The following is a 227,376-nucleotide window of genomic DNA, read 5'->3' on the forward strand; positions in this document are numbered from 1 at the left end:
GGTGAAGCGCAAGACCCAGTGGGCCATGGCGAACGCCGGCGGGATGATGAACTGGGAGCTGTCGCAGGACACCACCGGTTCGACCTCACTGGTCAGCGCGATCTACGACACCCTCACCGGCGGCGGCAACCCGCCGCCGTCCGGGCGTACCGGGCCGATCACCGGCATCGGCGGCGCCTGCGTGGACGTCGCGGCCGCGAGCACCGCGAACGGCACCGCGATCCAGCTGTACGGCTGCAACGGCACCGCCGCGCAGAGCTGGACCGTCGCCGGTGACGGCACGCTGCGCGCTCTGGGCAAGTGCCTGGACGTGACGAGCGCCGGCACCGCGAACGGCACCACGATCCAGCTCTGGGACTGCAACGGCACCGGGGCCCAGGTCTGGGCGGCCCAGAGCAACGGCACGCTGCGCAACCCGGCGTCGGGCCGCTGCCTGGACGCCACCGGCAACAGCTCCGCCAACGGCACCCGGCTGCAGATCTGGGACTGCTTCGGCGGCGCGAACCAGGTCTGGCGGCTGCCGGCCTGAGCGGGCGTCCCCGCCGGGCGGCCCGGCCCGGCGGGGACCGGCCTCACCAGCGGTTGCGGGCCTCCTCGGCCCAGCCGACCAGGCCGTCCAGATCCACGCGCTCGCCGTCGTCGGTCGCCGCCCAGCCGGTGAAGTGCCCGAAGCACTGGTGCGTCTCGCCGGCCAGCACGAGCAGGTTGGTACGCGCCACCCGCTCGTGGAACGGGTGGAACGTCACGTCCACCCGGTCGCCGGTGATCCGCCACGGCCGCAGCCAGTCGGCGGTGTCGTACTCCCAGGTCAGATCGGCGCCGATCTTGTGCAGCCGCCCGTCGACGAAGACCGCGTTCTCGGTCGAGCCGGTGCCGTCGGTCCACTTGCCGCCGAGCTGGATCGACCGGCCCGGCCCGCTGCCGGCCGCCCAGTTCCACCGCACCGCGTACCGCCACTTGCCCCGGCCGTGGTCGAGCGCCGCGTACGACCCCTCCCCCACCGGGTACGCCGTGCCGTCCACGGTGATCGTGCCGTGCACCGGCCGGCCGATGTCCTTGACCGTGTACTGGAACCGTCGGGTACTCCACGGCACCACCACGCCGAGCGACTCGTGCCCCGCCGGCAGCGGCACGGTCAGGTCCACCTCGACGCCCGGCGCGGTCGCCCGCACGGTGCTGCCGTCCGGGCCCTGGTCCACCGCGACGGTCAGCTTCCCGCCCCGGGCCCGGACCGGACCGGCGCCGCTGACCGGCGGCAGCACGGTACCCCGGGCGAGCGGCACCACCGCCTCCGCAGTCGTCTCCCGGCCGGTGCTCCGGTCGAGCAGGTAGAGGCTCTGCACCCCGGCGTAGTCGAGCGACGACACGACCAGGCCGAGGATGTGCGTCGGTGTGACCACACCCCAGTGCTCCCACCGCTTGGCCCGGCCCCAGCCGCGCAGGTTCGCCCGGTGCAGCGGCCGGCGGCTCCAGCCGACCGCGTCCGGGTTCAGCCGCCCGTCCGGCCGGCACAGGTCGACCGGCTCGGTGATCTCCCGCTCATGCGTCATCGCCGCAGGCTACCGGCGGCGACGCGGGCCCGGCGGGCGGCCTCGGCAGCCGTCCCGCCGGGCCGTTACGTCAGCGGCCCTGCTTGGCGCGGCAGATCTCCACCGGCACCGCCGGGGCGCCGTCGACCGGCGCCGGATCCTCCGGGGTGGGCGCGATGCCGCCGGCCGAGATCCGGTCCAGCGTGGCCAGCCCGGCCGCGTCGACCTGGCCGAACACCGTGTAGTTGGGGCGCAGCGCCGAGTCGGCCTGGACCAGGAAGAACTGGCTGCCGTTGGTGTCCGGGCCGGCGTTGGCCATGGCCAGGGTGCCGCGCGCGTACAGGCGGCGTACACCGGTCGGGTCGGTCGGCGCGGGCGGCAGGTCGGTGGGCAGCTCGTCGCGGTACCGGTAACCAGGACCGCCCGAGCCGGTGCCGGACGGGTCGCCGCACTGCAGCACGGTCAGCGTCGGGTACGCGGTGAGCCGGTGGCAGGGCGTCCGGTCGTAGAAGCGCTTGCGGACCAGGTGCAGGAAGCTCTGCACGGTGCACGGCGCCTGCTCGCGGTCCAGCGTCAGCCCGATCGGCCCCTGGTTGGTGCGCAGCGTGACCCGCACGGTGCCCCGGTCCGGCGTACGGCGCGGGTCCGGCGGCAGCGACACCGGCCGGGCGGCCGGCTCGTCCGGCGTCGGCGTGTACGCGCACGGCCCCTTGGTGGGCGCGGGGTCGGCGGGCGGCGCCGCGGTCGCGGCGACACCGGCGGCGGCGACGATCGTCGCGGCGGCCACGCTCACCCCGGCGAGGCGGGCCAGCAGGGGTAAGGCGGCGTGCGTTCGGGTTTCGCTCGACACGGTGGTCCTCCCTGGACTCGTGGTACCAGAACGACCGGAGTCTATGGATCAGGTCATCCGATGTCGACGCGGGCGCTCGGCGGGTCGAAAGTCGGTTGCCGGCCCGCGCCGCTTCCGAGAAGGTGATCGGCATGACGTTCTGACGGATCGCACCCAGCCCGCAGGCCCCTCCTCGCCGCCTGCCGTTCCCGCTTCTCTTTCCGCAGAATCGAGCGTCTGTGTCCGCGTACCCCTCCGGGCGGGCCGTCGTGCCCGCCACCGTCTCCGTCTTCTCCTCCCCCGGCAGCTGGATCGAGTCCGCCGCGCTCGACCAGTGCCGTCAGGTCGCCGCCCTCGACGGCATGGCGCACGTCGCCGCCATGCCCGACCTGCACCCCGGCAAGGGCGCGCCGATCGGCGCCGCCATGTCCTCGACGGTGCTCTACCCGTTCCTCGTCGGCTCCGACATCGGATGCGGCATCGCGGTCTTCCCGATCGCGCTGCGCCGGGTCGTACCGGAACGGCTCGCCGCCCGGTTCCCCGACCTGGACCGGGCGCTCGACCCGGACGACGACGACCCGGCCTGGTCGGTGCTGGACGGCGAGATCCCGGCCGGTCACCTCGACGGGCTCGGCACCGTGGGGCGCGGCAACCACTTCGTCGAGCTGGCCCGCGTCGGGCCGATCCTCGCGGCGGAGCACGCCGCTCGGCTCGGGCTGGACGCCGGTGACCTGGTCCTCGTGGTGCACTCCGGCTCGCGTGGGCTGGGCGAGCGGATCCTGCGCGAGCACACCGAGGCGCATGGCGCCGGTCCCGCGCCCGACCCGGACGCCTACCTGGCCCGGCACGACGCGGCGGTGCGCTGGGGTTCGCTCAACCGTCGGCTGCTGGCCGCGCGGGTCGCGTACGCGCTCGGCGCCGAACCCACCGAACCGGTCGTCGACCAGTGCCACAACCTGGTCGAGATCCGCGACGGGCACTACCTGCACCGCAAGGGCGCGGCGCCGGGCGACGGACGGGACGTGCTGATCGCCGGCACCCGTGGCACGCCCTCCTACCTGGTGGCCGCGCACGCCGGGCCGGACGCCGGCTACTCGGTGGCGCACGGCGCCGGGCGCAAGATGTCCCGCGCCGACGCGCTGCGCCGGGGCCGGGCCAAGCACACGGTCGAGGAACTGCGGCGTACGCCGGTCGGCTCGATCGTGGTGTGCGGCGACCGGCAGCTGCTGTTCGAGGAGGCGCCCACCGCGTACAAGCGCATCGAGCAGGTGATCGGCGACCTGGTGGCGCACGACCTCGCCACGCCGGTCACCACCACGGTTCCGCTTGTCACCTACAAGACGCCGGACGCGGGTCGCCGCGACGAGCGCCGGAAGGGCCGCCGGTGACCGAGCTGCTGCTGTCCGCCGGGCGCGGACCCGCCGAGTGCGCGTGGGCGCTGGCCCGGCTGCTGTCCCGTCTGGAGGGCGAGGCGGCCCGGCGAGGTCTGCGTACCGAGCGGGTCGAGACGGTGACCGGCGACCGGGCCGGCACGTACCGGTCGGTGCTGGTCCGGATCAACGGCGCCGGGGCGGAGGCGTTCGCGGCCGGGTGGACCGGCACGCTCTGCTGGCAGGCGCCCAGCCCGTACCGGACGGGTCACGGCCGGAAGAACTGGTACGTCACCGCGCGGACCTGCCGGACCGAGGTGGTGGTCACGCCGTTCCACGAGGCGGACGTGGAGTTCGTGCCCTGCCGCACGGGTGGGCCCGGCGGCCAACACCGCAACAAGGCGAGCACCGCCGTCCGGGCCACGCACCGCCCGTCCGGCCGGACCGTGGTGGTCGACACCGAACGGCACCTGCATCTCAACCGCCGTATCGCGGTCGAGCTGCTGCGGCAGCGGATCGCGCCGACGACGAGGCGGCCCGGCGCGCGGGCGTCGACGCCCGCTGGCGGATCCACGACGACCTCGTGCGCGGCGACCCGGTACGGGTGGAGCGGCCGTAGGGCAGGCCGGGCCGGGACCCGTGCCCGCCCTGCCTCAGGCGACGAAGACGCAGAACGGGTGACCGGCGGGGTCGGCGTACACCCGTAACGGCTCGTCCGGGTCGTCGGACCGGTCCCGCACCAGCCGCCCGCCGAGCGCGAGCACCCGCTCGTGCTGCCGTTCCAGCTCGGCCACCGACGGCACGGTCAGGTCGAGGTGCAGCTGCTGCGGCACCTCCCCTTCCGGCCAGGTCGCCTCCGGCAGCCGGTCGACCTGCTGGAAGGCCAGTTGCGGCACGCCTTCCGCGGTCCTCAGCACCAGCCAGTCCCGGCCATGCTCGTCCGGTTCTCCGGCCGCCGGGGGCTCGTCACCGGACCGGTAGACCAGGCCGAGCAGCACGCGGTAGAACTCGGCCAGGGCGCGCGCGTCGGTGCAGTCCAGCACCACCTGGCACAGCCGCAGACCCGGTCCGTCGGTCATCGTCACCACCTCCGGCCTCCTCTTGCCCCGCCGGTCGCGGCCCAATCCGCGGTCCGTGACCGTCCCGGCTACCGTGGGCGCGGCGGACGGGCGGCCCGGCCCGCCGACGTACTGCGCGAGGAGGACGGATGCGACGGAGAAGGACCGGTCCGGTGACGGCGCTGGCGACACTGACGCTCGCCCTCACCGCCTGCGGCGGGGACGCCGGGACCGATCCCGAGACCTACCTCCGCGACGCCATGAGCGAGGCCGTGTCCGTCAAGCAGGAGACCGGGCAGTTCCCCCGGGGCGTGAGCGACCTGTCGGTCGGGGACTACGACGGCATCGGCGTCGTCACGTTCGTCACCAACAACGACGCGTCGGCGCTCTGCGTGCAGCTGTCTGTGCCGGACGCCAAGCGCAGCGTGTACTCCGCCGACCCCGGGCAGGTCACCGAGGGCGCCTGTGACATGGACCGCGTCCGGTGAGCCCGCTCGTGCAGCGCTTCCGCGCCGTGGTCGCCATGTGGATCTTCGTCGGCGGCGGTGGGTTCCTGCTGGCCGGGTTCCTCGGCCTCGCGTTGCTGACCCAGACGGGTCCGTTCGCGGCCGCGTCGACCTTCTCCGCCGCCGCCGAGTTCGCACCCGGCGCCGAGATCAAGGTGCGGGACACCGGCGTACGCCCCGGCAACATCCTCATCCTCGCGTCGCCGGCCGACGTGGACCCCGCCACCGTCCGGTGCACCGCGAAGAGCCGCGTCTACACCAGCGGCGAGCAGCGCAGCAGGGAGCTGACCGGGGCCCGGCCCGAGGGGACAGCGTCGGTGATGACCGACCGCGGTGACCCGCGGTTGTTCACTCCGGTGCTGGCCACCGAGGGCATCACCTGGATGGAAACCGACTTCGTGAGCTGCACCGGTGACGGCGTGGAGGCGTTCACCCTGACGTCGGCGAAGGGCCTGCAGAGCGACCGTTTCCGGCTCGGCGCCGGCCTGCTGCTCATGCTGCTCGCGCCGGTGTTCGCCGGGTTCGGCTGCCTCGCGCTGTACTTCACCCGGAAGTGGAACCGGGAGGCGGCGCTGCGCGGCGGCTCGACGAGCTGGCCCTACCGGTGACCGGGATGCGCCTGCACGTGGGCTGTGCCATGTGGACGCACAAGTCCTGGTCCGGCCGCTTCCTGCCGCATCCGCTGCCCGCGCACGAGCGGCTGCGCGCGTACGCCGCGTGGTGCGACGCTGTGGAGGGCAACACCACGTTCTACGCCACCCCGGCCCGCCGGACGGTGGCGTCCTGGGCCGAGCAGACCGATCCGGGCTTCCGCTTCCTGCCGAAGCTGCCGAAGGTGGTCACGCACGAGCGCCGGCTCACCGGCGGCGAGGCGGAGCTGCGGGCGTTCCTGCACGCCATGGAGCCGCTCGGCCCCCGGGCGGACGCGCTCTGGATCCAGTTGCCCGGCTCGTTCGGCCCCGACGACGTGCCCGACCTCGACCGGTTCCTGCGCACGCTGCCCGCCACCCACAGGTACGCCGTCGAGGTCCGCCACCCGGCCTTCTTCACCGAGGCCGGTGCGGTACGCGCGCTGGAGGCGACGCTGCACCGGGCCGGCGCCGAATGGATCCCGTTCGACACCACAGCGTTCTTCCGGACGCCGCCGACCAGCGACGCGGAGCGGGAGGCGTGGACGCGCAAACCGCGCCTGCCGCTGCGTACCCGGGCGCTGACCGACCGGCCCGTCGTGCGCTACCTCGGCCGGGACGACCCGGCCCGCACCGTCGAGGGCTGGCAGCCGTGGCTCGACGTGGTCACCGGCTGGCTGCGGGAGGGCCGCTCGCCGACCGTGTTCGTGCACACGCCGGACAACGCGGACGCGCCCGAGCTGGCCCGCCGCTTCCACGACCAGGTCCGCGAGCGGGTGCCCGGGCTCGCGCCGCTGCCGGAACCGGAGCCGGTCGGCCCGGCCACGCTGTTCTGAGCGCCGGATGGGATCGCCGACGCGGCCGGGCACACGCGCGCCCGGACGGACGGCCCGCGCAGCCCGGCCCCGCGGACCCGCGCCGGACCTCAGCCCGGCCGGCCGCCCTCGGGCGGGGGCAGGCGGTCGTCGTACACGCCGGAGGGGCCCGTGTACCGCTCGCCGCGCAGGAACGGCAGCGGGTTCGGGGTGCAGCCGTGCAGGCCGAGCGTCTGCTGCTGCATCACCGGCGCCGGACGCCCCCGCCCCGGGCAGCGCTCGTGCCCGTGACCCAGGCGATGGCCGACCTCGTGGTTGACCACGTAACGGCGGTACGCGGCGAGGTCGCTGCCGTACGCGGGCGCGCCGAGCACCCAGCGGGCCACGTTCACCACCACCCGGCCCCCGTTACGGCAGGACGTGTACCGGTCCAGGCCGTCCCCGCACAGGTCGTCGCGCGTACCGGGGGTCGCGAGATAGACGGTGAAGTCGGCGGGCTCACGGGCTCCGACGCGACGCAGGGCGATCCGCCCGTCGGTCGTCCAGCCACCCGGGCCGGCGAGGATGCCGGTGACCTGCGCCCCAAAGTCGGCCGCCGGCAGACCCGTGATGTCGCGCTCCACCGCCACGCGGTAGCGCAGCAGCCGGCCCGTACCCCCTGTGATGGCCGGCTCGGCGGCGGCGAACCGCCACCGGTTGCCACCCTCGGCGGGATAGCCGATCCGCGCCGGCCGGGGCCGGACGGGCGCCGCCGCCGACGCGGCCGGCGCGGCAGCGGACGGCCCGGCCGGCTCGGACAGCGCGACAGCGGGCTGGTCGGCCACCGCCGGTGTGCAGCCGGCCAGCGCCACCGCCAGCGCGATCACCGCCGCGCCGCCGCGTGTCCGGTCCACGGTCCTGGTCATCTCGTCTCCCCTCGGTGCCCGGTCGGGGGCACGGGGATGAGGACGGGTGATCCGTCGCGAAAGTTGGTCCGGCGGGGACTCAACCTTTTCCGCGTCCCGCACGTCCCTACCGGGGTGAGAGGTGCAGAGGACGGCCATGGCCCGGGGTGACGCGGAGTTCGTCGAGTTCGCGCGGGCGTCCTCCGCGCGGCTGACGCACGCCGCGTTCCTCATGACCGGCAACCACCACCACGCCGAGGACGCCGCCCAGACCGCGCTCGTGCGCACGTACGCGTCCTGGTCCCGGATCCGCAACGGCGACCCGTACGGCTACGCCCGCTCGGTGCTGGTGAACCACCTCGTCGACACCTGGCGGCGGCCGATCCGCGAGTACCCGAGCGACGACCTGCCGGAGCGCCACGGCGGCGACATGGCCGAGGAGGTGGCGACGCGGCGGTGGCTGGTCACCGCGCTCGGCACGCTCACCGCGCGCGAACGCGCCGTCGTCGTGCTACGGCACTACTTCGACCTACCGGAGGCTCAGGTGGCCCACGAACTCGACGTGTCGGTCGGCACCGTCAAGAGCACCTCGTCGCGGGCGCTGGAGAAGCTGCGTACCGCCGGTCTGTCCGCACCGCGACCGCAGGAGACGTGCCGGTGACCGAGATGGACGAGCTGCGCCGCGTGATGCGGGTGACCGAGCGGGCCGACGGCCTGGACATCGCGGACATCATGCGCCGGGGACGCCGGCTGCGCCGCCGCCGGCGGATCGGCACCGGGGTCGCGGCGGCGGTGGCGACCGTCGCGGTGGCGGTCGGGGTCACCGCCGTGGCGTCGCGGCCCGGCCCGCCGGACCTCCCGGCCGGGGAGCCGGTCGCCACCGCGTCCGCCGCCACTCCCCCGCCCTCGCCGACCGCCTCGCCGGCCCCGACCGAGGCGCCGCCGCAACCGCTCGGGACCGTCGTGGGAAGCGGCATCCGGTACGGCGCCGACGAGCGCGTGTTCTTCGTGGTCCCGGTGGACGTGCCGGAACTGCCGCGCGTGACGATCGGCCTGGTCGCCGGGCGGCGCGCGCCGGACGGCCGCCTGACCTCCGACTTCCTGGTCAACGACGTGTCCGGCAGCGACCGCCGGGCGGGGTTCCACGAGATCGGGTACGACCAGCAGCGAGTGCCCACCGACACGTCCGTCCCCACGTTCGGCTACTTCGTCGGCCCGGCCGCCCGCATCGTCGGGACAGTCGACGGCCGGCAGGTCGACGCGAAGCTGGCCCGCTGGAGCGAGGACCCCCAAGTGGTGATCTTCTGGTTCGACCCGGAAACCCTCACCCCGGGAACCCCGCTGGACGGCATCACCGCCCAGGACTCCAAGGGCCGCCGCCTGTAGCCCACCCTCTCCCTCCCCTCCCCCGCCCCCGGTGATCAAGGAATTTGCGGACTGACACCGCCCCGGTGAGGACACAAATTCCTTGATCACCGGGGTCAGGAGGGCGTGGCGTGAGAGCCGAGCCCGCCCCAGACTCCGTGATTCGCCGCCCGAGCCGCCCCGCGCACCCTCCCCCGTCCCGACGGCCCGAGCCGCCAGCAGATCTTGCTACGAAACGGCCCCAATGAGGGCACTTTCGTACCAAGATCTACGCTGCTCCCGGGATACGGACCACGGCTCTCAAGGCATGGGAGACCTGGACGCGCCCGGCACGGGCAGGCGAGGCGGGCACTGGCCCTCGTCGGTGATCTTGCACTTTCTGCCCGGTCAGATGGGGCATTCAGGACATCGACAGGGCCGCAAGTGCAAGATCGCGGGAGCGGGGAGCGGGGAGCGGGGAGCGGGGAGCGGGCGGGTGGGGGGTGGAAGGAGACGCGGGGTGGGGGTGTGAGGATCGGGGGCATGCGTGCTGTGGTGTTTGAGCGGTTCGGGGTGCGGCCGGAGATTCGCGACGTGGACGATCCGACGCCGGCGCCCGACGGGGTGGTCGTCCGGGTCGGTGCGACCGGCCTGTGCCGCAGCGACTGGCACGGCTGGCAGGGGCACGACCCGGACATCCGCCTGCCCCACGTACCGGGGCACGAGTTCGCCGGTGTCGTCGTGGCGGCCGGCGCGGACGTCCGCGGCTGGCGGCCCGGCGACCGGGTGACCGCGCCGTTCGTCTGCGCGTGCGGGCGGTGCCCGTCCTGCCTGGCCGGCGACCAGCAGGTCTGCGAGCGGCAGACCCAGCCGGGCTTCACCGGATGGGGCTCGTTCGCCGAGCTGGTCGCGGTACGGCACGCCGACGTGAACCTGGTCCGGCTGCCGGACGAGCTGGACGAGGCGGCCGCCGCCGCGCTCGGCTGCCGGTTCGCCACCGCGTTCCGGGCTGTCGTCGCGCAGGGCCGGGTGGCGGCGGGCGAGTGGGTCGCAGTGCACGGCTGCGGCGGTGTCGGCCTGTCCGCGGTCATGGTCGCGGCGGCGAGCGGCGCGCGGGTGGTGGCCGTGGACGTCTCCCCCGCCGCGCTGGAGCTGGCCCGCCGCAGCGGCGCCACCGTCTGCCTGGACGCGAGCGCGCTCGGCGGTCCCGGCGAGGTGGCAGCCACGATCCGGGAGGCCACCGGCGGAGGTGCCCACCTCTCCCTCGACGCGCTGGGCAGTCACGCCACCTGCGTGGCGTCGATCGAGGGCCTGCGCCGGCGCGGCCGGCACGTGCAGGTCGGGCTGCTGCCCGCCGCGCAGGGCCGCCCGGTGCTGCCGATGGACCTGGTGATCGCGTACGAGCTGGAGCTGCGCGGCAGCCACGGCATGGCGGCGCACGCGTACCCGGAGATGCTGCGGCTGGTCACCGCCGGGGTGCTGCGCCCGGGCGAACTGGTCACCCGCACCGTCGACCTGGCCGCCGCGCCCGATGCGCTGGCCACCATGGACCGGCCGGCAGTCGCCGGGATGTGCCTGATCGAGCCCTGAGAACGGGCACGGGCCGGCCCGGCGCCGGGAGACCCGGCGCGGACCGGCCCGCGAGGCCGCGTGATCGTCAGTCGGTGACGGTCACCGTGACGGTACGGGGCGGCTGCTGGTACTGCCCCCGGTTGTCCATGCCGCGGATCGTCACCGTGTACGTGCCGGCCGGGATCACCGGCGACGTGTACGCGAAGTTCGATCCCGGCGAGCCCGGGCTGGTGAGGAACGTGGCGATCCACGGCCAGTTGCTCGGCGCGCCCGCCCGGCCGAACGTGCCGGCGGAGTTCATGCCCTGCCCGGCGCTGTTGCCGATCTGCACCTCGACCTTCTGCATGCCGCCGTCGTCCACGGCCCGGCCGGTGATCACGATCCGGCCGCCGGTGTACGCCTGGCCCTCGACCGGAGTGATGCTCGGCTCCAGCGTCGGGTCGGTGTCACCCGGGTAGACCAGGTAACGGGCGGTCGCGCCGCTGGTCGAGTTGTCCTGCTGACCCGAGGTGTCCACGGCCCACGCCTCGACGCTGTAGGTGCCCCGGGTGGGCAGGTCGATCGAGAGCGTGAACCCGGTGCTGGTCGCGCCGGGCGAGGCGAGCGTCGCGTCGACGGTGGCGAACGCGGCGGCCATGGTGCCGTTGGGCTGCACGTACCGGCCGGTGTCCAGGTCGCGCAGCGCGATCCGGACCTCCCGGACGCCCTTGTCGTCGGTCGCGGTGCCGGCCAGGTCCAGGTGCAGCTGGTCGATGTCCTGGTTGGTGCCGGTGAAGCTGAGCAGCCCGTTGGGGAAGGCGTCGCCCGGCACCTGGGCGGTGACGGTGAGCCGGCCCATGTTGGTGCTGGACGTGGTCAGGCCGAGCTTGTCGGTCGCCCGTACCCGGAAGTCGTAGACGCCCGGGGTGAGCGGCACCGTGGTGAACGACCAGTCGAACGTCGCGGCGTCGAGGTTGGTCGGCGAAATCCGGTGGTAGCCGGCGACCGAGTCGGCGCCCCACGTACCGTCGCTGGCGAGCGCCTCGCGGGTGGTGTTGTTGCGCAGATAGATCTCGACCGACTTCAGGGCGTCGTCGTCGCGCGCCGTACCGGCGAACGTGATCGTGCCGCCGGGCGCGACGGTGAGCGGCGCCGGGTTGCCCGGCGGGGTCATCGCCACCGGCGAGGTGATCGCCACGGTCGGCGGTACGCCGTTGGCGGAGACGGTCCAGTCGCGGGTGTCGCCGCGCAGGTCGCTCTGCCCGGTCGTGTCGACGGCGGTGGCGGTCATCTTCCACTGCCCCTCGATCGGCAGCGTGACCTCGTACTGCCAGGTGGCGGACGTCGCGCCGATCACGTCCGGCTCGCCGCGGAAGGTGTTGTAGACCGCGGCGACGGTGCCGTCGTCCTGCAGGTACCTGTTGTCCGGCGTGCGGAACGAGTAGATCAGCGAGTTGACGCCCTTGTCGTCGGTGGCGGTGCCGGAGGCCACGAACGTCTGCGTGGCGACCAGGCCGGCCGCCGGCGAGCTGATCCGGGTCGTCGGCGGCAGGTCGTCGAAGCGGAACGCTTCGATCTTCTTGACCGCCTTGGTGGTGTCGCCGGCGCCGTTGCGGTCGAACGTCTTGGCCTGCAACTGGTAGACCCCGGCCGGCAGCGTCACCGGCAGGCTCCACGTGGTGGAGGTGGCGTTCGGCGCGGCGACCGTCGTGTTGATCGCCTTGAACGCGCCCCAGGTGGTCAAGTCGGCCTGGAGGTACTTGCCGCTGTTGCGGTCCTGGATCTCCAGCTGGACCCGGGCCACTCCGGCCGGGGCGAGCGCCTGACCGCTGATGGTGAACGACTCGCCCGCCGGCTTCACCGCGCCCTCGATCGGCGTGGTGATCGTGGTGTCCAGCGCCGCCGGTGCGGGCTCCTTGGAGAGGTCGAAGAAGGCCACCCGGCCGGTCGTCTTGCCGCCCTTGACGTTGCCGTCACCGCCGACGAGCAGGCCGCGCGAGGTGGCGAGCATCGCCTTCTCGCCCTCGTACGAGTTGGAGCCGGGGTTCCACTCCAGGGCGGTGCCGGTGAGCGGGTCCAGCGCGCCGAGGTGGTCGCGGCGGACCACCTGGTCGCCGAGGCCGTAGCCGCTGAGTCCCTGGCCGGTGCCGTAGCCGACGTTGTCCAGGCCGGGCCACGGCACGTTCGACGTGGGCGACTCCTGCCAGCTGAAGTGACCGCCGACGTAGACGGCGGTGTCGGTGATCGCCACCGAGTAGATGCTGTCGAAGTGCCGGGAGATCCAGAGCGGCTCGACGTGGTCGTTTCCGGTCAGCGAGTACGCGATGGCGGTGTCGTTGATCGGCGGACGGTCACCGCCGGAGCCGCTGGTGACCACGAAGTACGAGTCGTCCGGGGCGATGTCACCGGCGAAGACCCGCTGGATGCCGCCGACGAAGGAGAGGTTGTCCTCCCACAGCCGGGTACGCCAGGGCAGCAGCGCCTTGCTGGCCGTACCGATGAGCGCCACGCCGTAGCGGTCCTGGCCGGCGATCTGGCGGCCGGTGTGCACGACCAGCAGCTTGCTGCGGTCGTGGGTGAGCTTGAGCTGCTGCACGGTGAGCATGCCGCCGACGCCGATGCCGCCGGTCAGCGGCAGGTTGAAGCCGGTGTCGACGGCGCCGGTGGTGGGGTTGAGCGCGGCCAGGCCGCTGCGGCTGACCCCGTTGACGGTGGCGAACTGGCCGCCGACGTAGACGGCGTTGCCGCTGACCGCGAGCGCGGTGGCCCGCGCGTTGGCGGTGGCGGTGAACGCGGCGATCGGCGCGCCGGTGGTCGGGTTCAGCCGGGCGATCTTGCGCTTGGTGACCCCGTTGATCGTGTTGAACGCGCCGGCGATGTAGAGCGACGAGCCGTCCGGCGACGCCTCCACCGCGGCGACCGCGCCGTCGATGACCGGCTTGAACCCGGTGTCCACCTTGCCGGTGTCCAGGTTGTACGACGCCAGGGACCGCTGCGTGATCGCGGACCCGCCGACGTTCGCGATCGACGTGAACGTGCCGGCGATGAAGACGCGGTTGCCGATCACCTCGATGTCGGTGATCTCGCCGTTGGTGATCCGCGGCGTGTCGGTGCGGGGCGTGGTCGGCATCAGCCGGGTGTCCCCGGGGGTGACCAGCGCACGGGTCGCGGTGGTACGCGCGGCGCCGAGCGCGGCGTTGCTCCCCGTCGCCTGGGCGCCGGTACGGCCGGCCACGCCGGCGTCCCGCACGGTGACGGTGGCGGCGAGCGCCGGCACTCCCGCCACCACGACCGCGCCGGCGGCGACGACCGCCACCGCGCGAAGCCAAACTCGCATCGAGACAACTCTCCCTGTCCGCCGGGACGGCCCCCTCGGGTGATTCCCGATTCCCCTCCGTCCGCGTGCCGGACGCCACCGTAGGAGGCAAAGACCTCTCGCGATACGTGCCGCACCGGTAATCGACCGGTCGCCATCAATTCCGGCCACACCGGTAGGACGCCTCCACCGATCGGGTCACCCGCTGTCACCGTCCGGCCGTGCGCGGCGTCGGCACGCGACGCCGATCGTCCACAGCGGACCCGGGGTCAGTCGCCCCGCACCCGGGGGTGGCGGTGGTCGGTCAGCCGCAGGCCGACGCCGCGTACCGCCGCGATGGTGACGCCGGTGCCCAGCTCGTCGAGCTTTCGGCGCAGCCGCTTCACCAGGGACTGCACGTCGGCCCGGCCGTGCGTCGGCGCGTCGTGCCAGACCGCGTGGTGCAGGTCGGCGTAGCTCCACACCCGTACCGGCTCGGCGGTGAGGCAGGTCAGCAGGTCGCGCTCCAGCCGGGTCAGGGCGGTCTCGCGGTTGCCCCACCGGGCGGTGGACCGGGCCGCGTCGATCACCAGCGCGCCGTCCGGCGCGGGCTTGTCCCGGGGTACGGGCCGGACCGGCGCGACGGCCGGCGCCAGCGCGGGGGCCGGGGCGGGCGCGCCGGTCATGATCAACTCGCGCAGCTCGTCGAGATCGGCGACCATCAGAAGGGGCGCGACGCCGTCCAGCAACTCGGTCAGCCGCAGCCGCTCGGCCGGCGACGACGTCACCCCGATGACGAGCGAGAAGGGGCGCTCCGACGGGTCGGTGCCGGAGTCCGCCGCGTTCGTGCCGTCAGTCGTCACCGCGCCCCACCGTGACTAAAACTGTCAACAGGCCGTCCGATCCGGGGGCCTGTTGGTGACATGTTGCTCACGTACGGTCATTGATCGTTCCTTACTGTCGATCATAGTGTCCACTCAGGCGTCCGGCGCAGACCCGCACGGCGCCTAGGGGGCCTGGGGGGTTCTTTTCACACCGGTGTCGCAGTCGGGAGTTCGTCTCCTGGCCCTTCTGCCATGGCTCGATCATCAGCGGGTCATCGGAACAGGAGGCAGCACCGATGCTGAGACGTCCACACAGATGGGGCCCGGCCCGGCGGCTGGTGAGCGCGGGCGCGGCCCTGGTGCTCGCCGCCACCACGCTGGCCGTGACCGGCACGGCGGCACAGGCCGAGACCGGCGCGGGCGCGTCGGCCGACGACAAGATCCGTCCCGAACTCACCCGCCAGCTCCAGGGCAAGAGCGAGGGTGACTTCTGGATCCACTTCGGCGCCAAGGCGGACCTGAGCAAGGCCGCCGCGATCAAGGACTGGAACGAGCGCGGTGCCGCCGTCGCGGCGGCGCTGAAGAAGACCGCCGCCGACAGCCAGTCGAAGATCCGCGCCGAACTGGACCGCTCGGGTACGAAGTACCAGACCTTCTGGGCGACGAACGCCATCAAGGTCACCGACGGCTCGCTGACCATGGCGCAGAACTTCGCCGCCCACTCCGAGGTGGACGGCCTGTACGCGCCGGTGGAGTACAAGCTGCCGGAGACCACCCCCGGCACCGACGAGAAGTCGGCGAACGCCCTGGAGTGGGGCATCGCCAACATCAACGCCGACGACGTGTGGTCCCAGTACGGCGTCAAGGGCGCCGGGATCACCGTGGCGAGCATCGACAGCGGCGTCCAGTTCGACCACCCGGCGCTGGTGAACTCGTACCGGGGCAACAACGGTGACGGCACCTTCGACCACGACTACAACTGGTACGACGCCGCCGGCGAGTGCGCCACCGCGCCGTGCGACTCCGACGGCCACGGCACGCACACCATGGGCACCATGGCCGGTGCCGACGGGGCCAACCAGATCGGTGTCGCCCCCGAGGTCAAGTGGATCGCCGCGAACGGGTGCTGCCCGTCCGACGACGCGCTGGTCTCCTCCGGGCAGTGGATGCTGGAGCCCACCGACCTCAACGGGCAGAACCCGGACGTCAGCAAGCGGCCGAACATCATCAACAACTCGTGGGGCACCAGGACGCCGTCGAACGAGCCGTTCATGGAGGACATCACCGACGCCTGGACCGCGTCCGGCATCTTCGGCGTCTGGTCCAACGGCAACAACGGCCCGTCCTGCCAGACCAGCGGCTCGCCGGGCAGCCTGGCCAGCAACTACTCGGCCGGCGCGTACGACGTCAACAACAACATCGCCAGCTTCTCGTCCCGGGGCACCGGGCAGAACGGTGAGATCAAGCCGAACATCTCGGCGCCGGGTGTGAACGTGCGCTCCAGCGTGCCGACCGACTCGTACGCCAGCATCAGCGGCACCTCGATGGCGGCGCCGCACCTGGCCGGCGCGATCGCGCTGCTCTGGTCGGCGGCGCCCACCCTGGTCGGGGACGTCACGGCGACCCGCGCGCTGCTCGACGACGCGGCCATCGACAAGGGTGACACCCAGTGCGGCGGCACCACCGACGACAACAACGTCTACGGCGAGGGCCGCCTGGACGCGCTCGCGCTGCTCGCCGCCGCCCCGATCGGCGACAACGGCACGCTGGCCGGCAAGGTCAGCGACGCCGCCACCGGCGCGGGCATCGCCGGGGCCACCGTCACCGTGTCCGGCGCGGCGGACCGCACGCTGACCACCGGCGCGGACGGGACGTACTCGTCGCTCCTGCCGGCCGGCGACTACCAGGTGGTCGTCTCGGCGTTCGGGTACGCGACCCGCACGCTGTCGGCGACGATCACCGCGAACACGACGACCACGCTCGACGTGGCGCTCACCGCGGTGGCGAGCGTGACGGTCAGCGGGCAGGTCACCGACGGGCCCGGGCACGGCTGGCCGCTGTACGCGAAGGTGAGCGTCGAGGGCACGCCGATCTCCGACTACACCACGCCGGCGACCGGCCGCTACAGCCTGTCGCTGCCGTCCGGGGCCACCTACCGGCTCACTGTCGAACCGCAGTACGCCGGCTACCTGACCACCACCAAGGAGATCACCGTCGGCACGGGCAACGCCGTCGCCAACATCGCGGTGCAGGCGAACCCGGAGGCGTGCACCACCGCCCCCGGCTACACGACCAGCTCCGACGGCGAGTACGAGACGTTCGACGGCACGGGCGTGCCGGACGGCTGGACCGTGGTGGACAACGCCGGCACCGGCCAGGTCTGGGAGTTCACCGACGCCGGTGAGCGCGGCAACCTGACCGGCGGCAGCGGTAACTTCGCCATCATCGACAGCGACAACTACGGCAGCGGCGGGCGGCAGGACACGTCGCTGGTCAGCCCGGTGGTCGACCTGACCGGCGTCACCGCGCCGGTGATCCGGTTCAACCAGGACTACAACTGGCTCAACAGCGACCGGGCGGACGTCGACCTGAGCCTGGACGGCGGCACCACGTGGAGCAACGTGCTGCGGCAGGCGGCCGACGTACGCGGCCCGCGGGTGACCGAGGTGCCGATCCCGCAGGCGGCCGGCCAGTCGCAGGTGCGGGTGCGCTTCCACTACTACGAGGCGAGCTGGGAATGGTGGTGGCAGGTCGACAACGTGCTCATCGGCAGCAAGCTCGTCTGCAAGCCGGTGAACGGCGGCCTGGTGCTCGGCCACGTCCGCGACAAGAACGACAACGGCTACGTCAACGGCGCCACGGTGACCAGCAAGGACCGCCCGGCGGAGAAGGCCACCACAGTGGCCACGCCGGACGACACCGAGCTGCCCGACGGCTTCTACTGGATGTTCTCGTCGCTGACCGGGACGCACCCGTTCACCGCCAGCGCCGGCAACTACGTGAGCCAGACCAAGCAGGTGACGGTCGAGGAGGACTGGGCCACCGCGGCCAACTTCCAGCTCGCCGCCGGCCGGCTGTCGGTGAAGCCGACCTCGATCACCGGCACGGTCCGGATGCCCAGCGGGAAGGTCAGCAAGACCTTCACCGTCACCAACACCGGCGGGGCCCCGGTCACCGCCGAGTTCAGTGAGCGCGACGGCGGGTTCGTGCTGCAGCGGGCCGACGGTTCCCAGTTGTCCCAGCAGCAGGTGCTCGGCTCCACCGGCGCGCCGCTGCAGCGGCTGACCGCCGCCACCTCGTTCGCGGCCCGCTCGTCGGGCAAGTCGTCGAACGCGATCGCTGCCGCCGCACCCCAGGCGGACCCGTGGACCACCATCCCGGGCTACCCGGCGAACGTGATGGACAACCGGGTCGTCACCGTCGACGGCTCCGTCTACTCCATCGCCGGTGGCGACGGCACCGCGTCGAGCGCCAAGAACTACCGGTACGACCCGATCGCCCAGACGTGGACCGGGATCGCCGACCTGCCCGGCGCGCGCAACGCCATGACCGTCGGGGTGGTCGACGGCAAGATCATCGCCACCGGCGGCTGGGGCGCCGCCGGTCCGGACGCCGCCACCTTCTCGTACGACCCGGCGGCGAACACCTGGACCCGCAAGGCCGACAACCCGGCGCCGCGCTCGGCAGCCGGCCAGGCGGTCGCGGGCGGCAAGCTGTACGCGATCGGCGGCTGCACCACCGCGAGCTGCACGCCGATGGCCAACTCGGTGGTCCGGTACGACCCGGGCGCCGACGCCTGGGAGACGTTGCCGGCGTACCCGAAGTCGGTGGCGTTCCTGTCCTGCGGCGGGATCGACGGCATCGTCTACTGCACCGGCGGCAACGACGGAACCACGTCGCAGAAGGTCGGGTATGCCTTCGACCCGGGCGCGAACGCCTGGACCGCCATCCCGGACGCGCCGGCCGACAGCTGGGCCTCCTCGTACGCGGTGGCCAATGGCAAGCTCCTGGTCGTCGGCGGGTCGCAGGGCGGCGCCATCACCAACGCCGGCTTCGCGTTCGACCCGGCGACCAACTCGTGGGCCAACCTGCCCAACGCCAACACCGCCCGCTACCGGGGTGGCGCGGCCTGCGGGTTCTACAAGATCGGCGGTTCGTCGGGCAGCTTCACGGCCACCAAGGACAGTGAGGTCCTGCCCGGCTTCGGCGAGTGCTCGGAGGCCGCGGCCGACGTGAGCTGGCTGACCGTCGACAAGTCGAAGGTCACGCTGGCGCCGGGTGAGAAGGTCACCGTCACCGTCACGATGACGGCGAACGTCGACCAGCCGGGCACGTACTCCGCGTCGGTGGCGATCAAGGAGGACACTCCGTACACCGTCGAGCCGGTGGCGGTGACCATGATCGCGCAGCCGCCGACCACCTGGGGCAAGCTGTCCGGCACGGTCTCCGGCACGAGCTGCCAGGGCACCACCGCGCCGCTGGCGGGCGTGACAGTGCAGGTCGACTCCTGGGCGAACTCGTACACCTTCACCACCGACGCCCAGGGCCGGTACGCCTACTGGATGGACCGGCGCAACAACCCGCTGACCCTGATCGTCGCGAAGGACGGCTGGAAGCCCCAGACGCGCCAGACGAAGATCAACAGCAGTACGCCCACGGTGGAGGACTTCACCCTCTCCCCCACCCGCTGCTGACCTCAGCACCGACGAGGACGGCCCGCCCGGCACACACCGAGCGGGCCGTCCCACTTCTGTTGATCTGCGAGCCCGGCGAGATCTTGGTACCAAACGGCCCCATAGGGGCACTTTCCTACCAAGATCTCCGCCAATCCCACCACGCGGAACGCGCGTCTCGCCTGACGGGAGGCTCGTCGCGGCAACCAGCCGCACGAGGATCTCCGGCACACACCCGCGCCCCCACCGGCGGCGGATCTTGCACATGCGGCCCTGGCAAAGTGCGCCAAAGGGACACCCCCGGGGCCAAAAGTTCAAGATCGCCGGACCGGACCGGACCGGACCGGACCGGGGTGGGGCGGGGCGGGCGGGGGCGCGGTCAGGGAGTGAGGCGGAAGCCTACGCCTCGGACGGCGTGGATCGTGGCGGAAGCGTCGAGGCGGCCCAGCTTGCGGCGGAGGCGGCGGACCACCGAGTGCATGTCCGAGCGCCGTCCGAGATGGTCGTTGCCCCACACGGTGCGGTGCAGCCGGGCGTACGTCCACACCTGGCCGGGCGTGCCGGCGAGGCAGACCAGCAGGTCGTGCTCCAGCGGCGTCAACCCGATCTCCCGCTCCCGCCAGCGCAGCACCCGCCGGTCGGAGTCGACGGCCAGATCACGCCCGGGCGGCTCGGCCGGTGTCTCGACGTCCACGACCGCGGGCGGCGGGGTGAGCGCGGGCCGACGTACCAGGTCGAGGAAGCGACGGGCCTGGTGGGCGCTGGAGACGATCAGGAACGACTCGGTGCCGCCGAGCAGTTGGGCGAGCTGCCGGCGCTCGGCCGACGAGGACGCGATGCCGATGACCAAGGACGGGAGCCCTGTCATCCGTTCCCACCTTTCCGGCAGGCCGAACCACAACGCCGGGCGGCCGCCAGGCACGACGTTGCGGAGGCACCTGGCTTGCGGAGTTCGACCCGAGGGGTGCGGGAGCTGCGGTTTCGTGAGGCTTCGGGGTGAACTACCGGGATCATATAGCCGGGCACCGATGATTGGTATAGCAGTTAACGTCGATGTAACTGCCTGCAACAAGGTGTTCGAGGCAACCTGCGCCGGGCCGGTTTCGCCACGCGCGTACCGATGAGAGCCGGGAGGTACGGCGGTCCAATGCGTGTGATCACCCACCTGCTCTGTCTGGCCGACGGGACGCCCACCCGCGCGGACATCGCGGCGCGCTGCGCCGAACTGGCCGAGGCGCTGCGTGGCCGCGACGGGGGCGTGGTGGTGTGCGACGTGTCCGCCGTGACCGCACCCGACCTGGTCACCGTCGAGGTGCTGGCGCGGATGCGCCTGACCGCGCGGCGGTTCGGCTGGCGGCTGGAGGTACGCGGCGCGGGCGACGACCTACGCGAGCTCGCGGGCCTGCTCGGGCTGGCCGGCGCCCTCCTCCAGCCGGGCGGGCAGCCCGAACAGCGGGAACAGGCGGTCGACGTCGAGGAAGTTGTTGAGCGACGTGATCCGGTCGCCGGAGACGCCGAGCACGATCAACGCCCAGGGCACGTGGCCTGAGCCGTCGGGGTCACGCCGGTAGTGCCCGAACGCGGGCATCCCGTTGGCGGCGGTCGGTACGAGGCGGGAGCCGCGGCAGCCGCTGCCGGTGCCCGCCATCCACGCCGCGATGTGCTCGGGGCCGTGCAGCCACAGCGGCAGCGGCGGCATCGACAGCGTCGCGTCCTCGTGCAGCAGGGCGGTGAGCGCCGTCAGGTCGTACGCCTCGAAGGCGCGCACGTAGCGCGCGAGCAGCGCCTGCTGCTCGGCGTCGAGCGGCCGGCGCACGTCGGCCTCGGTGTCGGCGGAGGCGAGCGTGGCCCGCGCCCGCTGCAGGGCGCTGTTGACGCTCGCCACCGACGTGTCGAGCAGTTCGGCGACCTCCTGCGCCGACCAGGCCAGCACCTCGCGCAGGATGAGCACTGCGCGCTGCTTCGGCGGCAGGTGCTGCAGCGCCGCGACGAACGCCAGCCGGACCGACTCCCGGCCGGCGACCACCTCGGCCGGGTCGGCGACCTCCGGCAGCACCCGGTCGTCGGGCGCCGGACCGAGCCAGATCTGCTCCGGGCGCGGCTCGCCGGGGTGGGTGGCGGTGCCGACGCCGGCCGGGCCGAGGTCCATCGGCCGGACCCGGCGCTGCGCGCTGGTGGACATGGTGAGGCAGACGTTCGTCGCGATCCGGTAGAGCCAGGTCCGCAGCGCGGACCGCCCCTCGAACTTGTCGAAGTTGCGCCAGGCCCGGACGAACGTGTCCTGCACCGCGTCCTCGGCCTCGAAGGCCGAACCCAGCATCCGGTAGCAGTAGCCGGTCAGCTCCGACCGGTACGCCTCGAGTTGCGCCTCGACGGGGACGCTCGCCACCTCGCTCACCTGGCTGAAACTAGCCCACATGCTGCGTGATCGCGAGCACGTTCGAGCCCGTGCCGATGAGTACGCCCGGCCCGCGCGGTCCAACTGTCGTCAGGTCACCACGTCCGAGGAGCACCGATGACCACAGCGCAGCGCGACGAGACCCACGCCCCGGGGCGGTACGCCGACGTCAACGGCGTCCACCTGTACTACGAGACGCACGGTGCCGGGCGGCCGATGATCCTGCTGCACGGCGGCCTTACCTCGGGTGAGATGTTCGCGCCGATCCTGCCCACGCTGGCCGCGAAGCACCAGGTCGTCGTGGTGGACCTCCAGGGCCACGGCCGCACCGCCGACGTGGACCGGCCGCTCGACATGGCGCTGATGGCCGACGACGTCGCCGCGCTCATCGACCACCTCGGGCTGGACCGCCCGGACGTGGTCGGCTTCTCCCTCGGCGGCGGCGTCGCCCTGCACACCGGTTTCCGGCACCCGGAGAAGGTGGGCCGGCTGGTCGCCGCGTCCGCGCACATCCGCCGTGACGCCGTGTACCCGGAACTGCTGGCGCAGCAGGGGCAGGTGAACGCCGCGGCGGCCGAGTACATGAAGGACACGCCGATGTACGAGCTGTACCAGCGGGTCGCGCCGCGTCCGGAGGACTTCCCCCGGCTGCTCGACAAGATCGGCGAGGCGATGCGGAAGGACTTCGACTTCACCGAGCAGGTACGCGCCCTGCGGGTGCCGACACTCGTGGTCGCCGCCGACGCCGACATGGCCCCGCCGAGCCACTTCGTCGAGGTGTTCGGGCTGCTCGACGGCGGCCTCCGCGACGGCGGCTGGACGGGCGAGGGCCGCCCGGCGGGCGGGCACGCGCTGGCGATCCTGCCCGGCCTGACCCACTACGACATCGACCAGTCGCCGCTGTTCGCCGCGGTCACCCTGGACTTCCTCGACCGGGACCGCTGAGTCCACGCGTGTGCCGCGTCCCGTCCCGGGGTACCGCTTTCCGCAGGAGCACTGGTGAGGAGGACGAGATGACCGACCCCAGGTACGCACCGATCGGGCTGGCCACTGCCGGGCAGTTGGTCCCGGACGACGGGGAGACCGGCGGCGGTGAGGTCGTCGGCGCCGACGACGCGGCGGCGGACGCCGCCCGGGCCGGCGCGGACGTGGACCTGTCCCGGGCCGACCGGGACAGCGACGGCACCCCGGTGGGCGCCGCCGATGCCGAGGCCGACCGCAGGCGCGCCGCCGGCGAGTGAACGACCGGTTCCGTCCCGCCATCCGTACGACGGTGGCGGGGCGGAGCCGTCCTCAGCCGTCGACCGGCAGCTCCACGTCGGGCAGGTGGCCCAGCGCCCGGATCGCGGTCACGGCGGCGTACCCGTCGGCCAGCCAGGCGATGTCGGTGCCGGGGACCGCGCGGACCGCGTTCTCCTCGACCGCCGTCCGCACGAAGCCCTCGCCCCGCTCGGCGATCGAAACCTGCACCTGGCCGAACGGCGCCAGGGTCGCCCGGCGCAGCCCGGCCACCTGGTCGGCCGGCAGGTCGGGCACGTTGAGGTTGAGCACGGTGCCCGGGTCCGCCTCGGCCAGCCACGGCAGCAGCGTCGCGGCCAGCTCGGCGGCGCTCGACCAGTGGCGGGACTCGTCGTCCACGCTGTCCAGCACCGCGATCGCCGCGCCGCCACTGCCGGCGCTCGCCGCCGCCGGGGTGAGCACGTCGAGCGACACGGCGAGCGCGCGGATGCCGTTGTTCCCGGCGGTCAGCGCCGCGCCGACGGTGCCGGAGTGCAGGACCGCGTGGCCCGCGTTCGCGCCCCGGTTGATGCCGGACAGCAGCAGATCCGGGACCGGCCCGAACACCCCGAGCCCGGCCAGCACCGCGATGTAGGCCGGGGAGGCGGCCACCGCGTACGCCGGCACGTCGGGCAGGCCGTCCAGCTCGGTCTCGCGGAACACCAGACGCCCGTCCTCGGTCACCGCGGACAGCGCCGCGCTCATCCCGCTCGCCTCGGCCTCCGGCGCCGCGACCACCACGTCCAGCCCGCGCTCGTACGCGGCCCGGGCCAGCGCGCGGATGCCGGGGGCGTGCACGCCGTCGTCGTTCGTCACCAGCACCCGGGGCGGCCGGTCAGCCGTCATCGTCGCCACCGTCCAGCGGGGTCAGCCGCACCCGGCCGGCCAGTTCGCGTACCGCCTCGGCCCGGCCGGTGCCCAGCCCGTGCCGGGTCACGTTGAGCGCTCCGGCGGCGGCGCCGACGTGCAGCGCCTCCCGCATGTCGCCGCCCCGGGCCAGCACCGCCGCCACCCCGGCGGTCATCGAGTCGCCGGCGCCCCGGTGGTCGGCCAGTTCCAGCGGCGGGGCGTGCACCAGCAGCGGCTCGCCGTCCTCCGGCAGCGCCAGCGCCGGCTCCCCGGCGCGGCTGATCAGCACCGTCCGTGCGCCGCGCTCCTGGCAGCGGCGGCCGGCGTCGCGCAGCGCCTCGACGCTGTCGTCCTTGGCGAGGCCGTCGTCGAGCAGTTCCTCGTGGCTGACCTTCAGCACGCTCACCCCGCCGTCGAGCACGGCCTCCAGGTACGGCCCGGACAGGTCCGCCACCACCGTGCCGCCGTTGGCGCCCAGGTCGGCGGCGAGCCGGCGGTAGATGTCCGGGTCCACCACCTGCGGGTCGGCCGGCCCGCTGAGCACGCTGACCGGGGCGCGCAGCCCTTCGGTGAGTGTCACCGTGTACAGCTCGTCGATGTCGTGCCGCACCATCGGCGCGCCCGGGTGCTCGGCGATCTCGGCCCGCTCGCCGTCGCGCCTGTCGTGCACGTACCAGCCGGTGCCGGATTCCCGCCGGACCACCCGTACCGTGACGTCCTCGTCGTCGAGCAGCTTGCGGACCGCGTCGCCGACCTCGCCGCCGAGGCCCACGCACAGGGTCACCGGTACGCCGAGCGCGGCGATCATCCGGGTCTGCCACACCCCCTGCCCGCCGGGGTGCAGGTGCAGCTCGGGTACGTCGCCCTGCTGCTCGATCGTCACAGTCAACAGCGGGGCCGGGGCGAACACCATCACCTTCTGGTCCATCCACCAGTGGTGCCCGCTGACCGGCCCCGGTAATCCCCCAGGTCAGTGCGGGTGTGCGGGTGCGGCGGTCAGCTGCCCAGGGCGAGATCCGCCACCTCGGCGGCGCAGCCCCAGGACAGCGTCACCCCCGCCCCGCCGTGCCCGTACGCGTGCACCAGCCGTCCGTCCGCCGGGTCCACCTCGACGCGGGGGCCGCCGTGCCGGGCCGGGCGCAGCCCGATCCGCTCCCCGACCAGCGGCGCGTCCGCGAGCTGCGGCACCAGCGCCACGCACCGGCGCCGGATCGCGGCCGCCTCCTGCGGGTCGGGGCGGGTGTGCCACACCCGCCCCTCGTAGGTGCCGCCGAGCACCACGTCGTGGTGGCGCGGGTGCACGTACGTGATGCCGGCCGGGTCGTCCTCGTCGCGTACTGAGACGGTCAGGCCCGGATTCGCCACCAGCAGGACGTGCCCGCGCGCCGGGTACACGGCCGGGTCGGCGGCGAGGCGGCCGGCGGCCAGACCGGTCGCGTTCACCACGACCGGCGCGACCTCGTACGCCTCGGCGAGCGCGCCCAGGGGACGGCGGACGATTCGGCCGCCGCCCGCCTCCAGGCGCTGCCGCAGCCAGGTGAGGTACGGGGTCATCTCCACCGACGGGGCGGTGAACCGCAGCAGCGCGGTGTACGGCGGCTCCGCCGGCTCGGCCACCAGGTCGCCGCAGGCGTCGGCCCACCAGGGCGGCCCGGCGTAGCGGTGGCGCAGCCACATCCGGGTGGGCCGGTCGACCACCCCCGGCACGCCGTCGGCCGCCTGGCGGCGCAGCTCGGCGTGGGTGTCCCGCGCCCAGCGCAGCACCCGGGGATCCTCCTCGGTGTGGCTGGGGTACCAGACCGCGGCGGCCACCGTGGACACGGTGTCGGCCGGGTCGTGGGCGGTCAGCACGGTGACGTGTGCGCCGCGCCGCTGGAGCGTGAGCGCTGTCGTCATCCCGATCACCCCGCCGCCGACCACCACCACGTCCGCCTTCGTCATGATCCGCTCCCGTCACCAGTACCCGCGTGTTCCCGCCGATGGTGGCCGCCCGGACGGCTGGTGTTCAAGACGGATCGGGCGGCGTACGGGACCAAATCGCTTTGTCCGTCTCGGTTACGCTCGTGGCGTTTGGCCTTGGGGAGGTCTCATGAGTGCGGATCCTTCGATGAGCGGCGACTTCACCCGCATGCTCGACGCCACGATGGCGGCACTTCGGACGGTGGGTCCGCCACCGGAGGGCGAGGCGGACACGCCGGCGGTCGGCGAGGCGGCCGACGGGCAGGTACGCGCCGAGATGGGACGCGACGGCAAGCTCCACTCGCTGCACGTCGAGCCGCGGCTGATGCGGCTCGGCTCCGAGGAGCTGACCGCGCACATCGTCACCGCCGTCAACGCGGCGATCGACGGGCTGCGCGCCGGCCCGGCCCCGCAGGTGGCGGACATGTCGCAGCTGCGGGAGCAGTTGCAGGAGGTACGGGACACCGCCGTACCCCGGCTCGGGTCGTTCCTCGACGCGCTGACCGAGGCGCAGGAGCGACTGGCACGCGGCGGGCAGCGATGAGCGGCGACGGCTTCGAGGTGCACCCGCCGCTGATCCGGGCCGCCGGGTGCGGCGTCACCGACCTCGCCAAGCGGTTCGCCGGCGAGCTGGAGGCGTTCGAGGCGCGGATGCAGGGCTTCGGCGAGCCGTGGGGCGCCGACGACATCGGGTCGCTGATCGGCATCGCCTACACCGAGGTGGCGAACTACATCTTCGACTGCGTCGGCATGGCGGCCGACGAGTTCACCTCGGCGGGCGCCGACATCACCGGGATGGCCGACGCGTACGAGCGGGTCGACGAGGACGGCGCGGGCACGATGCGCTCGCTCGCCGGCGGGCTGGGGTGAGCCATGGGACTGCAACTACCCGGTGAGCTGGTCACCGCGCTCGGCTGGATCGGCTACACCTGGCCGCAGGCCGACGAGGAGAAGCTCTTCGAGATGGGCCAGGCGTGGCTCGAGTTCGGCGGCCGGATCGGGGCGGCGGCCGGCGAGGTGGACGCGGCGGCCGCACAGGTGTGGACGCAGAACGTCGGCCCGGCGATCGCGGCGTTCCAGAAGTGGTGGGGCGGCGAGCAGAACGGGCCGCTCGTGCTGCACGACAGCATGCCGGCGGCCATGCTGCTCGGCACCGGGCTGATCATCTGCGCGGCTATCGTCCTGGCGCTGAAGATCGCGGTGATCGTGCAGCTCGCCATCCTCGCGTTCCAGGTCGCCCAGGCGATCGCCACCGCCGTGGTCACGTTCGGCGCCTCGCTGGCCGAGATCCCGATCTTCCAGATCATCACCCGGGAGATCGTCGGCGCGCTCATCGACCAGGTGATCGGAAGACTGCTCGATGCCTAGCCCGAGGCGCGGCCGGGGCGCCGCCGCGAAACCGGCGGCCGGCAAGATCGTCCGCAAGGCGGTCGAGAAGCTGGAGAAGCCGATCGTCCGGGTCACCGGGCCCAACCGGAGCCTGCCCACCAAGGTCGTGCGGGTGCAGCGCCGGGACTTCCACGCCACCGCCCAGTTCCGGCGCAAGATGGCCGCGCTGAAGAAGCTCAGCGACTCCGGCAAGCTCTACAAGGCCACCAACCCGGTGGCCCGCGACAAGAGCATCACCGACGGCTACAAGGACCGGATCCGGCAGAAGATCTGGGACAAGTACTGGCCGCACGACAAGGACCTCGCCAACCGGCTCAGTCAAAGGCTCAGCGACTACCACCCCGACCACGTGTGGGAACTGCAGCTCGGCGGGCCGGACACCGTCGACAACCTCAAGCTGCTGCATGGTAGAACCAACACGGACATCGGCTCCCAGATCTGGGGGCAGATCCAGAATCTGCCGGACGGAACCCCGATCCGAATAGAGGTAGTGGATTGACTTCCGATCTCGCGCAGCTTCTCGGCGAACTCCGCGCGGACCTCGCCGCGGACGAGCCGGCCAGTCTCGCGTACGCGCAGATCGGCGAGCCCGCCGACGCCGGTGACGTGCCGGCGGACCTGCCGGCCGGCCTGCGTGATCTGCTGCTCGCCGCCGACGGCCTGCGGGCCGGCGCGTTCGAGCTGGCCTCGGCCGGCCGGCTCGCCGGGGTGCAGTACTTCCTCGACTACGCGCCCGACTTCTCCCCCGTCCCGCAGGACAAGGGCGGCTGGCTCGTCGTCGGCACGCGCAGCGACGAGCCGATCTTCCTGGAGCGGACGACCGGCGCGGTGTGGTACTTCCCGCCGACCGGCACCGAGTGGTTCATGGGAGACGCGTTCGAGGAGCTGGCGCCCGACCTCGACTCGTTCGTGCACTACTACGTGCTCGGCCCCGGCTACGCCGAGCTGGTCACCGACGACGACGGGTGGTACGCGTTCCTCGACCGGCAGGGCCTGCTCGACGAGGCGGACGAGGTCGACGAGGACGAGGCGCAGCCGTGACCGTCACCCGGGAGCAGCTCACCGCGCTGTGGGGTGAGCGGGGTGTCATCTACTTCCCCGACCAGCGCTTCGACGCGATCCTCGGGCCGCTCGGACCGGAGGTGTTCCCGCCCGACGGCGCGCTGCCGGTCGAGGTGCCCATCTTGTTCACAGTGGACGTCTCGGTGCCCGACGTCGAGCTGTTCTCCACGCTGTCGATCGAGCTGGGCGACCAGGGCCCCCGCCCGTACGTCGTGCTCGGCGCCTCGCCGGAGGACCCGGCACTGCTGTTCTGCCTGGACGCGGGCACCGGCGCGGTGATCCTGCTCGACCTGGAGACACCGAACCTGGAGACGGTGAACAGCACGTTCGCCGCGTTCGTGGAGTTCCTCTACCGGCTCGGGCAGCTCATCGCCACCGATCCGGGCGGGCGGGAGCGGGCCGCACGGGCGGCGGCCATTCGCGACGACCTGCGCCCGGTCGACCCGGCCGCGTTCGCGGAGCCGGAGTCGTGGTGGAACATGGCCTTCGACGAGCTGGAGTCGACCGCCTGACGTCAACGGGCGACCGGCGCGGGCACCGCCGGTGCGGCGCGCCGCGGGCCGGTCAGCCCGGCGACGAGCAGCAGGTACGCGGCCAGCTCCACCACCGCCGTGAGCGCCGCCATCGGTTGCGGCATCGCGGTCGTGGGTGTGATGGCGTACCAGGCGAACAGGGCGGTGTCGGCCGAGTCCGGCAGGAGCAGGGCCTCGATGCCCGCGTCGAGCAGCGGCAACGCGAGCACCGCCAGCAGTGCCGCGCCGGTCGCGGCGAGCCGCCGGCCCCGCCCGGCCAGCAGCACGGCGAGCACCAGCGCGGCGAGCGCGAGCGCCAGCGGCGGCAGCAGCGCGAGGACGAGCGCGGGCACGACGTCGGCCTGGTCGTACCCCGGGCCGCCGACCCGGGTGAGCGTGGTCTCGGTGCGGACCTCCACGAGCCGGGTGCTCGCGGCCACGGCGGCGCCGACGTCGGCGACCCGGACGGCCGCGTACCCGAGGACGGGCGCGGCGGCGACCGCCGCGGCGATCAGGTGCCGGCGCCGCCCACGACCCCGGAACGCGACCAGCAGCACCGCCACCGCGACCAGCGCCGCCCAGCTCCCCGCGAACGCCGCGTCGAAGCCGGCCGTGACGTCGAAACCGCTGTCGCCACTGCCGTACACCAGCCAGCCGACGTCCCCGGCGCCCGGCTCGGCCGGCATCGTGCGGACCGCGTCCACGATCAACGGTACGAGCGCCGCCGGCACCGCCCAGCGCGGCGCCGGCAGTCCCGCGGCGACGGCGTAGCCGAGCAGCAGCGCCAGGCTCAGCACCTCCGCGCCGCGCCAGAGCGGTGCGGCCACCAGGACGCCGACGACGTGGGCGACGGCGGACACGGCCGCGAGGATCAACAGCAGCGGAGCGCGACGCACCGGCGGATCCTTTCACGACACACCGGCCCGCCGCGGCCCCGTGATCGTCAGTTCCCGGCCGGCACCTGGTCCTTGACGTCGTCGTAGCCGACCGCGCCCGGCGCCGGCGCCGGGGTGTAGATCACCCGGATCACGCCCGTCGGGTACGCCTCGGTCGCGGCCACCCGCAGGTGGTACGGCGCGTCGCCCTCGTCGAACAGCCGGCGGCCCTTGCGGGCGGCGACCGGGTGCACCAGCAGCCGCAGCTCGTCCACCAGGCCCGCGGCGAGCAGTTGCTGCACCACCGAGATCGAGCCGGGGATGAGGATGCCCTTGATGCCGGCGTCGGCCTTGAGCGCGCGTACGGCGTCGGTCAGGTCACCCTGGATCAGCTCGGAGTTGCGCCAGGAGAACTCCAGCGGCTGGCGCGAGACGACGACCTTGCGCATGTCGCCGAGCTGCTTGGCGAACGGCGCGTCCTCACCGCCGGCGGCCTCCCGGTCCGGCCAGGCGCCGGCGAAGCTGTCGTACGTCTCCCGGCCGATCAGCAGCACGTCGGAGGTGTCGTAGTCCTCGGTGACGGCGCGGCCCATGTTGTCGTCGAAGTACGGGAAGTGCCAGTCGGGGTCGATCTCGGCGACACCGTCGGCCGAGATGAACAGCGTGGAGATGACAGTGGCCATCGCGGTGCTCCCTACCTGTCTGTCTGTCTGGGATGTCGACGGGTGGACCGCCGAGGCTTCGCGAACTCATCGCATCCGCTGTCGATTCTGCGGCCGAAAGCCGATGGCCGGTCGCGGCGCGCCGCCGGTACGGTGCCACAACCGTCGCCGAAGGGGGTACGCGATGACGGAGACGACGACACTGTGGCGCCCGACCGGTCCACGAGAGCTCGACCTCGTCCGCGCCTCCGGCTGGCGGGCCTGGCCGCCGCGGCTGCCGGACCAGCCAATCTTCTACCCGGTGCTCAACGAGCAGTACGCCGTCATGATCGCCCGGGACTGGAACGTGCCGGCGTCCGGTGCCGGCTACGTGACGCGCTTCCACGTCGAGCGCGCGTTCGCCGCCCGCTATCCGGTCCGGCAGGTCGGTGGCCGGGAGATCCTGGAGCTGTGGGTGCCGGCCGAGGAGCTCGACGAGTTCAACCGGCACATCGTCGGACCGATCGAGGTGGTCCACGAGTTCCGGGTGCCGGAGCGGGCGGGCTGACCGGCGCCGGGCGGGTGGTCGCGCCCGCCCGGTCCGCGGGTCAGCCCGGGGTGAGCAGGCAGAACTCGTTGCCCTCCGGGTCGACGAGCACCCGCCAGTGGATGTGGGCCCCACCGACGCCGGCGGCGGTGGCGCCGAGCGCCAGCAGCCGGGCCTCCTCGGCGTCCAGTTCGTCGCCCGGGTAGGGGCGGATGTCGAGGTGGACGCGGTTCCAGCCGGTCTTCGCGTCGGCCGAGCGAGCGAACCGCAGGTACGGCCCGACGCCCTGGGCGGAGCGCAGCACGGCCTGCTCGTCGGTCGCCTCGTGCACGGTCCAGTCGGTGGCCCGGCTCCAGAAGTCGGCCATGGCGCGCGGGTCGGCGCAGTCGACCACCACCTCGGCGATCGGCCCGGTGTCCGCGTGCCGCGGGTTCGGCTCCCGTACGCAGAACTCGTTGCCCTCCGGGTCGGCCAGGACCGTCCACGGCACGTCGCCCTGGCCCACGTCGGCGGGGGTGGCGCCGAGAGCCCTCAGGCGCGCGACCAGCTCCGCGTGGTGCTCGGCCGAGGTGGTCGCGAGGTCGACGTGGACGCGGTTCTTCGCCGTCTTCGGCTCGGCGGAGACGACGAGATCGACGTAGAGGAAGCGGGGGTCCGGGTAGGTGAAGCCCTCGGGTTCGAGGTTCGTCACTCCGGGAGCCTCGCTGGAGATCCCCCAGCCGAGCGCCTTCGCCCAGAAACCGCCGAGCGTCACCTCGTCGTGGGCCTTCATGTTGATCTGCACGAACCGCGTTGCCATGGCCGCGATGCTAGAGCCCACGCCGCGCCGGCGTGGTCCCGGCAGACGATCAGGAATCGAGAAGCGCCCTGTCACCGGCACGCCATAGCGTTGCCGTCAGCGGTCGGCACCACGCGGACCGCAAGCCACGAGGGGGAATCGAGATGTCCGACGGGTTCAGTGCCGAGGAGCGCGCCGCGATGAAGGAGCGCGCGGCCGAGTTGCGCGCCGAGGGGAAGAAGGGCGCCAAGAAGGCCGACGACCTCCAGGCGGTGCTCGACCGGATCGCGCAGATGGCGCCGGAGGACCGCGAGCTGGCCGAGCGCGTGCACGTGACGATCATGTCCGCCGCGCCGGAGCTGTCGCCGAAGACCTGGTACGGCATGCCCGCGTACGCAAACGCCGACGGCAAGCTCGTCGTGTTCTTCCAGGACGCGGGGAAGTTCAAGTACCGCTATTCGACGGTGGGGTTCCAGGAGGCGGCGAATCTCGACGACGGCGACATGTGGCCGGCGTCGTTCGCGCTGATGCGGTGGAGCCCGGAGGTGGAGAAGAGGCTCACCGAACTGGTGCGGGCCGCCGTGTCCTGATCACGCGGTCAGGCGGACGGCGCGGCGCCGAGGGCGAGCGCCGCCGCCGCGGCCGCGCAGCCCCAGGACAGCATCACCCCGTTGCCCGCGTGGCCGTAGTTGTGCACGACGAGCGCGTCACCACGCCGTTCGGCCTCCACGCGCGGCGCCGCCCGGCCGGGGCGCAGGCCGACTGTGTGTTCGAGGACGTCGGCGGCGGCCAGGGCGGGTTCGATGGCGGCGCACCGGGCGATCACCTCGGCCTCCTCGGCCGGGTCGGGCGTGATGTCGTCGCTGCGCCGCTGCCCGCCGCCGAGCACCACGTGGTCACCGTGCGGGAAGATCGACGCCCAGGCCGGCGCCATCGGCGCCTCCATGAAGAACCGGTCCAGGCCGGGGTTGCGCACCACGATCCGGGGCCCGCGCACCGGGTGCAGGCCGGTGTCGCCGGTCAGGGCCCGCGCCGCCAGCCCGGCGCAGTTGACCACGACCGGGGCCAGCGCCGCCGCCTCGTCGAGCGAGCCCACCGGCTCCTCCCGTACCTCGCCGCCGCCGTCGCGGAGGCGGGCCAGGAGGTACGCGAGGTAGACCGGCATGTCGACGAGGGGCAGCCGGACGGTGAACGCGGTGCCGAAGCCGGCGGGCCGCTCGTCGTCGCCCAGGTGCCGGAAGCCCGGCGTCTGCTCGGCGTACGGCGGCGTCGCCCCTTCCGGCCGGGCGGCGAGGATGCCGTCGCGCCACGCCACGCCGGGCATCGGCTCGGCACCGAGCACCCGCAGCGTCTCGTCGGTCCAGGCGCGCTGCGGGTCGCCGGGTGGGGACAGGTTGGGGCCGACCATCGCCCCGGCCAGCGCCGACGTGGTCCGCGCGGGCGGCGCCGCGGTGCGCACGAGCACCCGGGCGCCGTTCTCGACCAGGCGGATGCCGGTGCTGAGGCCGCTGACCCCGGCACCGACGACGAGGACGTCCGGACGTGTGGTCATCGCGGGCTCCATCCGCTCGACGGTCGCGGGCCCGGCCCATTCTCCACCGGACGGTCCCGTCTGTTTGTCCCCGCAGCGACGTCCGCCGGTAGGTGGTCAGCGCTGCCAGGAGTCGAGGCCGCGGACCGCGGCCCCGGCGATGTCGTCGGCCAGCCCGGGGTCGTTGCTGGTGCCCTCCCAGCCCTGGTCGTGGACGACTGTGACCGCGTCGGCGACCCGGATCACGATGATCTGGCTGGTGGCCTGCCCGTCGGCCGGGCTGCCGTCGAGGGCGGTGGCCGGCCGGGTGACAGTCACCAGCAGCGCCTCGTCGCCGGTGCGGGCCATCGGCTGGGACCGGACGGTGACGGTGCCGCCGGCTTCCTTGAACGACCGGCAGGACTCCATCGCCCCGCGGACCCGGCGCAGGTAGTCGGCGGCGCCGGTGCCCTCGAAGGCGAAGACGGTCTGGTGCAGCGTGCCGTAGGGGACGTTCTCCGGCGGGTCCTTCGGCTGCTTGTAGGTGCTCATCATCGCGGCGCTCGCGGTGACCGACCGTCCACCGCTGCGGAACTCCTCGGCGCACAGTTCGGGCAGCGCGTCGGTGACCTCCATCGGCTGCGCGTCGTTCTTGCGCAGCGCCGGCGGCAGGTCGGCGAAGGCGGACTTCGGGATGGTCACGGGCCCGCCGGACGACGGCGACGCCTCCGGCGTCGCGGGGGTGGTCGCCGAGGTCGCGCTCGAGTCCGCGGTGCCGCCGCCGTCGCCGCAGGCGCCGGCCAGCAGCGTGGCGACGAGCAGGGGTACGCCCAGCATCTGCCTACGGCGACCCGGTGTCCTCATGTCGACCTCCGTCCCGTGCCCGTCCCGACGACGTTCCCGATGCCACGCCGCCCGAAACAGCACCGCCACTCCCCCCAACGTCCGGCCCCTCTGCCGGGTTCCGGCCTGTCCGACGAGCCTTCGCCTCATCCGGGCCAGCCGCCGTTCCGCCTTGGAGGCGACGCCACTCAACGGCTACGGCTCGGGCTCGTTGCTGGCAGTTCCTGGCCCCGTCGTCGCTGAACGCGGACGCTTGATTCCAATAAGCACGTCCTTGCCCAGGTGCTCTTTGATCAAGTATGCGAGGCGGCTGCCGTCGATGAGCTCGATCCGTCCATGCTCACGGGCCTTCTGCCAGGAACGCGGCGTGAACCACGAGGTAGTGACGAGGATGCCGTGCCCAGCCTTCTTCTCTTCGATGGCACCGGCAAGTTCACGGATATGGCTGACGCCCACTGCATTCTTGTAGCGCTTGGCCTGCACAATACTGAGGCGCCCGAGGAGTGCGGACCGATTGACGACGACCGCGTCGACGCCATCGTCGTAGTTCTGCTCGGTGGTCCAGCTCTCCACGCCCATAGCCTCGAAGATCTGCCGGACCAGGTGTTCGAACTCAGTCGGGCTCATCTTCATCAGGTCCGGACGCGAATCAAGGGCGGATACCGCGTCCATACCCTCCACGAAGGAGAACTTCGTGAGGTCGAAATCCAGGATCGGAGTGATCGGCTCAAGCTCATACGGGTGTGGCGAGACCAAGGCGTTCAGATGACGCAGGCACACCTCAGGGCGGACCTTGTCGAGAACCAACTGGGTGAAAGCTTCGCGCTCGACATCAAGGCTGATCAGACAGGGATACTCGCGCTTCCCAGTCCCGGGGTTGACGGCGTCAACGTGACCGTTGAACCCAATGCTCGCCAGCTGCGAATCCGCCCCGAACAGATCCCGAAGAGCCAACAGTGCGATCTGGGCAACGAGTAAGCCGTACAACTCACTGGCCTCCTGTGCCGGTCGCGGAACCGGCTGAATCTCGTCCCGCGTCTGGATGTACTTGTACCCACGGACGGTGGGCACGGCTTCGTTGCTCGGGAGTTGCATACGGACGACAGCTTTTTCCTGCTGGAGGCTGTAAGTGATCTCGGCGCGACGAGGGAAGTCGGCCGGTAGCGGTAGCTGGCTGAGAACCAACCCGAGAAAAGACTCAACGGCCCGCTGATCGCGGACGCGGTAGGCGTCGGCCAGTTGCTCCACGTGCCGGTTGTGCTCGGCGATCTCCGCCATATGTTGCCCAACGCGCGCCTCATGATCGCTGCGCAACTCGTCGATTCGCCGTCGACGCTCGACCTCTGCAGCCTCCCACGCCCGCATGGCCTGCTGGTGAGCAGCGCGGGCATTCACGAGCTGTTGCTCGTAACGGCTCTGCCCGCCGAACCAGCGACTGATGCCACCTGGCTTCGGCGGTTCGAACTGCCTCCATGACGGCTGACCGGGGACTACGGCGAGCCCACCTGGGTCGAACGACGGCGGCGTGGGCTGACGTTTGAGTGAAGCCAGATCCACTCTGACGATGCGGCGCAGGCCCGAAATAAGGATCGTCCGAAGCTGCTCTATCCGGGTCTCAACTTCGGCAGTACGCCGCTCGGCGTCGCGCCTCCGATCCGCGATGTGTTGATCTCGCCTTGCCCGGTCAGCTGCTCTGGCAGCCGCTTCCGCTGCCCGCCGTTGGCGATCGAGTTCTCGTGCCTGTTGACGCTGCCGTCGTTCCCATTCGCTGGATGATGGAGGCCTACGCGCCATCCGGCTCCTCCGATTCACTTCGGTCCAATGCCGACAACTCGACGCAACAGACTATCGACTTCGTGGAGCCCTGAGTATCTAGTTAGTGACAGTAGGTCACGGAGCCCTTGCCCGGCATTGACAGCCGACCGCGAGCATCCGTTCATCGGCGACGCGGTTGCCAGCCTGACATCCCATCAGCACTCATCAACGCCTGATCTGCGGCCAGCACACCTGGTCGGTGGAACGTCATGGGTGCCACCAGCCCGGTTTGACACCCATGACGTTCCACTCGTGAGAGGAGACAAGCAGGGCAGCTTTTGCAAACTTCAGTTTGCGCAAACCAATGTTTGCGATAGCGTGAGGGCATGCAGTCCGATCCGGACCTCGACCTCGCCTTCGCCGCGCTCGGCGACCCGGTCCGCCGCGCCCTGGTCACCCGCCTGGCCCGGGGTGAGGCCACAGTCGGCGAGCTGGGTGAGCCGTTCGACCTGACGCCGCAGGCGATCTCCCACCACGTCGGCGTCCTGCGCCGGTGCGGCCTGGTCGAGCAGCGACGGGAGGGCACGCGGCGGCCGTGCCGGCTGCGCGTCGACCGGCTCGCCCGGATGAGCACGTGGATCGACGAGCAGCGTCGCGCCTGGGACGACCGCCTCGACGCGCTCGAGGAGCACCTCTCCGGTCCGGAGGCGACCCGGTGAGGGCCCGTACCGAACGCCACGGCGACGAACTGATCGCGCTGCGCCACCTGCCCGCCACGCCGGACCGGGTGTGGGCGGCCTTCACCTCACCGTCCGGCATCGCAGCGTTCTGGGGCGGCTCGCACGCCACGGTGCCGCCAGGCTCGGTGACTGTCGACCTGCGACCGGGCGGCGAGTTCGCGCTGGACACGCGCGCCCCGGACGGCCGGACCGGGCGGCTGCGGTTCGTCTACGTGCGCGTCGACGAGCCGCGTGAGCTGGTGTTCGACGAGCCGGTCACCGGCCTGCGCACCACAGTCACGCTGCGGCCCGCCGGAGACGACACCGACCTCACCGTGCACCAGCGCAAGCTCCCGCCCGAGTTGCGCACCGACCAGGCGGCCGACGGGCTCGCCTCGATCCTCGACGCCCTCGCCGCGCACCTCCGACACCACGACGATGGAGACAGCAGTGACCCGAGCAACCCAGCGTGACCTGGTCGCCGAGTACTTCGCCGGCTTCCGGGCGAGTGACCACGAGCGCATCCTCGCCACGCTCACCGACGACGTCGAGTGGGTCATCCACGGCCACCGCACCACCCGGGGCCGGACGGAGTTCGACGGTGAGATCGAGAACCCGGCGTTCACCGGCAGCCCGCAGCTCGACGTCGAGCGCGTACACGAGGACGGACCCGTCGTCGTGGTCACCGGCGAGGGCCGGGGCGTCAGCGTCGAGCACGGGCCGTTCCGGTTCGCCTTCAACGACCTGTTCACGTTCCGGGACGGCCTCATCGCCCGCGTCGACTCCTACGTCGTACCGCTGGGGTCCGCCGGGTCGTGAGCGCGGCGGCCGCCGGGCCGGGTGAAGGCCCGCCGGTACGCCGACGGCGAGGTCCGCATCGCGGCGGTGAAGTGGTGCCGGAACGTCACGGCCGTCTCGAACCCGACGGTCGTGGCGACCTCCTCGATCAGCGCGGTGGTCGTCTCCAGCAGCGGCAGGCTGGCCTGGACGCGCCGGTCGATCAGCCACCGGATCGGGCTGGTGCCGGTGGCCCGCGCGAAGTGCCGCAGGTAGGTACGCGCCGACATGTGCGCCCGCCGGGCCAGCCGGTCGACGGTGATCGGGGTGTTCAGGTTCGCCAGCGCCCAGGACATGCTCGCCGCGAGCCGGTCGTCCTCCGGGTCGCCGGGCACCGGCGCCTCGATAAACTGCGCCTGGCCGCCCTCGCGGTGCGGCGGTACGACCAGCCGGCGGGCGACCGCGTTGGCGATCGTCGGGCCGTGGTCGCGGCGTACCAAGTGGACGCAGAGGTCGAGGCCGGCCGCGCTGCCGGCGCTGGTGAGGATGTTCCCGTCGTCGACGTAGAGCACGTCCGGGTCGACGCGTACCGCCGGGTGGCGGCGGGCGAGCAGGTCGGCGTACCGCCAGTGGGTGGTGGCGCGGCGACCGTCGAGCAGTCCCGCGCCGGCCAGGGCGAACGCGCCCGAGCAGATCGACACGATGCGGGCGCCGCGCCGGTGTGCAGCGCGGAGCGCGTCGGTGAGCGCGGGCGACGGGTCGGCGTGCACGTCGGCGACGCCCGGCACGATCAGCGTGTCGGCGGCGGCGAACGCGTCGAGTCCGTGGCCGGTGTGCAGCGTGGCGCCGCCGACCAGCCGCACCGCGCCGGGGGTCTCCGCGCACACGGTCAGCTCGTACCAGGGGACGTCGAACTCCGGCCGGGGCAGGCCGAAGACCTCGGTGACGATGCCGGTCTCGAACACCGACATGCCCTCGTACGCCAGCACCGACACGGCGGAGCGGTTCATGGCGGGATCTTAGCGACAGGCGTCGCTCGCGCCACTGGAGCGGCCGGACGGCGGCCACCACGATGGGGCCATGTCGAACGTCCTGCGCATCCCCGCCGCCCGCCCCGCCGACGCCCTCGCCCACTTCTCGGCCCGGCTCTCGTTCGAGGCCGACGTCAGCGACGTGCACGCCGACCTGGAGGCGGGCGTACCGGGCCTGGTCGTGGTCGACTCGCGCTCCCTACCGGCGTGGCGGCAGGGGCACATTCCCGGCGCCGTGCACCTGCCCACCGCGGAGATCGCCGCCCGGGCGGGCGAGCTGGTCCCGCCGGGCGCCACTGTGGTCACCTACTGCTGGGGGCCGGGCTGCAACGGGGCCACCCGAGCGGCGCTGGAGTTCGCGCGGCTCGGCCGCCCGGTCAAGGAGATGATCGGCGGGTACGAGTACTGGGTGCGGGAGGGTTTCCCGGTACGCACCGAGGCGGGGCTGGTCCGGCGGCCCGCCGACGACCTCACCGCCCCGGCCGGCGTCTCGTGCGGCTGCTGAGCCGTGTCGGTTCCGTACAAGACGGCAGGTGGTGGCCGTTCCTAGCATGGCCGCATGCGTGATCTTGTCTACACCGGATTCATGTCGCTGGACGGCGTGGTGGACTCCCCCGGCGGCGGCCCGGGCGAGGAGCACCGCAGCGGCGGCTGGGTCGTCAAGGACGTCGAGTTCCTGCCCGAGGCGTTCTCGCTCAAGGGCGAGGAACTGGCACAGACCACGGCGCTGATGTTCGGCCGGCGCAGCTATGAGGCGTTCGCGCCGACCTGGCGCGACTCCGAGGACCACGCCGCTTACCGGGATCTGCCGAAGTACGTGGTGTCGTCCACGCTGCCCGAGGACGCGCTGGTCGACGGCTGGGGGCCGACGACGGTCCTCCGGAGCACCGCCGACGTCGCCGCGCTCAAGCAGGGCGACGGCGGCGACATCTTCATCCACGGCAGCGCCGAACTCGCCCGTCGTCTCGCCGAGGCGGACCTGATCGAGCGGTACCACCTGCTCGTGTTCCCGGTGCTGCTCGGCGCCGGCAAAAGCCTGTTCACCCGGGCGGACCGGGACCGGCAGAAGCTGCGTCTGCGCGACAGCGCCGCCTACCCCAATGGCGTCGTCAAACTCATCTACGACGTGACCCGCTGAGCCGGGTCCAGCGCGATCGCCCCACCGGCGCCCGCGCGCAGCTCACCGGCCGTCCGTCCGACGTACCGGCGCAGCGCGCGGGCCAGGTGCGGTTCGTCCACGTACCCGAAGGTGGTGACCGCGTCGGCGGGCGGGCCGCCGGCGGCCAGCAGCACGGCGGCCCGGCGCGCGCGGTCGATCTGCCGCACCGCTCCCCGGGTCAGCCCGGTCGCCGCCCGGAACCGACGTTCGAGGGTACGCGGTGACGCCGGTGGACGGCCGCCGCGCAACGTCTCGGTGACGAGCGGGTCGCGGACCACCACCCCGGCGCGGACCAGCCGTTCCACCAGGGCCTCGGCGTCGTCCGGGCCGGGTGTGGGCCACCGGCCGCCGTCGAGCCGGAACGTCCGGCGGCCCACGTCGGGCAGCTCGGCGCCGCCGTCCACAAGCGCGGGCGTGGGTACGAGCCGCAGCGAGGTGCCCACCGCGAATTCGATGCCGACGAAGCTCGCGCCTTCGGGCACCGGCGCGGTGCCGGTAGCGGTCTCGGGGCCGGAGAGGGCCGCGTACGAGCGCCCGTCGCGCTGCCAGAACACGAGTCCCCAGCACGGCGTCGCCACCGAGGTCATCTCGTCGACCCGGTCACTGACACAGGTCCACACGGTGTCGATCCAGGCCGAGTCGGACGCCCGCGTGGTGAACCGCAGCTCCACGGCAGGAGCATACGGCGATCGTCAGCGGGCGGGAGTCTCGTCCCGGGCGGGGTAGCCGAGGATCTCCGCGAGGTCACCGGCCGCCTTCGTGTACGCGGCGTAGATGTCGTCGTCGAAGTGGTTGCGCCAGTCGCCGGACGCGCCCTTGCGGTAGTGGGAGATCCGCCCCGGGGTCTCCTTCGACTTCTTCATCTTGGTGAAGCTGTAGCGAGCCAGCAGGGCCTCCAGCTCGGCCGGCGGCAGCGTGATCCCGCAGTGCCGCATGAGCTGGTCGACCTCCTCGGTCTGCCGCTCGCCGGTCAGGTCCTCGTAGCGGAACAGCCGGAACGTCTCGTCGGCCGGCGCGACCGCCCAGGAGCGCATCTGCCCGAACTGCTTCTTGTCGCGCAGCCGGTCGATGACGTAGAGCATGCCCTCCTTCTTCGGCAGTTCCTGGAGGGCCTTTCGTGCCTGCGGGATGTCTCCCATCGGGGCGTGCGAGTTGCGCAGCGAGAAGTAGCTCGACACGACCACGTCGCGCGGGTCGCGGATCACGAAGAACGCGCGGTAGCTGCCGGCCTTGGGCACTGCCTCGAATCGCTTGTGGGAGAGGAAGATCGCCAGGCCCACGCGGCCGGCGGGCACCGGCGCGGTCGCCCCGCCGGCGTAGAAGCGCGGGTCATACGGCAGCAGGCCGCAGTGGCGGTAGACGGCCGGGTCGCTGAACAACGCCTTGATCCACTGGCTGCCGGTCTTGCGGACGGTGCAGTGGAAGATGTTGGCGAACTCGCTGCGGGCCACCACCGGGACGGTGAGTCGCATGCGGGCGTTGCGCGCTTCCATCTGCGCCCGCCGGGCCTTGACGCGCAGAGAATTCGGCGAATTGTGCTTGGCGAATTCGACGGCCCGATTAATCATTGTCCAACTCCATCAGGACCCCGCGGAGCAGGGGCAGCACGAACACCTTTCCGCACGTCACGCAGGTGAAGTCCGCAGACTTCGCCTGCTCCGCCCCGCGCCCCGACGCGCCGCTAGGAATATCCCCGACGGTCCGATTAATGTCAATCCCGATCAGCTGGGAGAACGCTGAAAATCTACAATTTCCATAGGAATTGCGGAATAGTGCGACGGGGCAGCAGCGCACGCTCGTGCACCGGCACAATGAGCGCCGTGCTCACCCCCACCCGCGATCTGCTGACCGCCCTCGACCCGCTGTCCCACCGTGACCGGGCGCGGCGCCTCGTGGCGTGGGCACGCACCGCACCCGACCGTGCGCAGGTCTGCGCCGACCTGCGCCGGCACGGCAGCTACGAGCGGCGACTCGCGCTGCTCGCCGCGCTGGCCACCCGGGACACCGCGGCCGTCCTGGCCGCGACGTTCGATCCGGAGCCGTCGATCGCCGCCACCGCGCTGACCGCCGCCGTGCGGGCCGGCGTGACGCCCGCCGACCTGACCGACCGGCCGGCGGAGGCGCGGCGGCGCGTCTACCGGGTGCTGCGCCGTCGGCCGGTCCCGGCCGTCGCCGACGCACTGATCATCGGGGTACGCGAGCGGTTCGGTGACCACGAGGCCGCCGCGTTGCTGCCCGCCTGCGGCCCCGAGACGGTACGGACCTGGCTGCCCGACCTGGAACACGCGCTGAACCCGGAACGGCTGATGCGGACGCACTCCGACATCGTGCTGACGCGCACCGGTGAACGGCTCGCCTCGGCCCCGCCCGAGACGCGCGGGCGGATCTGGGCGGAGGTCGCCGGCGCGGTGCTGCACGGCGATCCGGCGCGGGCACTGGATCTGCTCGACGCGTACGCGCCCGAGGAGTCGCTGCCCGGCCCGCTCGTCGCTTACGGGCGGCTCGCCGCACACGACGCGCGCCGGGTCGTACGCCTGCTCGTCTCCCCGGCCCGCGCGGCCTGGCTGGCCCGGACCGCGCTGCCCCGGGCGCTGCTGCGCCGCCTCGCCGCGCTGCCCACTGACGAGCTGATCCCGCTCGCCGCCCGGCTGCGGGAGCACGACCGGGCGCTCGCCGGTTTGCTGCGCGCCGTCGCGCCGAGCCGCCGCGCGGAGCTGTACGACGGCGCGCTGGCCGACACCGACACCACCGCGCTGCTGCCCGGCACCGCGGTGATGGAGGTGCTGCCGGCCCCGGTGCGGGCGCGCGAGGCGGCCCGGGTGCTGACCCTGCCTGCGGTCCGCGAGCGGGAGGAGCAGGTGCGGTTCTGGAGCGCGTACCTGCCGTGGCCGCAGGCGTCCGCGTCGGCGAGCGCGGCGCTGCGCTCGGGCGACGCGGAGGAGCGCGCGGACGGCTGGCGACTGCTGGTGGCCGCGGCGCGCCGCTCCCGCGACCCGCGGACGGTGGCCCAGGTGGTGGTCCGGCTCGGCCGGCTGCGCAACGAGCAGGACCCGGTACGCGCCGCAGCGCTCACCGCGCTGGCCACCGTGGCGCCACTGCTCACCGCCACGAGCGCGACCGGGCTGACCGGGCTCACCACCGACGCGGTGGACGCGCGGGACACCTCGGCGACCACCACCGGCGCGTTGAGCCGGCTCGCCGTCGACGTCCTCACGCACCACGTGGACGCGCCGGAGCTGGCCGAGTGGGCGCTGCGCACGATCGACGCGGTGAGCAGCGACGCGAACGCACCGGTGCTGCGCCGGCTCGACACGGTGCTGCGGCACGGCCAGGAGGCTGTGGTGTTCGACCGGCTGCGCGGCCGGATCGAGGCCGGTATGGCACGCGCCCGGTACGGGCTGCTGTTCGCGCTCACCCACGCGCTCGGCCGGCGGGCCTGGCGCCTGCCGGAACTGCAGGACCTGCTGCGCCGGGCGATCGGGCCGGACACGCTGCCGGCGGTGGCCCGCACGGCGGTCGGGCTGTGGCTCGCCGATCCGCGTACCCGCTCGCAGCGCGTCGCCGAGGTGCTCGACGTCGACGCCTCGGCGGTGGCGCTCCACGAGGTGTGGACGATCGTCTGCACCTCCCGCACCGACCTGCTCGACCGGGTGCTGGACCGCGCCCCGCGCGGCCGGTTCGTGGAGAGCGGGAAGCGATGGGTGCCCGGCCCGGCCCCGCAGGCGCAGCGCTGGCTCCCCCGCCACCAGGACCGTTTCGTCGCGCTTCAGACACGCGTCATCGCCGACTCCGGTCACCGGGTGTGGCAGCGGGCAGCGGCGATCCGGGCCGCCGCCGGGGCCGGCCCGGCCGGGCGCGAACTGGTGCTGCGCCACGTCGACGCGTCCGAGGTGCCGGTCGCCGAGGCGGCGCTGGGTGCGCTGGTCTGGACCGACCGGCCGGACGAGGCGTTCCCGGTGCTGCTGCGGTACGCCGACGGCGACCGGGCACGCGTCGCGCTGTACGCCGCCGGACGGGCCGCCCGGTACGTTCCGCCGGCCCGCCTGACCGACCTGCTGGGCGGGGTGCTGACCGGCGCCGCGAAGGTCACCAGCCGCAAGGAGGCCGCACGGCTGCTGGCCCGCTACGCGCGGGTGGACGCGATGGCGGCGCTCGGTGAGGCGTACGCCGATCCGGGCACGCACCGCGACGTGCGCGCGGCGATCGTCTCCGCCGCCCGGCAGCGGCTGGGACCCGAGGCGACCTGGGCCGTGCTGCGCGCGGCGGTGCACGCCAGCCGCGAGGAGCGGCGCGCGGTGCTCGGCGCGTACCCGTCGGGGATCTCGGAGCGGCACCGCCGCGCCTACGCCGGCCTGGTCGTGGCGGCGTGCCGTGCCGACGACCGGGAGGTCCGCCGCGCCGCGTTCGACGCGCTCGGCGAGTGGTCGCAGTGGCTGACCGGCGTCACCGACCTGGTCGTGGACCGGCTCACCGACCCGGACGAGACGACGCCGAGCATCGGGGTGGCGAACCTGCTGCGAGCCGGTGGGGACGAGGCCTTCCGGGCCGCGCTGGAGCGGCTGGTCCAGCGGGACGCGGCCGACGACGACCCGGGCGGTCCGGTGACCGACCGGCCCGCCCGGCGGCGCGTCGAGTCGCTCGCCGAGGGCGCGGCCCTGTGGTCCGACAGCCGCCCCGCGGGCGCCGACCGTGCCGGGCTGGTCGAGGCCGCGCGGTGGCTCGCCGGCCGGGACGGCTTCCTGGGTACGGCCACCGGCCTGCTCGTCGACCTCGGTCGGCTCGCCGACCTGGACGAGGTCGCCGCGCTCTGCGCGGACCGGCCCGTGGTCGCTGTCCGTACCGCGCAACGCGTCGGCGATCGTCTGCTCACGATGCGGCGGCGGCCCGACCCGGCGGCCCTGGCCGGCACCGTCGCCCACCTCGCCGGGCGCGGAGACCTGGCCGGTGGGCTGTTCGCGGTGGCGCTCGTCGCGCACGGGGCGGAGTTCGGCTGGAAGACGCCGTGGCGGGACCTGCTGACCGCGCTGCGCCGTCACCCCGACGCGGACGTGCGGGAGGCCGCGTACACGCTCGACATGAGCTGACCAGGCCGGACGCCGTCCTATGCTCGAGGCGTGACGCTTCAGCGGATGGACCACGTCAGCGTCGTGGTGGACGACCTGCCGGCCGCGATCGCCTTCTTCACCGAACTCGGGATGGAGGTGGAGGGCGAGATGCCGGTCGAGGGGCAGTGGGTGGACCGGGTCAACGGCATCGACGGCGTCCGGGTCGACATCGCGATGATGCGGACGCCCGACGGCCACGGCAAGCTCGAACTGACGCGGTTCCGGGCACCGGCGCTCGTCGCCGCCGAACCGGCGGACGCGCCGCCGAACACGCTGGGCCTGCGGTCGGTCATGTTCGCCGTGGACGACGTCGACGACACGGTGGCTCGCCTGCGGGCCCACGGCGGCGAGCTGATCGGTGAGGTGGCGGACTACGGGGACGTCTACCGGCTCTGCTACCTGCGCGGCCCGGCGGGCGTCATCGTGGCGCTGGCCCAGCAGCTGAGCTGACGGCTACCCGGCGTCCACGGCCGCCAGCACCGTCATCGCCTCGCGTTCGCGCACAGCCAGGTCGGCCAGGACCGCCGACGCGCGGGTCAGGTGGGCCGCGTCGCCGGTCCGCCCGGCGTCGGCGATGTGGTCGGCGACGGCGGTCCACAGTGGCGCGATGTCGGCGTACATCAGCTCTGCCCGGCGCAGGTGGGCATCGCCGGTGACGGTGGCGGCCTCGGCGAGGAAGTCCCGGAACAGGGCGCGGAACAGCGCGCCGCCGGTGCCGCCGCGTTCCATCAGCGTCGCGGCGAGCGGAAGGCCACGGGCCGGGTCGGCGGCGCGGTCCAGCCAGCGGGTGACCCGGGCGGCGGCGGTGGCGATCCCCCGGTGGCCGAGGTTGGCGATCGGCGGGTCGAGGAACGCCCCGGCGTTGGCGCGTACCGCCGCGCGGACGGCGGCGGCCAGGTCCGGCGGGGCGCCGGGCGCGGTGAGCGTGTACGACAGGTGGCGCGCGGTCATCGGTCCACGCGCGGCGCGGGCCCGGGCGAGGCTGTCCAACGTGGTGGTCACCGCGCCGCCCTGCTGGGCGGTGTCGACCAGGTAAGCGTGGGTGTCGTCGTAGCCGTACATCGCGACGGTGTGCCCGCCGAAGTGGACCTTGGTGGTGAAGTAGTCCAGGTGGTACGAGTCCAGTTGCAGGCCGACCGGCTGTCCGGCGTCCAGCGCCTCGGTGACGTTCCGCCACGCCCTGGCCGCCGACGTCGTCTCCCGGACGCGCAGGTCCAGGCCCAGGTGGCCGGCGGCGGCCCGGGTCACGCACAGCGGCTTGGTGCGCCCGCCGAGGAACGGCACGTCCATGCCCTTGGCGTCCCAGTAGACGAAGCCGAGCCCCTCGCCGAGGCCGAACAGCATCGGCTCGGACAGGCTCAGGCCGGCGTGCCGCGTCAGCACGCCGAGCGTGGTGGTCTCGCAGTGCACCCCGCCGGTCGGCGTCACGTCGTCGAGGATCACGACGGCTCCTGTACGCCGGGCATCCGGCGGGCCACCCCGGCGAGCAGGTCGGCGGCCTGGACGCGGGGGTCGTCGCGCGAATCGGTCATCACCAGCCCGGCCAGCGGTGACGGGCCGGGCGGATCACCGGCGGCCAGTGCCGTCTGGAGGCGGCGCAGCCGGTCCTCGGTGAGCGCGCTCTGCTCGTCGTGGATCACCAGCACCCGCCGCCGGCCGCCGCTCCAGTGCAGGACGGTCTCGGCCAGCGCCGGCAGCAGCGGCTCCAGCGGCGGCGGGATCGTCCGGTCGCCCGCGTACAACCGGGCCTGCACGGCTGCCACCCGGGCCGGGTCGAGAGCGTCGAGGACCGCGCCGGCCCGCGCGTCGCCGACGTGGCGCCGCAACGCGTCCCGCGCGGCGAAGAACCGGTCGACGCTCCGGTCGTCCGCCCGGTCCCGCCGCTTGGTGCGCAGCATCTCGACCACGGCGGCGAGGAAGCCCGCCCAGTCCGGCCCGGCCGCCCGCCCGGCCCGGTGCAGCGCCGCCGCGGCCGGACGCCGGTCACCGGCGAGGCGGGTGCCCGCCGCGTACGACGGCTCGGCCAGCAGCAGGTCGACGACCCGGGTGGCGAGGAAGAACTCCTTGTCGACCAGGTGCACGTGCGCCCGGCCGCGCAGCGCCGACAGGAACCAGCCCACCGCCTCGGCGGCTTCCCGGCGGCGCAGGAACTGCCGGGACTTGACCTCGTCGGGCGAGAACCGGAACCCGGACCGCAGCGTACGGATCAGATCGGCGGCCTCGTCGCGGCTCAGGTCGACGCTGGCGTGGACGATCACCGGGGTTGCCGGGTCGAGCAGGTTGGTGCCGGAGAAGCCGGACTCGTCGCAGGCGATCTCCCGCACCGCGCCGGTCAGCGCCGCGCCGGGTGGCAGCCCGCCCTGCAGCGGCAGCCTCGCACCCGTCGATCCGGCCATGCCGACCATGCTCGCCCACCCGGGCCGCGACGGACCAGCGGTTAAGCCGGATCGGGTCGGGCGGCGGGTCGTGGACCTCATTCCACCGGCCGGGAGATCGCGGTCAGGCGCGGCAGCCGGGCGCGCATCTGCTCGTCGTCGTCGAAGTCGAAGTCCTCACCGGCCGGGTCGGCCGGCTGGGCGGGAGCGGCGCGGTCGGCGGCGTCGAGCGCCTCCCAGAACGCGTCGGTGCCGGCGCCGGTCGCCTCGGCGTACGCGTCGCCCGCCGCGCTCAGCACCGCCTCGCACTCGACCGCGTCGTCGTCCGGGTCGACACCGGCGTCGGCGAGGGAGTCGGGATTGGCGACGGCCGGCTCCCAGACCGCCCGCCCCTGCGCCACCAGCCAGCCGCGGAAGTAGTCGAACCCGTCGTCCGAGCAGCCGCCGCGCATCAGGTAGGCGGCCGCCCACAGGTCCCAGCGCCACCCCTCGGACGTCACGTCGTCGTACGCCTGCTCGAAGCCCACTATCGTCGCCGGACTACGCACCGACAGCTCCGCGACCAGGTGCCGGGCCACGACGTCGGCCCCCTCGGCGGTGACCGTCTCGCGTCCCGCGGCGCGACGCGCCCGCTCCACGATGTCCCAGAACGTCTCCCGATCCACGGCGGGACCGTACGCCGCCCCACCGACAAGCTGTCAGCGGCCGTGTCAGCGCCGTGTCAGGGCGGTGGCGGTACGGCCGCCCATGGTGGTCGCATGACGAGTTCAGCGATAGCGGTCTCCGGGCTGCGTAAGGCGTACAAGGACCGGGTGGTGCTCGACGGCATCGACCTGGACGTCCCCGCCGGGACGATCTTCTCCCTGCTCGGGCCGAACGGGGCCGGCAAGACGACAGCCATCAACATCCTCACCACGCTGATCCGCGCGGACGCCGGGTCGGTGCGGGTCGCCGGGCACGACGTGGTCACCGAGGCCAAGGCGGTCCGCGCGGCGATCGGCGTGACCGGGCAGTTCGCGGCGGTGGACGAACTGCTGACCGGGCGGGAGAACCTGCAACTGATGGTCGACCTCGGCCCGCGCGACCGCGTGCCCGGCAAGCGGGTCGTCGCCGAGCTGCTGGAGCGATTCGACCTGGTCGAGGCCGCCGACAAGCTGGTGTCGACGTACTCCGGGGGCATGCGCCGCAAGCTGGACCTGGCGATGACGCTGGTCGGCGAGCCGCGGATCATCTTCCTGGACGAGCCGACGACCGGGCTGGACCCGCGCAGCCGCCGCACCATGTGGTCGATCATCAGGGAGCTGGTGGCCGGCGGCGTGACGGTCTTCCTCACCACCCAGTACCTCGACGAGGCCGACCGCCTCGCCGACCGGATCGCGGTGCTCGACCAGGGCCGGCTGGTCGCCCAGGGCACACCGGAGGAGCTGAAGCGCCGGATCCCCGGCACGCACGTGCGGTTGCGGTTCGGCACCGTCGCCGAACTCGACGCGGCGGCGGAGGTGCTGCCCGGCGCGGTACGCGACGAGGAGACGCTGGCGCTGCGTGTGCCCACCGACGGCGGGACCACGGCGCTGCGCGCCCTGCTCGACCGGCTCGACGCGCACGCGATCACCGCCGGCGACCTGTCCGTACAGACCCCCGACCTCGACGACGTCTTCCTGGCCCTGACGGGCCGCGCCCCGGAGGTGGCCGCGAAATGAGCAGGAACCACTCGGTCGTCATGCTGCGCCGCAACCTGACGCACCTGCGCCGCAACCCCACCTCGGTGTTCAACGCGGTGCTGATGCCGATCATCGTCATGCTGATGTTCGTCTACATGCTCGGCGACGCGTTCTCCGTCGGTGTCGACTACGTCGACTACGCGACGCCGGGCCTGATGCTGCTGGCGGTCTGCTACGGCCTCGGCGGCACCGCGACGTCGGTCAGCTCCGACATGACCAAGGGCATCATCAACCGGTTCAAGGTCATGCACGTCTCCCGGGGCGCGGTGCTGACAGGTCACGTCGTCGCCACCGTACTGACGAACGTCCTCGCCGTCGCGGCCCTGGTCGGGGTGGCGTTCCTGCTCGGCTTCCGCCCGGCCGCCGACCCCCTGCACTGGCTCGGTGCGGCCGGCATGGTGGTGCTGCTCAGCATCGCCGTCAGCTGGTTCACCGTCGCGCTGGGCCTGTTCGCGAAGTCGCCGGAGTCGGCGGGCATGGCCGCCGTACCGCTGGTCCTGCTGCCGTTCTTCAGCAGCGCGATCGTGCCGGCGGACAAGATGGGGCCGGGACTGCGGCAGTTCGCCGAGTACCAGCCGTTCACGCCGATCATCGAGTCCCTGCGCGGCCTGTTGGGCGGCGCGCCGTCGGCCGGCGACGTGATCCCCGCGATCGCCTGGTGCGCGGGCATCGCGCTGGTCGGCTACCTGTGGGCGCGGTCCACGTTCACGAAGCGAGCGTGATCTCGACCAGCCGCTCCCAGCCGGTCTCCCGGCCCGCTGCGACCGCCTCGGCGAACCCCGCGTCGCCGAGGCGGTCGCGCGCCGCCGCCTCGATCCGGGGCACGTCGGGGTGGGTGCGGTCGGGCAGCCCGCGTACCGCGGTGGCGGCGCCCAGCAGCCGCGCCACCTGGTCCGGCCGGTCCAGCCGCAGGGCCAGGTCCGCGACGCCGACGAGCACCTGCGCGGTCAGCGGCGCGTAGCCACCCTCGCGCGCCGCCCGGCACGCCGCCGCCCGATGGGTACGGGCCTGCTCGACGTCCTCGGCCAGGTAGCCCAGCAGATCCTGGGTGCCCGCCCGGACGCCGGCCAGGTCCGCCTCGTCGCCGAGCAGCGCCGACACCGCCCGCAGTTGCGCGTACGCCTCGTCCGCGTCGCCGTCGTGGCGGGCCATGTACGCCCGGACCAGCGCCAGTTCGGCCAGCGCCCCCGGCCAGGCGACCCGGGCGGCGAGCCGTTGCGCCTCGGCCACCGCGGCGGCGCTCGCCGCCTCGTCGCCGTCGAGCCGGTACAGCCACGCCAGCCGTGCCCGCATCCGGATCACGTCCTCGACCGTGCCCACCTCGGTGACCGCCGCGACGGCCTGCTCGTAGTACGCGCACGCGGCGGCCACGTCACCGCGGACGGCGATCAGCTCGGCCAGCTCGCTCAGCGCGAACGAGATGCCGAAGCGTTCGCCCACCGCCCGGAACTCGGCGAGCGCCTGCCGCAGGCACGCCTCCGCCTCCGCCGCCTCGATGCCGAGGATGACGCGCAGCTTGCCCAGGTGCAGCCGGGCCAGCGCGCGTACCCACGGGTCGGTGTGGTCGAGCAGCGACTCCCAGGCGGGCAGCAGCGCGTCCGGCTCCCGCAGCATCCGTTCCATCGGCACGACCAGGGCCAGCTCCGGGTGCCCGCCGCGACCCTCCCCGCTCAACCGGTACGCCCGGTGGATCCACTCGGCCGCGTGCTGTGCGTCGCCCGGCCCGGAGGTGAGGAAGACCACCACCAGCCCGTACACCACGGCGCGGATGTGGTCGGGCACGTCGCCGGGCGTCTCGGTGGCCGCGACGATCAGTTCCATGCCCTCGGTCCGGTGGCCGCCGAGCCACCAGTACCAGCCGGCGCCGGCTGCGAGCCGCATCGCCTCGCGTCCCTCGCCCGCGGCGAGCGCGCCGCGCATCGCGGCGGTGATGTTGTCGTGCTCGGCTTCGAGCCGGGCGAGCCAGGTGAGCTGGTCGGCGCGGCGCAGCCGCGGCTCGGCGGCCTCGGCCAGCGCGGTGAAGTACGCCAGGTGCGCGTGGCGCGCGGTGTGCGTCTCCCCCGCCTCGGCGAGCCGCTGCGCGGCGTACTCCTTGATGGTGCCGAGCATGCGGTAGCGCGGCGCGACGTCGCCGGCGGCGACCAGCAGCGACTTCTCGGTGAGTGTGGTGAGCAGGTCGAGCACGTCGCCCGGCTCGACGGCGCCGCCGGCGCAGACCCGCTCGGCCGCGTCCAGGCCCGCCCCGCCAGAGAACACCGACAGCCGGCGCAGCACCGCGCGTTCGGCGTCGGTGAGCAGTTCCCAGCTCCAGTCGACCATGGCGCGCAGCGTCCGGTGCCGGGGCAGGGCGGTCCGGCTGCCGCCGGTGAGCAGCCGGAACCGGTCGTCGAGCCGGGTGGCGAGCTGGTCGACGGACATGGTGCGCAGCCGCGCCGCGGCCAGCTCGATGGCCAGCGGCATGCCGTCGAGCGCGCGGCAGATCCGCGCCATGGTCGCCGACGTGTGTTCGTCGAACGCCAGGTCGCGGCGGACGGCCGCGGCCCGGTCCCGCAGCAGGCGAACGGCGGGCGACGACTCGACCTCGGCGACCGGGGCGTCGCCGCCGGGTAGGCCCAGCGGCGCGACCGGCCACAACGCCTCCCCGGTGATGCCCAGTGGCTCCCGGCTGGTGGCCAGGATCCGCAGCCGCCGGCACTCGCCGAGCAGCCGGTGCGCCAGCGTCGCCGCCGCCTCGACGACGTGTTCGCAGTTGTCCAGGATCAGCAGCATCGCCCGGTCCCGGATCGCCGCGACCAGCCGGTCGACCGGTTCCGCGCTGCCCGCGTCGCCGAGCAGCGCGTCGCGCAGGCCGAGCCCGGAGATCGTCGTCTGCACCACGTCCCCGTCGGCGCTGATCGCGGCGAACTCCACCAGCCACACCCCGTCCCGCAGGTCTCCGGTCATCCGGCGGCCGGTCTCGGTGGCCAGCCGGGTCTTGCCGGAGCCACCCGGACCGGTGAGCGTGGTGAGCCGGTGTTCGGCCACCAGCGCGCCGACGGCGGCGAGGTCGGCGTCCCGGCCGACGAAGCTGGTCAGCTCGGCGCGCAGGTTGGTCCGGCGGGTGTCGTCGCGGCGTGCCGTCTCGCCGCGCAGCAGGGCGACGTGCAGCGCCGACAGCTCCGGCGACGGATCAGCGCCAAGGGCGTCGGCGAGCGCGTCGGCGGTGCGCTGGTAGACCATCAGCGCCTCGGTGTCCCGGCCGGCCGCGACCAGCGCGCGCATCAGCGCCATGGCGAGCCGCTCACGCACCGGATGGGCGGCCACCAGGTCGGTCAGCTCCGGGACGAGGTCGGCCTCCCGGCCGAGCCCGATCTCCGCGTCGTACCGGTCCTCGGTCGCGGTCAGGCGCAGCCGTTCCAGCCGGGTGGCCGCCGCGTCGAGCGCCGGGCTGTCGGGCAGGCCGATGTCGCGCAGCGCGTCGCCGCGCCACAGGCCCAGCGCCTCGCGCAGCAGCCGTACCCGCTGCGGCCCGTCGCCGTCGCGGGCCCGGCCGACAAGACGTTCGAACCGTACGGCGTCGACGGTGTCGGGCTCGACGGCGAGGCGGTAGCCGTCGGGCAGCCCGTCGACGGCGCCCGCCGGCAGCGCCTTGCGCAGCCGGGAGACGAGGCGTTGCAGCGCGTTCGAGGCGTCGGCGGGCGGCTGCTCGCCCCAGATCCAGTCGACGAGCGTCGCCTTCGGGACCACCCGGCCGGGCTGGAGTGCGAGGGCGGCCAGCAGCCCACGCAGCCGCGCGCCCGGCACGTCGGCCGGGACGCCGCCGTCGACGGTGACCTGGAACGGCCCGAGCAACCCGATCTGCACGCGCCGATCCTGCCACGCCCGGCGGCCCGGTCCGGTCCACCGCCCCCACCGGTCAGGTGGCCGGGCGCGACAGGTCCATCTCCCAGAAGGTGAGCGCCAGACCATGCGCGCGCTTGAACTCGATGCCCGCCCTGACGAGCGCCAGGGCGGGCGCCGGCGGCTTGTACTTCACCTCTCCGGTCAGCAGTTCCCAGACGAGCCGTGCCGCCCCGAAGGTCGCGTAGCCGCCGGCGTCGTCAGCGACCACGGCCTGCAGATCGGAGAAGAAGTCGTGCGGGTCGTTGTTCGCCTGCTCCACGTAGGGAACGAACAGTCGTCGAACGAACTCGTCGTAGTCGGCTTCGCTTCCTTGGGGACCGGATTCGAATCGGCCGAAGCGCTCGAGTACGCCAAGCAGGTCTCCCGGAAACCGTTCCGCGGGTTCCCTGGGGCGTCGCGCGAAAAAACTCATGACCTGTTTCTTCCTACTGGCATCGGCGCGGCCGAGGAAGCCAGTTGTCGAGTTCCCGTCAGTTCTTTAGCAATCGGCCCACGGCCCCGGCACACGCCGTGACCATGGACCGATTCCTACCTCGGCTCAGGCTTTGGTAGCCGAGATCTCCGGGTCCAGTTCGGCGAGCTTCCGTGCGACATCGTTCATGTAACTGCGATAGAAGCCCGCGTCCGGGGTGAAGACCACCATCTGCTTCCCCGCCAGGCTCAACCACATCGCGCACGCCGTCAGGCCCGCATCCGCGTCGAAACGCTTGATCTCGAAGGTGATCTGGGAGCCCTTGGCCGCAGCCTCCGTCTCCGCCGCCCTTCTCCCGTACAAAGCCGTGGCCAGGCTGGCTGCCCCGCCCCGGCCCTCGTAGGTGGCCACCATCGCCGGCAATCCGTGCTCGCTCCGCGCAGGCGTCAGATGCCATTCCGCCTTACGAAGACTGAAACCGCTCTTCCCCTTCATCGCATCCCTGAAGGCTGCGATGCAGTCGCCCGGCGCGGCTCGCAACTCGAAAAGCCACGTCCGGTTGTGATCCATGAGTCCCATGTCGCTCCCGAGGTTCTGGGGTCCCTACTGATCCAGTCACCACATCGCCGGATCCCGTCCGGTCGCCCGTCGTCCGCTTTGACGTCCGCTTGCACCCGGCCCTCGACTCAGGAACACCGGCCCCACTGGCAGTTGTGACCGGAGGCGGGCCGGCCCATCTTTTCGGCCTCCTTGCACCAGGCGCACTTGGACCGACCGGCTTTGACACATGCGCACGACATGGTTACCTCCGATGAAGGCTGGCAGGAACATGACGATCAGCTCGAATAAATTGCGGAGCTGCAATGGAATAGAGGCTGCCACGCCCTCATCGACAGGGGCCAGACTTCGGGATCGCTTCCGACTGAAGCGGTGCCCGCCCTTGCTGGTTCGGCACACGAGGGTGACATGAAAGCCAGCGAGTGATGAATCGAAATTCAGCAGATCGAAGCCGATCCGCAGTCCCTTTTGGATGATCGGTTGGACCGCCCACTCCGATGGGGTGGGCGGTCTGCTTGGTTCTCCGCCGGTGAAGCCACGTGCCCGGCCCGGATCGGCTGATCACGGGCCGGGCACGTGGTCCTCGGCGAGGTGGACGGTCAGCGGAAGGCCGCGTGACCGGTGAGCGTCTGCCCGATGATGAGCTGGTGCACCTCGGAGGTGCCCTCGTAGGTGAGCACCGACTCCAGGTTGTTCGCGTGCCGCATCACCGGGTAGTCGAGGGTGATGCCGGCCGCGCCGAGGATCGTCCGGCACTCGCGGGCGATGGCGATGGCCTCCCGCACGCTGTTGAGCTTGCCCAGGCTGATCTGCCGGTGGTCCAGCGTGCCGGCGTCCTTGAGGGTGCCGATCTGCATCGCCAGCAGCATCCCCTTGCCCAGTTCCAGGGCCATGTCGGCGAGCTTGAGCTGGGTGGCCTGGTACGCGGCGAGCGGCTTGTCGAAGATCTGCCGGCTGCGGGCGTACGCGACTGTGGTCTGCAGGCAGTCGTGCGCGGCGCCGAGGGCGCCGAAGACGATGCCGTAGCGGGCCTCGTTGAGGCACGACAGCGGCCCGGACAGGCCGGTCGCCTCCGGCAGCATCGCGTCGGCCGGCAGCCGCACGCCGTCGAGGACGAGTTCGGAGGTCACCGAGGCGCGCAGGGAGAGCTTGCGGGTGATCTCCGGTGCGGTGAACCCGGGCGTGCCGGCCGGGACGACGAAGCCCCGGATGCCCTCGTCGGTACGCGCCCACACGACGGCGACGTCGGCCACCGAGCCGTTGGTGATCCACATCTTGGTGCCGTCGAGTACCCAGTCGGCGCCGTCGCGGCGGGCCCGGGTACGCATGCCGGCCGGGTCCGAGCCGAAGTCCGGCTCGGTCAGCCCGAAGCAGCCGATCGCCTCACCGGCGGCCATCCGGGGCAGCCACTCGCGCTTCTGCTCCTCGGAGCCGAAGCGCCAGATCGCGTACATGGCCAGCGACCCCTGCACCGAGACCAGGGACCGCAGGCCCGAGTCGCCCGCCTCCAGCTCGAAGCAGGCCAGGCCGTACGCGACGGCCGAGGTGCCGGCGCAGCCGTAGCCCTCCAGGTGCATCCCGAGCACGCCGAGCTCACCGAGTTCCCGGGCCAGTTCCCGCACCGGCAGCCGGCCCGCCTCGTACCAGGCGGCGACCTCCGGCCGGATCCGCCGGTCCACGAAGCCACGCACGGCGGCCTGGAGTTCCCGGGTGTCGTCGTCGACGAGCGTGTCCACACCGAAGTAGTCGAGGGCGAACGCGGGGACGGTCAGTGTCACGTACGGGTTCCTTCCAGGTGGGCGAGGACGCCGCGCGCCACGGCGACGGCCATCGCGTCGAGCGCGTCGGTGGTCATCGCCGCCATGTGCGGGGTGGCGAGGACGCGGGGGTGGTGCAGCATCGGGTCGTCGGCGGCGGGCGGTTCGGGCGCGAACACGTCGACCGCGTAGCCGCGCAGCCGGCCAGCGTCGAGCGCGGCGAGCACCGCCGCGCCGTCGACCACGCCGGCCCGCGCGGTGTTGACGAGCAGCGCGTGCGGCCGCATCCGGGCCAGCGCGCCGGCGCCGATCAGGCCGGTGGTCTGCGGCGTCTGGGGCACGTGCAGGCTGACCACGTCCGATTCGGCGAGCAGAGTGTCCAGGTCCACCAGACGTACGCCGTCCGGCGGCTCGGTGACTGCCACGTCGTACCCGAGGATCGTCATGCCCATCCCGCGGGCGCGGGCGGCGACGCCCCGGCCGATCGCGCCGAGGCCGACGAGTCCCAGCGTGCGGCCGGCGAGCATGGTGCCGGTCAGTCCGGCGGCGACGACCGAGCCGGGCAGCGACCGGCCGGGCGGGAAGCCACCGGCCGCCAGCGTGGTCACGGCGGGGGTGAGCTGCCGGGCGAGCGCGAGCGCGGCCAGGACGACGAACTCGGCCACCGAGTCGGCGTTGGCGCCGGGCGTGCCGACCACGGGGACGCCGAGCCGCTGCGCGGCGGCCAGGTCGATGCCGTCGAGCCCGGCGCCGTGCCGTCCGACGACCCGGAGCCGGGGTGCGGCCTCCAGCATCGCGGCGGTCACCGGGGAGGAGCGCACCACGAGCGCGTCGGCGGTGGCGAGCGGGCCGGCCGCGAGCGCGGCGGGGTCGGTGAGGTGGGCGACGGTCACCTCACCGGCGGCGTGCAGCAGCCGCATCCCGGCCTCGGCGATGGGCTCGGTGAGCAGGATCTGAGCGGGCATCGGGGTCCTCACCAGCCGGTGTAGCAGGTCACCGGCACGCTGTAGAAGTCGCGGGCGTAGCCGCCCTGCTCACGCGGGCCGTGGTTGGAGGCGCCGGTGCCGCCGAACGGCAGGTGCAGTTCGGTGCCGGCGGTGGGCAGGTTGACGGTGACGATGCCGGCGCGGGCGTCGCGCTTGAACCGTTCCGCCGTCGCCAGGGAGGTGGTGACGATCCCGGCGGACAACCCGTAGTCGGTGTCGTTGGCGAGGTCGACCGCCTCGTCGAGGTCGGCGGCGCGGATCACGCAGGACACCGGGCCGAAGATCTCCTCCCGGGCCACCCGCATGTCGTTGCGCGCACCGACGAGCAGGGTGGGTCGCATGAACTGCCCGTCGTGCGTCCCGCCGGCCGCGACCGTCGCGCCCTCGTCGCGTCCGATCCGGACGTAGTCGAGGTTCTGGTCGAGCTGACCGGCGCTGACCACCGGGCCGAGCTGGCTGTCCGGGTCGAGCGGGTCACCGACGCGCAGCGCCCGCGTCGCCTCGGCCAGCGCCGCGACGAACCGGTCGTGGATGCCGGTCGTCACGATCAGCCGGCTGGAGGCGGTGCAGCGCTGGCCGGTGCTGAAGAAGCTGCCGTCCAGCGCGCAGCGCACCGCCACCTCCAGGTCGGCGTCGTCGCACACCACGAGCGGGTTCTTGCCGCCCATCTCCAGCTGGAACCGCTTGTTGCCGTGGGCGATGCAGCGCTGGGCGACGTGCGCGCCGGTGTGGGTGCCGCCGGTGAACGAGATGCCGTCGAGTCCGTCGCTGGTGAGCAGTTCCTCGCCGACCACCGAGCCGGCGCCCATGACCAGGTTGAACACGCCGGCCGGGACACCGGCGCCGGCGATGATCCGGGCGAGTTCGCCGGCGCTGGCGGGGACCATCTCGGCGGGTTTCAGCACGACCGTGTTGCCGTACGCGAGCGCCGGCGCGACCTTCCACGCCGGGATCGCCAGCGGGTAGTTCCAGGGCGTGATGATCCCGACCGCGCCCAGTGGACGGCGGCGGACCTCGGCGTGCACGTTCGGGCGGGTGGAGGCGTAGACCTCACCGGTGGGCTGGAGCAGCTGGTGGGCGTAGTAGCGGAAGGTCTGCCCGGCGCGGACGACCTCGCCATGGGCCTCGGCGAGCAGCTTGCCCTCCTCCCGGGCGAGCAGCGTGGCGAGTTCGTCGGCTCGGTCCAGGATGGTGGCGCCGATCCGGTCCAGCATCCGCATCCGGTCGCCGACGGGCAGCGTCGCCCAGCCGGGCCGGGCGCGGCCTGCCGCCGCGATCGCCGCGCGGGTCGTCTCCCGGTCGGCGGCGGCGTACTCGCTGACGACCTCGCCGGGGCGGGCCGGGTTGAGGTTGGGGCGGCGTTCCCCGTCTACCCACTCGCCGTCGACGAGGTTGCGGTGGTACGGCACGGACACGTCTACCGCCCCGCGCCGACGGCGGCGACCGGTTCGCCCTGCGGGCCGGCGTTCTCCGGGAAGTGGCAGGCGACCTGGTGCCCGTCGCCGGTGAGCTTCGGGGTCTCGGTCGCGCAGACGTCCTGCGCCTTCCAGCAGCGGGTCCGGAACCGGCAGCCGGACGGCGGGTTCAGCGGGCTGGGCACGTCACCGCTGAGGATCACCCGCCGGCGCTCGGTCTCGATCAGCGGGTCGGGGATCGGCACCGCCGACAGCAGGGCCTGGGTGTACGGGTGGCGCGGCCGGTCGTACATGTCCTCGCAGTCCCCGACCTCGACGACGGTGCCGAGGTACATCACCGCGATGCGGTCGCAGAGGTGCCGCACGACGGCGAGGTCGTGGGCGATGAACATCATGGTCAGGCCCAGCTCCTCCTGGAGTTCCTCCAGCAGGTTGACGATCTGCGCCTGCACCGAGACGTCGAGCGCGGAGACCGGCTCGTCGGCGACGATGAACTGCGGGTTGCTGACCAGGGCGCGCGCGATGCCGACGCGCTGGCGCTGACCGCCGGAGAACTCGTGCGGGTAGCGGTCGTGCCACTTCTCGCTGAGCCCGACCATCTGCATGGTCTCCCGCGCCTTCGCGCGCCGGCCCGCCGCGGGCAGGTCGGAGTGCACGAGCAGCGGTTCCTCGATCAGCTCGCCGATCGTCATGCGGGGGTTCAGCGAGGCGAACGGGTCCTGGAAGATCATCTGCATCTGCCGGCGCATGCCCCGCATCCGCCGGCGGTCCAGCGTGGTCAGTTCGGTGCCGTCGAAGGTGACGGTGCCCTGGCTGGGCTTGAGCAGCTGGAGGATGCCCCGCCCGGTGGTGGACTTGCCACAGCCGGATTCGCCGACCACGCCGATGATCTCGCCGCGCCGCACGTCCAGGTCCACACCGGAGACCGCGCGCAGCCGGGCGGGCAGCAGCGAGCCGCGTACCGGCACCTTGAAGTCGACGGCCAGGTCACGCACCCGCAGCAGCGGGTCCGGGGCGGTGTCGGGGGCCGTGGTCGTCATGAGCGCACCTCCGCGGTCTGGTCGGCGAAGCGGTCCGTCGTGGTCAGCCAGCCGCCCTGCTCGGGCGGGCGCATGCCCCAGCAGCGGGTGAGCTGGTCGCGGTCCGGGACGGTGGTCAGGCCGGGCGACTCGCCCTGGCAGATGTCGCGGGCGTGCACGCAGCGCGGGGCGAAGCGGCAGCCGGGAGGCAACTCGGACAGCTCCGGCGGGCGGCCGGCGATGGGACGCAGCTTGCCGCCGCGAGCCTGGTCGAGGCGCGGCACCGAGCCGAGCAGACCCCAGGTGTACGGCATCTGCGGCTGGTGGAACAGGTCGACAGTGCCGGCGCGTTCGACGATCTGCCCGGCGTACATGACGTTCACCCGCTCGGCCATGCCGGCGACCACGCCGAGGTCATGGGTGATGAGCAGGACCGCGGTGCGGGTCTCCAGCGCCAGTTCCCGCAGCAGGTCCAGCACCTGCGCCTGGATGGTGACGTCGAGCGCGGTGGTGATCTCGTCGGCGAGGATGAGCCGCGGCCGGCAGGAGAGCGCCATGGCGATCATGACGCGCTGGCGCATGCCGCCGGAGAGCTGGTGCGGGTAGGAGCTGAGCCGGGTCTCGGCGGCCGAGATGCGCACCATCTCCAGCAGCTCGACGGCCCGCCTGCGGGCCGCCCGGCGGCTCATCCCGAGGTGCAGTTCCAGCGCCTCGGTCATCTGCCGGCCCACTGTCAGCACCGGGTTCAGCGAGGTCATCGGGTCCTGGAAGATCATCGAGATGCCCTTGCCGCGTACGCCCCGCAGCTCCCGTGCGGACAGTCGCAGCAGGTCACGACCCTCGAAAAGCACCTGACCGCCGGTCACCTGACCGGCCGGCGGCACGATCAACCCCATGATGGACTGAGCGGTCGCCGACTTCCCGCAGCCGGACTCTCCGACGAGGGCGACCATCTCCCCTGCGTCGACAGTGAACGACACCCCGTCCACCGCCGTCACCGAGCCCCGCGCGCCGCGGAATTCGGTGCGCAGATCCCGGACCTCCAACAAGGCCATCGATCCCCCTGAGTTAGACTCCCGAACGCCACCATTCGTCACTGGGGAGTGTTGCACAGACGATGTTCGTCGTCTAGGCTCCCAGCAGCGACGAATTCCGTCACTAAGAGTTGGAGCGAGATGGCATCCAAGAGCTCGATCGAGAAAGATCGCAGCATCATCCGGGAGCTCGTTCAGGACCCGAGGCAGACGAACGTCGCGCTGGCGGCGAAGGTCGGCCTCTCCGAGGGATCCGTACGACGCCGGGTGGAACGGCTTGTCACCGAGGGTCAGCTGCAGTTCGCCGCCATTCCCAGTGCCGCCTTCATGGGGCGGCCGGTGCACACCCTGTTCGAGATCCAGAGCGCTCCCGGTGCCACAGAAAGGCTCATCGACAAGCTCGCCGGGATGCCGGAGATCGCGTACGTCTACCACGTGACCGGCCAGTTCGACGTCATCGCCGTCGGCTACTTCGCCTCCAGCAACGCCATGCGGCGGTTCTGGACGGAGCGGCTCGGCAACCTCGACGGGGTGATGGAGAGCAGGTCGGTGATGGTGCTACGGGTCGCCAAGCGCGCGCACGAGTGGGCGCGCGACATCGCCGTCACGGGGGACGAGGAAGCCGGCTGGGACGCGGAGGCGGACCCCGGCACACCCGGCGCTGACACCTGACCGACCGGAGAAACCCGCAATGCTGCGCATCACGTTGACCCGTCTCTTATCGGTTATTCCAGTCCTGTTCGGGATCTCGGTGATCTCGTTCCTCGTGATCCGAATGATCCCCGGCGACGTGATCAGTTCGATCATGGGCCAGGACTTCGGCGACCCCGCGATCGAGGCGGAGATGCGCCGCTACTTCGGGCTCGACATGCCCGTGTACGAGCAGTTCCTGAGGTGGCTCGGCGCCCTCGTCCAGGGCGACTTCGGCACCTCGATGCGCACCGGCCAGCCGGTGCTGGAAGAGATCATGCAGCGCCTTCCGTCCACGCTGCTGCTGGCCGTGTCGGCGCTGCTGGTCTCGATCCTCATCTCCATCCCGCTCGGTGTCCTCAGTGCCACCAAGCGCAACGGGCTGCTGGACGCCACCACCCGGGTCGGCTCGCTCGTCGGGCTGTCGCTGCCGAACTTCTGGCTCGGCATCCTGCTGGTGTACGTCTTCTCGGTGTCGCTGGGCTGGCTGCCGTCCCAGGGCGCGGGTGAGGGTGAGGGCTTCTGGGGCACCCTGAAGCACCTCGTCCTCCCCGCCGTGACGCTCGGCTCCAGCCTCGCCGCGATCAGCATGCGGATGACCCGCTCCAGCATGCTGGAGGTGCTCAACCAGGACTACGTGCGCACCGCCCGGTCCAAGGGCCTCGCCGAGCGCGTGGTCATGAGCCGGCACGCGCTGCGCAACTCGCTGATCCCGGTCGTGACGGTGCTGGGCATCCAGGCCGGCGCGCTGCTGGGCGGCACGGTGATCGTCGAGCAGGTGTTCGCCTGGCCGGGCCTGGGGACGATGGTCATCCGCGGCATCTCCCAGCGCGACTACCCGGTCGTCCAGGGCACCCTGCTCTTCCTGGCCTTCTTCTACGTCGTCGTCAACTTCCTCGTAGACCTCATCTACACCTACCTGGATCCGAGGTTGCGCAGTGGTCACTGACATCGCCCCCGGCCGCCGCCCCGCCGAGGCGGCGTCCACTCGCAAGACCCCCCGCAGCCTCGAGTTGCTGCGCCTGATCTGGCGCGACCGGGTGGGCGCCATCGGCCTGGTGATCGTGGTGCTGATGGTCTCCGCGGCGGCACTGGCCCCGCTCATCGCCCCGTACGACCCGACCGCCATGTCCAACCAGCGGCTCGCCGCGCCCGGCGGCGACTTCCCGCTCGGCGCCGACGAGGCCGGCCGTGACCTGCTCAGCCGGGCCCTGTACGGCGCACGCACCTCGCTGGCCGTCAGCCTGATCGTGGTGACCTGCGCGGGCGCGATCGGCGTCCTGCTCGGACTGCTCGCCGGCTTCTACCGGGGCTTCCTCGACGCGGTCATCACCCCGGCCACCGACATCATGTTCGCCTTCCCCACGCTGCTGCTCGCGCTGGCGGTGGTGGCCGCCCGGGGGCCCGGCACGGAGAACCTGATCCTGGCCCTGATCCTCGTGTTCATCCCGAGCTTCGCCCGCGTCGTGCGCGGCACGGCCATGTCGGTGCGCCGCGAGCCGTACGTGGAGTCCGGCCAGGCGGTCGGCCTCAGCAACGCCCGGCTGATCTTCAAGTACATCCTGCCCAACTCGGTCGCCCCGATCGCGGTGCAGTTCACCACGAGCCTCGCCACCGCCATCCTGGTCGAGGCGTCACTGGGCTACCTCGGGCTCGGCGTGCAGCCGCCCCAGCCGTCCTGGGGGTCGATGCTCTCCAGCGGCAAGGCGTTCATGGAGATGTCGATCTGGCCGTCCGTCGTCCCCGGCGTCTGCATCATGATCGCGGTGCTGGGCTTCAACCTGCTAGGCGACACCCTTCGCGACGTGCTCGACCCGCGACTGCGCGGCCGTTCCAGCCGCTGACCCCTCGCACCCCCGGCAAGGAGCAACGTGGAAACCATCGACGAACACCTGGTTCGTCAACTGTCGGAATGGTCGGCGGGCGCCCCGGCGCCCGCCGACCCGTCGCCGGACGTCGAGGTCGACGCCGGTCTGCTGCTGGACTACTTCGACGCCCAGATCCAGAGCCGCCACCTCGACCTCGCGCTGCGGTGGCTGCAGTCGAAACGGGAGGGCTTCTACACGATCGGGTCCAGCGGCCACGAGAGCAACGCCGCCGTCGCGCTGGCGCTGCGCCCGACCGACCCGGCGCTGCTGCACTACCGGTCCGGCGGTTTCTACGCCGCCCGGGCCGGGCAGGTTCCCGGCTCCACCCCGGTCACCGACGTGCTGCACTCCGCCGCCGCGTCGCGCCGGGATCCGATCTCCGGTGGCCGGCACAAGGTGTTCGGGCACCGGGAGCTGAACATCATCCCGCAGACCTCGACCATCGCCTCGCACCTGCCCCGCGCGATGGGCATGGCGTTCGCCCTGGACCGCGGCGTCGGCGACACCGGCTACCCGGCCGACGCGGTGGTGGTGTGCAGCTTCGGCGACGCCTCGGCCAACCACTCCACCGCCGCCGGGGCGCTGAACGCCGTCGGCTGGGCCGCCCACCAGGGGCTCGGGATGCCGGTGCTGTTCGTCTGCGAGGACAACGGCATCGGCATCAGCACCCGGTCCCCGCACGGCTGGGTGGACCGGATGCTGTCCGCGCTGCCCGGCCTCGACTACACCGCCGCCGACGGCACCGACCCCGTGCGGTTGCTCGCCGTCGCGGCCGAGACGGCCCATCGGGTACGCGCCGGACGCCGGCCCGCCGTGCTGCACCTGCGGACGGTCCGGTTCATGGGCCACGCCGGCTCCGACGCGGAGCTGGCGTACCGGTCCCGGTCGGAGATCCTCGCCGACTACGCCCGCGACCCGCTGCTGGCCACGGCGGCGGTGCTGGCCCGGCGCGGGATTCTCGCCCCGGCCGAGAGCCTGGCCCGCTACGAGCAGGCCCGCAAACTGGTCATGGACCAGGCGGAGGCGATGCTCGGGCGGGTCGAGCGGCTGCCCGACGCGGCGGCGGTGACCGGGCCGCTCACCGAACGCCGGACCGACCGGGTCGGCGCGGCTGCCGCACGGGCCGGCGCCGGCCGGGAGAAGGTGTTCGGCGGCCGGCTCCCCGAGGCGCGCGGGCCGCTCACGCTCGCCCAGTCGGTCAACGCCGCCCTGCACGACGCGCTGCTCACCTGGCCGCAGGCGCAGGTGTTCGGCGAGGACGTGGCGCGCAAGGGCGGCGTCTACGGCGCCACCCGCGGGCTGCGCAAGGCGTTCGGCGCGAACCGCGTGTTCGACACGCTGCTGGACGAGCAGACCATCCTCGGGGTGGCGCTCGGCGGCGCGCTGGCCGGCACGCTGCCGATCCCGGAGATCCAGTACCTCGCCTACCTGCACAACGCCGAGGACCAGCTGCGCGGCGAGGCCGCCTCGCTACGGTTCTTCTCCGACGGGCAGTACGGCAACGGGATGGTCGTCCGGATCGCCGGCCTGGCGTACCAGAAGGGGTTCGGCGGGCACTTCCACAACGACAACTCGGTGGCGGTGCTGCGCGACATCCCCGGCCTGGCGCTGGCTGTCGCCTCCCACCCGGCCACCGCGCCGGCGCTGCTGCGGCAGTGCCTCGCGCTGGCCGAGCAGGAGAAGCGGGTCTGCGTGTTCCTGGAGCCGATCGCGCTCTACCACACCCGCGACCTGCACACCGACGGCGACGGCGGCTGGCTGGCCCGGTACGCCCCACCGGACGAGTGGGCGGCCGGTGAGGCGCCACTCGGGCAGGTCCGCACCGTACGCGACGGCGGCGACCTGGCGCTCGTCACGTTCGGCAACGGCGTGCCGATGAGCCTGCGGGTGGCCGGGACGCTGGCCGCCGAGCGGGGCGCCGGCACCCGTGTCGTCGACCTGCAGTGGCTCGCGCCGCTGCCGGCCGCGAGCCTGCTCGCCGCGCTCGACGGCGTACCCCGGGTGCTGGTGGTCGACGAGACGCGGGCCGGCGGCGGGGTGTCCGAGGCGGTGGTGGCCGCCCTGGTGGACGCCGGTTATCCGGGCCGGATCTCCCGCGTCAACAGCGTCGACAGCTACGTCCCGCTGGGCCCGGCGGCCGACCACGTCCTGCTCGGTGAGCACGACGTGCTGACTGCGGCCCGCGCGCTGCTCGACTGACGCACGGCACGACGAAGGCGGCCCACCGGATCATCCGGTGGGCCGCCTCCCGTTCGGCCGCCTCAGTACCCCAGATCGGGCTGCCGCTTCAGGCCGGCCAACTGCTCGCCGGCCAGGTAACGCTCCAGGTTGACGCAGAAGTCGGCGTAGAGCCGCTGCAGGTTGCCGGTGCCGCGGAACGACGTGTGCGGCGTGATCGTCGTGTTCGGCAGGTCCCACAGCCGGTGGTCGGCCGGCAGCGGCTCCTCCTCGAACACGTCCAGCACCGCGCCGGCGATCCGGCCGGACCGCATCGCGTCGACCAGGGCGTCCTCTGCCACGAGGGCGCCCCGCCCGACGTTCACCAGCACCGCCGACTCCTTCATCGCCGCGAAGTGCGCGGCGTCGAAGAAGTAGCGGTTCTCGGTGGTCAGCGGCATGGCCAGGACCACCGAGTCGGCCTCCGGCAGTACCGTCATGTGCTCGGCGTACGGGATCACCCGGTCGAAGCCCTCGGCCGGGGTGCCGGAGCGGTTCACGCCGATCACGTCGACTCCGAGAGCGCGGGCCCGCCAGGCCACCTCGCCGCCGATGCCGCCGGTGCCGAACACCAGCATCGTGCTGCCGATGAAGTCCCGGCCGGTGATCCGCACCCACTCCCGGCGTTCCTGCGCCTCCCGGTGCTCCGGGAAGGCGCGGAAGCGCATCAGCACCGCGCCGATGGCGTACTCGGCGATCGGCACGTTGTAGGAGTTGGGCGACCGGGTGTAGAGCAGCCCCTCGGCGAGGCGGCGCTGCATCAGCTCGCCGCCCACCCAGTCGAACCCGGCCGCGGTGATCTGCACCCACCGCAGCCTGTCGCACTTGGCCAGCAGCTCGTCGAAGGTGTCCTCGTTCATCGCGCTGCGCAGGATCACCTCGGCGTCGAGCCACTCGTCGCGTACCGGCTCACCGTCGCCAACCGGGCTGAACCGGCACTGCGGGAACCGCTCCCGCAGTTGCGGGAGCAGGTCCGACAGGTTGGGGGTGAGCAGGACGTGCGGTCCCGCGACGGCGCCGGTCACGAGGACTCCTGCGCACGCTTCCGGTTGTTGTACGTCACGCCGCCCTTGGCCCAGTTGTCGTACGACACCTCGTAGAGCAGGACGTGGGTGTTCTCGCGCGGGGAGCCGTACTTGACCAGCACGTCGGTGAGGTCAGCGATCATCGCTTCCTTGGTGGCCTGGTCCCGCTTGCCGATCTCGGCCCGGATGATTGCCATGTCAGTTCTCCTTGCTCGTGGTCGCGAAGTCCGGGTTGCGCTCGTACTCGGCCTTGACTGCGAGGTACGCGAAGGCGTGCGTGACGCGGGTCTTGAGCACCCCGTCGAAGACCTCGCGGGCCTTCTCGACGTCGCCGTTGTAGTAGTGCCAGTTGCCGAGGCCGTACCCCTGGGTGACGGTCTTGAGGCTGTTGCCGTCGCACATCGCCCACAGCTCGTCCGGGCCGATCTGGCCGGTGTAGAGCTTCATCCGGCCCTCGTAGCCCACCAGGTGCGGCTCGTCGACCAGGTCGACATTGCGGAACCGGTCGAGCACCTCCTCGGCCTCGGCGGTCCGGCCGAGGCGCCGCAGCGCCATGTACTGCCAGTCCTGCGACGCCACCAGGCCCTCCTGGTGCCGGGACGCCTTCTCCGACTCGGCGAAGCTGGGCAGGCAGCCCTCCAGGTCGCCGGCGAGGTACTGGGCGACGCCGAGGTGGTACCAGACGGAGGCGTGCAGCGTGGTGTTGTAGCGGCCGAGGATCTCCGGGTTCGCGGCGGCGTCGGTGTCGCTGAGGTGCTGCGGGCGCACGTCCTCGGGCCGGCCGAGGATCAGGCTCACGACGTCCTTCTCCACCTCCGGCTGGTACATCTCGTACTCGTCCTCGACGCCGGCGAGCTGGTCGGCGGCGGTGCGCAGGTCCGCGATCGCGCCGGCGTAGTCACTGATGGAGATCCGCCGGTGCCCCCGGAAACGCAGCAGGCGCGGGCTGTCCGGCTCCAGTTCGAGCGCCTCGGTCAGCAGCGCCACGGACTCCTCGTGCTTGCCGAGGTAGCCCTTCAGCCGGGCGGCGATGATGTAGCGGTGGGTCAGGGGTACGGACGTCATGGATTGCCTTTCGTCGCGGTACGGCGGAGGGGGCGCCCCCGGGAGGCGGCGCCCCCTCCGCGGTTCGTCAGCGGTCCAGCCAGAGGTGCCGGTAGAAGCGGTACGTCGGCGTCGGGTCACCGCGGTAACCCATGACGTCCTTCTGCACCACGTCGAAGTCGGCGTTCAGGAACGTCATCGCCACCGGGCCCCGCTCGGCGAGGATCTTCTCGGCCTGCTGGTAGAGCTGGGCACGCTTGTCCTTGTCCATCTCGGAGCGGGCCTTGACGACCAGGTCCTCGTACTCCGCGTCGGACCAGTTGCCGTAGTTCAGGCCGCCGCCCTTGAGGAAGCTGGCGGTGAACCGCTCGTCCGGGTCGTAGGTGAGGCCGAAGCCGGACTGGTACATGTCGAAGTCGCCGGACTTCGTCTTGGTGTCGGCGATGGTGGACTCCACCGACTCCAGCGTCACCTTGATGCCGATCTTGGCGAGCTGCTGCTGCTCGACCTCGGCCGAGCGCACCTGGAACGCCGAGGTGGCGATGACCATGAGCTTGGCGTCGAAGCCGTTCGGGTAGCCCGCCTCGGCCAGCAGCGCCTTCGCCTTCTCGATGTCCGGCTTGCCGTACACCGGCTCCTTGAGCGCGCCGAAGCGGTCCGGCGGCAGGTAGCCGGCGTTGAGCGCGGTGCCGAAGCCGGAGTTGGCGACGTTCAGGATCTCCTGCCGGTCCAGCGCCATGTAGATGGCCTGCCGGACCTTGACGTTGTCGTACGGCGCCTTCGAGGTGTTCAGCCGCAGGTGCAGCGACAGCGAGCCGGAGCCGCCGTACCACTTGAGCTTCTCGTCCCGCTTGAGCGCGTCGATGAACTCGGGCGCGGGCCGCCACAGGAAGTCGACGGTGCCGCTGCGCACGGCGGCGGCGCGGGCGTTGTCGTCGGGGTTGAAGGTGAAGTCCAGCCCGTCCAGGTACGGAACCCCGGACTCCCAGTACTTGTCGTGCTTGTCCAGCTTGATGGCCTGGCCGGTGGTCCGGGCGGCGAGCTTGAACGGCCCGCTGCCGCCGTCGACGCTGCCGTTGAGATCGCCCTGCTTCTCGACCACGGTCCGGTCGACGATCGACGACGCGGCGGTGGACAGCAGGGTCAGGATGGCGGCGTTGGGCTTGGCCAGCTTCATCACGACGGTGCGCTCGTCGGGCGCCTCGACCGAGGTGATGCCCTCGTAGCTGCGGGCGCGCGGTGCCCGGGTGGCCGGGTCCTTGATCCGCTCGATCGAGTACTTCACGTCGGCGGCGGTCACCTTGCGGCCGCTGTGGAAGTACGCGTTGTCGCGCAGCTTGAACGTCACGGTCAGGCCGTCCGCGCTCAGCTCCCACGACTCGGCGATGGCCGGCTTGATCTCACCCCGGTACGACTGCACGAGCGACTCGTAGATCTGCTCGTTGATGACGAAGGCCGAGGTCTCCGACATCCGGTGCGGGTCGAGTTCGTTGGCGTCCAGCCGGATCATGATCCGCAGCCGGCCACCGGACTTCGGCGTGCCGGCGGCCTGCGTCTCGTCCTCCAGCTTGACGTTGCTGGTGAGGCCGTCACTGGCGTTGCCATCGGACTTGCCCGACGGCGGCTCGCCGCCTCCGCAGCCGGCCGCGAGCGTCGCCACGACGCCCACCGCCAGCGCTCTCATCAGAATTCGGGTACGCATCAGTCTCCTTGGCAGTGTCACGATTAGCGCTTCAGGCCGGCTTCCATGCCTCCCCATAGACCCGAAGCCAGTTGCCCCCGAGGATCTTGGTCACGTCCTCCGGCGAGAAGCCGCCGGCCAGAAGCGCCGCGGTGATGTTCGGGAAGTCCGAGGCGTCGTCCATGCCGATCGCCCGGCGCTCCTCCCAGCCGAAATCACCCAGCAGATTCCGGTGCTCCTTCGAGTTCGCCTCCGCGATGCTCTTGAGCTGCGCGATCCGCATCTCCTCGGTCCACGTCTCGTCGTAGTCGGTGGCCACGGCGACGTGGTCGACGCCGGCCACCTCCACGACGCGGGATACGTGCTCGACGAAGCGGGTCAGGTCCGGACGACGGGACGGGTCGTCCGGGTGGTACAGGAATCCCGACAGGGTGGTGATGCCCATGACGCCGCTCTGCTCGGCCAGGCGCCGCAGGTATCCGTCCGACTTGGCGCGGATGTGCGGCGACAGCGCGTCGCAGAACGAGTGCGTGACGACGACCGGCTTGTCCGAGGCGTCCATGGCGTCCAGGCCGGTGCGCTCGCCGCTGTGCGAGACGTCGACCAGCACCCCCAGCTCGTTCATCGCCTTGACGAACGTGCGGCCGCGGTGCGAGAGCCCCGAGTCGGTGTCCTCGCCGCAGCCCGCACCGAGCAGGTTCTGCCGCTGGTACGTCAGCTGGAGGATGCGGACGCCGAGGTCGTGGAACGTGCCGAGCAGGTCGAGGTCGGCGCCGATCATCTCGGTGTCCTGCGGGCCGAGGATCACGGCCTCCTTGCCCTCGGCCTTCGCCCGGTGGATGTCGTCCACCGTGAGGGCGAGCAGGACGTCGTCCCGGTGCGCGTCGATCCACCTGCGGCAGCGGTTGACTTCGCGCAGGGCGGTGACGGTGTCCGCGTACGGCCTGGTGACCGTGTGGTTCACAGCGGTGACGCCGCCTCGCCGGATCCGGTCGAGGTGGGCGTCGCTCAGCTCGATGACAGTGCTTCCGTCCACCACGGTGGCGGCGGCGTGCACGTCGGCGGCCGAGAGAGCGGGATGGTCGGTGGCGGCAGTGTTCACGTCATCTCCAGATCATCGGAAGATGCCGAGACTCTACGAGGCACGCAACTTGTTGTCCATGAAATCTCACCAACTCGTCGGTACGCAGTGTCTAGGTGACGAATTTCGTCATTCTGACGCGCGGCAAACCGATCGAGGCAGCCCGTCCGGCGCGAACGGGTCATAGCGCCACCAAGACTTCGAAGCGGAGAAAACGCACGGTGCACTGTGGAGGGGGGTGACGCAGTCCATCCCGTACGCCGAGGATTGCGACCTCCTTACCCTCGCGGACCTGCGGGGATGTTCGATACCATCGAACATCCCGGCGGAGGTTCCGCCACCTCGACAGGAGGTCCCCGTGCGGCCCATGAACAGTCAGCCGTCGGAGCAGGCCGGCTCCGGTGGCGCCGCGGACGAGAACACGCCCGCGGGCGTCGTCGGCGGCCGGATCCGGCGCTACCGCAAGGAACGCGGGCTGACGCTGCGCGGTCTGGCCTCCCGCTCCGGGCTGTCCATCGGCTTCCTGTCCCAGGTCGAGCGCGGCATCTCCTCCATCGGCCTGACCGCGCTCGGCAGCGTCGCCAAGGCGCTCGACCGGTCGGTGGCCGACTTCTTCGACGCCGGCACGCCCTCGCCGGACAGCACCGTCTCCTCGCTCCCCCGGCACTTCACGCTGACCAGGGCGGAGACGGCCGCGACGCAGTACGTGTCCGGGCAGCAGACCTACCGCATGCTCTCCGACCGGGGACCGGACTTGGTGCTCGAACCGATGCTCGTGCACATCGCGCCGGGCGGGCGCCGGGAGAACGCGTACGGCCACCGGGGCGAGGAGTTCGCCTACGTCATCTCCGGCGAGCTGCTCTACGAGGTCGAGGGCGTCGAGCACCGGCTGTTCCCGGGTGACAGCGTGCACCTGCGCTCGTCCGTGCCGCACCAGCTCTACAACGACACCGACGCGGTGACCACTGTGGTCTCGGTGGTCACGCCCCGCCTGTTCTGACCGGCGCACCGGGCACCACGAATCGCCCTCCGATTTCACGTAGGTGAACAAGGAGGGCGATTCGCTATGTAGTGTCAGCGACCGAGGCGGGAGTCCACGGCGGTCATCGTGTCCTGCCAGATGACCGACGCCGGGTCGATGACGGCGAAGTGGTCCCCCGGCTGTTCGAGGTGGCGGATCTCGTCGCCCGCCGCCGCCGCGGCGGCGGCGTAGCGCCGGTTGGCGTCGACGAGGTCGAGGCTGTCCTCCGTCCCCTGCACGAGCAGCGTCGGCACCCCGGTCGGCAGGCGCCGCATCGGGTCGCTCTCGGCGTACCGGCGCGGAGCCGTCACCGGGGAGCCGCCGAGCGCCGCGGCGACCGCGCCGTCGCCGAGGTAGCGCCGCTCGCCCTCGGTGAGGTCGAGCACTCCGGCCAGCGACACCGCGAGCGCGACACGCGGCCCGCCCGGACGCGCGGCGAGGTCCGCCGCGGCGCGCAGCGCGAGCTGCCCGCCGGCCGAGTGTCCCAGCACGACGACCCGGTCCAGGTCGACCAACCGGTCGCGGGCCGGTTCCCGCAGCGCGCGCAGGCCCGTCTCCACGTCCTGCGTGGTCGCGTCCCAGCCGTGCCGGTCCGGGCGCCGGTACTCCAGATTCCAGGACGCGTACCCGCGCCGGGCCAGGTCGGCGGCGAGCGCGTCCATCAGGTCCGCCCCCCAGATGGACCGCCAGAACCCGCCGTGCAGCAGCACCGCGACCGGCGCCGGGCCGGCGTCCGGGGTGGACGGCAGCCGCAGGTCGCCCCACTGGTCCGGGTCGGGGCCGTAGGCGATCCGGGTGGCCGGCGCGCGGAGGCGGTGCACGGCGTGCCGGATCGCCCACGCCAGGCCCCACAGTCCCCGTCCGGCCAGGTGGACCGCGCCGGGCACCGGCGGCTCGACGGTCAGGTCGTACCAGACCACGCCGGACGGCTGCGCGCCGATGAGGGCACGGGCCGCCGGCGTGGGTCCGGGCAAAGCCACCACCGGCTGGTCCGTCGCGGCGAGCAACGAACGCAGTTCGCCGGCCGAGGCGACGGTGACGACCTGACCGGTGACGTCCAGTTCGGCGCAGGTGGCGGCGGTCAGCGACGCCAGCAGGGCCGGGTCGGCCACCAGGCCGGGGCCGGCCACGACAGTGAGCCGCACCCGACTCACCTCTGCAGCAACGGCAGGACGGCCGAGCCGAGCAGGTCCACGCCGCGCTCGTCGGTGAGGCCGTGCGGCGTACCGAACTCGACCCGGCGCACGCCCGCGTCGATGAGCGCCTGGGCCTGCGCGGCGACCTGCTCCGGCGTGCCGGAGAAGGCGAACCGGTCGAGCACGTCGTCCGGGATCAGCCGGCCCGCCGCCTCGTCCTCGCCCGCGTCGACCAGCTCACCGACGCGCTTGACCAGATCTTCGGGCATCTCGACGGTCGGGTCCAGCTCGGCCACCACGGCGAGGTACATGGCCACCTCGGTGCGGGCCTTCGCGCGGGCCGCCTCGCCGTCGGTGTCGACGACTGTCACGGCGCCGAGCACGATGCCGACGTCGGCGACGTCGCGTCCGGCCTTCTCCGCGCCGGTTCGCAGCCGTTCGCGGATCACCGGGACCATGTCCGGGTTGGCGCTGCCGCCCACCTTGATCTCGTCGGCGATCCGGCCGGCCAGCGCCGCGCCCTGCGGGCCCCACGCGCCGAGCAGCAGCGGCGGGTCGGGCCGCTGCACGTCGTAGCGCAGCGCGGTGCCGGGGGCGAGCGAGAAGACCTTTCCGGTGAAGCCGCTGCGGTCGCCGCGCAGCAGGCGGTAGACGACCTGGACGGCTTCCTCGATGGTGGTCAGCGGCCGCGGCTGCGGCAGGCCGACAGCGCCCAGCCAGGTTCCGCGGGCCAGACCCAGGTAGGCCCGCCCGTGCGAGGCCAGGTCCAGGGCGGCGATCTGACCGGCGATCTCGTACGGCGCCATCGAGTACGGGTTCAGGCAGGCCGTGCCGAGGCGTACCCGTTCGGTCGCCTGTGCCATCTCCAGCAGCGGGAAGATCGGCGGCTGGTACATCAGGTCGCCGAAGACGGTGAGCACGTCGAAGCCGTGCGTCTCGGCGGCACGCGCCAACCGGGCGTACGCGCCGGCCGGCTTGTCGCTCTGCAGGCCGAGCCCGATCTCGACGGTCATGTCAGGTCCGCCGAGTTCATCGTGCGCCGGCAGGTCCGTTCCACCTTCATGACGAGCCGCTCCTCCGGGTCGGGGCAGATGAAGTGGGAGTCCTGGGCCAGCCAGTCCCCCGGTGCCAGGTCACGCTGCTTGGCGGCGAGGAAGGGCAGCACCGAGGCGAGCGCGTACACGCAGAAGTGCTTTCCCTCGGGCAGCCGCAGGTGCGCGCTGTTCGTCAGTTCGAAGTGGTCGCCCACGGCCATGCCGCACACCGACCGGCCCTCGATCCGGTCGACTGTGACCTTCAGGTCGTAGATCTCCATGTCGCCGTCGCTGTCGCTCACGGTCCCTCCCCCTCGTCGATCCGTACGATGATCTTGCCGGTGGTCCGGCGTTCGGCCAGCTCGGTGAGCGCCGCGGGCACCTCGTCCAGCGACACGACGCGGCTGACCGGCGGCCGGACCGCGCCGGAGGCGCACATGTCGAACAGTTCCTGGTAGGCGGACTCGACGGCGCTCGCCCGCTGCCACGGGTACTGCGAGCCCCAGGAGAGGCCTACGAGCGTCGCGTTGGCCGCCATCAGCCGCAGCGGGTCCACCGGCGGCGGTGGCCCGCCGGCAGCGCCCACCGCGACCAGGCGGCCCTCGAACGCGAGGCAGTCCCAGGACCGGGCGAACACGTCGCCGCCCACCGGGTCCACCACGACGTCCACGCCCCGGCCGCCGGTGGCCGCGAGCACGGCGGGCACGAAGTCCTCCGCCGTGTAGTCGATCGCCACCTGGGCGCCGTGGTCGCGGCAGATCGCGGTCTTGGCCGGGCCGCCCGCGGTGGCCAGGACCCGGGCGCCCCGGGCGACGGCGAGCTGGATCGCGGCGATGCCCACCCCGCCGGCGCCCGCGTGCACCAGCACCGTCCGCCCGGCGGTGAGATTGGCTCGTTCCAGCGCGAACCACGCGGTCTGGTAGGTGACCGGCAGCGCCGCCGCGGTGACCGGGTCGATCGTGGACGGTCGCGGCACCACCACCGCGGCGTCCACCGTCACCGTCGTGCCGAGCGCGCCGCGCGGCAGCGCCGGGCAGGCGAGCACCTCCTGACCCAGCAGGTGCTCGGCCCCGGCGCCGGCGGCGACGACCCGCCCGGCCGCCTCCACACCGGGTGTCATCGGCGGATCGGGCCGCACCGGGTACTCGCCCCGGCAGAGCATGACATCCAGGAAGTTCAGCCCCACCGTACGCACGGCGAGCCGTACCTCACCGGGGCCGGGCGGCGGGTCGTCGGGCAGGACTGCGACCGACAGCACGTCCGCCGGCTCACCGGTCCGCCCGGCGACCAGCCGCCGGATCACGCCGCGCCCACCGGTTCCCGGACCAGCTCGGCGTGGTGGTGCACGATCACCCAGCGGCCGTCGACCCGGCGCACCACGTCGGTGACCCGGGTGATCTCCGGCTCGTCGTCCGGGCCGAGCTGCGCGACCAGCTCGTACCGGGCCACGCCGAAGTCCTCCCACACGTCGATGCGCTTGTCCCGCGCGGCGAGCACCGCCAGCCGGGGCCGCTGCCCCGCGGCGTCCCGCCGGGCGCGGTACTCGTCCAGCTCGGCCCGGGTCCGCAGCGGCCCGGGCAGGTGCGTCTCCCAAGTGGTCACGTCGGGATCCAGGTGCGTGTCGAACCGCTGCTGGTCCCCGGCGAGGAACGCGTCGTACATGTCGTCGATGCCGGCGGCGATCTCCGCCGCGCCTGCCTGCGCGAAGGTCATCGCGTCTCCTCCTGGTTCCGGTCGTCGCGGGCGATCTGCCCGCCCTTCATCACCCACCGCACGTCCCGGAACGCCGAGGTGTCGGCGAGCGGGTCGGTGTCCGTCGCGATCAGGTCGGCCAGCTTGCCGGCCTCGACGGTGCCGAGGTCGGACTCGGCGCCGAGCCACCGGATCGGGCCGAGCGTGCCGGCGTGGATGGCCCGCGCGGTGCCGATCCGCTCGGACATGTACTCCAGCTCCCGGATCGAGGCTGTCGTGCCCTCGAACTGCCAGAACGGGGGCATGTCGCTGCCGAGGAGCACCTCCACCCCGGCGGCGACGGCCATGTCGAAGCTCTCCAGGTGCCGGGGGCCGGCGCCGAGCGACCGGCACTGCATCCACTCCGGCACGCCCAGCTCGTCGAAGAACTCCTTGCACCGGGTCACCAGCAACGTCGGCACGAGCGCCGTGCCGCGCTCGGCCATCCGCGCCGCGACCTGCGGGGTGAGCTGGTAGCCGTGCTCCACGCAGTCCAGTCCCAGCTCGACCGCCGCGCCGATCACGTCGGCGGGCCCGGCGTGCGCGGTCACCTTGCGGCCCCACGCGTGCGCCGTCTCGATCACCGCCGTCATCTCGTCGGCGAACAGCTGGGGCGTGTGGATGCTCTCGTGCTCACCGGCGATGCCGCCCGAGATCATCACCTTGATCAGGTCCGCGCCGGCCTTGATCTGGCTGCGCACGCCGTGGCGGAAGCCCACCGGGCCGTCGCACTCGAGCGTGTCGTTGCTCTCGTGGCCGTGCCCGCCGGTGCACACCAGCGCCCGGCCGGCGGTGTAGATGCGCGGACCCGGGACACGCCCGGCGTTGATCGCCCGCCGCAACGCGAAGTCGGCGTGGTCCTTCTCCGCCACGCAGCGCACCGTGGTCACGCCGGAGTGCAGCGTGCGCCGCGCCCCGTCGGCCATGTAGTGGGCGAGGTCGTACGCGCCCATCCCCTTGACGCCGTCGCCCCCGGAGCCGGGCAGCGACAGCGAGAAGTGGGTGTGCATGTTGACCAGGCCGGGCGTCACGTACGCGCCATCGAGGTCCACCTCGGTCAGCCGGCCGGCGGCCCGCGCCTGCTCGGCCACCTCGGCGTACGGCCCGACGGCGGCGATCCGGTCACCCCGGACCCACACCCCGGCGCCGGTCACGGGCGCCATGCCGTCCACCACGCGGGCATCAAGCACTGTGCAGTTGCCGAGCAGCACGCTCGGCTGCTCGGGCGAATAGGCGGCACTCACGCGATCACTCCATAAACGTCTCGGGCGGCCCGCGCGGAGACGTAGCCCTCGGCCACGTCCCGTCGCACCGCCTCCGGATCCCGACTCCTCGGGTCACCGTGCCCGCCGCCACCGGCGGTCAGCAACGTCACCCGATCCCCCACCGCCACCGCGGTACGCCGTGTGCTCACCCGGTGCTCCCGGTCCGTGCCCGGGAAGACGACCACCTGGTTCGGCTCCGGCTGCTCGCCGCCGGCCAGCGCCCACGGCGCGCTCTTGGTCTTCTTGATCACCGACAGGAACTCGCCCGGCGTCACGAACCGGATGTCCCGCCGCAGGCCGCAGCCGCCCCGGAACCTGCCGGCGCCCCCGGAGTCGGTACGGATCTCCAGGCGCTCGAAGAACATCCCGGTCTTCGACTCCAGCACCTCCACAGGCGTGTTGCGCGCCTGGGTCTGGCACAGGTGGTTCGCCGGTCCGATGCCGTCGTGCCGGGGCGTGCCGCCCCACCCGACCGGGTCGTTGTTGCTGACCGCGAACATGTCGCCGGTGTCCGGGTGCCGCCCCACCATCATGAAGCCGGGCACGTCGCCGCCGGAAGAGGCGGCGAGCCGGTCGGGCATGCCCTGCGCCAGCGCCTTGAGGATCAGCTCCAGCGCGACGGTGCCGGTCCACTGGGTGAACGTGGCGGCCGGGTACTGCGCGTGGAACAGCGTGCCGGGCTCGGCGCGTACCCGCAGCGGCGCGAAGTGCCCGGCGTTCGTCTGCTCGTACGGCGTCGTGACGCCCTTGAACGCGACCCGGCAGGTGGCGATGGTGGCCCCGAGCGGCAGGTTCACCGGCCCGGGCACCGCCGGGGACGACCCGGCGAAGTCCACTGTGAACTCGCCGTCGGCGACGGTGACGGTGACCCGCATGAGGATCGGCTCGTCGGTGACGCCGTCGTCGTCGAGCCAGTCCTCGGCGGTCCAGCTGCCCTGCGGCAGCGCGGCCACCGCCTCTCCGGCGCGCTGAGCGGCGGCGTCGATCACCCGGTCGACGACCGCGTCGACCACCGCCGGGCCGTACTCGCGGTACAGCTCGGTCAGCCGCCGCTCGCCGGTCCGCAGCGCGGCGATCTGCGCGTTGAGGTCGCCGATGACGAGTTCCGGCATCCGCGAGTTGAACCGGATCAGCTCGTGGATCTCCGGCACCGGCTCGCCCCTGGCGTACACCTTCGTGCCGGGGAAGATGATCCCCTCCTGGTGCATGTCCGTGGAGTCGAGCACGTAACCGGGATCCTTGGCGCCCAGGTCCATCCAGTGCGCCCGGATGCACAGGAAGCCGATCAGCTCCTCGCTGTCCGGCAGCACGACCGGCGCGAACATCGTCGCGTCGTACGTGTGCGCCGCGTTCCAGTACGGGTAGTTCAGCAGCACCACGTCGCCGCGGTGCAGGTTCTCCACGCCGACGTACTCGACGCCCTTGCGCAACGAGTAGTCGTTGGCGCCGAGGAAGCGGGACAACCCCGTCGACTCCGCGACCAGCCGCAGCCGCCGGTCGTAGATGGAGATGCCGAAGTCGTACACCTCGTAGATCACCGGGTTGAAGGCGGTGCGCACCAGCGCGGCCCGCATCTCCTCGGCGGCCGAGACGAGATGACTGCGGACGACCTCGACGGTTGCCCCGTCGACCGTCGGCTCACCCATCGACGTCCACTCCGTAGACGTCCCGGGCCGCCTCCCGGGAGACGTACCCCTCGGCCACGTCCCGCCGCACCGCCTCCGGGTCGCGGCGGCGCGGGTCACCGTGCCCGCCGCCACCGGCGGTCAGCAGGGTCACCCGGTCGCCGACGGCGACCGTCGTGCGCTTGGTGCTCACCCGGTGCTCGCGGTCGGTGCCCGGGAACACCACGATCTGGTTCGGCTCCGGCTGCAAGCCGCCGTCCAGCGCCCACGGCGCGCTCTTGGTCTTCTTGATCACCGTCAGGAACTCACCTGGCGTCACGAACCGGATGTCCCGCCGCAGGCCGCAACCGCCCCGGAACCGGCCCGCGCCGCCGGAGTCCTCGCGGATCTCCCAGCGCTCGAAGAACATCCCGGTCTTGGCCTCCATGACCTCGATCGGGGTGCCCCGGCCGGTGCTGCCCGAGACGTGCGTGGCGCCGTCCATCCCGTCGTGCGTCGCGGTGCCGCCCCAGCCCACCAGGTCGTTGTTGCTGACCGCGAACATCTTGCCGGTGTCCGGGTGCAGGCCGACCATCATGAATCCGGGCACGTCGCCGCCGGAGGACGCGGGCAGCAGGTCCGGCATGCCCTGGGCCAGCGCCTTGAGGATCAGCTCCACCGCCACGATGCCGGTCCAGAGCGTGAACGTGGGCTGCGGGTAGACGGCGTGGAACAGGCTGCCCGGCTCGGCGCGCACCTCCAGCGGTGCCACGGTGCCGGCGTTCGACGGCTCGTCCCGCGACGTCAGCGACTTCAGCACGACCTTGCAGATCGCCTCGGTCGCCCCGAACGGCATGTTGATCGGGCCACGGGTCGCCGGGGCCGAGCCGGCGAAGTCGACGACGAAGCGCCCGTCGGCGATGGTCACAGTGACGCGCATCTTCACCGGGTCGTCGGTGATGCCGTCGTCGTCCACCCAGTCCTCGGCCGTCCAGGTGCCCTGCGGAAGCGTCGCCAGCGCCGCCCGGGCGCGGGCCTCACCGTCGGCGATGATGCGGTCGATCGCCTGGTCGACGGTGTCCCGGCCGAACTTCTCGATGATCTCCAGCATCCGGCGCTCGCCGGTGCGCAGCGCGGCGATCTGCGCGTGCAGGTCACCGAGCACCGCGTCGGGCATCCGCGAGTTGAAGCGGATCAGCTCGTGGATCTCGCGCACCGGCTCGCCCCGGGACACGACCTTGGTGCCCGGGAAGATCAGCCCCTCCTGGTGCATGTCGGTCGAGTCGAGCACGTAGCCCGGGTCCTTGGCGCCCAGGTCCATCCAGTGCGCGCGGACGCAGAGGAAGCCGACCAGGTCACCGTCCGCGTCGGGGTCGGCCTCGTCCGGCCGGAACACCGGGGCGAACAGCGTCGCGTCGTACGCGTGCGCCGCGTTCCAGTACGGGTAGTTGAGCAGCACCACGTCACCGCGGTGCAGGTTCTCCCGGCCCACGTACTCCACGCCCTTGCGCAGCGAGAAGTCGTTCGCGCCGAGGAAGAACGTCAGCCCGGTGGCCTCGGCGACCAGCCGCAGGTCGGCGTCGTACATCGACAGACCGAAATCGTGCACCTCGTAGATGACCGGGTTGAACGAGGTGCGGATCAGGGTGGCCCGCATCTCCTCCGCGGCCGACAGCAGATAGCTGCGGACGACCTCGACCTGGGCTCCGTCCAGCGTGGTCATGCGGCTTCCTCCAGGGTGACGAGCAGGTATCCGTGGTCGTCGACGGTTACCCGCTGACCGCTGGGCACCACAGTGGTCGAGGTGCCCTCGTCGACCAGCGCCGGTCCGTCGAAGGTGTCGCCCGGCTCCAGGCGGGCCCGGTCGTAGACCGCGAACGGCACCACCGCGTGCTGCCCGAAGTCGTACGCGTCGCGGTGGGTCAGCAGCGCCTGCGACGGGTCGCCGTCGCCGCGCGCCAGCGTCTCCAGCTCGGGCCGGTCGGTGCGCCCGATGCCGCGCACCCGCAGGTTGAGGATCTGCAGCGGGTTGCCCATGGTGTGGCCGTACCGGGTGCGGTGCGTCTCGTCGAACGCGGCGCGGATCGCGTCGCGGTCCAGCTCGCGCCCGACGGTGACCATCAGGCTGTGCTCCTGGCCCAGGTAACGCAGCTCGAACTGCCGCTCCAGCACCGCCTCGCCGGCCGGCACGCCCTGCGCCACCAGCGACGCGACCGCCTCGGCCTCGACGGCCTTGAACAGCTGCTCCAGCTCCGACAGGTCCGCGTCGTCGAGCGTGGCCATCACGGTACGGCTGAAGTCGTTGACGATGTCGGCCGAGAGCATGCCCCATGCGGAGAAACCGGACGGCGCGAACGGCACGATCACCTCGCCGATGCCCATCTCGCGGGCCAGCAACGGCGCCAGCAACGGTCCGGCGCCGCCGAACGCGAGCAGCGCGAACTGCCGGGGGTCGTGACCCCGCTCGACGGTGATCTGCCGGACCGCGCCGACGGTACGGGCCAGCAGCACGTCGAACACGCCCGCCGCCGCGTTCTCCACGCTCAGGCCGAGCGGCTCGGCGAGCTGCTCGGCGATGGCGGCGCGCGCCTCGGCGTCGCGCAGCCCCATGGTGCCGGCGAGGAACCGGTCCGGGTCCATGTAGCCGAGCACCACGGCGGCGTCGGTGACCGTCGGCCTGGTGCCGCCCCGGCCGTAGCAGACCGGGCCGGGGTCGGCGCCGGCGCTCTGCGGGCCGACCTTCAGCAGGCCGTGGTCCAGCCAGGCGATCGAACCGCCGCCGGCGCCGATGGTCCGGATGTCGTACGTCGGGATGAGCAGCGGGAAGTGCTCCAGCTGGGCCTCGTACGCGGCGACCGGGTTGCCGCGCTCGATCACGCAGGCGTCCAGCGAGGTGCCGCCGATGTCGAACGTGAGCACGTTGTCCCGGCCCAGCTCGGAGGCGACGTACGCGGCGCCGACGATGCCGCCGGCCGGGCCGGACAGCACGGTGTGCGTGGGTGCGGTCTTGGCAACCGCGCTGGTCATCGAGCCGCCACCGGACCGCATGATCAGGAAGCGCCCGGCGAAGCCGCGCTCGGCCAGGCCGGACTCCAGCTCGTCCACGTACCGCTCGAAGATCGGCCGGATGTACGCCTCCAGCACCGTGGTGCTGGTCCGCTCGTACTCCCGGTACTCGCGCACGATGTCTGTCGACAGCGATAGGCTGACCTCGGGGAACTCCTCGTGGATCAGGCGCGCGGCCTCCCGCTCGTGGCTCGGGTCGAGGAACGAGTGCAGGAAGCAGATGGCGATCGAGGTGACCTGCTGGTCCACCACGAGCGTGCGGGCGGCCTCCCGGACGCTGTCCGGGTCCAGCGGCTCCACCACGCGGCCCCGGTAGTCGAGTCGGCCCCGCACGCCGGCGGTGAAGCGGCGCTGCACCAGGCTCTCCGGCCGCTGGTACTGGAAGTCGTACATGTGGTCGGACGGCACGTTGCCGCGGCCGATCAGGAAGATGTCCCGGAAGCCCTCGTTGGTGATGATGCCGGTACGGCCGCCACGACGCTCCAGCACCGCGTTGAGGCCGAGGGTGGTGCCGTGGATGAACAGCTCCACCTCGGACAGGTCGGTGCCGAGCGCGGTGATCGCGTTGAGGACGCCGTCCGCGGGCCGGGCCGGGGTCGTGGCCGCCTTGCGGAAGCGGACCCGGTTGGTGCGCGTGTCCAGTTCCATGGCGTCCACGAAGGTCCCGCCGATGTCGACGGCGAGCCGGATGGGGCGACGGGTCATGGCGTGACAGCCTGCCTTCCGATGAGGGCGGGAAGCTCGGGAACGCGCCAGCAGGCGGCCCGGCTCTCGCCGTACGACTGAAGCTCCTGCTGCTCCGATCGGCACCGGTCGGTGACGAACGGGCACCGGGCGGCCAGTGGGCACCCGGTCGCGGCGTCGGCTTCCTCCAGGTCCTTGACCAGCTCGACGGCCTCGCCGTCGGACCCGGTCGTCCCGCCGAGGCGGGGGGCGCTGCCCAGCAGCGCCCGGGTGTACGGGTGCCGGGGCGTGTCGAAGACGACGTCCACCGGTCCTTCCTCGACGACCCGGCCGAGGTAGAGCACCACGACACGGTCGGCGAACCCGCGCACCGTGGCCAGGTCGTGGGAGATGAACACCGAGGCGCGGTCCGCGTCGGCCGCCACGTCGGCGATCACGTCGAGGATCTGCGCCTGGACGGTGACGTCCAGCGCCGAGGTCGGCTCGTCGAACACGATCAGGTCCGGCTCGCCGACCAGCGCGCGGGCGATGCCGATGCGTTGCGCCTGGCCGCCGGACAGCTCGTGCGGGTAGCGCTGGAGGATCGACCGGTCCAGCTCCATCCGGTCCAGCACGGCGGTGACGCGCGCCTCCCGCTGCGCCGCGGACAGGCCCGCGGCGCGCAGCGGCTCGGCGACGGAGTCGCCGACGGTACGGCGCGGGCTCAGCGAGCCGATCGGGTCCTGGAACACGAGCTGCGCCCGGGTCCGGGCCCGGCGCAGCGCCCGGCCCCGGGGTCGGGGGCGGCCCGGCTGCTTGACCAGTGCCTGCCCGGCGACCGTGACGGTGCCGGACGTGGGCGCGACCAGGCCCATCACGAGCTTCGCGAGGGTGCTCTTGCCGCAGCCGCTCTCGCCCACCACGCCCAGCGTCTCGCCCGGCCCGAGCCGGAGCGTGACGCCGCGCAGCGCGTGGTGCCCGCCGGAACCGAACCGGCTGCGATAGACGACGTGCGCGTCCTCGATCTCCAGCACGGCGGGCTTCGGGTCCGGGCCGGCCGCGACCGCGCCGGACGCGACCGGCGTGTGCGACGTCCGCGGCACGTCGGCGTCCAGCGGCCGGGTCTGCGGGTGGAAGCAGGCCAGCGACCACTCGCCGCCGCCGGGCACGGGCCCGGTGGCCGGGCGCCGCGACGAGCAGGTGCGGTCGGCGTGCGCGCACCGGGCGACGAACGGGCAGTTGTGCGGCGCCTCGGTGAGCAGCGGCATGGCGCCGGGGGTGGCGACGACCGGCCGGCCGCCGACGTCCGGCACCGAACGCAGCAGCGCCCGAGTGTACGGGTGGGCGGGCTCCCGCAGCACCTGCGCGGCCGGTCCGCTCTCCACCACAGTGCCGGCGTAGAGCACCACCACCCGGTCGCAGACCTCCGCGATGGACGCCAGATCGTGCGAGATCAGCAGGACGCCCCGGCCGTCGGTGTCGGCGGCGTGCCGGAACTGGCGCAGGATCTCCCGGGTCAGCGTCACGTCCAGGCCGGTGGTCGGCTCGTCGGCGATCAGCAGCTCCGGCGCGCAGCCGGTGGCCAGCGAGATCATCACGCGCTGGGCCATGCCGCCGGACAGTTCGTGCGCGTACGCGTCGAGCCGCCGCTGCGGGCTGCGGATGCCGACCGCCTCGAACAGCTCGCGTGCCGCCTCGCGGGCCCGCTCGCCGGACATCTCCTGGTGGGTGGCGAGCCGGTCGACGAGCTGCTTGCCGATGGTGCGGGTGGGGCTGAGCGCGCCGCGCGGGTTCTGGAAGCAGATCGCCACCCCCCGCCCGCGGTGGGCGGCGAGCGCGGCGTCGTCCATGCGCAGCACGTCCGAGTCGCCGAAGCGCACCCGGCCGGTGGCGTGCGAGCCGCCGGGCAGCAGCCCGACGATGGCGCGGGCCACCATGCTCTTGCCGCCGCCGCTCTCACCGACGAGGCCGACGACCTCGCCGGGCCGGACGGTGAAGCTGACGCCGCTGAGCGCCGCGACCTGCCGGCCGGGCCGGCGGATCGTCACGGAGAGGTTCTCGATCGACAGCATGGTCACCGCCGCTTCGCGTTCGCGCGGTCCTGCAGGCCTTCGCCGAGCAGGCTGAACCCGAGGACGCAGACGAACAGGGCCAGGCCGGGCGGGACCGAGGTCCACCACCGGCCGCCGACCACGTCCGCGGCACCCAGGCTGATCATGGCGCCCCACTCCGCCTCGGGGATGCTCACGCCCAGGCCGAGGAAGGAGAGCCCGGCCAGGGTGAGCATGGCCCAGCCGCAGTTCAGCGGCGCGATCACCCGGACCGGGGTGAGGCTGTTCGGCAGCAGGTGCCGCCAGAGCACGCCCACCGGCGACGCCCCGGAGGTGATCGCGGCGTCGACGAACGGCAGTTCCCGCAGCGACCGCACCTCGGCGCGGACGAGCCGGGCGTACGCCGGCGCGTTCACCGCCGCGATCGTGATGATCAGGTTGATGGTGCCGTTGCCGAGCAGGGCGGCCACCGCCAGCGCCAGGATGAACGTGGGGAACGACTGGAAGATGTCCACCACCCGCATCAGCACGTCGTCGAGCCAGCCGCCGAAGTAGCCGGCGACCAGGCCGAGCAGCGTGCCGACGACCACGGCGAGCGCGACCGCGGCCAGGGCGATGCCCAGGTCGAGCCGGGCGGCGTAGAGCATCCGGCTCCAGATGTCCATGCCGTTGCCGTCGGTGCCGAGCAGGTGGCTGCCGCCCGGGGCGACCAGCGTGTTCGCCGCGTCGATCTCGGTCTCGCCCCACTGGCTCAGCAGCGGTGCGAACACCGCCAGCAGCGCGACCACCGACAGGATGCTCGCCCCGGCGATGATCATGCGGCGGGCGAAACGGCTGTCCCGGTCGCCGCCGGGCACGACCACCGGCGCGGCGGCGGGACCGTCGGGGACGGTTCGCAGCTCGGCCATCAGAGCCTCACTCTCGGGTCGAGGATCGCGTGGACCACGTCGGCGATGAGGAACACCAGCACGTAGCACAACGCGATGACCAGCACCGACGCCTGCACGACCGGGTAGTCCCGGTAGAGCAGGCCGCGCAGGGCCCACTGGCCGAAGCCCTGCCACGAGTACACGTACTCAACGAGCACGGTGGAGCCGATCGCCGTGCCGAAGACCAGCGCGGCCAGTGACGGCAGCCGGACCAGCGTCGCCCGCAGCAGGTAGCCGTAGTGCAGCGTGCGGTCGCGCAGCCCGTGTGCCTTCGCCGCGGCGTACGACTCCGAGTGCAGCACCTCGAGTGCGGAGGCCCGGACGCTGCGCAGCAGCGGGGCGACCACGCCGACCACGAGGGTCAGCACCGGCAGCACCAGGTACGCCGCGGCCGAGGCGATCGCCGGCCCGTTGGCGGTGAGGACGGCGTCGACGAGGTCGGCACCGGTGAGCGGGGTCAGGCCGGTGTCCGGGTCGACCCGGCCGTTGGGCGCCGGGAACCAGCCGAGGATGCTGTAACCGACGAGCACCAGCACCAGGCCGAGCCAGAACTCCGGTACGGAGTTGCCGACCAGCGCGAAGATCCGGACGCTGTGGTCGCCGGCCCGGTTGGCCCGCTTGGCCGACCAGATGCCCAGCACGGTCGCCACCACGAGCGCGATGCTCACCGAGATGACGACGAGTTCCAGGGTCGGACCCACCCGCAGCGCCATCTCCGAGCCCACGGAGCTGCCGCTCTGGATCGACGTCCCGAAGTCACCGGTGAGCAGCCCGCCGAGGTAGTCGAGGAACTGCTGCCACAGGGACTGGTCGAGCCCGAAGCGGGCCCGGGCCGCGGCGGCGTCCTCCTCGGTGGCGTTCTGCCCGAGGATGCTGCGGACCGGGTCGCCCGGCAGCACCCGGACCAGGAGGAAGGCCAGGACGACCACTCCGAGCAGAACGGGGATCAGCTGGAGCAGTCGCCTGACGACGAAGCGGAAGATACGCATGGGTGGGTGGTGTCCCTAGGCCGATGCGCTCAGGTAGCGCAGGCGGGCGAGGCCGTCCATCGGCTGCACCCAGCCGGCGACGGATTCCCGGACGGGCAGGTTGAAGTTGGGCTGGCAGATGACCACCCACGGCACGTCGGCGGCGAGGATCTCCTGGACCCGCTTCCACAGCGCGTTGCGGGCGCCGGTGTCGACGGTGGTGTGCGACTTCTCGTAGATCTGCTCGATCTCCGGGTTGCTGTAGTTCGAGTAGTTGAGGTTGGCGCCCTTGACGAAGCTGGTCGCCAGCATGTACTCGACGTCGTCCACCCAGAGCTGCCCAGAGGTGATCTGCAGCGGGATGTTCTTCTTGGTCCGCCGCTCGCCGAGCGTGGCCGGGTCCAGCGGGGTCAGCTTGAGCCGGATGCCGGCCTTCGCCGCCTCGCTCTGCACCTGGACGGCGATCTTCTGCTGCTCCTCGTTGTCGGCCTCGAAGACCAGCTCGGAGTCGAGCGACGCCCGGCCGGCGGCGGCCATGGCGGCCTTCGCCTTGTCCAGGTCGTAGGTGAACGGGTAGCCGCTCTCGTCGTAGCCGGGCATGTCCAGCGGGACCGGGCTCTTGGCCGGGCGGGCGTCGCCGCCGTACACGTTGTTGATGATCTGCTCGTAGGGCACCGCGTACGCGAGCGCCTTGCGGACGTTCACGTCGTTGAACGGCGCGGCGGTCACCGACATCTGGATCGCGACCTGGCGGTTGCTGGCCGCCGAGATGACCTTGATGCCCGGCGCCTTCTTCAGGTCCTGGATGTCGCGCTGGCTGATGCCCAGGGCGATGTCGATGTCACCGGCCTGGAGCTGGAGCCGCTGGTTGGAGGCGGCCGGCACCACCGAGATCCGGATGGTCGGCGTCTTGGCCGGGTCCGGGCCCGGGTAGTCGGTGTTCGCGCTGAGCTCGATCTCCTGGCCCTGGGTGGCCTTGGCGACGTTGAAGTAGCCGCCGGTCGGCGGGTTCTTCGCGAACCAGTCCTTGGCCCACGGGTCGCTCGCGCTCGCGTGCTTCTTGGCCTCGACCGAGTCGAAGACGTACAGCGAGATCGCCTGGATCTGCCGGGTCAGGGCGCTCGGGAACGCCTGGTGGAACTCGACCGTGTAGTCGTCGACGACCTTGACCTGGTCGGCGCTGGTCAGGCCGATGGTGCGGTAGACGCCGGCCACGTTCGCCTGGGCGGCGAACGCGCGGTCCTTCGACCACTTCACGTCGGCGGCCTTCATCTCGTTGCCGCTGGCGAACTTCACGCCGCGCCGCAGCTTGAGCGTCCACACCTTCTGCTCGGCGTCCGGCTCGAACGACTCGGCGAACGTCGGGGTGATGTTCTGGGTGTCGAGGATCTGGCTGCCGCCGGCGTCGGTGACCCCGTAGTCGATCAGGTACGGGAAGACGTTCTTGTAGAGCATCAGCGCGGTCAGGTCGAAGCCGACGAAGTCCTGGTCCCAGCTCGACAGGTAGCTGGAGACGGCGATGCGCAGCGTCTTGGCGGAGGCACCGCCGGACTTGCCGTCCGTGGACTTGTTACCGCTGTCCGCGGCGCAGGCGCCGGTGGCGAAAAGGAGCGCGACGCTGCCACCCAACTGCAGGACGCCGCGGCGGGAGAGCGCGGGCGAGGAGGCGCCCGGACGGTGTGAACGAGCCATGAGAAGCCCTCCTAGAAGCACGAGGCGAATGGCCCGAGCTGCGGACCTACCTGGTGTTCTACCGGATTAGGCACGAGTGAACAATAGGGTGAACGGTGTTCACTGAACACGCCCGCGCTGTGAAATCAGAGCGCTCCCGAACTGCGGGATAGCCCGAGCATCAGCGTTCACAACGGTTCATCAAAACGTTACGTACGGCGTACCGAAGAAGGCCGAGACCGTCGGCTGTTCCTGGGCGTGACCTCTCCGGCGCGCTGGGCGCCGTGGTCGCGGCGCTGCACACCGCGTACCGGCGGCTCGGGCTCGCCGAGGCGGACCTCGCCCGCGTACCCCAGCCGGACGCCCTCGCCGGCTGCGACCTGACGGCCCTGGCCGCCCGCGTCTGAGCAGGCCGCGCCGCCCGCGCCGGGCGCTCCTGTGAGCGCTCACCCGGCGGTCCACCCGGCATTCCTCCGGGCCCGGGCGGTTGAACATGTTATCGATAACCTGCTATGTTCCGGCACGGGAGCGAAGGGCACGCTCCCCGTCACCCCCGCAATCGGCAAGGCGTCCCGAGGCATCTCCCTCGCCGCCCGGCCGGTCGGTGACCAGTCCGGGCCGCTCCGCCGATGCACGCCACGCAGGCGGCCACCGGACGACTTCAGCCCCGGCCGCACGCGCGGCTCCGCGCCCTCTTCGCAGGCGACGTCGGCATCGACGGACGGCCCGGCCTGCACCGCCACCCAGGGCAAGGAGTCCAGCAAATGGCGAAACGAACACCGCTCATCTCATCCATCGCCGCCGCGGCGATGCTCCTCGCGGCGGCGGCCGGGGGCGCGCTCAGCAGCAGCTTCGGCGAGACAGCGCAGGCGTCGACGAACGGCACGCTCGCGGCGACAGCCGGCTGCGGCAAGGCGCCCACGCTGTCCAGCGGGACGCGCACCATCTCCAGCGGCGGCCAGAACCGCAGCTACATCCTGCGCATCCCGGACGGCTACGACCGCAACCGTCCGTACCGGCTGATCTTCGGGTTCCACTGGCTGAACGGCTCGGCGAACAACGTGGCCTCGGCCGGCTACTACGGCCTGCTGCCGCTGTCGAACAACAGCACGATCTTCGTCGCGCCGCAGGGCATCGACAACGGCTGGGCCAACACCAACGGCCGGGACCTGACGCTGTTCGACGACATCTCCCGGCAGATCGAGAACGACCTCTGCGTGGACACGTCCCAGCGGTTCGCGCTCGGCTGGAGCTACGGCGGGGCGATGAGCTACGCGGTGGCCTGCGCCCGGCCCAACATCGTCCGCGCGGTCACCGTCATCTCCGGCGCCAACCTCAGCGGCTGCAACGGCGGCACCCAGCCGGTCGCCTACTTCGGCATCCACGGCACCTACGACAGCGTGCTGAACATCTCCATGGGCCGGTCGCTGCGCGACACGTTCGTCCGCAACAACGGCTGCACCGCGCAGAGCCCGCGCGAGCCGAGCCGCGGCAGCCTCACCCACATCACCACCACGTACTCCGGCTGCCGCGAGGGCTACCCGGTGCAGTGGGCCGCGTTCGACGGCGACCACACCCCTAGCCCGGTCGACGGGTCGTCCAGCCCGAACGACTCCCGGACCTGGACGTCGGGGGAGATCTGGCGGTTCTTCAGCCAGTTCGCGTCCACCACGCCGCCGACCACGGCGCCGCCGACCACCGTGCCGCCGACCACGCCGCCGGTCACCACCGCGCCGCCCACGACTCCGCCGGTCACGACGCCGCCGCCGGGTGAGCCGGGCGCGTGCACCGCGACCTACCGGACCGTGAACACCTGGCCCGGCGGCTTCCAGGCCGAGGTCACGGTCACGGCCGGCGCGGCGGCGCTCAACGGCTGGACCGTACGCCTGACCCTGGCCTCCGGCCAGGCGATCAGCAGCCTCTGGAACGGCGTCAACACGGGCACCTCGGGCTCGGTGTCGGTCCGCAACGCCGACTACAACGGCACTGTCGGCGCGAACGGCTCGACGACGTTCGGGTTCACCGCCACCGGCAACGGCGCCACCGCACCCAGCGGCGTCAGCTGCACCAGCCCCTGACCGGGCCGGGCACCGATCCCCGCACGGGGAGCCGGGCCGTGGGGTGGCGCCGCGCCGCCCCACGGCCCGGCACCGGCCGGGACAACGTGAGGTCCCGCCGGACGCCGGGATGTGCTCTAATTAACTCTGGTCGATGTTTGCGCTAACATTCTCGATCCCGCAGGCCACCACCACCAGCACCTCGGGACCGGCACGCAACTCTTGTTAGCGTTTACACCGACGGTTACCCACAACTCGCGACACCCGGCCCCGCCGGCCGGACGGTCGCGCGTACCCGAGGAGCCGTCATGGTGATCCCCCGTCCCCGGTCCGTCCGATCCGGACCATCGCGTCTCGTCATCTCCGCCCTGGCCCTCTCCCTGGCGGCCACCGGCCGCGGCCTCGCGCTCGCCGCGAGCCCCGCCCAGGCGGCCACCACGATCACCGTCAACGGCGCCTCCGGGGGCCAGACGTTCGACGGGGTCGGCGCGGTCAGCGGCGGCGGCGGCAACAGCCGGCTGCTGATCGACTACCCGGAACCCCAGCGCGGGCAGATCCTGGACTATCTCTTCAAGCCCGGCTACGGCGCCGCGTTGCAGATCCTCAAGGTCGAGATGGGCGGCGACACCAACTCCACCAGCGGCTCGGAGCCGAGCCACGAGCACGTCCGGGGCGATCTCAACTGCAACCGTGGCTACCAGTGGTGGATCATGGAGCAGGCCAAGGCCCGCAACCCCGCCATCAAGCTGGCGGCCCTGCCCTGGGGTGCTCCCGGGTGGATCGGCAACGGCAACTTCATGTCTCAAGACATGATCAACTACTTCGTGGACTGGCTGGGCTGCGCGCGGCAGCACAACCTCACCATGGACTACATCACCGCCGCCCAGAACGAGAAGCGGACGGACGCGAACTGGACCATCAGCCTGCGCCAGGCGCTGAACGCCGCCGGCTACAGCAGCGTGAAGATCATTTACGGGGACGACTACCCCGGCAGCTGGGGCCCGGCCAACGCCGTGGCCGGCAACACCACGCTGCGCAACAGCATCGACGTGCTCAGCGGCCACTACCCGTGCGGCTACCTCAGCGCGCAGACCACCTGCACCGTCTCGTCCACGGCCACCTCCACCGGCAAGACGCTGTGGAACAGCGAGGGCGGCTCGCAGGACTACAACGACGGCGCCAAGCCGCTCGCGCGCGGCATCAACCGCGGCTACATCGACGGCCGGATGGTCGCCTACCTCAACTGGGACCTGATCGCCGCCATCACCCCGAACCTGCCCTGGTCCACGGTCGGGCTGATCCTGGCCAACCAGCCCTGGTCCGGCTGGTACTCGGTCGGCAAGAACACCTGGGCGCTGGCGCACACCACCCAGTTCACCGCGCCCGGCTGGCGCTACCTGGACTCGGCCTCGGGCTACCTCGGCGGCAACCGCAACAACGGCAGCTACGTGTCGCTGCGCTCGCCCACCACCGGCGACTACAGCACCGTCGTCGAGACCATGGACGCCACAGCGGCCCAGCAGGTCACCATGAACGTCACCGGCGGGCTGTCCACCGGCCAGGTGCACATCTGGTCCACGAACCTGAACTCGAACAACACGAACGACTTCTTCGTGCGCGGCGCGGACATCACCCCGTCGAGCGGGTCGTACTCGTTCACCGCCCAGCCCGGCCACCTCTACACCGTCACCACCACGACCGGTCAGGGCAAGGGCACCGCCACCAGCCCGGCCCAGGGCTCGCTGGGCCTGCCGTACCGCGACGACTTCGACAGCTACGCCGGCGGGCGGATCCCGAAGTACCTCCAGGACATGCAGGGCGCGTTCGAGATCGTCGGCTGCGGCGCCGGCCGGGCCGGCATGTGCCTGCGCCAGATGTCCGCGCAGGCGCCGATCACCTGGAAGACCCTCGCCGACCCGGCCACCTACGGCGGCAACCTGAACTGGGGCAACTACACCGTCTCCGCCGACGTCCTGCTCGAACAGTCCGGCTACGCCCAGATCATGGGCCGCGTCGGCACCACGAACCTCGACCCGATCGGCCGCTACAACGGCTACTTCCTCCGGGTCACCGACTCCGGCGCGTGGTCCATCCTGCGCAACAACACCGCCGGGCAGCTCGCCACGCTGCGCAGCGGGAACGTCGCGGCGCTGGGCACCAACCGCTGGCACAGCCTCGCGCTGGGCTTCTCCGGCACCACCATCACCGCGACCATCGACGGCACGACGGTCGGCACCGTCACCGACTCCACGTTCGGCACCGGCCAGGTCGGCTTCGGCACCAGCCAGGGCCAGACCGCCCAGTTCGACAACCTGGCGGTGGTCGCCGGCCCGGGCGGCAACCCCGGGGGTACGAGCGGCGCGTGGCTCAACCCCAACTCGAGCCGCTGCCTGGACGTGCCGAACCAGTCCCAGACCAACGGCACGCAGGTGACGTTGTGGGAGTGCAACGGCGGGACCAACCAGCAGTGGACGGCGACGTCGAGCCGCCAGCTCCAGGTGTACGGGAACAAGTGCCTGGACGCCGAGGGGCAGGGCACCTCGTCCGGCACCCGGGTGATCATCTGGGACTGCAACGGCGGCACCAACCAGCAGTGGAACGTCAACACCGACGGCACGATCACCGGCGTCCAGTCCGGACTGTGCCTGAGCCCGAACGGCGGCGGGACCGGCAACGGCACCGCGATCGTCCTGTCCGCCTGCACCGGCGCGAACAGCCAGAAGTGGAGCCGGGCGTGACGGCCCGACCCTCGCCGACCACATCATCCGCCGCGGCGCGGCCTACCCCGGGAGAAGACCTGTGACGTCAACGCTATGGAGAACCGACCGCCGGACCAGACGATGGCTCGCCCTGGCGGTGACCATGCTCGCCCTGCTCGGGCTGGCCCCGGCCATCGCCGGCGGGCTGAAGCCGACCGCCGCCCGGGCGGACAACCCGATCGTGCAGACCATCTACACGGCCGACCCGGCCCCGCTCGTGTACAACAACCGGGTCTACCTGTACACCGGCCACGACGAGGACAACTCGACCTGGTTCACCATGAAGGAATGGCGGGTCTACTCGTCCGACGACATGGTGAACTGGACCGACCACGGATCGCCGCTCAGCCTCGCCACGTTCAGCTGGGCCAAGCAGGACGCGTGGGCCGGCCAGGCGGTCCACCGCAACGGCAAGTTCTACTGGTACGTGCCGATGGTCGTGCGGGCGACCGGCCAGATGGGCATCGGGGTGGCGGTGGCGGACAGCCCGACCGGGCCGTTCCGGGACGCCATCGGGCGCCCGCTGGTGAGCAACGGCGAGATCGACCCCACCGTGTTCATCGACGACGACGGCCAGGCCTACCTCTACTGGGGCAACCCCCGCCTGTGGTACGTCAAGCTGAACGCGGACATGATCTCGTACTCGGGCAGTCCGACCCAGATCCCGCTGACCGCGGCGGGTTTCGGGGCACGGACCGGGGACGCGAACCGGCCGACCCTCTACGAGGAGGGGCCGTGGGTGTACAAGCGCAACGGCCTCTACTACATGGTCTTCGCGGCCAAGTGCTGCTCGGAGTTCATCGCCTACTCGACCGCGCCCGGGCCGCTGGGACCGTGGACGTACCGCGGCACCGTCATGCCCACCCAGGGCAGCAGCTTCACCAACCACCCCGGGATCACCGACTACAAGGGCGGCTCGTACTTCTTCTACCACAACGGCGCGCTGCCCGGCGGCGGCGGTTTCACCAGGTCGGTGGCGGTGGAGAAGTTCTCCTACGGCGCCGACGGCTCGATCCCGACGATCAACATGACCACCACCGGCGCGCCGCAGATCGGCACGCTCAACCCGTATGTCCGGCAGGAGGCCGAGACGAGCGCCTGGGCGTCCGGCGTGGAGACCGAGCCGGCCAGCGGCGGCGGGATGAACGTCGGCTTCATCGACAACGGCGACTACCTCAAGATCAAGGGCGTCGCCTTCGGGACCGGCGCGACCTCGTACACCGCCCGGGTGGCCTCCGCGGGCAGCGGCGGCACCATCGAGCTGCGGCTGGACGGGACCAGCGGCCCGGTGGTGGGCACCTGCCGGGTGTCCGGCACCGGCGGCTGGCAGACCTGGGCCGACACGACCTGCGCGGTCAGCGGCGCCACCGGCACCCATGACCTCTACCTGCGGTTCACCGGCGGCAGCGGCTCGCTGTTCAACATCGACCACTGGCGGTTCACCCCCGCCGGGAGCACGCCGCCGCCCACCGACCCGCCGACCACCACGCCGCCGCCGATCGATCCCCCGCCGACCACTGCGCCGCCCACCACGCCGCCGCCGAGCGGTGACGCCTGCACCGCCACCTACCGCACCACGAACTCCTGGTCGGGCGGATTCCAGGCCGAGGTCACGGTCACGGCCGGCGCGGCGGCGCTCAACGGCTGGTCCGTGCGATGGAACCTCGCGAGCGGCCAGAGCATCAGCCAGGTCTGGAGCGGCACGCTGAGCACCAGCGGCTCCACGGCGACCGTCCGCAACGCCGCGTACAACGGCTCGGTGCCCGCGTCCGGCTCCACCACGTTCGGCTTCATCGCCAACGGCTCGCCGATCATCCCCTCCCTGACCTGCACCAGCCCGTGAGAGGAGCAGTAATGCGTACCAGAACGAGGAAGTGGCTCACCGCGGGCGCCGCGCTGGCGCTGCTGGCCGCCGGTGTGCTCACGCCCGCCGGGCCGGCGGGTGCCGAGTCCAACGGCGGCACCCGGGTGATGCCGCTGGGTGACTCCATCACCGAGGGCACGCAGGTGCCGGGCGGCTACCGGATCGGCCTGTGGCAGCGGCTGGCCGGTGGCGGCTACCGGGTCGACCTGGTCGGCTCCCAGTTCAACGGGCCGGGCAACCTCGGCGACCACGACCACGAGGGTCACCCCGGCTGGCGCATCGACCAGATCGACGCCAACATCACCGGCTGGCTGAACGCCTACCAGCCGCGCACGGTGCTGCTGCACATCGGCACCAACGACATCCTGCAGAACTACAACGTGTCGACCGCGCCGAACCGGCTCTCCTCGCTCATCGACCGCATCACCAACACCGCGCCGAACGCGGACGTGTTCGTCGCGCAGATCATCCCGCTCGCCAACTCCGGCCAGGCGGCGGCGGTACGCACGTTCAACGCCGCGCTGCCCGGGATCGTGCAGTCGAAGGTAAACGCCGGCAAGCGCGTCCACCTGGTCGACCAGTACTCGGCGCTGACCACCGCCGACCTGATCGACGGCGTCCACCCGACCGCCACCGGCTACGACAAGATGGCCGCGGTCTGGTACCGCGCGTTGCAGTCGGTGTCCGGCAGCATCGGCACCCCTGGGAGCAGCGGCGGCACGTACCAGAACGTGCAGCTCGTGGGCGCCGGCTCGGGCCGGTGCCTGGACGTGCCGAACGGCAGCACCACGAACGGCACCGCGGTGCAGCTCTACGACTGCTGGGGCGGCACGATGCAGCGCTGGACCTACACCTCGACCAAGCAGTTGCAGGTGCTCGGCAACAAGTGCCTGGACGCCAGCGGGCGGGGCACCGCGAACGGCACCAGCGTGATCATCTGGGACTGCAACGGCCAGCCCAACCAGCAGTGGAACCTCAACGCCAACGGCACGATCAGCGGGGTGCAGTCCGGGCGCTGCCTGGACGCGGCCGGCTACGGCACCGCCAACGGAACCAGGATCAACCTCTGGGACTGCCACGGCGGCACCAACCAGCAGTGGAGCACGCGCGCCTGACCGGCACGCGACGGGCTCCCCGGCGGCGTCCGCCGGGGAGCCCGTCCGGGCGTCGCCCGCCGCATGACCAGCGGCGGACCCGGCGGGTACGTAGAGTGCGAACCATGTCGAAGCCGCCGCTGCCCGAGCCCGCCGTCGCCATGCTGGGCAAACCGAATCCCGCCGTCATCGCCACGCTTCGCGACGGCCAGCCGGTGTCCGCGGCCACCTGGTACCTCTGGGAGGACGGCCGCGTCCTGGTGAACATGGACGAGGGCCGCCGCCGGCTGGCACACCTGCGCAGCGATCCCCGGGTCTCCCTGACCGTGCTGGACGAGGGGAACTGGTACACCCACGTCAGCCTGATCGGGCGGGTGGTCGAGCTGCGCGACGACGAGGGCCTGGCGGACATCGACCGGATCTCGCAGCACTACACCGGGCGCCCCTACCCCCGGCGGGACCGCGCCCGGGTCAGCGCCTGGATCGAGATCGAGCGCTGGCACGGGTGGGGCGCGCACAAGGACAACAGCCAGACCGGCTGACGGCGCCCCCACGATGTCCGACCCATGCGGAAGAGTGTCGGGCATGAGTGAGCCGTACGACCCGAAGGCAACGCTGCACCACTACCTGCGCGCGATCCGGGAGAACCTGATCTGGAAGCTCGACGGGCTGAGCGAACGCGAGGCCCGGCTTCCCCGCACCGCGACCGGCAACAACTTCCTGGGCCTGCTCAAGCACTGCCTGAACGTCGAGGCCGGCTACTTCGGGCTCACGTTCGGCCGCGAGTTCCCCACGCCCGAGGAGCTGGTGCCGTTCGACGCGTTCGACACGGACCCGCAGGCGGACTGGTACGCGCGAGAGGACGAGACCAAGGACGGGCTGATCGACCTGTACCGCCGCGTCGGGGCGTTCGCGGACGAGACGATCGAGACGCTGCCGCTGGACGCGCCGGGGCGGGTGCCGTGGTGGCAGCCCGGCCGGCAGGACGTGACGCTGCACCATGTCATCGTGCACGTCTGCGTCGACCTGGCCCGGCACGCCGGGCACGCCGACGTCATGCGCGAGCAGCACGACGCGACGGTCGGGCTGGGACGGGACAACCGGAACGTTCCCGAGGGCTACGACTGGCCGGCGTACGTCGGTAAGCTGTCGGCGCTCGCCGACCGGTTCGCGTAGCCGCCCTTCCGGTATGCCGGCCGGAAGTTTCAACCATATTTCGGACAGCGGATCGACAGGACCAGCAGCATCGTGAACCATCTATCCCATGAAGATCCGGCCCGCCGTCGCCCCGCCGACCGCTGAGGACACCGGTCCCGCGCAGCCTCCCGCCGACCCGCCCACGGACGAGCAGCCCTCGGACGAGCGCCCCTCGGACGGCAGACGCCGGTGGCGGCCGAACCCGGAGTGGACGCTGGCGATCCTGGGCAGTCTGCTGCTGGCGGTGGTGCTGACGTGGCCGACGATGCGTCACCCGGCGACCACGATCCCCGGTGACCTGGGCGACCCGACGTTGCAGGCGTGGCAGGTCGCCTGGTCGGGGCACGCGCTGCTCAACGACCCGGCCAACCTCTGGAACTCGAACACGTTCTTTCCGGAGCGCTACACCTACGCCTACAGCGACACGCTGCTCGGGTACGCCCCGTTCGGGATGCTCGGCTCCGGCTTCGAGGCCGCCGTGATCCGCTACAACGTCCTCTACGTGCTGCTGCACGCGCTGGCGTTCCTCGGGGCGTACGCGCTGGCCCGGCAGCTCGGCGCCAACCGCTGGGGCGGTGCGGTCGCCGGGATCGCCTGGGCGTACGCGCCCTGGCGGCTGGCGCACTCGGGCCACCTGAACATCCTGTCCAGCGGCGGGATCGCGCTGGCGCTGGCGATGCTGGCCCGTGGTCACGGCTGGTCGCTGCGCCACGGCTACCGGCCGGAGCGCCGCAAGCCCGGCTGGGCGGTGGCCGGGTGGCTCGTCGCGGCCTGGCAGGTCACGCTCGGCTTCGGCATCGGGCTGCCGCTCGTCTACTTCCTGCTGGCCGCCGTGCTGGTGGCGGCCGGTTGCTACGGCTGGTCCTGGTGGCGCAAGCGGGAGCGGCCCCCGTTCGGCCGGCGGCTGCTGATCGCCGACCTGGCCGGCGGCGCCGTGTTCGGCACCGTGACGCTGCTGCTCGGGCTGGTCTACCTGCGCGTGGTCGACCTCAACCCGCAGGCCGTCCGGTCGCTGGACTGGACCAAGATGTTCTCCCCGCCGCTGATCGGGTTCGTCACCGCGCCCGGCGACTCGTGGTTGTGGGGGGAACGGCACGCCGCCGCCCGCGAGCAGCTGACCTGGCCACCGGAGATGGCGCTGCTGCCCGGCATGACGCTGATCGGGCTGGCCGCGGCGGGGCTGTTCGTCTCGGCGTTCCCGGTGCGGCACCGGGTCGCGCTGGGGCTGGGCGTGGCCGGCACGGTGCTGCTGGGCCTGGGTGCCACGCTCGGCGGGGACGGCGACCCCGGCTACCTGACGTTGTCCAATCTCCTGCCGGGCTGGGACGCGTTGCGTACCCCGGGCCGGATGATGCACTGGACCAGCCTGCTGCTGGCCGTACTGGCGGCCGGGCTGGTGACGGCGCTGGCCGAGTCGTTGCGCCGGCCCGCGGCCGCGCGCGCGTCCCGGGCCGCCGCGGCGCTGGTCCTGCTGGTGCCGCTCGCCCTGGTGACGCTGGAAGGCGTCAACCGCACGCCGCACCCGGTCGTGCCGACACCACCGGCCGCGATGCGGACCGCGCCGGAACCGATGCTGGTGCTTCCCGCCGGCGGGGTGGGCGACCTGAACTACATGCTCTGGTCCACCGACGGGTTCCCCCGGATCACCAACGGGCTCGGCGGTTTCGAGCCGGTCACCCAGGCCCAGACGCGGGTCGCCGTGGCGACGTTCCCCGACGCGGGCAGCGTGGCGTACCTGCGTGGGATCGGCGTGCGGTCGGTCGTCGCGGTGCCGAGCCGCGCGGCGGGGACGCCGTGGGAGGGCATCGAGACCCGGCCGGTCGACGGGCTGGGCATCACCCGGGAGGATGTCGATGGCACGCTTGTCTACCGTCTCTGACACCGGGTACGCCCACCCGGGCGAAGGCCGGGCGGGGTGAGCACCGTGCGGTTGTCGGTGGTGGTGCCCTGCTTCAACGAGGAAGACTCGGTGGAGCGGCTGCACGAGATGCTCAGCGCCGCGTTCGCCGAGCTGCAGGACGTTGACGTCGAGGTGGTGTACGTCGACGACGGCAGCGAGGACGGCACCCTGGCGGCGCTGCGCCGGCTCGCCGCCGCCGATCCGGCCGTCTGCTACACCTCGCTGAGCCGCAACTTCGGCAAGGAGGCGGCCATGCTCGCCGGCCTGCGCCGGGCCACCGGCGACGCGGTCGTCATCATGGACGCCGACCTGCAGCACCCGCCACGGTTGCTGCCCGAGATGGTGATGCTCTACCGCCAGGGGTTCGACCAGGTGATCGCCCGCCGCGACCGGCGTGGTGACCGGTTCATCCGGATGGTCGCCTCGCGCTCCTTCTATCGCCTGGTCAACTGGTGGATAGACGTACGCCTGCTCGACGGCGCCGGTGACTTCCGGTTGCTGTCCCGGCTCGCGGTGAACGCGATCCTGGCGATGCCGGAGTACAACCGCTTCTCCAAGGGCCTGTTCTCCTGGATCGGTTTCCGCACCGCGGTGGTGGCGCACCGCAACGAGACCCGGCAGGCCGGGCGGAGCCGCTGGACGTTCGGCAAGCTGTTCAACTACGCGTTCGACGGCCTGCTGTCGTTCAACAACCGGCCGCTGCGCCTGGCCATCTACGGCGGACTGTTCCTCACGCTCATCGCGGTGGGCTACATGGCCTGGGTCGTCGCGGACGCGGTGGAGAAGGGCATCGACGTGCCCGGCTACACCACCATCATCGTCAGCGTGATCGGCCTCGGCGGCATCCAGATGATGATTCTCGGGGTGATCGGCGAGTACATCGGTCGGATCTACTACGAGACGAAGCGCCGTCCGCACTATCTCGTGCAGGAGACCGAGCGCGTCGTCGACACCCCCGGCCGGGCGTCCCGGATTCCCGAGCAGCGTACGGCCACCGGCGGATCGATGGCCGGCGAAACCGGCTGAGCAACCCCGATCGGTGGGCGCCGATAGGCGCAGAATCGTTCTCTTTTCGCAGGTGGCGGGCGGTTGCTATGGTCGCCCGCGACGTCGGAGACCGGCGCCGAGGAAAGGGTTGCGATGGGGCTGATGGACAAGCTCCGGGGCGAGCTCATCGACATCATCGAGTGGCTGGACGACAGCCGCGACACGATGGTCTGGCGATTCCCCCGGTATCAGAACGAGATCAAGATGGGCGCCCAACTGGTCGTCCGGGAGTCCCAGACGGCGGTGTTCGTCAACGAGGGGAAGATCGCCGACGTCTTCCCGCCCGGGACGTACACGCTGGAGACCCGCAACCTGCCGATCCTGTCCACCCTGAAGGGCTGGAAGTACGGCTTCAACTCGCCGTTCAAGGCCGAGGTGTACTTCGTCAACACCCGGCAGTTCACCGACATGAAGTGGGGCACCCAGAACCCGGTCATCCTGCGCGACGCCGAGTTCGGCGTGGTCCGGGTGCGGGCCTTCGGCGCCTTCGCGGCCCGCGTGGTGGACGCGTCGCGCCTGCTGCGGGAACTGGTCGGCACCGACCCGCAGTTCCGCACCGAGGAGGTGCAGGAATACCTGCGGCAGCTCATGGTGGGGCGCCTCGGCGGCGCGCTCGCCACGGCCGGGGTGCCGCTGCTGGACCTCGCCGCGCACCAGGACGCGATCGGCCGGCGGCTGGCCGCCGTGCTGACCGAGGAACTGGCCGAGGTCGGTATCGCGATCCCCAAGTTCGTCATCGAGAACGTGTCGGTGCCGCCGGAGGTCGAGCAGGCGCTGGACAAGCGGACCAGCATGGGCGCGGTCGGCGACCTGGACCGGTACACCCGCTTCCAGGCCGCCAACGCGATGGAGGCCGCGGCGAACAACCCGGGTGGCGAGGCGGGCGCGGGCATCGGCCTGGGCATGGGCATGGCGATGGGCCAGCAGATGGCCCGGACCATGGGCGGTGGCGCGGCCGCGCAGCCGGCGCCGGCCCAGCCCGCCCCCGCGCAGCCGGCCGCCGCCGAGCCGCCGCCGCTGCCGGGCCAGGCCCAGTGGTACGTGGGCGTCGGCGGCCAGCGCCACGGTCCGTACGACCTCGGCGGGCTGGCCGAGCAGGCGAACGCGGGCGCGCTCGGCGCGGAAACGCTCGTCTGGCGTACCGGGATGGCGCAGTGGCAGCCGGCCGGGCAGGTGCCCGAGCTGGCGTCGGTGCTCGCCAGCGTCCCGCCGCCGCTTCCGCCGCAATGAGCGACACGGCTGTCTCACCGCCCTCCTACCAGTGCGGGGGTTGCGGCGCCCGGGTGGAGTTCGCGCCCGGCACGACCGCGCTGAGCTGCCCGTACTGCGGGCACCGGCAGGAGATCGCCGGTGCCGGCCGGGAGGTGCGCGAGCACGCGTACGCGGATCTGGCGTCGCTGCCCCGCAAGCCGGTGGCGAGCGTCGGGGCGCACACGTTCGTCTGCCCGGGCTGCGGCGCCCGGACGGAGAGCGACGCGCTGGCGCAGCGCTGCCAGTTCTGCGCGACTCCCCTGGTCTCCGACGCCGGGGCGGGTGAGCTGATCGCGCCGGAGGCCGTGCTGCCGTTCGCGGTGGACCGCAACGGTGTGCGGACGGCCCTGGGCCAGTGGTGCCGCAGCCGCTGGTTCGCGCCCGGGAGCCTGAAGAAGATCAGCGAGGCGGAGACGCTGAAGGGCACGTACCTGCCGCACTGGACGTTCGACGCGCGGACCGTGTCGGACTACCAGGGCCAGCGGGGCGAGCACTACTACGTCACCGAGACGTACACGGTGACCGTCGACGGCAAGCAGCAGACGCGGACCCGGCAGGTGCGGCACACCCGGTGGCATCCGGCCGCCGGCACCGTACGCCGGGACTTCGACGACGTGCTGGTGCCCGCCACCACCCACCTGCCCACCGAGCAGTTGGACAAGCTGGCGCCGTGGCCGCTGGCCGAGGCGGCCGCGTACCACGGCGACTACCTGGCCGGATACCAGGCGCTGCGGTACGACACCGAGCCCGAGGCGGGACTGACCGAGGCGAAGGCGCGGATGGCGCCGGTCATCGAGAAGGACTGCCGGTCCGACATCGGCGGTGACGAGCAGCGGGTGTCCGCAGTGGACACCACGTACTCCGACGTGTCGTACAAGCTGGTCCTGCTGCCGGTGTGGATCGCCGCGTACCTGCACGCCGGCCGCTCGTACCAGGTTCTGGTGAACGCGCGCACCGGTGAGGTCATCGGCGAGCGGCCGTACAGCGCCGCGAAGATCGCGGCGGCGGTGTTCGCCGCGCTGGTGCTCGTCGCCGTGGTGGTGGCGTTCATGATGAGCCGTTAGCGTCGCCGCGCCGTCGAACGCCACGGGCCACCGGTATCCGTCACCGGTGGCCCGTGCGCGTCGCGCCAGGAGACTGACCGAGCGGCCGATTCGCCGCCGCGCCGATCCGCCGCAGAGTGAGGGAACGACCACCGGCCGAGCGGCGAAGGGCAGCCCCGATGGACTCACTGCGCAAGACGTCGCTGGTCGCGGGCGGGTTCTACCTGCTCACCTTCGTCTCGATCCCGACCCTCACGCTGTACGCCCCGGTACGCGAGGCGGACTACATCCTCGGCACCACGCCGGACACCCCGGTCGTCGTCGGCGGCGTCCTGGAGGTGATCGTCGCCCTCGCCTGCATCGGCACCGCGGTCGCGCTGTACCCGGTGCTCAGGCGGCAGGGCGAGGCGCGGGCGCTGGGCTTCGTCGCCGCCCGCGTGCTGGAGGCCGCCGGCATCTTCATCGGCGTCGCGAGCATCCTGACCCTGGTCGCCCTGCGGCGTGCCGGCGCCGAACCGGACGCGCTGGTCACCGGCCGGACGCTCGTCGCCTTCTACGACTCGGTGTTCCTGCTCAGCCAGGCGCTCCTCCCGGCCGTGAACGCCCTGCTGCTGGGCACCCTGCTCTACCAGTCCCGCCTCGTACCGCGCGTGCTGCCGCTGCTCGGGCTCGTCGGCGCGCCACTGCTCGTCGCCTCCGACCTCGGCACCCTGTTCGGCGCCTGGGACCGGCTGTCTCCGGTGGCGGCGGTCGCCGCGCTGCCCATCGCGGTGTGGGAGTTCTCGCTCGGCGTCTACCTGGTCGTCAAGGGCTTCCGGCCCTCCCCCGTGACGGCCGGCGCGGTCGAGCCCCGCCCGGTCCAGGACGCCACCGTCTGAGCCGGGTCAGGCCCGCGCGCCGCCGTCGACCCGCAGCACCGTGCCGGTGACGAAGGAGGCGCGGTCGCTGAGCAGCCACGCGGCGGCCTGGGCGATCTCGTCCGGTTCGGCGGCCCGGCGCAACGGGCTGGCGGCGGCGAGCCGGTCGATGATGCCGGGCGACTCCGCGTCCCAGGAGCGCATCATCTCGGTGAGCGTGCTGCCCGGGGCGATCGCGTTGACGCGGATGCCCTCCGGCCCGTAGGTGATCGCCGCGGACTCGGTGAGGCTGTTCACCGCCCGCTTCATCGCCCCGTACGCGGGCAGCGCGGGGTTGCCCATCAGGCTGCCGACGCTGGAGTTGTTCACGATCGCGCCGGTGCCGGCGGTGGCCCGGATCGCGGCGACCTCGGCGACCATGGCGAGCCACGGCCCCTTGAGGTTGACGGTGTAGATGTGGTCGAAGTCCTCTTCGCGTACCCGGTCCATCGGTCCGGGCGGCACGATCGTCGCGCCGTTGTTGAAGGCGACGTCGAGGCGGCCGTACACCTCGACCGTGCGGTCCACGGCGGCGCGCACGCTCGCCGCGTCGGCCAGGTCGCAGAGCACGTACTCGGCGGTGCCGCCCGCGGCCCGGACCTGCTCGGTGACCGCCTTCAACTGCTCCTCGGTCCGGGCGGCGAGCAGCACCCGGGCGCCCTCGGCGGCGAACAGCCGGGCCGCCGCGGCGCCGATGCCGCGCCCGGCGCCGGTGATGAAGGCGACCTTGCCTGCGAGCAGGCCCTCAGTGTTCCGTGTGGTGTCCATGCGGCAAGCCTGCGTGCGGTCGCCGAGCCCATCCAGGCACCGGCGGTACCTGGTTACGCTTCGCGGCACGCGGGCACACTGGGGTCGTGGACCGACGTGAGCTGGCAGTGTTCCTGCGCAGCAGGCGGGAGCGGATCGCCCCGGCCGACGTGGGCCTGCCCGCCGGGCAGCGCCGCCGCACGCCGGGGCTGCGCCGCGAGGAGGCGGCGCGGCTGGCGTTCATCTCGACCGAGTACTACACCCGGCTGGAACAGGGGCGGGGTCCGCGTCCGTCGCGGGAGGTGCTGGCCGGGCTGGCCCGCGCGCTGCGGCTGTCCGACGCAGAACGCGACCACCTCCACCACCTGGCCGGGGAGTCGCCCGCGCCGCCGCCCGGGCCACCCCGGGAGGTACGCCAGAGCGTGCTGGACCTGCTGCACCGGCTGCCGCAGGCGGCGGCGTTCGTGACCTCGGCGACGTTCGAGGTGATCGCCTGGAACGACCTCGCGGCGGCCCTCATGGAGGACTTCTCCGCGGTGCCCCGGCGGGACCGCAACCTGGTCCGCCGGGCCTTCCTCGGCCCGCACCTGATGTACGGCGTGTCGGACGCGAGCGAGTTCGCCCGCCACTCGGTCGGGCGGCTGCGCGCCGCCGCGGCCCGCTATCCGGACGACCCGGAGATGGCCGCGCTGATCGCGGACCTGCTCGCCGGCAGCGAGGAGTTCGCCCGCCTGTGGGCCTCCCACGACGTCGGCGGCGCGCGGACGCTGAGCAAGACGTTCCGGCACCCGCTGGTCGGGCCGGTGACCGTCAACTGCGACGTCCTCGACATCACCGACCGCGACCAGCAGGTGGTCATCTACACCGCCACGCCCGGCTCCCCCTCGGAGGAGGCGCTGCGGCTGCTCTCCGTGATCGGCACCCAGCGGATGACCGTCGAGCACTGACCCGCCCGGCTCGGTGGAACGTCACGGGTGTCGACTGGACGCCGAGACACCCATGACGTCCCACTCGCCGAGGCAACGGGCCGAGCTTGGCGAGAGTGCGGGATGCGCATTCCAAATCGCGGGAAGCGGGAAGATCTTGGTACGAAAGCGCCCCCACAGGGGCCGTTCCGTACCAAGATCTGGCCGCGGGTGGCGGGCGGTGGGTCAGCAGCCGATGCGGGTGGAGCCCATCGCCACGTCGTCGTACCAGAGGGTGTCGGCGCCGCCGCCGTAGCTCTCCCAGCCCAGCTTCAGGTCGGTGAGCTGCGGTCGCCAGGTGCGGTTGTACCACTGGCCGTCGATGTCGTGCGTCGGTACGCCGTCGGCGGTCAGCCCGGTCACGGCGACGCCGTCCAGCCAGGTACGCAGCTGACCGGCGGAACCGTCCACCATGAACTCCAGGCAGGCCCAGCGGTTGGTGGGCAGCGGCACGCTCTGCGCCACCCCGGCCGGGCTCTGCTCGGGCAGCGTGGCGTCGTCGGACGCGCGGTTCCACTGCAGCGCGCCGTTCTGGCCGCCGAGCCGCAGATCCCGGTTCCCGTCGGCGGCGTCAGCCATCGTGATCATCGTGGTGTGGTCGGTGGGCTGAGCGGTGGTGTGCCGCACCCAGATCCGGGCGTACCTGATGCTGCCGAGGCCGCTGAGATTCTTCGTGGTGCGGACGAAGACGTGGTTGCAGTACCCGGCGGCGCCGTTGATCCGTACCGCGCGGCTGCCGCTGTGCGTGGTGGTCGTGTCGATGGTGGCCGTGCCGGCACCGGAGCAGTCCGGGCTCACCACGCTCCAGTCACCCGACGGCGTCGGACCGGTCTGGTTCTCGAAGCCGTCGCAGAGCACCGCCCCCGCGCACCCGCTCGGCGGCGGGGTGGTCGGCGGCGGCGTCGTGGGAGGCGGCGTCGTGGGCGGCGGGGTGGTCGGAGGGGCCGTCGTGGGCGGCGCGGTCGTGGGCGGCGGCGCCGTCGTCGGCACCGTCGTGGTGGGCGGCGGCGTGGTGGGCGGCGGCGTGGTCGGGCCGGCGCCGTTGCACGGTACGCCGTTCAGGCTGAACCCGGTCGGCGCGCCGCCGGCGGTGCCGTACGTGCCCTGCACGCCGAACTCGGTCGAGCCGCCGGCCGGAATGGTGCCGTTGTACGACACGTTGCGGGCGGTCACCGTCGACCCGGACTGGCTGACCGTGGCGTTCCAGCCGTTCGTGACGCGCTCGTCACCGGCGTACGTCCAGGTGACGGTCCAGCCGGAGACGGCTGTGTCGCCCGGTGACACCTTGATGTTCGCGGTGAACCCGCCGGGCCACTGGTTGGGGGTGTAGTCGACCCGGCAGCCCTGTGCGGCTGCGGCCGGGCCGGTGAGCAGGGCCGTACCGGCCGCGGTGACGGCGGCCAGCGCGGCGACGGCCGCCACGAGCGGGCGGGCGCGGAGAATCGTCATGGGAAGTCCTTCGGCGTCGGACAGGGCGCAGCGGCGCGCGTCCTCGTCGGACGCGGCGGTGCGCGAGGGTGCGGCGCGGCGGTGCGCCACGGTGAGTGGTCGCTGCGTACGACCGATGTGCCCGGCTCGAAGGTGGCCCGGTCAGCCGCCGAGGTCCGGTTCTCGCGGACCTCGGCGACGCCCGAGCTCAATCTATTTACCGCCGCCTATCCAATCAAGGTCTGCGCCCGTACGGATGCCCCGTCAGCCGGCTCGGCACCCGCGCCGCCCAACCGTGGTTGCCAGCCGTCGCGATAGCGCAACCCGCCGGGTCGCAGCCGGATCCGGTCGTGGGGCGCACCGGGGACCGGTTCGGTCCGGATCGTCTCCGGCCGGTCCACGACGACGCAGACCTCCTCCCCCGGCCACCACCAGCCGCAGGAGCGGGCCAGGTCGGCCCAGGTGTCGAGGTGTCCGGACTCGTCCGGCCCGTACCGGGCGAGACCGAGCCGGCGCAGCACGTCGTAGTAGGCGATCCAGGACGCGTCCTGCTGCCCGTACCAGCACACCGGCACCGGGCCGTCGCTCGCGAGCGCCGCACGCACCGGCAGGTAGAACCCGTGCGCGAGACTCCGGTGAAGTGCCCGGCGGACGCCCTGGTGCAGCACGACCGCGAGCGGTACGCCGCTGTCGAGAGCCCGGAGCGGCGCCAGCTCGGGCCAGGGCTCCTTGGCCTTACCGGTACGCGCGGGGGACAGCTCGGGATCGGTGTGCGCGACGCCCGCGCTGAGCACGCCCCGGAGCTGGGAGACGACCATGGCGATGTCGCTCGCCGGCATCGGCGTCCGGGGCGGCCGTACCGCCCGGACGCGCTCGTGCAGCTGGTCGAGGGTGGGCCAGCCGCTGACCAGAGAAAGTGCCTTGGCCGGCGAGTCGACCCATTCGAACCGGGGCCGGGGCCGCGACGCCCTCGCGTAGACGGCGGTCAGGCAGCGCTCGGCGGTCGGCCGGTCGGCCGTCTGTGTGGACAGGGCGTGGTCGAGCCATTCCTGGCGGATCCGGACTGCCTGCTGCCACAGATCGTGCGGGATCTTCGCGGCGTCGTCGCGCCGCGTGGGGGCGCTCATCGCGCCGGGGCGTCGCCGCCCTTCCGGTAGGAGATCATGCAACGACTCTGACCCACGTCGCGGCACCGCTCAAGCGAATTCCGGTTCTTCTCGGTCATCCGCTCGTGGCCCATAGTGGTGCGTCCCGGCCATATAGTGACCCTCGTGGACAGTGACCGTCTGACCCGCTCCCCTGTCGTCACCGCGCAGATGCTCATCCGCCGGCCCGCCGCCGAGGTCTTCGAAGCGTTCGCCGATCCGGCGGTGACCACGAGGTTCTGGTTCACCAGGAGCAGCGGCCGGCTGGAACCCGGCGCCACCGTCACCTGGGACTGGGAGATGTACGGCGTCTCCACCGTCGTGACAGTGAAGGACGTGGAGGAGAACCGCCGCATCCTGGTCGAGTGGGATCCCGAGTCCCCCACCCGGGTCGAGTGGCGATTCCTGCCCGGTGACGGCGACACCACGCTGGTCCGGGTCACCGAGAGCGGCTTCGCCGGCACCGCCGACCAGGCCGTCAGTAAGGCGATCGACTCGATGGGCGGGTTCACCATGGTGCTCTGCGCCTGCAAGGCGCTGCTGGAGCAGGGTGTGCTGCTGAACGCGGTCGGAGACGCCCACCCGTCCGGATTCGAGGACTGACCCGCCCGCCACCGGCTCGGCGGTCCGGTCAGGCGCCGGCGACCGGCACCGGCGCGAACAGGGGTGGCGCCGGATCGGCTGCCCGGATCGCGGTCACGAGCTGGGCCAACTGCGGGTAGTCGTCGCGGGCCGCGCGGAGCAGGTGGTCCGCGTCGGCGTGGTTGCCGAGGTACGACTCGGCGGCCGCGCGCAGGAGAAGCGCGACGGCGCAGAGGTCGCGCGGTTCGGCATCTGGGCGAACGTCGAGAAGCAGCTGTCGCGCGTCCCCGGGTCGCTGGTCGAGCAGGTGAGCCAGGCCCGTCACGATCCGGGCGGACAACGCGCCTGGCTGCGGCCGGACGGCGATCCGGGCGAGTTCCGAGATCTCCCGCACGTCCCGGCGTGCCACGGGCGCGCCGGCCACCACCGCGGCGTACAGGTACCACAACCCGAACTGGACGCTCAGCACCTGGCCGATCGCGGCGGCGGGATCGGTGCGGCCCGCGCGAGCCAGCGCCGCGAGCCGCTCGGCCTCGGTGACCAGTTCTGCCGACCGGGTGGGCGCCGCCATCAGTCTCTGCTGGTAGGCGGCGAGGGCCAGGAGCGGGTCGTCGCCGGAGCGGGCCTGAATCCCGAGCCGGTGGACGTCACCACCCACTCGGGCAACCGCCCGCACCGCCCTGACCACCTCCTCCTGGTAGTAACCCGCCCGCAGCCCGTCACGGGCGGCTGCCGGAGCCCGGAGCCAGCGGAGCAGGTTCTGACCGTCACTGCAGGTCGAACGCCCCGGAAGGAGGTTGGTCAGGCCGAGCAGCGCCCCGACGAACGCGGCGCCGAGCAACGTCAACCGCGTCAACGCCGTACCGGTGGACGTCGACACGACGACGAGTGCCGTCGCGGCGCACAGGTTGGCCAGCGGGCCCCCGGCGTAGAACAGCACCATCCGCAGCGGCAACGCCATCGTCGACGGTGAAGGCCGGACCGACACCTCGTTGCGCCAGCCGTTGAAGGGCGCGACACGGACCGCGACGACCGGCAGGCGCAGCAGCTTCGCCGCGACGAGGTGGCCGCCCTCGTGCAGCACGAGGTGCAGCCACAGCGACACGCAGGTGACGCCGGCGGCGGCGATCGCACCCGTCACGGACTCGGTGACGAGCAGCGCGAACGCCGTCGTCTCCACCGCCAGGAGGAGCGGCACGGCGAGCAGCCGACGACGGAGCTTCACCAGGAGAGGGTACGGCCGGGATGCCGAGCAGCGTGCCCCTCGGCTGATCGGCCCACGGGCCGAACCCCTGAAATCGGATGCCGGGCCCCGGCCATGATCAGCACAATGGAGGCGTCCACCGGGATCGGGAGGTGATCGGCATGCCAGAGAGGCGTTAGTCCCGCGCACGGTGCGCGGGCGGCCGGAGGGCGGTCGTCACATGGCCCGTACCGACATCCACCGACCCGAGCGGGTGCAGCGGCGGGATCCGTACCTGCGCCACTGGTTCACCGACATCCACCGGCACGACTCCGGCCCGTGCGACCTGGCAGAGTTCCTCGCCTCGCCGAGGCGGATCCGTACCCGCTGCCACCGCGAGGTGTCGCCGCAGGCGCCGAACCTCTGCGGCTGCCGGCTCTGCACCTTCCAGGCGTACCGCAGGCTCGGCCGCCGCCAGGAACGCGTCGCCTGGCGTTCGATCCGCCGGTGCGTCCTCGCCGAGTACCGGGGCGGCGAGCGCGATCTCGACGTGCCCCCGATCCGTGGGAAGGCGTGGTAGCCACACGCTTGACCACCGATGAGTTCACCCGCCCTGGCTGGTCTGACCCGGTGTATCCGATCGGATGCGGAGAACCGGCAGACCGCCAGGAGGGACGAGAACCATGACCGTCGTCGACACCACTCCCCCGCCCGTCGCCCGTGGGCTGAACCGCACGTTGTGGGTGCTCCAGGGCTTCCTCGGCGTCTTCTTCATCGTCGCCTCGGCCGCTCCCAAGCTGTTCGGCGAGACGAACACGGTCCAGACCTTCGAGGACATGGGCGCCGCGCCCTGGTTCCGGTATTTCGTCGGCCTGGTGGAACTGGCCGGTGGCATCGGGCTGCTGGTGCCGCGGCTGGCGGGTCTGGCCGCCGTCGGGCTCGCGCTGCTCATGGTCGGCGCCGCGATCACCCAGGCGTTCATCCTGGACGGCGGCGCGCTGGTGCTCACCCCCGTGGTGTTGTTCGTGCTGTTCGTGTTCATCGCGTGGGGCCGCCGCCACTCGATCACCCGGCTCCTCGGACGCTGAACCGGGGGTGCGCCGGCCGAGCCGTCAGGGCGTCCAGCGCACCCCCGGGTTCACCCGCCCGTACCAGTCGAAGAGGGCCATGTTGTCCCACCCGTTCCCGGTGCCGTTGATGTTCGCCGGGTCCCAGCCGTTGCCGGGGACGGCGTACCAGGTGGGTTCCCAGTAGAAGACCCCGATGGCGCCGGCGTTGCGGGCGGTGTTCTGGACCCAGTCGAACTGCTGGGCCTGTCCGGCCCAGGTCGCGCTGATGCCGTCGCAGGTGGCGTCGCCGGCGATGACGTTCGGCTGGCCGTCCGCGTCGGCCCGGGTGAAGGGGTACGCGGTCTCCACGATCACCACCGGCTTCCCGTAGCGGTTCCGCAGGTCGACGATGTTGTTGTAGAGGTTCGCCAGGCTGCCGTGCCACACGCAGTAGTACGACAGGGCGGTCATGTCCCACTGCACACCCTGGGCGCGGATGCCGTCGTAGAACCACCTGGCGTTGGCGTTGCTGTCCGCGTTCGCGGTGTGGATCATGACGGGGATACCGCCGCCGCACGCCTTCACCGCGTTGTAGCCCTGCTTCAGCAGCCCGGCCAGCGGGGCGAAGTCGTTGTTCACGACCTTGCCCTCGTTCCACAGCATCCCGACGTTGATCTCGTTACCGATCTGCACGCTGTCCGGCAGGGTGCCCTGCCCCCGCAGGGCGGCGCAGACGTCGTAGGTGAAGGTGTACACGTCGTTGCGCAGCTGACTGAGGCTGTGCCCGGCCCAGGCGGCCGGCTTGTACTGCTTGCCGGGGTCGGCCCAGGTGTCGGAGTAGTGGAAGTCGATCAGCACCTTGAGGCCCTTGGCCTTCGCGACGCGTGCCTGGGCCAGCACCTTGCTCTTGTTGTTGTAGCCGCTGGCCGGGTTGTTCCAGACGCGCAGCCGGACGTAGTTGGCGCCGGCGGACCGGAGGATGTCCAGCGGATCGCGGGCGACCCCGCCGGCGTCGTAGTACTTCGCCCCCAGGTCCAGGCTGCGCTGCAACGAGGAGACGTCCGCGCCCCGCATGACGAGCGTGTTCGCGGCGGCGACGGGCGCCGGCGTACCCCCGATCGTGGTGGTGAGGGCGAGGACGACGGCCGTGACGGCCCCGGCCAGGGTCCGGCGGCGGCGATGCGGTGTGCTCACGGGATTCCCTCTCAGCCGACAGTGCAGGGCGCGCCGTTGAGCGAGAACGCGGTCGGCGGCGCGTCGCTGGCGCCCCACCGGCCCTGGAAGCCGAAGGTCGCGGATCCGTCCGGCGCGATGACCCGGTTCCAGTCGACGTTGCGGGCGGTCACCGTGGCGCCGGTCTGCCCTACTGTGGCGTTCCAGGCGTTGGTGACCTGCTGGTCGCCGGGGAATCCGAACGTGACGATCCAGCCGTCGACCGGCGCCGTCCCGGTGTTCTGGACCGTCACCGCGGCGACGAAACCGCCGGGCCACTCGGACTGGTTCCGGTAGGTCACCCGGCAGGTCGAGGGCGGCGGTGGCGGCGGAGTGGACGTCGTGGGCGCGGCGACCGTGTTGGAGGCGATCGACACGTTGCCGGCGGCGTCCCGGGCCCGCACGTAGTACAGGGTGCGCAGCGGCGTCGACGGGGGCAGCGGCCCGGTGTACGTGGTCCCCGGCACGGTGGCGACGAGCGTCGAGGTGAACCAGCCGTCGAACCGGTAGATGTTGTACCCGAGCACGCCGACGTTGTCCGTCGACGGCGCCCAGGACAGCGTGGCGGCGGAGCCGGGCACCTCGCTGACCGTGAGGTTCTGCGGCGCGCTCGGCGGGGTGGTGTCCGGGCCGGTGTCGGTCACCGGAGTAACCACCTTCAGCTCGTCGGTGGCGGGCGAACGGCGGCCGTCGCCGTCGCGGGCCGACACCCGGAACGAGTACTGCTGGCCCGGCTGGATGTAGTTGGTGATCGTCACGGTGGTGACGTCGCCGAGGCTGACGCTGTAGATCACGTCGCTGAAAGCCTGGTAGTAGGTGATGTCGTACCCGACGACGGGGCAGCAGCCGCGCGTGGCGGCCGTCCAGGTGAGGGTGACCGACGTGGTCCGCACCTGGGTGGCGGCCAGGTTCGTGGGCGCGCTCGGCGGGAACGGCGTGGTGCTGGGCGGGTCGGGCGTCCTGGGCGTCGACGTGGGCGTCACAGTCCCGGTCGGGTCCGCGAGGGGCACCGCGGCGCCGCCGGGCGCCGGTGCGGCAGCGGGGTACGCGGTGCCGGCGCCGGCCGACGGCGCGGCGCTCAGGGCGGTGACCAGTACCGCGGCCGACAGCACGGCGGCCGGCAGACCCGGCCGCAGGCGGCGGAACAGCGAGGACGACGAGACGGCAGCCATACGTCGACGATGCCGTCAACACATCGATGATCGCCAACGTGTCCCACACCTCGGTCGGCACGGCAGCCTCTCGCGAGGTACGACTCCTGCCTGATTCGTCGTTTTGCGCCGCCTATCTGATGGATCAGACACAATCGGAACGACAGGGTGACCGCTGCAGAACGGCCACCGCACGTACGAAGGCTGGACGGGAACCCGCGATGGCCACCTTCGAGTACCGCTGCCCGCAGGACGGCAACTTCGACGTCGCGATGCCGATCGGCACCGCGGGCCCGTCGACGAGCTGCCCCCGGTGCGGACGCCCGGCGACACGGGTGTTCTCCGCGCCCCGGCTCGCCCGCATGCCGGCGGCGCTGCGCGAGGCCGTCGACCGGACCGAGCGCAGCGCGGAACAGCCGGAGGTGGTCGGGCGGGTACCCGGCGGTCGCCCGGCGCGCCGCTCGACGAATCCGGCCCACGCCCGCCTGCCCCGATGGTGACCACGAGAAGGGCTCAACGCCGTGCCTGAACTGCTGTTCCCCCTCGACTCCGCGAAGAGGTTCACCGACCAGGAGAAGGTCGGGCACAACCGCTGGCATCCCGACATCCCGCCCGTGGCGACGGTCCGGCCCGGACAGTCGTTCCGTGTCCACTGCCGCGAGTGGTTCGACGGCGCGATCCACAACGACGACTCCGCCGAGGACATCCGGGACGCTCCGCTGACCCGGGTCCACGCGCTCAGCGGCCCGTTCGCGGTCGAGGGCGCCGAACCGGGCGACCTGCTCATGGTCGACATCCTCGACATGGGCCCGATCCCGCAGGAGTCCGGCCCGCTGGCCGGCCAGGGCTGGGGTTACACGGGCATCTTCCCCAAGAACAACGGCGGCGGCTTCCTGACCGAGCAGTTCCCCGACGCGTACAAGGCGGTCTGGGACTTCTCGGGGCGCAAGGCCACTTCCCGCCACATCCCCGGGGTCTCGTTCACCGGGATCGCCCATCCGGGGCTGATGGGCACCGCCCCGTCCGCGTCGCTGCTGGCCACCTGGAACCAGCGGGAGGGTGCGCTGATCGCCACCGCGCCCGACCGGGTGCCGCCCCTGGCCCTGCCTCCGGAGCCGCAGGACGCGATCCTCGGCAGCCTCACCGGCGCCGACTTCGACCGGGTGGCCGCGGAGGCGGCGCGGACCGCTCCGCCCCGGGAGAACGGCGGGAACCAGGACATCAAGAACTTCACCGTCGGCAGCCGGGTCTTCTATCCGGTGTTCGTGCCGGGAGCCAACCTGTCCCTCGGCGACCTGCACTTCTCCCAGGGCGACGGAGAGATCACGTTCTGTGGCGCCATCGAGATGGGCGGCTTCGTCGACCTGCACGTCGACCTGATCAAGAACGGCATGCAGACGTACGGCGTCGCCGAGAACACGATCTTCATGCCGGGTGACACCCCGCCGCAGTACTCCCAGTGGCTGGCCTTCTCCGGGCTGTCGGTCACCCTCGACGGCGAACAGCGGTACCTCGACTCGCAGCTCGCCTACCAGCGCGCCTGCCTGCACGCCATCGACTACCTGACCCGGTTCGGCTACCAGCCGGAACAGGCGTACCTGCTGCTCGGTGCCGCACCGATCGAAGGGCGGCTCTCCGGCGTGGTGGACATCCCCAACTCCTGCGCGACCGTCTACCTGCCGACCGAGATCTTCGACTTCGACATCCGCCCCTCGGCCTCCGGTCCGACCCGGATCGACCCGGGCAAGGGCGCCCCGAAGGCCACCATGAGCTGAGTCGACGACCACACCACCGGTTCCGAGGGTGGGCCGAGGCCTCGCCGCCCGTGGCGTGAGGGTGTCGGGCTAGAGGATGCCGCGCCGGCGGGCGACGGCGACCGCGGACGCGCGCTCGGGCACCTCCAGCTTGGCGTAGATGTGCAGGAGGTGGGTCTTCACGGTGGCCTCGCTGATGAACAGCGCGGCCGCGGCCTCGCGGTTCGTCCGCCCCCGGGGTGACCATGGCCAGGACCTCCCGTTCCCGCGCGCTGAGCCGGCCCTCGGCCGGCGCGGGGTGCCGACGTACGCGGGACAGCAGCAGAGCCGCGACGGACGGGGACAGCACTGTCTCGCCCCGGGCGGCAGCGCGTACGGCGCGGAACAGCTCCTCGCGCGGCGCGCCCTTGAGCAGGTAGCCGACCGCACCCGCCTCGACGGCCGGCAGGACGTCCGAATCAGTGTCGTGCGTGGTGAGCACGAGAACCCGCACGGTCGGCACCCGTTCGAGCAGCAGGCGGATCAGCGTGCCACCACTCGACTCCGGCATCCGCAGGTCGGCCAGCACGACATCCGGTCGCACGGCCTGCGTCACGGTCAACGCCTCCGCGCCGCCGGCCGCCTCCGCGACAATCTCGAAGTCCGGCTGGGTGCCGAGCATCCCGCGCAACCCGTCGCGTACCACGGATGGCGTCCACGATCACCAGCCGCAGGCGCGTCACCGGGCCGCCTCGATCACCGGCACCGTGACACTGAGCGCGGTGCCGGCGCCCGGGGACGACTCGATGTCCACCGAGCCGGCCAGGGCCTCGGCGCGCTGGCGCAGCGCGGTCAGCCCGAACCCTCCGGAGTGCTCCGCGGCGAAGGCTCCCGTCGTCGCGTACGTCAAGCACGAGGACATCCTCATGTAGGACAAGGTGACGTGGACGCGCTCGGCCCGCGCGTGCCGTCCCACGTTCGACAGCGCTTCCTGGACCGCGCGCAGCACCGTCACGTCGACCTCCGAGTGCGCGGGCAGCGGGGTGCCGGTCACGGTGAAGCTCGTGGCCACGTCGTACTGCTCGCTCCAGGCTGCCACGGCCTGTCGCGTGGCGTCGCAGAGCCGGGCGTCCTGCAGCGGCCCGGGGCGCAGTGCGTCGATCGACCGGCGCACCTCGTCCAGGCTCGTACGAGCCAGGGAGCGGGCGGTGTCCAACCGGCGGCGCGCCTGGCCCGAGGGGACGTCGTCGATCGTCTCCAGCTGCATGACGATTGCGGTCAGCCCTTGGGCGGCGGTGTCGTGGATCTCCCGGGCGAGCCGGGCCCGCTCCTCGGCGACGCCCGCCTCCCTGGCCTGAGCCGTCAGCAGTTGATGCAGCCGGGTGTTCTCGGCCATCGAGGCGGCCAGCCGGTCGTTGGCCTTCCGCCGCCGGACCGCCTCCCGTTCCATGGCCCGGATCATCGCGCCCACCCCAGCGGCCAGCGGCGTCACGACCCCCAGGTTGATCAGGAGCGACCCGGCGTTCGCGCCGGACACCACGAGCGCCGGTGCGCTTGCGGCGACCACGCCCGGGTACGCCCACCAGCCTGGCAGCGCCACGAACGCCAGCAGGTAGCAGGCAGGGATGAACAGCTGGAGCGCGTCACTGCGCAGCACCAGCACGACGGTGCACCCGACCACGCCCGCGTAGTAGACCACCATCGTCAATGACCTGCGCTCGCACCACTGCGGATGGAACAGGACGAACCACCAGTGCCACAGGGCGAGCCCGGCGGCGATCGCCGCCGAGGCCAGGCGGTCCCCCTGGGCGACCTCGTCGACGGTGACGGACACCGCGCACGCCAGCAGCAACAAGGGGTACGGAATCAGCGCCCACGCCCGATTCCACCGCAGCTCCCGCTGCCGGCCGAGGGTCTCCGCCACAGACGTCACCCCGCCATCGTCGCGCTGTCCCACACGTTTGTCGGCGCAGCAACACCTCGGCGGGCCCGCGCCGCCCCGACCCAGCACATCAGCTCGGCGAGCAGCACCGACACCAGCCACGTGCCCAGGGCGAGCACCGTGACCTCGGCGCTGCCGAGCGTCGCGCCCAGCCCCAGGGTGAACGGCAGCAGCAGCGTCACGAAGACCACCGACTGGAACAGGTAGCAGGACAGCGAGCGCTGCCCGCACGCGACGAGCGCCCGGACCGCCCTTCCCGGCCGGTCGCCGACGCGGATCGCCGCCAGCCCGATCAGCGCCGAGCACCCGAGGCCCCTGGCGACGCCGGTCACCGCGAGCCCGGCCGGCAGCCCTCCCGCCACCGCCAGGGTGACGCCAGCGACCGCCGCGCGGACCAGCAGGACGCGGTGCGCGACCGGGTCGGTGAGAACCCCACGCCGGGCGGCCCAGGTGCCGATCAGCACGGCGCTGCCCACGCCGATGACGCCGAAGGGGTCATCAGCCATTCGAGCGGACGCAGGGCCAGTGCCTCGAACGGGTCGGCGATCTCGAACGACCAGAAGAACGAGCGCCGACCGGTCGAGGGCATCGCGTATGCCCCCCCTGGACGAGCGCGACGACTGTCAGCCACCACGCTGCCGCGACCATCAGCGTCCGGTCCGGCACCCGGGCCAGCGCCACCAGCGCGGCGACCAGCACGATCTCGTGGATGCCCTGGTTCCGCAGGACGGTCAGCGGGTCCGAGAACCCGCCGTACCGGAACGCCTCGACCAGGTCGTCCAGGCCGATGAGGACGCCCAGCGCCAGCACCGCCAGGGCACCGAGGTGGATGCCCTGCCAGAGCAGCACGGCGGTGGGCCGGGGGACAGTGCCGCCGCCGTACATTCTCGTCCCTTTCGGCGCCTTCCGGCACAGTGCGGGTCGCCGCTGCCGTCCGACAGGTGGCGGCGGCACCGGACGAGTTCGCGCGAGTGCTTTCGTAACACGCGGGAGTCTTCGACGAGCCGGTCCTTGACTGCTGGGAAGCACCCGGTGGTGCATCGCGGGAAGCGTCAGCCGCATGGCCAGTCCATAGTGGCCGGGCGACGCAGTACGCACCCAACTGGCGGGCGGCTCGACGAAAACGGAGGCCGTCGGCTACCCGCACGACCTGACCTCACTCTCGCGCCTTGTCGTACACAACGACGACACGTAGAAGTCTCTCTATGAGAGTGCCTCGTCCTGGCAGCAACAGTGATTGGCGGACGCAAGCCGGCAACCTGTTCACGGATCGCGAGGCCGAGTCGCAGGCGTTCAAGTCAGCGTTGGCGGCCTTCCGGCAGCTGCTCGACCGGAACGACGACATCGGCCCCGAGCGGCTCAACGTACTCACCTTCTACGGGCTCGGCGGCGTCGGCAAAACGGCACTTTCAGAGCGACTGGAGGCATGGGTAAGGCGGGATCTGCCGCTGGCCAACGGCTGGGGTCCGCCCCCGTCCGCCAAGGTCGAGGCGATCATCCGAATCGATCTGCACGGCTCGGCGGGCCAGGTGGACATGCTGGCGGTGCTGCTCGCGCTGCGTGCCGGTGTGGCGAGCGTCCGTCGTCGGTGGCCGCTGTTCGATCTGGCCTTCGCGGCTTACTGGTCGGCAGTACGCCCTGGCGATCCCCTGCCCAGCATCGACAGCCGGGGCGAATACGCCGACGTGGTCGCCGACATGGCCAGCAACATCCTCAACGATCTCGGGGCGGTGGGCGAGCTCGTCACCGGCACCGCAGTCGGCCTCGGAGTCCGAGGAGTTCGCACAATCCTCGGGGTGCTGCGCAGAAGGCGAGACGTGCAACTCGGTCTGAAGGCGTACGCCGGTTTCGAGGAGTTCCTCCTGCGCTGCGCGGACGAACCCAGCCCCACCGAATCGCGGCCCGCACTTGCCTGTGAGATCGCGGCCCTGCTGTCTTGGGAACTAGCCATGATGACACCGTCCGCGCTCGTGGTGGTCTTCATCGACACCACGGAACGCCTCGCTTTGGACCCGCGAAGGGTGGCCGAGGGCCACCTGAATGCGCTCATCCACGGCATGCCCAACGTGCTGTTCGTTCTGACCGGGCGGTATCAGCTGGACTGGCATCGGCACAACCGGACCGACCTGCCTTATCGCGGTCCACGGATCTGGCCCGGCCTGGTGCCGGCGGCACCGAAGCCATTGCGTCAGCACCCCGTCGATGACCTCTCTCCGGCCGATGCCCGGACGTTCATTCAACGCGCCCGGACCGGGCTCGACCTGCCGTTGACCGACGAGGTTGTCGAGGAACTGGTCGGGTCTTCTGCGGGGCTGCCGCAGTATCTCGAGCTCGCCTGCCAGGTGGCATTCTCCGCCAAGCAGGCCGGCCAGGGCCGCGCCGTCGAGATCGGCGACGTCACCGGAGGGCTGGCTTCGCTGGTGATGCGCGTCCTCGACGACATTCCCCACGACGAGCAGCGGGCAATCCGCGCGGCCTGCCTGTTCCGCATCTTCAACACATCGCTGATCGCCGCGGCCGCTGACGTCGACCACGGGTGCGCCGAACGTGCCGTGACTCGTCCAATGGTAGAGCCGCACGACAGTGATCGGTTCCCGTACCGGCTACACGACGCGGTACGGGAGGCCATCCGGCGTACTGATCACCAGGTTGCCGGAGGTTGGACAGAACGCGACTGGGAGCTCGCCGCCACCCGCGCTGCTGTGGCGACGCACGAGATGCACGCCGTCGCCAAGGCTCAGGAGGACACCCGGGGGGTCCTGGACGCCGTAGGCATCGCGATCCAGTTGGTCTGCGACCAGAACACCACCCTTGAGTCCTCGCCCAGCCGTTCCTATGCGGATTGGTTGACCAGTGCTGTGGTGTTCAGCCCTGCCATACCGGGCCTGCGGGCTCGGGTGCCGGCGCAGAGCAGAACCGAGTACGGCAGGCATGTCCTGAACTTCATCACTGCCAAGTCCCTCGACACACCCGTCGAGGAACGCTTGGCACTCCTGCGGGAGATCTCGCGCGCAGATCACCCGATGCGCCGAGTAGCTCACCGGCACCTCGGTTACGCACTGAAGTCGCAATGCCGGTGGGAGGAGGCGCTGGCGGTGTTCGACGAGCTCATTGAGGAGTCGCCTTCCCAGTTCCATCTCGGGCAACGACCGCAGATCCTGAGCACCGCCCGCCGGTTCGTCGAGGCCCGCGACGCCGCAAGGGGCCTCAAGATCGAGGCACTGATCATGAGGGCGCAGGAGTACACGCACGGCTGTCCTGATCGGTACTTCACCGAGATCGGCGACAAGTTGTCGAGCCTGCGGTATGCCGGGCGGCAGCGTGAATACCTTGAGGACCTCGGGGTCTACCTCGAGCGCCGAGCCTTTCTGCACGACGATCTCGACATCGAGAGCGTCAGGAAGCTTCGCGACGACGCCGAAATGTCCGGTCATACCGTCGCGATCCGCTCCGGTCTGCTCGCCACGATTCTGCTGCGCCGGTCGGACCCGACGGAGACGTCCATTCTGCTCGACCGGCTCAAGACTCTTGATCAGGCATCCGGCCCCGCTGGCGCCATCGGCTTCCGATACGCGTTGGCCGAGTTCTGCGACGCACGTCTCGCTGGCGACCGGGACCGGCTGGCGGCCCTACAGCATGAGGTCGACCGGCTGCCCGTCCGTACCCGCCCCTGGATTCAGGTCGAATGCTTTCTCGACTCGGTGGGCTTCCCCGTGCGTTCCGTGCCGACCCAGTGGCTCGAGCCGTACGACGTCGTTCGGCCGCGATGGGAGGGCCACCTCCACGCGTATCTGACCCGCCACGGATCAGATCTCTCCCGATGAGGAGTAGTAGTAGTCATGCCGATCTTCAACCGAAGGAAGAAGGGCACCGCCTTCTGGCAGGAGCCTCCGTTCCGATCCGCTGATCTGCAGCAACTTCACGAGTACGCCATCGGCTGCGTTGTCAGGGAGGACGGGGTGGGAATGATGCGCAGCGGCTGGGCGATCTATCGAAGAGCGGGTCTGCATTCCTGTCAGTCTTCGGAATTCCTTCGGGACGGATACCTGTACTGGTCGCAGAGCCCAGCGTTCCAGCCGGACGTGGCACTGGCGTTCCTGACCGATCTGTTCGAAAGGCTCAACGCCTGTGATCCGGTCCCGCCGCCCGACGTCTACGCCGTGCCACCGGCGCTGATCGAGCCGATGGCGGCTCACTACACGATGCGTTGCTGGGCCGGCGTCGAACTCGTGGAGACGGCGGACCGATTGAGTCGGCCGGACATCGGGGAACGCTTCGAGCCGAGCGTCTTCCTGGCGATCGCCAGAACTCCATCGCCCTTCGTTCCCGCGCGCGCCAGAGGTTGGGCGCGGACCTACGCGCGCAGACGCGGCCACCCTGATCCGTGGCCCGCATTCGGGGCCTGACGCGCCGCCGCGACGGCCGTTGCTGACTCTTCGCCGAGGAGCCTGGGCACATCTCGTTCCGGGCGACAAGGTAGGCCGGTCAGTGGTGGTGGATCGGTGTGTCGAGGTCCGTCAGCCGCCGGCCGGAGCCGCCCGCGGCCAGGGCGACGAACTCGGCGGCGATCGCCACGGCGGTCTCCTCCGGCGTCCGCGCCCCCAGGTCGAGCCCGATCGGTGAGGAGAGCCGGGCGAGGGCGGCCTCGTCCACACCCGCCTCGCGCAGGCGTCGCAGCCGGTCGGTGTGGGTGCGGCGGCTGCCCATCGCGCCGATGTAGCGGGCCGGGGTGCGCAGGGCGACCTGGAGCAGCGGGACGTCGAACTTCGGGTCGTGGGTGAGGACGCAGAGCACGGTGCGTTCGTCGACGGCCGTCGACCCCAGGTACGTGTGCGGCCACTGCACGACGAGGTCGTCGGCGTCGGGGAAGCGCTTGCGGGTGGCGAACACCGGACGCGCGTCGCACACCGTGACGTGATAGCCGAGGAAGCGGCCGATCCGGGCCACCGCGACGGCGAAGTCGATCGCGCCGAACACGATCATCCGTGGTGGGGGCAGGTACGACTGGACGAAGACGGACACCTCGTCGTGCCGCTGCTGCCCGCGCGTACCGAGCTGGATGGTGCCGGTGGTGCCGAGGGCGAGCATGCCCTCGGCCTGCTGCGCCACCGCGCGGTCCAGGTCGGCGTCGCCGAGGGTGCCGGCCACCCGGTCGGGCCAGACCACCAGCTGGGCGTTCCCGGCCGACGCGGTCGCCACCGGCGCGCCGGCCCGGATCGCGGCGAACACCGCGTCGGGCTCGGTCAGCACGACGTCCGGCTGGACCAGCACCTCGATGGTCCCACCGCAGGTCAGGCCCACCTCGAAGGCGTCGTCGTCGCCGACACCGTAGGTCTCGGTGCTCACCTGGCCGGTCCGTATCGCCTCCCGGCAGAGCTCGTACACGGCGCCCTCGACGCAACCTCCCGAGATGCTGCCGACGACCTCACCGTCGGCACCCACCGCCATGGCCGCGCCCGGCGGTCTGGGCGCCGACCTCCAGGTACGGACGACCGTCGCGACGGCGAACCGGACGCCGGCGGCACGCCACGCGGTAAGCCCGTCGACGATGTCTCGCATTGCCGCACGATCCGTGAGCAGCGCGGCACCGTCAACGCCGACCTAAGGACTTGCTTAGGTCGGCGTTGACTTCCCGAGGCACCGGCACCACATTGACGACTTCCGGAGGTGCGATATGCAGGTACCGGCCCCGTTCGAGTACGAGCGAGCCACCAGTGTGGACCATGCCATCAGCCTGATGGAGCGGCTGGGCAGCACGTCGCGGCTGATCGCCGGCGGGCACAGCCTGCTGCCGATGATGAAGCTGCGGCTGGCCAGTTTCGACTACCTCATCGACATCAACGATCTCCACGACGAACTCGGCTACATCGAGGCGGGTCCGGACGAGCTGCGCATCGGCGCGCTGACCCGGCATCGGGAACTGCTCGAGTCCGCCGTCCTGACGGCGGCCTTTCCGATCTTCGCCGACGCCGAACGGGTGATCGCCGATCCGATCGTGCGCAACCGGGGCACCCTCGGCGGTTCCCTCTGCCAGGCGGACCCGTCGGAGGACCTGTCCGCCGTCTGCACCGCCCTGGACGCGAGCTGCGTGATCCGCGGGCCGGGCGGCAGCGAGCGGGTGCTGTCCATGGAGGAGTTCCACGTCGGGCCGTACGAGACGGCCGTCGATGACGGAGAGATCCTGGTCGAGGTGCGGCTGCCGGTGCGGCCCGGCTGCGGCAGCGCGTACGAGAAGGTCGAGCGCCGGGCCGGCGACTGGGCTGTCGTCTCGGCCGGCGCGGCGGTGTGGCTCGACGGCGACGTGATCTCCGACGCCCGGGTCGGTCTGGCCGCGGTGGGCCCGAACACCACCGGTATTCCGGAGATCTCCGCGGCGCTGCGCGGGCAGACGCCCAGCGAGAGCCTCTTCGAGCAGGCCGGGGCGATCGCCGCGCGCAGCTGCGAGCCGGCCACCGACCAGCGGGGCAGCGCCGAATACAAGCGGCACCTGGCCGACGAGCTGACCAGACGGACCCTGCGCCGGGCCGTGGAACGGGCGAGGAGCTGAGCATGCAGGTCACCATGACCGTCAACGACGTCGAGGTCACCCGGGAGATCGAGGGCCGGCTGCTGCTCGTGCACTTCCTGCGTGACGTGCTGGGCCTGACCGGCACGCACTCGGGTTGCGACACCAGCAACTGCGGCACCTGCGTCGTCTGGCTCGACGGCGAACCGGTGAAGTCGTGCACCGTGCTGGCCGCGATGGCCGGCGGCCACGAGGTGCGTACCGTCGAGGGCCTGGCGAAGGGCGCGGAGCTCGACCCGGTCCAGCAGGGCTTCATGCAGTGCCATGGCCTGCAGTGCGGCTTCTGCACGCCCGGCATGATGATGACGGCCCGCGCGCTGCTGAACCGCAACCCGGACCCGAGCGAGGCGGAGATCCGCGAGGCGATCTCCGGCCAGATCTGCCGCTGTACCGGCTACGCCACCATCGTGCGCTCGGTGCGCTGGGCCGCCGTGCACGAGGCGAACGCGGCCGCCGCGGTCACCGAGACCACCGAATCAGCCGAAGCCGGCGAGATCGACAACGCCGGCCAGCCCGCCGGGAGCGTCGCATGACGACCGTGCACGAGCGCGTGGACACCTTCCACGACAACGACCAGAAGCCGGTGGGATACGGCCGCATGCTGCGGAAGGAGGACCCGCGGTTCGTGCGCGGCCGGGGCCGGTTCGTCGACGACGTCCGGCTGCCCGGGCTGCTGCACCTGGCCATCCTCCGCTCGCCGGTGGCGCACGCGCGGATCCTGAGCATCGACACCAGCGCCGCCGAGGCCTCCCCCGGCGTCAAGGCGGTCGTGACCGGGGCGATGCTGGCCGAGCAGGGCCTGGCCTGGATGCCGACGCTCTCCAACGACGTGCAGGCCGTGCTCGCCACCGACAAGGTGCGCTTCCAGGGTCAGGAGGTCGCGTTCGTCGTCGCCGAGGACGGGTACGCGGCGCGGGACGCGCTGGAGCTGATCGACGTCGAGTACGACGTCCTCGACCCGGTCGTCGACGCCCGCCGCGCGCTGGAGCCGGACGCCCCGGTGATCCGCGACGACCTGGAGGGCAAGACCGACAACCACTGCTTCGACTGGGAGACCGGCGACGAGGCGGCCACCGCGGCGGTGTTCGCCCGGGCCGACGTCGTGGTCAGCCAGGACCTGGTCTATCCGCGGGTGCACCCGGCGCCGATGGAGACGTGCGGGGCGATCGCCGACTTCGACGCCGTCGAGGGCAAGCTGCGCCTCTGGTCCACCACGCAGGCGCCGCACGCGCACCGCACCCTCTACGCCCTGGTGGCGGGGATCCCCGAGCACAAGATCCAGGTGATCTCGCCGGACATCGGTGGTGGCTTCGGCAACAAGGTGCCGATCTACCCGGGGTACGTCTGCGCGATCGTCGCGTCGATCGTCACCGGCAAGCCGGTGAAGTGGATGGAGGACCGCTTCGAGAACCTGATCAGCACCGGCTTCGCCCGCGACTACATCATGCGGGGTGAGATCGCGGCGACCCGCGACGGCCGGATCCTGGCCATCCGCACCAACGTCCTCGCCGACCACGGCGCCTTCAACGGCACCGCCGCACCGGTGAAGTATCCGGCCGGCTTCTTCGGGGTCTTCACCGGCAGCTACGACATCGAGGCCGCGTACTGCAAGATGACGGCGGTCTTCACCAACAAGGCACCGGGTGGCGTGGCGTACGCCTGCTCGTTCCGTATCACCGAGGCGGTCTACCTCGTCGAGCGGATCGTCGACTGCCTCGCCGACGAGCTGGGCATGGACCCGGCCGAGCTGCGGCTGAAGAACTTCATCCGCCCGGAGCAGTTCCCGTACACGACGAAGACCGGCTGGGTGTACGACTCCGGCGACTACGAGCCGACGATGCGCCTCGCGATGGAGATGGCCGGCTACGCGGACCTGCGGCGCGAGCAGCAGGAGAAGCGGGCCCGGGGCGAGTTGATGGGCATCGGGATCGCGTTCTTCACCGAGGCCGTCGGTGCCGGCCCGCGCAAGAACATGGACATCCTCGGCCTGGGCATGGCCGACGGTTGCGAGTTGCGGGTGCACCCGACCGGCAAGGCCGTGGTCCGGCTCAGCGTGCAGTCCCAGGGTCAGGGGCACGAGACGACGTTCGCGCAGATCATCGCGGAGGAGATCGGGATCCCGCCGGACGACATCGACGTGGTGCACGGCGACACCGACAACACGCCGTTCGGCCTCGGCACGTACGGCAGCAGGTCCACCCCCGTCTCCGGTGCCGCGGCGGCCCTCGTCGCCCGCAAGGTCCGCGACAAGGCCCGGATCATCGCCTCCGGCATGCTGGAGGTCTCGGTCGCCGACCTGGAGTGGGACAAGGGTTCCTTCCGGGTCAAGGGCGACCCGGGCAAGAGCGTCACGATCCAGGACATCGCGATGCGGGCGCACGGCGCCGGTGACCTGCCCGAGGGCATCGAGGGCGGGTTGGAGGCGCAGATCTGCTATAACCCGTCGAACCTGACGTATCCGCACGGGGCGTACATCTGCGTGGTCGACATCGACCCCGGCACCGCGCAGGTCAAGGTGCGGCGGTTCGTCGCCGTCGACGACTGCGGCACCCGGATCAACCCGATGATCATCGAGGGGCAGGTGCACGGCGGGCTGGCCGACGGGGTCGGCATGGCCCTGATGGAGATGATCGCGTTCGACGAGGACGGCAACTGCCTCGGCGCGTCCCTCATGGACTACCTGCTGCCGACCGCGCTGGAGGTGCCCGACTGGGAGACCGGCTTCACCGTCACCCCGTCCCCGCACCACCCGATCGGCGCGAAGGGCGTGGGCGAGTCGGCCACCGTCGGCTCCCCGCCCGCCATCGTCAACGCGATCGTCGACGCCCTCGAACCCTTCGGCGTACGGCATGCCGACATGCCGTTGACGCCGTCGCGGGTCTGGGACGCGATGCGCGGCAACGCCCGCCCGCCGATCTAGGGAGGTGGCCATGACGACGATCGCCGGCCGTACGCGGGATCTGACCGCCTCGCGCGCGCCGTTCGTGCACGCCACTGTGGTCCGGGCGCAGGACCCGACGTCGGCCCGGCCCGGCGACGACGCGGTGATCCTGCCGGACGGCACCATCGAGGGTTTCGTCGGCGGGATGTGCGCCGAGAACTCGGTGCGCGCGGCCGCCCTGGACGCCCTCCGGGACGGCAACGCGCTGCTGCTGCGGGTGCTGCCGGACAGCGCGCCCGCCTTCCCCGACACCCCGGGAGCGCGAGTCGTGGTCAACCCGTGCCACTCGGGCGGGGCGCTGGAGATCTTCCTGCGCCCGGTGCTACCGGTACCCGTGCTGGGTCTGGTGGGCGACACGCCGATCAGCGCGGCGGTGGCCACCCTCGCTGCCTTCCTCGACTTCGAGGTGGCCACGTCCGGTGACTTCTCCGGCGCGACAGCTGTCGTGGTGGCCGGCCTCGGCAAGGGCGAACAGGACGCCATCCGCGCCGCCCTGGATGCCGGCGTGGGCCACATCGCGCTGGTCGCCAGCCGAAAGCGCGGGGCGGCGGTGCTCGACGAACTGACGTTGACCGACGCCGAGCGCGCCCGGGTCCGTACTCCGGCCGGGCTGGAGATCGGGGCGCGCTCACCGCAGGAGATCGCCCTGTCGATCATGGCCGAGGTGGTGCGGGCGCTCCGCGTGGACGGCCTCTCCTCCTCCCCCGCCGCGCCCGTCGCGCTCCCCCAGCAGGCAGTCGACCCGGTGTGCGGGATGACCGTCCTGGTCGGGCCGGACACCCCGCACGTGCGGATCGACGGCACCGACCACTGGTTCTGCTGCCCCGGCTGCCTCGACCGGCACGTGGCGGCGTAGCCGTGTTCGTGACCGGCCTGGTCCTGGCCGCCGGGGCCTCGGTGCGCCTCGGCGAGGCCAAGCAGCTGCTGCCGTACCGCGGGCGGACGCTGCTCGACGCCACCCTCGACCTGGCCCGCTCGTGCGCCTTCGACCAGTTGCTGGTGACCCTCGGCGGCGCCGCCGACCTGGTCCGGGAACGGGTGGACCTCACCGGGGTCCAGGTCGTCGAGAACGCCGAGTTCAGCACCGGCTGCGGCTCGTCGGTCCGCGCCGCGACGCAGGCGGTGGACCCGCGCGCCGACGGGCTCGTGCTCCTGCTCGGCGACCAACCAGGCGTACGGGCCGCCGACGTACGCCGGGTCGCGGCGGCGACCACCCCACTCGCGGTGTGCCGGTACGCCGACGGCCTGGGGCACCCGTTCTGGTTCGCCCGCGACGTCCTGCCGGAGCTGCGTGTCCTGCACGGCGACAAGGCGGTGTGGAAGCTGCTGCACTCCGGCCGGTACCCGGTCACGGAGATACCCGTGGACGGGCCGGTGCCGATCGACGTGGACACCCGCGCGGACTACCGGCGGCTGCTCTCGGGCGAGGCGCGGTGAAGGACCCCCTGGCCGTCCGGCGCCGGCTCGACGCCGTCGACTACCTCGCCGACGACGGCATGGCGATGGCCGTCTTCCTCGCGCTGCGACTGGGCAAGCCGCTGCTGCTCGAGGGCGAGCCCGGCGTCGGCAAGACCGCCGCGGCGAAGGCACTGGCGCGGGCGCTGGACACGACGCTGATCCGGCTGCAGTGCTACGAGGGCCTGACCCCCGGCGAGGCGCTGTACGAATGGAACTACCAGCGGCAGTTGCTCGCCATCCGGCTGGCCGAGGCCCGGGGCGCCTCGCTCACCGACGCCGACCTGTTCGCCGCGGAGTTCCTGCAGGAGCGGCCGATCCTGCGGGCGGTACGCCACCCGGGACCGGTGCCGCCGGTACTGCTGATCGACGAGATCGACCGGGCCGACGACGAGTTCGAGGCGCTGCTGTTCGAGTTCCTCGGCGAGTCCGGGATCACGATCCCCGAGCTGGGCACGTTCACCGCGACCACGCCGCCGGTAGTGGTGCTGACCTCCAACCGCAGCCGCGACCTGCACGACGCGCTGCGCCGCCGCTGCCTGTACCACTGGATCGAGTTCCCGGAGCCGGGCCGCGCCACCGAGATCGTCCGACGGGCCGTGCCGGGCGCGACGGAGCGGCTGATCCGCACGGCGACCGCCTTCGTCGGCGACGTACGCGCCCTCGGCCTGGACAAGGCGCCCGGCATGGCCGAGGCCATCGACTGGGTCGCCGCGCTCTCCGTGCTCGGCGCCGCCGACCTCGCCGCTGACGACGTCGTCCGGACCATCGGCACCATCGCCAAGACCCCCGACGACCGCGCCGCCGTCGCCGCCGCGCTCGGCGCACACCAGGAGAGGCCGGCATGAAGATCACCAACGAGTTCACCGTCGACGTCCCGATCGCGCAGGCCTGGACGGTCCTGACGGACCTGGAGGGCATCGCGCCGTGCCTGCCGGGCGCCCAGCTGACCGGCGTCGACGGCGACCTCCACCAGGGCACGGTGAAGGTCAAGGTCGGGCCGGTCGTCTCCGAGTTCGCCGGCACCGCACGCTTCGTCGAGAAGGACGAGGAGCGGTACCGGGGGGTGATCGAGGCGAAGGGCCGCGACCGGCGGTCGGCGGCCAACGCGTCCGCTCTGGTCACCGCCGAACTGCGGCCGGACGATCAGCGCACAGTCGTCAGCGTGGACACCGATCTGAAGATCTCGGGGCGGCTGGCCCAGTTCGGCAGCGGCATGATCAAGGAGGTGTCCGGCAAGCTGCTCGCCCAGTTCGTCGCCAACCTGGAGGCGAAGCTGGCGGCCGAGGAGACCGCTGAGAGCACCCCGCCTTCGGCCAGCGCGCCGGACGCATCCGAGCCCGCGCCGGCCGTCGCCCCGACGCCCGAGCGCGCCACGTCCGCCGCGACCGAGCCCGACGCCTCCACGGCCAGGCCCCGTACCCTCGCGGCCGACGCGGACGCCGCCTCGCCCGCATCCCGGTCCGCCACCGCGGCCGGCACCCCCGTGGCGACGTCGGCGTCCACCGGTCGACCGTCGACCGGGGCCGCCGCCGAGCCGGAGACGCTGGACCTGCTCGACATCGCCGGTGGTGCCGTCGTCAAGCGCCTCGTGCCGGTGCTCGTCGGGATCGTCGTCATCGGCGCGGTGATCGCCTGGCGGGTCGCACGCCGGTGAGCGCCGGTCTGCTGCGCGGCGTCGACCGCGCGGCGTTCGCGACGGCCTTCGCCGGCCGGTTGCGGCGGGCCGGCGTGCACGCCGGGCTCACCGAGGCCGGTGACTTCGTCCGGGCGCTCGCCGTGTGGACGCCCGGGGACACGGGTGCGCTCTACTGGGCCGCCCGGATCAGCTTCGTGCGGCGGCACGCCGACCTCGCCGCCTTCGACCGTGTCTTCGCCGCTGTCTTCGTCGACGCGCCACCGCTACCGCTCACCCGGTCCGCGGCTCCGCCGGGGACCCGGGACGACGTGCACCTGCCGGTGCCCGCGGACACCGACGCCACCGGCGACGGCGGCGGCCTGCCGTGGGCGACGTTGCCGGCGCCCGTCGCCGAGGCGGAGCCCTCCGACACCGGGGTGCGGCTGCCCGAGCGGCGACCCAGCGCCCTCGCCGGGCTCGCCGACCGGCCGTTCGAGGACCTCGACGGCGCCCAACTCGAACTGCTCGGCGAGGCCCTGCGCGAGGCCGTCGCCCGCTGGCCGTCCCGGCGCACCAGGCGGCACGCCGTAGGCCCGGCCGGGCGGCGGGTCGCGCTGCGCCCGACGATCGCCCGGGCCCGTCGCACCGCCTGGGAGCCCGTCGAGGTCGTCCGCGAGCGACCGGTACGCCGACCGCGCCGGGTGGTGCTGCTGTGCGACCTCAGCGAGTCGATGCGGGCCCAGGCCCACGCCTACCTGCACCTGCTGCGGGCCTTCGCGGTGGTCACCGACGCGGAGGTGTTCGCCTTCGCCACGACGCTCACCCGGCTCACCGTCGCGCTGCGCCACACGTCGGCGTCCGCGGCGATCGCGCACGCCAGCGCCGCCGTGACCGACCGGTTCGGGGGTACGCGCATCGCGACGAACCTGCGGGCGCTGCTCGCCTCCCCGCACGGCGACGCGGTTCGCGGTGCCGTGGTGCTGATCGGCTCGGACGGCTGGGACAGCGACCCGCCGGACGAACTCGCCGCCGTGATGGCGCGGCTGAGCCGCCGTGCCCACCGGATCGTCTGGCTGAACCCGCGCGCCGGTGCCCCCGGCTTCGCTCCCCTGGTGGCGGGCATGGCCGCGGCCCTGCCCTACTGTGACCGGCTGCTGCCGGCCGCGACGTTCCGGGACCTGCTGGACGCCGCCGATCAGCTCCAGAGCGTCACGTGCACCGAGGGCCGGAAACGGTTCACCGCGACGCCCACGCCGCGCATCATCGCCTGAATCGCCCGGGGCGTCGACGCGAAGCGGCACAGCTCGGCCGCCACGGAAGGTGTGCCGGGGGTGACGAGCACCAGCGAATGCCATACCGCCTCGGCCGTGGCGTGCGGCCCGGACAACGCCACCAGTTGGCCGCCGCGAAGGTCCCGCGCCACGGTGAACGACAGCGCCGGGGCGACCCCCCGGCCACGCTGCGCCTCACCCAGGGCCGCCGCGTGGCTCTGGAAGATCTGCTGCCGCTCCTCGGGCACCCCGAGCCGGCGCAGCAACGCCGGAACGGCGCCCACGGTGTTGGTGCCCGACGGGCCGAGCAGCCAGGTCTGGTCGCGCAACTGCCCCGGTGACGCCGACACACCGGCCAGCGGATGATCGGGGCCGACGACAGTCACGAGCCGGTAGTTCATCATCGGCCGGCCGGAGATCGCCGGATCAGCGGCCGGCGGCAGCGGTCCCATCGCGACGTCCGCGGCCCGGGTCAGCAGCAGCGACTCGAAGGAGCCGGGGTCGCAGACGCTCAGCTCGACGTCGAGATCGGCCGCGCGCCTGGCGAACAGCTCGATCAGTCTCGGCGCGGCGAACTCGGCGAACTCGCTGGACGCGGCGACCCGCAGCAGCCGGCGGCCGTGTGCCGCCGAACTGACCTCCAGGACCGTACGGTCCTGCAGGCCCAGCATCTCGGCCGCGCGACTGGCGAGCCGCAGCCCGCCGGGGGTGAAGGCCAGTCCCTCCGCCGTCCGCGTGAACAACTGATCGCCGAACTCTCTGCGCAACTGGCCGATGAGCAGCGAGACCGCCGGCTCGGAGACCTCCAGTTGCGCGGCGGCCCGCTTGACCGATCCCAGCCGGACGACAGCGACGTAGGCCCGTAGCTGCGTCGGAGTCATCGGCGTCGACCGCCCTTCTGCTGCGCCATGGGCTGCTGCCGGACAGCCCGCGGGTACTCCGATCATTCCTCGCCGGTTGCCCCGCCGCCAGGGGCGGTGCATCATGCAGCGACGTGCCCGGTACACCCGGTGAGCGCCTTGACGATGTTCCGTTCGGCGAGGTCCAGCATCCATTTCCGATCCGGGAAGTCGGTGTCCGCGATCCGCAGTGGCCCTTCGATCAGGGACAGCGTCTGCGCGAACCGGTAGAGCTCCAGCCGGTGGGAATCGAGGTCGACCGGACGCAGCGCCGGGTAGGCGTCACCGAAACGCATCCGGAGCCAGGCATGGTCCCACTCGACGTCGAAGTACGTCAGCCCCTCGAAATCGATCATGACGGCCTCACCGGCGGGTGTGACGAGCACGTGATCCGGCCCGAGTTCACCGTGTACCAGCCCGTACTCCTCGCGCGGGGTGACCGCGCTCCTGAGACGGCGTACGTGGGCGGTGATCCGGTGATGGGCATCGGCCAGCCGGGCGTCGCGGGCCGCTGCCGCGTCGAGGTGGCCGAGCGCGCGGTCGACGATCACGTCTTCCGTGCGCCGCGCCTGGGATGCCTCACCTCGGGCGACGGCCGCGACCTTTCCGTAGTGCGGACCGAAGGTGGTGTGCATGCGGCGCAGGGCGTCACCGAGCGCGGACAGCGGCGCTGCGGCGGTGGCCGGATCGTGTTCCAGCAACGCCTCCAGCCGCAGTGCGCCGGCATCCTCGACAAGCGCGATGTCGGCGTCGAGGTGCCGGCCGTCCCGGTCGATCATCATCAGATGCGGGACACGCACTCCTGCTTCGGTGAGCGCCGCTGTCGTCCGGTCGTTCAGCCGGAGCCGGTAGACGCCCTTCTTGGTGCCGCCGGTGAGCCGGTCCAGGGCAGCGAGCCGCCGGTCGGAGCCGAACTGGTCCGACACGAGGTCGTGCAGGTCATCCGGCTGCAGGAAGGTCCGCGTCATGGCCGCCTCTCGTCAGACCGAGGCAGTCAGGCTGCCAGGCCTTGCAGCGGCACACAACCGAGTTGACGGCCGTCCGGTACTCGATTCTCCGCCGGGCGGTCCGGCCGTGACCGGACCGCCCGCCCGCCGTCAGGCGCGGGTGCGCTGCCGCTGCCGCGTCGACACGATCGCGACGACAGCCATGAGGACCGCGACGACCAGCGACGGCAGGGCGTCCGGCCGGCGCAGCAGTTCCCCCGTCATCCCGGAGTTGTCCAGCTGGTGCAGCGTGCCCAGCAGCAGGGTGGGGACGACCGCGATCAGCAGCCGCTGGTCGGCCGTCGCCACCCACAGGAAGGCGGCCACCCCGGCGACCACCATGGCGGCGGCGGCGATCCGCGGGCCCGTGTCGACCATGCGGAGGCCGCCCGCCGGGATCAGGTGCAGGGCGAGGATGCCGGCGGTGACCAGGACGGCGTTGGCCCGGGGTGCCGGCGGCACGTCCGCCGGGCGCCGCAGGCCCAGCACGATCAGCGGCGCGGCGACAACCGGCGCCCACCACTGCGGCAGGCCGTTGAGGAACAGGTACTGCGAGATCACGGTCGGCACCACCGCCGCGGCCACCGCCAGAACGGCGGCGGTACGGGCACGGCCCGCGACGAGCGCCACCAGCGCGGCGATCAGCACGATCTCGTGGATGCCCTGATTCCGCAGGACGGTCAGAGGGTCCGAGAGTCCGCCGAACTGGAACGCCTCGACGATGTCGTCCAGGCCGATGAGGACACCCAGCGCCAGCACCGCGATGGCGCCGAGGTGGATGCCCTGCCAGAACAGCACGGCGGTGGGCCGGGGCGCGGTGCCGCCGCCGTACACCCTCAGGCCGCCCCGGACGAGCGAGGCCGCCTCCCGGACGCTGGGCCAGCGACGGATGGTGGGCTCGTCGCCGATCAGCGTGTCGATCAGCTCGTCGGCGCGTTCGCGGCGGTAGTCGGCGGGGTAGGCCCGCAGCAGCATCCGGTAGCGCTTCTCCAGGACATCGGAACTCATGCTGGTCTGATCCTCGCGGTAGAAGGGTGACGGGCACTTGCCTGCGATTGGACCCGGCGCGGCAGGCGGTCCATGACCACCCGGGCGGCCTGGGCGAGCCGGTCGGCCTCTTCGGTGAGTACGAGACAGCCCTCGTCGGTGAGCCGGTAGTAGCGACGGGCACGCCCGTTGACGATCTCCTCACCGTCGGCGGTGACGAGGCCCTCGCCGAGCAGCCGGTCGATCACGGAGTACAGCGATCCGGCGGCGAGGGTCACCCGCCCGTCGGACAGCTCTTTGACCCGCTTGATCACGGCATAGCCGTGGAGCGGCCCGCCGAGCAGAGCGGCGAGGACGAAGTACGACGGTTCCCGTAGCGCGGGACGCGAAGCCGATCCCATGAGCCGAATATACAACCAACTTGAGTATCCGTCCAAGGTGACTGTTCACAGTGACACTTGCCCAAATTATCTTAATGATTAAGGTAATTGCATGAGCACATCGACGGACTTCTCGGTGGCGATCGCCGGCGCCGGCCTCTCCGGCCTCTGCCTCGCCCAGTACCTGACGCGCGCCGGCATCGACGTACACGTCTACGAGCGGGACCCGGGCCCCTTCATCCGGCGGCAGGGTTACCGGATCATTCTCGACCGGTACGGGCTGGAGGCGCTTCGTGAGGGCCTGCCCCGCTCGCTCTACCACCTGGCGCTGGCCACCGGCGACGAGCCCGGCGGTCACCTGCGCTTCACCAACAGCCGGCTGCGGGACGCCTTCACCATCACGTTCAAGGACGAGCCGGGCGCGACCCGCCAGGTCGACCGGCTGACCCTGCGGTCGATCCTCCAGTCCGGGTTGAACGGGCGCATCCACTACGGCAAGGACGCCGTCGCGGTGGACAGCGGCGGCCCGGCCGGGCTGCGGCTGCGGTTCTCCGACGGCAGCGCCGCCGCGGCCACAGTCGTGGTGGGCGCGGACGGCGTCGGCTCGGCGTTGCGCGCGCAGCTCATGCCGGACGCCGACCCGGCGGACACCCCGATGGCGGGCATCTACGGCCGGTCGCCGCTGCGGCGAGACGGCGCGAGCGTCATCCCCGACGCGCTGCGTACCAGCGGGGTCCTCGCCATCGCCGACCGGCCCGGCAGCGCCTTCTTCTTCACCTCCATGCGGTTCGGCGAGAGCCCACGGGAGGCGTTCATCCGCCTGGCCCCGGGCAGCTACGCCCCCACCGGCGACGACTACGTCATGTGGGCGCTGCTGCTCCGCCGGGACGAGTTGCCCGACCGCGTCCGCGGGGACCTGCGGGCGCTGTGGCACGTGGCCGCCCGGAAGAGCATCGACTTCCACCCGCTCGTGCGGCGGCTGGTCGACACGGCCGAACTGGACGCCACGGTGCTCAACCTGTTCGCCACCGGCCGGCGCCCGCACCGGTGGACGGTGCCCCGGGCGACGATGATGGGCGACGCCGTGCACGTCATGCCGCCGTTCGGCGCTCACGGCGGCAACACCGCGCTGCGCGACGCCGCCCTGCTCGGCCACAAGCTGGTCGAGGCCCGGCGGAACGGCACACCGGTCGAGGAGGCGATCGCCGGATACCAGGACGAGATGGTGCCGTACGCCTTCCACGCCGTCGACAGTGCCGCCAAGCTGATGCACCGCCTCACCGGCGGCGCTGCCGCACCGCACTGGGTGCTGACGCGCGTGCTACCTCGGCTGCACCGGGTCACCGTGCCGGAGGCATGATTGCCCCCATGTCCCACGATCCGGCCCGTGCCTCCGCGGTCGCCGATCTCATGCGCGCCGGGCGGGAGACATCGCGGCTGTCCATGGTGTTCCGGTACGCCATCGCGGAGCGGCTGGGCCTCGCCGTGAGCGACCTGGAATGCCTGGACCACCTGGCGGACGTCGGCTCCGCCACCGCGGGGCAGATCGCCGAGCGGACCAACCTCACCACCGGTGCGGTCACCAGCATGCTCCGCCGACTCCAGCAGGCCGGCTACGTGACGACCGAACGCGACCCGGCCGACCGGCGGCGCGTCGTCGTCACCATACGGCCGGAGCGGATCGCCGACCTGGAGCGGCCGTACGAGCGTTTCGCCGAGCGGGCGGGACGGCTCGTCGAGGGCTACAGCGCCGAGGAGGTCCGGCTGCTGGTCCGGCACCACGACCGCCTGCAGGCGATGTACCTCGCCGAGTTAGATCACCTCCGCGACGGCGACACCGCGCAACGGCCCGTCTGAGCCGGCGTCTCGCGCCGCTATCCCACGGTCGCCAGGAAGTCCGAGTAGAACAGGCCCAGGCCGGCGGCGACGCAGACACCGGCCACGATCCAGAACCGGACCACGATGGTGGACTCGCTCCAGCCCGCCAGCTCGAAGTGGTGGTGCAGCGGCACCATCCGGAAGACGCGCCTGCCGGTGGTGCGGTACGAGACGATCTGGATCACCCAGGTCGTGGTGATGATGACGAACAGCCCGGCGATCAGGATCGAGAGCAGCGTCGTACGGGTCACCACCGCGAGCCCGCCGATCAGGCCGCCCAGCCCGAGCGCGCCCACGTCACCCATGAAGATCCGCGCCGGGGAGGTGTTCCACCACAGGAAGCCCACACAGGCGCCGGCCGCGGCGGCCGCGATCATGGCGATCTCCAGCGGGTCGCGGACCTGGTAGCAGTACTCGTTCACGCGGGCGTACCCGTCATCTGCGCACCAGTGCCGGTACTGCCAGAAGCCGATCAGCGAGTATGCGCCGAGCACCAGGATCGACGCGCCGGTGGCGAGGCCGTCGAGGCCGTCGGTGAGGTTCACGCCGTTGGACATCGCCGTGATCACGAAGATGAAGACCATGACCGCGCCGACCTTGCCGACGTCCAGCCAGCTGATGTCGCGGATGAGCGAGATGTGCTCGCTGGCCACGGTCTGGCCGTTGGTGCTGGGCACGTAGAGCGCGGCCACGCCGAACCCGCCGCCGACGAGCGCCTGGCCGAGCAGCTTGCCCTTGGCGGACAGTCCGTCGGAGTTGCGCCGGCGCACCTTGAGGAAGTCGTCGAAGAAGCCGACCGCGCCGCAGAAGACGAACAACCCGAGCAGCACCAGGGCCGTCATGGTCGGCCCCTCCTGCGCGATCTGCCGTTCGGGCAGCGTGGTCAGGGCGAGGTGCCCGGCGACGTACGCGAGGACCGTCGCCACGATGAAGACGACGCCGCCCATCGTGGGCGTACCCACCTTGTGCTCGTTGCTGGCGAGCCCGATCGACCGGATCGGCTGACCGGCCTTCAGCGCGGTGAAGACGCGAACCGCCACCGGCGTGCCGAACAGGGAGATGACGAACGCGACAGCGGCCGCGACGATGACAGCCCTCACCGGCGTACCTCCACGAGCTCCGGATTCTCATCGGTCACGAGACGTGAGCTTGCCATCCGGCGGCGGACGGAGCAGCCCCCTGACCGTCACCACGCCGAGGCTGGCGCGTAGGCCGTAGCGTCGACGGCATGAGAACGATGCTGGTGTCGATCGCGGTGATCGTGGTGGTGGTGCTCGCGCTCGTCGTCTTCGTCGCCCGGCGCGACCGGACGAGGCGCCCGTCGGACGAGGATTCGGCTGCGGTTCGCCAGGCCGGCGCCGACCGGCACCGGCACGACGCGCAGCGGCAGGTCGCGTCGGGCCTCGCCGAGCGGCACCGCAACCCGCCGAGCACCTAGGCACGACCGGCGGTGCGGGCCGGTTTTATCGGTGGCCCCGCGTCGACCCGTCGCGCACGATCACCTGGTGGTCCCACCCGACACCGTTCTCTCCGACCTCCGCGAGGCGTGGCGCCGCACGCTGGCGGGCAGGCTGCTGGGCCTGTACCTGCACGGGTCGCTCGTGACAGGCGACTTCGACGTGAACCGCAGCGACCTCGACCTGCTCGCGGTCCTCACCGACGACCCGGACGAGAAGCTCCTCGACGTCCTCGCCGACCTGCACGCGGACCTCGAGCGGCGGCACCCGCTGTGGGCGGGCCGGATCGAGGTGGAGTACGTGTCACTGGCCGCGGTGCGCGCCGTTTCCGGCCGGGACCACATGATCGCCCGGATCAGTCCCGGGGAGTCGTTGCACCTGCTGCCCGCCACCACCCACCGCGTCGTGACCTGGGCCGCCGTGCACGACTACGGCCGTACGCTGCTGGGACCGCCGGCCGGCGAGCTGCTGCCCGCCGCCGACCCCGGCCTCGTGCGCGCCGCTCTGCGGGACCACGTCCGCGACTGGCCGACCTGGGTACTCGAGATGACCCCACCCGGAGCCCAGTCGTACGCGGTGCTCACGCTCTGCCGGGCCTACCAGCGCATGTGCGACGGGCGGCAACTGTCCAAGCGGCAGGCCGCCGAGCGGACCGCCGCCGCCCTCCCGCGATGGGCGGACCTGATCTTCTGGGCACGCGACTGGTGGTACGACTCCGGCCAGGACAGCGATCCCGGCCGGTTCGACGAGGTCCGGGCGTTCGTGCACGAGGTCAGCGCCGCCATCCTGGCCGAGGAACCCGACAGGCGGTGACACCGCTCCTACTCCTTCAGGCCGATGTTGTCGATCGGCGGAGCGCTGAGCAGCCGCCGGACCGGCCACACCGTGCTCACCAGCGCCAGCAGCGCCGTACCGCCGAGCACCGCCGCCCACCCGAGCGGCGGCACGTACGGGATCGGACTGCCGGTCAGTCCGTTGACGATCGCGCTCAGCGTCAGCACCGCGATCGTCGCGCCGATCAGCACCGCGGTGCCGAGCAGCCCCGCCTGTTCGGCCCGGACCATCCCGCGAATCTGACGCCGGGTGACCCCGACCAGTTGCAGCAACGCCAGCTCGCGGCGGCGGGCCAGTGCCGCCATCACCATCGTGGTGGCCGCCGCCAGCGCCGCGTACCCGACCATCACGCCGATCAGCAGCCGGTTCAGCCAGGCCCCGAGCGCCAGATCGGTGCCGAGCAGGCGCGTACGGGTCGCGGCGTCGAGAATCTCGGTGCCGGGCCGCGCCGCGGCCCACGTGGCCAGCGCGGCGCCGGCGTCCGGGCCGCCGCGGACCAGCACCTCGTCGACGGTGTTCGCCGCCGTGTGCCCGGCGACCGTCTCGGCGGCCACTGTGACGTCGCCGAAACCGAGGCCACGGTCGTAGATCGCGATCACGTCCAAGGTGACCGGGGTGCCGTCGCCCAGCCAGAGTTCCGCCTTGTCGCCGACGTCCCAGCCGGACGAGGACGCCTGCATGGTGGACAGGGCGACGGTACCGGCACCCAGGTCGGCCAGGGTGCCCCTGCGCACGGCGAGGTCCATCGTCGACGTCACGCCGGCCGGGTCGACGGACAGCGCGGCTACCGGCTCGATGCCGCCGAGCGCCCGCACCACGACCTGGGTGCGGCGTACCCCGGTGGCCGCCTGCACCCCGGCCAGCTCGCGGATCTCCCGCGCCGCGTCCCCGGGAAGTCCGCCCGGAGCGACGAGCACCCGCTCGGCGAGGGTTCCGGCGCTGCTCTGCGTGGCGGTCTGCCGCTCCAGGTTGTCCTGCAGGAACCAGACCGAGCCGCCGAATCCCACGGACAGCACGAGGGCGGTCAGGACGGTCGCCATGCCCTGCGCGTTGGCCCGCAGGTTGGCCGCGGCCAGGTAGCCGCCGGTCCGCCAGATGCGCGGCAGCACCGGGGTGAGCAGTCGTGCCGCGTACGCGTTGATGTGCGGTGCGAGCAGCGCCACCGCGATGACGAACAGGTAGAGCATGCCGACCGCGCCGGCCAGCGCCCCGGCCGACCCGGCGCCGAGCGTGAACGCCCCGGCGCTGCCGGCCGCCGTCAGCGTCAGCACGCCGGCGATCGGCCGTACCGGGCCGCCACGCCGGGGTTCGACGGCGATCTCGCCGAGCGCCTCGACCGGCTTGATGGCGGTGACCCGGCGTGCGGCAATCAGCGCGGCGACCACCGCCACCAGGACGGCCGTACCGATGGCGGCCGGCACCGCGAACAGACCGCCCGCCATCGGGAAGCCGGCCGGCACGAACCCGCGCCCGACCAGTTCGCCGTGCACCCAGCGGGCGGCCAGCAGGCCGGCCGGGCCGCCGATCGCGGAGCCGGCCAGGGCGAGCAGCGTGGCCTCGGCGACCAGCATGCGGCGCACCTGCCCCGGCGTGGCGGCGACCGCGCGCAGCAACGCCAGGTCACGGCGGCGGTGCCGGACGGACAGCCCGATGGTGCCGGCCACCACGAACACGATCAGCAGGACGACGTACCCGCCGAAGGCTGCCCCGGCCCCGACCAGCAGGCTCTGGGCGGCCAGGTGGTCCGACTGCTCGGCGTTTCCGCGGTCCTTCCCGGCGTACGCCGTGGCGCCGGCCGCCGACGCGATCTCGCGCACCGCGCCGACGTCGGCGCCGGGTGCCATCCGTACGCCGATCGCGTCCACCCGGCCCGGGTGCGCGGACAGGCGAGCGGCCTGCGCGTCGGTGAAGAACACCGCCGCCGAGCCGGTCTCGGTGGTCCCGCTCACCCGGTACGACCGGCCGACCCCACCGACGACCAGGTCGATGCGGCCGCCGGGCGCCACGCCGAGCCGGGTGTCGACCACCACCTCGTCGTCGGCCTGCGGTGCGGCGCCGGCGGCGAGGGGACGACCGGTGAAGACGTACGTGTCCCAGCCGTGTCCCACGGCGGCGGGTGAGCCGATCAGCACCCGGTCGTCGCCGGTGACTGCGGTGACGCCCGGCACCCGGCGGATCCGGTCCACCAGGCCGGCGTCCACAGTGCCACCCTCGGGCAGCGTCACCGTGCTCGTGGTGGTCTCGCCGTCGAACTCCCGGAACGTCTGGCTGATCGTGCGGTTGGCGACGACCACGTCGGCGCTCGCCCAGAGCCGCGGCTCCGGGCGGAACCGCAGCCCCGATTCGACGAGCGAGCCCATCGCCACCAGGATCAGCACGCCGACGATCAGGGCCAGCAGGGTCGCGGCGGCGGGGCCGGTGCGGTGCCGCAGCAGGCGGGCGGCGAGGCCGGTCATCGGAGGACCCGCCCGTCCAGCGAAGCCAGGTGCTCGGCGATACGGACGGCGCCGAGCTGCGGGAGGTCGGCGACAATCGCACCGTCGGCCAGCACGAGCACCCGATCCGCGTACGACGCGGCGATCGGATCGTGGGTCACCATCACCACCGTCTGCCCGTGCTCGTCCACGACCGCGCGCAACAGCGTGAGCACCTCCGCCGCGGTCCGCGAGTCGAGGGCACCGGTGGGCTCGTCCGAGAAGATCACCTCGGGGCGGGTGGCCAGCGCGCGGGCGATCGCCACCCGCTGCTGCTGACCGCCGGACAGCGCCGCCGGCCGGTGGTGCAGCCGGTCGGCGAGGCCGACCCGCTCGACGACGTGGGCCAGCCAGGCCCGGTCCGGGCGCACGCCGGCCAGCCGCAGGGGAAGCCCGATGTTCTCCTCGACGGTGAGCGCGCCGATCAGGTTGAACGCCTGGAAGACGAACCCGATCCGAGTACGCCGCAGCTCGGTCAGGCGCGTCTCGGACAGCCCGGACAGGTCGGTGCCGCCGAGGACCACCCGGCCGTTCGTGGGGCGGTCGAGCCCGGCCGCGATCTGCAACAGCGTGCTCTTGCCGGAGCCCGACGGTCCCATCACCGCGGTGAAGGTCCCACGGTCGAAGCTGACGTCGACGCCCGCGAGCGCGGTCACCTGGTTGCGGCCGGTGCCGTACACGCGGGTGACGTGTTCGACGCGTACCGCCGGCTCGACGGTCTGTCCCATTCTGGTGGCCTCTCTCCGTGTCATCGGCAGGAACTGCGCGCACCAGAAACGCTATTGAGCTGGGGTAGCGGGGACCATCCCGCGGGCTGCCCGGTCCGGGTACAGCAGGCACTACCTACGACCCCGACGATTCCTCCATGCGGCAGCAGGCACCGTGGCGGGCGTGCCGAATAGGCACTGAGCCCGCGCAGCTCGACCGTTTACTCATGCTCGTGACCGGACTCCTCGCGGCGACCTTCGACTTCGACTGCCGAGAGCCATAGGGTCGGGGTGTGACGACGAAGCCAGGCACCTATCGCGTGGCGGACAACTCCCCCGTAGCGTTCGTGGAAGCGCTCAGAACGTGGGCACCGCTCGCCCACGAGGAGTTGGTCACGAGGGCACGCCGGTACAACGACGTCATCAAGTACAAGGAGCTCGGCGACCTCGTGCAGGAGCGGTCAGGCATCCGCACGCGCATGCTGCTGACCAACTGGATCGGGAAGCTCCTGGAAGAGGTTGCCATCCTGGCGAAAGCCGCCGGTGAGCCGCCGCTTACGTCGCTGTGTGTACGTCAGGACGGGACGATAGGCGAGGGGTATGCCAGGGCGCCGAAGTCCGTTGTGGATCCTCCGGGCGAGGATATCGAGGTTTACGCCGCCGGGCATCGCCTGCTGTGTTACCGAGCTTACGACGCTGTCGGCCTGCCTGCCGATGGCGGCCGACCTGAGCTGACCAAGGAAGTGGCCGCGCGCCGGGCAGCTCGCAGGGCTGCTACGGAGCCTGCGCCTCGGCCGCGCTGCCCGACCTGCCACACCGAATTGCCCGCGTCGGGCCGCTGCGACTACTGCGCATAGGCGACGGATTGACCGGCGCCCGCAGGCGCTGCCGCGCGTTTCAGATCGCAAGCGAGGGACGTCCGGGGCAGGTGCATCGCCGTTCAGGACTGAGTTCGTCGGCGCGTTCGTGGCGGATGGCGTGTGCTCGATCGCGGACCAGTTGGAGTTGGCCGACGGTCAGGCGGCGGGCGTTCCAGATCAGATGGGCGACCTCGGCTGCGTCCGGATGGACCGGCGGACGGTCGTCGGCCAGATCGATGCCGGTCAGCGCGCCGAGGTCGTCGGCCGAGATGTCGAGAAATGCGGCGAAACCGACGAGCAGGTCCGAGGTCAAGGTCTTCGTGCCGCGTCCGATCATGCCGATCGTCGACGCCGACAGCATGTCGCGGCGGCCGATACCGAACAGGTACTTGGCGGAGCCGAACCAGTTCAGGTTGCGGTTGTGCAGCAGGCGCAGCATCAGGCCGCCGGGATTGTTCGGGTACTGCTGATACCGCGGTGCCGAGGACGGCTCTGGGCGGGGCTGCTGGGGCAACGACCGCACAAGCTGGTGCAGTTCCCGTACGGCCCGTGGCAGATACGTCAAGGACCAAGACAGCGAAGCGATGCCGTCGGCAGCGGCCGGGTCCAGCGGAGCGAGGTCGTGAGGCACGGGCCGACCCGCGATGACGAACAGGTCGCCGGCGTGCAGGCCGAGTGCGGGGGCAAGCCGGCGCAGCAGTGACGGGTCCGGTTCGGTGCCGTCGAGCACCGCCGTGATCAGCGGCTCCGGAACGGCCGCCCGACGGGCCAGGGAGCTGACGTCGATGCCTCGCAGCTCCGCCAGTCGCCTCACCTGCACCGCGAACGTCGGCAGTGTCCGCACAGTCCCAGCCTACGGTCCGGACAGCCCAGTCGGCTCCCACCAGTTCGGAGGCACATCAGCTCCTCCCGGCCGTACCTCAGCGGGCTGGTGCCGGAAGGTGGAGTCGGCCGTCGTGGACTTCGGCAACCTGGTCGACGGCGGTGAGGTGGGTGCGGTCGTGGGTGACCAGGACGGTGGCGGTGCTCTGCTGGTGGGTGAGGCGGGTGATCAGGTCGATGACGGCGGCGCCGCGTTCGTGGTCGAGCGCGCTGGTGGGTTCGTCGACGAGCAGGACGGTGGGGTCGTTCATCAGGGCGCGGGCGATGTTGACGCGCTGGCGCTGGCCGCCGGAGAGCTGGTGCGGCCGGCGGTCGGCCTGGCCGGCGAGGCCGACCGCGTCGAGGAGTTCCACGGCGCGGGTACGGGCTCTGGCCGGCGGGCGGCCGTCGATCTGGGCCATGACCTGGAGCTGCTCGGCAGCGGTGAGGGAGGGCAGCAGGTTGGGCTGCTGGAAGACGATGCCGATCTTGTGGCGGCGCAGGTCGGCGAGTTTGCTCCGCATCAATCCGGTGGTGGGGGTGCCGTCGATGGTGACGGTGCCGGAGTCGGGCGTGATGAGGGTCGCGGCGACCGCGAGGAGGCTCGACTTGCCGGAGCCGGAGGGACCGATCACGGCGGTCAGGCTGCCCTTGGGTACGTCCAGGGTGACGCGGTCGAGGGCGGTCAGGCGGCCCTCGCCGTCGGGGTAGGTGAGGGTGATGTCGGTCAGGTTTAGGCTCATCGGGCGCTCCCCAGGGCGGTCAGCGGGTCGACGGAGGTGATGCGGCGGATGGCCAGAGCGGCGCCGAGGGCGCCGAGGACGACGATCACGGCCGCGGGAAGGAGGACGGTCACCGGGGTGAGGAGGAACGGCACCGTGGACCCGGCGACGAGGGCGCCGAGTGCGGCGGCGATGCCGGTGCCGAGCAGGGTGCCGCCGACGAGCAGGACGACGGCCTGTCCGAGGGCGTCCTTGAGGAGGTTGGCGGTGGGGGCGCCGAGTGCCTTGAGCACTGCGACGTCGCCGCTGCGCTGGATGGTCCAGACGGTGAAGAAGGCCCCGATGACGAGGGCGGAGATAACGAACAGGAAGCCGCGCATCAGCTGCAGGGAGCCGTTCTCGGAGGTGTAGGAACCGATCGCGGACAGCGAGTCGGAGACGGAGACCGTCCTGGTGCCCGCCTGCCGGTCGGTGGCTCCCGGATCGGCCTCCGAGGTGGTGGTCAGGGCGACGACGGTGGCCGTCCGGCTGCCGTCACCGGTGCCGGTCGGAGGCGCGCTCTTCTGCCACACACCCAGGCTGATCCACACCACGGGGGTGTGGCTGAAGGAGGCGTCGCCCCGTACGGCCGCCACTGTCAGTCGCCGCCCGGCGAGGGTGACGGAGTCGCCGGCCTGCACCCCGAGGTCGTCGGCGGCCTTGGTGGACAGCACCGCCGAGCGGTCGTCGATCCGGCCGCTGTCGGGAGCAAGGCGGGAGCCGGGCTGGACTCCGAAGGCGGAGACGCCGACGCTCCTGTTTCCGGCGGTGGCCCGCGTCGTGGTGATGCCCAGCGGCTCGGCGCCGATGACTCCGGGGGCATCGGCCCACTGCTGCCACTGCTTCTCGGTGACCGTGGAGTTGGAGTACGACACGTCCTGGCCCTCGCCGGGCGCCTGGAAGGCGATCCTGTCGGCGGGCAGGCCGGTGATGGCGGAGATGTTCTGCTGGCCCAGTCCAGCCGTCAACCCGGACAGCAGCCCGACCAGCAGGGTGATCAACACGATGACGGTCCCCATCAGGGCGAAGCGCCCCTTGGCGAACTTCAGGTCTCTCCAGGCGACGAACACGGCCTCGGCCTGTCCTTTCCGGCGGTGGTAGCGGTACGACTCCACCATCGCCGCCGGCGCCCGTGCCCGCGTCTGGCGCAGGGCGGCACTTCGCGGGCCGAAAGGCGGCGCCCGGGTTCCAACTTTCGATAGAGGCCCCCGGGCCGCCGGCCTCGGTAACGTGGGACGCACTGTGAGCACCGCTGCCCCTGCCCTGACCCCGACCACCCGAGCCCTGGCCTGGTCCCTGCACCTGCTGATCATCGGCCTGCTCGTCCTGGCCGCGGGCCGGGCGGTGGCCGACGACCGACCGCACGCCGGATCGATCGTCGCCGTGGCGGTGGCGTGCGGCCTGGCGTACGCCATCGGGCCGCTCCTCCCCCGCATCCGGCGCTCTCGGCGGGCCGCCGCGTGGTGGCTGGTCGCCGTCGGCGCCGCGTGGCTGGTGTTGCTGGGTCTGTCCCCCGACGCGATCTGGGTGGCCTTCCCGCTGTACTTCCTCCAGCTCCACCTGCTGCCGCGCCGCGCCGGCCTGGCCGCCGTGATCGCCACCGCCGTGGCGGCCGTCGCCGGGTTCGTCGCCCACACCGGCTCCTTCACCCCGGCCACGGTGATCGGTCCCGCGCTCGGCGCCGCCGTCGCCGTCGGGGTGGTGTGGGGATACCAGGCCCTGTATCGGGAGAGCGAACAGCGAAGGCAGCTGATCGAGGAACTCACCGCCACCCGGGCCGACCTGGCCCGGGCCGAGCACACCGCCGGCGTACTCGCCGAGCGCGAGCGTCTGGCCCGCGAGATCCACGACACCCTCGCCCAGGGCCTGTCCAGCATCCAGCTGCTGTTGCGCGCCGCCGAGCGCGCCCTGCCCGGCCGGCCCGATGCCGCCTCCGGTCACGTCGACGCGGCCCGTCAGGTCGCCGTGGACAACCTCGCCGAGGCCCGCCGCTTCGTCGCCGCACTCACCCCGCCCACCTTGGAAGGCACCACCCTGGCCGGCGCCCTGGAACGCCTGTGCACCACCACCAGCGGCCGCCACCGCCTCACCGCCCGCTTCCACCTCGTCGGCGACCCCGTGTCGCTGCCGACCGCCCATGAGGTGGCTCTCCTGCGTATCGCCCAGTCCACCCTCGCGAACACTGTCCGCCACGCCCAGGCCACGACGGCCGAGATCGCCCTCAGGTATCTCGGTGACCGCATCGCCCTGCACGTCGCCGACGACGGGCGCGGCTTCGACCCGGAACAGCTGCCCGCCCCTGATGTCGACGGCGGCGGCTTCGGCCTGGCGGCCATGCGCGCCCGCATGGCCGCCCTCGGCGGCACCCTGGCCGTCGCATCCGCGCCCGGCCAGGGCACCGCCGTGACCGCCGAGCTTCCCCTCACGCCGCCCACCAGGACCGAGCCCGAGGGCCGCCCGTGACCGACGACGTTCCCATCCGCCTCCTCCTGGCCGACGACCACCCGGTCGTACGGGCCGGACTGCGCGCCGTGCTGGAAACCGAACCCGACCTGGTCGTCGTGGCCGAAGCCGCCACCGCCGAGGAGGCCGTCACCCGCGCCGCCGCGGGCGACATCGACGTCGTGCTGATGGACCTGCAGTTCGGGAAGGGCATGGGCGGTGCCGAAGCCACCGCCCGGATCACCGCCCGTCCGGAAGCGCCGCGCGTGCTGATCGTCACCACGTACGACTCCGACGCCGACACCCTGCCCGCCATCGAGGCCGGCGCCACCGGCTACCTCCTCAAGGACGCCCCACCCGAGGATCTCGCCGCCGCCGTCCGCACCGCCGCCGCCGGACGCACCGCGCTGGCGCCCACCGTCGCGAACCGGCTGATGAACCGCCTGCGTACGCCGCGCACCACCCTGACCCGACGCGAGACCGAGGTCATCGCCCTGGTCGCCGACGGTCTGTCGAACCACAGCATCGGCACCCGCCTCCACCTGACCGAAGGCACCGTCAAGTCCCACCTGGCCCGCATCTACGCCAAGCTCGGCGTCGAGTCGCGTACCGCCGCCGTCGCCACCGCCACCGAACTCGGCCTCATCCGCCGCTGACCCCGTCAGGTGCGGGTCGTCACGGGCGGGTCCCGGCCTGTCCGGCGAGAGGGGTATCACCCGCGTGTTGGCCCGCGCCGGCGTGACCGTCCTGGACCGGGCCGACGAGGCGCTCGGCCTGATCCGGGCATGACACCCGGCTGCCGTCGGCCATCGAAGCCGTCTTGCCAGCGGCTGACAGGACGCTACGTCGTGAAGTAGGCGGCGCTCTCCGCGTCGGCCGGGTAGTAGGACTCGATCGCGATCTCGTCGATCGTGATGTCCATCGGGGTGCCGAACGTGGTGATGGTCGAGAACAGCCGCAGCTCCCGTCCACCGACACGAAGGATCATCGGTATCACGACGTCCGTTTCGATCCGCTGACCCGGCGTATCCTCCGGTTCGGGCGCCAGCAGCTCTTCGTAGAGTGCGGTGAGCTCAGGATCGGGAGCGGTGGCGAGCTGGCGTGAGATCCGGCTGCGGAACACCGCGCGCACGTCGGCCAGATTGACGACCAAGCGCCCGAACCCGCGCGGGTCCAGTCCCAGGCGTACCGCGCGGAGCACCCTCCGGACGGCGTCGTGGACGGCTGACAGCGCGTTGTGGTCGAGCGACCGCTCGGCGTACCGGGGTGCGAAGCCCCCGGCGAGCAGCAGCCGGTTGCGTTCACGCAGCGGCACGTGGAGCTGATCCGCGAGTCGAAGGATCATGTCGGGGCTCGGCTTGGACTTACCGGTCTCGACCAGGCTGACGTGACGAGCCGAGACGTCCGCAGCTATCGCGAGATCAAGTTGGCTGAGTCCCCGGCGCTGCCGCCACTGCCGCAGGATTTCCCCGACCGTGTGCACGCTGATGGAGCGTACTCATCGTGGCGCCGGACGCCATGAAATCCGAGTTCATCGACAACCGGAGCGGTCACGCCAACACTGCATCCATGACCACGGCGAACAAGAGCATCGTCCAACGGGCGCTGGCAGGACTGATCGAGGCGGGCGACGTCGATGCGCTCGCCCGGTTCCTGAGTGACGACTTCGTCCACCACAGGCCGGGTTCAACCACATCGACAAAGGTGGAGTGGCTCGCCGCCGTTCGCGCCGCGCTGGTACCGCTCGCCGGCATGCAGGTCGAGATCCATCAGGTGCTGGCCGACGGCGATCACGTCGTGATGTACTCGCGGCGCTGGCTTCCCGGCGAAGGACCGGAGATCGCGGTCGTCGACATCTGGCGGATCGACGACGGGCTGATCGCCGAGGCGTGGGAGATCATCGAGCCGGTGGCCCAGGTGACCGCCAACCTCGCGTGGTGGACGCCTGCTCAGCACTGACCGTGCGTGAGCCACCTGCGGTGCCGGATCGTGGCAAGCGGTTGGCAGCCTCACCGGGATTGAACGATCTGGATCGGGTTGCCGTCGGGGTCGGCGGTCCACGCGATCAGTAGCCGGTCGAGCCATACGTGTGGAGGTGCGAGAGCGGGTGCTCCGTCTGCGACCAGGCCCTCGTAGGCCGCTGTGGTGTCATCGGTCCAGAGGACGACCGCGACGCGCTGGCCTTCGGCGACCGGGTCCAAGCCGTGGTCCTCGCGGGTGGAGGCCACCGAGGCGATCCCGATCTTGTATCCGTCGAGGACGAGATCGATGTGAATCGGTTCGCCGTCGGTCGGTACCCGGAAGGTCTCCCGGAATCCCAGCCGGGTGTAGAAGGCGGCCGCCCGAGCGGGGTCGTCGCTGAAGAGAATCACCTGGGGACTGCGGAAGGTCCACATGCCGCGAGCCTATTGGGCGACGTACGCGGGACGCGCTTCGTCCATGACCGTGTCCGCACGGGCTGCTGGTCGCTGGTGGGATGGATCCCCCTGCGTCGCCTGTCAGGGCTGCGGGGCCGTGGTCGCCTGGCGGGCCGACGACTGCGGGGTGGCGCAGGAACTGCGCTTCCATCCAGCGATGGTTGTCCGCGAGTTGTGTGACGACGGCCCAGGCCGGGGCGTCGACCCTTTCGCGCTGATCGCTGACTGGGACCGCCCCGCGCCCGACACCAGACGACACCGCTGGATGCCCGAGCCGACCCGCCCTCGTCCCGAACTCGTCGCCACCCGCTGGGGCGGCCGAGGCGTGCGGGACGCTCTCTTCCGGGACGATCCGCCGGCCTGACCCGGCCGCGCCTGACCACCTCTGCCGCCCCTCAGGCGTCGGCGAGCAGCCGGTTGGCCAGGGCCCGTACCTCGTCCTTGAGTTCGTCCGGCCGGTCGATCGTGAACGGCCAGCCGAGCCCGGCGAGCATCTGCGCCGCACCGTCGAGCCGTTCGGCTCGGGCGGTGAGGCGCACTCCGCCTGGAACCTCGGTGAGCGTGCCGACCGACTGCGGAATCCGTCGCTGCGCCTGCGCCAGGCTGGTGTGCAGCACCACGGAGATGTCGTGCGCGTACGGCACTGCTGCCAGCCCGGTGAGGACCTGCGTGGTGGGATCGAAGCCGGCCGGGATGTCGAACCTGCCCGGCATGGGGTGGGCTGTTCCGATTCGGTCGAGCCGGAATGTCCGTACGGCCCGGCGGTTGTGGTCGTGGCCGGTGACGTACCACCGGCCGGCGTGGAAGACCAGCCCGTACGGGTCGAGCCGGCGCTCGCCGGACCGGCCGCGCCAGGTGGTGTAGGTGATGTGCACCGGTTGCTGATGTCGGGCCGCGTCCGCGAGCACCAGCAGCACCTCGATGCCGGGCGGGGCGGTCGTGCGGACCCGTGCGGTGAAGTCCACGGTCTCCAGCAGCGAATCGATCCGCCGGGCGAGAACGGCCGGCAGCACCCGGCGGATCTTCGCGGTCGCGCTCTCGGCGGCCGCGCCTTCGGCGGTCACCAGCCCGGCCCGGCCGGCGGCCACGAGCCCGAGCATGACGGCGACCGCCTCCTCGTCGGTGAGCATGAGTGGCGGCAGCTTGTACCCGGGCGCGAGCCGGTATCCGCCGTAGCGACCGCGCCGGGCTTCGACCGGGATGCCCAGGTCGGCGAGATGCGCGGCGTATCGGCGGACCGTGCGCTCGTCGACGCCCAGCCGACCGGCCAGGTCCGTGACGGTGAAGTCGCCGCCGGCCTGGAGGATCTCCAGCAACGCCAGTACGCGCGCGGTCGGCCGGGTCACAAATTCCTACTTCCAATCCGGGCGGAACCTGTCCGGTATTGATCGTAGCGTGTCGTGCATGACGACCTTCGTACTGGTTCCCGGGTTCTGGCTCGGCGCATGGGCCTGGCGCCCCGTCACCGCCGCCCTGCGCGCGCACGGCCACGAGGTGTACCCGCTGAGCCTGACCGGCCTGGGCGAGCGCGCCCACCTGGCCCGCCCGGACACCGACCTCGACGTCCACGTCACCGACGTGGTCAACCTGCTTCGCTACGAGGACCTGCACGACGTGGTTCTCGTCGGGCACAGCTACGCCGGCGCGGTCGTGACGACAGCCGTTGCCGACCGCATGACCGACCGCGTCGCCCAACTGGTCTTCGTCGACACCGGCCCACTGCCCGACGGGGCGGCGAACGAGGACTTCAGCCCACCGCAGGAGCGTGAACGCAACGCGTCAGTGGTCGCCGAGCACGGCGATGGCTGGCGGCTGCCGCCCCCGCCGTGGCGCCTGCTGGCGGCAGGAGCAGCAGACGTGGACGAATCGGTCGTCGCGTTGCTCGATGAGCGGTCGGTGGCCCAACCATGGGCGACTGCCACCGCCCCGGTGCGGCTCAGCGGGGCGTGGGAGAAGCTGCCCCGCCTCGGCGTGCTGTCGAGCTTCACCGCCGAGCAGGCACGCGAGATGGCCGCCACCATGCCGCTGTGCCGGCACATGGCCGGCGATTCGTGGCGGTACGAGGAACTGCCGACATGGCACTGGCCGATGCTCAGCCGGCCGGCCGAGCTGGCCCGGATCCTGCACGAAGCCAGGCCGACGGCATAGCCCGCGGTGCCCGGGCGACCGTACCCAGGTCACCTGGGCACCGGTACGGGGGAACCATCGGGTGGGTCCAGGTCCCTTAATGGGGTATGGGCTTGCTTCGCAGGGCGGAACCCGCCGGCTACGAGGACTTCGTCGCCGGCCGGTACCGCGAGATCGTTCGGTTCGGCGTGCTGCTGACCGGTGACGGCCGGCTGGGCGAGGACCTCGCCCAGGAGGGTCTGATCGCGGCCTACCGGTCGTGGCACCGGTTGGGCGTGCCGGAGGGGCGACCGGAGGCGTACGTCCGGCAGGTGATGGTCCGTGCCGCGATGCGGGCCAGGCGCCGGCGCTGGCGCGACGAGGTACCGACCGGGGAGCTGCCGGACGCGTCCCGTGGTGGGTTCGCGGATCAGTCGGACCTCAGCGTGCGAGCATTCGCCCAGCCGGCACCTGCTCAGATGTTGGAGCCGTCCGGCGGCACCCCGGGCGGTGGCTGCGGGGCTCCGCCCCGGCCGGCAGCCGGCGGACAGGACATGCCCAGGGTGTAGGCCGTCATGGACAACGAGCCGTAGGCGTAGCCGTCGACGAGGACCCCGGTGTCGGGGTTGTCCGTGGCGGCGGCCAGACCGGCGAGATACAACGCGGGGATGAAGTGATCCGGTGTCGGTACCGCACGGCGGAAGTCCCCGTGCGCGTCGAGGGTCGCGTACTCGCCCGGGTCGGTCAACATCCGGGCCTTGGCGTCCTCGTCGAAGCGTCGCGCCCAGTCGAAGCCGTCGTCGGCCAGCGCCCAGTCCATGCCGCGCAGGTTGTGCACGACGTTGCCGCTCGCCACGATCAGCACGCCGCGCCGACGCAGTGGAGCGAGCCGGGCGCCGAGTTGCAGGTGGTAGTCCAACGGCTTGTCGGCGTTGATGCTGAGCTGGACGACGGGAATCGTCGCGTCCGGAAAGGCGTGCAAAAGCACCGACCAGGTGCCGTGGTCGATGCCCCAACTGTCGACGTCCGCCCCGACCCAGGTCGGATGGACGACGTCACTGACCTCCTCAGCCAGCTCGGGCAGCCCCGGCGCCGGGTACTGCACCTCGAACAGCTCCTGCGGAAACCCGTAGAAGTCGTGAATGGTCCGCGGCCGGGGCATCGCGGTGACGGCCGTGGCGTTGATGTACCAATGGGCGCTGATGACCAGGATCGCGCGGGGGCGCGGCACCGCGGCGCCGAAGGCTTTCCACGCGGAGGTGTACCGGTTGACCTCGAGGGCGTTCATCGGGTTGCCGTGGCCCAGGAACGCCGCGGGCATCAAGACATCCAAGCCCGGATGTACGTCTGAAGGCACGTGAGCTTCCCTCCCTGGAGGACCCGTTCGTACGGCACGGCCTGCCGGACCTGAATGTCACGATAGTGCCGCCCGGCAGCGGTTCCGGCCTGAATCACGCTCCTCGGCGGATCGGAGATCGGGTCTCCCGGGCGTCAATGCCGATCGGGTCGCAGACGATCACCCTGCCCGCCTCCTGGATCGGTCCGGCACGGGCCGCCCGGGGTGGATGTGAGGGAAGGTGGTCCTGACCATCACCGGTTCACGCTGGAGACAGGCGAACTGACATTGGAATTCTGACCCGGTCCACCAACCAGATGGCGGCCGCCGGGGCGGCGAACACGGTGGCGAACACAGCGGCCGTGGCCGCGCCGACGCCAATCCAGGCGATGGTGGAAAGCCCTTGCACGTAGCCGATCTCTTCGGAGGAGATGCCGATGGCGGGCGCCATCAGGAACGCCGTCCCAAGCGCTGCGGCGATCCAGCGCCACCACCGCGTCGTGATCGCGGCCGTCAGCGCAGCCGGTGCCACAGCGGCGACGTAGATAACCGCGATGAAGAACGTCCCCGTCCAACTGAACCTGGGCTCACCGTCGGCCGCGAGCGTCATGAGTCGCATGAACAGTCGCGACAACGCACCCAGAACGAGACCGGAAACGAGCGCACCGGCAACCGCACTGGCCAGAACCTTGATCGCACGCATGAAGCCGGAGGATAGGCAGCTGAACGGGCTGCAACCAGAGCATGGTCAACTTCCCGACCGGTGACCCGTGTCCCGGTCGGTGGACACCGGGCCCCACCGATCCCGCCAGGTCATCAGGCCCTTCGGGACATGCGCCGAAGGTGATCACGGGGAACTGATGCGGGGCGCCGCTTCCTCGCCTAGGCTGCGTCACGTATGCATCGATCGTGGTCGATGACATTGCCAGTGGCCGGGGCCGGTCCGGGCAACCACGGGCTTCACCTTCACTGATACCGATTGGAGTACCCGATGACCTGGCGCCCTACCATCGCCGCACTCACCGGCCTGTGCCTCGCACTGACCACTGCACCAGGCCCCGCCGGTGCCGGTGCCGCAGTCCCGGCACCTCGGGACGTCGCTCATGTTAACGCTCACACCTACCCGTTCACCGGCCCACCCGGCGCGCCCCCCGGGGTCTGCCCGGAGGGCGCCGCGTACGGCCCGCCGCTGCCGGCCGGCTCCGTGTCCGCGACGAAGATCCGGAGCGGGTTCTCGTTCCTCGAAGGACCGGTGTGGATCGCCGACGGCGGCTACCTGCTGATGTCCGACATGGCCGCGGGCACCGGACCGAACAACGTGCAGCCCGCCACGATCCGCCGGTTCACCCCGCCCGCGACCTTCGACACCTTCATCGCCGATGCCGGAAGCAATGGCTTGGCACTCAGCCCCGACGCCCAGCAGATCATCGCCGCCACCCACGACCAGCGGAACGTCTCCGCGTACCGGCTGAGCGACACGGCCCGCAGCACCGTCGCCGCCGACCACCAGGGCCGGGCGTTCAACTCACCCAACGACGTCACGGTCCGGTCCGACGGCGTCGTCTACTTCACCGACCCCAACTTCCAGCGCGGCAACCGACCGGACCAGATGAGCGGACGTACCAGTGTCTTCCGCGTCTCCGGCGGCCAGGTGTCGCTGGTGGACGACCGGCTGCGGCAACCCAACGGCATCGCGCTCTCCCCGGACGGCAGCACGCTCTACGTGGGCGCCTACTCCGAGAACAAGATCTACAAGTACGTCGTCCAGCCCGACGGCAGCACAGGCGCCCGCAGCGTCTTCGTGAACTACCTCGGCGGTCCCGACGGGGTCACCGTCGACTGCGCCGGCAACGTGTACTGGGCCTCCGGCTCGGACGGCCTGATCCACGTCTACTCGCCCGCCGGCGCGCAGCTCGGCACGATCCGCTCCGGCGGCGCCGGCACCACCAACGTGGCGTTCGGCGGACCCGACCGGCAGACCCTCTACATCACCTCCGGCCGAACGAACGACTCGGGCCTGTACAGCGTGCGGCTCAACGTCCCCGGCTACCCGTACTGACCAAGAACCCCGGGAAGGAAAACACCCGTGCGGATCAATCCTCACCACTTCCGACACCGCGTCCCGCTCGCCCTGCTGGTCTGCGCCGGCGTCATCGTGACCGGCGTACCCGCCAACGCCGAGCCGGCCGCACCGGCGACCGGGAGCCGGCAAGTGGCCCAGCTCGCCGCCGACACCAGCCCGCCCACCCGGCCGACCGGCCTGCGCCGCACCCGGCTGACCTGCCAGTCCGTCACGCTCGCCTGGTACGCCTCCCGGGACAACGTCGGCGTCGCCTTCTACGACATCTACCACGACGGCCAGCTCGTCACCTCGGTCTCGGGACGGACGCTGACCGCCACGCTCAGCGTCGTGCAGGGTGTCACCTGGGGCTGGTACGTCAATGCCCGCGACGCCGCCGGCAATGTCTCGCAGGCCAGCTCCACGCTCTCGGTCACCCCGCCGTTCTGCCAGCAGGACACGTCGCCGCCCAGCACGCCGACCGACCTGGCCGCGACGGTGAACGGCACGGCCGTGACCCTCACCTGGTCGGCCTCCACCGACAACGTCGCGGTCACCGGCTACACGATCCTGCGCAACGGTACGGCGGTCGGCTCCACCACCGGCACCGCCAGCAACCCGCCGGCGACCACGTTCACCGACACCGGGCTGACGCCCGACACCGACTACCGGTACACGGTGACCGCCCGCGACGCCCAGGGCAACGTCTCGGGGGCGAGCGTCGCGGTCACCGCGCACACCGGCTCGGGCTGCACGAACCCGGTCTGCGGCGCCACGACGGTCACCACCGAGAAGGACCTGCCCTGGGGCCTGGTGCAACTGCCCGACGGCACTGTCCTCTACGGCCGGCGCGACCTGTTCGACATCGTCGCCATGAACCCGGACGGCACCAACAAACGCAGCATCGGCACCGTGCCGAACGTGGCAGGCACCAGCGGCGAGGGCGGCGTGCTCGGGCTGGCCGTCTCGGCCACCTTCACCACCGACCGCTGGCTGTACATCTACCACACCACCACGACCGACAACCGGATCGTGCGCATCCGCTACGACGGCACGCTGCAAACCGACACCAGGCAGGTGCTCGTCACCGGAATCCCGCGCAACAAGTACCACAACGGCGGCCGGCTGCGTTTCGGCCCCGACGGCAAGCTCTACGCCGCCACCGGCGACGGACAGGACCCGGACGTGGCCCAGGACACCAGCAACCTGGGCGGCAAGGTGCTGCGGCTCAACCCCGACGGCACCGTGCCGGCGGACAACCCCTTCGGCAACTACGTGTGGAGCTACGGCCACCGCAACCCGCAGGGACTCGCCTTCGACTCCCAGGGCCGGCTCTTCGAGCAGGAGTTCGGCAACAACGTCATGGACGAGACCAACATCATCGTCAAGGGCGGCAACTACGGCTGGCCCGCCTGCGAGGGCACCTCCGGCGACTGCGCCAACCCGAACTTCCGGGCCCCGATCCGCACGTACCCGGTGGCCGAGGCCTCGTGCAGCGGCATCGCGATCGTCCGGGACGTGCTCTACATCGCCTGCCTGCGCGGCAACCGGATGTACCGTGCGGAGATCAGCGGCAACACGCTCACCAACGTCCAGCAGTACTTCGTCGGGACGTACTTCCGGCTGCGTACCGTCGAACCGACCCTCGACGGCAACCTGTGGCTGACCACGAGCACCGGCGGGGACAAGGACAGCACCCCGAACAACAGCAACGAGAAGATCCTCAAGGTGACCCTCGGCGGGGCGGCGTCCGGCCCCACGAGCTGAGGGCGGGCCGGGGATCCGGCACCGCCAACCGTCGGAGGGTGCCCGCGTCGCGCGGGCACCCTCCGAGCGGTCCGGGCCGATACTGCAACGGACCGCCGCCGGAGTGTCGACGAGGCGGCAGGTCAGGTGACGCCGATGTTCAGGTAGAAGTGGCCGAGCTTGAGCGACAGAGAGGCGCCTCCGAAGTGGTGAATGACCAGGGCCAACAGGATTACGATCAAGATGCAGACGACGAGCCAGATCAGGGACCACACGAACCTTGGGATCCCGTAGCGACCGACGCGAGCCATCAGGCTCGCCCCCTCGGCGTTGGCGCTGCAGCAGGCGCCGCCACGCATGGCCTTGTCGGCTGTTGATAACTGCGCCCGACGCTAGCGGACGTCTCCATACCCCCTCCTTCATCGAGGTGTCCGCGAAACTTCCCTACCGAGGCTCGCGTCAAACTGGGGGCGGAGCAGCTGACCATCGGCCCGGCCGGGGCCTGCCAGATCCGGTACCCGGCTGGCAGCCGCCGACCGGACACCCCTGGCTTGGCATCCCGCGCGTGGGCGAGGTCTCACGCCGAACGGGCGGCGCTACGCCTGAGGGGTCCAAGCCTGATACGGCCAGGTGCCGGCGGCACGAGCCCGGTCCACCAGTTCGGGCGCCCGGGTGGTGACCTCGATGGCGAGCTGTCCTGCATACCCGGCCATCGCTTCCGGGTACGTCCGCAAGGCAACCAGCAGTCGCCCAACCGCGCTGAGACGTTCGACGGCGATTCGCCAGTCCTGACGGTCGACGGCGAGGGCGGCGGTGAGCAGCAGTGTGTTCGCATACTCCCAGGCTGCGCGCTGGTCCAGCACGGCCAGCTCATGACGGATAGCGTAGGCATGTTCGGCCAAGGGCGCCGCGGTCGCTGTCTGCTGGCGTTCGAGCATCGCGGCGGCGAGATTGTGCAGCGCCGTGCCGAGGATTCGACGCAACCTTGGGTAGGCCGCGTCCGCGTCCGCGCAGCGGTCGATGACCTCGGACAGCAGCATGATCTGGTCTTCGTCACGTCCGGTGGCTTCCGCGACCACGGCGGCGTCGACCATGTGAGTGACCGCGTCGGCCAGCGCCTCCCGCTCGGTGGCGGTCCCGCGTAGCAGGCCCTCGTGCCGCCGGACGGCAACGACCACGGACAGCCAGGCAAGGTCCCAGGCGTCGTCGCAGTGGCCGATCCGGTGCCGGAGCATCGCCCGCTGGTAGAGGGCCGCGGACCAGAGGCGCCGGACGTCCCGCCGGGCCGGGTCCGACGTCGCCCCGTCGTACAGGCTCAACTCGTCGGCGAGCTCGGCGAGGACGCGGTCGGCCTCAATGATCTGATCTGCGTCGGCCAGAGAGATCCCTTGATCGAGCCGGGAGGCACAATCGGCGATCACCGACGGGTCAGCGGGCGGGCGGTTGCCGGGTGCACGGCCGGTCACCCGCGACTCCGCCGCCAGCCGAGCCGCGAACCCGCCGGCGGTAACGCCGGATGGTGCGGGCTGGGCCAGCAGGTCCAGGTAGGAGCGGCGGATCCGCCATGCGCCCGAGTCGGGCACCACCAGGTTTTCCGGCGCGGCTTGTCGCAGCTGCGCCAGCGACGCCTCGATCCGCTCTAGTCGCTTCTGCGCTCCGGAGCCCTGGAACATCTGTTCCAGTGAGTACTGTTCGGTCAGCGCCACCCGCATCAGGTCCGGCCGCCCCAGACTGCTGGCGACCCGTGCGAAGATTCCAAGGGCATCCGCCAGGTCGATCACGGCGGCCGCCTCGCCCGTGTCGCGGGCGAGCCCACGCTGCAGGTCGACCATCTCTGCGGCCAACGGTCCCAGGACGGAGGGGTCCGTCTGGAGTCTCAGGGTGACCAGCCCAGTCAGTGCCGCGGTCCGAGCGCGGCGGGCGTCGAGGCCGTCGGCGGGCCGGGGCGCGACCAACCGCCACATCCGCTCGACGGCATCGCGCCCGCGATCGACGAGCCCGATGCCGACCAGGATCTGGCCCGCCTGCACGGTGCGGACCACGGCGTCGGCATGCCAGTCCGGATCGGAGAGCAGATCGCCGGCGAGCGCGATGACCTCCTCGGCCTGTCCCCGCAGCTCAGTGACGTCACCGCCATCGGCGAGCCGTTCCTGAGAGAGGTTCAGAGTGGCGCGGCCCAGAGCGTGCAGCAGACGCCCCGGATCGCCCAGACCACGGGCAGCGGCAACCGCCCGCTCAACGGCCGCCCGGGTGTCCGGGCCGAGACCGGCCCGCGCGGTGATCTCGTCGGCGGCGCTGAGCAGGCGGTCGACCTCGGCAGGCTCGCTCATCACACCTCCAGTGCTGGACGACGAGTTGCCGTGACCAGCTGCGTGGCCGCACTGAGCACCGCGAGCAGCAGTCGACCGATCATGAAACCCGAGGCGCCGCCCGCCCCGGCGAGGCACGCCCCGTGCAACAGCCGCGAGCCAGCACGTCGCGATCCGCTCTCATCCACCAGTGACGTGACACGCCGTGAGGGCATGTCGCACTTCTACCAGGAGCCAGAGGAAAGAAGAAGAAGGTCGATACGGTCTCGCGGATGCCATGAAGTTCTGCGAAGACGCAGATATAACGACATTCGACGCAACCGGCTGCTCGCGGTCACTGCTGCCGGAGCATCTGCAACCGACCCCGCAGACGGGGCGTGCATCGAGCGTCACACCGGGGCCTGGGCGAGGTCTCGGCGGGCTCGAACGGCCCGGGGCCAGGTCCATGCGGCGCGCAGGATGTAGGCCAGGAGCAGCAGCTCGAGCCCGATGGAGAAGCCGTAGAAGTAGAGGTAGCTCCAGGACTCGCCGTCCGCGTTGTACACCGTGACGGGGATGTAGAGCGTTGCCACGACGAGGTTGGTGGCGCGGTTGACGCGGACGGGGAGTGTCGTGGAGAGCAGGATCATGAGGATCGGGACGGCCATGAGTGTGAGCGCGAGGGCGACGAAGGTCGGGCCGGTGTCGAACTCGTGCACGGTGCCGGCCAGGATGTCGTTGATGAAGCCGGGCTTGTACAGGGCGAGGTAGTCGACGTAGATGTAGAGGAACATGAAGCTGGCCCAGGCCGCGGCACGCTTCGCCTGGACCGGGATGCGCGCCTCCTGGAGCGCACCGGCTGGTCTGTCGGTTCTGGTCATCACGTCTCCGGTTTGCTGGCGTCAGCCGGGTCGGCTCACTCGATGTCTCCACCATGACCAGCGCCGGCGGGCGCCACATCCGCTTGCGGGCTCGGGCTGTCCTGGCCCCGGGCCCGGGACACTCGCCGTACTTTCGGCTGATCCGCCCGAGGGGCGGCCCCCTTACGTTCTGCGGAAAGGGGGGAAGCATGCTTGCTGGGATCTGGGCTGAGCCTCGCCCCTCACGTCCGCCGGTGCGGGTGTGGCGGGACTGGGCGCTGTCCTCGGCTCTTGTCGTGATCTCGGTCGTCGAGATGCTGCTGCGCGACGACAGGGCATGGGCGCCGCTGCTGGTCGGTGTCAGCGTCGTGGTCGCCGCCTGCCTGCTGTATCGACGCACGCGACCGCTGGCCGCGGTAACCGTTGCCTTCGGAACCGTTCTCCTCTTCGACCTCGCGAGGATCGCAGTAATCGACGCCACCGGCCTGCTGGGCATCGCAGGGCTGCTCGTGTTGCCCTACGCCCTGCTGCGCTGGGGGGCAGGTCGCGAGGCTGCCCTCGGACTCGGCGTCATCCTCGTCTGGCTACCCGTCACCCTCGTCGCGGAGCAGACCTCACCCGCGGAGAAGGTCGCCGGTTACGGCTTCTTCCTGTGCTCGGCCGCGCTCGGAGCGGCGGTGCGCTACCGCGCCAGAAGCCACGACCGCGACGTCGAGCAGGTCCGGCTCCACCAGCGCAACGAACTCGCCCGCGAGCTGCACGACACGGTCGGCCATCACGTCTCGGCCATCGCCGTCCAGGCACAGGCAGGTCGCGCGCTGGCCGCCGCAGATCCGGAGCGCGCGCTGGCCACCCTGGTGACCATCGAGGAAGAGGCGTCCCGGACGCTCAGGGAGATGCGAGCCCTCGTGGGCGTGCTGCGCGACGGTACGGACGCCGATCTCGCCCCTCGGCGAGGAGTGCTGGACATCGAACGACTCGCTCGTCCCGGCGGCGAGGTGCTGGGCGTCCGCGTGCAGGTCTCCGGTGACGCCGAGGCCGTCGAGCCGGCAGTCGGCACCGCCCTCTACCTGATCGCCGCCGAGGCGGTCACCAACGCGACCCGCCACGCCCGCGGCGCCACCGGAGTCACCGTCGACGTCACCGCATCCCGCGACCAGGTGCACCTGCGGGTGCACGATGACGGCGAGGCGACCACAACCAGTTCCCCGCACGCCGGCTACGGGCTGCGCGGCATGGCCGAGCGGGCGAGCCTGCTCGGCGGCACCCTCCGGGCGGGACCTGCCCCGGACGGCGGCTGGAGCGTCGACGTCTCGCTTCCTCGGAAAGCGCGCACGTCATGACCATCCGCGTGCTGGTCGCTGACGACCAGGACATCGTCAGGGCAGGGCTCTGCATGATCCTGGACGCCCAACCGGGCATCGCCGTCGTCGGCGACGCCGACGACGGCCGCCGGGCGATCTCCATGGCCCGTGCGCTGCGTCCCGATGTGTGCCTGCTGGACATCCGCATGCCCGAGGTCGACGGGATCGAAGCCACCCGCCGGCTCGCCGGGGCCGACGTCGCCGATCCGCTGGCCGTCGTCGTCATCACCACCTTCGACCTCGACGAGTACGTCTACGGGGCGCTCAGGGCAGGCGCCCGAGGCTTCCTCCTCAAGGACGCCGGCGCCGAGATGCTCACCCAGGCCGTCCGTGCCGCCGCCCGCGGCGACGCCCTGATCGCACCGAGCATCACCGCGAGGCTCCTGTCCTCCTTCGCGAACAGCCGCTCGCGCTCGGTGCCACCTGAGCCTGTCGAGCCGCTGACCGCTCGCGAGGAACAGGTCCTGCTGGCTGCCGCTCGCGGGCGGACCAACAGCGAGATCGGCGATGAGCTGTCCATCAGCCTCAGCACCGTCAAGACCCACATCGCCGCCCTGATGCGCAAGCTCAACGCCCGCAACCGCGTCGAGATCGTGATGTGGGCCTACGAGACACGCCGCGTCGGCACCTGATCGGCGCCCGCAGGCTCGGGTCGCGGAAACCAACGCCGACCGCTTCGGTGTGAGCTGTCGGCGAGACGGCCGGGTCAGGCTCGATGCGAGGTCAGAGGGCCTGGTGTGGCTCGTCCCGACCGGGCTCGGCTCGCACGCTTGCGGTACTTCACTGCTGCACTACCGGCATGAGGTGGCCGGTTTCCCTGGTCCAGCCGAGGAAGCGGCGGTGCAGCACGCCGGCCGGCGTCCAGGGCATGTCCTCGGTGGCCTGAACGAGGTAGGCGCCGAGGTAGAGGGCCAGCGACACCGGCGCATCCATGAACTCCGCCCGCAGCTCCCGCTTCCGGGTCGGGCAGGGCCAGGGCAGGTCGCAGCCGCCGCAGCTCCAGACCGGCATGACCGGGCCGTGGGTGGTCACCGCACACCCTCCAGGAACCGCGCGGTGATCGCCCGCGCCTGCCTGTCAACGCCGGCTGAACTTTGACCCCTCTGTTCCGGCCGAATGTTGACCCCCTCGCTGGTTGTTGATGTTCAGTCGTTGGTCTTGGTTGCTGCGGGGACGCGGCCGAGGTCGCGGTCTTTGAGGCGGTAGCTGTCGCCCTTCATCGAGATGACCTCGGCGTGGTGGACGAGGCGGTCGATCATGGCCGCGGCGACGACATCGTCGCCGAACACTTCGCCCCAGCGGCCGAAGGGCTTGTTGCTGGTGACGATCAGCGAGGCTCGTTCGTAGCGGTTGGAGACGAGCTGGAAGAACAGGTTCGCGGCTTCGGCTTCGAAGGGGATGTAGCCGACCTCGTCGACGATCAGCAGCGGGATCCGGCCGAGTTTGACCAGTTCGTCCTGCAGCCGGCCGGCATGGTGGGCGTCAGCCAGGCGAGACACCCACTGGGCGGCGGTGGCGAACGCGACCCGGTGCCCGGCCTGGCAGGCCCGGATCCCGAGGCCGATGGACAGGTGGGTTTTGCCGGTGCCGGGCGGGCCCAGGAAGACGACGTTCTCTCGGCCGGTGATGAAGTCGAGGGTTCCCAGATGGGCGATGGTCTCCCGCTTCAACGACCGTTGGTGGTCGAAGTCGAACTCCTCCAGGCTCTTGCGGGCCGGGAACCTGGCTGCCCGGATGCGTCCTTCTCCGCCGTGGGCTTCGCGGGCGGCGACCTCGCGTTGCAGGCAGGCGGCGAGGAACTCCTCATGCGTCCACGACTCTGCCCGGGCCCGCTCCGCCAGGCGTTCCACCGACGCGGCCAGGGACGGCGCCTTCAGGGCACGGGTGAGGAACGCGATCTCGGATGCGACGTTGCGGCTGGTCTTGGCGGCCATCACGCAGCCACCTCGTCCAGGCCGAACATCCGGTCGTAGTCGCTCAACGGCCGGCGTTCGACCTGGGCGTCGACGGCGGCCGTCGGGGTGCGTTGGGCGGCGATGCGCAGATCGGCGGCGGCTTGCCGGTGTGCGAGGTCGGTGATGCTCTGATGCTTGGCCCAGCAACGGTCGTGCCGGGCCACCGGTCGGCCGTCGCAGAGCACCGTCACGTGGTCGCAGTCGGCGGTGACCTCGACCCGCCGGCCGACCACTGACGGGTGCACCGAGTAGTCGTTGCCGTCCAAGCGGACGTAGTGATCGCGGGGCAGCCGGGTGGCCTGCCGCCACCCGACCACCGGCGCGACCGGCGGCAGCGGCAGCATCACCTGCCGGTCGGCGTCCCACCGCTCCGCCGGGCGGCAGCCCAGCATCCGGTGCTGGCGGTTGTTCGCCCGCACCAACCACTCGGTGAGCTGAGCGTTGAAGTCGCCGGGTGAGGCGAAGCGGCGTCCGGGCAGGAACGACGTCTCCAGATAGCCGTTGGCCCGTTCGACCAGGCCCTTCGATTCGGGGTCCGCCGGCCGGCACTGGATCACCTTGATGCCGAGGGTGCCGCGGAAGGCGTTCATCGCCTCGGTCAGCTGCGGCCTGCCGGCCCGCCACTGCCCGACGGCGGACTCGTTGTCCCACACCAACGCCTTGGGCACCCGCCCCCAGCCGGAGATCAGCGTCCAGTGTCCGACCAGCAGGTCCGGCGACTGCCGCGACGGGATCATCACCGCAGACAGCCACCGCGAATACCCCGACACCATCACCAGCACCGGCGGCCGACCGACCTGCCCGAAGCCCAACGGCACGTCCGCCGGCGGGAACCACAGATCACACTGCGCCAGCTCACCCGGCAGATACTCCGTCCGCTGGGCCGGATCCGGCCGGCGGAACAACGGCCGCAGCTGCTGCACCCGATCAGAGAACACCGTCTTGCCGCGAGTCCACCCGACCCGCTCCATGATCACCGTCGTCGGCATATCCGGGAACTCCGCCAACAACGCCCTGATCTGCGGCTCGACCGCGTCCACGATCGAACCCTTCGCCGCCCGCTGATAACGAGGCGGCTCATGACTGGCCAAGGCCTTGCGCACCGTGTTCCGCGATACCCCCAGCCGACGACAGATCGCCTTGATCGCCATCCGCTCCGCCCGGTGCAACCGACGGATCTCCGCCCAGTCCTCCACGCTCAGCACCTCCCGATGCTTCCGGAAGGGGTCAAAATTCAGCCGGAACCACGGGGTCAGTTTTCAGGCGGAGCCGACACTGCCGGCTGGTCGCCCATTCCACCTGCCAACAGGGGTACGGAGTCAGCCGCGCCCACCACAGTCGGCAGCCCGCACACATGCCGTCGAGCCCTCGAATGTGTACCGCGAGGATCGACTGCTCCTGCTCGCTGGTCACTGCTCACCCTCCGACGGCCAGTGGCCACGATTGATCGGTATCCGGTGCCGGGCGCGGCAGGGAAGGTCGGACCCACAGCGGCAGATGCGCCGCCAGAGCCGCCACGACCACACCGGCCGGTGCCTGCGGGCAAGAGTCAGCGCGGTGGCGGAAAGGTATTCGTCATACGAGACGCGCCGCACGGACCCTCCCTCGGGTTCTGAGGGGGACGCGGCGACCAGGCGATACCGCACCTCTCTCCGCATCCCGTAAGCAGGAAGCTACGGTGGGTCGCGGAGCGGAATGGGTAAGGTTCCTACCCCTAGATCAGGAGAGGAGCCCGACCTTGACCGCTAGGTCACGGGCGTCCTCACGGGTGGAGCGTGGGCCGTCGAGCAGGTCCAACGTGATCTGGCGGGCGTACCCGTTGAAGCGGATCGTCTCAGGGGCCGACTCGTACGCCTTCCGCAGCGTCGTCACGGCCGCTTCCTTGTCGTCCTTGCCGTAGTGCGCCCGCGCCACCTCGATGAGATGGCGTGCCCGGCGCGGCCTCGACGGAATGGCCGCCGAGTCGTGGCGACGCGCCTGCCGCACCGCCTCACCGGACTTCTGCAACTCCACCGCCACGGTCACCGCGTGGGCGCCCATGATGACCCGCGAGAACGACGTCTGCGGCTGATAGAAACCCTCCGGCAGACGCTGCGCCACCCGGTCCGCCCGATCCCAGTACCGCCACGCCCGGCCTTCCTCGCCAGCGCGAGCGGCGGTGTAGGCGGCCTCGAAGTTGAGCGCGCCCCACAACGCCAGCAGGTTCGTGCCCGCGTCAGCCGCCCTCGGCTCCAGAGCCGACAGGACGTCGTGCGTTACCGCTATGGCGGTGTCCCAGTCCCCGGCGTCCCGATGCACCTGGCACAGGAACCATGCCGCGAGGGCCACCGCTTCCGGATCACCGGAATCCAGCGCCGCCACCATCGCCCGGTCCGCGACCCGCCACAACAACTCGGCAGCCGGTTGGTACGCAAGGAACATCTGTGTCAGCCCGAACGTCTCCGCCAACAGCGACTGCGCCCGCCGACGGTCAGCACCCTCGTACACCAACGCGGCGCGCTGCACGTCGTGCAGGAGTCTCGGCAGCAATCCGCCCAGCACCGTCCGGTGATCGGACGCCTGATGGCGGGCCCGCCACGCCACCGCAAGCCGCTCACGCAAACCGGCCAGCGACTCCGGCTCGGCGTCGTCGGCGAGCACGACGCGGTTCACGGCGTCCCGCACCGACGCCAGCGCCGGATGCTCGGGCCCGTTCACCACAGCGGACCGGTCGCTCAGCTCGCCGGCCAGGGCAGACACATCGACCTTGAGCGCACGCGCGATGCGATCGAGCATGTGGATGCGCGGAGGCAAGATCCGATCGGTCTCCACCGCCTTGACCCACTCGGCGCTCCGACCAACCAACCCACCGAGCACCGCCCGAGTCTTCCCGGACCGCTCCCGGTAGACCTTCAACCGCTGCCCGAAGGTCAACTCCGGCAAGGAATCCATCCCGAACCTCCTCAGAGCGCGGGATGAGGCCACCGGGCCTCTGGCCGCCGTGGCACCAACGCTACCGACCTGCTTGCGGCCGCATAACCCCGAACACACCGGAATGCTGTCCGGCGCCATCGCGCTGACTCAGACCGGCCGATCCGGATTCGGGCCAAGGCGAGCGGTTCCACGCTCGAACTGGGTGGAGCACTTCGGTATGAACGCGGTTGCGAGGCACCGTTGGGGTCCTCGGATGCCGTTCTACCTTGTACAGCCAAGCTCCCCTGCTGTCCTGTGCGTCTTCTGTCGGTCGATGCTGTTGCTCTTTGGCTGCCTCCTGGCTGCCTCAATCCGCCGTCTGCCACTTGGCGGCGCCAGCCATCGCCCCCCTGACACTCTCCCTCAGCCCACCCGCCTAGCGACCCGGCTACGCCGGCCACGAGCACCTCATCTTAGAAGGTGCATCCCTCATCGCCACGCACGGATGACCTGGCTCTTGTTCGCGTCAGGGCAACGCCGCGACGCTGCGCCTACCCGAGCTTCGGTGCCATCCGCTGTTACCGCAGGATCCGGGAATGGATCGGGCATGAGTGCTTGTCCTACAACATTCGGGTGTTACCGCCCGCCTCTACGGCTCGATCGATTTCGCCGGGCCGCCACTGCTCCTCCCATCGACGCAGCTATTTGTGCTCGGACTTTCAACGTCCTCTTGACTTGTGGATGATTGGCGCCAATGATCCGCCTTTGCCGATTCAAAACATTGTCGATCATGATGCGCGCCTGCATGACTCTTTTCGACTCGGCAAGGGTAATCGCGAGGCTGCGCATTAGGAGTAGCGTTTCTGGGTGGTCATCACCCTGCACGCGCCGAAAGCGGGCAAGAACGTCTTCTTTCATTACCCGGGCTTGGGCGTACTCACGAAGGCTATGCAACGTTTCGGCGACGCTCATCGCTGCACGCAGCGTCGCCGGGTGATCATCGCCACGGACACGCCGAGAGCGGGCAAGGACATCCTCTTTCATTGCGCGGGCGAGAGCGTACTCCTGAAGGTTATGCAAGGTGCTGGCGACGCTTAACGCTGCACGCAGTGTGTCCGGATGATCATCGCCGACCACCCGCCGAGAGCGGGCAAGGGCGTCTTCTTTCATGGCTCGGGCCTGAGCGTACTCACCAAGTTCGTGCAAAGTATCGGCGAAGCTCACCGCTGCACGTAGGGTATCCGGGTGATCATCGCCGAGCACACGACGGCAGCGGGCCAGGGCGTCCTCGGAGAGAGCCAGATCTTGGGCGTACTCACCATGGGCAAATAGGGCGCCGGCGAGGCTCATCGCTGCGCGTAGGGTATCCGGATGATCATCGCCGAGCACACGGCGGTAGCGGGCGTGGGTGTCGTGTGAAACAGCCAGGTCTTGGGCGTATTCACCAAGGGCATTCAAACTGACGCCATAGTCGTGTGATGCGCGCAGGGTTTGGGGATGATCGTCGCCGAGCACACGTCGACATCGGGCAAGCGTGTCGACAATCATGGGGTGCGCTTGGTGAATATTGCCGAGAACATGGATGGCATGGGCGTGCTCAGCTGCGGCCTTCAGCGTATGGAGATCGTCAGGTCCGAGCCGCTCGTGCCAGTGTCGGTGCAGCCGTTCTGCAAGAAGCAGGGCTGGCTGGTGCTCACCACGCCGGAGCAGGTATAGCATTAGCTGACAGGCGGCTTCCCGAAGTTGGTCCATGGTAGTAGTTGTCGGGTCGATGGCGATGATGTGTGGGGCAAGGGTTGACCAAAGTGGCCAGGATGCTGGGTCGTTTGTGTCGTTGGGCACCGCTGCGGCGAGCACCGTGGCAACTTGGCCGCGGATCAGAGTTAGGTGGCGATCGTCGATTCGGTCGCGGACCACGGCCTGGATCAGCCGGTGAATCTGTATTCCGTCATGGCTGGTGCCGGCTAGGCCGTGCTCGCCTATTGTCTTAACGACGTTGTAGAACGCAAGTCGGTTCCTGCCGACGCTGGCCAGTGGCTCCGGCAACAGGGCCAGGGACCGGGTGAACAGGTTCAACGGGATCGGTTCGGGGGCCAGAACCGAGCAGAGATTGAGCATCTGTGCCGCGGCGGGATGCTCCTGGGCAAGTCGATCGGTGGACAGACGGATGCTCGCCGCAAGCGAGGTAGGATAATTGCCTGGCTTGCCACCGTCAAGAATTTCGGAGGTGTGATGGGCAAGAAGATTTAGGTACTCCTCCGTTGACATGCCTGTTTCAGTCATAACCGTGGCTGCTTGGGCAACCGCTAATGGCAAATCACCTAGCGCCTCCGCCAATCGATCAGCGCCGTCGTCGGGAAGGCGGGGTATGCGGCGCTGGAGCAGCAGGAGGGACTCGGCTCGCTCGAAGAGGTTCACCTCAACCGGCGCGGCGATCTCGTCCCAACCCGGGTGACGCGATGTGATAATGAGGTGTCCGCCACGTGGGGGAAACCATGGAGCCAACGTGTTGGGATCCTCCGCGTTGTCGAAGATCAGCAGCCATCGTTGATTGGCTTGTATCGCAGCGTGCAGTGCCTGTACCGCCGCCGGCGTGGTGACATCTGCTCCCACCAGCCCTGACGCCAACGCCAGTTGCGCTAAATGTCCACCAATCAGCTCGTCGTTCTCTGCCGCTACCAGCCATAGGACGTCGTACTCACCGGCGAACCGAAAGGCGTATTCAATGGCCAGCTGTGTCTTGCCGACCCCGCCCATACGATCATGTGACCGAGTGACAACCCGGCCATGCTCGATCAATAACTGCCTAACCTGCCCTAAGGCCACTTCTCGGCCGACGAACCCTGGATTCCGCATGGCCAGATTGGACACCACGGTCGGCTGTGATGTCCCAGGACACTCTTCACCAGATGGACGCCCACCTTCCTGAGGTCCGGCAAGTCGGCTATCCGTGTTAACTACAACCTGGACGCCGTGACCTTGGACGACTTGTCGGCTGCTTTCGTGCCCCATAACGTCCTGTCGGACCTGCCCTGGGATCAAGGTACATCTCCCATTCGGTCATCCACGCTGAGAGGCTCCACAGTTTTGGTCGGTTGTGCGGCAGGGCCGAAAGTCACCGTTTGTGTACCGTGACCCTGCACGACTTGCTGGGCCTGGTCGTGAGCAGCCGCGTTCTGTACCACATGGCCAGCCGACTGCGTCTTCGCGGCATCGGTAACCCGCGCCACCACAGCACGCAATTCCTCGGCCATCTCTGGGTGATCGCTGAGCAGGTCCTCCAACCGCGCTGCCCATGCGGCCTGCTGCTCCAAGCGGACCCGCTCATCTTGTCGCCCAGCAGACTCCACTGCGGCACGGGTGCGTTCAAGCCGCTCCTCAACGGCAGCGGTCCTAGCCCGGTCGCCTCGCCCGAGCAGTTGAGCAAACCCGCGCTTAGCCAGTTGCCACGCGTCGGTAGCTACCGCACCGACCAGCGCCGCTCCACCAGCGCCTGCTAGCCCACTCAAAGCCTCCGCCAGCACGACCGCCTCCACATCTTTGAATCAGCACTAGCATCGTCAGGCATATCCGATGCGCACTGCTCTGCGGAACCCCGCTCCGATCCGGAAAGAGTCCAACATCCGACAGTCGCCGTCAATCTTTTCTTTCGGAGGGGCTGTCTCGCTAACGGTGTTTCCGGCGATCTTGGTAGTAGGATTCAGCGGCCGGGAAGCGGTCGCTGAAGGTGATGGCGAAGGCGTTCAGGGCAGGTTTCCAGCGCATCGTCCATCGGGTTTGCCTGCTCCGGCGAAGCAGGGTCCGGTGGCGACCAGCGTCCCCGCGGTCGGCAGCTTCCTCACCTACTGGTGGCCGAGATCATCCAGCCGAACCGGGCACCCCCTGACCTACGCGACCTACGAGACCTTCGTCCGCCTCTACATCCCCCCAGCCTCGGAGCGAAGCGACTCGACCGACTCCAAGCCCGCGACGTGCTGACCTGGATCAACCAAGTCGCTCGCACCTGCCAGCGCTGCGCCCAGGGCAAGGACGCCGCCCGCCCCAAGCACAGGCGGCGCTGCTGTGCGATCGGCCGCTGATGCCAGGCCGTCCCGGCCGAAGACCTCATCACCAAGAACCCCGCCGTGCCGGTCACCCTGGCCACGGTTCGCCGTCGCCGAGGTAGGTCCTGGTCGAGCGACGAGGCACGGAAGTTCCTGGAGTCCGCGAGAGCCGACGACGATCCGCTCTACGCCGCCTACGCCCTGGTCCTCGTCACCGGCCTCCGCAAGGGCGAAGCGCTGGGACTCACATGGGAGGACGTCGACCTCGACGCCGGAGAGCTGACCATCGGCCGCCAGCTCCAACGCGTACGCGGCCAGCTCCTGCACCGCGACACCAAGACTCAGGCATCCGACGCCACCCTCCCCCTGCCCGACATCTGCCTGACCGCCCTCAAGCTCAGACAGCAACAACGCGACGAGGCAGAAGCAGCCGCCGGCAAGGCGTGGCACGAAAGCGGACTCGTCTTCACCACCCGCTACGGCACACCGATCGAGCCGCGTAACTTCCAGCGCTCCTGGCAGACGCGATGCGACAAGGCGAACGTCACGCCGATCACCGTGCACGACGCCCGGCGGACCTGCGCCACGCTCCTGGCCGACCTCGACGTCCACCCCAGAGTCGCCATGCAGGTGCTCAGGCACGCCCGCTTCTCGGTGACGATGGAGATCTACACGCAGGTCACATCGACAAAGACGAGAGAAGCACTCAAGCGCCTCGGCGAATCCCTGAGCCGCTGACGAGAACTGCTGTACAAAGCTGCTGTACGCAAGCAGAAAGGCCACCTCCCGAAGCCGGGAAGTGGCCTTTGACCTGCGTGGGCGATACTGGGATCGAACCAGTGACCTCTTCGGTGTGAACGAAGCGCTCTCCCGCTGAGCTAATCGCCCTCAGCGCGCATGACTCTACCCGATCACCCGCCCGGACCAAAAACCGGGCCTCAGTGCGTCGCGAGGTAGTGCAGCGCCTGCGCCACCACGTCGATGCCGAGGCTGTACTTGAGCGAGAGCCACACCACCACCGACACGAACACGAGCCCGACCGCGCCGAGCACGAACCGCACCGGCAGCGACTGCCTGGTCACCCAGCGGGTCCAGGAGTTGACGTGCCGTCGGGTGAACGCGAGCAGCCGTCGCGCCCAGTGGAACTCGACCGCCCAGACGCCGAGGCCGGCGATGACCAGCAGCCACCCGGGGCCGGGCAGCGGGATCAGCGCGATGCCGACCGTGACGACGATGGCGCCGAGGATGCCGATGAAGATCTTCAGGGCGACGCGGCCGGTGGGGTTGGCGCGGATGAGTTCGAGCGTGGTGTGCAGGCGCAGCCGCCAGCCCCGTCGCTGCCGGCGCTGCTCCACGAGAGCGTCTTGCGACCGCCCTTCCACCGGCACCTCGTACCCCCGACTTTCGGCTGCTCGGGCCGCACCTTTCGGTGATTCGTCCCTGGTCCGCGACGTCACCGACGAGCCCCTCGTGACCATTTCCACCCCCAGTGTCGCGCGGGACCGTCACCCCTGCTGACGACTGGACGTTACCGGAGTAAGTCGACGACTGAACCACCCGTTGCCGGGCGGGACGACGCAGTGGGCGGAACCGCAAATTCTACGCGGGACCAAAGGGTCCCGGGGACTTTCGGAACCCCTTCCCACCACTGAGTGAAGTCAGCGTATGGCGGAGCGTAGCCAGGAGCAGCACCTGAGTATGGGAAAAGCGGGACACGCGCGTTCCGCAGCGGTGCCGGGGGGAGAACGTCCATGAGTGTCATCCGACCGACGACCGTAGAGGTCGAGACGTCGCTAAGGCTCGTCGCGCCTGACGCCACCGCCTTGCCGGTGCGTGCCAGTCTGCGTTACGACCCTGCTGACCCGTATGCGGTCCATGTCCTGTTCCATGCCGAGTCCGCCGGCGGCGAGGCGGTGAGCTGGTCGTTCGCTCGCGAACTGCTGGTCACCGGGCTCGACGAACCGGCCGGCATCGGTGATGTGCGGGTCTGGCCGTGGGCCACCCCGCGCGGCGACTTCGTCGCGCTCGCGCTGTCGTCCCCGGACGGCAACGCCCTGTTCGAGGTCCCGCGCAGCGTGCTGGTGCGCTTCCTGCGCCGGACCTACGTCGTCGTCCCGCGCGGCCGTGAGGCCGAGCACCTGGACGTCGACACCGCGGTGAACCGGCTGCTGGCCGGTCGCTGACACGGCGACACCCGGGGCCGCGCGGATCTGCCGAGTCCGCGCGGCCCCGGGCCGTCCGCAACCGGGTTACGCGCGTCAGCCGCGCGTGGTGATCCCGCCGTCGACCGGGATGACCGCTCCGGTGAGGTACGCGCCTGCCCGCGACGCCAGGTAGATCGCCGTGCCCGCCATGTCCTCGGGGCGGCCGATGCGGCCCAGCGGCACCTGCTGCTCGATGGCCGCGCGCGACTCGGGGTCGTCCAGCGCGAACGCCATCATCTTGCTCTCGAACGGTCCGGGCGCGATCGCGTTGACGGTGATCTGCTCGCCGGCGAGCTGGTGCGCGAGGCCGCGGGTGAGCATGTGCACCGCCGCCTTGGTGGCCGAGTACGCGTACACCTCCATCCACGGCACCCGGATGCCGTCGATCGACCCGATGTTGATCACGCGGGCCGGGTCGTCGGCGTCCGAGGCGGCGCGCAGTTGCGGCAGCAGCGCGGTGGTGAGCCGGAAGACGGCCTTGACGTTCACCGCCCAGAGCTTGTCGAAGGCGCCCTCCGGGTACTCCTCCAGGGGTGCGCCCCAGGTGGCGCCGGCGTTGTTGACCAGTACGTGCAGCCGGTCGTGGCGTTCCCGCACGGCCTCGGCCAGCGCCAGCGCGCCCGCGTCGCTGCCCAGGTCGGCCGGGATCGCCTCGCAGTGGCCCTCGGCGGAGAGTTCCTTGGCGACCGATTCGCACACGTCCGCCTTGCGCGAGGAGATGATCACCTTGGCGCCGGCCCGGACGAAGCCGCGCGCGATCATCAGTCCGATCCCGCGTGAGCCGCCGGTGACCAGGACCGTCTTGCCGTCGACCGAGAACAGATCCGTCATGCCCATCCCATCGCCGTCGCCCGGCCGCGGGCCGGTCGGCCGGGGCCGCGTGGCCGGGTGCGCAACGCACGCCGGCCCGGGTCTTACCGATCGGTAACCTAACCGTCCGCCTCGGGTGCCGACAAGAGCGCCCCCGAGCGGGCGAAACCGTCGAGATGCAACGTGCGGGCGCTCCGGTTACCGTCGGGATGATGGTCACTACCGGTCAGCCCTCCCCGGCCACCCGCACCGGCCTGCCGGAGCTCCGCCCCGGCACCGACGAGATCGTCACCGGTGTGCTCGGCGACCTCCCCGCCGAGCCCGGCTGGCCCCGCCCGGTCCTGCTCGACCGCGATCTGCTGGTGCTGGTCACCCACGGCCACGGCACCGCCGAGCTGGACTTCCGGCCGGTCCCCTGCCGTCCGGGCACGCTGCTGCGCGCGCATCCCGGCCAGGCCCTGCGGTTCGTCGGCGCGCAGCTCGACGCGACAGTGGTGAGCTGGCGGCCGGAGGCGCTGCGCGGCCTCGACGTCGACCCGGACGCGGTGCCGGCCCACCGTCAGCTCGCCGGTGAGGACGAGGACGCGGTGATCAGCGAGGTGAGCCAGCTCGCCGTGGACGCCGACCGGCACGCGCTGGTGCCGGCCGCCGCGGCGCTGCTGCGCCACCAGCTCGCCGTCCTGCTGCTGCGGCTGAGCCTGCTGCCTCATCCGGGCAACGGCGCGACGCCCCGGGCCGAGACGGAGACGTTCCGGCGGTTGTGCCGCGAGGTGGAACGCGACTACCGGCACACCCGCCGGGTGGAGGACTACGCCGCCCGGCTCGGTTGTTCGGTGCGTACCCTGACCCGGGCCTGTCTGGCGGTGACCGGCCGCAGCGCCAAGCAGGTGATCGACGAGCGGGTCGCGTTGCAGGCGTGCCGGCTGCTGGCCGCCACCGACGAGTCGATCGCCGCGATCGGCCGGGAGCTGGGTTTTCCCGAGCCGACGAACTTCGGGCGCTTCTTCACCCGGGAGGTCGGGGTGAGCCCGGGGACGTTCCGGGCCGAGCGCGAGCGCCCGCTGCCCGTCCGTCTGGTGCGACCCCGGCCGCCCGCCGACTCCCCCGCCCCGACCGGCCAGGCATGATGGCACTGTGCAGATCTCCGCGCGCGGCGACTACGCGGTCCGGGCAGCCCTGAGCCTGGCCACCGCGTACCCCACACTGCTGTCCACCCAGGCCATCGCGGCGGAGCAGGACATGCCGCGCAAGTTCCTCGAGGCGGTCCTGGCCGACATGCGCCGGGCCGGGGTGGTCCGGGCCCAGCGCGGCGCCGAGGGCGGGTACACGCTGGCCCGGCCGCCGCGCGAGATCACCATCGGGCACGTGTTGCGCGCCGTCGACGGTCCGCTTGCCGGGGTACGCGGGCTGCGCCCCGAGGAGACCCGGTACGAGGGGGCGGCGGAGAACCTGCCCCGCCTCTGGGTGGCGGTGCGGGCCTCGGTGCGCCGGGTGGTCGACGAGGTCAGCCTGGACGAGCTGGTCAGCGGCCGGCTGCCGGCCCATGTGCGCAAGCTGACCGCCCAGCCGGACGCGTGGGAGCCCCGCTGATCACAGCGTGCTGACCACCTCGTCGTAGGACAGGCGCGGCAGCCGTTCCCGCCAGGCGTCCGGCGCCGGGCGGCCGATGTTCATCAGCAGCAGCACCCGGTGCCGCCCGTCGGGGAAGAACTCCCGCTGCACCCCGGCCGCGTCGAAGCCCGCCATCGGCCCGGCGGCCAGCCCGGCGGCGCGTACGCCGACGATCAGGTAGCCGATCTGGAGCGCGGCGTTGAACCGGGCCTGCGCCTCCCGGCCCGCCGGGTCGCCGATGAACCAGTCGCGGGCGCCGGGGCGGTGCGGGAACAGCTCGGGCAGCCGATCGTGCCAGTCCACGTCGGCGGCGAGCACCGCGGTCAGCGGCGCGGTCGCCGTCTTGTCCCGGTTGCCGGTGCTGACGTACGGCAGCAGCCGCGCCCGGGCGTGCGCGGAGCGCAGCAGCAGCACCCGCAGCGGCTGGGCGTTCATCGCGGTCGGGCCGTACCGGACCAGGTCGTGGACGGCGCGGACGTGCTCGTCGCCGACCGGTTCGTCGGTGAACGCGTTTGCGGTGCGGGCCGCCCGGAACAGCAGGTCCTGGGCGGCCCGGTCGAGCGCGATCAACTCGTCGGCGGCGGTGGTCACCACGCCTCGGGCCAGTCGCCGAGCGCGCCGGCGCAGCGGTCGCCGTCGGGCAGCAGCGGGTCGCCGTCCTCGCCCGCGCCGAGGGCGAGCGGTTCGCCGAGCAGGATGGTGTGGTCGCCCGCGTCGAGCCGGCGTACCACCCGGCACAGCAGCACGGCGAGCGCGTCGCCGATGAGGGGCACGCCGAACGGCCCGGTGGTCCAGCCCGGGTGGGCGCTGAACCGGTCGATGCCGCTGGTGGCGAAGATCTGCGCGAGTTCCTGCTGCCCGGCGGCGAGCAGGTGCACGGCGACGTGCTCGGCCTGCTCGACGGTGGGCCAGGTCGAGGACGCGCGGCCGAGGCAGACCGAGACCAGCGGCGGGTCGAGCGACACCGAGGTGAACGCGGTGGCGGTGAATCCGGCCGGTGGCAGGTCCGCCCGCATCCGGTTGCCGCGCAGGCCGGGGGTGGTGACCACGGTGACCGTGGACGCCTGGCGGCGCAGCAGGCCGCGGAACGAGTCGACGTCGACCGGGCGCAGCTCGACGGTGGCGGCGCCGGGCCGGTCCAGGGTGGTCATGACGACACCAGCTCACGACGTGACGGTGCATGCACGTGGTCCACGAGAGCCTCCAGTCCAGGGGTAGCAGCTGCGGCGCTGTGTTCTCTCTCGGTACCCCCGGATGAGGGAAGCGATGCGGGGCGACCGGCACTCATGCTGCCGACCGCTCACCGCGCCGGTCAACGCTCTTCCAGAGAGTGAGACTTTCGTCGCTGGCATTGTTACTAACCTTCTCTACCAGCATCTACGACTCCTTAACACCTACCCGTTGAATAGAGATTCTGCCCGGTGGCAGTCCCACCGTCCAGAGCGGAGCGGGCAGGGTTTCGCGAATCGTTGATACGGGCATGTTCGATGCCGCGAAGGCATGCAGACGACTGCAGAGGCAGGGAGACGAAGGAGGCACCCCCGATGGGCGTCCAGTTCCGCAAGCGTAAGAAGTACGGACCGCTGATCCTCCACTTCACCCAGAACGGCTTCTCGTCGTGGAGCATCAAGATCGGCCGTTGGTCCTGGAACTCGAACACCCGCGCCCACCGCGTGGACCTTCCGGGCCCGCTGTCGTGGAAGCAGGACAAGGCCTGAACTTCCAGGCGACGAGCGGGGTGCCGGCGGTCAGGCGGCACCCCGCTCGTCGTCTGCGCCAGGTTCGCGGTTCCGCCGGCCGGGGCCTCCCGGCAACCGGAGAATCGCCGCATGGCGGACGTGTTACTGCGGCGGTTGCGACGGCGGGCCCTGGCGGCCTGCGCGCTCATGCTGGTCGGCTACTTCCTGGTGCCGGTCGAGGCCGATCCGAACGGCCTGCGGCTGGCCCTGCGCTCGATCGGCACAGCGGTCCTGGTTGCCGTCATCGCGTTCCTGGTCACCGGCCAGGTCCGCCGCCAGCTCGTCAAGGACCAGCCGACCGGCCGGGACGAGGACCGGGCACTGACCCGGCTCGCGGTCGCGCTGATCGCCGGGCTGCTGGTCTTCGCGCTCGGCGACTACGTGGTGGCGAACACCCGGCCCGGCGAGTTCGTCGGCCTGCGGACCCGGGTCGACGCGCTCTACTTCGCGCTCGCGACGCTCACCACTGTCGGGTACGGCGACGTGCACGCCCAGGGGCAGATCGCCCGGGTGGCGGTGTGCGCGCAGATGGTGTTCAGCATCGGGGTGGTCGCCACCGGAGCGTCGATAGTGGTCAAGCAGATGACCCAGCGTGCGGGACGGCGCTGATCAGCACGTCCCCGCCGAGCCGGCCGTGCTCGGGGTCGCGGCTCACCGCTCCCCCGGCGAGCAGCGACGCCAGCGCCCGGTTGGCGTCGGCGGCCCGGTAGACGGTCGCTGTGGTGGCGAAGCGGCGCAGCTCGGTGACCGTACGCGGGCCGGAGCGGGCCAGCTCGGCCAGCAGTTCCCGGCGCAGCGGGCCGGGGTCGGGGTCGAGCGAGATGTCGAGCAGCCGGCCCTGCGGGTCGGCCGGGTCGCGGTAGCGCACGCCCGCGTACTCGTCGACCGCCCAGAGCGCGTCCTTGAAAGCCTCCAGCCCTCGGTCGGAGCCGGTGCCGTAGCCGAGCAGCCGCGCCGGGCCGTCCCCGTCGGGCACCAGCTCGACCTCGGTGACGAGCGGGAACCCGGCGCCGGTGAGCGCCGGGCGCAGCGACCGGCCGGGCTCGGTCACCAGGAGCAGCTCGGCCGGGCGTCCGGACGCGGCGGCGGCGAGCAGGGCCGGGTCCGGGTCGGCGCCGTCGGCCACGGTGAGCAGCGGCGCGCCGGCCGCACCGGCGGCCTTGAGCGCCACCGGCAGCCGGTCCGGGCCGCCGGGGACCAGATGCACCGCGACGTCGGCGGGGAGCGCTGCCTCGGCGGCACCGAGCCGCGTCGGCAGGTCGGTGCCGTCGTCGGCCACCACCAGCACGGTCAGCTGCCGCCCGCGCAGCCGGTCGGCGAACTCGGCCACCACCCGCAGCGCCTCCTGGGCACCGGTGGCGTCACCTCCGGCGTACGCGAGCGCGAGCGTGGCCCGCCGCGCCCGGTGCAGCGCGGCGGGGAGCCAATGGTCGAGCCGGCGGACGAGCAGTTCGCGCAGGACGGCGTCGGTGGACATGGTGCCGTTTCTACCGCACGGCGCGGCGGCCCGGCCGTGAACCCCGCTCAGACCGGGACGGAGATGCCCACGCCGCCGCGGGTCTGCCCGCCGTAGCGCTGCCGCTCGCGGTCGAGGTCGAGCCGCCCGATGCGGGTACGCGCGGCGAGCGCGGCGTCGTCGAGCAGGTCGGCCGGGACGATCCAGACGATCTCGAACTCCAGTCCGTCCGGGTCGCGGCCGTAGAGGCTCTTGGTGGTGCCGTGGTCGGACGCGCCGACCAACGCCCCGGCGGCGGCCAGCCGCTCGGCGGTGGCGCCCAGCTCGTCGAGCGTGTCCAGTTCCCAGGCCAGGTGGTAGAGGCCGACGGTCGCCCGGCCGGCCTGGGACGCCCCGGCCGCCGCACCGATCTCGAACAGGCCGAGGTCGTGGTCGTTGGTGGAGTCGGGCGCCTGGAGGAACGCGGCGCCGCGGAAGCCCTCGGGCGTCATCGGGACCCGGCGGAAGCCCAGCACGTCGCGGTAGAAGGCGACGCTGCGTTCCAGGTCACTGACGTAGAGGACGGCGTGGTTGAGTCGGTGGATGCCCATGCCACCGACCGTACCCCGGTTTTGTTGAGCGTTCAACTACCGGCGGTATGATGGGCGTCATGACCCGGTGGCTGGACCCCGACGAGCAGCGGACCTGGCGTGCCTTCCTGACCGCCTCCCGGGCGCTGATGGAGACGCTCGACCGCGAGCTGCAACACGACGCGGGCATGCCGCACGCGTACTACGAGATCCTGGTCCGCCTCTCCGAGGCCCCGGACCGGCGGCTGCGGATGAGCGAGCTGGCCGAGCTGACCGGGTCGTCGCGCAGCCGGCTCTCGCACGCCGCCGCCCGGCTGGAGGCGTCCGGGTGGATCCGCCGGGAGGACTGCCCCACCGACCGGCGCGGGCAGGTCGCCGTGCTCACCGACGAGGGCTTCGCGACCCTGGCCGCCGCCGCGCCGGGCCACGTCGAGGGGGTACGCCGGCACCTGTTCGACGCGCTCAGCCCGGCCCAGGTCGACCAGCTCCGCCGGATCAGCGAGACACTCGCCGACCACCTGACGGATTCGGGACCAAACTGATCCACTCCGGGGCTTGTACATACCGTCGCCGGACGAGCACGATGGGGCGTGTCCTCCGGCTTCGCTGACCTGACCGTCCAGGCGCACCAACTGGTGTCCGAAGGCGACCTCACCGGCGCGGAGCGGCTGCTCGCCGACGCGCTCAGCGACGCCGATCCCCGCCCCGGCAACGCCTCCCCCGAGCTGGCCGAGGCGGCCGGCCTCCAGGCCCGGGTGCTGGTCGCGCTGGGCGAGCCGCACTCCGCCCGCGGCTGGGCCGCGTTCGCGTACGCGGCGGCCACCCGGCTGTTCGGCCGCTCCGACGAGCGCACCGTCACCGCCGCCGCGACGCTCGCCGCGGTGCTGCACCGGGTCGGCAGCGACGCCCGGGCCGCCCGGCTCTACTCCGACGTGATCATCGAGCTGACCGCCCGCGACGGCCCGGAGTCGCAGCGGGTGCTGGCCGCGCACGCCGACCTGGCCACCGTGGAGTACGCGCGCGGCCAGTGCGAGGTGGCCCGCGACCGGTTGCAGGACGCCTGGGAGCTGCACCGGGAGGTCTACGGCGACGGCCACCCCAGCGGCATCAAGATGCTGGCGAAGCTCGGCGCGATGGAACGCGACTGCGGCCGGTACGCCGACTCGCACGAGCACCTGACGCTCGCCGAGGAGCTGTGCCGCCTGCACCTGGACTCCGACGACCCGCTCGCCGCCCAGGTGGCAGGGCTGGCCCGGGCCGCCGCCGACCCGGACCACGTCTGCCCCGCGCCCGCCCCCGCTCCGGCGCCCGAGCCGCCGCCCGCCCGGACCACGCCGGTGGTGCCCGCCGCCCGGGTGCCACCGCCCACCGAGGGCCCGCACGACCTGCCGCCGTACTCGCCGCCCGCGCTCGACGAGCCGGTCGAGACGCCGCTCTACCACCCGCCCGGCCGGGCCGCCGAGACCGCGCACGTCCCGACACCGCGGACCGCGCCGGAGGCCGACGGGTTCGACGACTACCCGTGGCCGCCCGACGAGCCGGCCGAGCAGCCGTGGCGCCCGGGCGCCGACCCGCTGCCGCCCACAGTGGTCGGGCTGGCCGACGACGAGCCCGACGGCGTACGCCGGGTGCCGCCGCCCGCGCCCGAGGCGCCGTCGCGCTACCTGCCGGTGCACGTCCCACGGCCACCGGCGGTCGAGCGGCGCGCCCGGCCCTGGCTGCCGCTCGTGGTGCTCGGCGTGGCGGTGGCGCTGCTGCTCGGCACCATCGCGGTGATCGCCGGGGTGTCCCGGGTGGACGACGGCCGGGACACGCCGCCGCCGGCCACCAGCGCGCCGGCCGGCAGCGCGCCGCCGCCGACCTCCGCCGGTCCCGCGCCGTCCACCGCGCCCGCCGCCGCCAAGCCCGGCACGCCGCCGGGGAGGTTCACGCTCACCGACCGGCGCGACAGCATCGTGCTGAGCTGGACGTACCCGGCCGGCGCGGAAGGGCCGGTGGTGGTCGCCGGGGGCCGGGCCGGGCAGCCGCAGGGCACGTTCGCGACGCTGCCCGCCGGCTCGGTCGACTACATCGCCTACGGGCTCGACCGCACCACCGACTACTGCTTCACGGTGGCGCTCGTGTGGTCCACCGACACCGTCGCCCGCACCGGGCCGGTCTGCACGAAACGCCGCTGACCGTTCAGTCCGCGTCCGGCTCGGTCAGCGCGGGCAGCCGTACCGTCGCGCGCAGCCCCGGCGCGACGGCGCCGGGCGTCGCGTCGGCCAGCTCCACCGTGCCACCGGCCCGGCGCACCAGCTCGCGCACGATGGCCAGGCCCAGGCCGGCGCCGCCCGCGTCGCGGGCCCGCGCGTCGTCGAGCCGGGTGAACCGGGCGAACACCCGCTCCCGGTCCGCCGCCGGGATGCCGGGCCCGTCGTCGGTCACCGTGATCAGGTGGTACGCCCCGTCCGGCCCGCTCACTGTCAGTTCCACGGTCGAGGAGGCGTGCCGCAGCGCGTTGTCCACCAGGTTCACCAGCACCCGGCGCAGCTCCCCCGCGTCCCCCTCGACCCAGCGCGGCACGTCCGGCGGCGTCAGCCGCACCGGCGGCGACGGGTAGCGGGCGGCCACGCCACGCAGCAACTCACCCAGCTCGACCGGGCCGACCGGGGACGACCTGCCGTCCTGCTCGTCGAGGCGGGCCAGCAACAGCAGGTCGTCCACCAGGCGGCTCAGCCGCTCGGTGTCGGCGAGCAGGTCGTCCGCGACCGCCGGCCAGTCCGTGTCGTCGCCGAGGCGACGCGCCACCTCCAGCTCGGTACGCATGTTCGTCAGCGGGCTGCGCAGCTCGTGCGCGGCGTCGGCGACGAACGCCCGCTGCCGGTCCCGGGACGCGGCCAGCCGGTCCAGCATGTCGTTGAGCGTGACCGCGAGCCGGTGGATCTCGTCCTGCCCGGCCGGTACGGGCAGCCGCTCCGCCCCGGCCCGGCCGGTGATCTCGGCGGCGCCGCTGCGCAGCTGCTCGACCGGCCGCAACGTCGCGCCCACCACCCGCCAGGCCACCAGCCCGAGCCCCGCGACGAGCAGCGGGAAGCCGACGAGCAGCAGGTTGCGGACCACGCGCAGGCTGTGCCGCACGTCGGTGAGCGACTTGGCGACCAGCACCGTACGCGGCTCCTGCGGCGTGCCGGCCGGCACCGTGACCACCCGGACCGGGCCGGGCATCCCGGCGCGCCGGCCGTCCACCACCAGCCGCTGCCGCTGCCCGGGGCGCAGCTCGTCCGGGCCGAGCATCGGCACGAGGCGGTCCGCGTCGATCGAGGCGGCCCGGATCCGGCCCTGCGCGTCGACCACCTGCACCCGCAGCTGCCCGCCGGCCACCGGCAGCGGGTCCGGCAGCGCGTCCTCGGCGGTCAGCAGCGCTACCGCGTCGGCGGTACGCAGCGCCTCCTCGTCGACCGAGCGCTGCAGCGTCCAGCCCAGCGCGCCGACCAGCAGCGTCCCGCCGAACGCGAACCCGACCGCCAAGCCCAGCACGCCGAGCGCGAGCAGCCGGGCGCGCAGGCCCAGGCGCGGCAGCGGGCCCCGGATCCACCGGCTCATGTGGCGAGCCGGTAACCGGCGCCGCGCACCGTCTCCAGCCGCTCCCGGCCGATCTTGCGGCGCAGGTAGCCGACGTAGACCTCCACCGCGTTCGGCGCGGTGTCGACCGAGGCGTCCCAGACGTGGTCGAGCAGCTCGGTCTTGGAGACCACCTCGCCGGGACGGCGCATCAGGTAGTCCAGCAGCGCGTACTCGCGGCTGGTCAGCACCACCTCGGTGTCGGCCCGGGTGACCCGGCGGCGGGCCGGGTCCAGGCGCAGGTCGCCGACGGTGAGCACGGTCGGCCGCCGGGGCGCGCCACGACGCAGCAGCGCCCGCAGCCGGGCCAGCAGCACCACGTACGAGAAGGGCTTGGTGAGGTAGTCGTCGGCGCCGCAGTCCAGACCGTCAGCTTGGTCGTACTCGCCGTCCTTGGCCGACAGCATCAGCACCGGCAGCCAGCGCTGCTCGGCGCGCAGCCGGCGGACCACCTCGTAGCCGGAGAGGCCGGGCAGCATCACGTCGAGGATCATCGCGTCGTACTCGCCGTGCCGGGCCGCGTCCAGCCCCTCCGGGCCGGTGGCCGCCACGTCGACCACGAAACCCTCCGCCGACAGGCCCCGGCGCAGCGCCGCCGCGAGCCGCGTCTCGTCCTCCACCACCAGCAACCGCACCGGTCCAGGGTGCCACCATGGGGTCACCCGTAGGGGATCTCCTCAGCGTGGTCACAGCGACGATCGCGCAGCATGGTGGGCAGGAGGTGCACACTATGTCCGTGATGAAGAACCGCGCCGTGCTGCGCTGGCTGGTCCCGGTGACCGCGGGGGTCGCCGTGATCGGCGGTGGCGCCGCCGTCGGCACGTTCGCCGCCGGCGCCGACCCGGCGCTGCCGCCGCGCAGCGCCGCCCAGCTCCTGGAAGACCTGCGCACGTCCCGCCTGGACGGGCTCTCCGGCACCGTGGTGCAGCGCGCCGACCTCGGCCTGCCGCCGATCGCCGCGCTCGCCGGCCAGGCCACCGGCAACGACCTGGCCGGCCTGGTCTCCGGTACGCACACGCTGCGCGTCTGGTACGGCGGCGAGGACCGGCAGCGGCTCGCGCTGGTCGACACGCTCGGCGAGCAGGACATCCTGCGCAACGGCCGGGACGTCTGGACCTGGAACAGCCGGGAGAACACCGCCACGCACCGGGTGCTGCCGGCCGACGCGCCGGACCGGGCCACCGTGCCGGCCACCCCGGCCGACGCGGCGGACCGGGCGCTGGAGGCGATCGACCCGACCACGGCGGTCACCGTCGGCCGGACCGCGACGGTGGCCGGGCGCAGCGCGTACGAGCTGGTGCTCACGCCGCGCGACAAGGCGTCCCTGGTCCACCAGGTGCGGATCGCGCTGGACGCGAAGGAGCACGTGCCGCTACGCCTGCAGGTGCTCGCCGACGGCCAGGACGAGCCGGCCTTCCAGGTGGCGTTCACCCAGGTCGACTTCCGCACGCCGGAGGCCGACCAGTTCCGGTTCAACCCGCCGCCCGGCGTGAAGGTCACCGAGGCGACCGAGGGCGAGCGGCCCGGACCGGCCGGGAAGCGGTTCGACCGGAAGGACGCCGAGAAGCCGGACGTGCGTACCGTCGGCACCGGCTGGACCACGGTGGTGGTCGCCAAGATCGACGGCGCGGCGACCGGCGGCGGCGCGAAGCCCGGCGCGGACGCGCCGGATGCCCAGATGCTGGCCGGCGTGCTCGGTGACCTGCCGAAGGTCAGCGGTGACTGGGGCAGCGGCCGGCTGCTCAGCGGCAAGCTGTTCAGCGTGCTGCTGACCGACGACGGCCGGGTGATCGCCGGTCTGGTCACGCCGGAGCGGCTCTACGAGGCGGCCAAGGGCTGAGAACTGCCGTGCCCGGGGCTCGGTCGGCTGACGCCGGCCGGGCCCCGAGTCGTGTCCGGGCTTGGTCGGGTGGCGGCCGACGCGCTATCTTTCTCAGTTCAGGCACAAAAAAGGAATGGCTTCTGAATGCCATTCCTGCGGCAATTTTAGTCAATGAGGAGCCGGATTGTCAACGCACTCCGACGTGTCGGCTGACCTGCGCCAGGACGACGAGATCGGCCGGGAGCAGGAATACGTCTCCATGCTGTACGACCGGCTGGACGGCATGCGGGAACAGGCCGCCCGGCGGCTCGACGAGGAGTTGCGCCACACCGGCGGCACACAGCAGGCCCGGTCGCAGCGCGACTCGACAGTGGCGATGTACGCCGACCAGGTCGAGCAGTTCTCCGCGGTGGAGAGCGGCCTGTGCTTCGGCCGCCTCGACGGCGACGACGGCGCGGTCCGCTATATCGGCCGGATCGGGATCTTCGACTCCTCCGGGGACTACGACCCGCTGCTGATGGACTGGCGCGCCCCTGCCGCCCGCCCGTTCTACCTGGCCACCGCCGCGAACCCGCAGGGCGTACGCCGCCGGCGCCACCTGCGCACCCGCGACCGGAAGGTGACCGGGCTCAACGACGAGGTGCTGGACATCGCCGCCGCCTCCCCCACCGCGCACGAGGAGCTGACCGGCGAGGCGTCGCTGCTCGCCGCGCTCAACGCCGGGCGCACCGGCCGGATGCGCGACATCGTCGAGACCATCCAGGCCGAGCAGGACCGGATCATCCGCGCCGACCTGCCCGGTGTGATGGTGGTGCAGGGCGGGCCGGGGACCGGCAAGACGGCGGTGGCGCTGCACCGGGCCGCGTACCTGCTCTACACCCACCGCCAGCAGCTCTCCACCCGGGGCGTGCTGCTGGTCGGCCCGAACGCCACGTTCCTGCGCTACATCTCCCAGGTGCTGCCCACGCTGGCCGAGACCGGTGTGCTGCTGCGTACCCAGGCCGACCTGTTCCCCGGCGTACACGCCCGCCGCGCGGAGCCGGCCACCACCGCGGCGCTCAAGGGCCGCGCGGTGCTGGCCGACGTGCTCGCCGCGGCGGTCCGTGACCGGCAGTGGGTGCCCGACGAGCCGGTCACCATCGAGCTGCCGCAACGGGAGGTGCTGACGCTCGACCCGGAGACCGTGCGGCAGGCCCGCGACCGGGTACGCCGCACCGGCCGCCCGCACAACCTGGCCCGCGCCCTGTTCGACGTGGAGATCGTGCACGCGCTCGCCGACCAGGTGGCCGAACGGATCGGCGCCGACCCGCTGGGCGGGGAGAACCTGCTCTCCGAGGCCGACCGCGCGGAGATCCGCCGCGAGCTGCGCGAGGAGCCGGAGATCCGGGCCGCGCTGGACGAGCTGTGGCCGGTGCTCACCCCGCAACGCCTGCTCGCCGACCTGTACGCCTCGCCGGAGCGGATCGCCACCGCCGCGCCGATGCTCACCGACGCCGAGCGGGCCGCGCTGCACCGCGAGCCGGGCGGCTGGACGCCCGCCGACGTGCCGCTGCTGGACGAGGCCGCCGAGCTGCTCGGCGAGGACGAGCGCGCCGCCGTGGCGCGCCGGGAGCGGATCCGGGCGCTGGAACGCGAGTACGCCGAGGGCGTGCTGGAGATCTGGCGTGGCTCCCGCTCCATCGACGTGGAGGACGAGGCAGACGGCGGTGAGATCCTGGGCGTCACCGACCTGATCGACGCCGACCGGCTCTCCGAGCGGCAGGAGGAGTCCGACCGGCTCACCACCGCCCAGCGCGCCGCCGCCGACCGGACCTGGGCGTTCGGGCACGTGATCGTGGACGAGGCGCAGGAGCTGTCGCCGATGGCGTGGCGGCTGCTGATGCGCCGCTGCCCGAGCCGGTCGATGACGATCGTCGGCGACGTGGCGCAGACCGGCGCGCTCGCGGGCACGCCGTCGTGGGGCGAGGCCCTGGCGCCGTACGTGGCGGACCGGTGGCGGCTGGAGGAGCTGACGGTCAGCTACCGCACCCCGGCCGAGATCATGGCGGTCGCCGCCGACGTGCTCGCCGAGATCGACCCGGCGCTGCGGCCACCCCGCTCGGTACGCGCCACCGGCGTACCGCCGTGGGACCGGACCGTACCGGCGGACCGCCTGGTGGCCGAGCTGGTCGACGCGACCGCCCGGGAGGCCGCATCGCTCGGCGACGGGCGGCTCGGCGTGCTGGTGCCGACCGGCCGGGTGGCCGAGCTGGGTGGTGCGGTGGTGGCGGCGCTGCCGGAGGCGACCGTGGGCGAGCAGCCGGAGCTGGCGAACCGGGTGGTGGTGCTGACCACCGAGCAGGCGAAGGGCCTGGAGTTCGACTCGGTGCTGGTGGTCGACCCGGCCCGCATCGTCTCCGAGTCCCCGAGGGGCCACAGCGACCTCTACGTGGCCCTGACGAGAGCCACCCAGCGCCTGGGCATCCTCCGCACTCCTTAGCCCCCCCCACCCACCGATCGACGCAGAGAGGGGGCGGCATCGGTGCCGCCCCCTCCGTCGTTCCGCCTCGGTCAGCCCGGGTTGGGGCGGTTGTTGGTGAAGTTGCCGACCTGGGCACCCGTGGATGAGTTGTCGCTCGTGGAGCCACCGGCCGGGGTGCTCAGGCCACCCGTACCGGCGTCACCGGTAGTCGTCGGCGCCACCTTGCCCGGGTGCTTCTCGGGCTGCCGGGCCAGCCGGCGCACACTCGCCGGACCCGCAGTACCACCGGTCGTGGTCACCGCGCCCTGGCCCCGGGTCGGTCCGCCGTCGCGCAGCACCGTCGGGTCGACGGGTACGTCCGCCGGGTCGTCCGGGTCGAGTTCCTGCCGCATCCGCTCGACGTCGGTCTGCGGCACCGTGACCTCGTCCAGCGCGCCCTCGCCGTACACGCCTCCGGCGACCCGCTGCTCTGCCCGCCGGGCGGCGTCCTGCCGCATGTCGTCCTCACGCACGTCAACCACCTCGCAGCTCTCTCGGGGTATCGGTATGGCGTGCCCGAGGGTGGGTGGCTGAAACCGGAACCGGCGGCGGGAGACCGGGTTGGCACCCGGATGTCCGGTTCCTGAGCGGGGCGGTCATTCGACGACGACCGGCGGTTACCTTGTCTCCGGCGAGGGGTAGACCCAGGGTGCCCCCGCCACCGAGCGCGAACCGCGCCGTGGCCGACCTGCGGTAGCGGGGCGAGGGTATGCAGGTACGACTCATCAAATCCTGAGGAGGACCAGATGAGCACGCAGGCTGCATCCACCAGGCCGATGAACCGGCCGATGTCCGACGTCCAGAACCGGTCGAGCATGCAGGACACGTCGACCCGGCACATGCCGTCGATGCACGACGGCCACCGGGAGCAGATGCCGTCCCCGGGTACGGAGACGAAGCAGGCGTTCCTGACCACCGAGTTCTGGGTGTACGCCGCAGCTGTCGCACTCGTCGCGATCGCCGCGTTCTGGAAGGGCACCACCGCCAACGGCCTGAACATCAACAACCCGAACCAGGCCTGGTGGTACCTGACCGCGCTGACCGGCGCGTACCTGGTCAGCCGTGGCCTGTCGAAGGCGGGCAGCGCGCGCCGCTCCGGCAAGGAGCGCCGCGGACGTTGATCCGACGCCGCGCGAACGGCGACGCCCCCGGGATCCGTCCCGGGGGCGTCGTCGCGTGTGCTCACTCCTCGCCGAAGTCCCCGAAGTCGTCGCCGCCGCCGTCGAACGCGTCCTCGATCATCTCCCCGGCGATCATGCCGCCGGCGACACCCAGCGCGGCGCCCGCGACCATGCCGCCCATGCCCGGGCCGCGCCGCCCGTGGCCGGCGTAGCCATGACCCGGGTAGCCGTGGCCGCCTCCGTGCGGCATGCCGAAGCCCTGGGCCCGCATGCTGCCGTAGCGGCCGGTGGTCTCCCGCAGCCAGCCGTCGACGACCTGCACCCAGTCGGTACGGGCCGCGTCGGTGTGCGGGACCGAGTAACGGCCGATGACGTCGTGCCCGGCGCTGAGGAAGCCGCCGCGCTTGTCGCACTCCAGGATCACCTCGACGCCCTGCTGGCTGGTCACGAACGTCAGCTCGACCTCGGTGACCGTCTGCGCGTACTGCGGCGCGGCGAAGAACTCGATCTCCTGGTAGAACGGCAGCGTCTGCGGCACGCCGTAGATGTGGCCCCGCTCCAGGTCGGCGTTCTTGAACCGGAAGCCGAGCGCCTGGAACGCCTCCAGGATCCGCTCGTGGATCGGCAGCGGATGCACAGACACCTGGTCCAGGTCAGACTTGTCGACCGCGCGGGCGACCGCCAGTTCGGTACGCAGACCCATGGTCATGCCGCGCAGGCGCTGGCCGTACACGTCGGTGATCGGGGTCTCCCACGGCACCGGCATCTGGAACGGGATCGACAGCTGCTGCTTCGGCGCCAGTTCGAACGCGCCGCTGACGGGCAGCCGGTGGAACTCCATGACGCCCGCGTACTCGTGGTCGCCACCCTCGATCTCGACGCGGGTGACCAGGCCGAGGTTGATCTGCTCGATCCGCGCCGGGCTGTCGCCGCCGACCAGGTTGACGTGACCGTCCAGAGTCAGGCCCGGCCGGGTGTTCGGGTTGGTGAGCACCGTGTCGACGCTCGGGCCACCCACGCCGAACGCGCTCAACATCTTCTTGAAGACCATCGGTCACTCCCGCTGAACGGCACTCCGACATGGACCGTCGGACGCTTCGTCAGGGCACCCTAGACGGCAGGGCTGAGAACTGTCTGTGAGGCACGCCGTGGGCTCAGTCCGCCCGGACCACCACCAGTTCGCCGACCTGCTCGCCGAGTTGCCGGCGGGCCTCCGGCGGCAGGCCGCCGTCGGTGATCAGTACGTCGGCCTCCTCCAGCGGTGCGATGGTGGCGATGCCGATGGTCTCCCACTTGGTGTGGTCGGCCAGCACCACCAGCCGCCGCGCGGACCCGATCAGCCGCCGGTTCACCGCCGCCTCCAGCAGGTTGGGCGTGGTGAACCCGGTACGCGGGCTCATCCCGTGCACGCCGAGGAAGAGAAGGTCGACGTTGAGGGCGGCGATGGCCGCCTCGGCGACCGGGCCGGTCAGCGCGTCCGACGGGGTACGGATGCCACCGGTCAGCACCACCGTCTGGTCGGCGCGGGGGTTCTGGTAGAGCGCGTCGGCCACCGGGATGGAGTTGGTGACCACTGTCAGCCCGCGTACCTCGGCCAGCCGGGCGGCCAGCGCGGCGGTGGTGGTGCCGGCGGAGAGCGCGACCGCCATCCCCGGCTCGACCAGGTCGGCGGCCCGCTCCACGATGGCGCGTTTCTCGGCCTGCTGCCGGACGGACTTGGCGGCGAAGCCGGGCTCCTCGGTGGAGCCGGGCCCGGCCAGTGTCGCGCCGCCGTGCACCTTGTCGATGAGGCCGCGGTCGGCGAGCACCTCCAGGTCGCGGCGGATCGTCATGTCGGACACCCCGAAGCGGCTGACCAGGTGCGAGACCCGGACGCCGCCGCGCTGGCGGATCAACTCCAGGATGGCGCTCTGCCGTTGCTGGGCGAGCATGGGGACCTCCTCGGCGCGAACGGCCACGTACCGGTCAGGCGGTCGCGGGCACCGGTGCGGGCTCCTCGCGGACCACCGCCACCTCACCCGCCGGCACCTCCAGGGTGCCGTCACACCTGACGCCGCCGAGCAGCTCGACGCCGCTGACCGCCAGCCGTGCCGGCTCGGTGGTGTGGTTGACCACGAACAGCCAGCTCCGGTCCGCCGAGCGGCGGCGGACCACCTCCACCCCGGGCGGCGCGCTCACCGGTGGACGGACGCCGGTCTCGTCGAGCAGGCGGGAAACCAGCCGGTCGGTGGCCTCGTCGTCGAGGCGGGTGCCGACGTACCAGGCGGTGCCCGCGCCGACGGCGTTGCGGGTCAGCGCCGGCACGCCGGGCAGCGGCCCGTCGGTGTACGCGGCCAGCACCTCCGCGTCCTCGGCGTGCAGCCACTCGGTCCACACGTCGGCGTGGGCGCCGTCGTCGAGGCGTACCGTCTCGCCGGCCCGCAGCGGGAAGAACTCCTCGACGCGTACGCCGAGCAGGTCGCGGTACGCGCCGGGGTAGCCGCCGAGCCGGATGTGGTCGTGCTCGTCGACGATGCCGCTGAAGTAGGTGACCACTGCGGTGCCACCGGCCTCCACGAAGCGGCGCAGCGCGTCGGCGTCGGCGTCGCGGACGAGGTAGAGCGTGGGCGCCAGGACGAGCCGGTAGCGGGACAGGTCGGCCGACGGGTGCACCACGTCGGCGGTCACCCCGGCCCGCCAGAGCGCGGCGTGCAGCGCCGACAGCCGGTCGGTGTAGGCGACGTCGACGCTGGGGTGGGAGTCGAGTTCGGCGCCCCACCATGCCTCGTAGTCGAACAGGATCGCCACGTCGGCGTCGACGCGGCTGCCGCGTACCTCGGCGAGCGCGCGCAGGTCGGCGCCGAGCCGGCAGACCTCGCGGAACACCTTGGTGTCCGGCCCGGCGTGCGGGACCAGCGCGGAGTGGAACTTCTCCGCGCCGGCCCGGGAGGCCCGCCACTGGAAGAACAGCACCCCGTCGGCGCCGCGCGCGACGTGGGCGAGGCTGTTGCGGCGCATCTGGCCGGGCGTCTTCGCCACGTTGCGGGGCTGCCAGTTGACGGCGCTGGTGGAGTGCTCCATCAGCAGCCACGGCGCGCCACCGGCGACGCCCCGGGTGTGGTCGGCGGCCAATGCGAGGTTGACCTGCGGCTGCGGGTCGGCGGCGGTGAGGTAGTGGTCGTTGGCGACCACGTCCACGTCGGCGGCCCAGGAGTGGTAGTCCAGGTACTTGATGCCGGTGCCGATCATGAAGTTCGTGGTGACCGGTTGCGGGACGAGCCGGTTCAGCAGTTCCCGCTCGGCGCGCAGCTGGGCGCGTTGCTCGTCGGAGGAGAACCGCAGGAAGTCCAGTTGCTGCGTGGGGTTGGCGAACGTCGGCGCGGTACGCGGCGGGTTGATCTCGGCCCAGTCGTGGTAGCGCTGGCTCCAGAACGCGGTGCCCCAGGCCGCGTTGAGCGAGTCCAGGTCGCCGTAGCGCTCGCGCAGCCAGCCGCGGAACGCCTCGGCGCTGACGTCGCAGTAGCAGTGCACGTTGTGGCAGCCGAGTTCGTTGGAGACGTGCCAGAGCACGACCGCGGGGTGCCGCGCGTATCGCCGGGCGACGGCCTCGACCAGCGCGAGCGAGTGGTCCCGGAACACCGGCGAGCTGGGGCAGTACGCCTGCCGGCCGCCGGGCCAGAGCACCGTGCCGTCGGCCCGGCGGGGCAGCGTCTCCGGGTGCCGGTGTGCCAGCCACGGTGGCGGGCTGGCGGTGGCGGTGGCCAGGTCGACGCTGATACCGCCGTCGTGCAGCAGGTCGATCACCCGGTCCAGCCAGTCGAAGACGTACCGGCCGGGGGTGGGCTCGAGCAGGGCCCAGGAGAAGATGCCGACCGAGACCAGGTTGACCCCGGCCCGTCGCATGAGGTCGACGTCCTCGGCCCACGTCTGCTCAGGCCACTGCTCCGGGTTGTAGTCGGCGCCGTACCAGATGCCCTCACCGTGCCAGTTCCGCATGACAGCAGAGGTTGCCCCCGAACAGCACCCAAGTCAACACTTTCCAACATCGACTGAAGTTCCAACGTTTACCGGCTCTTTGCCCTGCCGCACCGGCAACAGCGACGCCTTTTTGCCCTCTTGACAGCGCCGCGCGAGGGGGTAGCTTCAAGCGCCACCGGCTGTTTTTGTTCGGACGTGTGGATTCTCGGTGGATCTGCGGCGGCCGACACGAACACCGCTCACCGCCAACGATCACGGTCCATGAGCGCAGCGCACCTCTTCCACGCAGGAGGCACCATGTCCCGTCCCCGCTCACAAGCCGAATACCTCGCCCGGCTCGTACCCCCGTCCGTCGCCGGTCTGAACCGGCGCTCGCTGCTCGCCGGCGCGGCCGGCGCGGGGGCGCTGCTCGGCACCGGACTGCTCGCCGGCTGCGGCGACTCCGACTCCGGTTCCGGCGGCGACGCCAAGAGCGTCTCGCTCGGCTCGAACCAGTCGGACCCGAAGCCCAAGGACGTCGTCGCCAAGGTGATGGACGGCTTCAAGACGTCCGCCGGCGTGACCGTCAACATCAACACGGTCGACCACAACACGTTCCAGGAGAACATCAACAACTACCTGCAGGGCAAGCCGGACGACGTGTTCACCTGGTTCGCCGGCTACCGGATGCGGTTCTTCGCCGCGAAGGGCCTGGCCGGCGACCTCAGCGACGTGTGGGGCAAGCTCGACGGCTACTCCGACGCGTTCAAGAAGGCGTCCACAGGCGACGACGGCAAGCAGTACTTCGTGCCCGCGTCGTACTACCCGTGGGCCGTCTTCTACCGCAAGTCGGTGTGGCAGCAGCGCGGCTACGAGGTGCCCAAGACGCTCGACGACCTCAACACGCTCGGCGCGCAGATGAAGAAGGACGGCCTGAACCCGATCGCGTTCGCGGACAAGGACGGCTGGCCCGCGATGGGCACGTTCGACATCCTCAACCTGCGGATCAACGGCTACCAGTTCCACGTCGACCTGATGGCCGGCAAGGAGGCGTGGACCTCCGACAAGGTGAAGAAGGTCTTCGACACCTGGGCCGGGCTGCTCCCCCTGCACCAGCCGGACTCGCTCGGCCGCACCTGGCAGGAGGCCGCCCAGTCGCTGCAGCAGAAGAAGAGCGGCATGTACCTGCTCGGCCTGTTCGTCGGCCAGCAGTTCAGCGGCGCCGACCTGGAGGACCTGGACTTCTTCACGTTCCCCGAGGTCGACTCCACCATCGGCGCGAAGGCCCTGGACGCCCCGATCGACGGCTACATGATGGCCCGCAAGCCGAAGTCCAAGGACGCGGCGGAGAAGCTGCTGACGTACCTCGGCTCGAAGGAGGCGGCGGACATCACGGTCAAGAACGACCCGAGCACGCTCGTCGCCAACAGCGGCGCGGACACCGGCGCCTACACCGCGCTGCAGAAGAAGGCCGCCGAGCTGGTCGGCTCCGCCACCGAGATCGCCCAGTTCCTCGACCGCGACACCCGGCCGGACTTCGCCTCCACCGTGATGATCCCGGCGCTGCAGCAGTTCATCAAGGACCCGAAGGACATCAGCGGGCTGCTCACCAGCATCGAGAACCAGAAGAAGTCGATCTTCACCAGCTGACGGCGGAAGGGGGAAGGACATCATGTCCGACCTGCCCCTGATCCAAGCGGATCGCGCCGTGCCGCCGCCGGCCGCGACCACCACCAAGGGTGGTCGCGGCCGCCGGCTACGGCTCCTGTCCCGCACCGACCGCGTGGTCATCACGCTCATGGTGCTGGTACCCCTGCTGCTCGTCGCCGGCCTGGTCTGGCTGCCCGCGGTGGCGACGGTGCTGCTCTCCGGCACGAACTGGGACGGCATCGGCCCGATCTCCGAGATCGAGTGGGTCGGGGTCAAGAACTACGACGACGTGGTGAACATCTACCCGCCGTTCGTCCCCGCGGTGCAGAACAACCTGCTCTGGCTGGCCGCGCTGTTCGTGGTGGCCACCCCGTTCGGCATGTTCCTCGCCGTGCTGCTCGACAAGGAGATCCGCGGCAGCCGCTTCTACCAGACCGCGCTCTACCTGCCGGTGGTGCTGTCGCTGGCGCTCATCGGCTTCGTCTGGCAGCTCATCTACAGCCGCGACCAGGGGCTGCTCAACGGCGTGTTCGGCGGCGAGACCGACTGGTACGGCGACCCGAACGTCAACATCTGGGCCGTGCTGGTGGCGGCCGGCTGGCGGCACGTCGGCTACATCATGCTGCTCTACCTGGCCGGCCTGAAGGGCGTCGACCCGTCGTTGCGCGAGGCCGCCGCGGTGGACGGCTCCTCGGAGACCAGCACGTTCTTCCGGGTCGTCTTCCCGGTGATGCGGCCGATCAACATCATCGTGCTGGTGGTGACGGTGATCGAGTCGCTGCGCGCGTTCGACCTGGTCTGGGTCATCAACAAGGGCCGCAACGGGCTGGAGCTGATCTCCGCGCTGGTCACGCAGAACGTGGTGGGCGAGGCGAGCCGGATCGGCTTCGGCTCGGCACTGGCGACGATCATGCTGGCCGTCTCGCTGGTCTTCATCACCATCTACCTCTGGACCGTGATGCGGGAGGACAAGCGATGACCGCCGTCTCCGCCGGCCGCCGCCCCGTGCGGCCCGCCCGGGTCGCGCTGCACCTGTTCCTGGGTACGGTCGCCGTGGGCTGGCTGTTCCCGATCCTGTGGGCGGTGCTCACCTCGTTCCGCTCCTACGAGTACACCGCCGCCAACGGTTACGTGTCGCTCGGCGGCTGGACGATTGACAACTACGTTACCGCCTGGCGTACCGCCGAGTTCGGCAAGCACTTCCTCAACTCGGCGTACATCACCGTCCCGGCGGTGCTGCTCACGCTCTTCCTCGCCTCGTGCGTGGCGTTCGTGATCGCCCGGTTCAGCTGGAAGCTCAACATCGCGCTGCTCGGCCTGTTCACCGCGGCGAACCTGCTGCCGCAGCAGGCGCTGCTCATCCCGCTGTTCCGGATGTTCACCGAGATACCGCTGCCGGCCTGGATGAGCGACTCGGAACTGCTGTACGACAGCTACTGGGGACTGATCCTGGTCAACGTCGCGTTCCAGTGCGGCTTCTGCGTGTTCGTGCTCAGCAACTACATGAAGGCGCTGCCGCACGAGCTGTACGAGGCAGCGATGGTCGACGGGGCGAACGTGTGGCGGCAGTACTGGCAGGTGACGCTGCCGCTGTGCCGCCCGGCGCTGGCCGCCCTCGCCACGCTCGAGGTCACCTGGATCTACAACGAGTTCTTCTGGGCCACGGTGCTCATGCGGACCGGCGACAAGTTCCCGGTCACCAGTTCGCTGAACAACCTGCGCGGCGAGTTCTTCACCGACAACAACCTGGTCTCGGCCGGTTCCGTGCTGGTCGCGATCCCCACCCTGGTGATCTTCTTTCTGCTCCAGAAGCAGTTCGTCCGGGGTCTGACGCTGGGAGCCTCCAAGGGATGACGATCGTCCACCTGCGCCGCGCGCGGACCAGCCTGGTGCTCGACGCACGCGGCCCGGGGCTGCCCCGGGTCGTGCACTGGGGCGCCGACCTCGGCCCGCTGCCCGACGGGGATCTGCCCGCGCTCGTCGACGCCACGGTGCCGCCGGTGGTGCCGAGCAGCTTCGACGCGCCGACGGTGCTGTCGCTGCTGCCCGAGGCCAGTGCCGGGTGGAGCGGGCGGCCCGGTCTCGCCGGTCACCGCGACGGCCGGGACTGGTCGACGGCGTTCCGCCTCACCGGCCTCGACGTGCACGACGACCTCGCGGCGCCGTCGCCCCACCTGTTAGGAGGGGACCCTTCACATGCACCAGGCGTTAAGAAGGGGCCCTTCCTTACCTCCGGGCGGGTGACGGTGCGGGCGGCGGACCCGGGCGCCGGGCTGAGCCTGACCGTCGAGATCACGTTGGACGCGGCGGGTGTGCTGACCCTGCGGCACCGGCTGCGCAACGACGGCGACGGCCGGTACGAGCTACGGGAACTGACGCCCGTACTGCCGGTGCCGGCGGTCGCCACCGAACTGCTCGACCTGACCGGCCGCTGGTGCCGGGAACGCGCCCCGCAGCGGCACCCGTGGCCGATGGGCGCCTGGGTACGCGAGGGACGGCACGGCCGTACCGGCCACGACGCCACGCTGCTGCTGGTCGCGGGCACTGCTGGATTCGGGTTCCGGCACGGCGAGGTGTGGGCGGTGCACACCGCGTGGAGCGGCGACCACGTCACCGCCGCCGAGCGCCGTCCGACAGGCGAGTCCACGCTCGGCGGCGGTGAGCTGCTCGCACCCGGCGAGATCGTGCTGGGGCCGGGCGAGGAGTACGCCACTCCCCTGCTCTACGCGGCCCACTCGGCCGACGGGCTGGACGGGCTCAGCGACGCGCTGCACACCCACCTGCGAGCCCGTCCGTCGCACCCGCGCACGCCCCGGCCGGTGACGCTGAACGTCTGGGAGGCGGTCTACTTCGACCACGACCTGGACCGGCTGCGGACACTGGCCGACCGGGCCGCCGAGGTCGGGGTGGAACGCTTCGTGCTCGACGACGGCTGGTTCCGCGGCCGGCGGCACGACCAGGCCGGGCTCGGCGACTGGTGGGTCGACGGCGAGGTCTGGCCGGACGGGTTGCAGCCGCTGATCGACCACGTACGCGGGCACGGCATGCAGTTCGGGCTCTGGGTGGAGCCGGAGATGGTCAACCCCGACTCCGACCTGTTCCGCGCCCACCCGGACTGGGTGCTCCAGGCGCCGGGCCGGCTGCCACCACCGTGGCGCCACCAGCAGGTGCTCGACCTGGCCCACCCGGACGCGTACGCGTACCTGCTCGCACGGCTCGACGCGGTGCTGAGCGGGCACGACGGGCTCGCGTACCTGAAGTGGGACCACAACCGCGACCTCACCGAGGCCGGGCACGCCGGACGGCCGGGGGTGCACGCGCAGACCCTCGCGGTCTACCGGCTGCTGGACGAGCTGCGTTCCCGGCACCCGGACGTCGAGATCGAGAGCTGCTCCTCCGGTGGCGCCCGGGTCGACCTGGAGATCCTGCGCCGTACCGACCGGGTCTGGGCCAGCGACTGCAACGACGCGTTGGAACGGCTGTCCATCCAGCGCTGGACCGGCCTGCTGCTGCCGCCGGAACTGATCGGCACGCACATCGGGCCGGAACGCTCGCACACCACGCACCGCGTGCACGACCTGAGCTTCCGCGCGGTGACCGCGCTGTTCGGCCACCACGGGATCGAGTGGGACATCAGCGCGATCGAGCGCGGCGAGCGGGCCGAACTCGCCGCCTGGGTCGCGCTGCACAAGCGGCTGCGCCCGCTGCTGCACGGCGGCCGGGTGGTCCGGGTCGACCACCCGGACCCGGCCGTGCAGGCCCACGGCGTGGTCGCCCATGACAGCTCCCATGCGGTGTACGCGGTCAGCCGGCTCGCCACCTCCGCGGCGCAGGTGCCGGGCCCGGTACGGCTGCCCGGGCTGGAACCGCAGCGGCGTTACCGGGTCCGCCCGCCCGCCGAGGCGCCGGAGCCGGCGATGCTGGAGCTGTCCCCGCCGGGCTGGCTGGCCTGGCCCGGTGACGGCATCACGGTGACCGGTTCGGTGCTGGGGTCGGTCGGCCTGCAACTGCCCGCTCTCCACCCCGAACAGGCCCTGCTGCTGGAGGTGGTCGCGGCCTGACCCCGCCCACCCCGGTGATCAAGGAGTTCGTGTCACCGCCGGCGTCCGAACGGGACACAAACTCCTTGATCAACCGGTTGGGGGTCAGGCGGGGGTGCAGGTCACCGCGGGGGTGGAGTTGGTGCCCTGCCAGGTGCCGATGAAACCGAAGCTGGTGCTCGCGCCCGCGCCCAGCCGGCCGTTGTAGTCGACGTTGCGGGCGGTGTACGCCGACCCGCTGTTGCTGACGCTCGCGTTCCACGCCTGGGTGACGGACTGGCCGTTGGCGTACGTCCAGCGGACCGTCCAGCCGGTGATCGCGGCGGCTCCGGCGGTCACCTTGACCTCGCCCTGGAAGCCGCCCTGCCACGAATTGCCGACGGTGTAGGTGGCGGTGCAGCCACCGGACGGCGGGGGCGTGGTGGGCGGCGGCGGGGTCGGGCTGACGGTCGGGCTGGTCGTCGGGCTCACGGTGGGGCTGACAGTCGGGCTGGCGGTCGGGGTGGTGCTCGCGTACACCGACGCCTCCCGGGAGGTGGCGGCGATGCCGTTGGCGCCGTTGAAGATCCGCTGACCCCAGCTGGTGAGCTGGGCCGGGTTGAACGCGGTCGTCATGTCCAGGTACTCCACGCCGCCGCCGTTGCCGCTCCACGACCAGCCGAGGTAGCCGATGCCGTTGGCCTGGGCGTACGCCATGATGGCGTCCTCGTCCGGGTTGCCGTCGGAGTGGTTGAAGCCGAACTCGCCGACCACGATGGGCAGCCCGGCGGTCCGGAACCGGCCCAGGTAGTCGCTGATCTCGGCGGCGGTGTCGAAGACGCCGTACATGTGGATGGAGAAGACGGTGTTGCGCTGCGCGTCGGCGGCGAAGACGGTGCCCGCGTTGTCGCGCATGGTGAACGACCAGTCCTGGCCCCAGTTCGGCGCGTCCACCATGATCGTGTGGGTCAGGCCGGCGGCGCGCAGCCGCTTGATCGCGTTCGAGGTGTCGGTGGTCCAGGCGCTGTAACCCTGGTTGCCGAACGGTTCGTTGCCGATGTTCACGATGACGTACTTCTCCTGGCCCTTGAGCACGTCGGCGATGCTCAGCCAGTAGTCGGTGGCCTTCGCCAGCGAGGCGGCGGCGCCCTCCTCGCCGTACCCGGTGGTGTCGTGCACCTCCAGCACGCAGATCAGCCGGTTGGCCTTGCACAGCGAGATCACGTTCGCCACGTCGGCGGCGCTGTTCTTCGTCCAGCGGTCGCCGCTGGCGAGCACCACCCGGACGGTGTTCGCGCCGAGTGCCTTGATGTCGGCGAACGAGCTGGTCTGCTGCGGGTACCAGGTGTGCGCGTGGTTGACCCCGCGCATGACGAACTCGACGCCGCCTGCGTCGTAGAGCCGTCCGTTGGAGACGGAGAACCCGGTGGCGGCGTGGGCCGGCTGCCCGAGGGCGAAGACGGCGGCGAGGGCCGTCAGCAGGACGGCGCCCGCGACGGAGAGCAGTTTCTTCATGGCTGTCCTCAGGGGAAGGTCTCCCCCGTGCCCGAGCGGGGGTGCGGTGACGGTGACGAGGTGGTGGCGACTGAGCCCGGTAGTCGCCGCCCGGTTCCCGAACGGACGCAGGCATCAGCGTAGGGCGATGGAAGGCAGGAGGCAACCGGTTAAGCGGGATCGGCCGGGAGGCGACACCGCTTGACGTGCCCACCTGAACTGAACCGGTTAAGAGACGAATGCGAAAGCGGACAGCAGGGTTGACCCGCGCCGAGTGGGGTATCCGTGGACGATCCGCCCGGGAAGGAGACGTGCCATGGTCAACGTCGGTTACACCCTCATGTGCGAGCAGGCCGGCCCGAAGCAACTGGTCGACCACGCCGTACGCGCCGAGGCCGCCGGCTTCGACCATCTGGTCATGTCCGACCACTACTACCCCTGGCTGGAGTCCCAGGGCCACTCCCCGTACGCCTGGTCGGTGCTCGGCGCGGTCGCCCACGCCACCAGCCGGGCCGAGCTGATGTCGTTCGTGACCTGCCCGATCCGGCGGTACCACCCGGCGGTGGTGGCGCAGAAGGCCAGCACCATCGGGGTGCTCTCGGACGGACGGTTCACGCTGGGCCTCGGCGCCGGGGAGAACCTGAACGAGCACGTGGTGGGCGGGTGGCCGCACGTGCAGCAGCGGCACGAGATGTTCGAGGAGGCGCTGCAGATCATCCGGCCGCTGCTCAACGGCGAGACGCTGACGTTCTCCGGCAACCACTTCGACGTGCCGGACGCGTACGTCTGGGACCGTCCGGAGCGGCCGGTGCCGATGGCGGTGGCCGCGTCCGGCCGGCAGTCGGCCACGCTGGCCGCCGAGTACGCCGACGCCATGATCGCCACCGACCCGCTGTCCCACCTGATCGACATGTACGAGGAGGCGGGCGGCGCGGGCCGGCCCCGCTACGGGCAGGTGGCCATCTGCTACGGCCCGGACGAGGACGAGTGCCGCAAGATCGTGCACGACCAGTTCCGCTGGTTCGGCCTGGGCTGGAAGGTCAACGCCGACCTGCCCGGCCCGGAGTCGTTCGACGCGGCCACCCAGTTCGTCCGGGAGGAGGACGTGGCCGAGGGCATCTCCTGCGGCCCGGACACCGACCGGCACGTCGAGGCGTTCAAGAAGTTCGTCGACGCGGGCTTCACCCACGTCGCGCTGGTCCAGGTGGGCGGCGACACCCAGCCGATGTTCCTCGACTGGGCCCAGGAGGAACTGCTGCCCCGGCTGCGCGAGCTGTGACAGTCGCACCGCTACCTCCCCCGCTGAGGAGTTGACGCCATGCGTATCGGGAACACCGAGATCCGTCCCGCCGGGGGCGGGCTCGGCTGCCTGCTGATGATCCTCTTCTCGATCGTCGCCTCGGTGGTGCTCACCGTGCTGCTCAACCTGGTCCTGTAGAACCCGGCCCGGCGCGCGCGACGGCGACCCCAGAATGGGGCATGCCCCTGCTGACCGCGCTGCCGCTGGCGCTGGAGATGGTCGCCGGGTCGAAGCTCGTCAGCGCCGTCGTCCTCGCCGCCGGCCGTCACCCGCGACGCAGTTCGGCCGCCTTCCTGGCCGGCGTGACAGTCGGCGTGCTCGGGCCGTTAACGCTCTGGTACGCGGCCTTCCGGGTGCTGCGGCACACCGCCGTGCACGGCATCGGGGCAGGTGGCAGCCGCCGGCTCATCGACTGGATCGTGCTGGGCCTGCTGGTCGTCCTCATGGTGGTCACGTTCCGCAGGCGGCGGCGCGACCGGCCGCCGGGGTGGCTGCGCCGGTTGCAGGACCCGCGGCCCGCGTACGCCTTCGGTCTGGGGCTGCTGCTCGCCGTCGCCGTGCCGAGCGACGAGCTGGTCATGGCGTCGGTCGCGGGCAGCATGGCCGGGCACGGCCGGCCGTGGTGGCACCTGCTGCCGTTCGTGGCGCTCACCGTGCTGCTGCTGGCCCTGCCGCTGCTCACGCTGCTGATCTTCGGCGAGCGCGCGGAGCGGCTGCTGCCCGCCTTCCGGTCCTGGACCGACAGGCACTCCTGGCTGGTCAGCGAGGCCGTCATCGGAATCTTCGCGGCCTTCGTGGTGGCCGACCTGGCGGGGTCGTTCAGCCGGCCGTGAGGTCCACGTCGGCCAGCACCGGGTAGTGGTCGGACGCCGAGTCGGCGTCACCGTCGCGGACCACCCGGACCGCGCGTACCCGATCGGCCAGCGCCGGGGTGGCGAGCAGGTAGTCCAGCCGCATCCCGGCGAACTCGGCGCCGCCGTGCCGGGTCGGCACGGTCAGGCCGCCGGGTTCGTCGCCGCCGGAGCGCGGCCACAGGTCGACCAGCCCGGCGTCGAGCAGCCGGGCCACCGCGCGGGTGTCCACGGTACGGCCGTCGCGGCGCAGGTGCCGTCGCCGGTACGCCGTCGCCAGCCCGGCCAGCCGGGCGGTGTGGTCGACGGCGGGTTCCAGCGTGTTCAGATCCCCGGCGAGCAGCGCCAGCTCTCCCCCGGTACGCCGCAGCGCGGCGGCGAGCCAGTCCGCCTCCATCCGCCGCCGCCCACCCGTGTACGGGTACAGGTGCGTGCTGAGCACGGTGAGCGGGCCCGCGCCGGTCGCGACCTGCACCCGGGCGGCGGCGTGGTGGAACGGGCGGCGGACCCGGCCGGCGCGCAGCACCCGCCACGGCGGGCGGACCAGCACCGCCACCGGCTGACCGAAGCAGGAGCGGGCCAGGTACGCGGCCATCCCGAGCCGGTCGGCCAGCCCGCCCAGCGTGGCGTCCATGCCGCGCAGTTCCTGCAGCGCCAGCACGTCGGGGCGCTGCGCGGTGACGACCGAGACGATCCGGTCCCGGCGGTCGGTGCCGTCGCCGTCCCGCCCGCCGGTCCGGATGTTCCAGGTCATCAACCGCAGCATCGGCTCAGTTCGGCCGGGCGGCCTTGGCCAGCTCGTCGTCCAGCTCGTCCACCTGTTCGGACTCGATCGCCGGCTGGTTGCCCTCGGCCACGTCGGCGTTCGGCTTGATCACCCAGTACAGCAGCGACAGCCAGAGCGCGCCGAGCAGGATCGCGCCCATGAAGTCGGTCGGGTGGTGCATGCCCCGGTACATCCGGGAGGTGGCCACGCCGACCGGCATCAGCACGGCCATGCCCACGAACAGCCACCGCCACCACCTGTCGGTACGCGGGAACACGATGACCGCCATGGCGACCCAGAGGCAGATGGTCGCCGCGATGTGCCCGGACGGGAACGACGAGGTGGGCATCGGCCCGTCCAGGTTCTCCACCGGCGGCCGGGGCCGGTCCACCACGCGGGCGCTGGCCAGGAACAGGCTCAGCTCGCCGAACATCGCCAGCACCACGTACAGCACCGGGCGCCACCGCCGCCACACGGCCAGCACGATCGGGCAGAACACCAGCGAGACCAGCAGGATGGCGTGGGTGTCACCGAACTTGCTCCACCACCAGCTCAGCTCGGTCAGCGCGTCGGTGTGCCGCTCGGCGAACCAGCGCGGCACCTCGGTGTCGAGCGTGTCGAAGAACGTGCCCTTGGCGTGGTAGCTGACGAACATGCCGAACGCGTAGAGCACACCGAAGACGAGCACCCAGCCGACCAGCAGCTCGGCCACCGCCGAGCGGGGGTGCTCCAGCACCTTCTCCTCGTCCGGCGCGAGCGCCAGGTCCTCGCCCGCCTCCGGCTCCAGCCCCTCGCGCAGCGGCGGCACCGGCCGGCCGCGCTCGCGCCGCCACAGCCGGAAGGCGTACGCGGTGACGCCCAGCCAGGCCGCGCCGAGCAGCCAGCCGCCGATCACGTCGGACACGAAGTGCACGCCCAGCGCGATCCGGGTCAGCCCGACCAGGAAGATCAGCACGCCGGCGACGGCGATGGCGGGCTTGCGCCAGCGCGGCGACATGGCCGGCAGGAACACCAGCAGCAGCGCCCCGTACGCGACGAACGAGCCGAGCGCGTGACCACTGGGGAAGCTGTTGCCCGGCGCGCTGGCGATCGGCACGTCCACCACCGGGCGCAGCCGCCCGACCAGCGCCTTGAGCGACGGGTCGAGGATCAGCCCGCCGACGCCGGTGACGATCAGGTAGACCGCCAGCCGGGACTGGCGGCGGATCAGCAGGCCCACCACGGCGATGGTGATCAGCCAGATCAGCACCGGCCGTCCGCCCAGGTCGGTGATCGCCTGGAGCACGGTGACCAGCGGGCCGTGCGGCGCCACCAGGTCGTTGAACCACTCGGCCACCGCGTGGTCGGCGTCGCCCAGCGGGCTCCACCGGAACCGGACCAGCATGAGCAGCACGCCGAACCCGACTCCCGCGCCGGCCACGGCGAGCAGGCCCGCGAGGCTCCGTTCGGCGAAATGGCCCAGCGGCCGGCGCCCGGCTTCCTTGACCGCGGTCACACCGCACCTCCCTTGTTCTTCTGCGAGGCGCGCTGTACCCGATCGGCGTGTCCCGTACACGCCGCACCGGCGTGGCGTCAGAGCGAGGTCATGTCACCGGTGTCGAAAAGTTCCTCGCGTTGCGCCTCCGGCTCCCACAGGTCCGGCTTGGCGGGCTCCTCCACGCCGATGCGCATCGCTTCGAGCTGGGCCGCGAAGGCCAGCCCGCCGAACAGCGCGATCCCGGTGAGGTTGGCCCAGAGCAGCAGGGCCATCATGCCGGTCAGCGCGCCGTAGGTCTGGCCGAATCCGCCGCTGTACTTGACGTAGGCGGCGAGCAGCAGGCTGGCCAGCCACCAGATCGCGATGGCGATGGACGCGCCGAAGAAGAGCCAGGACAGGCCGGGCTGGCGGCGCCGGGGCGCGTGCCGGAACAGCACGGCGACGGCGAGCACGGTGAGGCCGAGGCTCAGCGGCCAGCGGATCACGTCCCACCCGGCCATGGCGAGGTCGCCCCATTCGTAGTGCCGCCGTACCGACTCGCCCATCGCCCGGCCACCGACCAGGATCAGGAAGCCGGCAAGCGCGGGCACGCCGGCGACCACCGCGAGGACCGCGGCGCGCAGGTACTTTGCCAGCGCCGGGCGGTCCCGCTCGACGCCGTAGATCCGGTTGGCGCCCCGCTCGATCTGCGCCATCGTGGTGGTCAGCGCGACCAGACCGGTGAGCAGACCGAGCGTCAGGGCCAGCTCACCGGCGTCCTCGGTACGCTCGCTGTCGGTCAGCAGGTCCTGCACCATGGCTTCGCTCTGGCCGGGCGTGATCGCCAGCACCGTGTCGGCGACGACCTTGCCGCCCTCGTCCACGCCCAGGTCGGTGATCAGGCCGGTGAGCGCGATCAGGAACGGCACCACGGCCAGGCAGAGCTGCAACGCCAGCGCCCGGGAGTGGCTGAAGCCGTCGCCGTAGCGGAACCGGATGAACGCGTCCCGCAGCAGGCACCAGCCGCCGTGCCGGCGCAGTGTGTGCCAGGCGTCGTCGGCGGACAACTCGTTCTCGGTCATCAACCGGGTCTCGGGGACCAGCTTGGTGCTACTCACGCCGAGCCTCCTCGACCAGGTGCTCACCACGCTCGCCGACCGCGTCGGCGTCCTCCGCCAGGTCGGGGTGCTCCTCGGGACGCGGTACGCAGAGCCAGAGCGACTCCGGGCGGATGGTGGCCTTGAGCGAGCGGCCCGGCTCGATCAGGTCGCCGTCGAGCTGCCGGGGCTGCGCCCGGGTGCTGGTGATCTCGACCGACCGGGCCCGGAACACCTCCATGCCGGGCACCCGGTCGCGGCGGCGCAGCACCGCCCAGCCCATGGCGAGCCAGTGGCGCAGCGTACGCGGCGTCAGCACCGCCACGTCCAGCCAGCCGTCGTCCGGTTCGGCCTCGGTGAGCAGGCGTACCCCGCCCTGGAGGCGCCCGACGTTGGCGACCAGGACCGAGCGGGCCCGGCGGCGCAGCGGCGGCTTGCCGTCGATGCGCACCGACACCCGCATCGGCCGGTCGCGCAGGTGCCGGGCGGCGCCCACCACGTACGCCGGCCAGCCGATCCGCTTCTTCGTGGTCTCGGAGGTGGAGTCGAGCATCTGGGCGTCGAAGCCCATCCCGGCCATCACCGCGAAGCACTTGTCGCCGACCACGCCGACGTCGAGGCGGCGCATCCCGCGCTCGACGGCGACCTGGAGCCCGGCGGCCAGGTCGCCGGAGAGGCCGAGGTTGGCGGCCAGCAGGTTGCCGGTGCCCTGGGGCAGCACGGCCAGCGCCACGTCGGTGCCGGCCAGCGCGGTCACGCAGGCCATCACCGTGCCGTCGCCGCCACAGGCGAAGACGACCTCCGCGCCCGCCTTCACGGCCTGTTCCGCCTGCCCGCGGCCCGGGTCCTCGACTGTCGTCTCGTACCAGGTCGGGGCCGGCCACCCGGCGGCGGCGAGCGCGCCGTCCACGGTGCGGCGGAACTCGTCCAGGTCGGCCACCTTGACCGGGTTGACCACCACTGCCGAGCGCGGGGTGCGGTTCTCCGCGTTCACCGGGCGCTTGTCGTCTGCACCGTCCACGGCGTCAGTGTGCAGGACACGGGGCGTGACGGCGACCCGGCGCAGCGGGACGTTGCGAGGACCGCAAACAGGTTTGAAAGACGGGTGGCCTCAGGCGGCCTCACGCAGCGCCGCGTCGACGCGGCGTCGCAGGTCGTCGATGTCCACCCCGGCCTCGGTGAGCACCACCGCGGCCAGGCCGTTTCCCTCGCGCAGCAGGCCGAGCAGGATGTGTTCGGTGCCGATGTGCCGGTGGTGCAGCCGCAGCGCCTCGCGCAGCGACAGCTCCAGCACCTTCTTGGCGCGGGGCGAGAACGTGCCGTGGTCCGGTCCGCGACGCCACCACCGGCGCGGGCGCGGGGTCGCCTCGCGCAGGGCGTCGGGGCCGAAGGACTGCTCGATCCGGGCCACTATCGCGGCGAGGTCGATGCCGATCTCGCGCAGCGCCGCCGCGTCCGCCTCGCCGAGCCCGTCCACGCCCTGCGCGGTGTGGCGGGCCACCGCGGCGCGCAGCGCGTCGGCGTCGACGCCGCCGGCCGCCAGCAGCCGTACCGCCAGGTTGTCGCTGTCGGCCAGTACGCCGAGCAGCAGGTGCTCGGTGCCGACCGGCCGCCGCCCCTCGGCGCGGGCCTCGTCGAGCGCGTGGTGCACCACGGTGCGGGCCCGGTCGGTGAATCGTTCGAACATCACGCCTCCCAGCTGTCGCGTACCGCCGGTCGTCCGGCGTGCTTCTTGTGGACCGCCTGCCGGCTGACCTCGAGGGCGTCGGCGATCTCCTGCCACGACCAGCCCTGTCGCCGGGCGTTGTCGACCTGGATCACCTCGAGCCGCTCCAGCAGCCGGCGCAGGGCGAGCACGGCGCGCAGGCCGACCTTGGGGTCGGTGCTGCCGGCCGCCGCCGCGAGTTCCGTAGCCTGACTCATGCTGTCAATGTAGGTTGACAGGCTCCCGTGTGTCAACCTCAGTTGACACGCGACCCGGCACGCCGCCCCGGGGCGGGACTATGCCCGGGGCGGGGTGGTTTTGTTCGCGGTGGACGTCCGGTCGAACTCGTCGCGGTTGCGGACGATGTCGCTCTGGTGATCACGGACCCAGTGCACGAGCCCGCTCACGGCCTCACTCAGTGAGTGGCCGAGCGGCGTCAGGGCGTACACCACCCTCGGGGGCACTTCCGGGTACGCGGTCCTGGTCACGAGCCCGTCGCGGTTGAGGGCGCGCAGCGTCTGGCCAAGCATCCGCTGGGAGATGCCGGCGACCTGCTCGTGCAGCGCGGTGAAGCGCAGCGGGCCGGACGCCAGGGCCGTGATGGTCAGCAGCGTCCACTTGTCGCCCACCCGCGCCAGCACGTCGCGGACGAGCTCGATCGTCTGAACGCAGTCCGGCGCGATCCCGCGCTGCGCAAGTTCGGCACCAAGGACGCTTGCCATGCTCTTCCGTTCCTCGCGCGTCAGTAGCTGACTTCAAAGTGCGTATCGGGCAGCCGGACTAAATCCGTTGGACGCATGTTTCTTACTAATCGTAACTGGCGTGCGGTCACCCGTTCGTGGCCGTGACAGCGGGAGGACGGCATGGTCCGGCACGACACGTTCACGATCACGCGGCACCTCGACGGGCCGCCGGGCGAGGTCTTCACCGCCTTCGCCGACTCCACGATCAGGCGCCGATGGTTCCGGCTTCCCGGCAGCGGCGCCTCGTACGAGCACGACTTCCGGGTGGGCGGTGGCGAGACGGCACGCAGCATCTTCACCTCGCTGGACACGGCACCCGAGCGACTGGAATACCGGTCGCGGTACATCGACATCGCGGACGCGCGCCGGATCGTCTACGGCTACGAGGCTGTCGTCGACGACGAACTGCGATGGACCTCGCTGGTCACCATCCGGCTCGGCGCCGAGACGACCGGAACCCGCCTGGAGTGGACCGAACAGGTGACCTTTCTCAGATACACGGGGGACGGCAGTTCCGACCTCGCGCACCTGCGCGGCGCCAGCGTGCTGCGGCTGAACGGACTGGACGCCGCCCTGCAATTCGAATCGACGAGAACGGATCACTCATGACGAACATCGGGATCATCCTCGGCAGCACCCGCCCCGGCCGGGTCGGTCACCAGGTGGCCGAGTGGGTGGCGAAGCACGGCAGCCGGCACGAGGGCGTCGACGTCGAGGTGGTGGACGTCAAGGACTACGACCTGCCGGTCTTCGACGAGCCGCAGTCACCGCTACTCGGCTCCTACACCCACCCTCACACGTGGCGCTGGAGCAAGAAGATCGCCGAGTTCGACGGATACGTCTTCGTCACTCCGGAGTACAACCGATCGATTCCCTCGGCGCTGAAGAACGCCATCGACTACCTCTACGGCGAGTGGAACAACAAGGCGGCCGGATTCGTCTCCTATGGCAGCAACGTCGGCGGCGCCCGCGCGGTGGAACACCTACGCCTCATCACGGCAGGTCTTCAGCTGGCAGGCGTACGCACCCAGGTCAGCCTGTCACTCGCCACCGACTTCGCGGCATTCACGACGTTCACTCCTGGCGATCGCCACGACACCATGCTCCGCCAGCTCTTCACCGAGGTGGCCGTCTGGGCCGACGCGCTCGCGCCACTGCGCCGGCCCTGACCGTGCAGGCCGCTCACGACCACCGCCAGTACCAAAATGCGCCCTGAAGATTCCACACCCCGGCCCGTCCCGGTGTTAGGTTCCGCTGGTGTTCCGCCGCCGTCCGCTGGACCGGCCGGTCGAGTCCGCGCGCCGGCTCACCGCCGGCCGCCTCTGCCTGGAGATCGCCGGGGGTAGCGTGGTCGGGCACCGCTACCCGGAGAACTACGACGTGCTGCACGTCGACCCCGACCTGCCGCTCGCCGTGGTCTGCGACGGGATGGGCGACGGCGAGGGCAGCCGGGTCGCCGGCACGACCGCCGCGGAGACGTTCGTGGCGCAGGTCCGCGCCGGCTGGCCCGCCGTCGGCGCCGCCGCGCTGCGGACCGCCGTGGCCGAGACTCAACGGCGGGTACGCCAGGCCGGCGCCGCGCAGTCCGGCCTGACCGGGTGCACGCTCACCGCGCTCGTCATCGAGCCGGACAGCGACCAGGGCTGGCTGGTGCAGCTCGGCGACTCGCGGGCGTACCGGCTGCGCGACGGGCTGCTGGAACTGGTGACAGTCGACCACACCATGGCCTGGCTCGGGCTGCTGCACGGATGGTGGCCGGCCGACTCGCCGGAGGCGGCACGGGCGCGCTACCAGCTGCTGCGATACGTCGGCCACCCGGACCGGCCCGAGCCGGACCTGCTCGCCGTGCCGCTGCGCCGCGGCGACACCTGGCTGCTGTGCACCGACGGGATCAGCGACCAGCTCGGCTACCACCGGCTGCGGGACCTGCTCGCCGCTCGGCGCGACCCGGCGCGCACCGCCGAGGCCCTGCTCGCCGCCAGCCTGGACGAGGGCGGCGAGGACAACGCCACCGCCGTCGTGCTGCGCGTCCACCCGGCGCTGCCCGCCCCGCGCTGACCGCCAGTTCCGCCGACCCGCTCCGGCGCACCCGGTCCCGCGACTACGGTGGGTGAAAAGCACGGGTCGGGAGGTGAGCCGGGGTGGCCGCACCCAGCCACGGCGCGGTGGTGGTCGGCGTGGGCCGGTCCGAGGCCGATCTGACGGTGGTCCGCACGGCCGCCGCCGAGGCCGCCGCCCACGACCGGCCGCTGCACCTGCTGCACGCGTTCAACTGGGCCGCGACGCCCGGCCCCGCCCCGGCCGGCGGCACCCGCACGGACGCGGAGAACGTGCTGGAGCACGCCGGGCAGGTCGTCGCCGAGTGCGCGCCGCAGGTGCCGGTCAGCGGCCGGATCGTCGAGGGCTCGCCGGTGGAGGCGCTGCTGCGGGTCGCCGACACCGCGTTCCTGATCGCGCTCGGTGACGGCGGCATGTCCGCCCACCCGGACCGCGTACCGCCCGACACGCCGGCGGTGGACGTGGCCGCCCGGGCCGGCTGCCCGGTGCTGGTCGGGCGCACCGAGCCGGCGCCGCCCGGGCCACTGCTCGTCGGCTTCGACGGGTCGCCCAGTTCGCAGGCCGCCCTCGGGTACGCCTTCGACTGCGCGCAACATCGGGGTGCCCGCCTGCTCGCCGTCCGGGTGATCGAGCCGGAGTCCGGCGACCGTGACGACGGGCGGCTGGAGGAGGCGGTCACCCGGCATGCCCGGCGGTATCCCCGCGTCGCCGCCGACTGCGAGACCGTCCACGGTGACCCGAGGTCCGTCCTGCTCGACCGGTCCCGCGCGGCGCAGATCGCGGTGGTGGCCGCCTGGGGAGACGGGCCGGTGGGGTCCACGCTGGGCGCGGTCAGCCAGTCCCTGCTCTACCACTCGCCGGCCCCGCTGATCGTCGTACGGGGCGTTGCCGCGGACTCCGGGGACGGGTCATGACGCCTGCGGGAGGCGGGACCAACGGCCCTGACCGGCGAGCCCCGAGGGGACGAGGCTGGACACGCCGGGGAAGAAGATGTGGTCCCCGAGTGGCAGCCGACTCCCAGCCACGAGAGGCTAAGGCAGCATGGACACCGCGGTGAACCTGCACAGCCCCCTGACCGAAGACGAGTTGCGTCGGCTGGACGCCTACTGGCGCGCGGCGAACTACCTGACCGTCGGCCAGATCTATCTGCTCGACAACCCGCTGCTGCGCGAACCACTCAAGCCCGAGCACGTCAAGCCGCGCCTGCTGGGCCACTGGGGCACCAGCCCCGGGCTCAACCTGCTCTACACGCACCTCAACCGGGTCATCGTGAACCGGGACCTGTCCGCCATCTTCGTCACCGGCCCCGGCCACGGCGGCCCGGCGCTGGTGGCGAACACCTGGCTGGAGGGCACCTACAGCGAGCTGTACCACCACATCCCCCGGGACGAGACCGGCATGCAGCGGCTGTTCCGGCAGTTCTCCTTCCCGGGCGGCATCCCGAGCCACGTGGCGCCGGAGGTGCCGGGTTCGATCCACGAGGGCGGCGAGCTGGGGTACGCGCTGAGCCACGCGTACGGCGCCGCGTTCGACAACCCGGACCTGCTCGTGGCCTGCGTGATCGGTGACGGCGAGGCGGAGACCGGCCCGCTGGCCGGGAGCTGGCTGTCGAACGTGTTCCTCAACCCGGCCCGCGACGGCGCGGTGCTGCCGATCCTGCACCTCAACGGCTACAAGATCGCCAACCCGACGGTGCTGGACCGGATCCCCGCCGAGGACCTGCGGGACATGATGCGCGGCTTCGGCTACGAGCCGTACCTGGTCGAGGGCGACGACCCGGCGACAGTGCACCAGCGGCTGGCCGGCACGCTCGACCGGGCGGTCGACGAGATCGCCGCGATCCAGCGCCGGGCCCGCTCCGGCGAGCACGTCGAGCGTCCCCGGTGGCCGATGATCATCCTGCGGACGCCGAAGGGCTGGACCGGTCCGTCCCGGGTCGACGGCAAGCAGGTCGAGGGCACGTTCCGCGCCCACCAGGTGCCGATCTCGCAGGTCCGGGACAACCCGGAGCACCTGGCCGAACTGGAGCGCTGGCTGCGCAGCTACCGGCCGGAGGAGCTGTTCGACGCCACCGGCGGTCCGGTCGCCGAGGTGGCCGAGCTGCCGCCGGCCGGTGACCGCCGGATGAGCGCCAACCCGGTCGCCAACGGCGGCCGGCTGCTGCGCAATCTGGAGCTGCCGGACTTCCGCGACTACGCGGTCGACGTCCCGACGCCCGGCGAGCCGATGGCCGGCGCGACGGGTGTGCTCGGTCCCTGGGTCCGCGACGTGATCGCCCGCAACCCGGAGACGTTCCGCCTGTTCGGCCCGGACGAGGTCGCCTCGAACCGGCTCGGCGCGGCGTTCGAGGTCACCGACCGCGCGTTCGTGGGCGCCGAGATCCCCGGCGACGACCACCTCTCCCCCGACGGCCGGGTGATGGAGGTGCTCTCCGAGCACCTGTGCCAGGGCTGGCTGGAGGGCTACCTGCTGACCGGCCGGCACGGCATCTTCACCAGCTACGAGGCGTTCATCCACATCGTCGACTCGATGGTCAACCAGCACGCCAAGTGGCTGAAGGTGACCCGGCACATCCCGTGGCGGGAGCCGGTGGCGTCGCTGAACTACCTGCTGTCCAGCCACGTGTGGCGCCAGGACCACAACGGCTTCTCGCACCAGGATCCGGGCTTCATCGACCACGTGGTCAACAAGAAGGCCGAGGTGGTCCGGGTCTACCTGCCGCCGGACGGCAACACGCTGTTGTCCACCATGGATCACTGCCTGCGCAGCCGGCACTACATCAACGTGGTGGTGGCCGGCAAGCAGCCCGCGCCGAACTGGCTGACCATGGACGAGGCGATCCAGCACTGCCGCCGCGGCCTGGGCATCTGGGACTGGGCCAGCAGCGACGAGGGCACCGAGCCGGACGTGGTGCTCGCCTGCGCCGGCGACGTGCCGACGCTGGAGACGCTCGCCGCCGTCGACCTGCTGCGCCGCCACCTGCCGGACCTGAAGGTCCGCGTCGTCAACGTGGTCGACCTGATGCGCCTGCAGCCGCCGTCGGAGCACCCGCACGGCCTGCCGGACAACGAGTTCGACACCATCTTCACCAGCGACAAGCCGGTCATCTTCGCCTACCACGGCTACCCGTGGCTGATCCACCGGCTCACCTACCGCCGGACCAACCATGAGAACCTGCACGTGCGCGGCTACAAGGAGGAGGGCACCACCACGACGCCGTTCGACATGGTGATGCTCAACGACCTGGACCGCTTCCACCTGGTCATCGACGTGATCGACCGGGTGCCGGGGCTGCGGTCGCGCGCCGCGCACCTGCGTCAGGACATGGTGGACGCCCGCCAGGCCTGCCGCGACTACACCCGCCGCTACGGCGAGGACGACCCCCGGGTCGCCGAGTGGCGCTGGATCCGCGAGAACGACCCGGCCGTGAGGAGTGGCGAATGAGCGGCGAGGAGATCCTGGTCGGCTACGACGGTTCCGCCGACGCGGTGATCGCCCTGAACTGGGCGCTGGACGAGGCGGGCCGCTCGGGACGGCCGGTACGCCTGGCGTACGTCTTCGAGTGGCTGACCGTGACCGGCTGGATCGGTCCCGGCGTGGCCCCCGGCGTGTGGCCGGACGAGGCGGCCCGGCAGCAGGTCGACGAACTGGTCCGCAAGGCGGCGGCGGACGCCGCCGCCGACCGGCCGGGCCTGACCGTGCACGGCGAGGTGTTCGACGGCCCGCCCGCGCTGGTGCTCCAGGAGCGGTCCGCCGACGCCGGGATGCTGGTGCTCGGCAGCCGGGGCCACGGCGGCTTCGGCGGCCTGCTCGCCGGGTCCACGGCGGTCTCGGTCACCGCGCACGCCCATTGCCCGGTGGTGGTGGTCCGCGACGGCCAGGCCGCCACGTCCGGGCCGGTGGTGGTCGGCTCGGACGGCTCGGAGTCGGCGCTGCGGGCGCTCGGCTTCGCCGTCGAGCGGGCCGCCCAGCGGGACGTGCCGCTGCGGGTGCTGCGGGCCTGGGAGCCGCCGGGCGACAGGTGGGTGCCGCCGGACTTCGACCCGGAGCAGGTCGCCGCGAGCGAGCGCGCGGCCGCCGAGGCGGAGCTGGCGCCCTGGCGGGAGAGCTTCCCCGACGTGCCCGTCGAGATCGAGGCCGTCCCCGGCAGCGCGTCGGCGCTGCTGGTGGAGGCGAGCCGGTCGGCGCAGCTCGTGGTGGTCGGCAGCCGGGGCCGGGGCGGCCTGCGCGGCATGCTGCTCGGCTCGGTCAGCCAGCAGCTCATCCAGCACTCGCACTGCCCCGTCGCCGTGGTACGCGAGCGCTGACTCAGCGGCCGGTCGCGGTCGAGCCGTCCTCCGGGTTGAGCGAGAAGTAGTCCTCCTCCTCCTGGGCCAGGTGCAGGCGCAGCACCGCGTCCAGGCCGTAGAGCGCGGCGAGCAGGTCGGGCACCTCGTCACGGCGCAGCCGGCCGTCCGGCTGCGCCGTGAGGTGCCCGCCGATCCGCTCCACCAGCCGGACGATCTCCACGTGCGCCCGGCTCATCGTGGAGGTGGCCTCGTCGCTGCCGAGCGGACCGGCCAGCGCCGGGTAGAGCTGCCGGTCCTCGGCCGCCTCGTGCGGCAGCACCTCGTCGACCAGGCGCCGGTGCACCTCGCGCAGCGCCGGCAGGCACGCCGGGTCGTCCGGGCGGGTCGCCACCAGGTCGGCGGTGTCCCGCAGCTCTGCGAGCACGTCGCGGACGCCGCCGTGCTCGCTGGCGTACCTGTCGATCAGTTCGACGGTGTGCGCGGGCAGGTCGCGCCGCCGCAGGCCGCCGCCGAGCGCGCGCAGCGCGTTGAGGATCACCAGGACGTCGATGCCCTCCTGCAGGAACGCGCCGGCCACCGGGGGCAGCCGCCCCGCGGCCGCCACCAGCATCGCCAGCACCGCCAGTCCCATGCCGACGGTGGCGCTCTGCACCGCGATGCGGCGGGCGTACCGGGCGATCTCGACGGCGTCGGCGAGCCGGTCGAGGCGGTCCACGGTGAGCACCGCGTCGGCCACGTCCGCCGAGGCGGTCGCCCCGGTCGCGCCCATCGCCACGCCGACGTGCGCCTCGGCCAGCGCGGGCGCGTCGTTCACGCCGTCGCCGACCATCACGGTCACGGCGTGCGCAGACTCCTCGCGTACCCGCTCGGCCTTCTCCTGCGGCGAGCACCGCGCGATCACGTCGTCCACGCCCACGACCTGCGCGACCTGCCGGGCCGTGCCCGGACGGTCGCCGGTCACCATGACCAGCCGGGAAAGGCCCGCCTCGCGCAGCCGCCGCACGGTCCGGCGGGCGTCCGGGCGGACCGGGTCCTCCAGCAGGATCGCGCCGAGCGGCCCGTGGTCGTCGCTGACCCAGACCGCGGAACGCCCGGCCCGTTCGGCGCGCTCACCGAGCCGGCCCGCCCACTCCGGCGGCTCCCCGGCGAGCTGCCCGACGTGCACCATCCGCCCGTCGACGCGCCCGCTCACCCCGTGCCCCGGTTCCTCGGTGACCTGCGTCGGCTCGGCCAGCGGCAGCCCGCGCTCGCGGGCCTGCCGGACCAGCGCGGCGGCCAGCACGTGCGGGGAGAGCTGCTCGACGGAGGCGGCCAGCCGCAGCACCTCGTCCCGGTCGCCGCCCGGCGCCACCACCACCTCGGCCGCCCGGGGCCGCCCGGCGGTGAGCGTGCCGGTCTTGTCCAGCAGCAGCGTACGGGCGCGGCCGAGCTGTTCCAGCGACCCGCCGTCACGGACCAGCACGCCGCGCCGGGCCACCCGGGACAGCCCGGAGACCACGGCGATCGGGGTCGCCAGCAGCAGCGGGCACGGTGTCGCCACCACGAGCACCGCCACTGCCCTGGTGAACTCGCCGGACAGCAGCCACGCCAGCCCGGCCAGCACCAGCGTGAACGGCACGAACGCGGCGGCGTACCGGTCGGCCAGCCGTACCATCGGGGCCTTGCGGGCGGTGGCCTCGCCGGCCAGGCGGACGATGCCCGCGTAGGTGCTCTCCGCCGCGTTGCGGCGGGCCCGCAGCCCGAAGCCGGCGCCCGCGTTGACGACACCGCTGGCGACCTGTTCGCCGGCCGCGCGGGTGACCAGCTGCGACTCGCCGGTGACCACCGACTCGTCGAGCGTGGCCGCCTCCTCGACCACGCCGTCCACCGGCACCACGTCGCCCGGCCCGACGACCAGGCGGTCCCCCACCTCGACGCGGTCCAGCGGCACCACCTCGATCCCGCCGTCCGGCGTCCGGCGACGCGCCTGCCGGGGCGCGCGTTCCAGCAGCGCCCGCAGGTCACGGGTGGCGCGACGCTGGGCGTACTCCTCCAGCGCCCGCCCGGTGGCGACCATCACCGCGATCACGGCGCCGGCCAGGTACTCCCGCACCAGCAGCGCGCCGAGCAGCGCCAGCACCGCGATGACGTCCACCCCGAACTGCCGCAGCCACAGCTGGCGCAGCGTCGTCCAGGCAGCGGGCACCAGGGCGACCACCGTGACCGCGGCCCAGACCAGCCGGGCGGCGTCGTGCGCGCCCGCGAACCACAGCGCCGCCCCGGCCAGCACGGCCGCGGTGAGCAGCACCAGCGGCGCCCACTCGGCCCGTGCCCACCGCCGGGCACGGGCCGGCTGCTCGGGTACGCACTCGCGTGGTTCGCTTCCCACGTGTGGATCGTCTCAGCCCGGACGTGGGACGGACAGGGCGATGCGGGTAATCCGGGGGATGGAACGGCGTCCCCACCCGCCCGTGGGGCACGATGGGGAAAACAGGAAAGGTCGTGACGATGAGCCACGAGACGCCGGCCGGCGATCGCCCGTTGACCACCGCGCTCGCGGAGGCCGCCGGAATGGCCGGCCACGCCCCCTCGGTGCACAACACGCAGCCGTGGCACTGGACGGTCCTGCCCGACGCGCTGGAGCTGCGGGTGGTCCGCGAACGGCACCTCAGCGCCATGGACCCGGAAGGGCACCTGCTGGTGGTGAGCTGCGGCGCCGCGCTGCACCACGCCCGGGTGGCGCTGGCCGCCGAGGGCTGGACCCCGGTGGTGGAACGGCTGCCCGACCCGGCCGAACCCGACCTGCTGGCCCGCATCACCACCCTCAAGCACACCGGCGCCGACCCCGACGCCATGCGCGTCGTGCAGTGCATGCAGGTGCGGCACACCGACCGGCGGCCGGTCAGCGACGAGCCGATCCCCACCGCCGCGCTCGACGACATCGAGCGGGCGGCCACGCTGGAAGGCGTGAACCTGCAACTGCTCGACGACACCCAGAAGATCCAGCTCGCCGGCGCCGCCCAGCAGGCCGCCGCCGTCGAGGCGGACAGCCCGGAGCTGCGCGAGGAACTGGCGTACTGGACCAGCCGGGCCGGCACCGGCACCGGGCTGCCGCCGGAGGTGCTGCCCGACCAGGCCCCGCAGACGACCGTTCCGGCCCGCGACTTCGGCCGCGCCGGCTCGCTGCCGATCGGGCCCGGCCACGACAAGACCGCCGTGTACGGGATCCTGTGGGGCTCCGACGACGAGCTGATGAGCTGGCTGCGCGCCGGTGAGGCGCTCTCCGCCGCCTGGCTCACCGCCACCCGGCACGGGGTGTCGCTGGTGCCGCTGTCCGGTGTGGTGGAGGTCGAGGGCACCCGCGAGGTGCTGCGGCAGATGCTCTCCGGCCTGGGGTACCCGTACATCAGCATGCGGCTCGGGCTGGCCGACCCGAACCACGCCGGGCCGCCGCACACGCCCCGGCTGGACGCCGCGCAGACGGTCGACACCTCGGCGGTCCGCGACCGTCTCGCCTGACCGGTCTCGATCAGCGCGGCCACCGGGCGATACCATCGCCCGGTGGCCGCCGCACCCCAGTCCCCGCACGAGCACGTCGCGCCGTCGCTCGGGCTGACTCCGCTGTCCCGCGTCCGCCTGGACGAACTGCTCCAGGAGATGCTCGACCGCGTCGGCGAGGTGGTGACCAGCCGCGAGCGGCTACGGGCCCTGCTGGACGCCGTCGTCGGCATCGGGTCCGACCTCGATCTGCGCAGCACGCTGCAGCGGATCGTGCAGTCGGCGTGCGAGCTGGCCGGCGCCCGCTACGGCGCGCTCGGCGTGATCGGTCCCGACCGCATGCTGCACGACTTCATCGTCCACGGCATCAGCCCCGAACTGCACGCCAAGATCGGCGAGCTGCCGCACGGCCGCGGCGTGCTGGGTCTGCTCATCGACGAGCCGAAGCCGGTCCGCATGCCGGACATCACCAAGCACCCGAAGTCGTACGGCTTCCCGCCGAACCACCCGCCGATGCACAGCTTCCTCGGTGTGCCGGTGCGCATCCGCGACCACGTCTGGGGCAACCTCTACCTGGCCGAGAAGCAGGGCGCGACCGAGTTCACCGAGGACGACGAGGAGATCGTGGTGGCGCTGGCCGCCGCGGCCGGCGTGGCGATCGAGAACGCCCGCCTCTACGCGCTGGCGCACCGGCGGGAACGCTGGCTCGCCGCCGCCGCGGAGATCACCTCGGTGCTGCTCGGCGAGGTACGCCGAACCGACGCGCTGACGCTCGTGGCCCGCCGTGCCCGCGAGGTCGCCGAGGCCGAACTGGCGCTGGTGCTGCTCTACGACGAGGACGAGGCCCAGTTCACCGTCGAGGTCGTCGACGGCGCCGACCCGGTCACCCGGGAACTGGTCGGCGCGGTGCTGCCGGCCGCCGAGACCAGCTTCGCCGCGTCCGCCACGTCGGGCCGGCACGACCAGGTGGAGAACCTCGCCGCCGCCGCGCCCTGGCCCCGGCCCGTGGTCGCCGGCCCGGCCGTGGTCTCCCCGCTCGCCGCCGCCGACACGCTGCACGGCGTGCTGGTGATCGGCTACCGGCCCGACCACGGGCCCGCCGCCGACGACGACCTCGCCCTGCTCGCCAGCTTCGCCGGGCAGGCCGCGCTCGCCATGGAACGGGCCCGCGGGCAGGAGGAGCGGGAACTGCTGGTGGTCCTGGAGGACCGCGAACGCATCGCCCGCGACCTGCACGACGTGGTGATCCAGCGGCTGTTCGCCACCGGCCTGCAACTGCAGAGCGGCGCGATGAACGCCCGCCCCGAGGCGGCCAAGCGGATCAACCAGGCCGTCGACGACCTGGACGCCACCATCCGCGACATCCGCCGCACCATCTTCGAGCTGCGCACCCCGATGAGCGCGGCGCTGCGCACCGAGATCCGCGAGGCGATCGAGGTGGCCGCCGAGTCGCTCGGCTACCGCCCCGACCTGGAACTGATCGGCCCGATCGACAGCGCCGTCCCGGACGACCTGCGCGGAGAACTCACCGCCGTGCTGCGCGAGGCGCTCTCCAACGCGGTACGCCACGCGCAGGCCGACCGGGTGTCGGTGCGCGTACGCGTCGACTCCGGCCGGGTCGAGATCACCGTCACCGACGACGGGATCGGCTGCGACCCGGAGGCGGCCCGCAGCGGGCTGGTCAACCTGCGGGAACGGGCCGAGCGGCTCGGCGGCGAGTTCTCGCTGCGCCGGGCCGAGCCGCGCGGCACCGAGGTGCGCTGGAGCGCCCCGCTCGACTGAGGCGGCGTCAGGTGTTCTTGCCGAGCAGGCGGGTGGCCAGCACCGCCGCCTGCGTACGCCGCTCCAGGCCGAGCTTCGCGAGCACGCTGGAGACGTAGTTCTTCACCGTCTTCTCGGCCAGGAACATCTTCCCGGCGATCTCCCGGTTGGTGAGCCCCTCCGCCACGTACTCCAGGATCCGCCGCTCCTGCTCGGTGAGCGACTTCAACTCCCGGGGCTGCTCCACGCCGCTGCGGATGCGCTCCAGCACGCGGGTGGTGATCGCCGGGTCGAGCAGGGACTGCCCCGCCGCCACCCGGCGGACAGCGTCCACCAGGTCGGTGCCGCGGATCTGCTTGAGCACGTACCCGGCGGCGCCCGCCATGATCGCCGCGAACAGCGCCTCGTCGTCCTCGTACGAGGTGAGGATCAGACCCTTGATCGAGGAGTCCACGGCGCGGACGTCCCGGCAGACGTCGATGCCGTTGCCGTCGGGCAGCCGGGCGTCGAGGATCGCCACGTCGGGGCGCAGCGCCGGGATGCGGCGCGCCGCCTCCTGGGCCAGGCCGGACTCGCCGACCACCTCGATGTCGCCGCTGCTCTGGAGCAGGTCGGCAAGGCCACGACGGACGACCTCGTGGTCGTCGAGCAGGAACACCCGGATCATCCGTCCTTTCTACCCGCTTTCCCGCCCCCGTAGCACGGGTCGAAAGTCCCGTCCTGCCCGCGTCGGCCGGGACCGACGGCCGGGCCCAGGTGGGGACCTCCGGCCCTGCTCACCGCGCCGCCCGCTGACGCACCGTAGTGGTGTACCCGGCCGGGGAAGCCGGCGCCGCACGAGAGGGAGCACCACCATGACGACCGAATACACCGGCGAGCAACTGCGGGCCGCGGTCGCCGACGCGGTCCGGGCGCCGTCGCTGCACAACACCCAGCCGTGGCGGTTCCGGCTCGTCGACGGCGGCATCGAGGTGTCCGTCGACCCGCTGCGCGGCCTGCCCGCCACCGACCCGACCGGCTGGGGCGCACGGATCGCCGCCGGGGCGGCCCTGTTCAACCTGCGGCTGGCGCTCGCCGTAGCGGGCACCCCGGCCACCGTGCGGCTGCGCCCGTACCCCGCCGACCCGGACGTCGTGGCCCGGCTGGTGCCGGACGTGCCGCGCCGTCCCACCCCGGTCGAGCAGAGCCTGTACGGGGCGATCAGCCACCGGTTCAGCAACCGCGCGCCGTTCTGGCCGGACCCGGTGCCGGCCGAGGCCCGCTGGCGGCTCGGCGAGGCGGCCCGCGCCGAGCAGTGCTGGCTGGAGCTGGTGATCGGCACCAGCGCCGTCAACGCGGTCGCCGAGGTCGCCCGCAGCGCCCACCGGGTGCTGGAACGCGACCCCGCGTACGTGGCCGAACGAGCCGAGTGGATCCGCTCCGAGCCGGCCCCGGACGGGGTGCCCATCGGCGCCGGCGGACCGCAGAGCGAACCGCAGGACCTGCTGCCCCAGCGCGGCTTCGGCGGCCGCAACCGCGCCCCCGGTCGCGACTTCGAACCGGAGCCGCTGGTCGCGGTGCTCGGCTCGGCCGGCAACACGTCCGCCGACCAGATCCTGGCCGGGCAGGCGCTGCAGCGGGTGCTGCTCACCGCCACCGACGCCGGGCTGAGCGTGTCGATGCTGTCCCAGCCGATCGAGGTGCCCGCCGCGCGCGAGGCGCTGCGGATGTCGCTGGGCCGGTTCGGCACCCCGCAGATGGTGATGCGGATCGGGTACGGCCAGCCGGGCCGCGCCACCCCGCGTCGCCCGGTCGAGGAGGTGCTGGACCTCCCGGTCGCGTCGGCCTGACCCTTACCCCTCCGCAGGTCAGGCCGGCCGCCCCGGCCCCCTGTGCCGGCTGCGCGCTCCGGCGCCGACTCAGGCCGGGAGCGTGGCCAGCAGGGCGGCTTCCCGCTCCGGCGCCAGGCCGACCGGGGCGCGCGCCGGGCGCCCCGCGCGGTCCGGCACGCGCCCCACCTCGCGCAGCCACCGCCAGGTGTCGGCGACCGTCTCGGTCACCGGCCGGCAGACCAACCCCGCCGCGTACGCCCGCTCGACGTTGCGCTCCTGCAACCAGCGGTACTCGTGCCCCTGCGGAATCCACACCGGCAGGTCGTTCCACGGCTCCACCCCGGCCGCCAGAATCGGCTCCGGCGCCGTCCACCGCAGCGTCGCGGCCGACCCGGTCGCCGCCACCGCCGCGTCGAGCAGGTCACCCATCGTCGCGTGCCCGGTGCGACCCACCACGTTGTACGCCCCGCCGACGCCCTCGGCACCCCGGTCCAGCAGCCAGGTCGCCAGGTCGCGAACGTCCACGTACTGGATCGGCAGGTCACGCGGCCCCGGTGCCAGCACCTCGCCGCCCCGGGCGATCCGGTTCAGCCACCACGGCAACCGCCCGATGTCCTCCCCCGGCCCGAGGATCAGCCCGGCGCGCGCCAGCAGCGCCCGGTCACCGAACACCCGCGTCGCGGCGAGTTCCCCGCCGGCCTTGTTCGCCGGATAGTCACCGTCGTCGTCGGCGTCCGCGTCCGCCGCCACCGTCGGCGCCTCCTCGCCGGTGCCGAGCTCGACGGGTGGCGCGTACACCGAGCCGCTGGACACGTACACGTAGTGCGGCACGGCGTCGACGAGCGCCGACGCCGCGTCCCGTACCGCCCGGGGCGCGCCGTCCCACGTGTCCACCACCAGGTCCCACTCGCCGCCGGTGAGCGCGGCCAGCCCGTCCGGCGCGGTCCGGTCACCCCGCAACCGGTGTACGCCGTCCGGCACCCGCCCGTGTACGCCCCGGTTGAACACTGTCACCTGCCAGTCGCGGCGTACCGCCTCGGTCACCACGGCACCGCCGACAAAGCCCGTACCGCCAAGCATCAGGAGTCGCATGCGTCCCAGCGTGCCGCCCCGCGCCGCCCGGCAGGCCCCCGTTCACGGTAAGCAGATCTGCCAACGGCAGAACCACGGGTCAGCCCGGCACAGACGGGCGCGCGCCGCGCTGCGCGCGGCGAGCGGGATCTGCCGCGCCGTCCGCCCCCCTGCCCCGCCGATCTTGGAGTTGTGGTGCCACGAATTGCCCCGTTCAGCCCTCTTCGCGAGGTGCCACAACTCCAAGATCGCCGACCCTCGGGCCTTCACGGGGAGTTCTCGGGCCCCCGACCCGCCGAGTCCTTTAAAGCGCGCGCGATCTTGCACTTTGGTGCCCCGCAAACCGCGCGAATGGGACGTCCGGAGGGCGCAAACTGCAAGATCGCGTGGCCCGTCGGCGGCCGCTGCGCTCCCGTTCGGCGCACGCCCTGCCCGGTCGCGTCGATCATGAACTTGACGGCGCCTGGTGTCCGTTTTGTCGCCGCCAACCTCATGATCAACCCTGTGGAGGGGCGCCCGGGGAGGGCTTCTCCGGGTGATCAAGGAGTTTGTGGGCTCAAGGGGGCCGGGAGGTGCCACAAACTCCTTGATCACGGGGTGCAGGGTGAGGTGCTCGGCTGGGCTCGGTGAGGGTTGGGCGGGTGTGGGGTGGGTGTCCGGTTCGGGGGTGGTGGGCGGCACTGTGGTGGCGGAATCGTGGGCGGGTGCCGGGCGTTGTAACCGGGTGAACGACCGAGCACCGGCTGCCGCCGAGCGAGGCGGTGCCGGCTGTGGGCACAGGCCCAGGGCCGCGGTCGTTGAGTACGTCTCCGACGGCGTGATCCCGCCCGGCTGGTCGTTGACGATGGTTGCGACGACGCGTCAGGGCCCCGGGAATCATCCTGGCCGACGGGTCGTTGAACATGGTTCCGACGACGTGAACCCTCCGCACCGCACCCCCCGGTGGTGGCGTGAAGGCCCCGGGAATGATGCCGGGTGGCCGGTCGTTGGACATGCTTCCGGCGCCGCGTAGAGGCCCCCGCCCCGCGAGCAGCCGAGAGAATCCCCAAGACTTTGAGCGCCTGACGGTGCCCACGCATCCCCCCGGGTGCGTTGCCCCCCGAATGGAGCACTTCTGATGAACACGATTCTGCGTAAGAGCGTTCTGGGTATTGCTGGTCTGGCTTTCACCGGTGGCGTGTTCGCCGGCCCCGTCGCCGCCCACGCGGCCGACACCACCCACGCGGCGAAGCCGGTCACGGCGACGGTGCAGGGTGACAAGCTGATCCCGCACGGCGTGCAGGGCGCCCAGTCGCGCATCGACCTGAACGACGAGCAGACCGCCAACGTGAAGGCGATCATCGCCGCGACGAAGAAGGCCGGCATGGACGAGCGTGCCGCGGTGGTGTCGATCGCGACGGCGTTGCAGGAGTCGAAGCTGGAGAACCTGGGTCACCTGGGTGACCGTAACGACCACGACTCGCAGGGCCTGTTCCAGCAGCGCCCGTCCAGCGGTTGGGGCACGGTGGAGCAGATCACCGACCCCGAGTACTCCACCACCGCGTTCCTGAAGGGTCTGAAGCAGGTCGACGGCTGGAAGGACATGCCGCTGACCAAGGCCGCCCAGACCGTGCAGGTGTCGGCCTACCCGGACCACTACGCCCAGTGGGAGCAGCAGGCCGCCGACCTCGTCGCCGAGCACTGGAACAAGTAAGACGAACAACGAAGAACGCAGCGAAAGGCCGGCACCCCGAACCAACGGGGTGCCGGCCTTTTCGCGTACCCGATGGGTCAGGCCGGGGGCAGCACGAACGTCCACGTGGTGGTGGTCGTGCTGGCCGCGGCGCCGGTGGCGGTGAGTCCGCCGTAACTGCCGGTCGGCACGCTGCTCGCCGAGTCGGCGAGCAGGCCGGTCACCCGGCCGCCGCCGGTCTGCGAGGTGTTGCTGCGCACCGCCACGCCCGCCGGTGGGGTGAGGACGGTGGAGGTGCTGTCGCCGTGCAGCCAGTACGACACGGCCCAGCTCTGCGCGGCGGTCACCGGCGCGTACGGGGTGATCCGTGCGGCGGTGCTCGCCGGGTCGGTGGCCCTGGCGAACACGGGCGCGACCGGCGCCACTCCCCGGTACGCGGCCAGCACCAGGTTGCCCTTCGCCTGGCTGTCCAGTGTCACCCGGACCGCCGTGCCGGCGTCACCGGCGCTCGCGGTCTTCCACCAGGCCGTGGTGGTGGCGAAGCCGCCGTCGAGCCGGTCGAGCCGGGTCCAGCCGGTCACCCCGGTCGGCTCACCGGTGCCGGTGTGCGTGTTCTGGCTGAGCACGAGCAGCAGCGTGTCACCCGCCTGCACGCCCGACGGGACGGTGACGGTGTGGCTGGTCCAGTTGGCGTTCGCGGTGGCCTGGCCGACGAACGAGATCCGCTCCGGTACGGGCGCGACAGTCACGTCGACGGTCGCGGTGCCGGTGGCGCCCCGGTCGTCGGTGACGGTGAGCGTGACGGGGTAGGTGCCGGCGGCCGCGTACGTGTGGGACGTGGTCGGCACGGAGGCCGTGCCGGTGGTGTCCCCGTCGCCGAAGGTCCAGCTGTGGTTCTGGATCGCGCCGTCGGCGTCGGTGGATCCCGCGCCGGAGAACGTGCACACCAGCCCGGAGCAGGTCGGCGTCAGCGCGGCCACCGGCGCCTGGTTGGCCGGGCCGCCCGATCCCTTCAGGATCTTCACGTAGTCGATGTCGCCGGCGAAGTAGTCGCAGGTGACCTTCGTACCGTCGCACTGGCTCTTGCCGCCGACGGACAGCGGCCACGTGTTGGCGATGGTGCCGGTCGGCCCGTTGAGGCGGCTGGTCCGCACGCCGTCGACGTACATCTCCACGTACGCGGAGGTGCGGTTGCAGGTGATCGTGTGCCACTGGCCGTCGGAGATCGGCACGTCCGTGTAGCCGGTACGGGAGGCGCCGTCCGCGCCCCGGAACAGGCACTTCGGCTTACCGTTCGGCGCCTCGAACTTCCAGTAGCCGCCGGCGGTGTTGCCCTGTCCCTTCTGGAGGATGTTCCCGAAGGAGTACGTGGTCCGGTAGCGGATGGTCACCGAGAAGTCCCCGGCGTCCGGGTTGAAGTCGGTGCTGTGCGGCACCAGGTCGACGTGGCCCGGGACGTACTCCTGGTCGGTGGGCAGGTGCGTGGCGAAGCGGTGGCCGGTCGCCCCGGCGTAGAGCGCGCCGGTGACCACCTCGTCGCCGATCGCGCCGTGGCGGCCGTTGCCGCTGTAGTCGGTCAGGACGGTCGACGACGCCGGCTCGTCCATGCTGAAGAACGCCACCGTCCTGGTCGCGGTGGCCTGCGCGGGCGCGGCCGAGACCGTCACCCCGGCCGCCGCGACGACAGTCGCCACCCCTAATCGGGCGGCCGTCCGCCGCCACCGTCCCCGCTCGATCGTTGTCATGTGACCGCCTCCCTGCGCATCGGGCATCACAGTGACACGCCTGGTGGCAGCGGCAGAATAATCCGCACGGTGGACCTGGGAGACCGATGTAGCCGGTGCCGGCTGTCCGGTGGGAGACGACCGCCTGTCGACCGGCGGCGTGGTGACTCTCGGTGGGCGATACTGGGTTTGAACCAGTGACCTCTTCCGTGTCAAGGAAGCGCGCTCCCACTGCGCCAATCGCCCGGGCAATCGCGAGCGGACGACGGGATTCGAACCCGCGACCCTCACCTTGGCAAGGTGATGCGCTACCAGCTGCGCTACGTCCGCGTGCCGCCGGATTCGCGCCGGCGACGGGGTGAACTCTACCCGATCCCAAGATCGCCGTGCGGCAGACCCCCGCCGCGCCGGATGGCCGCGTGGTTGCGCTGCTCGCCGCCGGGGTACTGAGGCCGGTGACAGCACAACCATCCCCCCGAAGGAGGCTGTCGTGGGTATCGGTACGAGCATTTTCCTGATCGCGGTCGGCGCGATCCTCACGTTCGCGCTCAACGCCAGCGTCGGCGGGGTCGACCTCGACGTCGTCGGCTGGATCCTGATGGCGGCCGGCGTCCTCGGCCTCATCATGACCACGCTGGTCTGGGGCCGCCGTCGCCAGGTGGTCACCACCACCGCCGAGCAGCCGGTGGAGTACCGCCGGGTCGAGGAGCGCCGGGACGTCGCCCCGCCGATGTGACAGCACCGGGGCCGACGGAGCTGATCGGTCCCGAATCGGGCCGGCCGGATCACCCGATCCGACCGGCCCGCTCTGCTACGGCCGCTCGCCGGCGGTCACGGCGCCGTCGGTGGCCGCGGGGCCGGTGGCGGCGCGGTCGGTGGCGGCGCGGTCGGTGGCGGCGCGGTCGGTCGCGGCGCGGTCGGTGGCGGCGCGCAGCCCGTACCAGCCGATCGCGGCCACCAGCGCCACCTGCACCAGGTAGCTCACGACGACCACCGCACGACCGGCGTCCTGCGGCACCAGCACGAACGCCACCACGTAGACGAGGGCGGCGATCACCAGCGGGCGGGGCATGGTGCGCCCGATCAGGATCCCGACGAGCGCCAGGACCATGCCGAGGACGATCGCCAGCTGGCTGCCGAGGATGGCCGGGAGCAGCCCGTCCAACTGGTCGTTGAACGTGTCGAACAACGCGCGTCCTTCCGGCTCGGGCAGCACGGACGGGTCGGCGGCGTAGGCGAACGGCAGCACCTCCGCGGTGATCGCCAGCGCGAACACCACCGCGCCGAGGCCGGCCAGGAAGGCGCCCACCAGGTTCAGCACGCCCGCGCGGCCGCGGGCCAGCGCGACGATGAACACCGCCGCGGCGGTCCAGGAGACGGCGTACGCGGGCCCGCCCAGGTAGAGGTTCATCGGCCAGTACGCGGCCCCCAACTCGCTGACGTCGTCGTAGTGGATCGCGCCGTCGAACGGCGGCTCCCACAACATGAACAGGGTCCGCCCGGCCAGGGAGACGAGGAGCAGGACGAAGAGGGCGACGAGCGCGGCGCGGCGCAACTGCGGTACGGGCACGGTGGGAGCCTCCGTCGATTCAGGTGTCGCCCCACCGTGCCGGGAACCGGCCGCACGGGCATCGGCCTCAACACCTATCTTCGGGAAATCCCTGCTCAGCGCGGCTGTCGCGCGTGCTCCAGCCAGATCCGCGCCGCCCGTACCCGCCGGTTCGTGTCGCCGCCCGGCGTCAGGTCGAGCTTGACGAAGATGGCGCGCAGGTGGGCGTCGACGGTTCGCTCCGACACCACGAGCTGCGCCGCGATCCCCGCGTTGCTGGCGCCTTCGGCGAGCGCCGCGAGCACCTCGCGCTCGCGCGCCGTCAGGCCGCCGACCGATGCCGCGCCCGCCCCGGCCGACGCCGGGACGCGCACCGCCGCACCGGAGGCGTCCGGCGCGGTCTCCACTTCCACACCGGCCGGCTCAGCGACGTCCGCCGTACCCGCCGCGCTGCCCGCCTCCGTACCCTCCGCTCCGTTGCGCGTCGTCACCGGCGCTGCCGGGGCGGCGGTCAGCAGCGCCGCCAGCCGGCCGGTTCCGGCCCACGCGCCGCCACCGACGACGACGGTCGTCGCCGACACGACCAGGGCGACCGAGGTCGGGCCGAGGGACGAGCCCGGAGCGGCCACGAGCGTGCCGGCCCCGACGACGAGCAGGGCCGCCGCGGCCAGGCCGGTCGCGCGCACCACGATGCCGACCCGGCGGGCCTCGGTGGCACCCCGGGCGGCGGTGACCGCGCAGGCGGCGGCGAACACGGCGGCGCCGGACAGGGCCACCAGGAAGGCGACCGAACCCAGCGACGGCTCGACGTCACCGGGCGCGCGTGCGACGGCGAGGAGCAGGCAGAAGACGACAGTCAGCGGCGCCGCGGTGGTGGCCGCGGCGGCCACACCGAGCCGCGCCCGCACGGTGTGGTGCGAGCCGAGGGCGGCCCGCCAGAGCGTCACCGGCAGCAGGAGCAGCGCCGCCACGCCCAGCACTGTGACGGCGGCGCCGACCGGGGCGAGCGCGGTACGCCAGGACTCCCCCGCGATGGTCGGCAGCCCGTCGAACGGCTCGGTCGCCGTCGTCAGCAGCGCGTTGACGAGCGTGGCCGCGCCGAGCACGACGCCCACGTACCGGTGCGCCTTCGGGGTGGCCGCGCCGGTGCGGACGGCGGCCGAGGCGGTCAGTTGCAGAAGGGCGAGCGGCGGGATCCACGCCGAGTTCCACGCGGCGACCGCCGGCCCGGCCCATCGGTGGCCGGCCGCGACGGTGGCCACCGCCAGGACGGCGAGCCCGAGGTACGCCAGCAGCGACGCGGCGAGCCCGGTCGCCAGCCGCCCGGCGGCGCGGTGGCCCGACCGGGCGAGCCGGAGCGCGGCGACGGATACGGCCACGGCGGCGACGGCCAGGGCGAGAGCACCGATCGGATCGGTCGCGAAGCCGCCGTGACCGGCCGCGCCCAGGGCGGCGAGCGCGATGACGCACGTGCCCGCGGTGATCCCGGCGACGACTGGTAGGCCCAGCAACGCGGGCACCGGGCGGACGGAGGCGGTCACCGGCACATTCAACCCGCTGGCCCGCCCCGCGGTCGATGCCGCGCCGTCCGGTTCAGCTCCGCATCAGCTCGTTCAGCGCGTCGAAGTCGAGCCCACCGGCGAGCGCGCCGTACGTCCCGGCGCCGAGCACCTCGGCCGCCGCCCGCTGGGCCACCGCGTAGGCGGCCTCGGCCACCGCCGGGCCGATGCTGACCCGGGCCACGCCGAGCCCGGCCAGTTCGGCGATCGGCGGTGCGCCCGGCCCGGCCAGCACGTTCAGCGGCGCCGGGATCGCCGCCGCCAGCGCGGCCACCGTCTCCGGTTCCACGGTCCCGGGTACGAAGATCCCGTCCGCGCCTGCCGCCAGGTACGCCTCGGCGCGCGCGACCGTCTCGGGTACGCCACCGGCCCGGCGCAGATACGTGTCCACCCGCGCGTTGACGTACAGCGGGACGCCGGCGCGGTCGGCGGCGGCCCGGACGGCGGCGAGCCGGGCGACCTGCTCGTCGACAGGGCGCAGCGGTCCTCCGCCGTCGTGCCGGGAGTCCTCCACGTTGACGCCGACGGCCCCGGCCGCGAGCACGGCGGTGATCGTCTCGGCGACCTCGCCGGGGCTGTCGCCGTACCCGGATTCGATGTCGGCGGTGACCGGCACGCGGACCGCCTCGGTGACCCGGCGGATCACGTCGACGGCGGTGTCCCGGGCGAGCACGTCGCCGTCCGGGGCGCCGCGGCTCCACGCGACCCCGGCGCTGGTGGTGGCGACCGCCCGGGCGCCGGCCGCGGCGACGATCCGGGCGCTCAGCGCGTCCCAGGCGTTGACGAGGATCAGTGGGTCACCGGGTCGGTGCAGGTCACGGAACCGCTGTGCTCGGGTCTGCTGATCGTCCACCGGGCCAGTCTGGGTGGGCGGCCGGGCCGCGGCAATGGCCAGCGGGGCGGCACTGGACTGATCGACGACGACGAGAAAGGCCGTACCGAATGATCGGCACGGCCTTTTCCGCTGGTGGGCGATACTGGGTTTGAACCAGTGACCTCTTCCGTGTCAAGGAAGCGCGCTCCCACTGCGCCAATCGCCCTCGTCTACTGCGAGGTGGAGACGGGATTTGAACCCGTGTACACGGCTTTGCAGGCCGTTGCCTCGCCTCTCGGCCACTCCACCGAGGTTGCCCCCGAACTGCGTGGCGGCATCTCCGAGCGGACGACGGGATTCGAACCCGCGACCCTCACCTTGGCAAGGTGATGCGCTACCAGCTGCGCTACGTCCGCACGCCCCCGGTGTTATCCGGTGACGGATGAGAACTTTAGCCGAGCCCGGGAACGGTTGCCAAATCGGGTCCCCTTCCGGCGCGTCCGGATGTCGTCGGCGCCTCCTGGCCTCGGCTTCCTAGGAGCCTGGGTGGCTACCCTCGGAGGGCCGGCGGGCAGGGCCGCGACCTGCGGAATCCGCTCGGCGAGCCGAGTGTCCGGCATCCGACTGTGCTGCGGCCGACCGGCCGCCTCGGTAACTCCCTGTGGTCATACGGATGGGTTACCGTAACGCCGTGACGAGACGAGCCGCCGAGATCCGCCTGGACGCGCTGCTGCGTACGGCCTGCGAGGTGATCGCGGAAAGAGGGCTCGCCAACACCCGCACCGCCGACGTGGCCGAGGCCGCCGGGGTCAGCCAGGCGCTCGTCTTCTACCACTTCGCGACGAAGGACCGGCTGCTCGCGCAGGCCTTCGCGTACGCGGTCGAGCAGGATCTGGCCCGCCTCGACGCGGTGCTGCGCTCCTCCGCCCCGCCGCTGGCGAAGCTGCGCCGGATGCTGCGCCTCTACGCGCCGACCGGCCGGGCGACCTCCTGGTCGATGTGGATCGACGGCTGGGCGGAGTCGCTGCGTACCCCGGAGCTGGAGAAGCTCTCCCGCCGCCTCGACCTGCGCTGGCGGCAGGACCTGGCCGCGGTGATCAGCGACGGGGTCGCCGAGGGCACGTTCGACTGCCCCGACCCGGCCGGCGCGGCCTGGCGGATCAGCGCGGTGATGGACGGGCTGGCGGTCCAGCTCTCGGTGCACGAGCGGGTGATCACCCGCCGGCAGATCGCCGAGTGGATCCGCCTGGTGGCCGCGCGCGAACTGGGCCTGGAGCCCAGCCAGCTCGACTGACTGTGAGCATGGCGGGGTCGGTTCAGTAGTGATGAGCTGATGGCTGGCAGTGGCAGGCGTGACCCTTCGTCTGACTGGCTTTGTGCCCTTGGCGGGACTTGTCCGTCTGCTGCTGCCAGCGCCGGCCCGGCGGGAGACGTTTGGCCTGATCAGGAGCTTGACCGCCAGTTAGCGGCTGGCGTGTCTCATCACAGTCCTGCCATCTCCGCGCCGGACCGGACCTCGCGTCCCCCACGGTGAGGAGAGAACGCATGTCCATGCTGGCAGATCTGGTCGAGGTCGTCATCGGCGTCGACACGCACAAAGACACCCACACCGCCGCGGTCCTCGATGCCCGCACCGGTGCCGTGCTGGCACGGGTCAGGGTGAACACCGACCCGGACGGCTACGCCGAGCTGGTAGCCCTGGCCGATGAGCAGTCAGGGTTGCGGGCCTGGGCGCTGGAGGGCACCGGCGGCTACGGCGCCGGCCTTCACCGTTATCTGGCCGATGCCGGTGAGCTGGTTGTCGAGCTGGACCGCCCCAAGCGGCCGACTCGCCGGGCCGGGGCGAAGTCCGACCCGATCGACGCCGAACGCGCCGCCCGTGATGCCCTGGCCCGCACCCGGCTGACGCAGCCCAAGACCGGGCCTCAGCGGGCAGCGCTGCAGATGCGGCTGACCGCCCGCCGGGCGGCCGTCGAGGCTGCCACCGCCGCCCAGCGGCAGCTGCACGCGATGGTCATCACCGCTCCCGAAGCGGTGCGAACCCGCTTTCGCGG

Annotated in this window: 214 protein-coding genes, 6 tRNA genes and 5 pseudogenes (1 of these 225 only partly in view); 107 read left to right on the plus strand and 118 right to left on the minus strand. The window is 72.0% G+C overall.

The annotated features are described in order from the left end of the window. Nucleotide 1: 1 nt before the first annotated feature. Nucleotides 2-529: pseudogene (locus tag O7604_RS00005) on the plus strand (ricin-type beta-trefoil lectin domain protein); the annotation flags it as partial. Between the two features lie 43 nt (nt 530-572). Here the strand turns inward: O7604_RS00005 and O7604_RS00010 are convergent. Both O7604_RS00010 and O7604_RS00015 read right to left on the minus strand, forming a co-directional pair. After that, nucleotides 573-1,550 (minus strand): DUF2804 domain-containing protein, encoded by a 978-nt coding sequence (locus O7604_RS00010; protein ID WP_269700806.1) that lies wholly within the window; start codon nt 1,548-1,550, stop codon nt 573-575. 70 nt (nt 1,551-1,620) lie between these two features. Next, nucleotides 1,621-2,379 carry a peptidylprolyl isomerase gene (locus O7604_RS00015; RefSeq protein ID WP_281578453.1) on the minus strand — a complete coding sequence of 253 codons (759 nt, stop codon included), beginning with the start codon at nt 2,377-2,379 and terminating at the stop codon, nt 1,621-1,623. Nucleotides 2,380-2,597: 218 nt separating this feature from the next. Here O7604_RS00015 and O7604_RS00020 point away from each other — a divergent pair, with 218 nt between their 5' ends. Both O7604_RS00020 and prfH read left to right on the plus strand, forming a co-directional pair. After that, on the plus strand, nt 2,598-3,746 hold the full coding sequence (locus O7604_RS00020; protein ID WP_281578454.1) for an RNA ligase RtcB family protein: 1,149 nt from the start codon (nt 2,598-2,600) through the stop codon (nt 3,744-3,746). After that, a pseudogene (gene prfH, locus O7604_RS00025) lies at nt 3,743-4,347 on the plus strand (peptide chain release factor H). The gene O7604_RS00020 and the pseudogene prfH overlap by 4 nt, the downstream one beginning before the upstream one ends. A 34-nt stretch (nt 4,348-4,381) precedes the next feature. Here prfH and O7604_RS00030 read toward each other — a convergent pair. After that, nucleotides 4,382-4,807: a VOC family protein gene (locus O7604_RS00030; RefSeq protein ID WP_281578455.1), complete on the minus strand. Its 426-nt coding sequence runs from the start codon at nt 4,805-4,807 to the stop codon at nt 4,382-4,384. 128 nt (nt 4,808-4,935) lie between these two features. On the opposite strand from O7604_RS00030, the gene O7604_RS00035 reads away from it, so the two are divergent. Genes O7604_RS00035 through O7604_RS00045 form a run of 3 tightly spaced genes read left to right on the plus strand, consistent with a single transcriptional unit; the run spans nt 4,936 to nt 6,757 of the window. Beyond that, nucleotides 4,936-5,274, plus strand: a complete 339-nt coding sequence (locus tag O7604_RS00035) for a hypothetical protein (protein WP_281578456.1) — start codon at nt 4,936-4,938, stop codon at nt 5,272-5,274. Next, the gene (locus O7604_RS00040) at nt 5,271-5,900 is read left to right on the plus strand and encodes a hypothetical protein (protein WP_269700812.1); all 630 of its coding nucleotides are present in this window, start codon (nt 5,271-5,273) and stop codon (nt 5,898-5,900) included. The genes O7604_RS00035 and O7604_RS00040 overlap by 4 nt, the downstream gene beginning before the upstream one ends. 29 nt (nt 5,901-5,929) lie before the next feature. Beyond that, entirely contained in the window at nt 5,930-6,757 is an 828-nt protein-coding gene (locus O7604_RS00045; protein WP_281580018.1) for a DUF72 domain-containing protein, read from the plus strand. A gap of 89 nt (nt 6,758-6,846) precedes the next feature. Here O7604_RS00045 and O7604_RS00050 read toward each other — a convergent pair whose 3' ends face one another. Continuing rightward, nucleotides 6,847-7,641: a DUF3152 domain-containing protein gene (locus tag O7604_RS00050; RefSeq protein WP_281578457.1), complete on the minus strand. Its 795-nt coding sequence runs from the start codon at nt 7,639-7,641 to the stop codon at nt 6,847-6,849. A 121-nt stretch (nt 7,642-7,762) separates the two neighbouring features. On the opposite strand from O7604_RS00050, the gene O7604_RS00055 reads away from it, so the two are divergent. The 3 genes from O7604_RS00055 (at nt 7,763) to O7604_RS00065 (ending at nt 10,554) form a co-directional block, all read left to right on the plus strand. Beyond that, entirely contained in the window at nt 7,763-8,281 is a 519-nt protein-coding gene (locus O7604_RS00055; RefSeq protein WP_281578458.1) for a SigE family RNA polymerase sigma factor, read from the plus strand. A 5-nt stretch (nt 8,282-8,286) separates the two neighbouring features. After that, entirely contained in the window at nt 8,287-9,006 is a 720-nt protein-coding gene (locus tag O7604_RS00060; RefSeq protein WP_281580019.1) for a hypothetical protein, read from the plus strand. A 501-nt stretch (nt 9,007-9,507) separates the two neighbouring features. Beyond that, complete coding sequence (locus tag O7604_RS00065; protein WP_281578459.1) at nt 9,508-10,554, plus strand: zinc-dependent alcohol dehydrogenase family protein; 1,047 nt, start codon at nt 9,508-9,510, stop codon at nt 10,552-10,554. A 67-nt stretch (nt 10,555-10,621) separates the two neighbouring features. Here O7604_RS00065 and O7604_RS00070 read toward each other — a convergent pair whose 3' ends face one another. Next, nucleotides 10,622-13,852 carry an Ig-like domain-containing protein gene (locus tag O7604_RS00070; protein WP_281578460.1) on the minus strand — a complete coding sequence of 1,077 codons (3,231 nt, stop codon included), beginning with the start codon at nt 13,850-13,852 and terminating at the stop codon, nt 10,622-10,624. A 248-nt stretch (nt 13,853-14,100) separates the two neighbouring features. Continuing rightward, complete coding sequence (locus tag O7604_RS00075; RefSeq protein WP_281578461.1) at nt 14,101-14,673, minus strand: winged helix-turn-helix domain-containing protein; 573 nt, start codon at nt 14,671-14,673, stop codon at nt 14,101-14,103. 257 nt (nt 14,674-14,930) lie between these two features. On the opposite strand from O7604_RS00075, the gene O7604_RS00080 reads away from it, so the two are divergent. After that, nucleotides 14,931-19,328, plus strand: a complete 4,398-nt coding sequence (locus O7604_RS00080) for a S8 family serine peptidase (RefSeq protein WP_281578463.1) — start codon at nt 14,931-14,933, stop codon at nt 19,326-19,328. A gap of 358 nt (nt 19,329-19,686) precedes the next feature. Here the strand turns inward: O7604_RS00080 and O7604_RS00085 are convergent, their stop codons facing one another. Next, the gene (locus O7604_RS00085) at nt 19,687-20,175 is read right to left on the minus strand and encodes a winged helix family transcriptional regulator (RefSeq protein ID WP_269700823.1); all 489 of its coding nucleotides are present in this window, start codon (nt 20,173-20,175) and stop codon (nt 19,687-19,689) included. 279 nt (nt 20,176-20,454) lie between these two features. Here O7604_RS00085 and O7604_RS00090 point away from each other — a divergent pair. Next, nucleotides 20,455-20,661 (plus strand): annotated as a pseudogene (locus O7604_RS00090) (hypothetical protein); the annotation flags it as partial. 30 nt (nt 20,662-20,691) lie between these two features. Here the strand turns inward: O7604_RS00090 and O7604_RS00095 are convergent. Further along, on the minus strand, nt 20,692-21,726 hold the full coding sequence (locus tag O7604_RS00095) for a sigma-70 family RNA polymerase sigma factor (protein WP_281578464.1): 1,035 nt from the start codon (nt 21,724-21,726) through the stop codon (nt 20,692-20,694). A gap of 96 nt (nt 21,727-21,822) precedes the next feature. Here O7604_RS00095 and O7604_RS00100 point away from each other — a divergent pair, with 96 nt between their 5' ends. Beyond that, the gene (locus O7604_RS00100; protein ID WP_281578465.1) at nt 21,823-22,650 is read left to right on the plus strand and encodes an alpha/beta fold hydrolase; all 828 of its coding nucleotides are present in this window, start codon (nt 21,823-21,825) and stop codon (nt 22,648-22,650) included. A 68-nt stretch (nt 22,651-22,718) separates the two neighbouring features. Next, a complete protein-coding gene (locus O7604_RS00105; protein ID WP_269700829.1) occupies nt 22,719-22,946 on the plus strand; it encodes a hypothetical protein in 228 nt (75 codons plus the stop codon). Between the two features lie 52 nt (nt 22,947-22,998). On the opposite strand, the gene O7604_RS00110 is transcribed toward O7604_RS00105, so the two are convergent. From O7604_RS00110 to O7604_RS00120, 3 genes are all read right to left on the minus strand, one after another. Then, nucleotides 22,999-23,829 (minus strand): 5'/3'-nucleotidase SurE, encoded by an 831-nt coding sequence (locus O7604_RS00110; RefSeq protein ID WP_281578466.1) that lies wholly within the window; start codon nt 23,827-23,829, stop codon nt 22,999-23,001. After that, on the minus strand, nt 23,819-24,760 hold the full coding sequence (locus tag O7604_RS00115) for a PfkB family carbohydrate kinase (protein WP_281578467.1): 942 nt from the start codon (nt 24,758-24,760) through the stop codon (nt 23,819-23,821). Before O7604_RS00115 ends, O7604_RS00110 begins: the two co-directional genes overlap by 11 nt. Before the next feature lie 68 nt (nt 24,761-24,828). Continuing rightward, entirely contained in the window at nt 24,829-25,773 is a 945-nt protein-coding gene (locus O7604_RS00120) for an FAD-dependent oxidoreductase (RefSeq protein ID WP_281578468.1), read from the minus strand. A gap of 148 nt (nt 25,774-25,921) precedes the next feature. Between O7604_RS00120 and O7604_RS00125 the strand changes: the two genes are divergently transcribed. The 6 genes from O7604_RS00125 to O7604_RS00150 are packed head-to-tail and all read left to right on the plus strand — an operon-like array spanning nt 25,922 to nt 28,754. After that, the gene (locus O7604_RS00125; RefSeq protein ID WP_269700834.1) at nt 25,922-26,335 is read left to right on the plus strand and encodes a YbaB/EbfC family nucleoid-associated protein; all 414 of its coding nucleotides are present in this window, start codon (nt 25,922-25,924) and stop codon (nt 26,333-26,335) included. Beyond that, nucleotides 26,332-26,661 (plus strand): hypothetical protein, encoded by a 330-nt coding sequence (locus O7604_RS00130; RefSeq protein ID WP_281578469.1) that lies wholly within the window; start codon nt 26,332-26,334, stop codon nt 26,659-26,661. The genes O7604_RS00125 and O7604_RS00130 overlap by 4 nt, the downstream gene beginning before the upstream one ends. 3 nt (nt 26,662-26,664) lie before the next feature. Next, a complete protein-coding gene (locus O7604_RS00135; protein WP_281578470.1) occupies nt 26,665-27,159 on the plus strand; it encodes a hypothetical protein in 495 nt (164 codons plus the stop codon). Continuing rightward, on the plus strand, nt 27,152-27,679 hold the full coding sequence (locus tag O7604_RS00140; protein ID WP_269700837.1) for an endonuclease: 528 nt from the start codon (nt 27,152-27,154) through the stop codon (nt 27,677-27,679). The genes O7604_RS00135 and O7604_RS00140 overlap by 8 nt, the downstream gene beginning before the upstream one ends. Further along, nucleotides 27,676-28,221 (plus strand): SUKH-4 family immunity protein, encoded by a 546-nt coding sequence (locus O7604_RS00145; protein ID WP_281578471.1) that lies wholly within the window; start codon nt 27,676-27,678, stop codon nt 28,219-28,221. The genes O7604_RS00140 and O7604_RS00145 overlap by 4 nt, the downstream gene beginning before the upstream one ends. Beyond that, nucleotides 28,218-28,754 carry an SUKH-4 family immunity protein gene (locus O7604_RS00150; RefSeq protein ID WP_269700841.1) on the plus strand — a complete coding sequence of 179 codons (537 nt, stop codon included), beginning with the start codon at nt 28,218-28,220 and terminating at the stop codon, nt 28,752-28,754. The genes O7604_RS00145 and O7604_RS00150 overlap by 4 nt, the downstream gene beginning before the upstream one ends. 2 nt (nt 28,755-28,756) lie before the next feature. On the opposite strand, the gene O7604_RS00155 is transcribed toward O7604_RS00150, so the two are convergent. Together O7604_RS00155 and O7604_RS00160 are read right to left on the minus strand one after the other, a co-directional pair. Next, nucleotides 28,757-29,650: a hypothetical protein gene (locus O7604_RS00155; protein WP_281578472.1), complete on the minus strand. Its 894-nt coding sequence runs from the start codon at nt 29,648-29,650 to the stop codon at nt 28,757-28,759. A 47-nt stretch (nt 29,651-29,697) separates the two neighbouring features. Further along, on the minus strand, nt 29,698-30,312 hold the full coding sequence (locus O7604_RS00160; RefSeq protein WP_281578473.1) for a dihydrofolate reductase family protein: 615 nt from the start codon (nt 30,310-30,312) through the stop codon (nt 29,698-29,700). A 163-nt stretch (nt 30,313-30,475) separates the two neighbouring features. Here O7604_RS00160 and O7604_RS00165 point away from each other — a divergent pair, with 163 nt between their 5' ends. After that, on the plus strand, nt 30,476-30,838 hold the full coding sequence (locus O7604_RS00165; protein ID WP_281578474.1) for an ADP-ribosylation/crystallin J1: 363 nt from the start codon (nt 30,476-30,478) through the stop codon (nt 30,836-30,838). 40 nt (nt 30,839-30,878) lie between these two features. On the opposite strand, the gene O7604_RS00170 is transcribed toward O7604_RS00165, so the two are convergent. Further along, nucleotides 30,879-31,616: a VOC family protein gene (locus O7604_RS00170; RefSeq protein WP_281578475.1), complete on the minus strand. Its 738-nt coding sequence runs from the start codon at nt 31,614-31,616 to the stop codon at nt 30,879-30,881. A gap of 143 nt (nt 31,617-31,759) precedes the next feature. Between O7604_RS00170 and O7604_RS00175 the strand changes: the two genes are divergently transcribed. Continuing rightward, complete coding sequence (locus O7604_RS00175; RefSeq protein WP_269700850.1) at nt 31,760-32,185, plus strand: hypothetical protein; 426 nt, start codon at nt 31,760-31,762, stop codon at nt 32,183-32,185. Nucleotides 32,186-32,193: 8 nt separating this feature from the next. On the opposite strand, the gene O7604_RS00180 is transcribed toward O7604_RS00175, so the two are convergent. From O7604_RS00180 to O7604_RS00190, 3 genes are all read right to left on the minus strand, one after another. Continuing rightward, entirely contained in the window at nt 32,194-33,147 is a 954-nt protein-coding gene (locus tag O7604_RS00180) for an FAD-dependent oxidoreductase (protein WP_281578476.1), read from the minus strand. Nucleotides 33,148-33,243: 96 nt separating this feature from the next. Then, a complete protein-coding gene (locus O7604_RS00185) occupies nt 33,244-33,969 on the minus strand; it encodes a hypothetical protein (protein ID WP_281578477.1) in 726 nt (241 codons plus the stop codon). A 174-nt stretch (nt 33,970-34,143) separates the two neighbouring features. Further along, nucleotides 34,144-35,505, minus strand: coding sequence for a restriction endonuclease (locus tag O7604_RS00190; RefSeq protein ID WP_281578478.1), 1,362 nt, complete (start codon nt 35,503-35,505; stop codon nt 34,144-34,146). A gap of 584 nt (nt 35,506-36,089) precedes the next feature. On the opposite strand from O7604_RS00190, the gene O7604_RS00195 reads away from it, so the two are divergent. From O7604_RS00195 to O7604_RS00205, 3 genes are read left to right on the plus strand one after another with little or no spacing between them, the layout of a single operon-like run. Further along, a complete protein-coding gene (locus O7604_RS00195) occupies nt 36,090-36,422 on the plus strand; it encodes a metalloregulator ArsR/SmtB family transcription factor (RefSeq protein ID WP_269700857.1) in 333 nt (110 codons plus the stop codon). After that, on the plus strand, nt 36,419-36,895 hold the full coding sequence (locus O7604_RS00200) for an SRPBCC domain-containing protein (RefSeq protein WP_281578479.1): 477 nt from the start codon (nt 36,419-36,421) through the stop codon (nt 36,893-36,895). Before O7604_RS00195 ends, O7604_RS00200 begins: the two co-directional genes overlap by 4 nt. Then, nucleotides 36,873-37,241, plus strand: coding sequence for a nuclear transport factor 2 family protein (locus tag O7604_RS00205; RefSeq protein ID WP_281578480.1), 369 nt, complete (start codon nt 36,873-36,875; stop codon nt 37,239-37,241). Before O7604_RS00200 ends, O7604_RS00205 begins: the two co-directional genes overlap by 23 nt. Here O7604_RS00205 and ftrA read toward each other — a convergent pair. Next, nucleotides 37,208-38,209: a transcriptional regulator FtrA gene (ftrA, locus tag O7604_RS00210; RefSeq protein ID WP_281578481.1), complete on the minus strand. Its 1,002-nt coding sequence runs from the start codon at nt 38,207-38,209 to the stop codon at nt 37,208-37,210. The genes O7604_RS00205 and ftrA overlap by 34 nt on opposite strands. Before the next feature lie 70 nt (nt 38,210-38,279). On the opposite strand from ftrA, the gene O7604_RS00215 reads away from it, so the two are divergent. Together O7604_RS00215 and O7604_RS00220 are read left to right on the plus strand one after the other, a co-directional pair. Further along, the gene (locus O7604_RS00215; protein ID WP_281578482.1) at nt 38,280-38,735 is read left to right on the plus strand and encodes a rhodanese-like domain-containing protein; all 456 of its coding nucleotides are present in this window, start codon (nt 38,280-38,282) and stop codon (nt 38,733-38,735) included. A 54-nt stretch (nt 38,736-38,789) separates the two neighbouring features. Further along, on the plus strand, nt 38,790-39,368 hold the full coding sequence (locus O7604_RS00220; protein WP_281578483.1) for a dihydrofolate reductase family protein: 579 nt from the start codon (nt 38,790-38,792) through the stop codon (nt 39,366-39,368). On the opposite strand, the gene O7604_RS00225 is transcribed toward O7604_RS00220, so the two are convergent. Beyond that, nucleotides 39,350-40,060 (minus strand): helix-turn-helix domain-containing protein, encoded by a 711-nt coding sequence (locus O7604_RS00225; RefSeq protein WP_281578484.1) that lies wholly within the window; start codon nt 40,058-40,060, stop codon nt 39,350-39,352. The two genes, O7604_RS00220 and O7604_RS00225, sit on opposite strands and share 19 nt — an antisense overlap. Nucleotides 40,061-40,081: 21 nt before the next feature. Next, entirely contained in the window at nt 40,082-40,957 is an 876-nt protein-coding gene (locus O7604_RS00230; protein WP_281578485.1) for a sulfotransferase domain-containing protein, read from the minus strand. A 243-nt stretch (nt 40,958-41,200) separates the two neighbouring features. Between O7604_RS00230 and O7604_RS00235 the strand changes: the two genes are divergently transcribed. Both O7604_RS00235 and O7604_RS00240 read left to right on the plus strand, forming a co-directional pair. Then, nucleotides 41,201-44,473 (plus strand): hypothetical protein, encoded by a 3,273-nt coding sequence (locus O7604_RS00235; RefSeq protein ID WP_281578486.1) that lies wholly within the window; start codon nt 41,201-41,203, stop codon nt 44,471-44,473. 45 nt (nt 44,474-44,518) lie between these two features. After that, nucleotides 44,519-44,944, plus strand: a complete 426-nt coding sequence (locus O7604_RS00240) for a VOC family protein (protein ID WP_281580020.1) — start codon at nt 44,519-44,521, stop codon at nt 44,942-44,944. 3 nt (nt 44,945-44,947) lie between these two features. Here O7604_RS00240 and O7604_RS00245 read toward each other — a convergent pair whose 3' ends face one another. From O7604_RS00245 to O7604_RS00255, 3 genes are all read right to left on the minus strand, one after another. Next, on the minus strand, nt 44,948-45,937 hold the full coding sequence (locus tag O7604_RS00245) for a BtrH N-terminal domain-containing protein (protein ID WP_281578487.1): 990 nt from the start codon (nt 45,935-45,937) through the stop codon (nt 44,948-44,950). After that, complete coding sequence (locus tag O7604_RS00250) at nt 45,934-46,890, minus strand: DUF3800 domain-containing protein (RefSeq protein WP_281578488.1); 957 nt, start codon at nt 46,888-46,890, stop codon at nt 45,934-45,936. The genes O7604_RS00245 and O7604_RS00250 overlap by 4 nt, the downstream gene beginning before the upstream one ends. 77 nt (nt 46,891-46,967) lie before the next feature. After that, entirely contained in the window at nt 46,968-47,534 is a 567-nt protein-coding gene (locus O7604_RS00255; protein ID WP_281578489.1) for a DUF4240 domain-containing protein, read from the minus strand. Between the two features lie 93 nt (nt 47,535-47,627). On the opposite strand from O7604_RS00255, the gene O7604_RS00260 reads away from it, so the two are divergent. Next, complete coding sequence (locus O7604_RS00260) at nt 47,628-48,569, plus strand: ATP-binding cassette domain-containing protein (protein WP_281578490.1); 942 nt, start codon at nt 47,628-47,630, stop codon at nt 48,567-48,569. Next, complete coding sequence (locus tag O7604_RS00265; RefSeq protein WP_281578491.1) at nt 48,566-49,312, plus strand: ABC transporter permease; 747 nt, start codon at nt 48,566-48,568, stop codon at nt 49,310-49,312. The genes O7604_RS00260 and O7604_RS00265 overlap by 4 nt, the downstream gene beginning before the upstream one ends. Here O7604_RS00265 and O7604_RS00270 read toward each other — a convergent pair. From O7604_RS00270 to O7604_RS00305, 8 genes are all read right to left on the minus strand, one after another. Continuing rightward, nucleotides 49,296-52,433: a BTAD domain-containing putative transcriptional regulator gene (locus tag O7604_RS00270; protein ID WP_281578492.1), complete on the minus strand. Its 3,138-nt coding sequence runs from the start codon at nt 52,431-52,433 to the stop codon at nt 49,296-49,298. The two genes, O7604_RS00265 and O7604_RS00270, sit on opposite strands and share 17 nt — an antisense overlap. A gap of 52 nt (nt 52,434-52,485) precedes the next feature. Beyond that, nucleotides 52,486-52,884 carry a hypothetical protein gene (locus O7604_RS00275; RefSeq protein WP_281578493.1) on the minus strand — a complete coding sequence of 133 codons (399 nt, stop codon included), beginning with the start codon at nt 52,882-52,884 and terminating at the stop codon, nt 52,486-52,488. Between the two features lie 126 nt (nt 52,885-53,010). Next, a complete protein-coding gene (locus O7604_RS00280; RefSeq protein ID WP_281578494.1) occupies nt 53,011-53,454 on the minus strand; it encodes a hypothetical protein in 444 nt (147 codons plus the stop codon). A 587-nt stretch (nt 53,455-54,041) separates the two neighbouring features. Then, the gene (locus O7604_RS00285) at nt 54,042-55,220 is read right to left on the minus strand and encodes an acyl-CoA dehydrogenase family protein (protein ID WP_281578495.1); all 1,179 of its coding nucleotides are present in this window, start codon (nt 55,218-55,220) and stop codon (nt 54,042-54,044) included. Next, the gene (locus tag O7604_RS00290) at nt 55,217-56,164 is read right to left on the minus strand and encodes a hydroxyacid dehydrogenase (protein WP_281578496.1); all 948 of its coding nucleotides are present in this window, start codon (nt 56,162-56,164) and stop codon (nt 55,217-55,219) included. The genes O7604_RS00285 and O7604_RS00290 overlap by 4 nt, the downstream gene beginning before the upstream one ends. 8 nt (nt 56,165-56,172) lie before the next feature. After that, nucleotides 56,173-57,600 carry an aldehyde dehydrogenase family protein gene (locus O7604_RS00295; RefSeq protein WP_281578497.1) on the minus strand — a complete coding sequence of 476 codons (1,428 nt, stop codon included), beginning with the start codon at nt 57,598-57,600 and terminating at the stop codon, nt 56,173-56,175. A 2-nt stretch (nt 57,601-57,602) separates the two neighbouring features. Beyond that, entirely contained in the window at nt 57,603-58,640 is a 1,038-nt protein-coding gene (locus O7604_RS00300; protein WP_281578498.1) for an oligopeptide/dipeptide ABC transporter ATP-binding protein, read from the minus strand. Further along, entirely contained in the window at nt 58,637-59,674 is a 1,038-nt protein-coding gene (locus O7604_RS00305) for an ABC transporter ATP-binding protein (protein ID WP_281578499.1), read from the minus strand. Before O7604_RS00305 ends, O7604_RS00300 begins: the two co-directional genes overlap by 4 nt. Nucleotides 59,675-59,794: 120 nt before the next feature. Here O7604_RS00305 and O7604_RS00310 point away from each other — a divergent pair, with 120 nt between their 5' ends. From O7604_RS00310 to O7604_RS00325, 4 genes are read left to right on the plus strand one after another with little or no spacing between them, the layout of a single operon-like run. Further along, nucleotides 59,795-60,325, plus strand: a complete 531-nt coding sequence (locus tag O7604_RS00310; RefSeq protein ID WP_269700891.1) for an Lrp/AsnC family transcriptional regulator — start codon at nt 59,795-59,797, stop codon at nt 60,323-60,325. Between the two features lie 19 nt (nt 60,326-60,344). Further along, entirely contained in the window at nt 60,345-61,292 is a 948-nt protein-coding gene (nikB, locus tag O7604_RS00315; protein WP_269700892.1) for a nickel ABC transporter permease, read from the plus strand. After that, nucleotides 61,282-62,187, plus strand: coding sequence for an ABC transporter permease (locus O7604_RS00320; protein ID WP_281578500.1), 906 nt, complete (start codon nt 61,282-61,284; stop codon nt 62,185-62,187). Before nikB ends, O7604_RS00320 begins: the two co-directional genes overlap by 11 nt. Nucleotides 62,188-62,214: 27 nt before the next feature. Beyond that, the gene (locus tag O7604_RS00325) at nt 62,215-64,410 is read left to right on the plus strand and encodes a thiamine pyrophosphate-dependent enzyme (RefSeq protein ID WP_281578501.1); all 2,196 of its coding nucleotides are present in this window, start codon (nt 62,215-62,217) and stop codon (nt 64,408-64,410) included. Between the two features lie 62 nt (nt 64,411-64,472). On the opposite strand, the gene O7604_RS00330 is transcribed toward O7604_RS00325, so the two are convergent. The 5 genes from O7604_RS00330 to O7604_RS00350 all read right to left on the minus strand — a co-directional run bounded on the left by O7604_RS00330 (nt 64,473) and on the right by O7604_RS00350 (nt 69,280). Further along, entirely contained in the window at nt 64,473-65,453 is a 981-nt protein-coding gene (locus O7604_RS00330) for a D-2-hydroxyacid dehydrogenase (protein ID WP_281578502.1), read from the minus strand. Next, nucleotides 65,450-65,650, minus strand: a complete 201-nt coding sequence (locus O7604_RS00335) for a tautomerase family protein (RefSeq protein WP_018786431.1) — start codon at nt 65,648-65,650, stop codon at nt 65,450-65,452. The genes O7604_RS00330 and O7604_RS00335 overlap by 4 nt, the downstream gene beginning before the upstream one ends. 1 nt (nt 65,651) lies before the next feature. Then, on the minus strand, nt 65,652-66,518 hold the full coding sequence (locus O7604_RS00340; protein ID WP_281578503.1) for a tetratricopeptide repeat protein: 867 nt from the start codon (nt 66,516-66,518) through the stop codon (nt 65,652-65,654). A gap of 67 nt (nt 66,519-66,585) precedes the next feature. Beyond that, nucleotides 66,586-68,199, minus strand: a complete 1,614-nt coding sequence (locus tag O7604_RS00345) for an ABC transporter substrate-binding protein (protein WP_281578504.1) — start codon at nt 68,197-68,199, stop codon at nt 66,586-66,588. 31 nt (nt 68,200-68,230) lie between these two features. After that, nucleotides 68,231-69,280 (minus strand): membrane dipeptidase, encoded by a 1,050-nt coding sequence (locus tag O7604_RS00350; RefSeq protein WP_281578505.1) that lies wholly within the window; start codon nt 69,278-69,280, stop codon nt 68,231-68,233. A 346-nt stretch (nt 69,281-69,626) separates the two neighbouring features. On the opposite strand from O7604_RS00350, the gene O7604_RS00355 reads away from it, so the two are divergent. Continuing rightward, nucleotides 69,627-70,259 (plus strand): XRE family transcriptional regulator, encoded by a 633-nt coding sequence (locus tag O7604_RS00355; RefSeq protein WP_269700899.1) that lies wholly within the window; start codon nt 69,627-69,629, stop codon nt 70,257-70,259. Between the two features lie 74 nt (nt 70,260-70,333). Here O7604_RS00355 and O7604_RS00360 read toward each other — a convergent pair whose 3' ends face one another. Genes O7604_RS00360 through O7604_RS00420 form a run of 13 tightly spaced genes read right to left on the minus strand, consistent with a single transcriptional unit; the run spans nt 70,334 to nt 86,419 of the window. Further along, nucleotides 70,334-71,425: an alpha/beta hydrolase gene (locus O7604_RS00360; protein WP_281578506.1), complete on the minus strand. Its 1,092-nt coding sequence runs from the start codon at nt 71,423-71,425 to the stop codon at nt 70,334-70,336. A 5-nt stretch (nt 71,426-71,430) separates the two neighbouring features. Further along, nucleotides 71,431-72,429 (minus strand): LLM class flavin-dependent oxidoreductase, encoded by a 999-nt coding sequence (locus O7604_RS00365; protein WP_281578507.1) that lies wholly within the window; start codon nt 72,427-72,429, stop codon nt 71,431-71,433. Further along, on the minus strand, nt 72,426-72,752 hold the full coding sequence (locus tag O7604_RS00370) for a TIGR04076 family protein (protein ID WP_151500654.1): 327 nt from the start codon (nt 72,750-72,752) through the stop codon (nt 72,426-72,428). Before O7604_RS00370 ends, O7604_RS00365 begins: the two co-directional genes overlap by 4 nt. After that, nucleotides 72,749-73,753: a zinc-binding dehydrogenase gene (locus O7604_RS00375; RefSeq protein ID WP_281578508.1), complete on the minus strand. Its 1,005-nt coding sequence runs from the start codon at nt 73,751-73,753 to the stop codon at nt 72,749-72,751. Before O7604_RS00375 ends, O7604_RS00370 begins: the two co-directional genes overlap by 4 nt. After that, complete coding sequence (locus O7604_RS00380; protein ID WP_281578509.1) at nt 73,750-74,163, minus strand: nuclear transport factor 2 family protein; 414 nt, start codon at nt 74,161-74,163, stop codon at nt 73,750-73,752. Before O7604_RS00380 ends, O7604_RS00375 begins: the two co-directional genes overlap by 4 nt. Further along, on the minus strand, nt 74,160-75,425 hold the full coding sequence (locus O7604_RS00385) for an amidohydrolase family protein (protein WP_281578510.1): 1,266 nt from the start codon (nt 75,423-75,425) through the stop codon (nt 74,160-74,162). Before O7604_RS00385 ends, O7604_RS00380 begins: the two co-directional genes overlap by 4 nt. Beyond that, nucleotides 75,422-77,092 carry a hydantoinase B/oxoprolinase family protein gene (locus O7604_RS00390; RefSeq protein WP_281578511.1) on the minus strand — a complete coding sequence of 557 codons (1,671 nt, stop codon included), beginning with the start codon at nt 77,090-77,092 and terminating at the stop codon, nt 75,422-75,424. The genes O7604_RS00385 and O7604_RS00390 overlap by 4 nt, the downstream gene beginning before the upstream one ends. Then, nucleotides 77,085-78,773, minus strand: coding sequence for a hydantoinase B/oxoprolinase family protein (locus O7604_RS00395; protein ID WP_281578512.1), 1,689 nt, complete (start codon nt 78,771-78,773; stop codon nt 77,085-77,087). The genes O7604_RS00390 and O7604_RS00395 overlap by 8 nt, the downstream gene beginning before the upstream one ends. Then, nucleotides 78,770-80,821 (minus strand): hydantoinase/oxoprolinase family protein, encoded by a 2,052-nt coding sequence (locus O7604_RS00400; protein ID WP_269700907.1) that lies wholly within the window; start codon nt 80,819-80,821, stop codon nt 78,770-78,772. The genes O7604_RS00395 and O7604_RS00400 overlap by 4 nt, the downstream gene beginning before the upstream one ends. Continuing rightward, nucleotides 80,818-82,851 (minus strand): dipeptide ABC transporter ATP-binding protein, encoded by a 2,034-nt coding sequence (locus O7604_RS00405; RefSeq protein WP_281580021.1) that lies wholly within the window; start codon nt 82,849-82,851, stop codon nt 80,818-80,820. Before O7604_RS00405 ends, O7604_RS00400 begins: the two co-directional genes overlap by 4 nt. 2 nt (nt 82,852-82,853) lie before the next feature. Further along, entirely contained in the window at nt 82,854-83,738 is an 885-nt protein-coding gene (locus O7604_RS00410; RefSeq protein WP_269700908.1) for an ABC transporter permease, read from the minus strand. Next, nucleotides 83,738-84,748: an ABC transporter permease gene (locus tag O7604_RS00415; RefSeq protein WP_013285149.1), complete on the minus strand. Its 1,011-nt coding sequence runs from the start codon at nt 84,746-84,748 to the stop codon at nt 83,738-83,740. Before O7604_RS00415 ends, O7604_RS00410 begins: the two co-directional genes overlap by 1 nt. Before the next feature lie 15 nt (nt 84,749-84,763). Continuing rightward, a complete protein-coding gene (locus O7604_RS00420; protein ID WP_281578513.1) occupies nt 84,764-86,419 on the minus strand; it encodes an ABC transporter substrate-binding protein in 1,656 nt (551 codons plus the stop codon). 263 nt (nt 86,420-86,682) lie between these two features. On the opposite strand from O7604_RS00420, the gene O7604_RS00425 reads away from it, so the two are divergent. The 12 genes from O7604_RS00425 to O7604_RS00480 all read left to right on the plus strand — a co-directional run bounded on the left by O7604_RS00425 (nt 86,683) and on the right by O7604_RS00480 (nt 101,488). Next, the gene (locus O7604_RS00425) at nt 86,683-86,805 is read left to right on the plus strand and encodes a hypothetical protein (RefSeq protein ID WP_281578514.1); all 123 of its coding nucleotides are present in this window, start codon (nt 86,683-86,685) and stop codon (nt 86,803-86,805) included. Between the two features lie 357 nt (nt 86,806-87,162). Then, entirely contained in the window at nt 87,163-88,476 is a 1,314-nt protein-coding gene (locus O7604_RS00430) for a cellulose binding domain-containing protein (RefSeq protein WP_281578515.1), read from the plus strand. Between the two features lie 287 nt (nt 88,477-88,763). Next, entirely contained in the window at nt 88,764-91,193 is a 2,430-nt protein-coding gene (locus O7604_RS00435) for a ricin-type beta-trefoil lectin domain protein (protein ID WP_281578516.1), read from the plus strand. Between the two features lie 124 nt (nt 91,194-91,317). After that, nucleotides 91,318-93,057: a family 43 glycosylhydrolase gene (locus tag O7604_RS00440; protein WP_281580022.1), complete on the plus strand. Its 1,740-nt coding sequence runs from the start codon at nt 91,318-91,320 to the stop codon at nt 93,055-93,057. Between the two features lie 11 nt (nt 93,058-93,068). Beyond that, a complete protein-coding gene (locus tag O7604_RS00445) occupies nt 93,069-94,193 on the plus strand; it encodes an RICIN domain-containing protein (protein WP_281578517.1) in 1,125 nt (374 codons plus the stop codon). Nucleotides 94,194-94,297: 104 nt separating this feature from the next. Next, nucleotides 94,298-94,714, plus strand: coding sequence for a PPOX class F420-dependent oxidoreductase (locus tag O7604_RS00450; RefSeq protein ID WP_281578518.1), 417 nt, complete (start codon nt 94,298-94,300; stop codon nt 94,712-94,714). 43 nt (nt 94,715-94,757) lie between these two features. After that, the gene (locus O7604_RS00455; protein ID WP_269706882.1) at nt 94,758-95,348 is read left to right on the plus strand and encodes a DinB family protein; all 591 of its coding nucleotides are present in this window, start codon (nt 94,758-94,760) and stop codon (nt 95,346-95,348) included. Between the two features lie 88 nt (nt 95,349-95,436). Beyond that, nucleotides 95,437-97,248: a hypothetical protein gene (locus tag O7604_RS00460; protein ID WP_281578519.1), complete on the plus strand. Its 1,812-nt coding sequence runs from the start codon at nt 95,437-95,439 to the stop codon at nt 97,246-97,248. 36 nt (nt 97,249-97,284) lie between these two features. Next, nucleotides 97,285-98,295 carry a glycosyltransferase family 2 protein gene (locus tag O7604_RS00465; RefSeq protein WP_281578520.1) on the plus strand — a complete coding sequence of 337 codons (1,011 nt, stop codon included), beginning with the start codon at nt 97,285-97,287 and terminating at the stop codon, nt 98,293-98,295. A gap of 114 nt (nt 98,296-98,409) precedes the next feature. Beyond that, nucleotides 98,410-99,546 (plus strand): SPFH domain-containing protein, encoded by a 1,137-nt coding sequence (locus O7604_RS00470; protein ID WP_348650997.1) that lies wholly within the window; start codon nt 98,410-98,412, stop codon nt 99,544-99,546. Then, nucleotides 99,543-100,631, plus strand: coding sequence for a hypothetical protein (locus O7604_RS00475; protein ID WP_281578522.1), 1,089 nt, complete (start codon nt 99,543-99,545; stop codon nt 100,629-100,631). The genes O7604_RS00470 and O7604_RS00475 overlap by 4 nt, the downstream gene beginning before the upstream one ends. Nucleotides 100,632-100,789: 158 nt before the next feature. Then, nucleotides 100,790-101,488 (plus strand): DUF4386 domain-containing protein, encoded by a 699-nt coding sequence (locus tag O7604_RS00480; RefSeq protein ID WP_281578523.1) that lies wholly within the window; start codon nt 100,790-100,792, stop codon nt 101,486-101,488. A 6-nt stretch (nt 101,489-101,494) separates the two neighbouring features. On the opposite strand, the gene O7604_RS00485 is transcribed toward O7604_RS00480, so the two are convergent. Then, on the minus strand, nt 101,495-102,274 hold the full coding sequence (locus O7604_RS00485; RefSeq protein ID WP_269700919.1) for a glucose 1-dehydrogenase: 780 nt from the start codon (nt 102,272-102,274) through the stop codon (nt 101,495-101,497). A gap of 86 nt (nt 102,275-102,360) precedes the next feature. Between O7604_RS00485 and O7604_RS00490 the strand changes: the two genes are divergently transcribed. Continuing rightward, entirely contained in the window at nt 102,361-103,200 is an 840-nt protein-coding gene (locus tag O7604_RS00490) for a helix-turn-helix transcriptional regulator (RefSeq protein ID WP_269700920.1), read from the plus strand. Nucleotides 103,201-103,404: 204 nt separating this feature from the next. Here the strand turns inward: O7604_RS00490 and O7604_RS00495 are convergent, their stop codons facing one another. Both O7604_RS00495 and O7604_RS00500 read right to left on the minus strand, forming a co-directional pair. Then, nucleotides 103,405-104,667 carry a cellulose-binding domain-containing protein gene (locus O7604_RS00495; RefSeq protein ID WP_281578524.1) on the minus strand — a complete coding sequence of 421 codons (1,263 nt, stop codon included), beginning with the start codon at nt 104,665-104,667 and terminating at the stop codon, nt 103,405-103,407. A gap of 206 nt (nt 104,668-104,873) precedes the next feature. Next, a complete protein-coding gene (locus tag O7604_RS00500) occupies nt 104,874-105,773 on the minus strand; it encodes a DUF6745 domain-containing protein (protein ID WP_281578525.1) in 900 nt (299 codons plus the stop codon). 189 nt (nt 105,774-105,962) lie between these two features. On the opposite strand from O7604_RS00500, the gene O7604_RS00505 reads away from it, so the two are divergent. Further along, on the plus strand, nt 105,963-106,394 hold the full coding sequence (locus O7604_RS00505; protein ID WP_348651015.1) for an SRPBCC family protein: 432 nt from the start codon (nt 105,963-105,965) through the stop codon (nt 106,392-106,394). 28 nt (nt 106,395-106,422) lie between these two features. Here O7604_RS00505 and O7604_RS00510 read toward each other — a convergent pair whose 3' ends face one another. Next, a complete protein-coding gene (locus tag O7604_RS00510; protein ID WP_281578526.1) occupies nt 106,423-107,598 on the minus strand; it encodes a hypothetical protein in 1,176 nt (391 codons plus the stop codon). A 199-nt stretch (nt 107,599-107,797) separates the two neighbouring features. On the opposite strand from O7604_RS00510, the gene O7604_RS00515 reads away from it, so the two are divergent. Together O7604_RS00515 and O7604_RS00520 are read left to right on the plus strand one after the other, a co-directional pair. Further along, nucleotides 107,798-108,136, plus strand: coding sequence for a hypothetical protein (locus O7604_RS00515; protein WP_281578527.1), 339 nt, complete (start codon nt 107,798-107,800; stop codon nt 108,134-108,136). A 103-nt stretch (nt 108,137-108,239) separates the two neighbouring features. Continuing rightward, nucleotides 108,240-108,644: a DoxX family protein gene (locus tag O7604_RS00520; protein WP_281578528.1), complete on the plus strand. Its 405-nt coding sequence runs from the start codon at nt 108,240-108,242 to the stop codon at nt 108,642-108,644. Nucleotides 108,645-108,668: 24 nt separating this feature from the next. On the opposite strand, the gene O7604_RS00525 is transcribed toward O7604_RS00520, so the two are convergent. After that, nucleotides 108,669-109,799 carry a glycosyl hydrolase 53 family protein gene (locus tag O7604_RS00525; RefSeq protein ID WP_281578529.1) on the minus strand — a complete coding sequence of 377 codons (1,131 nt, stop codon included), beginning with the start codon at nt 109,797-109,799 and terminating at the stop codon, nt 108,669-108,671. Nucleotides 109,800-109,810: 11 nt separating this feature from the next. Beyond that, entirely contained in the window at nt 109,811-110,989 is a 1,179-nt protein-coding gene (locus O7604_RS00530; RefSeq protein WP_281578530.1) for a cellulose binding domain-containing protein, read from the minus strand. 200 nt (nt 110,990-111,189) lie between these two features. Here O7604_RS00530 and O7604_RS00535 point away from each other — a divergent pair, with 200 nt between their 5' ends. Both O7604_RS00535 and fmdA read left to right on the plus strand, forming a co-directional pair. After that, nucleotides 111,190-111,468 carry an FmdB family zinc ribbon protein gene (locus O7604_RS00535; protein ID WP_269700929.1) on the plus strand — a complete coding sequence of 93 codons (279 nt, stop codon included), beginning with the start codon at nt 111,190-111,192 and terminating at the stop codon, nt 111,466-111,468. 21 nt (nt 111,469-111,489) lie between these two features. After that, nucleotides 111,490-112,743 (plus strand): formamidase, encoded by a 1,254-nt coding sequence (gene fmdA, locus O7604_RS00540; protein ID WP_281578531.1) that lies wholly within the window; start codon nt 111,490-111,492, stop codon nt 112,741-112,743. A 69-nt stretch (nt 112,744-112,812) separates the two neighbouring features. Here the strand turns inward: fmdA and O7604_RS29545 are convergent, their stop codons facing one another. The 5 genes and pseudogenes from O7604_RS29545 to O7604_RS00560 all read right to left on the minus strand — a co-directional run bounded on the left by O7604_RS29545 (nt 112,813) and on the right by O7604_RS00560 (nt 115,528). Then, the gene (locus O7604_RS29545) at nt 112,813-112,905 is read right to left on the minus strand and encodes a hypothetical protein (protein ID WP_332367295.1); all 93 of its coding nucleotides are present in this window, start codon (nt 112,903-112,905) and stop codon (nt 112,813-112,815) included. 250 nt (nt 112,906-113,155) lie between these two features. After that, nucleotides 113,156-113,383 (minus strand): annotated as a pseudogene (locus tag O7604_RS29550) (response regulator); the annotation flags it as partial. Between the two features lie 57 nt (nt 113,384-113,440). Next, complete coding sequence (locus tag O7604_RS00550) at nt 113,441-114,625, minus strand: sensor histidine kinase (RefSeq protein WP_269700931.1); 1,185 nt, start codon at nt 114,623-114,625, stop codon at nt 113,441-113,443. 5 nt (nt 114,626-114,630) lie between these two features. Further along, nucleotides 114,631-115,149, minus strand: a complete 519-nt coding sequence (locus tag O7604_RS00555) for a DUF418 domain-containing protein (protein ID WP_269700932.1) — start codon at nt 115,147-115,149, stop codon at nt 114,631-114,633. Then, the gene (locus tag O7604_RS00560) at nt 115,142-115,528 is read right to left on the minus strand and encodes a hypothetical protein (protein WP_281578532.1); all 387 of its coding nucleotides are present in this window, start codon (nt 115,526-115,528) and stop codon (nt 115,142-115,144) included. Before O7604_RS00560 ends, O7604_RS00555 begins: the two co-directional genes overlap by 8 nt. Nucleotides 115,529-115,848: 320 nt before the next feature. Here O7604_RS00560 and O7604_RS00565 point away from each other — a divergent pair, with 320 nt between their 5' ends. Beyond that, nucleotides 115,849-118,467: a hypothetical protein gene (locus O7604_RS00565; protein ID WP_269700934.1), complete on the plus strand. Its 2,619-nt coding sequence runs from the start codon at nt 115,849-115,851 to the stop codon at nt 118,465-118,467. Nucleotides 118,468-118,482: 15 nt separating this feature from the next. Beyond that, nucleotides 118,483-119,049, plus strand: a complete 567-nt coding sequence (locus O7604_RS00570) for a hypothetical protein (RefSeq protein WP_269700935.1) — start codon at nt 118,483-118,485, stop codon at nt 119,047-119,049. Between the two features lie 79 nt (nt 119,050-119,128). Here O7604_RS00570 and O7604_RS00575 read toward each other — a convergent pair whose 3' ends face one another. Beyond that, nucleotides 119,129-120,202, minus strand: a complete 1,074-nt coding sequence (locus tag O7604_RS00575; RefSeq protein WP_281578533.1) for an XdhC family protein — start codon at nt 120,200-120,202, stop codon at nt 119,129-119,131. Nucleotides 120,203-120,317: 115 nt separating this feature from the next. Here O7604_RS00575 and O7604_RS00580 point away from each other — a divergent pair, with 115 nt between their 5' ends. From O7604_RS00580 to O7604_RS00615, 8 genes are read left to right on the plus strand one after another with little or no spacing between them, the layout of a single operon-like run. Continuing rightward, nucleotides 120,318-121,190 carry a xanthine dehydrogenase family protein subunit M gene (locus tag O7604_RS00580; RefSeq protein WP_281578534.1) on the plus strand — a complete coding sequence of 291 codons (873 nt, stop codon included), beginning with the start codon at nt 120,318-120,320 and terminating at the stop codon, nt 121,188-121,190. A 2-nt stretch (nt 121,191-121,192) separates the two neighbouring features. Next, a complete protein-coding gene (locus O7604_RS00585; protein ID WP_269700939.1) occupies nt 121,193-121,741 on the plus strand; it encodes a (2Fe-2S)-binding protein in 549 nt (182 codons plus the stop codon). Then, entirely contained in the window at nt 121,738-124,128 is a 2,391-nt protein-coding gene (locus tag O7604_RS00590) for an aerobic carbon-monoxide dehydrogenase large subunit (RefSeq protein WP_281578535.1), read from the plus strand. Before O7604_RS00585 ends, O7604_RS00590 begins: the two co-directional genes overlap by 4 nt. Nucleotides 124,129-124,138: 10 nt before the next feature. Beyond that, entirely contained in the window at nt 124,139-125,005 is an 867-nt protein-coding gene (locus O7604_RS00595; protein ID WP_281578536.1) for an XdhC family protein, read from the plus strand. Nucleotides 125,006-125,013: 8 nt separating this feature from the next. Beyond that, nucleotides 125,014-125,586 carry a nucleotidyltransferase family protein gene (locus O7604_RS00600; protein WP_281578537.1) on the plus strand — a complete coding sequence of 191 codons (573 nt, stop codon included), beginning with the start codon at nt 125,014-125,016 and terminating at the stop codon, nt 125,584-125,586. After that, a complete protein-coding gene (locus O7604_RS00605) occupies nt 125,583-126,452 on the plus strand; it encodes a MoxR family ATPase (protein ID WP_269700945.1) in 870 nt (289 codons plus the stop codon). The genes O7604_RS00600 and O7604_RS00605 overlap by 4 nt, the downstream gene beginning before the upstream one ends. Continuing rightward, nucleotides 126,449-127,261, plus strand: coding sequence for an SRPBCC domain-containing protein (locus O7604_RS00610; RefSeq protein ID WP_281578538.1), 813 nt, complete (start codon nt 126,449-126,451; stop codon nt 127,259-127,261). The genes O7604_RS00605 and O7604_RS00610 overlap by 4 nt, the downstream gene beginning before the upstream one ends. Beyond that, the gene (locus tag O7604_RS00615) at nt 127,258-128,493 is read left to right on the plus strand and encodes a VWA domain-containing protein (protein WP_269700948.1); all 1,236 of its coding nucleotides are present in this window, start codon (nt 127,258-127,260) and stop codon (nt 128,491-128,493) included. Before O7604_RS00610 ends, O7604_RS00615 begins: the two co-directional genes overlap by 4 nt. Here the strand turns inward: O7604_RS00615 and O7604_RS00620 are convergent. From O7604_RS00620 to O7604_RS00635, 4 genes are all read right to left on the minus strand, one after another. Next, nucleotides 128,418-129,374 carry a LysR family transcriptional regulator gene (locus O7604_RS00620; protein WP_281578539.1) on the minus strand — a complete coding sequence of 319 codons (957 nt, stop codon included), beginning with the start codon at nt 129,372-129,374 and terminating at the stop codon, nt 128,418-128,420. The genes O7604_RS00615 and O7604_RS00620 overlap by 76 nt on opposite strands. 101 nt (nt 129,375-129,475) lie before the next feature. Further along, entirely contained in the window at nt 129,476-130,360 is an 885-nt protein-coding gene (locus tag O7604_RS00625) for a phosphotransferase (protein WP_281578540.1), read from the minus strand. A gap of 129 nt (nt 130,361-130,489) precedes the next feature. Continuing rightward, a complete protein-coding gene (locus O7604_RS00630) occupies nt 130,490-131,386 on the minus strand; it encodes a hypothetical protein (RefSeq protein WP_281578541.1) in 897 nt (298 codons plus the stop codon). Next, complete coding sequence (locus tag O7604_RS00635; protein WP_043325311.1) at nt 131,383-131,766, minus strand: PadR family transcriptional regulator; 384 nt, start codon at nt 131,764-131,766, stop codon at nt 131,383-131,385. Before O7604_RS00635 ends, O7604_RS00630 begins: the two co-directional genes overlap by 4 nt. 91 nt (nt 131,767-131,857) lie before the next feature. Here O7604_RS00635 and O7604_RS00640 point away from each other — a divergent pair, with 91 nt between their 5' ends. Both O7604_RS00640 and O7604_RS00645 read left to right on the plus strand, forming a co-directional pair. Further along, nucleotides 131,858-133,105 (plus strand): NAD(P)/FAD-dependent oxidoreductase, encoded by a 1,248-nt coding sequence (locus O7604_RS00640; protein ID WP_281578542.1) that lies wholly within the window; start codon nt 131,858-131,860, stop codon nt 133,103-133,105. A gap of 8 nt (nt 133,106-133,113) precedes the next feature. Further along, entirely contained in the window at nt 133,114-133,602 is a 489-nt protein-coding gene (locus O7604_RS00645) for a MarR family transcriptional regulator (RefSeq protein WP_281578543.1), read from the plus strand. Between the two features lie 17 nt (nt 133,603-133,619). Here O7604_RS00645 and mraY read toward each other — a convergent pair whose 3' ends face one another. After that, nucleotides 133,620-134,723, minus strand: a complete 1,104-nt coding sequence (gene mraY, locus O7604_RS00650) for a phospho-N-acetylmuramoyl-pentapeptide-transferase (protein WP_194800766.1) — start codon at nt 134,721-134,723, stop codon at nt 133,620-133,622. A 128-nt stretch (nt 134,724-134,851) separates the two neighbouring features. Between mraY and O7604_RS00655 the strand changes: the two genes are divergently transcribed. Beyond that, nucleotides 134,852-135,061 carry a hypothetical protein gene (locus O7604_RS00655; RefSeq protein ID WP_194800765.1) on the plus strand — a complete coding sequence of 70 codons (210 nt, stop codon included), beginning with the start codon at nt 134,852-134,854 and terminating at the stop codon, nt 135,059-135,061. A gap of 67 nt (nt 135,062-135,128) precedes the next feature. After that, the gene (locus O7604_RS00660; RefSeq protein WP_281578544.1) at nt 135,129-135,893 is read left to right on the plus strand and encodes an aminoglycoside adenylyltransferase domain-containing protein; all 765 of its coding nucleotides are present in this window, start codon (nt 135,129-135,131) and stop codon (nt 135,891-135,893) included. Nucleotides 135,894-135,901: 8 nt separating this feature from the next. On the opposite strand, the gene O7604_RS00665 is transcribed toward O7604_RS00660, so the two are convergent. Both O7604_RS00665 and O7604_RS00670 read right to left on the minus strand, forming a co-directional pair. Further along, nucleotides 135,902-138,370: an FtsX-like permease family protein gene (locus tag O7604_RS00665; RefSeq protein WP_281578545.1), complete on the minus strand. Its 2,469-nt coding sequence runs from the start codon at nt 138,368-138,370 to the stop codon at nt 135,902-135,904. Beyond that, nucleotides 138,367-139,116: an ABC transporter ATP-binding protein gene (locus O7604_RS00670; RefSeq protein ID WP_281578546.1), complete on the minus strand. Its 750-nt coding sequence runs from the start codon at nt 139,114-139,116 to the stop codon at nt 138,367-138,369. Before O7604_RS00670 ends, O7604_RS00665 begins: the two co-directional genes overlap by 4 nt. 272 nt (nt 139,117-139,388) lie before the next feature. Here O7604_RS00670 and O7604_RS00675 point away from each other — a divergent pair, with 272 nt between their 5' ends. After that, nucleotides 139,389-139,952, plus strand: a complete 564-nt coding sequence (locus tag O7604_RS00675; protein ID WP_281578547.1) for a hypothetical protein — start codon at nt 139,389-139,391, stop codon at nt 139,950-139,952. 40 nt (nt 139,953-139,992) lie between these two features. On the opposite strand, the gene O7604_RS00680 is transcribed toward O7604_RS00675, so the two are convergent. The 3 genes from O7604_RS00680 to O7604_RS00690 form a co-directional block, all read right to left on the minus strand. Next, on the minus strand, nt 139,993-140,799 hold the full coding sequence (locus O7604_RS00680) for an XRE family transcriptional regulator (protein WP_281578548.1): 807 nt from the start codon (nt 140,797-140,799) through the stop codon (nt 139,993-139,995). A gap of 76 nt (nt 140,800-140,875) precedes the next feature. Continuing rightward, on the minus strand, nt 140,876-141,559 hold the full coding sequence (locus O7604_RS00685) for an ABC transporter ATP-binding protein (protein WP_281578549.1): 684 nt from the start codon (nt 141,557-141,559) through the stop codon (nt 140,876-140,878). Then, complete coding sequence (locus O7604_RS00690; RefSeq protein WP_281578550.1) at nt 141,556-142,695, minus strand: ABC transporter permease; 1,140 nt, start codon at nt 142,693-142,695, stop codon at nt 141,556-141,558. Before O7604_RS00690 ends, O7604_RS00685 begins: the two co-directional genes overlap by 4 nt. Nucleotides 142,696-142,819: 124 nt before the next feature. On the opposite strand from O7604_RS00690, the gene O7604_RS00695 reads away from it, so the two are divergent. Next, complete coding sequence (locus O7604_RS00695; protein WP_281578551.1) at nt 142,820-144,040, plus strand: sensor histidine kinase; 1,221 nt, start codon at nt 142,820-142,822, stop codon at nt 144,038-144,040. After that, nucleotides 144,037-144,675, plus strand: coding sequence for a response regulator transcription factor (locus O7604_RS00700; protein WP_269700980.1), 639 nt, complete (start codon nt 144,037-144,039; stop codon nt 144,673-144,675). The genes O7604_RS00695 and O7604_RS00700 overlap by 4 nt, the downstream gene beginning before the upstream one ends. Nucleotides 144,676-144,860: 185 nt before the next feature. Here the strand turns inward: O7604_RS00700 and O7604_RS00705 are convergent, their stop codons facing one another. Then, complete coding sequence (locus tag O7604_RS00705; protein WP_281578552.1) at nt 144,861-145,502, minus strand: helix-turn-helix domain-containing protein; 642 nt, start codon at nt 145,500-145,502, stop codon at nt 144,861-144,863. Between the two features lie 20 nt (nt 145,503-145,522). On the opposite strand from O7604_RS00705, the gene O7604_RS00710 reads away from it, so the two are divergent. After that, a complete protein-coding gene (locus tag O7604_RS00710; RefSeq protein WP_281578553.1) occupies nt 145,523-145,978 on the plus strand; it encodes a nuclear transport factor 2 family protein in 456 nt (151 codons plus the stop codon). Nucleotides 145,979-146,028: 50 nt separating this feature from the next. Here O7604_RS00710 and O7604_RS00715 read toward each other — a convergent pair whose 3' ends face one another. Together O7604_RS00715 and O7604_RS00720 are read right to left on the minus strand one after the other, a co-directional pair. Beyond that, on the minus strand, nt 146,029-146,415 hold the full coding sequence (locus O7604_RS00715; protein ID WP_281578554.1) for a VOC family protein: 387 nt from the start codon (nt 146,413-146,415) through the stop codon (nt 146,029-146,031). Nucleotides 146,416-146,831: 416 nt separating this feature from the next. Then, entirely contained in the window at nt 146,832-147,782 is a 951-nt protein-coding gene (locus tag O7604_RS00720) for a YafY family protein (protein WP_281578555.1), read from the minus strand. Nucleotides 147,783-147,840: 58 nt separating this feature from the next. On the opposite strand from O7604_RS00720, the gene O7604_RS00725 reads away from it, so the two are divergent. Then, the gene (locus tag O7604_RS00725) at nt 147,841-148,584 is read left to right on the plus strand and encodes an alpha/beta fold hydrolase (protein ID WP_281578556.1); all 744 of its coding nucleotides are present in this window, start codon (nt 147,841-147,843) and stop codon (nt 148,582-148,584) included. A 433-nt stretch (nt 148,585-149,017) separates the two neighbouring features. Here O7604_RS00725 and ygiD read toward each other — a convergent pair whose 3' ends face one another. Both ygiD and O7604_RS00735 read right to left on the minus strand, forming a co-directional pair. Next, entirely contained in the window at nt 149,018-149,863 is an 846-nt protein-coding gene (ygiD, locus tag O7604_RS00730) for a 4,5-DOPA dioxygenase extradiol (RefSeq protein WP_281578557.1), read from the minus strand. A gap of 277 nt (nt 149,864-150,140) precedes the next feature. Next, entirely contained in the window at nt 150,141-150,581 is a 441-nt protein-coding gene (locus O7604_RS00735) for a hypothetical protein (RefSeq protein WP_281578558.1), read from the minus strand. Between the two features lie 501 nt (nt 150,582-151,082). Here O7604_RS00735 and O7604_RS00740 point away from each other — a divergent pair. Then, complete coding sequence (locus O7604_RS00740) at nt 151,083-151,937, plus strand: SMP-30/gluconolactonase/LRE family protein (RefSeq protein WP_281578559.1); 855 nt, start codon at nt 151,083-151,085, stop codon at nt 151,935-151,937. Between the two features lie 27 nt (nt 151,938-151,964). Beyond that, nucleotides 151,965-153,704, plus strand: coding sequence for a PQQ-dependent sugar dehydrogenase (locus tag O7604_RS00745; protein WP_281578560.1), 1,740 nt, complete (start codon nt 151,965-151,967; stop codon nt 153,702-153,704). A 122-nt stretch (nt 153,705-153,826) separates the two neighbouring features. Here the strand turns inward: O7604_RS00745 and O7604_RS00750 are convergent, their stop codons facing one another. The 3 genes from O7604_RS00750 to O7604_RS00760 form a co-directional block, all read right to left on the minus strand. Further along, a complete protein-coding gene (locus O7604_RS00750; protein ID WP_194800743.1) occupies nt 153,827-154,042 on the minus strand; it encodes a hypothetical protein in 216 nt (71 codons plus the stop codon). A 237-nt stretch (nt 154,043-154,279) separates the two neighbouring features. Further along, the gene (locus tag O7604_RS00755) at nt 154,280-156,013 is read right to left on the minus strand and encodes a hypothetical protein (protein ID WP_281578561.1); all 1,734 of its coding nucleotides are present in this window, start codon (nt 156,011-156,013) and stop codon (nt 154,280-154,282) included. 368 nt (nt 156,014-156,381) lie between these two features. After that, nucleotides 156,382-156,852, minus strand: coding sequence for a DUF6326 family protein (locus tag O7604_RS00760; protein WP_281578562.1), 471 nt, complete (start codon nt 156,850-156,852; stop codon nt 156,382-156,384). Nucleotides 156,853-157,127: 275 nt separating this feature from the next. On the opposite strand from O7604_RS00760, the gene O7604_RS00765 reads away from it, so the two are divergent. Together O7604_RS00765 and O7604_RS00770 are read left to right on the plus strand one after the other, a co-directional pair. Next, the gene (locus tag O7604_RS00765; RefSeq protein WP_281578563.1) at nt 157,128-158,174 is read left to right on the plus strand and encodes a histidine kinase; all 1,047 of its coding nucleotides are present in this window, start codon (nt 157,128-157,130) and stop codon (nt 158,172-158,174) included. Beyond that, a complete protein-coding gene (locus tag O7604_RS00770) occupies nt 158,171-158,827 on the plus strand; it encodes a response regulator transcription factor (RefSeq protein ID WP_281578564.1) in 657 nt (218 codons plus the stop codon). The genes O7604_RS00765 and O7604_RS00770 overlap by 4 nt, the downstream gene beginning before the upstream one ends. A gap of 148 nt (nt 158,828-158,975) precedes the next feature. On the opposite strand, the gene O7604_RS00775 is transcribed toward O7604_RS00770, so the two are convergent. The 6 genes from O7604_RS00775 to fxsT form a co-directional block, all read right to left on the minus strand. After that, a complete protein-coding gene (locus O7604_RS00775; RefSeq protein WP_348650998.1) occupies nt 158,976-159,227 on the minus strand; it encodes a hypothetical protein in 252 nt (83 codons plus the stop codon). A gap of 113 nt (nt 159,228-159,340) precedes the next feature. Continuing rightward, entirely contained in the window at nt 159,341-160,129 is a 789-nt protein-coding gene (gene istB, locus O7604_RS00780; RefSeq protein WP_242796383.1) for an IS21-like element helper ATPase IstB, read from the minus strand. Then, nucleotides 160,129-161,355, minus strand: a complete 1,227-nt coding sequence (gene istA, locus O7604_RS00785; RefSeq protein ID WP_269704654.1) for an IS21 family transposase — start codon at nt 161,353-161,355, stop codon at nt 160,129-160,131. Before istA ends, istB begins: the two co-directional genes overlap by 1 nt. A gap of 22 nt (nt 161,356-161,377) precedes the next feature. Next, on the minus strand, nt 161,378-161,563 hold the full coding sequence (locus O7604_RS00790) for a hypothetical protein (protein WP_281578565.1): 186 nt from the start codon (nt 161,561-161,563) through the stop codon (nt 161,378-161,380). Between the two features lie 306 nt (nt 161,564-161,869). After that, the gene (locus O7604_RS00795) at nt 161,870-163,081 is read right to left on the minus strand and encodes a helix-turn-helix transcriptional regulator (protein WP_281578566.1); all 1,212 of its coding nucleotides are present in this window, start codon (nt 163,079-163,081) and stop codon (nt 161,870-161,872) included. Between the two features lie 597 nt (nt 163,082-163,678). Next, a complete protein-coding gene (fxsT, locus tag O7604_RS00800) occupies nt 163,679-165,913 on the minus strand; it encodes an FxSxx-COOH system tetratricopeptide repeat protein (RefSeq protein ID WP_281578567.1) in 2,235 nt (744 codons plus the stop codon). Nucleotides 165,914-166,173: 260 nt separating this feature from the next. On the opposite strand from fxsT, the gene O7604_RS00805 reads away from it, so the two are divergent. Continuing rightward, a complete protein-coding gene (locus O7604_RS00805) occupies nt 166,174-166,542 on the plus strand; it encodes a hypothetical protein (RefSeq protein ID WP_281578568.1) in 369 nt (122 codons plus the stop codon). Between the two features lie 289 nt (nt 166,543-166,831). Continuing rightward, nucleotides 166,832-167,823, plus strand: a pseudogene (locus O7604_RS00810) (tyrosine-type recombinase/integrase); the annotation flags it as partial. A gap of 78 nt (nt 167,824-167,901) precedes the next feature. Here O7604_RS00810 and O7604_RS00815 read toward each other — a convergent pair. After that, nucleotides 167,902-167,973, minus strand: a tRNA-Val gene (locus O7604_RS00815). Nucleotides 167,974-168,023: 50 nt separating this feature from the next. After that, complete coding sequence (locus tag O7604_RS00820) at nt 168,024-168,563, minus strand: TIGR02611 family protein (RefSeq protein WP_281578569.1); 540 nt, start codon at nt 168,561-168,563, stop codon at nt 168,024-168,026. A gap of 273 nt (nt 168,564-168,836) precedes the next feature. Here O7604_RS00820 and O7604_RS00825 point away from each other — a divergent pair, with 273 nt between their 5' ends. Then, nucleotides 168,837-169,268, plus strand: a complete 432-nt coding sequence (locus O7604_RS00825; RefSeq protein ID WP_007457244.1) for an SsgA family sporulation/cell division regulator — start codon at nt 168,837-168,839, stop codon at nt 169,266-169,268. Between the two features lie 75 nt (nt 169,269-169,343). Here the strand turns inward: O7604_RS00825 and O7604_RS00830 are convergent, their stop codons facing one another. After that, nucleotides 169,344-170,120 carry a glucose 1-dehydrogenase gene (locus O7604_RS00830; protein WP_281578570.1) on the minus strand — a complete coding sequence of 259 codons (777 nt, stop codon included), beginning with the start codon at nt 170,118-170,120 and terminating at the stop codon, nt 169,344-169,346. A gap of 188 nt (nt 170,121-170,308) precedes the next feature. On the opposite strand from O7604_RS00830, the gene O7604_RS00835 reads away from it, so the two are divergent. Both O7604_RS00835 and O7604_RS00840 read left to right on the plus strand, forming a co-directional pair. Beyond that, the gene (locus O7604_RS00835) at nt 170,309-171,226 is read left to right on the plus strand and encodes an AraC family transcriptional regulator (RefSeq protein WP_281578571.1); all 918 of its coding nucleotides are present in this window, start codon (nt 170,309-170,311) and stop codon (nt 171,224-171,226) included. Between the two features lie 7 nt (nt 171,227-171,233). Continuing rightward, on the plus strand, nt 171,234-171,689 hold the full coding sequence (locus tag O7604_RS00840) for an Rrf2 family transcriptional regulator (RefSeq protein ID WP_281578572.1): 456 nt from the start codon (nt 171,234-171,236) through the stop codon (nt 171,687-171,689). Here the strand turns inward: O7604_RS00840 and O7604_RS00845 are convergent, their stop codons facing one another. Both O7604_RS00845 and O7604_RS00850 read right to left on the minus strand, forming a co-directional pair. Further along, entirely contained in the window at nt 171,690-172,301 is a 612-nt protein-coding gene (locus O7604_RS00845; RefSeq protein ID WP_281578573.1) for a malonic semialdehyde reductase, read from the minus strand. Next, complete coding sequence (locus O7604_RS00850) at nt 172,298-172,861, minus strand: flavin reductase family protein (RefSeq protein ID WP_281578574.1); 564 nt, start codon at nt 172,859-172,861, stop codon at nt 172,298-172,300. Before O7604_RS00850 ends, O7604_RS00845 begins: the two co-directional genes overlap by 4 nt. Nucleotides 172,862-173,254: 393 nt before the next feature. Between O7604_RS00850 and O7604_RS00855 the strand changes: the two genes are divergently transcribed. Next, nucleotides 173,255-173,428, plus strand: coding sequence for a DUF4236 domain-containing protein (locus O7604_RS00855; RefSeq protein ID WP_064498970.1), 174 nt, complete (start codon nt 173,255-173,257; stop codon nt 173,426-173,428). Between the two features lie 111 nt (nt 173,429-173,539). Next, nucleotides 173,540-174,058, plus strand: coding sequence for a potassium channel family protein (locus O7604_RS00860; RefSeq protein ID WP_269701048.1), 519 nt, complete (start codon nt 173,540-173,542; stop codon nt 174,056-174,058). Here O7604_RS00860 and O7604_RS00865 read toward each other — a convergent pair. Together O7604_RS00865 and O7604_RS00870 are read right to left on the minus strand one after the other, a co-directional pair. After that, complete coding sequence (locus O7604_RS00865) at nt 174,024-174,926, minus strand: hypothetical protein (protein WP_281578575.1); 903 nt, start codon at nt 174,924-174,926, stop codon at nt 174,024-174,026. The genes O7604_RS00860 and O7604_RS00865 overlap by 35 nt on opposite strands. A 47-nt stretch (nt 174,927-174,973) precedes the next feature. Beyond that, a complete protein-coding gene (locus O7604_RS00870) occupies nt 174,974-175,495 on the minus strand; it encodes a VOC family protein (protein ID WP_269701050.1) in 522 nt (173 codons plus the stop codon). Between the two features lie 50 nt (nt 175,496-175,545). Between O7604_RS00870 and O7604_RS00875 the strand changes: the two genes are divergently transcribed. Both O7604_RS00875 and O7604_RS00880 read left to right on the plus strand, forming a co-directional pair. Then, complete coding sequence (locus O7604_RS00875) at nt 175,546-176,016, plus strand: MarR family transcriptional regulator (RefSeq protein ID WP_151500744.1); 471 nt, start codon at nt 175,546-175,548, stop codon at nt 176,014-176,016. A 48-nt stretch (nt 176,017-176,064) separates the two neighbouring features. Continuing rightward, nucleotides 176,065-177,651, plus strand: coding sequence for a tetratricopeptide repeat protein (locus tag O7604_RS00880; RefSeq protein ID WP_281578576.1), 1,587 nt, complete (start codon nt 176,065-176,067; stop codon nt 177,649-177,651). Between the two features lie 4 nt (nt 177,652-177,655). Here the strand turns inward: O7604_RS00880 and O7604_RS00885 are convergent, their stop codons facing one another. Together O7604_RS00885 and O7604_RS00890 are read right to left on the minus strand one after the other, a co-directional pair. Continuing rightward, entirely contained in the window at nt 177,656-179,059 is a 1,404-nt protein-coding gene (locus tag O7604_RS00885; protein WP_281578577.1) for a HAMP domain-containing sensor histidine kinase, read from the minus strand. Continuing rightward, complete coding sequence (locus O7604_RS00890) at nt 179,056-179,712, minus strand: response regulator transcription factor (protein WP_262012027.1); 657 nt, start codon at nt 179,710-179,712, stop codon at nt 179,056-179,058. Before O7604_RS00890 ends, O7604_RS00885 begins: the two co-directional genes overlap by 4 nt. 95 nt (nt 179,713-179,807) lie before the next feature. Here O7604_RS00890 and O7604_RS00895 point away from each other — a divergent pair, with 95 nt between their 5' ends. Next, nucleotides 179,808-180,917 carry a sigma-E factor regulatory protein RseB domain-containing protein gene (locus O7604_RS00895; RefSeq protein WP_281578578.1) on the plus strand — a complete coding sequence of 370 codons (1,110 nt, stop codon included), beginning with the start codon at nt 179,808-179,810 and terminating at the stop codon, nt 180,915-180,917. Nucleotides 180,918-181,158: 241 nt separating this feature from the next. Continuing rightward, entirely contained in the window at nt 181,159-183,378 is a 2,220-nt protein-coding gene (locus tag O7604_RS00900; protein ID WP_269706885.1) for an AAA family ATPase, read from the plus strand. 71 nt (nt 183,379-183,449) lie between these two features. Here O7604_RS00900 and O7604_RS00905 read toward each other — a convergent pair whose 3' ends face one another. After that, on the minus strand, nt 183,450-183,872 hold the full coding sequence (locus O7604_RS00905) for a hypothetical protein (protein ID WP_281578579.1): 423 nt from the start codon (nt 183,870-183,872) through the stop codon (nt 183,450-183,452). Between the two features lie 315 nt (nt 183,873-184,187). On the opposite strand from O7604_RS00905, the gene O7604_RS00910 reads away from it, so the two are divergent. Beyond that, nucleotides 184,188-184,520 carry a hypothetical protein gene (locus O7604_RS00910; RefSeq protein WP_269706886.1) on the plus strand — a complete coding sequence of 111 codons (333 nt, stop codon included), beginning with the start codon at nt 184,188-184,190 and terminating at the stop codon, nt 184,518-184,520. A gap of 61 nt (nt 184,521-184,581) precedes the next feature. Here the strand turns inward: O7604_RS00910 and O7604_RS00915 are convergent, their stop codons facing one another. From O7604_RS00915 to O7604_RS00925, 3 genes are all read right to left on the minus strand, one after another. After that, nucleotides 184,582-185,571: a sporulation protein gene (locus O7604_RS00915; protein ID WP_281578580.1), complete on the minus strand. Its 990-nt coding sequence runs from the start codon at nt 185,569-185,571 to the stop codon at nt 184,582-184,584. Between the two features lie 103 nt (nt 185,572-185,674). Then, nucleotides 185,675-186,451, minus strand: a complete 777-nt coding sequence (locus O7604_RS00920; RefSeq protein ID WP_269701059.1) for a DeoR/GlpR family DNA-binding transcription regulator — start codon at nt 186,449-186,451, stop codon at nt 185,675-185,677. A 34-nt stretch (nt 186,452-186,485) separates the two neighbouring features. Beyond that, a complete protein-coding gene (locus O7604_RS00925; protein WP_281578581.1) occupies nt 186,486-188,495 on the minus strand; it encodes a beta-galactosidase in 2,010 nt (669 codons plus the stop codon). Nucleotides 188,496-188,738: 243 nt separating this feature from the next. On the opposite strand from O7604_RS00925, the gene O7604_RS00930 reads away from it, so the two are divergent. The 4 genes from O7604_RS00930 to O7604_RS00945 are packed head-to-tail and all read left to right on the plus strand — an operon-like array spanning nt 188,739 to nt 194,167. Next, a complete protein-coding gene (locus tag O7604_RS00930; protein WP_281578582.1) occupies nt 188,739-190,106 on the plus strand; it encodes an ABC transporter substrate-binding protein in 1,368 nt (455 codons plus the stop codon). Between the two features lie 22 nt (nt 190,107-190,128). Further along, complete coding sequence (locus tag O7604_RS00935; protein ID WP_269701063.1) at nt 190,129-191,085, plus strand: sugar ABC transporter permease; 957 nt, start codon at nt 190,129-190,131, stop codon at nt 191,083-191,085. Continuing rightward, nucleotides 191,082-191,960, plus strand: coding sequence for a carbohydrate ABC transporter permease (locus tag O7604_RS00940; RefSeq protein ID WP_281578583.1), 879 nt, complete (start codon nt 191,082-191,084; stop codon nt 191,958-191,960). The genes O7604_RS00935 and O7604_RS00940 overlap by 4 nt, the downstream gene beginning before the upstream one ends. Next, complete coding sequence (locus tag O7604_RS00945; RefSeq protein ID WP_281578584.1) at nt 191,957-194,167, plus strand: alpha-galactosidase; 2,211 nt, start codon at nt 191,957-191,959, stop codon at nt 194,165-194,167. The genes O7604_RS00940 and O7604_RS00945 overlap by 4 nt, the downstream gene beginning before the upstream one ends. 84 nt (nt 194,168-194,251) lie before the next feature. On the opposite strand, the gene O7604_RS00950 is transcribed toward O7604_RS00945, so the two are convergent. Then, nucleotides 194,252-195,640: a cellulase family glycosylhydrolase gene (locus O7604_RS00950; RefSeq protein WP_281578585.1), complete on the minus strand. Its 1,389-nt coding sequence runs from the start codon at nt 195,638-195,640 to the stop codon at nt 194,252-194,254. Between the two features lie 295 nt (nt 195,641-195,935). On the opposite strand from O7604_RS00950, the gene O7604_RS00955 reads away from it, so the two are divergent. Both O7604_RS00955 and O7604_RS00960 read left to right on the plus strand, forming a co-directional pair. Further along, entirely contained in the window at nt 195,936-196,898 is a 963-nt protein-coding gene (locus O7604_RS00955; RefSeq protein ID WP_269701070.1) for a TIGR03557 family F420-dependent LLM class oxidoreductase, read from the plus strand. A gap of 200 nt (nt 196,899-197,098) precedes the next feature. Further along, complete coding sequence (locus tag O7604_RS00960) at nt 197,099-197,752, plus strand: GAP family protein (RefSeq protein ID WP_281578586.1); 654 nt, start codon at nt 197,099-197,101, stop codon at nt 197,750-197,752. Here O7604_RS00960 and O7604_RS00965 read toward each other — a convergent pair. The 7 genes from O7604_RS00965 to O7604_RS00995 all read right to left on the minus strand — a co-directional run bounded on the left by O7604_RS00965 (nt 197,739) and on the right by O7604_RS00995 (nt 203,516). After that, on the minus strand, nt 197,739-198,536 hold the full coding sequence (locus O7604_RS00965) for an endonuclease/exonuclease/phosphatase family protein (RefSeq protein WP_281578587.1): 798 nt from the start codon (nt 198,534-198,536) through the stop codon (nt 197,739-197,741). The genes O7604_RS00960 and O7604_RS00965 overlap by 14 nt on opposite strands. 4 nt (nt 198,537-198,540) lie before the next feature. Further along, nucleotides 198,541-200,031, minus strand: coding sequence for a phosphatase PAP2 family protein (locus O7604_RS00970; RefSeq protein ID WP_281578588.1), 1,491 nt, complete (start codon nt 200,029-200,031; stop codon nt 198,541-198,543). Nucleotides 200,032-200,108: 77 nt separating this feature from the next. Next, entirely contained in the window at nt 200,109-201,110 is a 1,002-nt protein-coding gene (locus O7604_RS00975) for a YihY/virulence factor BrkB family protein (protein ID WP_269701078.1), read from the minus strand. Beyond that, on the minus strand, nt 201,103-202,110 hold the full coding sequence (locus O7604_RS00980) for a diacylglycerol kinase family protein (RefSeq protein ID WP_281578589.1): 1,008 nt from the start codon (nt 202,108-202,110) through the stop codon (nt 201,103-201,105). The genes O7604_RS00975 and O7604_RS00980 overlap by 8 nt, the downstream gene beginning before the upstream one ends. A gap of 90 nt (nt 202,111-202,200) precedes the next feature. After that, nucleotides 202,201-202,776 carry a Clp protease N-terminal domain-containing protein gene (locus O7604_RS00985; RefSeq protein WP_281578590.1) on the minus strand — a complete coding sequence of 192 codons (576 nt, stop codon included), beginning with the start codon at nt 202,774-202,776 and terminating at the stop codon, nt 202,201-202,203. Continuing rightward, nucleotides 202,776-203,012, minus strand: coding sequence for an HTH domain-containing protein (locus O7604_RS00990; protein ID WP_043325563.1), 237 nt, complete (start codon nt 203,010-203,012; stop codon nt 202,776-202,778). The genes O7604_RS00985 and O7604_RS00990 overlap by 1 nt, the downstream gene beginning before the upstream one ends. Before the next feature lie 78 nt (nt 203,013-203,090). Next, complete coding sequence (locus O7604_RS00995; protein WP_281578591.1) at nt 203,091-203,516, minus strand: helix-turn-helix domain-containing protein; 426 nt, start codon at nt 203,514-203,516, stop codon at nt 203,091-203,093. 141 nt (nt 203,517-203,657) lie between these two features. On the opposite strand from O7604_RS00995, the gene O7604_RS01000 reads away from it, so the two are divergent. The 6 genes from O7604_RS01000 to O7604_RS01025 all read left to right on the plus strand — a co-directional run bounded on the left by O7604_RS01000 (nt 203,658) and on the right by O7604_RS01025 (nt 209,902). After that, nucleotides 203,658-204,146: an SRPBCC domain-containing protein gene (locus O7604_RS01000; protein WP_281578592.1), complete on the plus strand. Its 489-nt coding sequence runs from the start codon at nt 203,658-203,660 to the stop codon at nt 204,144-204,146. Continuing rightward, entirely contained in the window at nt 204,143-204,706 is a 564-nt protein-coding gene (locus tag O7604_RS01005; RefSeq protein ID WP_281578593.1) for an NADPH-dependent FMN reductase, read from the plus strand. The genes O7604_RS01000 and O7604_RS01005 overlap by 4 nt, the downstream gene beginning before the upstream one ends. Before the next feature lie 88 nt (nt 204,707-204,794). Next, nucleotides 204,795-205,595 (plus strand): PP2C family serine/threonine-protein phosphatase, encoded by an 801-nt coding sequence (locus tag O7604_RS01010; protein ID WP_281578594.1) that lies wholly within the window; start codon nt 204,795-204,797, stop codon nt 205,593-205,595. Nucleotides 205,596-205,678: 83 nt separating this feature from the next. Beyond that, on the plus strand, nt 205,679-206,509 hold the full coding sequence (locus O7604_RS01015) for a universal stress protein (protein ID WP_281578595.1): 831 nt from the start codon (nt 205,679-205,681) through the stop codon (nt 206,507-206,509). 127 nt (nt 206,510-206,636) lie between these two features. Continuing rightward, on the plus strand, nt 206,637-209,039 hold the full coding sequence (locus O7604_RS01020; protein ID WP_281578596.1) for a phosphoketolase family protein: 2,403 nt from the start codon (nt 206,637-206,639) through the stop codon (nt 209,037-209,039). After that, entirely contained in the window at nt 209,036-209,902 is an 867-nt protein-coding gene (locus O7604_RS01025) for a universal stress protein (protein ID WP_269701092.1), read from the plus strand. The genes O7604_RS01020 and O7604_RS01025 overlap by 4 nt, the downstream gene beginning before the upstream one ends. A gap of 1 nt (nt 209,903) precedes the next feature. On the opposite strand, the gene O7604_RS01035 is transcribed toward O7604_RS01025, so the two are convergent. Continuing rightward, a complete protein-coding gene (locus tag O7604_RS01035; RefSeq protein ID WP_348650999.1) occupies nt 209,904-212,252 on the minus strand; it encodes a heavy metal translocating P-type ATPase in 2,349 nt (782 codons plus the stop codon). Nucleotides 212,253-212,371: 119 nt separating this feature from the next. Between O7604_RS01035 and O7604_RS01040 the strand changes: the two genes are divergently transcribed. Next, nucleotides 212,372-213,382 (plus strand): nitroreductase, encoded by a 1,011-nt coding sequence (locus O7604_RS01040; protein ID WP_281578597.1) that lies wholly within the window; start codon nt 212,372-212,374, stop codon nt 213,380-213,382. 138 nt (nt 213,383-213,520) lie between these two features. Continuing rightward, nucleotides 213,521-215,143 carry a GAF domain-containing sensor histidine kinase gene (locus O7604_RS01045; RefSeq protein ID WP_269706890.1) on the plus strand — a complete coding sequence of 541 codons (1,623 nt, stop codon included), beginning with the start codon at nt 213,521-213,523 and terminating at the stop codon, nt 215,141-215,143. Between the two features lie 7 nt (nt 215,144-215,150). On the opposite strand, the gene O7604_RS01050 is transcribed toward O7604_RS01045, so the two are convergent. Continuing rightward, on the minus strand, nt 215,151-215,789 hold the full coding sequence (locus O7604_RS01050) for a response regulator transcription factor (protein ID WP_013284884.1): 639 nt from the start codon (nt 215,787-215,789) through the stop codon (nt 215,151-215,153). 187 nt (nt 215,790-215,976) lie between these two features. Between O7604_RS01050 and O7604_RS01055 the strand changes: the two genes are divergently transcribed. Continuing rightward, the gene (locus tag O7604_RS01055) at nt 215,977-216,951 is read left to right on the plus strand and encodes a nitroreductase (RefSeq protein WP_281578598.1); all 975 of its coding nucleotides are present in this window, start codon (nt 215,977-215,979) and stop codon (nt 216,949-216,951) included. A 69-nt stretch (nt 216,952-217,020) separates the two neighbouring features. Here O7604_RS01055 and O7604_RS01060 read toward each other — a convergent pair whose 3' ends face one another. Further along, on the minus strand, nt 217,021-218,025 hold the full coding sequence (locus tag O7604_RS01060; protein WP_269701095.1) for an NAD-dependent epimerase/dehydratase family protein: 1,005 nt from the start codon (nt 218,023-218,025) through the stop codon (nt 217,021-217,023). A gap of 1,096 nt (nt 218,026-219,121) precedes the next feature. On the opposite strand from O7604_RS01060, the gene O7604_RS01065 reads away from it, so the two are divergent. Beyond that, entirely contained in the window at nt 219,122-219,697 is a 576-nt protein-coding gene (locus tag O7604_RS01065) for a hypothetical protein (protein ID WP_281578599.1), read from the plus strand. Between the two features lie 77 nt (nt 219,698-219,774). Here the strand turns inward: O7604_RS01065 and O7604_RS01070 are convergent, their stop codons facing one another. The 3 genes from O7604_RS01070 to O7604_RS01080 all read right to left on the minus strand — a co-directional run bounded on the left by O7604_RS01070 (nt 219,775) and on the right by O7604_RS01080 (nt 221,730). Next, on the minus strand, nt 219,775-221,421 hold the full coding sequence (locus O7604_RS01070) for a PKD domain-containing protein (protein ID WP_281578600.1): 1,647 nt from the start codon (nt 221,419-221,421) through the stop codon (nt 219,775-219,777). A 153-nt stretch (nt 221,422-221,574) separates the two neighbouring features. Then, a tRNA-Val gene (locus O7604_RS01075) sits at nt 221,575-221,646 on the minus strand. A gap of 11 nt (nt 221,647-221,657) precedes the next feature. After that, a tRNA-Gly gene (locus O7604_RS01080) sits at nt 221,658-221,730 on the minus strand. Nucleotides 221,731-221,890: 160 nt separating this feature from the next. Here O7604_RS01080 and O7604_RS01085 point away from each other — a divergent pair. Beyond that, nucleotides 221,891-222,136: a DUF6458 family protein gene (locus O7604_RS01085; protein WP_013284878.1), complete on the plus strand. Its 246-nt coding sequence runs from the start codon at nt 221,891-221,893 to the stop codon at nt 222,134-222,136. Nucleotides 222,137-222,211: 75 nt separating this feature from the next. Here the strand turns inward: O7604_RS01085 and O7604_RS01090 are convergent, their stop codons facing one another. From O7604_RS01090 to O7604_RS01115, 6 genes are all read right to left on the minus strand, one after another. Then, nucleotides 222,212-222,970 carry a hypothetical protein gene (locus O7604_RS01090; protein WP_281578601.1) on the minus strand — a complete coding sequence of 253 codons (759 nt, stop codon included), beginning with the start codon at nt 222,968-222,970 and terminating at the stop codon, nt 222,212-222,214. A gap of 95 nt (nt 222,971-223,065) precedes the next feature. After that, nucleotides 223,066-224,490, minus strand: a complete 1,425-nt coding sequence (locus O7604_RS01095) for a helix-turn-helix transcriptional regulator (protein ID WP_281578602.1) — start codon at nt 224,488-224,490, stop codon at nt 223,066-223,068. 52 nt (nt 224,491-224,542) lie between these two features. Continuing rightward, on the minus strand, nt 224,543-225,361 hold the full coding sequence (locus O7604_RS01100; RefSeq protein WP_281578603.1) for an isocitrate lyase/phosphoenolpyruvate mutase family protein: 819 nt from the start codon (nt 225,359-225,361) through the stop codon (nt 224,543-224,545). Nucleotides 225,362-225,473: 112 nt separating this feature from the next. Further along, nucleotides 225,474-225,548, minus strand: a tRNA-Val gene (locus O7604_RS01105). Nucleotides 225,549-225,560: 12 nt separating this feature from the next. Beyond that, a tRNA-Cys gene (locus O7604_RS01110) sits at nt 225,561-225,631 on the minus strand. Nucleotides 225,632-225,665: 34 nt separating this feature from the next. Then, nucleotides 225,666-225,738, minus strand: a tRNA-Gly gene (locus tag O7604_RS01115). Nucleotides 225,739-226,013: 275 nt separating this feature from the next. Between O7604_RS01115 and O7604_RS01120 the strand changes: the two genes are divergently transcribed. Both O7604_RS01120 and O7604_RS01125 read left to right on the plus strand, forming a co-directional pair. Then, nucleotides 226,014-226,616, plus strand: a complete 603-nt coding sequence (locus O7604_RS01120) for a TetR/AcrR family transcriptional regulator (protein WP_269701101.1) — start codon at nt 226,014-226,016, stop codon at nt 226,614-226,616. Between the two features lie 251 nt (nt 226,617-226,867). Continuing rightward, nucleotides 226,868-227,376: the beginning of an IS110 family transposase gene (locus O7604_RS01125; protein ID WP_120572001.1), read on the plus strand. 553 nt of this gene lie beyond the right edge of the window; 509 of the gene's 1,062 nt are visible here — the first part of the coding sequence; its start codon is at nt 226,868-226,870; its stop codon lies beyond the right edge, outside the window.

It is taken from the genome of Micromonospora sp. WMMA1947, from assembly GCF_027497355.1.
Classification (GTDB): domain Bacteria; phylum Actinomycetota; class Actinomycetes; order Mycobacteriales; family Micromonosporaceae; genus Micromonospora.

Bases quoted from the DNA above. Each gene is read 5' to 3' on its own strand.
- O7604_RS00010 (WP_269700806.1), bottom strand. From the start codon at position 1,550: ATGACGCATGAGCGGGAGATCACCGAGCCGGTCGACCTGTGCCGGCCG.
- O7604_RS00030 (WP_281578455.1), bottom strand. From the start codon at position 4,807: ATGACCGACGGACCGGGTCTGCGGCTGTGCCAGGTGGTGCTGGACTGC.
- O7604_RS00035 (WP_281578456.1), top strand. From the start codon at position 4,936: ATGCGACGGAGAAGGACCGGTCCGGTGACGGCGCTGGCGACACTGACG.
- O7604_RS00045 (WP_281580018.1), top strand. From the start codon at position 5,930: ATGTGGACGCACAAGTCCTGGTCCGGCCGCTTCCTGCCGCATCCGCTG.
- O7604_RS00050 (WP_281578457.1), bottom strand. From the start codon at position 7,641: ATGACCAGGACCGTGGACCGGACACGCGGCGGCGCGGCGGTGATCGCG.
- O7604_RS00060 (WP_281580019.1), top strand. From the start codon at position 8,287: ATGGACGAGCTGCGCCGCGTGATGCGGGTGACCGAGCGGGCCGACGGC.
- O7604_RS00065 (WP_281578459.1), top strand. From the start codon at position 9,508: ATGCGTGCTGTGGTGTTTGAGCGGTTCGGGGTGCGGCCGGAGATTCGC.
- O7604_RS00070 (WP_281578460.1), bottom strand. From the start codon at position 13,852: ATGCGAGTTTGGCTTCGCGCGGTGGCGGTCGTCGCCGCCGGCGCGGTC.
- O7604_RS00080 (WP_281578463.1), top strand. From the start codon at position 14,931: ATGCTGAGACGTCCACACAGATGGGGCCCGGCCCGGCGGCTGGTGAGC.
- O7604_RS00085 (WP_269700823.1), bottom strand. From the start codon at position 20,175: ATGACAGGGCTCCCGTCCTTGGTCATCGGCATCGCGTCCTCGTCGGCC.
- O7604_RS00095 (WP_281578464.1), bottom strand. From the start codon at position 21,726: ATGTGGGCTAGTTTCAGCCAGGTGAGCGAGGTGGCGAGCGTCCCCGTC.
- O7604_RS00100 (WP_281578465.1), top strand. From the start codon at position 21,823: ATGACCACAGCGCAGCGCGACGAGACCCACGCCCCGGGGCGGTACGCC.
- O7604_RS00105 (WP_269700829.1), top strand. From the start codon at position 22,719: ATGACCGACCCCAGGTACGCACCGATCGGGCTGGCCACTGCCGGGCAG.
- O7604_RS00110 (WP_281578466.1), bottom strand. From the start codon at position 23,829: ATGACGGCTGACCGGCCGCCCCGGGTGCTGGTGACGAACGACGACGGC.
- O7604_RS00115 (WP_281578467.1), bottom strand. From the start codon at position 24,760: ATGGACCAGAAGGTGATGGTGTTCGCCCCGGCCCCGCTGTTGACTGTG.
- O7604_RS00120 (WP_281578468.1), bottom strand. From the start codon at position 25,773: ATGACGAAGGCGGACGTGGTGGTGGTCGGCGGCGGGGTGATCGGGATG.
- O7604_RS00125 (WP_269700834.1), top strand. From the start codon at position 25,922: ATGAGTGCGGATCCTTCGATGAGCGGCGACTTCACCCGCATGCTCGAC.
- O7604_RS00130 (WP_281578469.1), top strand. From the start codon at position 26,332: ATGAGCGGCGACGGCTTCGAGGTGCACCCGCCGCTGATCCGGGCCGCC.
- O7604_RS00135 (WP_281578470.1), top strand. From the start codon at position 26,665: ATGGGACTGCAACTACCCGGTGAGCTGGTCACCGCGCTCGGCTGGATC.
- O7604_RS00140 (WP_269700837.1), top strand. From the start codon at position 27,152: ATGCCTAGCCCGAGGCGCGGCCGGGGCGCCGCCGCGAAACCGGCGGCC.
- O7604_RS00160 (WP_281578473.1), bottom strand. From the start codon at position 30,312: ATGGCCACTGTCATCTCCACGCTGTTCATCTCGGCCGACGGTGTCGCC.
- O7604_RS00165 (WP_281578474.1), top strand. From the start codon at position 30,476: ATGACGGAGACGACGACACTGTGGCGCCCGACCGGTCCACGAGAGCTC.
- O7604_RS00170 (WP_281578475.1), bottom strand. From the start codon at position 31,616: ATGGCAACGCGGTTCGTGCAGATCAACATGAAGGCCCACGACGAGGTG.
- O7604_RS00175 (WP_269700850.1), top strand. From the start codon at position 31,760: ATGTCCGACGGGTTCAGTGCCGAGGAGCGCGCCGCGATGAAGGAGCGC.
- O7604_RS00180 (WP_281578476.1), bottom strand. From the start codon at position 33,147: ATGACCACACGTCCGGACGTCCTCGTCGTCGGTGCCGGGGTCAGCGGC.
- O7604_RS00185 (WP_281578477.1), bottom strand. From the start codon at position 33,969: ATGAGGACACCGGGTCGCCGTAGGCAGATGCTGGGCGTACCCCTGCTC.
- O7604_RS00195 (WP_269700857.1), top strand. From the start codon at position 36,090: ATGCAGTCCGATCCGGACCTCGACCTCGCCTTCGCCGCGCTCGGCGAC.
- ftrA (WP_281578481.1), bottom strand. From the start codon at position 38,209: ATGAACCGCTCCGCCGTGTCGGTGCTGGCGTACGAGGGCATGTCGGTG.
- O7604_RS00215 (WP_281578482.1), top strand. From the start codon at position 38,280: ATGTCGAACGTCCTGCGCATCCCCGCCGCCCGCCCCGCCGACGCCCTC.
- O7604_RS00220 (WP_281578483.1), top strand. From the start codon at position 38,790: ATGCGTGATCTTGTCTACACCGGATTCATGTCGCTGGACGGCGTGGTG.
- O7604_RS00230 (WP_281578485.1), bottom strand. From the start codon at position 40,957: ATGATTAATCGGGCCGTCGAATTCGCCAAGCACAATTCGCCGAATTCT.
- O7604_RS00235 (WP_281578486.1), top strand. From the start codon at position 41,201: ATGAGCGCCGTGCTCACCCCCACCCGCGATCTGCTGACCGCCCTCGAC.
- O7604_RS00240 (WP_281580020.1), top strand. From the start codon at position 44,519: ATGGACCACGTCAGCGTCGTGGTGGACGACCTGCCGGCCGCGATCGCC.
- O7604_RS00250 (WP_281578488.1), bottom strand. From the start codon at position 46,890: ATGGCCGGATCGACGGGTGCGAGGCTGCCGCTGCAGGGCGGGCTGCCA.
- O7604_RS00260 (WP_281578490.1), top strand. From the start codon at position 47,628: ATGACGAGTTCAGCGATAGCGGTCTCCGGGCTGCGTAAGGCGTACAAG.
- O7604_RS00265 (WP_281578491.1), top strand. From the start codon at position 48,566: ATGAGCAGGAACCACTCGGTCGTCATGCTGCGCCGCAACCTGACGCAC.
- O7604_RS00275 (WP_281578493.1), bottom strand. From the start codon at position 52,884: ATGAGTTTTTTCGCGCGACGCCCCAGGGAACCCGCGGAACGGTTTCCG.
- O7604_RS00280 (WP_281578494.1), bottom strand. From the start codon at position 53,454: ATGGATCACAACCGGACGTGGCTTTTCGAGTTGCGAGCCGCGCCGGGC.
- O7604_RS00290 (WP_281578496.1), bottom strand. From the start codon at position 56,164: ATGCCCGCTCAGATCCTGCTCACCGAGCCCATCGCCGAGGCCGGGATG.
- O7604_RS00300 (WP_281578498.1), bottom strand. From the start codon at position 58,640: ATGACGACCACGGCCCCCGACACCGCCCCGGACCCGCTGCTGCGGGTG.
- O7604_RS00305 (WP_281578499.1), bottom strand. From the start codon at position 59,674: ATGGCCTTGTTGGAGGTCCGGGATCTGCGCACCGAATTCCGCGGCGCG.
- O7604_RS00310 (WP_269700891.1), top strand. From the start codon at position 59,795: ATGGCATCCAAGAGCTCGATCGAGAAAGATCGCAGCATCATCCGGGAG.
- nikB (WP_269700892.1), top strand. From the start codon at position 60,345: ATGCTGCGCATCACGTTGACCCGTCTCTTATCGGTTATTCCAGTCCTG.
- O7604_RS00335 (WP_018786431.1), bottom strand. From the start codon at position 65,650: ATGGCAATCATCCGGGCCGAGATCGGCAAGCGGGACCAGGCCACCAAG.
- O7604_RS00340 (WP_281578503.1), bottom strand. From the start codon at position 66,518: ATGACGTCCGTACCCCTGACCCACCGCTACATCATCGCCGCCCGGCTG.
- O7604_RS00345 (WP_281578504.1), bottom strand. From the start codon at position 68,199: ATGCGTACCCGAATTCTGATGAGAGCGCTGGCGGTGGGCGTCGTGGCG.
- O7604_RS00355 (WP_269700899.1), top strand. From the start codon at position 69,627: ATGAACAGTCAGCCGTCGGAGCAGGCCGGCTCCGGTGGCGCCGCGGAC.
- O7604_RS00365 (WP_281578507.1), bottom strand. From the start codon at position 72,429: ATGACCGTCGAGATCGGGCTCGGCCTGCAGAGCGACAAGCCGGCCGGC.
- O7604_RS00380 (WP_281578509.1), bottom strand. From the start codon at position 74,163: ATGACCTTCGCGCAGGCAGGCGCGGCGGAGATCGCCGCCGGCATCGAC.
- O7604_RS00390 (WP_281578511.1), bottom strand. From the start codon at position 77,092: ATGGGTGAGCCGACGGTCGACGGGGCAACCGTCGAGGTCGTCCGCAGT.
- O7604_RS00395 (WP_281578512.1), bottom strand. From the start codon at position 78,773: ATGACCACGCTGGACGGAGCCCAGGTCGAGGTCGTCCGCAGCTATCTG.
- O7604_RS00400 (WP_269700907.1), bottom strand. From the start codon at position 80,821: ATGACCCGTCGCCCCATCCGGCTCGCCGTCGACATCGGCGGGACCTTC.
- O7604_RS00405 (WP_281580021.1), bottom strand. From the start codon at position 82,851: ATGCTGTCGATCGAGAACCTCTCCGTGACGATCCGCCGGCCCGGCCGG.
- O7604_RS00410 (WP_269700908.1), bottom strand. From the start codon at position 83,738: ATGGCCGAGCTGCGAACCGTCCCCGACGGTCCCGCCGCCGCGCCGGTG.
- O7604_RS00415 (WP_013285149.1), bottom strand. From the start codon at position 84,748: ATGCGTATCTTCCGCTTCGTCGTCAGGCGACTGCTCCAGCTGATCCCC.
- O7604_RS00420 (WP_281578513.1), bottom strand. From the start codon at position 86,419: ATGGCTCGTTCACACCGTCCGGGCGCCTCCTCGCCCGCGCTCTCCCGC.
- O7604_RS00430 (WP_281578515.1), top strand. From the start codon at position 87,163: ATGGCGAAACGAACACCGCTCATCTCATCCATCGCCGCCGCGGCGATG.
- O7604_RS00435 (WP_281578516.1), top strand. From the start codon at position 88,764: ATGGTGATCCCCCGTCCCCGGTCCGTCCGATCCGGACCATCGCGTCTC.
- O7604_RS00440 (WP_281580022.1), top strand. From the start codon at position 91,318: ATGCTCGCCCTGCTCGGGCTGGCCCCGGCCATCGCCGGCGGGCTGAAG.
- O7604_RS00445 (WP_281578517.1), top strand. From the start codon at position 93,069: ATGCGTACCAGAACGAGGAAGTGGCTCACCGCGGGCGCCGCGCTGGCG.
- O7604_RS00450 (WP_281578518.1), top strand. From the start codon at position 94,298: ATGTCGAAGCCGCCGCTGCCCGAGCCCGCCGTCGCCATGCTGGGCAAA.
- O7604_RS00455 (WP_269706882.1), top strand. From the start codon at position 94,758: ATGAGTGAGCCGTACGACCCGAAGGCAACGCTGCACCACTACCTGCGC.
- O7604_RS00460 (WP_281578519.1), top strand. From the start codon at position 95,437: ATGAAGATCCGGCCCGCCGTCGCCCCGCCGACCGCTGAGGACACCGGT.
- O7604_RS00470 (WP_348650997.1), top strand. From the start codon at position 98,410: ATGGGGCTGATGGACAAGCTCCGGGGCGAGCTCATCGACATCATCGAG.
- O7604_RS00475 (WP_281578522.1), top strand. From the start codon at position 99,543: ATGAGCGACACGGCTGTCTCACCGCCCTCCTACCAGTGCGGGGGTTGC.
- O7604_RS00480 (WP_281578523.1), top strand. From the start codon at position 100,790: ATGGACTCACTGCGCAAGACGTCGCTGGTCGCGGGCGGGTTCTACCTG.
- O7604_RS00485 (WP_269700919.1), bottom strand. From the start codon at position 102,274: ATGGACACCACACGGAACACTGAGGGCCTGCTCGCAGGCAAGGTCGCC.
- O7604_RS00495 (WP_281578524.1), bottom strand. From the start codon at position 104,667: ATGACGATTCTCCGCGCCCGCCCGCTCGTGGCGGCCGTCGCCGCGCTG.
- O7604_RS00500 (WP_281578525.1), bottom strand. From the start codon at position 105,773: ATGAGCGCCCCCACGCGGCGCGACGACGCCGCGAAGATCCCGCACGAT.
- O7604_RS00505 (WP_348651015.1), top strand. From the start codon at position 105,963: ATGCTCATCCGCCGGCCCGCCGCCGAGGTCTTCGAAGCGTTCGCCGAT.
- O7604_RS00515 (WP_281578527.1), top strand. From the start codon at position 107,798: ATGGCCCGTACCGACATCCACCGACCCGAGCGGGTGCAGCGGCGGGAT.
- O7604_RS00520 (WP_281578528.1), top strand. From the start codon at position 108,240: ATGACCGTCGTCGACACCACTCCCCCGCCCGTCGCCCGTGGGCTGAAC.
- O7604_RS00530 (WP_281578530.1), bottom strand. From the start codon at position 110,989: ATGGCTGCCGTCTCGTCGTCCTCGCTGTTCCGCCGCCTGCGGCCGGGT.
- O7604_RS00535 (WP_269700929.1), top strand. From the start codon at position 111,190: ATGGCCACCTTCGAGTACCGCTGCCCGCAGGACGGCAACTTCGACGTC.
- O7604_RS00555 (WP_269700932.1), bottom strand. From the start codon at position 115,149: ATGGCTGATGACCCCTTCGGCGTCATCGGCGTGGGCAGCGCCGTGCTG.
- O7604_RS00560 (WP_281578532.1), bottom strand. From the start codon at position 115,528: ATGTACGGCGGCGGCACTGTCCCCCGGCCCACCGCCGTGCTGCTCTGG.
- O7604_RS00565 (WP_269700934.1), top strand. From the start codon at position 115,849: ATGAGAGTGCCTCGTCCTGGCAGCAACAGTGATTGGCGGACGCAAGCC.
- O7604_RS00570 (WP_269700935.1), top strand. From the start codon at position 118,483: ATGCCGATCTTCAACCGAAGGAAGAAGGGCACCGCCTTCTGGCAGGAG.
- O7604_RS00575 (WP_281578533.1), bottom strand. From the start codon at position 120,202: ATGCGAGACATCGTCGACGGGCTTACCGCGTGGCGTGCCGCCGGCGTC.
- O7604_RS00580 (WP_281578534.1), top strand. From the start codon at position 120,318: ATGCAGGTACCGGCCCCGTTCGAGTACGAGCGAGCCACCAGTGTGGAC.
- O7604_RS00585 (WP_269700939.1), top strand. From the start codon at position 121,193: ATGCAGGTCACCATGACCGTCAACGACGTCGAGGTCACCCGGGAGATC.
- O7604_RS00590 (WP_281578535.1), top strand. From the start codon at position 121,738: ATGACGACCGTGCACGAGCGCGTGGACACCTTCCACGACAACGACCAG.
- O7604_RS00595 (WP_281578536.1), top strand. From the start codon at position 124,139: ATGACGACGATCGCCGGCCGTACGCGGGATCTGACCGCCTCGCGCGCG.
- O7604_RS00610 (WP_281578538.1), top strand. From the start codon at position 126,449: ATGAAGATCACCAACGAGTTCACCGTCGACGTCCCGATCGCGCAGGCC.
- O7604_RS00620 (WP_281578539.1), bottom strand. From the start codon at position 129,374: ATGACTCCGACGCAGCTACGGGCCTACGTCGCTGTCGTCCGGCTGGGA.
- O7604_RS00625 (WP_281578540.1), bottom strand. From the start codon at position 130,360: ATGACGCGGACCTTCCTGCAGCCGGATGACCTGCACGACCTCGTGTCG.
- O7604_RS00630 (WP_281578541.1), bottom strand. From the start codon at position 131,386: ATGAGTTCCGATGTCCTGGAGAAGCGCTACCGGATGCTGCTGCGGGCC.
- O7604_RS00635 (WP_043325311.1), bottom strand. From the start codon at position 131,766: ATGGGATCGGCTTCGCGTCCCGCGCTACGGGAACCGTCGTACTTCGTC.
- O7604_RS00640 (WP_281578542.1), top strand. From the start codon at position 131,858: ATGAGCACATCGACGGACTTCTCGGTGGCGATCGCCGGCGCCGGCCTC.
- O7604_RS00645 (WP_281578543.1), top strand. From the start codon at position 133,114: ATGTCCCACGATCCGGCCCGTGCCTCCGCGGTCGCCGATCTCATGCGC.
- O7604_RS00655 (WP_194800765.1), top strand. From the start codon at position 134,852: ATGAGAACGATGCTGGTGTCGATCGCGGTGATCGTGGTGGTGGTGCTC.
- O7604_RS00665 (WP_281578545.1), bottom strand. From the start codon at position 138,370: ATGACCGGCCTCGCCGCCCGCCTGCTGCGGCACCGCACCGGCCCCGCC.
- O7604_RS00670 (WP_281578546.1), bottom strand. From the start codon at position 139,116: ATGGGACAGACCGTCGAGCCGGCGGTACGCGTCGAACACGTCACCCGC.
- O7604_RS00685 (WP_281578549.1), bottom strand. From the start codon at position 141,559: ATGAGCCTAAACCTGACCGACATCACCCTCACCTACCCCGACGGCGAG.
- O7604_RS00690 (WP_281578550.1), bottom strand. From the start codon at position 142,695: ATGGTGGAGTCGTACCGCTACCACCGCCGGAAAGGACAGGCCGAGGCC.
- O7604_RS00715 (WP_281578554.1), bottom strand. From the start codon at position 146,415: ATGTGGACCTTCCGCAGTCCCCAGGTGATTCTCTTCAGCGACGACCCC.
- O7604_RS00725 (WP_281578556.1), top strand. From the start codon at position 147,841: ATGACGACCTTCGTACTGGTTCCCGGGTTCTGGCTCGGCGCATGGGCC.
- ygiD (WP_281578557.1), bottom strand. From the start codon at position 149,863: ATGCCCGCGGCGTTCCTGGGCCACGGCAACCCGATGAACGCCCTCGAG.
- O7604_RS00735 (WP_281578558.1), bottom strand. From the start codon at position 150,581: ATGCGTGCGATCAAGGTTCTGGCCAGTGCGGTTGCCGGTGCGCTCGTT.
- O7604_RS00750 (WP_194800743.1), bottom strand. From the start codon at position 154,042: ATGCGTGGCGGCGCCTGCTGCAGCGCCAACGCCGAGGGGGCGAGCCTG.
- O7604_RS00755 (WP_281578561.1), bottom strand. From the start codon at position 156,013: ATGAGCGAGCCTGCCGAGGTCGACCGCCTGCTCAGCGCCGCCGACGAG.
- O7604_RS00760 (WP_281578562.1), bottom strand. From the start codon at position 156,852: ATGACCAGAACCGACAGACCAGCCGGTGCGCTCCAGGAGGCGCGCATC.
- O7604_RS00770 (WP_281578564.1), top strand. From the start codon at position 158,171: ATGACCATCCGCGTGCTGGTCGCTGACGACCAGGACATCGTCAGGGCA.
- istB (WP_242796383.1), bottom strand. From the start codon at position 160,129: ATGGCCGCCAAGACCAGCCGCAACGTCGCATCCGAGATCGCGTTCCTC.
- O7604_RS00795 (WP_281578566.1), bottom strand. From the start codon at position 163,081: ATGGATTCCTTGCCGGAGTTGACCTTCGGGCAGCGGTTGAAGGTCTAC.
- O7604_RS00820 (WP_281578569.1), bottom strand. From the start codon at position 168,563: ATGGTCACGAGGGGCTCGTCGGTGACGTCGCGGACCAGGGACGAATCA.
- O7604_RS00825 (WP_007457244.1), top strand. From the start codon at position 168,837: ATGAGTGTCATCCGACCGACGACCGTAGAGGTCGAGACGTCGCTAAGG.
- O7604_RS00830 (WP_281578570.1), bottom strand. From the start codon at position 170,120: ATGACGGATCTGTTCTCGGTCGACGGCAAGACGGTCCTGGTCACCGGC.
- O7604_RS00835 (WP_281578571.1), top strand. From the start codon at position 170,309: ATGATGGTCACTACCGGTCAGCCCTCCCCGGCCACCCGCACCGGCCTG.
- O7604_RS00850 (WP_281578574.1), bottom strand. From the start codon at position 172,861: ATGACCACCCTGGACCGGCCCGGCGCCGCCACCGTCGAGCTGCGCCCG.
- O7604_RS00855 (WP_064498970.1), top strand. From the start codon at position 173,255: ATGGGCGTCCAGTTCCGCAAGCGTAAGAAGTACGGACCGCTGATCCTC.
- O7604_RS00860 (WP_269701048.1), top strand. From the start codon at position 173,540: ATGGCGGACGTGTTACTGCGGCGGTTGCGACGGCGGGCCCTGGCGGCC.
- O7604_RS00865 (WP_281578575.1), bottom strand. From the start codon at position 174,926: ATGTCCACCGACGCCGTCCTGCGCGAACTGCTCGTCCGCCGGCTCGAC.
- O7604_RS00870 (WP_269701050.1), bottom strand. From the start codon at position 175,495: ATGGGCATCCACCGACTCAACCACGCCGTCCTCTACGTCAGTGACCTG.
- O7604_RS00875 (WP_151500744.1), top strand. From the start codon at position 175,546: ATGGGCGTCATGACCCGGTGGCTGGACCCCGACGAGCAGCGGACCTGG.
- O7604_RS00885 (WP_281578577.1), bottom strand. From the start codon at position 179,059: ATGAGCCGGTGGATCCGGGGCCCGCTGCCGCGCCTGGGCCTGCGCGCC.
- O7604_RS00895 (WP_281578578.1), top strand. From the start codon at position 179,808: ATGTCCGTGATGAAGAACCGCGCCGTGCTGCGCTGGCTGGTCCCGGTG.
- O7604_RS00900 (WP_269706885.1), top strand. From the start codon at position 181,159: ATGCTGTACGACCGGCTGGACGGCATGCGGGAACAGGCCGCCCGGCGG.
- O7604_RS00910 (WP_269706886.1), top strand. From the start codon at position 184,188: ATGTCCGACGTCCAGAACCGGTCGAGCATGCAGGACACGTCGACCCGG.
- O7604_RS00915 (WP_281578580.1), bottom strand. From the start codon at position 185,571: ATGGTCTTCAAGAAGATGTTGAGCGCGTTCGGCGTGGGTGGCCCGAGC.
- O7604_RS00920 (WP_269701059.1), bottom strand. From the start codon at position 186,451: ATGCTCGCCCAGCAACGGCAGAGCGCCATCCTGGAGTTGATCCGCCAG.
- O7604_RS00925 (WP_281578581.1), bottom strand. From the start codon at position 188,495: ATGCGGAACTGGCACGGTGAGGGCATCTGGTACGGCGCCGACTACAAC.
- O7604_RS00930 (WP_281578582.1), top strand. From the start codon at position 188,739: ATGAGCGCAGCGCACCTCTTCCACGCAGGAGGCACCATGTCCCGTCCC.
- O7604_RS00935 (WP_269701063.1), top strand. From the start codon at position 190,129: ATGTCCGACCTGCCCCTGATCCAAGCGGATCGCGCCGTGCCGCCGCCG.
- O7604_RS00940 (WP_281578583.1), top strand. From the start codon at position 191,082: ATGACCGCCGTCTCCGCCGGCCGCCGCCCCGTGCGGCCCGCCCGGGTC.
- O7604_RS00945 (WP_281578584.1), top strand. From the start codon at position 191,957: ATGACGATCGTCCACCTGCGCCGCGCGCGGACCAGCCTGGTGCTCGAC.
- O7604_RS00950 (WP_281578585.1), bottom strand. From the start codon at position 195,640: ATGAAGAAACTGCTCTCCGTCGCGGGCGCCGTCCTGCTGACGGCCCTC.
- O7604_RS00955 (WP_269701070.1), top strand. From the start codon at position 195,936: ATGGTCAACGTCGGTTACACCCTCATGTGCGAGCAGGCCGGCCCGAAG.
- O7604_RS00960 (WP_281578586.1), top strand. From the start codon at position 197,099: ATGCCCCTGCTGACCGCGCTGCCGCTGGCGCTGGAGATGGTCGCCGGG.
- O7604_RS00965 (WP_281578587.1), bottom strand. From the start codon at position 198,536: ATGCTGCGGTTGATGACCTGGAACATCCGGACCGGCGGGCGGGACGGC.
- O7604_RS00985 (WP_281578590.1), bottom strand. From the start codon at position 202,776: ATGTTCGAACGATTCACCGACCGGGCCCGCACCGTGGTGCACCACGCG.
- O7604_RS00990 (WP_043325563.1), bottom strand. From the start codon at position 203,012: ATGAGTCAGGCTACGGAACTCGCGGCGGCGGCCGGCAGCACCGACCCC.
- O7604_RS00995 (WP_281578591.1), bottom strand. From the start codon at position 203,516: ATGGCAAGCGTCCTTGGTGCCGAACTTGCGCAGCGCGGGATCGCGCCG.
- O7604_RS01000 (WP_281578592.1), top strand. From the start codon at position 203,658: ATGGTCCGGCACGACACGTTCACGATCACGCGGCACCTCGACGGGCCG.
- O7604_RS01005 (WP_281578593.1), top strand. From the start codon at position 204,143: ATGACGAACATCGGGATCATCCTCGGCAGCACCCGCCCCGGCCGGGTC.
- O7604_RS01020 (WP_281578596.1), top strand. From the start codon at position 206,637: ATGGACACCGCGGTGAACCTGCACAGCCCCCTGACCGAAGACGAGTTG.
- O7604_RS01025 (WP_269701092.1), top strand. From the start codon at position 209,036: ATGAGCGGCGAGGAGATCCTGGTCGGCTACGACGGTTCCGCCGACGCG.
- O7604_RS01040 (WP_281578597.1), top strand. From the start codon at position 212,372: ATGAGCCACGAGACGCCGGCCGGCGATCGCCCGTTGACCACCGCGCTC.
- O7604_RS01045 (WP_269706890.1), top strand. From the start codon at position 213,521: ATGCTCGACCGCGTCGGCGAGGTGGTGACCAGCCGCGAGCGGCTACGG.
- O7604_RS01050 (WP_013284884.1), bottom strand. From the start codon at position 215,789: ATGATCCGGGTGTTCCTGCTCGACGACCACGAGGTCGTCCGTCGTGGC.
- O7604_RS01055 (WP_281578598.1), top strand. From the start codon at position 215,977: ATGACGACCGAATACACCGGCGAGCAACTGCGGGCCGCGGTCGCCGAC.
- O7604_RS01060 (WP_269701095.1), bottom strand. From the start codon at position 218,025: ATGCGACTCCTGATGCTTGGCGGTACGGGCTTTGTCGGCGGTGCCGTG.
- O7604_RS01065 (WP_281578599.1), top strand. From the start codon at position 219,122: ATGAACACGATTCTGCGTAAGAGCGTTCTGGGTATTGCTGGTCTGGCT.
- O7604_RS01070 (WP_281578600.1), bottom strand. From the start codon at position 221,421: ATGACAACGATCGAGCGGGGACGGTGGCGGCGGACGGCCGCCCGATTA.